This window comes from Nocardia sp. GTS18 (assembly GCF_013839555.1).
GTDB lineage: Bacteria > Actinomycetota > Actinomycetes > Mycobacteriales > Mycobacteriaceae > Nocardia > Nocardia rosealba.
The window spans coordinates 1-195,476 of the sequence record NZ_JACBIU010000006.1 but is presented as its reverse complement, the minus strand read 5'-3'; the positions used below and the strand labels follow the sequence as shown (position 1 = coordinate 195,476).

The window sequence follows — 195,476 nt, the reverse complement described above, 5'->3', positions numbered from 1 at the left end:
GGAACGGTCCGATCTGCTGCCGGGCACCGGGGCGGTGACGCAGGCGCCGTCGCTGCCCGGCATGAGCGCACTCGAGCTGGCCGCCGCCGACGTGTGGGCGACCGGTATCTCGCCCGGTACCTATCCCACCGAATTCCTTCGCGCCCATCTGAATTCGCTCGGTGTGGTGCCCGCCGCCGATCTGCTGCTCGTCGAGGACGGTTCGCGCATCCTCGTCGCGGGCGCGGTCACCCACCGGCAGCGTCCGGCCACCGCCGCCGGTGTCACCTTCCTGAACCTCGAGGACGAGACCGGCATGATCAATGTCGTCTGCTCGGTCGGGCTGTGGACCCGCTACCGGCGCCTGGCCCAGAGCGCGACCGCCCTGCTCATCCGTGGCCGCATCCAGAACGCCGAGGGGGTGGCGAGCCTGGTCGCCGACCATCTGGAACACCTCGACCTGCGCATCGTCGCCCGGTCCCGCGACTTCCGCTGAGCACTCGCCCCCGTTCGGCGCCCACAACGCATTACGCTGCGACCATGCGCAAGCTTGCCGTGGTGATGATCGCGTTGCTCGGACTGGTGTTCCTGGTCGGGTGCGGAGGCGACGAAGCCGACGATCGAAGTTCGAGCCCGGGTGCCCTCGACGCGTCCGCCCCGGCCCCCGCGGTCGCACCCGGCTTCCGGGAGGGCGCACCGTCGAAAGAGAGTCCCGCACCGTCGGATTCGTCGACCCGTAAAGAGGTGATCACCGGCTCGGTCGACATCACCGCCGACGATCCGATCGCCGCCGCGGGCACCGTCGTCGACCGGGTGGCGGCGCTGAACGGGCGCGTCGACAGCCGCACCGAACAGCCCGGCACCGACAAGCGAGTCGCGCGCGCCGTGCTGAGCGTGCGCGTGCCCGCCGACAAGACCGACGCCTTCATCACCGACCTCGGCGACGCGGGCACGGTCACCGAGATCAGCACCAACCGCGACGACGTCACCATGCAGTGGCAGGACCTCGACGCCCGCATCAACGCCCTGCGCGCCTCCGTCGACCGGCTCAAAGCGCTGATCGCGGGCGCGAACAACACCGCCGACCTGATCGCCGCCGAGGAGGCGCTGTCGAGCAGGCAGGGCGAACTCGACAGCCTCACCGCCCAGAAACGCAGCCTCGACGACCAGGTGGCCCTGTCGACCCTCACGATCACCCTCACCGCCGAGAAGAAGCAGGCGCCGGGCGAGCCGGACTCGTTCTGGGACGGCATCGTCTCCGGCTGGAACTCGCTGGTCGACTGGCTGGGCGACGCGGTCGTCTTCGCGGGCAAGGCGGTGCCGTGGTTGGGTCTGTTCGCCCTGCTCGGCGCGGTCCTCTACGCGGCCGTGCGCGTTGTCCGCCGGAAACCGCGATCCCACACCGCGAAGGAGACCGCCGGTGCCCATAGTGCGGGCGACGATCAAACCGAACAGCCGTAAAGGCCCGCTGGTCGAAACCGCCGCCGACGGCACCCTCACGCTCTACGTCCGCGCCCCCGCGACCGAGGGCAAGGCCAACAAGGCCGCCATCGAACTGCTCGCCGACCATTTCGGCGTCCCCAAGTCCACCGTCCACCTCACCGCGGGCGCCACCTCCCGCTTCAAACGCTTCGAGATCGACTGATCAGACCGCGTCCGGGAACCCGTGCTGTCGCCACGCCTCGTACACGGCGACGGCGGCGGTGTTCGACAGGTTCATCGAGCGACGGCCGGGCAGCATCGGGACACGCACCTGGTCGGTGATGTGCGGATCGGCGAGCACCTCCGGCGGCAGGCCCGTCGGCTCCGTGCCGAACAGCAGGATGTCGCCGGGCTGGTAGGCGATGTCGGTGTAGCGGGTGGTGGCCTGGGTGGTGAACGCGAAGACCCGTTGCGGTCCGATCGCGGCCCAGGCCGTTTCGAGGTCGGGGTGCACGGTGACCGAGGCCAGATCGTGGTAGTCCAGCCCCGCGCGGCGCAGTTTCGATTCCGACAGGTCGAAACCGAGGGGCTCGATCAGATGCAGGGTGCATCCGGTGCCCGCGACCAACCGGATGGCATTGCCGGTGTTCGGCGGGATCACCGGCTGATGGAACATCACATTGAACACCCGCAGCAGGGTAGCGGGCCCCTGTGTGCGGACAGCGCGCCGCACTGCGACAATCGGCAACGTGAACGAGGCGCAGACCACCGGCAAGCATCGCGTCGTGCGGCTGAGCGCGTGGCAGCAGTACCTGCGCAGCCACCTGCCGATGACCGTGGTGAGCGTGCTGATCGTGATCGCGGTCGCCTTCGTCGCCTGGGACCGCTGGCGACGCGGCGCCCTCATCTTCGGCAGCGCGGCGCTGGTGGCCGCCGCGTTCCGGCTGTGCCTGCCGACCGTGCAGGTCGGCCTGCTCGCGGTTCGCAGCAAGCCCTTCGACGTCGCCTGGCTCACCGCCCTCGGCAGCGCCATCGTCTTCCTCGCGGCCACCATCAACACCCTCGGCGTCAGCTGAGCACCGGGTAGCGCTCCGCGAACACCGTCTGCGGGCGGGGCCTGCGCCCGGGATGCGGCGGGGTCCCGGCGCCGTATCCGACCGTTACCAGCACGGCGATCGCCAGGTCCGACTCCGGGTCGATGCCGACGGCCCGTTTCACCGCCTCCTCGTCCCACCCGTTCATCGGTGCCGATGAAAGGCCGAGTCCGGTCGCGGCGAGCATGACGTAGGTGGCCGCGATCATCGCGTTCTTCACCGCGTTCTCGCGCAGCAACCCTCGCTCGCTCAGCGAGTGGTACTCCGCGCGCCCGTCGAACATCGCCCGGAATTCCTCGTTCCACGCTCCATTGGCGGCGGCCCGCTCCGCGATATCGGTCCGGGCACCGCGCCAAGCGTTCGGGTCGGCGACGAAAACCAGCACCGCGGGCGCCTCCAACGGTTGCGGCTGCCCGAATGCCGCCTCCGACAGGGCTCGTCGGCCCTGTTCGCTGCGTACCAGGACGATGGAGCGGTCCTGCATGTTCCATGCGCTCGGCGCCTCCACGACCAGGTCGAGCAGCTCGTCGAGGATGCCGGCTGGGATCGGATCGGGCCGGTAGTGGCGAACGGTGCGGCGGGTGCGGATGGCGTCGGTGACCGAAAGTGTCTGCGTGATCATGTTTCTAACTATCGGAGAGTTACACCCGATAGGGAAGTAGGCACCTGAAAGTGCGTTAAGCTCGATCGGGTGGCCACCATTCACGAACTCAGCGGACTACCGGCCGACGTGTACTCGGCGAAATGCCCGACGCGCGAAGTGCTCGACACCATCGCGGGGAAATGGACCGTGCTGATCGTCGACGCGCTCGCCGAAGGCACCCTGCGCTACACCGATCTGCGCCGCCGCATCGACGGCATCTCCCAGAAGATGCTCACCCAGACCCTGCGGCAGCTGGAGGCGGACGGGTTCGTCGAACGCACCGTGTATCCGACGGTGCCGCCGCGCGTCGAGTACGCCCTCACCGATCTCGGCCGCAGCCTGCGCGAACCGATCACGGCCCTGCGCGAATGGATCGAGACGAACATCAATCGCATCGAGGACGCCAGGCGCCGCACGGCGTAGTCAACGAATCACCCTGTTGCTCAGGCGTTTTCGCTGACGAGCGACTCCGCCCACAGGCTCGTGCCGCCCTTGCTGCCGTAGACCTCTCCGGCTCGCTGCGGCGTGATCGTCGTCGGTGTGCGCGGCGGCGCGGACGCGGCGTGCGCGGCCAGGATCTTCCCCGACATCGGCGCGATATACGGCGCGGCCTTGATCATGGCCCAGTTGTCGCGCCGCGCGGCGGTCCAGGCGATCGCCTTCGCCGGAATCCGCACCAGCGGGTCGATTACCGGCGGAACGGCGAACCGGCCGAGTGTCCGCATCCACTGCGGCAGGCTCGGGATGCTCGCCAGCGAGAGCAGCCGGCTGCCGATCGCGAAGTGCCAGCCCTTGCTCGGGGGCGTCCACAGCAGGTAGTGCATGCCCTCGACGGCCCGCTCGGTGACACACAGTCGCGGCCGCACCCGGTCGAAATAGGCGCGGACCTCGTCCCGGTTGCGTGGCACGTCGGCAGGCTTGCAGGTCTGCAGCTCGGCGGCGACCGCGCACTCGGCCCAGTAGCGGTCCTCCTCGTCGGGGCTCAGCGGTCCCGGCCCGTACATCTCGTAGGCCTTGAGTACCGAATGCCAGCCGGTGATGTGGATCCACAGCTGGGAGTCGGGGCTGTTGGCGCTGTAGCGCTTGCCGCTCACCGGTTCGATGCCCGTCATCGGTGCGTGCACCCGCATCAGGTGCTCGGCGGCCTGGACGGCGGTCCGCCCGTCACCGACCGCGACCAGCAGGAAGTACGCAAGGGTGTGGTCGAGGCGAGTGGCCGGATTGTCGTAGATGCCGTGGGAGTCGGCCACGGCGGCGGTCAGGAACGGGTCGAAGTGTTCGAGGGTGACCGCGCGCTGGAAACCGATGAGGGCGGTCGGTGCCGCCCAGACTTTCCAGCTGGGGGAGTCCGGCCCGAAGAATCCGTAGTCGTCGCGGCGCAGGGTGGTCGGATCGAAGGCCATGGCACGTGCTCCTTTGCACAGCTGAGGCGAACCTCGCAATGAATACAACGCCACCGTAGCAATCGCTCGTATCGAATACAACGGTTGCGTAGGATTTCTGTGCGCGGCACGCGAGGTATCGTCGTCCGGACGGAAAGGCAGGTGAGGACCGATGACCGCCACGCGCGATCAACGACCGCGCCGCCGCTATGCCCCGCGTCTGCCGCCGGAACAACGCCGCGCGCAACTGCTCGACGCCGCGTTCACCGTGCTCGGCCGGATGGAACTGCACGAACTGAGCATGGAAGCCGTCGCCCAAGCGGCCGGTGTCGGAAAACCGGTGCTGTACACGGTGTTCAAGACCCGTGCCGAACTCGTCGAGGCCCTGCTCGAGCGGGAACGGGAACGTGGGCTCGAGCAGATCGCCGACACCCTGCCGCGGGATCTGCTCGGTGTCGATCCGGTGGCGGCCGCCTCGGCGACGGTCGAGGCGTTCGTCGATGTGGCACTGGCGAATCCGACCCGCTGGCGCCTGATCCTCGCCACCCCGGCCAGTGCGCCCGCCGAATACCGTGCCGCGCTGCGCGATTCCCGCGCCGACATCCTCGATCGGGCGCAAGCACTTGTCCGCGTGGGGATCTCGCTGTCGCCGCGCTGGTCGGACATGGACGCCGAACTGCTGGCGAACTCCACACTCACCGTCGCCGAGATGCTCGGCAGGCTGGCGGTGAGCTCGCCGCAGGAGTACCCGCGCGAACGCCTGCAGGCCTACGTGCGGTCGATCGTCGCGTTGCTCACCGCGTCCTGAGCGCGCTCAGCGGTTTTCGCGGGCCAATCGCATCGTTTCGGTGAGCAGTTTGGACACCGCCGCCGCCTCGGTGAGGAAGCCGTCGTGGCCGTCGCGGGAGTGCACGATCTCCAAACCCGCACAGCCGGGCAGACCTTCGGCCAGCTCGGCCTGAGTATGCAAGGGGTACAGGCGATCCGAGTCGACGCCGCCGACCACGCACGGAACCGGGGTGGACGCGAGCGCGGCGGCCACACCACCGCGGCCGCGGCCCACGTCGTGCCGGTTCATGGCCTCGCTGAGCAGCACATAGGTGGCCGGGTCGAAACGCTGGCCGAGCTTGTCGGCCTGGTGCTCGAGGTAGCTCTGCACCGCGTACCGGCCGCCAGCCCACGGGTCCTCGTCGCCCTGGGCGCGATTGGCGAAGCGATGCTCGAGCTCGCCCTCGGTGCGGTAGGTGAGGTGGGCGATGCGCCGGGCCAGGCCCATGCCCGTCATCGGCGCGCGCCCGGTGCCGTGATAGTTGCCGTCCTGCCAGTCCGGATCGGCGGTGATGATGGCCATCTGGGTGGTCTGGGTGCCGATCTGATCGGCGGTGGCGCGTGCGCCGACGGCCAGCACCAGCGCCGCCGACACCCGCTCCGGATGTCCGATGATCCACTCGAGCACTCGCATGCCACCCATCGACCCGCCGACGACGGCACCGAGCCGCTCGATGCCGAGCAGGTCGAGCAACTGTGCCTCGGCGGTCACCTGATCGCGGATGGTCACCCAGGGAAACCGTGCGCCCCAAGGCTTTCCGTCGGGCGCGAGAGACGACGGGCCCGTGCTGCCCTTACAGCCACCGAGCACATTGGTGGCGATCACACACCACTCGTCGGTGTCGATCGGCGCGCCGGGCCCGACCATGCCCTCCCACCAGCCGGGCGCCCCGTCGGGCCCACCGACGACATGCGAGTCGCCGGTGAGCGCGTGTTCGACGAGCACCACATTGTCGAGCGTGGGGGACAGCTCACCCCACCGTTGCACCGCCAGCCGCACATCGGGGACGACCGCGCCGTTCTCCAGCGTCACGTCCCCGATGGCGACCACGCCGAGTCGCCCGTCCGGTGGTGGCAGCAGGGCCACCCCGGTGCCGGGACGGGTGATCGGCGATTCGGTGCTCACAGTCACGTCGTCGCCGCCGCGAAACCGGCCCGCAGATCGGCCAGGATGTCGTCGATTCCCTCGATACCCACCGCGAGCCGGACCAGGCCGGGAGTGACTCCGGCGGCCAGTTGCTCCTCCGGTGTCAACTGCGAGTGCGTGGTCGACGCCGGGTGGATCACGAGAGAACGCACATCACCGATGTTAGCCACATGGCTGTGCAGGCTGAGCGCGTCCACGAACTTCTTGCCCGCGTCGACACCGCCTGCCAGCTCGAACGACACGATCGCGCCCGCACCCTTGGGCGCCAACTGCTTGGCCCGCTCGTGCCAGGGCGAGGACTCGAGTCCCGCGTAGTGCACCGCGTCGACACCGGGCTGCGCGGCGACGAACTTCGCCACCTCGACCGCGTTGCTCACGTGCCGTTCCACCCGCAGGCTCAGCGTCTCGATGCCCTGGGCGATGAGGAAGGCGTTGAACGGCGACACCGCCGCACCGAGGTCGCGCAGCAACTGCACGCGGGCCTTGAGCGCGAACGCCGGTGCGCCGAGATCGGCGAACACCGCACCGTGGTAGCTCGGATCGGGCTCGGTGAAGCCGGGGAACCGGGCGTTGCCCTCGGCGTCCTGCACGGTCCAGTCGAAGGTGCCGCCGTCGACGATCACGCCCGCCACCGCGGCGCCGTGACCACCGAGGTACTTCGTGGCCGAGTGCACCACGATGTCGGCGCCGTGGGCGAGCGGCTGGATCAGGTACGGCGTGGCGACGGTGTTGTCGACGATCAGCGGCAGCCCGTTCTCGTGGGCGACACCGGCGATACCGGGGATGTCGAACACCGCGCTGCTCGGGTTGGCGATGGTCTCGCCGTAGAACGCCTTGGTGTTGGGGCGGATCGCGGCCTGCCACTGCGCGAGGTCGTCGGGGTCCTCGACGAACGACACCTCGATGCCGAGCTTGGGCAGCGAGTAGTGGAAGAGGTTGTAGGTGCCGCCGTAGAGGTGCGGGCTGGACACGATGTGGTCACCGGCGCCCGCCAGATTCAGGATGGCGTAGGTCTCGGCCGCCTGGCCCGAGGCCACCAGCAGCGCCGCGACGCCGCCTTCGAGGGCGGCGACCCGCTGCTCCACCGCGTCCTGGGTGGGGTTCATGATCCGGGTGTAGATGTTGCCCGGTTCGGCGAGCCCGAACAGCGCGGCGGCGTGTTCGGTGTCGCGGAAGGTGTAGGAGGTGGTCTGGTAGATCGGCAGTGCCCGCGCGTTGGTGGTCGCGTCGGGGGCCTGGCCCGCGTGGATCTGCTTGGTCTCGAACGACCAGTTCTCGGGCAGGGCGGCGTCGGTCATGGTCAATGCTCCAGGGGTTGTGCGTCAGGGTTCAGCTGGGGCGGATCGACTGACAACAACACATGGGGTCCTCCTGAAATGCGCGCTTGCTCCCGACCTTCGGGAGCCCGGTCATCACCCGGAGCACCCCACCGCAGCTGGAGGGTTGCCGACCAGCGAGCCGGGGCTTCGCGCTGGTACTCATGACCTTGGACGACATGTTAACCGGACATCGCGCCGGTGGGGAAACTTCCCCCGCGTTTCCTGCCTCACATCACCGTGCCGCCGGTGCGGCGAAGCCTGGCGTGTCGTCGGCCGGTGCGCCGCAGACCTGCCGCAACCCGTGATAGGCGCGCAGGATCGCGTCGCGGGTGACCCGCACCGCCGCCTCCGGCGAGGTGGGCAGTACGTGCTCGGTGTCGGCGACCGCGAGGTGGCACAGCGTCTGCCACGTGCCCGCGACCAGTTTCACCAGAAAGTCGTCGGGTGTGGTCCCCATCCGGCGGGCCAGCTCCTCGCACACCGCCACGTTCTTCTTCTCCGCGTATTCCAGGGCCCGCGCGTTGACTGCCTGGCTGGCCCGCATGATCCGCTGCGTCTGCAGGAACTGGTGCAGGAACCGCAGACCGTCGGCATCGGCCTCGGACTCGACAACCTGGAGGTAGGCGCCGCACAGCGCTCGCAGTTCGTTGCCGGTATCGGGCTGACTGCGCAGCGCGACGGCGACGGCGTGGCCGAAGTCGTCGATCGGGGCGAGCACGATGTCCTCTTTGAGCGCGAAGTACCGGTTGACGGTGCGGGGGGATACGTCGGCCCCAGCGGCGATCTGCTCGACGGTTGTCGCGTCGAAGCCCTGTGTATCGCACAGGTCGAGTCCGATCGCGACGATCGCGGCCCTGGTCTGCGCCTTCTTGCGCTCGCGCAGGCTCGGCGGAGCCGGCCGGTCGGAGGCGGTCGGAGTGGTCGAGTCGAGCATTTCGCCAGCTTAGCGTCTCAGCGCGACCACCTGTCGCAACCTGCCAAGTGGCGCGTTCCGACAAATTGCTCTTGACGCCAATTGTCGCACGGTGCCAGGATTGGCCGACGCATGCCGAGCGATGAGGAGCCCAGGTGACCGGCACCGAACTGAAACCCGAAGATGCTGCAGCCCCGGCGAATTCGATGAGATGGTGGGCGCTCGTCGTGCTCTCCGCCGCGCAGCTGATGGTGGTGCTCGATGCCACCGTCATCACCATCGCGCTGCCGTACGCCCAGCGCGACCTCGCCATCACCGACGGCGACAAACAATGGGCCATCACCGCCTACACGCTGATCTTCGGCGGGCTGCTGCTGCTCGGCGGGCGGATGGCCGACTACCTGGGCCGCCGCCGCATCTTCCTGGTCGGCCTCGTCGGTTTCGCCGTCGCCTCGGCGCTGGCGGGCCTGGCGCAAAACACCGTGCAGTTGTTCCTCGGCCGCGGACTCCAGGGTGCGTTCGCCGCCCTGCTCGCGCCCGCGGCGCTTTCGCTGCTGTCGGTGATCTTCACCGATGTGCGCGAGCGGGCCCGCGCGTTCGCGGTATTCGCCGGGATCACCGCCGGTGGGGTGGCGTTCGGGCTGATCGTCGGCGGCGCGCTCACCGAGTTCGCGTCCTGGCGGTGGACGTTGCTGATCAACACCCCGATCGCCCTCGTCGCGGTGGCCGGCGCGCTCGCCGTGATCGCCCGCGACATCCCCGCACCACGCACCGGCGGCTACGACCTGCCCGGCGCCGTCACCGTGACTCTCGGCCTGGTCGCGATCGTCTACGGATTCAGCCGGGCCGCCGAGCACGGCTGGCTGGCGCCGAGCACGCTCGGACTGCTCGGTGCAGGTTCCGCGTTGCTCCTGGCCTTCGTCGTCATCGAGGCACGATCGACGAATCCGCTGCTGCCCCTTCGCATTCCCGGGGAGATCAACCGCGGCGGCGCTTTGCTCACCGCGCTGCTGATCCCCATCGCGATGTTCGCCATGTTCCTGTTCCTCAGCTTCTACTACCAGAACACCCTCGGCTATTCGCCGCTCGAGGCGGGCATCGCGTTCCTGCCGTTCCCGATCGGCATCGGCATCGCGGCGGGCATCACCAGTTCGCTGCTGCCCAAGTTCGGCCCGCGCCCGGTGATGGTGGTCGGCGCCCTGCTCGGCGTGGTCGGGCTGGTGTGGCTGGCGCAGCTGAGCTACGGCGACGGTTACGTGCTGAGCGTGCTCCCCGCCCAGGTGGTGATGGCCTTCGGTATGGGCCCGCTGTTCGTCGGCATGCAGGCCGTCGCGCTGCACCAGGTGCGCGCCGAGGATTCCGGTGTCGCCAGCGCCCTGCTCAATGCCGCCCAGCAGGTCGGCGGCGCGGTGGGCACCGCACTGCTCACCACGCTGTCGGTGCAGGCCGCCGAGCACTACGTCGCCGAGCACCCCACCGTCGACCATCTCGTCGAACGCGCGTCCATCTACAGCTACGACGTCGCCTTCTACGTCGGGGCGGGCTTCTTCCTCGCCGCCGCCGTCGTGATCGCCCTGATGATCAGGGACAAGCCGGAGAATCTGATCGAAGGCGACGAGCGCGCGACGGCCGCGCCGATCGTCGTCTGACCAGGGAGGGGCAGGTCCGCGAGGCCCTCGCCGGGGTTACCGCCCGGTAACCGATCGAAGGCGGATGGGGTGCGGGTGCGCGGAGTAGTTTCGAGGTGTGCCGCACAGCGGGACCTCCCGTCGCGGTGAGGTCCCGGGCAGCAGTACGCTCGTCATGTTTGCACCTACACGTCCCGCAGACAACGCGGGGCATATACGTTGTCTGTTGGAACTGCTGGGGTCCGCTCACAAGCGTGTTCGCCCGGCCGTGCAATGAGGGCACCCACCGAGGAGGACACGAAGATCCATGTCCAAGATCAAGGTTGAAGGCACCGTCGTAGAACTCGACGGCGACGAGATGACCCGGATCATCTGGCAGTTCATCAAGGACAAGCTGATCCATCCCTATCTCGACGTGAATCTCGAGTACTACGACCTCGGTATCGAGTACCGCGACAAGACAGACGACCAGGTCACCATCGACGCGGCGAACGCCATCAAGCAGCACGGCGTCGGCGTGAAGTGCGCCACCATCACCCCCGACGAAGCGCGGGTGAAGGAATTCGGTCTCAAGAAGATGTGGCGCTCGCCCAACGGCACCATCCGAAACATTCTGGGTGGCACCATCTTCCGCGCGCCGATCATCATCTCCAACGTGCCGCGCCTGGTGCCCGGCTGGACCAAGCCGATCATCATCGGCCGCCACGCGTTCGGCGACCAGTACCGCGCCACCGACTTCAAGGTCTACGAGGCGGGCACCGTCACGCTGACCTTCACCCCGGAGGACGGCAGCGAGCCGATCGTGCACGAGGTCGTGAAGATGCCCGAGGACGGCGGCGTCGTCATGGGTATGTACAACTTCAAGAAGTCCATCGAGGACTTCGCGCGGGCCTCGTTCAACTACGGCCTGCAGCAGAACTACCCGGTGTACCTCTCCACGAAGAACACCATCCTCAAGGCCTACGACGGCATGTTCAAGGACACCTTCCAGGAAGTCTTCGACGCCGAGTTCAAGGCCGAGTTCGACGCCGCGGGCCTCACCTACGAGCACCGCCTCATCGACGACATGGTCGCCTCCTCCATGAAATGGGAGGGCGGCTACGTCTGGGCCTGCAAGAACTACGACGGCGACGTGCAGTCCGACACCGTGGCCCAGGGCTTCGGTTCGCTCGGCCTGATGACCTCGGTGCTGCTCACCCCGGACGGCAAGACCTGCGAGGCCGAGGCCGCGCACGGCACGGTCACCCGGCACTACCGCCAGCACCAGCAGGGCAAGCCGACCTCGACCAACCCGATCGCGTCGATCTTCGCCTGGACCCGTGGTCTCGAGCACCGCGGCAAGCTGGACAACACCCCCGAGGTGATCGGCTTCGCGCAGGCGCTCGAGGACGTCGTCATCAAGACCGTCGAAGGGGGGCAGATGACCAAGGACCTGGCACTGCTCGTCGGCGGCGATCAGGGCTACCTGAGCACCGAGGAATTCCTCGGCGCGCTGGACGCCAACCTGGCTCGCGCACTGAAGTGAACTCGTGCGGGTTCGCGTCGCGAACCCGCAGCTGTGAAACGCTCGCATCGAACGCCTGATGCGAGCGTTTCTGTTTCAGCGGGCTTGATGAACGCTTTCGCGGGTTCGATCCGGTGCTGTCGTCGACCGAAGCCGTCGCAGGTGGGATAACTCACGGCGGTCTCGGGATGCGGTGGGATGCTCGGGCCCGTTGCATAGAAGCGTGACTTCTTCCCTCGCGACCTCCGAACGCCTCGACGCGCCACGCACCAGCTGGCATGTCCCGGCGATGCTGGCGTTGGCGCTGGGAGGGTTCGGCATCGGGACCACCGAGTTCGTGACCATGGGCCTGCTGCCCGATATCGCCGCGGCCTTCGGCATCTCCGAGCCGTCGGCCGGGCACGCGGTGTCGGCGTATGCGCTCGGCGTCGTGGTGGGCGCGCCGTTGATCGCGGCGCTGTGCGCGCGGGTGCCGCGCAAGAAACTGCTCATCGTGCTGATGGCCGCGTTCACCCTCGGCAACGCGGCGACGGTGCTCGCGCCGACCTTCGGGACGCTGGTGGTGGCCCGGTTCGTGTCCGGTCTGCCGCACGGTGCGTACTTCGGTGTGGCCTCCCTCGCCGCCGCGACGCTCGCGCCTGTCGGGCAGCGGGCCAAAGCGGTGGCGGCGGTGATGCTCGGGCTCAGCGTGGCGAATGTGGTCGGTGTCCCCGGTGCGACCTGGCTCGGACAGCACTTCGGCTGGCGCGACGCCTACGTCGTCGTCGCCTTCATCGGCATTGCGACCGTGGCCGCGCTGTGGCGCTACCTGCCCGCCCTGAGCGACATGAAGATCACCAACCCGATGACCGAACTCGGTGCCCTGCGCCGCCCGCAGGTGCTGCTCACCCTGGCCGTCGGCGCGATCGGCTTCGGCGGCATGTTCGCCGTGTACACCTACATCGCCACCACCATGACCGATGTCGCCGGCATGCCGATCGGTGCCGTGCCGATCGTGCTCGCGCTGTTCGGCCTCGGCATGATCGCCGGCAATGTCATCGGCGGCATCCTCGCCGACCGCGGCGTCGACCGCTCGATCTTCGCGGCGATGATCGCGATGGTGGTGATCCTGGCCGGCTTCGTCCTCGCCGCCCACAACCCGATCACCGCCGCCATCGGCGCCTTCCTCGTCGGCGCCTCCGGCGCGGCCCTGGCCCCCGGCCTGCAAACCCGCCTCATGGACGTCGCCGCCGACGCCCAAACCCTCGCCGCCGCCCTCAACCACGCGGCCCTCAACATCGCCAACGCCGCAGGCGCCTGGCTCGGCGGCCTCGTCATCGCCGCAGGCCTCGGCTACACCGCCCCCGCCCTGGTCGGCGCCGTCCTCGCCGTCGCAGGCGTCGCCCTCTTCACGGTCACCGTCCTCCTGGCACGCCGCTCCACCCCCAACACGCCGTAACCGATTCCGCGGGAATACCTTGCGGCATACGGTGCTCCGCATGCCGAGCTACCTCCACGAGGGTTTGCTTGATCTGTTCCGCACCGACGCTCTGCTGGCGCCGACGTTGCTGGCAGAGGAGTTCGGCATCCCGCTACCCGGCTTGTCCCGAATGCGGGCAGAGTCGTGCGACTTCACCGATATCGGGCCGAAGGAGTTCCGTGGGGACCTCGCACTCAGTACGCACAACGATCGCGATCTGCCGGTGCTCGGGGTCTGTGTCGAGGTCCAATTGGCGGCCGACGATGTTCGGCGCTGGAAGTGGCCGGTCTACCTGACCACATTGCGGTCCAGATTGTGCTGCCCCGTGGTGCTGCTGGTGGTGACGCCGAACAGGAAGGTGGCGAAGTGGGCAAGCCCGACGCCGTCCCGAGCGCGCGACATTGTCGGCTATCGCCCACGGTGCGGGGCCGCATATGGAGGAGGTCCTCGCCGCCTTCCTCGCCGGCCTGATGAAAACCGACGACGAACATGCGAAAATGTATCTTGATCTGGTCGACGACGCGTTGACCCTCGCGGCAAGCCGACGCCTGGAGGACCTCATGAAAAGCACTCCCGAGTACCGCGGCCGCATCGCCACCAAGTACGTGGCAAGCGAACGTGCGCACGCTGTGCTCACCGTGCTGACTGCCCGAGGACTCGAGCTTTCAGCGGCGCAACGCGCCCAGCTCGCCGCGTGCACGGATTTGGAACAGCTCGACGCTTGGTTGACCGAGGCTGCCACCGCAACGCGCACCGATGAACTTTTCAGCTGAGGTGTGCCCGTTCGAAGAAGCCGATGAGTACCGGGCTGAGGGACGTGCGCAAGGGCGGATTATCCAAGCTGCGCAGAACGTGCTGACGGTGCTTACCGCGCGGCGGCTGGAGTTGTCGGCGCAGCAGCGCGAGCTGCTTGCCGCATGCACCGATCTCGATCAGCTGGAAGCCTGGCTGTTGCAGGCCGTCACAGCAACCAGCGCAGACGAACTCTTCGGCTGAATCCCGGATCTGCCCGGGCGGAGTCCAGCCCGCCCGGGCAGGTGCGAATTCAGGCGGGGCAGACGGCGGCGGAGCCGCACTGGAGCTGGCGTAAGGGGTCGGCGAAGTCATCGAGGATGGCGCTGCCGAGGTTGCTCCGCCCGGGGTGGGCCGCGGAACGAGCAGTCTATTTTGTGGGCTCGTAATCGGAGGTCGGTGACGGCAACTCCGGCGCGAAAATCGCAGGTGGGACAGGTCGTTGGGTGCCGGGCAGGCGAGGGGACGGTTCGAGCTGTATATGATCCACTCGCTGTGCTCGGGGGGAAGATCTCATGGAGACCCCGCGCGTCTTTCAACAGGAGGGGTTGTCCGTGCGAAACCGAATTGCGCTGTGCGCCACCATCGTGGCTACGGGAATGCTGCTGGCCGGATGCCAGGAAGAGCTGCCGAGTGGCAAGCCCGCCCCGTCGACGTCCGCCACGACTACCGCCCAGGCGCCCGCGACGCCCAATGCCGACGGCGTGCTGAACCCGGGTGACATCGGCAAGCTCGAATCGGGTGTCGAGCTGTCGATCCTGAAGGTGGAGGCCGACGAGGTGGAGCGTCAGGGCACCGTTTCGGTGTTCACCTTCCAGCTCAACAACACGGGAAAGACCACTCTCGACCACTGGTCGCACCCGAGCCTGGTGTACGGCGACGACGGCACCGCCGCCGAATCCGTCATGTCGCTGGACAAGAAGTACCAGTACGGGCTGGAGGGCAAGCTGCCCCCGGGCTCCAAGCAGACCATCAAGATCGCCTACGCCGTCCCGGTCGACAAGCTGAAGCCGGCCGTCGTCACCTCCGAGGACCTGATCTGGCGCGGCGACTTCAGCAAGTACAACAAGGGCTGAGACCCTCCGCCGACCGGATCGATGTGGCCATCCGGTCGGCGTCGCGCCCCCACACTGGCTAGCGTGGGTGGATGGAATCGCACTACGAAGCACCGCGACATTCGACCGGGGCGCCGTCATGAGCCGCGGCACCGTCCTCATCACCGGCGCCAGCTCGGGCCTCGGCGCGGAGATGGCAAGGCAGTTCGCGGCGCTCGGGTACGACCTCGGCCTGTGCGCCCGCCGCACCGAGCGCCTCGAGGAGCTGCGTGCGGAGGTCCTCGAGAAACACCCTGACCGGGTGGTTTCGGTGAAACAGCTCGACGTCACCGACGACTCCGCCGTGTTCACCGTCTTCGACGAATTCGCCGAGGAGTTCGGCGTGATCGATCGGGTGATCGTGAATGCGGGTCTCGGCAAAGGCGCACCGTTGGGCACCGGCAAGCACGCGGCCAACCGCGAGACAGCGGTGGTGAATTTCCTTGCCGCACTGGCCCAGACCGAGGCCGCGATGAAGATCTTCCGCGCGCAAGGACGCGGTCACCTGGTCATGATCTCCTCGATCTCGGGCCTGCGTGGCATGCCCAAGACCCTCACCACCTATGCCGCCACCAAGGCCGGCGTCGCCGCCTTGGCCGAGGGCTTGCGCGCCGAAGCCGTTCCGGGCGTGGATGTATCGGTGGTCTACCCGGGTTACATCCGCTCGGAGATGAACGACCGCATCAAACACGAGCCGAAGTTCATGGTGGACACCGAAACCGGCGTGCGCGCCATGGTCGCCGCCATCGAGAAGCGTCGCGCCAATGCGTATGTCCCCAGTTGGCCGTGGCTGCCCCTCGGTTACGCCCTGCGCATCCTGCCGTCGTCGGTCGTGCGCAGACTCCTGTGAGAACCACGAAAGCCGTGTGGGCGAAAGGTGTTCACCCACACGGCCTTCGGCGTTGAAATCAGTGCTGACGCGGCAGCAGGTGCACGCCGTGCTTGTCGGTGGACAAGGCCAGCGAGGAGATGTACTGGATCTCTCCCTCGGGGCCGGGGACGGCGGAGGCGATCATGTCGGGGCGCTCGAACTCCAGGCCGGTGACGTGGCAGGGGAGTAGTTCGCCCGAGGGGTTGCCGTGTTCGTCGAACATGGGGGTCTTGATGCCGTCGTCGGAGCGGCGCAGGTAGTACTTGCCCTTGGTCGCCAGCGCGGTGACCGGGGTGGCGATGAACGACACCAGCACCGCGACCAGCGGAGAGTACGGCTTCAGCAGCTCACCGAACAGGCCGAAGAAGGTCATGATCGACAGCACCGCCGACAACCCGAAACCGACCAGGCCCACGGGGTTGAAGTCGTAGAGCATGCCGCGCCGGAACTCCGGCACCTTCGGCGAGATCTTCAGCAGGTACTTGTTGACCGCGATGTCGGTGGCGACGGTGACGATCCAGGCGATGCCGCAGTTGGCGTAGAAGCCGAGGATGCCGTTGAGGAAGTCGAACATGTCGGCTTCCATCAGGATCAGCGCGACGACCAGGTTCACCACGAGGAACACCAGGCGACCGGGGTAGGTCTTGGTGACGCGGGTGTAGGAGTTGGTCCAGGCCAGCGAGCCGGAGTAGGCGTTGGTGACATTGATCTTCACCTGACTGATGACCACGAGCACCACCGCGAGCGTCACCGCGAGCCAGCCGGGAACCATGTCGCGGTAGATCTCCAGGAACTGGTGCACCGGCTGGTTCGCGATCGACTGGGCCGCAGGCAGATTCGCGATCAGGTACACCGCGAGGAACAGGCCCACCACCTGCTTGGCCGCACCGAACAGCACCCAGCCGGGCCCGGCCAGCAGCATCCAGCCCCACCACTTGGCCCGGTTCTCCGGGGTGCGCGGCGGCATGAAGCGCAGGTAGTCGATCTGCTCGGCGATCTGGGCGATCAGCGACAGGCACACACCGGCGGCCAGCAGCGCACCGGACACGCTCACACCCTGGCCGTCCTTACCGCCGTAGGCGAAGAACGAACCGACCGATTCGGGGTGGTTGAGCAGCAGGAACCCGAACGGCGCCACCATCAGTAGCAGCCACAGGGGAGTGGTCCACACCTGCAGTTTGGCCAGGGTGTTCATCCCGTAGATGACCAGCGGGAAGATGATGATCGTGGAGAGTAGATAGCCCATCCACAGGGGAATTCCGAGGCCCAATAACAGGCCCTGGGCCATGATCGAACCTTCGAGCGCGAAGAAGATGAAGGTGAACGAGGCGAACACGATATTGGTGATCACCGAACCGTAGTAACCGAATCCGCTACCGCGCGTGATCAGGTCGAGATCGATGTTGTAGCGCGCCGCGTAATAAGCGAGCGGAAAGCCGGTGAGCATCACCACGACGGCGAAGATACCGATGCCGATCAGGGCGTTTCCGGTGCCGTGCGCGATGCCGATATTGGCGCCGATCGCGAAATCGGCCAGATACGCGATGCCGCCGAGTGCGGAGATACCGACGACCGCCGGGCTCCATTTTCGGTAGCTCCGGGGGGCGAAGCGCAGCGTGTAGTCCTCGAGTGTTTCTTTGGCGGCGGTATCTGCTCCGGCCATTTACCTCTCTCCTTCATCCGCTGCCGCTCGAATTCGGCGACTCACCGACGGTCGTGCACGGATGTAGACGGGTATTTTCCGATTCGTTACGCCGCTGTTACGTACCGCGAGGGTGACCGGGGTCACCGAAACCGTCCACACCGAAACAAGCACGGATGTATGTTTCGCAGAGGACGAACGTCAGGAGCGAACAGTGTTCGAGTGGTCCGAAACCGATCTGATGATCCGCGATGCCGTGCGGACCTTCATCGACAAGGAGGTCCGCCCGCACCTCGACGCCCTGGACAGCGGCGAGATGCTGCCGTACCCGATTCTGCGAAAGCTGTTCAGCCAGTTCGGCATCGACACCATGGCCGAGGACATGGTCACCAAGATGCTCGCCAAAGAGGAAAGCGGGGAGGCCGGCGGGAGCAAGCGCGGCCCGTTCGGCGATCAGCAGTCGATGATGGCCGTGCTCATCAGCGAATTGTCCGGCGTGTGTATGGGTTTGGTGTCCGCGCTCGGGGTGAGCATCGGTCTGGGCGCCACCACCATCATGTCGCGCGGCACGCTCGCGCAGAAGCAGCGCTGGCTCGCCGACATCGTCACCCTGCGCAAGGTGGCCTCCTGGGCGATCACCGAACCCGACTCCGGCTCGGACGCGTTCGGCGGCATGAAGACTCGCGTCGAACGCGACGGCGAGGACTACATCCTCAACGGCCAGAAGACCTTCATCACCAACGGCCCGTGCGCCGACGTGATCATCGTCTACGCCAAGCTCGACGAGGGCGACGGCGCCGACAAGCGTGATCGCAAGGTGCTCACCTTCGTGCTCGACAAGGGCATGGAGGGCCTCACCCAGGGCAAACCGTTCAAGAAGATGGGCCTGCACTCCTCACCCACCGGCGAGCTGTTCTTCGACAACGTCCGACTCGGTAAGGACCGCCTGCTCGGCGAGACCGAAGATCATCGCGGTGGCGACGGAAGGGAAAGCGCCAGAGCCAGTTTCACCGCCGAACGGATCGGCGTCGGTTTCATGGCGCTCGGTGTGATCGAGGAATGCCACCGGCTCTGTGTGGATTACGCGCGCAACCGCACCCTGTGGGGTCAGGAGATCGGGCGCTTCCAGTTGATCCAGCTCAAGCTGGCCAAGATGGAAGTCGCACGGATCAATGTGCGGAACATGGTGTTCAGCGTGCTCGAACGCAGCAAGGCCGGTAAGCCGCCGAGCCTGGCCGAGGCCTCGGCGATGAAGCTGTACTGCTCCGAGGCCGCCACCGAGGTGGCGATGGAGGCCGTGCAGCTGTTCGGCGGCAACGGGTACATGAGCGAGTACCGCGTCGAACAACTCGCCCGCGACGCCAAGTCGCTGATGATCTACGCGGGCAGCAACGAGATCCAGGTGACCCACATCGCCAAGGGCCTGCTCGCGCGCTGATCACACCGCGCGCAAGTGCCCCCGGCTGGCGTAGATGTGCTCGGCGATGAGCGTCGCGATCCGGTCGGGGGCCTCGAGCATCGGCACGTGCCCCACCCCGTGCACCAGGATGCGATCCGCCGACGCGGGCAGTTCGCGCAGGTAGTGGGTGGCGTAGACGCTGTTGGGGATGATCCGGTCGTACTCGGCGAGCAGCATGCGGATGGGTGTTTCCAGTTCGGCGAGGTCGTCCATGCCGGGCGCGCGCAGGCTGCCGAGGATCAGCGGCACGATCACGTCGCAGTGCAGTGCGGCGATGAGCGTGGTGACCAGTTCGTGGCGTGGCACAGCGCCGGTGCGTTTGGTCAGCAGCAGCGCCGTGGCGTGCTGCACCAGCCGGTTGTTGAGCGCGACGTCACCGAGACGCCTGCCGACCGCGATGAACGGCAGCAGCGACGCGAACTTGACGCCGATCCTGATCTGGGTGATCGAGGGCGAGGCCCAACCGCCCGCCGCCGCGATGGTGGTGAGGGTGCGAGCCCGGCCGCGGCGCGCGAGCTCGAGACCCACCCAGCCGCCGAGCGAATTTCCCGCGATATGGCAGGTGCGCCAGCCCAATTCGTCGAGCTGGTCCTCGATCTGGTCGGCCAGGGCGTACACGTCGAGCGTCCAGCCCTCGACTTTCGGTCCACCCCAGTGCCCGGCGAACGCGGGCGCGTACACCTCGCAGTGGGCGGCCATGCGGTGGGCGACCTGCTCCCAGCAGTGTGGCGACAACATGAATCCGTGCAACAGCAGCACCGGGTCGCCGGACCCGAGATGCAGGGCCGCGACCGGCTCCGGGCGGGCGGGGGACTTGGCGGTGCGTGACGTCATCGTCATCACCCCTTCCTGGACGACAGTGTCCTGTTACCCGAGGTTAGCGCGGGGGAACCGCCGAGCGCGGGCTGTTGCCGTGCCGGCGATCACAACGTTCGCGCCGCCGGGTTGTTCCCCTACACGTTCGGGAATACCCGCCGATGTACCGTCCTACGCGTGGCAATCATTCTCTCGACCGTGAACGTCAACGGCGTCCGCGCGGCGGCGACCAAAGGCATGCTCGCCTGGCTCGACGCCACCGAAGCCGACATCGTCTGCCTGCAGGAGACCAGGGCCACCGACGCGCAAACCGCCGCCGCGCTGGCTCCCGCGCTCGCGGCCGGGTGGGTGCTCACCCATGCCGAACCGGAGTCGAAGGGCCGCGCCGGTGTCGGCATCCTGTCGCGGCGTGCGCCCGACGCGGTGCGGATCGGTTTCGGCAGCACCGAGTTCGCCGCGTCGGGCCGCTACCTCGAGGCCGACTTCGGCGAGCTCACCGTGGCGAGTGTGTACGTCCATTCGGGCGAGGAGAACACACCCAAGCAGGACGAGAAGTACCGCTTCATGGCCGAACTCGGCGCCTACCTGAAGGCCCGGACCGGTGAGTTCGTGGTGAGCGGCGACTGGAACATCGCCCCCGCCGAGGTGGACCTCAAGAACTGGAAGGGCAACCAGAAGTCGGCGGGCTTCCTGCCCGAGGAACGCGCCTGGATCGCCGAACTGCTCGCCGCGGGCTACGTCGACGTGGTCCGCGCCCTGCACCCCGATGTCGCGGGCCCGTACAGCTGGTGGTCCTACCGAGGCCGCGCCTTCGACAACGACTCCGGGTGGCGCATCGATTACCAGCTCGCCCGAGGTGAACTCACCGGCCGCGCCAAGCAGGCCGTCGTCGAACGCGCCGCCGCCTACGACCAGCGCTGGTCCGACCATGCGCCGGTTACTGTGCAATACCGTTAACTCTTCCCCGCGGTTGAAGCCGAGGATTTCTGACTCGGACTGCGTCACCCGCACCCTCGGGAGGAGCCGGGAAACGTCTTACGTCGTCAGCATCAGCACGGTCGAGCTCTACCGTGGCCAGGATTACCCTGGCAGCGTTGCGGTCACGGTCTGCGGTATAGCCACAGCTTGCGCACCGGAAGGTTCGTTCTGCGAGCTCGAGCCGCTGCTTGGCTATCGCGAGGCACTCGGAGCACGTCATGAGCTGTAGGCGGGCGCGACCAACACCACCTTCCGGCCGGCCCGCATGCCACACTCGATCAGTTCCCTTTTTGCCGCACCGATTGCGGCATCAGCTGCCTTACGCGCCATTGTGGTCCGGGCGAGGAACCTTGGTTTGAAGTCCTCGACCGCGATAGTTCGATGATCGGCGACGATACGACGTGCCCACACCCGTGCTGCGTGCGTGTTCTGTCGTGCTGCCTTCTTGTGCAGTCGTGCAGCTTGCCGCCTCGCCTGCTGGTACCCCTTCGATGGAGTGGCTCCACGCGGAGGCTTGCGCCGCGCCACACCGCCGACGACCTGCTCGCCGACGAGCCAACCGAACGCGCCTGGTTCGAGGCGGCCGTGCGCGACTGCGCCGCCTACTGGTCGCGCCGCGACGTGGTGTTCCGGGTTGTCCTGCAAGGCGACCCGGTTACCTTCGGTGCGGTAGCGCTCGTCGAGTGATGCCGAGGGAATTGGCGTCTCCCGCCTGCTGATCGGCCCGCCTAGCGTTTGCGCCGGTGCGGCCGATTCGAGGCCGCCGGTGAGGAGAACACGATGAAGCGAGTACTGGCGGGTGTCGGCGTTTTCGCCGCGATCATGGCGGCGGGCCCCGGAATCGCGGCGGCCGGGGCGGCGGTGGCGCCGGTAGCGGGCCCCGCGGTCGGTTCCACCGAGGATTTCCCCGGTGCCGCCCTGCTTCAGGCGCTCGGACTCGGGTCCTCGCAGCCGTGCGACGGCATCATGCTCGACACGTGCGTGCCGACCGGGCCCGCAAGCGCGCAGCAGGCCATCGCGCAACCGGTCGCCGACAGCGGGTCGGGGCTGCTGAATCAGGACATCAACTCGGTGTTGGGCTATGCGATCGGCTGGTTGGCCAACGGATCGTCGGAGCCGTGCTACAGCTTCGGCCCGAACTGCGCTTGGGAATGAAGCGCGGCGTGGGAATCCAGCGGGTTCTAGCGATAGCGCCCGGCCAGGTCGTCGCCGAGTAGGACGAAGACATCGGTGATCTGGTCGATCAGTTCCGCGCGGGTCAGGTCGAGATCGCCCGCCAACCATGTCGTCAGGGTTTGGGTCAGGCCGCCGACCAGGTAGATCGCGCGGAAATCGACCAGGTTCTGCGGCACGTCGCCGCCGTAGAAGCCGGTGCCCTCGGCGGCGACGAGCCGGGCGAACGCGCGAACCGTTCGCGCGGTGCGCGCCCGGAGCTCGGGCGTGGCCATGCCTGCGATGAGTGCGGCGCGGGCCTTGCGTGGGTCGTCGAGCAGGACCGCCACGCCCGCCTCGATCGCCGCGTGCGCCTGGGCGCGGCTGTCGGGCGGCGCACCGGCCAGGGCTGCCATGATGGCGGCGGCCAGTTCTTCGGCGATGCGATCGAGCAGTGCTTCGAGCACGCTCTCGCGTCGTTCGAAATTCTCGTAGTAGTAGCGCTCGTTGAGGCCTGCGCGGGCGCACAGCCCGGCGACGGTGAGCTTGGCCTGCCCGTCCTCGGCCAGGATGTCGAGCGCCGCGTCCAGCAGCGCTGTGCGGCGCTGCGCCTGGCGTTGTTCGGCGGAGACGCCCCCGTATGTCCGTTGTGCAGCCACGGGCTCCATTGTGCTGCCACCGTCCGTTCGCGGGTGTTTTGGTAGAGACTCTTGCCAGATTATCAATTCTGGGGGATTCTATTGCCAGATGCACTCGACGAGGAGGCGCGACATGGCCGCACGGCAGGGCGAACCCGGATATTTCGCCGACGATTCGATGATTCGCAGGGTGATGAGCAAGCGCGCGGTCGGCGTCACCTACGGCCTGCGCGCCCTGGTCATCGGTGCGGTGCATCCGCTGCTGTTCGTCGGGACCAGCGAACACACCGCCCACCGGGCGACGCCCTACACCCGCCTGGCGGTCACCGGCGCCCTGTTCGAATCGGTCTTCCTCGGCAGCAAGGCCGAGGCCGACCGGGCGCTCGCCTTCACCCGGCGCAAGCACGAGCGGGTGGTCGGCGCGCTGCCCGAGGATGCGGGCCCACACCACCGGGCGGGCACCACCTACGCGGCCCTCGACCCGCACTTGATGTTCATGACCATGGCCTTCACCTTCGATTCCGCCGAGGTGATGTACGACCGGCTGGTCCGCGAACTCACCCCGACCGAACGCGAGGACCTCTACCAGGACTACGTGCGCTGGGGCGAACTGTTCGGCATGCCACGCGAGGCGGCCCCCACCGACTACCCGGCCTTCCGCCGCTACTTCGACGACTACCTCGACTCGACCGAACCGTTCCTCACCGACGAAGCCGAGCTGGTCGGCTCCTACCTGGCCGGCCATCGCAAGGCCTACCGCTTGCGCCCACCCGTCGAACAGGTCGGCAGCGCACTGTATCTGCTGGTCCAGGGCAGTTTGCCGCCGCGTATCCGGCGGATGTACGGCATCGAGTGGGACCTCGCCGACGAACTCGCCCACCGCGCCCTGTGCCGCAGCATCCGCACCGCGCACGTCGCGCCGCCGCTGGCGCCCCGCGTGCTCGCCGGTGCGCTCGCCGGGCGGAGCACCCCGTCCTATCAGCTGCTCGCCCGCCGCGAACAGCACATGATCCGCAAGGGGAAGCCGAGCATGCCGGGTGTCGATCCGCGCAACTGGGTGCAGCGAAATTCCGCTTGAGGGCCGTGGAAAGATTGGGGGCATGTCCAGTCCTGCCCCGGCCGCGACGGCCGAACGTAAGCAGCGGGTGCTGTCGGGCATCCAGCCCACCAGCGACTCCTTCCACCTCGGCAACTACCTGGGTGCGCTGCAGTACTGGGTGACGATGCAGGACGACTACGACGCGCTGTACTTCATCCCCGACCTGCACGCCATCACCGTGAGCCAGGATCCGAAGGCGCTGCGCGCGCGGACCAAAGCCGCTGTCGCCCAGCTGCTCGCCCTCGGCATCGACCCCGAGAAGTCGACCCTGTTCGTGCAGAGCCAGGTGCCCGAGCACGCCGAGCTGTCGTGGGTGCTCAGCTGCATCACCGGTTTCGGCGAGGCGGGCCGGATGACGCAGTTCAAGGACAAGTCCGCCAAGCAGGGCGCCGAGAACGCGACCGTCGGCCTGTTCACCTACCCGGTGCTGATGGCCGCCGACATCCTGCTCTACCGCCCGCATCAGGTGCCCGTCGGCGAGGATCAGCGCCAGCACCTCGAGCTCACCCGAAACCTGGCCCAGCGCTTCAACACTCGCTTCAAGAAGACCTTCGTCGTGCCCGAGCCGCACATCGTGAAGGGCACCGCCAAGATCTACGACCTGCAGGATCCGACCGCGAAGATGAGCAAGTCCGCGGCCAGCGACGCCGGGCTCGTCAATCTGCTCGACGATCCGAAGGTCACCGCGAAGAAGGTGCGCTCGGCCGTCACCGACACCGGCCGCGAGATCGTCTACGACCCCGACACCAAGCCGGGCGTGAGCAATCTGCTGGTGATCCTCAGCTCGCTCACCGAAACCCCGATCGTCAGCTTGGAACAGAATTTCGCGGGTAAAGGCTACGGTGAGCTCAAGGCCGAAGTGGCCGACGCGCTGGTCGAATTCGTGACGCCCGTGCAGAAGAAGGTGAAGGACTATCTGTCGGATCAGGCAGAGCTGGACCGGATCCTGGCTTCCGGGGCCGAGCGGGCGCGTGAGATCGCAGGCAACACACTTGCCCAGGTGTACGACCGGGTCGGCTTCCTCGCTCGCTGACCCGGTGCGCACCTGAGGTTTCGGCTGAAGAGGGGCGCGTGTCATGCAGTTGATCGACAACATCTCGGCCACTGTCGAGAAGCAGGTCAAGAGCAGGCCTTGGCTGGATCATCTGGTCCGGGCCGGTGGGCGGTTCCAGCGTCAGCGCGGTGACTACTTCGCCGCGGGCATCACGTATTTCACTGTGCTTTCGCTGTTTCCGCTGTTGATGGTGGCGTTCTCGATCGCGGGTTTCATCCTGGCCGGCCAACCTGACCTGCTGAACGAACTGCAGGGCAAGGTGATCGAGAAGGTTCCCGGTGCCTTCGGTGAGCAGATCAACGACCTCATCAAACAGGCGGTCGATTCGCGCGGCACCGTCGGTCTGCTCGGTCTGCTGACCGGCCTCTACACCGGTCTCGGCTGGATCGCGAACCTGCGTGCGGCGCTCACCGAGCAGTGGGAGACCCAGACCCCTGACAAACCGTGGTGGCGGGAGAAGCTGTCCGATCTGGGGGCGCTGTTCGGCTTGTTCCTGGCCCTGGTCGTGTCGCTCGGTCTGTCGACGGTCGCCAACAGTGGACTCGCCGCCAAGCTGCTGAAAAGCATTGGTCTCGACGGTGTCCCCGGCGCGTCGGTGGTGTTGTCGTTGGTGTCCATCGCGCTGGGGATGCTCGCCTCCTGGGCGGTGTTCGCCTGGGTGATCGCCCGGCTACCGCGCGAACCGGTGTCGCTGCGCAGTGCGGCGAAGGCGGCCGCCATCGCCGCGGTGGCATTCGAGATCTTCAAGTTCGTCGGTGCCATCTATCTGCGGATGGTGTTGTCGAGCCCGGCGGGCGCCACCTTCGGTTCGATCATCGGTCTGATGGTCTTCAGCTACATCACCTTCCGCATCCTGCTGTTCGCCACCGCGTGGGCCGCGACCTCGTCGGACAACGACCACACCGAGATCGCCCCGCCCGCCCCGGTCGTCATCCAGCCGCGTGTGGTCGACAAGAACCTGTCGACCGGTGCGGGTGCGGCCGCATTCGGCGCGGGCGCGCTCGCAGCCCTGGCCCTCGTCGTGTTCGGGCGCCGCCGGTAGCTCAGCGACTGCGCCAGGCGCGGCGGGCCAGGAGCAGCAGGGTGAGGATCAGGACCGGGCCCGCGACGAGCGCGGCGATGCGCGCCCCTTCGTGGGCGGACCGCGAGACCTCCGGTCGGCTGCCGTCGGCGCGCGGCGGGGGTGAGGCGAGCGGGACGCTCGGCTGGATCATGTCGTCGCCCACTTCGGGCAGCTTGCCGATGCGCGCGTCGGAGTCGAGGGCGAAGCCGTAGTCGAGCAGGCGTGCGGCCTGCTCCCAGGGGCGGATGGGCCGCACGTCGGCCTGCAGGAGGGTGACCACGAGGCGGTGGCCGTCGCGTTCGGCGGCCGCCACGAAGGTCTGGCGGGCGTCGTCGGTGAAGCCGGTCTTGCCGCCGATGGCACCGGGGTAGTTGTAGAGCAGCTGGTTGTCGTTGCCGATGGGGAAGCCGGGGTGGTCCTCGTCGCCCGGGGTCTTCGGGTCGGCGGGGTAGCCGGGGAAGTCGACCTGTTCGGTGTGGATGAACTCGGCGAACAGGGGGATCGACATCGCCTCCCGGAACAGCACCGACAGGTCGTAGGCGGAGGTGCTCATCCCCGGGCCGTCGAGACCCGACGGGGTGGCGGCGCGAGTGTCCATGGCGCGCAACGACTTCGCGAGGTCGTTCATCTTCGCCACGGCTGCTTTGTCGCCACCGAGCTGGGTGGCGATGGCGTGCGCGGCGTCGTTGCCCGAGCACATGATGAGGGCCTGCATGAGCTGACGGTTGGTGTAGCGGCCGCCGGGCCCGATGCCGACACGTGTGCCGTCGACATCGGCGTCGGCCTGGGTGCCGACCACCACCTTGTCCAGATCGAGGGTGCGCAGGGCGACGACGGCCAGTGCCACCTTGATGGTGCTGGCGGGTCGATAGCGGCCGTGCGGGTCCTTGGCCGCCAGCACCCGTCCGGTGTCGAGGTCGGACACCATCCACGCGGTCGCCGAGATGTCGGCGGGCAGCGCTGGGGCGCCGTCGGGCAGCACGACACCGCACGCGCCGAGCCGCTCCCCGCCGATCGGTGTGCCGGGCACCGGCAGCTCGGCCGGCGCCGATTCGCCCGGCGCCGGGACCTCCGAGGAGTCGATCGGGGCCGGTGGCCTGGTCTTCTGCGGGCAGCTGTCGGTGTTGGGCGTGGTGAACGGGGTGGTGGTGGTCGAGCCGGTGGGGCTGGGCTGGGCCTGTGCGGGGCCGAGCGTGAGAGCGGCCGCGGTGGCGGCGGCGCCGAGGAAGCTGGCGGCGCGCACGCCGTGTTCGCGGATCTTCATCAGCGCAGAGCCTAGCGAGCCGGCACGCCGACTTCCCGTCGAGTCCGTCCACCTATTGACACCCACCACTAAATGAGAGTTACTAACAAATGACAGTAGCTATCATTTTGGAGGAGATATGCGAACCGACGACACCCGTCGCTGGCTGGCGCTCGGAGCGCTCGCCGTGGCGATGCTCACGATCGGGCTCGACGTCACCGTGCTCACGGTGGCCATTCCCACCCTCGCCGTCGACCTCGACGCGAATACCGCTGCGCTGCAATGGTTCAGCAGCGCCTACACGCTCGCCCTCGCCGCGCTGATGCTGCCCGCGGGTGCGCTGGGCGACCGCTACGGGCGCAAGAAGGTCCTGCTGTGCGCGCTCGTGCTGTTCGGCCTCGCCTCGCTGGGCTGTGCCTTCGCGACCACCGCCGGGCAGCTCATCGCCGCGCGCGTGGTGCTCGGTATCGCCGCGGCCGCGATGATGCCGCTGTCGATGGCGGTGATCCCGGTGCTGTTCACCGACCAGGGGCAACGCCAGCGCGCGCTCACGGTGTGGGTCACCTCGACCGCCCTCGGGTTGCCGCTCGGACCCGTCGTCGGTGGCTGGCTGCTGCGCAACTTCTGGTGGGGTTCGGTCTTCCTCATCAATGTGCCGCTGGTGATCCTCGGCACGCTCGCCGTCCTCTTTCTCGTACCGGAATCACGCGGCGACAAGGCCTTTCGCATCGACCTGCCCGGTGCCGTGCTGGCGGCGGCCGGAATGCTCGGGCTCACCTACGGTTTCATCCGGATCGGCGAATACGGATGGGGTGAAGCGGCGGCCTGGGCGATGATCGTCGCCGGTCTCGGTGCGCTCGCCGCGTTCGGATGGTGGCAGCGAAGGGCCGCGCATCCGCTGATCGATACGGCGCTGTTCGCCTCGCCCGGATTCCGCTGGGGCACAGCTATTTCGCTGATGGTCAGCTTCGCCATGTTCGGCATGTTCTTCACCGTGCCGCAATACTTCCAGGCCGTCCTCGGCGTCGACGCGCTCGGCAGCGGACTGCGTTTGCTGCCGATGATCGGCGGGCTGGTGATCGGCAGCAGGCTGGTGGATCTGCTGCTGCCCCGCTGGGGTATCCGGGCGGTGCTCATCGCCGGATTCCTTGTGCTCGCGGCCGGCATCGGCCTCGGCGCGCTCACTCGCGTCGACAGCGGTTACGGACTCACCGCCACGTGGACGACGATCCTCGGCGCGGGCATGGGAATGGTGATGCCCGCGGCCATGGGATTGGCGATGAGCGAGCTCGACACCGCGCGATCCGGCTCGGGTTCGGCTCTGCTGCAAGCACTTCGGCAGGCCGGCGGCACCATCGGTGTCGCCGTGCTCGGCACCGTACTCGCCACCGTCTACCGCGCCGATCTCGGCGAACTGAACCGGCCGCCGATCTCCGACGGAGTCAATGCGGGAGTCACCGCGACCGCACACGACCCCGTCGCGTTGCACGAGGTGCGGCACGCTTTCGTGCTCGGTATGGACACCATGCTCGGTGTGTGCGCGGTGGGATGTCTGCTCGCGGCTGTCCTGGTCGCGCTGGCCTTCGGGCGGCGCCACGCCGTGACAGCCGACGATGCGGCAGAATCGCTGCATGTCGGTTGAGACGTCGTTGCGCGCGCGGAAGAAGGAGCGGACCCGTCGAACCATCCGGCTCGAGGCGTTCCGCCTGTTCCGGGAGCAGGGCTACACCGAGACGACCGTCGAACAGATCGCCGCGGCCGCCGAGGTCTCCCCGAGCACCTTCTTCCGCTACTTCCCGACCAAGGAACAGCTCGTCATGGCCGACGACCAGGATGCGCTGATGATCGAGGCGCTGGCGGCGCAACCGCGGGGTCAGAACCCGCTCACCGCGGTCCGCCGGGCCACCGAGGCGGTGTACGCCTCGATGTCGGCCGAGGATGCCGCCTTCGAACAGGAACGGCAGAAGCTGCTCTACCACCTGCCGGAACTGCGCTCGGCGATCGGCCTGGAATTCCAGCGAAGCATCGACCTGGCCGCCCAGTTGCTCGCCGATTACACCGGCCGCCCCGTCGACGACTTCGAGGTGCGGGTGGCGGCCGGGGCGATGGTCGGTGCGATGCTCGGCATCGTCACCACCGGACCGGTCGACGCCACCAAGGTCGGCCACGCCCTCGACCTGCTCGAGGCGGGCCTGCCGTTCGACGACGACAGACCGACGACCTCCTAGTCGGCCTTGCCGTGCTGCACGGGGCAGCCGTGCGCCAGCGGGCCGAGCAGCTGGTTGTTGTCGTAGAAGTGCTCGAGCTCGACGATGCGCAGGTCCTCGGTGACGCGGGCGATGGTCACGCCGTACATCTCGATCTGCTCACCGGTGGGCTGGTGGCCCTTGTACTCGCCGTCGTACTTGCCCCAGTGCCGCCAGCGGAAGCTCACCGTCGGCGGGCCCGACAGCACCTCGAGCACCTCCCAGAAGAAGCCGCCGGGGAAGGCCGTGTGGAAGATCTTGTGCGAGGACTCGAAGGTCTCGTTCGCCGACTCGTAGTACGGGTTGTCGCCGATCAGGATGTTGTAGCTGCCGATCCGCGCGAATTCCTCCGCGTCCTGCCACACACCGCCGTTGACCCGGCCGCGGTACTGCTCGGCGACCACCGACAGCCAGGTGGTGGGGTCGGCCTTGTGCGAGACCTCCATCTCGAAGACCTTCACCAGGTCCTCGACGATGGCCTCGAGCGAACCGGGCGCGTGCTGGGCGACGCGCTCGCGGGGGATCACCTCGTGGCTCAGTTCGTAGTCGGGAACGTTGCCGCGCCACTGGTCGGGAGTCGCCGCGGCGATCACCGCCTCGCGGCCCTGCAGCCACAGCGGGGCCTCCGGCTCGGGATTCTGATCGTCGCGCGTATCAGTCACGTCCACAGTCATATTCGGTCTACCCGACCCTTTCGCAAAGCTTGAAGAACGGGTCGAACCTACCGCCGCGACTTTGCCCGCGCGCACCGTGGTCCCATTATGTGAGACGCGCGGAATTGCCAAGTATATTCTGCGCCAACGGTTTACAGCCGACTATGCGGCGGGGTGGGCACGCCCGCCGAGTCGAGCCGGGGTGTCGTCGTCCATGGTCGCGAAGAATTCGCCGAGCACGTCCACGAGCTGATCCACCGAATCCGCACAGAACAGCACCGGCTGATAGTGGGTGATGTCGTAGCTGATGGTGCCCATCTGCGCCACGTCGAGCGGGCGCAGCGTCGCCTGGCGGAATTCGTCGATCTCGCCGTAGGACGACAGCAAACCCGCCCCGTAACAACGGATCTGTCCGTCTTCGCGAACCACGCCGAATTCCAGCGAGAACCAGAACACGTCGGCGAGGAACTTCAGCGCGACATCGGTCTCCAGCCGCCCGACCGCCGCGCCGACGGTCTCGTACAGACTCGCGAAGCGCGGACTCGCCAGCTGATTGGCGTGCCCGATGATCTCGTGGATCGCGTCGGGTTCCGGCGTGTACAGCGGGGCCGAATGGTGGCGGATGTACTGGGTGGAGTGGAAGGTGCGGTCCGCGAACGAACCGAAGAACTCACGCAGCGGAACCAGCCCGGCGGCGGGCACGTACCGGAAACCGGTGAGTGGATGCAGCAGCCGCGAGACCTCGTCGAGCTGGGGGATGTGATCGCGCGGCAGGGCGAGCCGGGCGGCCGCCTCGCGCACCTCACGGCAGGCGTACACCTCGTGCTTGCGGGCCAGCTCGGCCGAGGCGATCCGCCAGACCTGCTGCTCGTCGTCGGTGTAGTCGATGTGCGGGACGTGGTTGCCCGGCTGGTAGTCGAGGGCGAGCGCGGCGATGGCATTGCGCCTGGCGCGGTAGTGCTCGTCGTCGACGCCGGGGTGGTCGTCACTCAGGTGCACAGTGACGTCGCCGTCGCGCTCGCGCGTCACCGGCGAATACAGCTGGGCCTCGGTGAACATGCCTCAAGGCAAGCACCGCTGGCGCGTCGCGACAACACACCGGTGCGCAACTACGCAAACTGCACAGTTCGCCCGCCCGAATTCGGTAACGACGCGGTGAAACGGCGGACGCGCCGACCGCGCATCGCGCAAGATTGCGTTTGTACCCGAGGAGGATGCTTGCGAAGCCTGCGGATAGATCTCGATCAAGAACTGCTGGACGCCGCCGCCGAGATCATGGGCACGGCCGACAGCAACACCACCGTCAACGAGGCATTGCGGCGGATCGTCGTGCACGAGCGCCAGCTGCGCAACCTCGAACGGCTGATGGCCGACTCGGTGTTCAGTCCGGAACCGCACGATATCGACACGGATTCGCCCGCGGTGGCTGAGCGGTAGCCGAACCTGTCGGTGCCCTCTGCGAGTATCGGTCTCGTCACCGATGACGTAGGGGGGAATGTGTCGGTACCGATCGCGAATCTGCCCGTCGCCCAGCGCCCGCGTGAGCGTTTGCTCGCGCTCGGCCCACACGTGCTCACCGACGCCGAATTGCTCGCACTGCTGCTCGGTCAGGGCACGCGCGGGCAGTCCGCACTCGAACTCGCCGCCCACCTGCTCGCCGAATACGGCGGCCTGGCCGAACTCGCCGCCGCCCGCCCCGAGGAGCTGGCATCGCAGGCCGGGATCGGCCCGGCCAAGGCCGCCGCCGTGATCGCGGCGTTCCACCTCGGCACACGCTCACGAACCAGCGAACCGGTACCGAGGCTCACCGCACCCGACGACATCGCACTCGCCGCCGCCCCGCTGTTCGCCGGCGCGCGAGTGGAACGCCTGCTCGTCCTGATCTGCGACACCCAGAACCGCCTGCGCCACCGGGTTTTCGTCGCCGAGGGCGCCATCGACCACGTAGCGGTCCCCGTCCGCGAAATCCTCAACACCGTCCTGCGCCACGACGGCCGAGCCTTCGCCGTAGTCCACAACCACCCCTCTGGCGACCCCGCCCCCAGCCCGGACGACCGCCGAGCCAGCACCCTCCTGTACCAGGCCGCCGCCACAGTCGGCCTCCGCTACCTCGACCACGTCGTCATAGCGGGCGAGAATTGGGCGACGGCCGCCCCGTATCCGTGACTGTCTTCGCCACGTCAGCCGGTGTAGCCGAAGACCGGGTAGTGGTCGCTGTAGTCGGTGTAGGTGTAGGTGGTGCCGTCGGCGGTGACGCTCCAGCTCGGGCTCTTGGCTCGGCGGGTTTCGTTGACATAGCGGTCGGGCACCGGGTGGCCCTTGATGGGGAGCACGTAATCGAGGTGCTCCGAGGCGTATTCGGGGCCGTACTGGTCGCGGCAGACGGAGTTGTCCGCGCAGTCCCAGGAGAACGCGTGACCGGTGTGCTGGGGGCCTACGGCAGCGAGATCGGCCAGCATGGCGCCGTATTCGGGGCTGGATTCGATCACGTTCATATCGCCCGCGACATACACCGGCTCATCGGCCGGAATCCGCTCCGCCGCGAGGAAGGCCTTGATCTGTGCGCGCTGTTTCGCTCGCACCTGACCGGGCTGGCCCGAGCTGCACCCGTCGTCCTCGGACTGCATGTGCGTGCCGATCACGTGCACCGGACCGCCGGGCGCGGCGAGCTTCACATACGCGAAGCCCTTGTTGGAGAACCAGTCCGCGCCACATGCGTCCTTCTACACGAACTGCACCTTGCGGCTGATCGGCCACCGGCTCGCGATCGCGACACCGCCGTCCTCGGGTGTGGTGGCGGAGTACGAGCCCTGGGTGGCGTCCCAGCCGGAGCGGGTGCGCCCGACCACCGGGGTCTGATTCGGGAAGTCCCGCTTCAGGTTGTTCAGCAACTGGTCGCCCGCCTCGTTGTGGAACAGCTCTTGAAGCACCACGACGTCCTGCCCCGCGAGGACGTTCTGCTGCGAGATGAGGTCGGCGCGCTGCTCCTGCCCCCAGTTCGGGTAGAGCGCCTCGGCGAGCATGAAGACGTTGTAGGAGGCGATCTTCGGATCGGACTTCGGCGCCGCATCCGCGGGGACGGCGACGGGCAGGAGGGCGGCTGCGCCACAAACCACGGCGAGCGTCAATCGTTTGAACATGAGGCAGTTTGGTCACACGACCAGTTCCGCGACGACCGCTCGAGCGTCCCGACATCGAATTGTTACACGGAACGTAAATTTGTAAGCCCTGGTTCAGGACCTGTTGGTGCCGAGTGCGGCCTATCGATACCGGGCGGCCGCGTCGAGGACGGCGGCGCGATAGGAGCGGCCGAACAGGACGGCGTGAACCAGGAGCAGGGGAAGTTGATGGAGTGGGATGCGCTCCTGCCAGCCCGCCTCGAGCTGATGGATTTCGTTGTAGGCGGCGATGATTCGGGAGAGGTGGGGCGCGCCGCCGAAGAGGAAGAGTGTGGCCAGGTCGGTTTCGCGGTGGCCACCGTGCGCGGCGGGATCGATCAGCCATGGGGTGTCGGACGGGCCCCAGAGAATGTTGCCGGGCCAGAGGTCGCCGTGGATTCGGGACGGCGGTTCGGCGGGGGCTTCGAGGTGGATCGACTCGACGGCAGTGGCGTCGGCCGGGTCGAGTGCGCCCGCGTCGACGGCGAGCCGCAGGAGCGGAAGGATTCGGCGCTCCCGGAACCAGGTCGGCCAGTCGTGGCCGGGGGTGTTGTCCTGCGGCAGGCTCCCGAAGTAACCGTCGACGGGAGCGCCGAATTCGGCCACGCCGGCGTTGTGGAGACGAGCCAGTCCCGCGCCGAATCGTTCGGCGGCGGCCGGGGAGGGTTCGGCATGGTCGACCCATTCCATGAGCAGCAGGTCGTCGGAGACGGCGTAGACCTCGGGGATCGCGACACCGCCCGCCTCCCGCAGCCAGCGCAGGCCGCGTGCTTCGGCTGCGAAGAATCCCGGCGGTGCGGCAGCCGGGGCGCCGTCGGTAGGCGCGGCCGAGATACCGCCGGGCCAGGTCTTGAGGAACAGCTGGGTGCCGTCGTCGAGGCCGACGCGCTCGGCCACCGCGATCGACCCACCGCCGACCGGGGTGGTGCGCAGGCGCTGATGTGCGAGGAAAGTCGGCAGCAGGTGCGGGTTGGCTCGCAGGTACGGCAAGTCCACGCCGCCATCTTGCCCAGCGGAGTCGGCGCGCGCACGGATTCGCCTCATCTTGTCGCCCACGTTTCATAAACAGGTATTACTAAAACCTGTTCACAAATGGGCGCGGCGTGGTTTCATCGATCCGAACGTGTTCTACATCACGTTCTGGAGTCAGCCGAAGGAGACACCGTGACCAGCACCGATATCCCCGCGGGATTCGATTTCACCGATCCCGACCTGCTCGCCGAGCGCCTGCCGATCGAGGAGTTCGCGCAACTGCGGCGCACGGCGCCGGTCTGGTGGTGCGCGCAGCCCGACCGGGCCAGCGGCTTCGACGACGGCGGCTACTGGGTGGTGTCGACGCTGGCCGACATCAAGGAGATCTCGAAGAACCCCGAGGACTTCTCCTCGCACGAGAACACCGCCATCATCCGGTTCAACGAGGAAACCACCCGCGAGCAGATCGACATGCTCGCCAACATGCTCATGCTGAACCTGGATCCGCCGCAGCACACCAAGATCCGGCGCATCGTGTCCAAGGGATTCACTCCCCGCGCGGTGGAGAACCTGCGTGCCGCGCTCACCGAACGGGCCGAACGCATCGTCTGGGAGGCCAAGAAATCCGGCCGGGGCGATTTCGTGCAGCAGGTCGCGTGCGAGCTGCCCCTGCAGGCCATCGCCGAACTGCTCGGCGTGCCGCAGGAAGACCGGATGAAGCTGTTCGACTGGACGAACCAGATGATCTCCTACGACGACCCGGAGTTCGAGGGCAATCACCACACCGCCACCGCCGAGGTGATGGGCTACGCCTGGAACATGGCCGAGCAGCGGCGCGGTTGTCCGGCCTCCGACATCGTGACCCAGCTGGTGAACGCCGATGTCGACGGCGAGCACCTCGGCTCCGACGAGTTCGCGTTCTTCGTCATCCTGCTGGCGGTGGCCGGCAACGAGACCACCCGTAACTCGATCACCCACGGCATGAAGGCCTTCGTCGACAACCCTGAGCAGTGGGAGATCTACAAGGACCAGCGGCCGCGCACCGCGCCCGACGAGATCGTGCGCTGGGCCACCCCCGTGACCGCCTTCCAGCGCACCGCGACCCGCGACCTCGAGTTGGGCGGACAGCAGATCAAGAAGGGCCAGCGCCTCGGATTGTTCTACAGCTCGGCCAATTTCGACGAGACCGCTTTCACCGACCCGTTCCGGTTCGATGTGCTGCGCAACCCCAATCCGCACGTCGGGTTCGGTGGCACCGGAACCCACTACTGTGTCGGCGCGAATCTGGCCCGCCTGGAGATCGACCTGATGTTCAATGCTCTTGCCGACGCGATGCCGAATCTGCGTCAGGTCGCCGAACCGGTGCGCTTGCGCAGCGGCTGGCTCAACGGCATCAAGCGGTGGGAAGTCGAATACTCTTGAGCCCGAACAGTAGCGAGGGGGTGGCTGGTTGACGGGCAAGGCGCGCGGGCGGGCGCCCGTCGTGGCCGACGCCGATATCCGGCGGGTCGCGCGGGGGCTGCTGGCCGAGCACGGCCCCGACGCGGTCACCCTGCGGGCCATCGCGCGCGAACTCGGCGTCACCGCGCCCGCGCTGTACCGGCACTACGACTCCCGCGACGAGCTGATCGAGCGGTTGCGGGTGGAATTCTGTGCCGACCTCGCCGACAACCTGTCGGCGGGCATCGCGGACCTGCCCGACGACGGCGCGGTGCAGTTCCTCGCGATCTGCCGCGGCTTCCGGCGGTGGGCGCTGGCCAACCCCAGGGAATTCACCCTGGTGTTCGCCTCGCCCACCTCCAGTCGCGCCATGCTCCGCCGCTTCGACGAGCCCTTCGGCCGGATCTTCCTCGCGGCCGCGGGCCGGTTGCTGGCCAGTTTCGAGATCGCCACCCCGCCCGGCGAATCCATCCCCGTCGAACTCCGTGACGACTTGATCGACTTCCAGACCGAACTGCTCGCCATGCTCTCGGATTCGGGTCAGAAGTTCCCCGCCGAGAAACTGGATCTCGGCGTGACCTACGTGATGGTGCAGACCTGGGTTCGTCTGTTCGGCCACGTCACCCTCGAGGTGTTCGGCAACTACCCCATTCCCCTCACCGACCCCGAAGTCATGTTCGACACCATGCTCGCCGACCTCGCCCGCACCACCGGTTTCGCGTAATCACCCCTGGGCGGGCACGCGATCCCGTGCGGCCGGAGCGAGTGAACCCGTCGCCCAGATCGCGAAGCCGATGTACAGCAGCTGTTCCGGGATGCGCTGCCACAGGGGAGACGCGGGTTCGCCTGCGAAGGTGACGTTTTCGACGGCCGCGTAGATATTGGCGGGCAGCAGCAGCACGAACAGCGGCACCAGTGCCCAGCCCGCGATCCGGCGCGTCCGGGTGAGGGCCAGGCCGACGGCCGCGAGCAGTTCCAGCACGCCGGTGAACAGCACCATGAACCCGGGGAACGGAACGAACGACGGCACCATCGCCACCAGGTCGCCGTAGTTGGGCATCACGGTGACGCTCGACGGCATGAAATGGGCGGAACCGGTCATCATCAGCATGACGGCCAGTGCGTGCGCGGCAGCCGCGGACCAAGAGGCGAACCGGCTGACGCCCAGCGCCCCCAGTGCACGGAAGCCGAGGAGCGAGACGAGAAGAACGACGACGATCACGGCGACTCCATAGTAGATAGTGGCACTGTCTATTATGGATAGTAACGCTATCTATTAGTTCGTCAAGTCTGTCCGCGCAACCTGCTGTCCCGCGATTAGTTCGGTAGCCGCGCACCGTCGTAGTAATCGACACACTCACCGCTCACCGAGGAGAAGTACCGATGAGGAAGATCACCGCCGGTCTGTTCATGTCTCTCGACGGCGTGATCGCCGACCCACAGGACTGGCATTTCCCCTACTTCGACGACGCCATGGGCGCCGCGGTCGACGCCCAGCTCGGCAGCGCCGACACCCTCCTGCTCGGCCGGGTGACCTACGACAGCTTCGCCGGCGCATGGCCCGCCCGGGAAGCCGAGGGTGGACCCGACGCGGCGTTCGCGAAAAAGCTCGGCGACGCCCGCAAGCTGGTGGTGACCCACGAGGACCGCGACTTCCCGTGGCGCAACTCCGAGCGCCTCGACGGCGAACTGACCGAGGCCACAAGTGAGCTGAGGCAGGCCGAAGGCGGGGACATCGCCATCAGCGGCTCGGTCTCGGTAGTCCGCCAACTCCTGGCCGTGGGCCTCCTGGACGAGCTGCACCTCCTGGTCCACCCGATCGTCGTCGGCAAAGGCGAGCGCCTCTTCGAGGACGGGACGACGATTCCACTCCGCCTACTCTCCTCGGAGACCTTCGAGACCGGCGTGCTGCACCTGGTCTACACCAAAGACGACACCACCCCAACCGGCTCCTACGAAGACGCAAAACTCCACCTCACGAAGGATGAGTAACGACAAAGGCCGCGTTCATCCGAAGATGGAGGCGGCCTTCGCGGGAGTTGGGGAGGTCAGCGGGCGAACAGGAGCGCGCACTCCACAACCGGCGGCTTACCGTGGCGTCACCGGGCGCTTCGACAGGGTGGGTACGCCGATGCGATTCGCCGGCCGCGGCTCACGAACCCAGGAAATCGAGATGCACGATCCTTAACGTCGGGGTGCGCTCATCGACGTAGACCGAACGCTCCATGTGCTCATTGCTCCGAGATGTATACCGCTCCTCCGCGCGCGATATCCGGGGTGAAGAATTCAAGTCCGGACCAGCAATATGTTCAAACCGGGGCGGCATCGGCGGCGTAAAAATTTCGAGAGGCTGCTCAAAATTGGACATTGCGAGCATTGATGCCAGTTGCTCCGGTGTCGCCTCGAGTACGAGAAGATACCTGTCTATCCGTTCTCCCGCACGCTTGGCGAGGAGGACCTTCGTGCCATCCGGAATAATCCAGTCGCCGTAGTTCGCCGCTTCCTGAACAAGTTCTGGCGAAGTCGATGCCTCTATCAGCGGCTTCCCATCTGTGCGTCCGACCGAGACGAAGCCACCGCACCCGACCAACAGGGTCAACGCAACTGATATGCACGCGGAGATAACAGCTCTCTTCGCAGGAGTATTCGCAATTCGGAAAATCATATCGACGGCACCACTCGAGTAGGATCCGATCGGTCGCCTTGCCTGCTCTCGGTTCCTTCGTGAATGCTTGACCCTCGCATCGGCAGGGCGCCCTTGTAGTGCTTGGTGGATGATGTCCCGAACTGGTTGAATTCCTTGGCAAGGCCTGCGGTATGCAGGGAGCCCATCATATTGTCGGTTATTTCGATTTTTCCGAAATTGACAAATTTTCCATTATCCCAGTTGTAACGATCATACATATGGGTCTGATAATACATGTCCACGGCTGGTCGTGTGCCGCCATCCGTTGCCTCGGTGAAGGTGACTATCCCAGTTGAGCAAACCTCAACTGCCGCCATCGCAAGGAACCAATCATGACTGTGGTCCTTCGTAATGGCGTAACCTTTCCATGGGACTTCAAAAGTTATCGGAGAACCAAGGTTTGGGTTATTTTCCTTCAGTTGTTCGATGGCCTCGATCAAGTAATATTCAGCATGATCCTTGACTGAGGGAACGTCTTGCATGACCTTGTCCGGGTCGATATGATAATCGGTACCAGTGTTTCCGAGATAGTGGCGCATACCTCTCGCCGCATGGGTAAGCCCGAGAACATCAGCTGCGGCTTGACCGGCGAGTGCGATCTTTGCCCATGCGATGTCATCAAGACGTGCGAGGCGGGATTGTGAGTTGTACGGCCCGGCTCCACCGTCGTGCGGCGGCGGTGTGGGCATTCCCGGAATCTGTGGGGGCGACATCAACAACCTCGAATACCGTAGTGGTGAATGTTACGATTCATGCAGAAATCTGAGCTGCGGATGAATCGATGGATTCCTCCTGCCACCAGACGTTGCTACCGTATCCGTAGCGCCGTGTGCCGGGATCAGCGGTGATCTTATCCGGTGCCACGTAATCGGCCGGGTTGAACACAGGCGGAATCCGACCGGGCGTGTAGTTCAGTGCCTGAGTAAGTTTGTCAATAAGACTGGTTATCGCGCTGCGCCTGGCCTCGGCGGCCTGCTTCAATGAATCGACCGCCGTTGTGACTCTCGAACTCACTCCTGGCTGTAGTGGCTCATTGATAAGTTGTGCCCATACTCCGAGTGGGAAGGAATTCTCCCCCTCGGAAATAGTCTCGAGAACTCTACTGCTCATATCCATTGCTTGATTGAGCACCAGTTGCTCTAAGCATATGCCGGCGTTCTCCGCAATTTTCGCCACCGCGTCTAGATCAAGACTGCGCGTGTTTATGGATTGGGCCAGGGTGGTTGCGGTGGTTTCGAAAGAATCTGCCGCGCTGCCCGTCCAATCGGACCTCAACCATCGGGTGCCGCCCGCGATATTTTCGGAGGTCACGAAATCATTGATTCCGAGCATTGCGATTCGCTTGCCAATGACTTCTATCGATTCCCAATCCGCTTCCAAGGGGACGAGGAATTCGCTGATGGGCCTGATTCCCATTGCGATACTCAACGACTCTTCATATGGTGACAGTTGTGCGATCGCTGCTGTGACCACCTGTCTTATTTTTTTTCGGGTCATCGGCCACATCCTGCAGGCTCGGCAACTGCAGCCCGCCATATCGTGTGTGCCCTCGGTCAAGAGCTCCCGCTGCAGTGTCTTCATTGAACGCCGACGATGAGAGTGCTCCGAGCGCGCCGGCATTAGAGTCATCCGTCGAGCGGTAGGCCTTCGCTGTTGTCGACAAATCGGAGCCGAGTTGATCGATCGCTACTCGATCCGAGTTGTGGGCAGTCATATAGGTGCTTCGAAAGCTTTCTACAGCTGTAGCCACTGTCGCCATGAGGCCGACCGAGTTCGGGGGAGGTTCAATGGCAGCGTGAAAGCGGGAGGCGTTGGAAGATGAATTCGCGGCTGTCTCGCCGAGGTCTATAGAAAACCCATTCAGCTTGCTAGTTTCAACCGATAGCTCAGCCGGTTCTGTCACGAATTGCCTCCTGTTTTGTGGAGTCTGCCACCGCGCGAAGCATTGCCAGCCCCCCCGATCCTGGTGTCTCGACGCTGAACCCCGCACTGCACGATTCGAGATGCTTCCTCATGGGTGGGCAACGTTGTTCGACCATCGATAGCCTCTTCTCGGCGTGGAAGTTCTTCTCCCATAACCTATCCAGGGTGAGATTGGTAAGAGCCCCATCGTCATGGTGTAACCGTCAGACATACGTATCGACAACCGCGTCATTCGATCTCGCCACGGGAAGTGTTGTCATCCATGTTCCCCTTGCGCGGCCCAGGGCGTAATCGACGACAACCATCCGGGCGGAATGTTGCACGGATCAATTCCTGTCGGCACGGCCGCGGCGAAACCACCCGCCGAACCCGATGGACTGGCCGGCCAACGGATCCCCGACGTCCCACACCTGGCCAGCACCGAAATGCCAGCTAGCACAACAGCACTCGATAGCGTTCGCATACCCACCCCACGGCCCTGCCAGCCTAGACTGCCGCCCACGATATCATCGCTTCCCGGCCATCGTAAGGCTGTGCGCAATCCTCGCCAAAGGCCCACCGTGGCGTCACCGTGCGTTTGAACAACTCAGAGGTTGTTCGAAGACGGGACGACCATTCCCCTTCGTCTGTTCTTCTCGGAGATGTTCGGGACCGGAGTTGAACTTGCCGCGCGCATCGACTTCGACTGGATGGTCCTGGTGCCGGGAAGTTTCATCGTCCGAGGATCTGCGGGTCTCAGTAACGCGATGCTCTCTACCGGACCACGATCGACGGTCGGGTGTCCACGTCTACCTGCTGATCGAACATCAATCCGGCAGTGACCAGTTGATGGCGTTCCGGATGCTCGGCTACGTCCTCAACATCTGGCGACGGCATTTGGACGAGCATCCGACGTCGCAGGTCTTGCCCGATGTCCTGCCGATGGTCGTACACAGCACCCATACGGGCTTGCGGTGGACGGCGCCTTCCCAGCTCGATGGCTTGATGGAGCTGAACGACTCCGCGCGTGATGTGATGTCTCGCTATCTGCCGTGGTTCGAGTTTCTGCTCGACGATGTGGCTCCGCTCGACCTCGCGGCATTGCGGGCGCGGCCGTCGATGACTACAGCGGAACGACTGGAAGCGCGTGGACGTGCCGCAGGTCGCGCTGAGATGCTGGCCGAGGTGATGACTGCCAAGTTCGGTCCGTTGCCGAGCGCTGTGCACCAACGGGTTCAAGCTGTTGATGCCGACGAGCTCCACGGGTAGGTCAGGCGGGGGGTGTTCACCGCCGGATCGTTGGCGGAGATTTTCTCCTAGGCGAAAGGAACCAATGGCAAAGGCCGCCTTCATCGATCGATGAAGGCGGCCTTTGTAGGGGCCGGGGGAGGTCAGCGGGCGAAGAGGAGGGCTCGCTTGACTTCCTGGATGGCCTTGGTGACCTCGATGCCGCGGGGGCACGCGTCGGTGCAGTTGAAGGTGGTGCGGCAGCGCCAGACACCTTCGACGTCGTTGAGGATGTCGAGACGCTCGCGGGCGCCTTCGTCGCGGCTGTCGAAGATGAAGCGGTGGGCGTTCACGATCGCGGCCGGGCCGAAGTAGCTGCCGTCGCTCCAGTACACGGGGCAGGAGGTGGTGCAGCAGGCGCACAGGATGCACTTGGTGGTGTCGTCGAAGCGGGCGCGGTCGTGCTGGGACTGGATGCGCTCGCGGGTCGGCTCGTTACCCGAGGTGATCAGGTACGGCTTCACGGCACGGAACGCGTCGAAGAACGGTTCCATGTCGACGACGAGGTCCTTCTCCACCGGCAGGCCGCGGATCGGCTCGACGGTCATGGTGAGGGTCTTGTCGCCCTTGGGCAGCATGTCCTTCATCAGGACCTTGCAGGCCAGCCGGTTCACACCGTTGATCCGCATCGCGTCGGAACCGCACACACCGTGGGCGCAGGAACGCCGGAAGGTGAGGGTGCCGTCCAGGTAGGACTTGATGTAGATCAGCACGTTGAGGAAGCGGTCGGTCGGCAGGACCGGCACCTGGAACGAATCCCAGTACGCGCCCTTGTCGTTCTCGGTGCTGAACCGGGCCACCTTCACGGTGACCATGACCGAGCCCTCGGGAACGGGCGCGGGCTTCTGCGTGGTTGGTTCTGCTACAGCAGTCATCAGTACTTACGCTCCATCGGCTCGTAGCGGGTCTGCACCACCGGCTTGAAGTCGAGGCGGATCTCGGAGATGAGTTCCGGGCCCTCCTTGTACGCCATGGTGTGCCGCATGAAGTTCACGTCGTCGCGATCCGGGTAGTCCTCGCGGGCGTGGCCGCCGCGCGATTCCTTGCGGTTGAGCGCGCCGACGACGGTGACCTCGGCCAGCTCGAGCAGGAAGCCCAGCTCGACGGCCTCGAGCAGGTCGCTGTTGTAGCGCTTGCCCTTGTCCTGCACCGTGATCCGGGTGTAGCGCTCCTTGAGCGCGTGGATATCGGTGAGGGCCTGCTTGAGGGTGTCCTCGGTGCGGAACACGGCGGCGTTCATGTCCATCGTGTACTGCAGTTCGGTGCGGATGTCGGCCACGCGCTCGTTGCCGTGGTCGGACAGGATCAGCGCCAGCCAGTCCTGCACCATCTGCGCCGGGTTCTCCGGCATCTCGACGAACTCGGTGCGCTGGGCGTACTCGGCGGCCGCGATGCCGGCGCGACGGCCGAACACGTTGATGTCGAGCAGCGAGTTGGTGCCGAGACGGTTCGCGCCGTGCACGGACACACACGCGCACTCACCGGCGGCGTAGAGGCCGGGGACCACGTCGGTGTTGTTGCGCAGCACCTCGCCACGGATGCGGGTGGGGATACCGCCCATCACGTAGTGGCAGGTCGGCATGACCGGCACGAGCTCCTTCACCGGGTCCACACCCAGGTAGGTGCGTGCGAACTCGGTGATGTCGGGCAGCTTCTCCTCGAGCACGTCCTCGCCGAGGTGGGTCACGTCGATGTAGACGTAGTCCTTGTTCGGCCCGGCGCCGCGGCCTTCCAGCACCTCGAGCACCATCGAGCGGGCGACGATGTCACGCGGCGCGAGGTCCTTGATGGTGGGGGCGTAGCGCTCCATGAAGCGCTCACCGGAGGCGTTGCGCAGGATGCCACCTTCACCACGGACAGCCTCGGAGATGAGGATGCCCAGGCCCGCGAGGCCTGTCGGGTGGAACTGGTGGAACTCCATGTCCTCGAGCGGCAGGCCCTTGCGGAACACGATCGCCATACCGTCACCGGTCAGCGTGTGCGCGTTCGAGGTGGTCTTGTACATGCGGCCCGAGCCGCCGGTGGCGAACACGATCGACTTCGCGTGGAAGACGTGGATCTCGCCGGTGGCCAGCTCGTAGGCGACGACGCCGGTGGCGACGGGGCCACGGTCGGACTCGGTCATCACCAGGTCGAGCACGTAGAACTCGTTGTAGAACTCGACGTCGTGCTTGACGCAGTTCTGGTAGAGCGTCTGCAGGATCATGTGACCGGTGCGGTCGGCGGCATAACACGCGCGACGCACGGGCGCCTTGCCGTGGTCACGGGTGTGGCCGCCGAAGCGACGCTGGTCGATCTTGCCCTCGGGCGTGCGGTTGAACGGCAGGCCCATCTTCTCCAGGTCCATGACCGCGTCGATGGCCTCCTTGGCCATGATCTCCGCGGCGTCCTGGTCGACCAGGTAGTCACCACCCTTGACGGTGTCGAAGGTGTGCCATTCCCAGTTGTCTTCTTCGACGTTGGCCAGCGCGGCGCACATGCCGCCCTGGGCCGCGCCGGTGTGGCTGCGCGTCGGGTAGAGCTTGGTCAGGACCGCGGTACGAGCCCGGGGACCGGCCTCGATCGCCGCGCGCATGCCCGCGCCACCGGCGCCGACGATGACGACGTCGTAGCGATGTTCCTGAATCGGACGGGATTCACTCATGCGAGGTGGCCTGTTCCTAACCGGTGATGTTGGGGTCGAAGGTGAAGATGACGTAGGTGCCCACGCTCATCACCAGGATCATCGAGACCACGAGGATGGTCTTGAGCCAGAACCGGGTGGAGTCCTTGCGGGAGTAGTCATCGATGACGGTGCGCAGACCGTTGCCGCCGTGCAGCTGAGCCAGCCACAGCATGGACAGGTCCCAGAACTGCCAGAACGGGCTGGACCAGCGACCGGCGACGAACGCGAAGTTCAGCCGGTTCACGCCGCCGTCGATCATCAGCATGATGAACATGTGGCCGATGACCAGCACGATCAGGAACAGGCCCGAGATGCGCATGAACAGCCATGCGTACTTCTCGAAGTTGCTGTTCGCCTTGCCGCGGGGGGCGCGGGGGGCATCGAGGCTGGCGGGGCGGTCGTAGGACTTGCCGAGGACAGGTGCAGACATATCAGTGCTCCGTCAGCAGGTAGAAGAACTGGCGGCCGACGCCCGCGGCGGAGACCAGGATCCAGATGGTCAGCACGACCCAGAGCATCTGCTTCTGGAAGCGCGGACCCTGCGACCAGAAGTCGACGAGGATGACGCGGACGCCGTTGAGCGCGTGGAACAGTACGCAGACGACGAGGCCCATCTCCATGAGCGCGACCAGCGGGTTCTTGTAGAGCTCGATGGCTTCGTCATAGGTGTTCGGGTTCACCCGAACCAGTGCCGTGTCCAGCACGTGCACGAAGAGGAAGAAGAAGATCGTGACACCGGTGATCCGGTGCAGCGCCCAGGACCACATGCCGGGGTCGCCGCGGTACAGCGTCTTCCGCTTCGGCTGGGCCGGAGCCGGAGCTTCTATCGTGGTCATAGAGTGCGGTGCCTCCAACGTCGTTGATGGACCCGGTCACAGATCCGACGCCGGCTGCGTGGAGAGGCAAATGCCCAGGTGGCTGCGCTGTATTCTCGAGCGCTGGCCCGCCGCCGGGAACCTGAACCGATCTTCGGCTGACTCTAATCCTCTCTGTTTCGCGGAACTAATTCGGCGTGCCGTGCGTTGTGCACGAATCGGCCGAGTTAGGTTTACCTTTCTCGATGCCGAATACTGGTGTCCGAGCCCTCGCGCGGACATGTTCGGCGGTATCGGCTGGAGGTTCGCGATGTCCGAAATCGACTGGAATACCTTGCGCGACATGGCAATTCGCGTAATGGGTAGCGCGTATGCCCCGTACTCGGGTTTCCCGGTCGGTGCTGCGGCTCTCACCGTGGATGGTCGAATTGTGAGCGGTTGCAATGTGGAAAATGTCTCATATGGACTAACCCTGTGTGCCGAATGCGTACTCGTCGGTAACTTATTCGGGTCGGGTGGGGGACGCCTTCTGGCGGTATCGGTGAGCGATTCCCGTGGGGAAATCCTGATGCCGTGTGGGCGGTGTAGGCAGCTGCTGTTCGAGCACGGCGGGGGCGAGCTGCTCGTCGACCATGCCGAGGGGCCCAAGACGCTGAGCGAGCTGTTGCCGTACGCGTTCGGGCCCGATGATCTGGCGGCCGGGCAGCGCTGATCGCACCGGTCGACCAGTGACCGACCCGAACGAGGGTGATCGGGTCCTGCTCCGAGCCGATGGAGGTACGGCGGAGGCTCGCTCGGCGTGCGGAGTGCCGCGGCCGATGTCGCGTGCCAGACTGGCCGCATGACGGCACTGGACGCGGTATCGATCATTCGGGGCAAACGGGATGGCGGCGAGCTGTCGGACGAACAGATCGACTGGGTGGTCGACGGGTTCACCCGGGGAATCGTGGCCGACGAACAGATGTCGGCCCTGGCGATGGCCATCTTGCTGCGTGGCATGAACCGGCGCGAGATCGCGCGGTGGACGGCGGCGATGATCGGTTCGGGGAGCCGGATGAACTTCACCGACCTGCCGCGGCCCACCGTCGACAAGCATTCGACCGGTGGCGTCGGCGACAAGATCACCCTGCCGTTGGCGCCCCTGGTGGCGGCCTGTGGTGCGGCGGTGCCGCAGCTGTCGGGGCGCGGCCTCGGGCACACCGGCGGCACCCTGGACAAACTCGAGTCGATCCCCGGCTGGCAGGCCGACATCACCGTGCCCCGCATGCGTGAGATCCTCGCCGACCCCGAGATCGGCGCGGTGATCTGCGCGGCGGGCGCCGACCTCGCCCCCGCCGACAAGCGGCTGTACGCGCTGCGCGATGTGACCGGGACGGTCGAGTCGATTCCGCTGATCGCGAGCTCGATCATGAGCAAGAAAATCGCCGAAGGGACCGCGGCGCTGGTGCTCGACGTGAAAGTCGGGACCGGGGCGTTCCTGAAGACCCTCGACGAGGCGCGCGAGCTGGCCGCCGTGATGGTCGAACTCGGGCGAGATGCCGGCGTGAAGACGGTCGCGTTGCTGACCGCGATGGACACCCCGCTCGGCCGGACCGCAGGCAACGCGCTCGAGGTCGCGGAATCGGTCGAGGTGCTGGCCGGAGGTGGGCCCGCCGATGTGGTCGAGCTGACGCTCGCCCTGGCACGCGAGATGGTGGCCCAGGCCGGGCTGCATGTCGACCCGGCCGAGGTGCTCGCCGACGGTCGGGCGATGGATCACTGGCGGACGATGATCCAGGCACAGGGCGGCGACCCCGATGCCCCGCTGCCGACCGCGCGGCACACCGAGACGGTGAGGGCCGAGACGGCCGGGGTGTTGACGCGGCTCGACGCGATGGGCGTGGGTTTGGCCGCCTGGCGGCTCGGTGCCGGGCGTGCGCGGCAAGGCGAGCAGGTCCAGGCGGGCGCGGGTGTCGAGATGCACGCCAAGCCCGGCGATTCGGTGGCGATCGGCCAGCCCTTGTTCACCCTGCACACGGACACGCCCCAGGCGTTCGCGGGAGCGTTGGAGGCGCTCGAGGATGCCGTGGGGATCGAACTCACCCCGGCGAGCAAGCCGGGCGAGCTTGTGCTGGGACGTATCGACTGAGGTAATAGTCGTGGCCGCGCGGCCATGATCGGGAGGTTCGCTGTGTCGGTGGTCGGGGCGGGAGGCCGCGGCAACGGGAGGCGGACGGCGGCGGTCGCGCGAGTGCTCGCCTTCATCTCGGCGCTGATCGCGTTCGCGATCGCCGGGCTGATGATCTTCGACGCCGTCAGGGTGGTGAACGAGCCGATCGAACCGGATCAGGTGGACTTCCGGCTCGTCACGGGCGTGATGCTGGTGATCATGGCCGCGATCGTCGCTCCGGTCGGCGTGCTGAACCTGATCGGTGCCCGCCTGCTCGGCCGCCGAAAGCCGCGCGGACGGACGTTGGTACTCACCGGGTCGTTGCTGGGCGCCGTGGTGGCATTCATGGTCGGCGCCGACGCGCCGGTGGTGGCTTGGGTGTCGGTGATCGTGCTGTTCATTGTCACGGCGGTTGCGGCTGCGCTACCTGGGACCAAACGCTGGGTCCAATGCGCGCCATCGCCGAGTGAGTCGGTGCTCGGGCAGGTGGGTTGAGGGAGCGGCTGAGGGGATTGCGCCCAAGTTGTACTGGCTGTGTTTTTGGAGCGCTGGCGCGCTCGAGCGCGGCCCCTGAGGGGCCGCGCGAACAGCGCTCGAGACTTGCGCTTCGCGCGTGCGCTTCGAGCGCTGTTCGCGCGGCCGGGCCGCTACGCCGCTTCGCGGCGGACCCTCCTCGAGGTCGGGTCGTGCGGGGCTGGGAGTGCGGTCATGGCGTACTCGAGTAGCGCCGTGCGGCGGAAGGGGGAGTGGTGGACTCGAGTGGGCGGTGGGTTGGTGGGTGTCCTCGGGGAACTGGGCTGCCGGGATCGGTGGGTCCAGCTAACGTTTGGATATGACTGGACCGGCGCCCCTCGACCTTGCTTCGATCCGACGTGCACCCAAAGCCCTGCTGCATGACCACCTCGATGGTGGTCTGCGGCCGGAGACGGTGCTAGAGCTCGCCGCCGAGTGCGGCTACGACCAACTACCCGCGCAGGATGCCGAGAGTTTGGGCGCGTGGTTTCGCGACGCCGCCGACAGCGGGTCGCTCGAGCTGTACCTCGAGACGTTCGCCCATACCGTCGCGGTGATGCAGACACCGGAGGGATTGCGGCGGGTGGCTCGCGAATGTGCCATCGATCTGGCCGCCGACGGGGTGGTCTACGCCGAGGTGCGGTTCGCACCCGAGCAGCATCTGGAGAAGGGGCTCACGCTCGACGAGGTGGTCGAGCACACCCTTGCCGGATTCCGGGAGGGGGAGGCGATCGCGGCGGAGCAGGGCAACATCATCCGGGTGACATGTCTGCTCACCGCCATGCGGCATGCCGCGCGCTCGCGGGAGATCGCGGAGCTCACGGTGCGCTTCCGCGACAGCGGGGTCGGTGGGTTCGACATCGCGGGGGCCGAGGCCGGGTTCCCGCCCACCCGGCACCTGGACGCCTTCGAATATCTGCGAGTCAACCACGCGCACTTCACGATTCACGCGGGGGAGGCGTTCGGATTGCCGTCGATCCACGAGGCGCTCGCCTTCTGTGGCTGCGACCGTCTCGGGCACGGCGTGCGCATCACCGACGACATCAGCGTGCCGGGCGACATCGAGGAGGCCCAGCTCGGGATCGTCGCCAACTACGTGCGTGACATGCGGGTGCCGCTGGAACTGTGCCCGTCGTCGAACGTGCAGACCGGTGCGGTGCCCTCGCTCGACAAGCACCCCTTCGACCTGCTCGCCCGGCTGCGATTCCGGGTCACCGTCAACACCGACAACCGGCTGATGAGCGACACCACCATGAGCCAGGAGATGCTCAAACTGGTGGAAACCTTCGGCTACGGCTGGAGCGACCTCGAACGCTTCACCATCAACGCCATGAAGTCGGCGTTCATCCCGTTCCCCGATCGCCTGAAGATCATCGACGAGATCATCAAACCGCGCTACGCGGTCCTGGTCGGATGACGAAGAAGGGTGGCACCTCGTCGGTGCCACCCTTCTCGTCTTGCTACTCGCTGACCAGCCGTGCTTCGAACGTGCGTTGCAGTTCGCGGAACTGCTGGGCCTCGGCCGTGAACGGCGGGTTCGGGGCCAACCGGTTGGGGTCCGGGTTGAGCAGGTAGGAGACATACCAACCCAGCGGGTTCGACGCGGCAAGCGCCTGTTCCACGCTGTCGTCGTCGGCGTAATCGGCTGCGTCGGTGAACAATTCGACAGCCAGGTCGAGCTGTTCGATGTCGACGGCCTCCGGTCCCTCGGCCAGGTCCTCCACGAGGCCGGTGAGTACGTACACGTTCTCGTCGCTCACCTCCACCTCGAGTGAACCGTCGACCGCGGCGGTCTGCACGTCACCGAAGGTCGACACCCGGGCCAGCTCGTGCTCGTGGTCGTCGGCCAGGTAGCGGGCAAGCGCGCGCTCGGAACCGAACACCGTGATGGTGCGGCCGTTGCCGAGGAAGATCGGCTCGTCGTCGAGGTAGCAGCGCAGGGTGAAGTGCTCACCGTCGGAGGTGACGATCTTGACCGGGTCGATGCCGACCTCGTGCCAGAACGTCTCGTCCTCGTCGTCGGCGGTGAGGTCGACGCTTTCGAACTCCTCGTCCTCCTCGACCACGTCGTCGGCGTCGACCACGTTCTCCTCCGCGGCCAGCAGTTCGGCCTCGGCGACCTCGACCGCCGCGGCATCCACCTCGGGGGTGGTGACGATGCTGTCGATCGCGTCGAGCACGTCGTCCCAGCCCTTGACGATGGCGGCACCGACCTGGTCCCACAGCTCCTCGCCGTCGCGCCCGGTGAAGGTACCGACGCCGTTGGCCAGCACGCCGAGCACCGGGTTGTCGTCGAAGAACGCCGTCACCACGTCGAGCTCGCACACGTCGCCGATGTTGCGAACCATCGCCAAGGTGTCCTCGAGCTCGCCGACCACCTCACCGTCGGGTTCGCCCGCGGCCAGCTCGGGCACGGAGACCAGGTCGAAGGTGAAGTTTTCCTCCGGCTCCAGTTCGGCGGCCGACAGGCCGGCGACCACCGCCCACGACGGATGCTCGACGAGGTCGTTGTCGGTGTCGGTGCGGATGAACGCGGCCAACTCCGCAACGGACTCGAAACCGTAGAGGTCGTCCTCGTGTCCGAGGAACGCCATGTACTCGTCGTCACCGTCGCGCCAGCGCGGTGCCCACAGGGTGACGAGATCGCCATCGGTCAGACCGAGCTCGATCGGGACGATGTCTCCAGAAGCCATGACGCGAAGCCTATCGAGCTTCAGCGCCGCGCACTATCCGGCCCGGGTGCTAATTCCCCCGGCGGGTGTGCAGTGCCGCCGGTGAGCGATTCGTTCAGTGTCGCAATGATGTTGGAGCGCGCTTCGCCCGCGGTCTCGGTGGCCTGCCTGCACGCCGACAGGATCAGCTGCGCGGCCTCCGCCGGCGGCAGGGCGGTGATGCCCTCGTCCAGGCGCAGATCGACCAGCGCGCCGTCGCTGTTCACCTCGGCGGTGACCAGCCCGTCGTCGGTGGTGAACTTGCCGTTGACCTGCTTCAACCCGTACAGCGCCGCCTCGAGTGCCTCGAGTTTCTCGGTCACGCCCGCGACCAGGGCGTCCATTTCCGCGCTCACAGGGGCCTCATCCAGCTCGTCTGACCGGTGTCGGCGTCGTCGATGCGGTCGAGTTCGTCGACGGCCTGACGCCGGGTCGGCAGGTTCATCTTGTCGAGCAGGGCATCGGGGATGCCTGCCTGCTCGCTGTACACCTCGCGCAGGCGCGCGGCGGCCGCGATGGTCGAACGCCTGGTCAGGCGAAGGATCTCATCGGCGAGCGCCTGCGCACCGTACTGGTATTCGCTGCGCTCGAACTTGAGCGCGATCGGCAGCCCCATGCTGGTCGCCCGCACCGAGATGGTGCCCGACCGGTTGGTGCTGACCGCGGTTTCCACATTGGGAACCTCGGGGATCGGGGTTTCGCTCATGAGGTAGGCCTGTAGAAGCCGTAGAACTCCATGCCACTGTTCTCCGTTCGGATCGAACTGATCGAGACCGGGTCGCCCGCCTCGACGAGCTGCCCGTTGCCGACGACCATGGCGACGTGGCCGTCCCATACGGCCAGGTCACCGGGCATCAGGTCACCGGGTGACACCTGTGGGTGTCCGATGTGCTGTTCCTGGGCGAGGCGGGGCAGTTCCACCCCGGCCTCGCCGTAGGCGTATTTGGTGAGCCCGCTGCAGTCGATGCCCGAGCCCGGGTCGTTGCCGCCCCACACGTACGGGGTGCCGACCGCGCCGATGGCCGAGCGCACGGCCGTGGCGGCCTCTTCGTTGGGCGCTTCGACCACGCTGCCGTCGGGCAGGGTGACTTTGACGCCGGTGCCGGTGGAGCCCGTGGACGACCCGGTGGGGGTCGAGGTCTTGCCGTTGTTGGTCGAGTTGCCTGTGCTCGTCCCGCCCGAACTGCTCGAGTCGCCGCCGCCCATGGCCGTCGACAGGCCCGACGACACCGCGCTCAGCATCGAACCGCCCGCGCTCGTCGCGGTGGACAGCAGCGTGGAGGCGGCCGAAGTCGACAGGTTGGCGGTGTTGGCCAGCGGAGTGCTCGACGGTGCCGGGGTGAGTTCCTTGATGGCGGCGGTCTGGGTGCCGAGTTCGTCCTGCACCCGCCCGACCACGCCCATGCCCTGGCCGATGTGGTCGATCGCCGAGGCGACGACGGCGGTGAGGCCCGCCGGGGTGGCCAGGACCGGGCTGAGCGCGGAGACCTCGGTGAGGAAGGAATTGACGATCCCGTCGAGTTCCTTCTGCCCGGTCTGCACATACGCGGCGGCTTGGTCGACCACGGTGGCCATCTCGTTGCCGGTGTCGGACAGGGTGGCCGAGGAGGTTTGCACGCGCAGCGCCTTCGAGGTGACCGCGTCGACGGCCAGACCGTCCCAGGCGGTGTTCACGGCGTTGATGCCGGTGCGGCCGAGCTGATAGATCTGGTCGATCTCGGCGGAGGTGCTGCGCAGGCCGTCGGACGCGCCGCCGGTGCCGAGGACACCGCTACCGAAGCTGGACAGCAGGTCGTACAGGGGTTGAGCCAGTCCGCTGAGGTCGATCATGCGAGTTCGCCCGCTGCCGATTCGATGGCGGCGGCATTGCCCGTGTCGGTGTCGACGAGGGTGGTCGCGGCGCCGGCCGTTGCGGTGCCCATGCTGGCCATCACGGCCGAGAGTTGGGCGATCGCGGCGACGTGACCGGCCTGGGCGGCGGCGTAGGCGGTGACGAAATCGCCGCCGATGAGTCCCATCACCGGACCGAGCAGAGCCGGGTTCGATGCCACCGATGCGGCCGCCGCCGTGGCGAATTCGGTGGACATGGTTCCGGCGGTCGCACTATAGGCGACGATGCCCTCGGCATCAGCCGACATCTTTACCATCGAACTTCCCCCAATCCTCGAGTTCCCGGGCAGAGTACGTCATTCACATGATTCGACGCACCGGCTCCGCGTTCGGTTCCCTGTTCCGCGAAATTTCCCCAGCGGACGCACCGGAAGCGCGTGGGTGACCCTATCGTTTTTTCATGCGCACCGACACCGTCGACCATCCGCTCGCCGCCACTCTGCTGAGCACGATGCGAGACGCCCGCACCGACAACGCCACCTTCCGCAACGCATTGGCCGACCTCACGGGCATTTTGATGTACGAGGCCCTGCGTGACGCGCCCGTCGTCCGCGAACCGATCAACACGCCGGTCGCCGTCACCGACGGTGTCCGCCTGGCCGCCCCACCGCTGCTCGTCCCGGTCCTGCGTGCGGGTCTCGGCATGGTCTACGCCGCCGCCGACCTCGTGCCACAGGCCCGCGTCGGTTTCGTCGGCATCGCCCGCGACGAGGAAACCCACCAGCCCGTCCCGTACCTGGAATCCCTGCCGACCGACCTGACCGACCTCCCCGTCTTCGTCCTCGACCCCATGCTCGCCACCGGCGGCTCGATGATCCACACCCTGGAACTCCTCGTCGCCCGCGGCGCCACCGACATCACCGCCGTCTGCGTCGTAGCCGCCCCCGAAGGCGTTGCCGCCCTGTCCGACTCGGGCCTGCCCGTCCGCCTCGTCACCGCCGTCGTCGACGAGAAACTCAACGAACACGCCTACATCGTCCCCGGCCTCGGCGACGCGGGCGACCGCCAATTCGGCCCCCGCTGAAACCGAGTGTCAAGGAAGCTCGAGCGCTCGGCAGAAGTCGGCCAGGTCACCGAGTCTTGCTGTGGCGGCAGCGCGGGCCTTCGGTAGGTCGGCGCTGTCCGCGACCGGGGCGAAGACCTCCAGGTAGCACTTCAATTTCGGTTCGGTGCCCGAAGGGCGGACGACGATACGGAAGTCGTCGGCCTCGAAGATCAGTGCGTCCGTGCGCATTCGGCCGCGGACCTGGGCCTGATCGGTGAATTTCACCGGTGTGCCCGCGATCTCGACGGGCGGGTTCGTGCGAAGAGCCGCCGCGAGGGTGGTGGCTGCCGCTTGGTCGGGCAGACGCAGCGATACCTGACCGCCGACGTGGAGGCCGAATTCGACCGCATAGGAATCGAGTTCGTCGAGGAGAGTGCGGTCCTGCGTCTTCAGCAGGGCGACCAGATCGGCGGCGGCCACCGCGGCGGAGATGCCGTCCTTGTCGCGCACCGTCGACGGGTCTACGCAGTGGCCGATGGCTTCCTCGTAGGCGTACACCAGTCCGTCGCCTGCCCTGGCCAGCCATTTGAAGCCGGTGAGGGTCTCGGCATAACGAGCTGAACGGGCGGCCGCCAGCTTCGAGAGCAGGCGCGAGGAAACGATTGTCGTGGCGACGAGCGGGTCCTCGGAAGCGGTGCGCAGCACGTAATCGGCGAGCAGCACACCGGTTTCGTCGCCGCGCAGCATGCGCCAGCCGTTCGGTCCCGGCACGCCGACGGCACACCGGTCGGCGTCGGGATCCAGGGCGATCGCCACGTCGGCGTCCACCCGCTCGGCCAGCGCGAGCAGCAGATCGGCCGCTCCCGGCTCCTCGGGGTTGGGGAAGGCGACGGTGGGGAAGTCGGGGTCGGGGGCGAACTGTTCGTCGACCACGTGCACGTCGGTGAAGCCCGCGGCGTGCAGCGCCCGCACGGCGAGGTCACCGCCCACACCGTGCATGGCAGTCAGGGCGATCCGCACCTCGGCCCGCGCCCCAGGACCGCCCAGCACACCGGGCAGTTCGGCGACCCGCGCCAGGTACCGGTCGACCAGTTCGGCCCCGGACGGTGAAACAGGCTCCCGCTCAACCGGTTCGACAACCTTCTCGATGTACTGCTCGATCTCGGTATCGGCCGGTGCGATGAGCTGCGAGCCACCGTCGAGATACACCTTGTACCCGTTGTCGGCGGGGGGATTGTGCGAGGCGGTGATCTGCACGCCCGCCACCGCACCCAGCTCACGCACCGCGAACGCCACCACCGGCGTCGGCACGGGCTCGGGCAAGAGGGTCACGGGAAAGCCCGCGGCCGTGAAGATCTCGGCGGTCGCGGTCGCGAATTCGGCGGAACCGTGCCGGGCGTCGCGCCCGACCACCACCGCACCGCCACCGAGACACCGCGCCCGCAACCAGTCGGCCAGGCCGGCGGTCGCCCGCGACACGGTGGTCACGTTCATCCCGTCCGGTCCCTCGCGCAACGGGCCACGCAGGCCCGCGGTCCCGAAGCGCAGCATCTACACCCGCTCCAGGATGCCGCGCAGCAGCTTGCCGAGCCGGGGCGCGGCGGCCTGCCCCTCGGCCAGCACCTCGGCATGCGAGAGATGCTCACCGGTGACCCCGGCGGCCAAGTTGGTGACCAGCGAGATGCCGAGCACGCGCGCCCCACGCGAACGCGCCTCGATCGCCTCGAGCACTGTCGACATGCCGACCAGGTCGGCGCCGAGAGTGGCGAGCATGCGGATCTCGGCGGGCGTCTCGTACTGTGGCCCGAGCAGCCCGGCGTACACGCCTTCACCGAGCGAGGGGTCGAGTTCCTTTGCCAGCGTGCGCAATTCGGGGTCCCAGGCGTCGACCAGGTCGACGAATCGCGCCCCTTCCAGCGGGGTGCGCGCGGTGAGGTTCAGGTGGTCGGCGATAAGAACCGGCTCGCCCACCCGCAGCCCGCCTCTGATCCCGCCCGCGGCGTTGGTGAGCAGCACGATCTCCGCACCGGCCGCGATCGCCGCCGACACCGGGTGCACCACCTGCTGGGGCGTGTAGCCCTCGTACAGGTGCTGACGGCCCATCAGCAGCAGCACATTGTTGTCGTTGACGGTGACCGAGTGCACCATCCCGCCGTGTCCCTGCGCGCTCGGTCTGCCGAAGCCGGGCAGCTCAGGCATGGCGATCGAGGCATGCGGCGCGCCGATCTCGGCCGCGGCCTGCTGCCACCCCGATCCGAGCACCACGGCCACGCGATGACGCGGCACTCCCGTACGTTCGGCGATAGCCTCGGCGGCCTTCTCGGCAAGCATGTTGGATAGCTTATGTCCCTGGAGCGCTTCGCGGCGATCCCTCCTCGAGGTCGGGATGTGCGGGGCTGGGGAGGTGTCTACCCGCGAGTAGGAGGGTGTTCCGGCGCGGACTATTCTCCCTGCATGCCGTATTTGGAGCGCTCTGGTGAAGTTTTCGTCCTGTACCTCGGTGACGAGGGGCAGACCGACAACGAGAACCGTTTCTCGCCGGACTGGATCGACGCCTTCCACGCCGAACTCGACAATGTCGAGGCCTCCGAGGGTGCCGCGGCGCTGGTCACCGTCGCGACCGGCAAGTTCTACAGCAACGGCCTCGACACCGATTGGGTGTTCGCCAACCTGGACAAGATCCACGGTTACCTCGACCGCGTGCACACGCTGTACACCCGCCTGCTGACCTTCCCGATGCCGACCGTCGCCGCGATCAACGGTCACGCCTTCGGTGCCGGCGCCATGCTCGCCTCCGCGCACGACTTCCGGGTGATGCGCGGCGACCGCGGCTTCTGGTCGCTGCCCGAGGTGCACCTCGGCATGCCCTTCACCATCGGCATGAACGCGCTGCTGCAGGGCCGTCTCAGCAACCAGGTGTGTGTGCAGGCGATGACCACCGGTCACCGCTTCGGCGCCGACGAGGCGATCGCCGCGGGCATCGTCGACGCGAAGGCCGACGCCGACCAGGTGCTGCCCACCGCCGTCGCCCGTGCCGCCGCGCTCACCAGCCTGCGCAAGCCGATCACCCCGATCATCAAGACCTCGCTGCACGCGGAGACCCTCGCCGCGCTCGCCACGCCGGTGACCCCGGAGAACCTGCCCTTCGGCAACTGAGGTCCTTCGCCGGTGCGCCCGGGCGCAGCACTGATGCGAGACTGAGTGCATGGCACCCTCGCGTACCGGCGAATTCTCGGCGACCGCAGCCGATACCGCGATCCTCGCGGCCTCGGACGAGCTGATCGGGCTGTCGCACGCCATTCACGCCGAACCCGAACTGGCCTTCGACGAGACCCGAAGCGTCGCCAAGGTTCTCGCCCCGCTACGCGCCCGCGGCTTCGAGATCACCACCGGAATCGCCGGGCTGCCCACGGCCTTTCGCGCCGTCTACGGCAGCGGCCCGCTCACGGTCGGCATCTGTGCCGAATACGACGCGCTGCCCGAGATCGGGCACGCCTGCGGGCACAACATCATCGCCGCGTCCTCGACCGGCGCGGCGCTCGGCCTGGCCGAGGTGGCCGATCAGCTCGGCCTCACCGTCGTCGTGCTCGGCACGCCCGCCGAGGAGAGCGGCGGCGGCAAAGTTCTCATGCTCGAGGCGGGCGCCTTCGACGACATCGCGATGGCGATGATGGTGCACCCCGGCCCGGCCGACATCGTCGGCGCCCGATCGCTGGCGCTGGCCGACCTCGCCGTCACGTTCCACGGCCGCGAGGCGCACGCGAGCGCCGCCCCGGAACTCGGCCTCAACGCCGGCGACGCGATCACCGTCACCCAGGTTGCTCTCGGCTTGCTGCGCCAGCATCTGCGGCCCGGCCAGCAGCTGCACGGTATAGTGTCCGACGGTGGTGTAGCCCCCAACATCGTGCCCGGACGTGCGGAGTTGCTGTACTACCTTCGCGCTGCCGACGCCGCGTCCCTGGACGACCTGATGCGCCGGGCGAAGGCATGCTTCGCGGCGGGCGCCCTGGCGACCGGCTGCACCCACGACATACGGACGCTCGCGCCCACCTATACCGAGCTCACCCCCGACCCGGTTCTCATCGCTGCCTACCGCGCGCAGATCACCGGTTTGGGACGGGTGCCGATCGCGCCCGAGCTCGAGGTGCTGCGACCGCTCGGGAGCACCGACATGGGCAACGTCACCAACGTGATCCCCGGCATCCATCCGGTGATCGGCATCGACGCCGGTGGCGCGGTGACCCACCAACCGGACTTCGCGGCGGCCGCGGTGAACGCCTCGGCGGATCAGGCCGTGATCGACGGTGCGCTCGCGCTCGCGCGTACCGCTGTCGCGATCGCGCGCGATGAAGTACACAGGGACAGGTTGTTGCAACGTCTGATCGAACGACAGGAGGACATTCGGTGAGTATTTCCGGCCATTCGGGCACCGCACGCGCAGGCGCTGACGCTCTATCGATGGGTGTTGCCACCCCGTCGGTGATGCGTGAGCCCACGGTGTTCCCGACCCGGCCGGTCGCCGAACCAACCATGATGTCGGGAACCGAGATCGTCGACGCATGGCTGGCCGAACACACCGGTGACCTGGTGCAATGGCGCAGGCACATCCACGCCAACCCCGAGTTGTCGCGGGCGGAGTTCGCCACCACCGAGTTCGTCTCCGGCTGGCTCACCAAGGCGGGCCTGACCTGGGAGGTGCTGCCCGGGGGCACCGGCCTGATCTGTGATCTCGGACCGTCCGACGGACCGCGCATCGCCCTGCGCGCCGACATGGACGCCCTGCCGATGCAGGAATTCACCGGCCTGAGCTTCGCCTCGACCGTGCCCGGTGTGTCCCACGCCTGCGGCCACGACGCGCACACCACGGTGCTGCTCGGGACCGCGCTCGCGCTGGCCGAGGCCGAACACACCCTGCCGGTCGGCGTGCGGTTGATCTTCCAGCCCGCCGAGGAAGTGATGCCCGGCGGCGCGCTCGACGTGGTCGCGGCAGGCGGGATGAACGGTGTGGACCGGATCTTCGCGCTGCACTGCGACCCGCGACTGGAAGTGGGCAAGGTCGGGCTGCGGACCGGGGCGATCACCTCGGCGGCCGACACCGTCGAACTCGTGCTCGACTCACCCGGCGGGCATACGTCGCGGCCGCACCTCACCAGCGACCTGGTGTACGCCATCGGCACCGTCATCACCGGGCTGCCCGGGCTGCTGAGCAGGCGGGTCGATCCGCGCACCAGCACCGTGATGGTGTGGGGCGCGGTGAGTGCGGGCAAGGCACCCAACGCCATCCCGCAGACCGGCATGCTCACCGGAACCGTCCGCACCGGCGACCACCCCACGTGGTTGCTGCTCGAGCCGCTGGTCCGCGAGATCGTCGACAGCCTGCTCGCGCCGACCGGGGTGCGCTACCAGCTCAACTACAAGCGCGGCGTACCCCCGGTGGTCAACGACGCGGCCTCGACCCTGATGTTCGAGAACGCCGTCCTGGCGATCGGACCCGACGCGCTGGCCGACACCCCCCAATCGGGCGGCGGCGAGGACTTCTCCTGGTACCTGGAACACGCGCCGGGCGCGATGGCGCGGCTCGGCGTGTGGTCGGGCACCGGCGAGCAACTCGACCTGCATCAGCCGACGTTCGATATCGACGAACGCGCGCTTGCCGTCGGCGTGCGGACACTGACGAATATCGTGCTGCAGGCCTGAGGGGGCGGCGGGGAGTGCGGAAGGTGGCGCACTCCCCGTTGTTCGGGGGGTCGGCTCAGGCCGAGCCCGGACCCACATTCTTGCTGTTGCGGGTGCGCAAGGCGTGCACGTAGTCCTCGGGTGCGCCCGCCTTCTCGGCGGCATCGGCGATGACACCCAGATAACGCGCCGACGGCAGCCCGCCCTCGTACGCGTCGAGCACGTACAACCAGGCCAGCCGCGACTCGCCCTGGGTGCCGGTGACCCGCAGCCGGATCTTCTTGTGGATGCCGAAGTCGGAGCCCTCCCAGCGGTCGAGGCGTTCCTCGTCCTCCGGGGACACGTCGTAGAGGACGACGAACACCCGGGAGCCCGGATCTTCGACGACGGTGGCCAACGGCCCTTCCCAGCCGATGTCGTCACCGGCGAAGGTCAGGCGCCAACCTTCCAGCCACCCGGTCCCGGACATGGGCGAATGCGGGCAGCGTTCCAGCATCTGCGTGGAGTCCATGTTGGACCCGTAAGCGGCATAGATCGGCACCTGAGGAACTGTAGCCAATAAACCGCGCGGAATTCCTGTCTCCCACCCAGATCGGCTCACGGTCACACTCGGCGGTGACGGCGAACACGCCGAACGTTGTTCACCGAGCCGACCCGGTCGCGTCACGGCGCACCTGAAATGATGGGGCGACAGCGCGGGCGGCCCTCACAAGGGGCGATGCCCGATCAGGCGAGCACAGGAGCGTGACTGGTGGCACGGATTGCGATCATCGGCGGTGGACCGGCGGGTTACGAGGCGGCTCTGGTGGCCGCCCAGCACGGGGCCTCGGTGACCCTTGTCGATGCCGACGGCATCGGCGGCGCCTGTGTGCTGTGGGATTGCGTTCCGTCGAAGACCTTCATCGCCTCCACCGGTCTGCGTACCGATCTGCGCCGCGCCCGCGACCTCGGCATCACCCTGGACGCGAGCCAGGCGAAGGTGAACCTGCCCGAGGTGAACGGCCGCGTGAAGGCGCTCGCCCTCGCCCAGTCCTCCGACATCCGCGCCAAACTGCAGGCCGCAGGCGTGCAGCTGCTGGCCGGGCGCGGTGAATTGGTCGGTCCCGCAGCCGGTTTGGCGCATCGTGTGCGTGCCACCATGGCCGACGGCAGCACCGAGGAATTCGAGGCCGAGGTGGTGCTCATCGCCACCGGCGCCAGCCCGCGGGTACTGCGCGGCGCCGAACCCGACGGTGAGCGAATCCTCACCTGGCGCCAGCTCTACGACCTCCCGGAACTGCCGGAGACCCTGGTGGTGGTCGGATCCGGTGTCACCGGTGCCGAATTCGTCTCCGCCTACACCGAGATGGGTGTGCGGGTGAAGCTGGTGTCCAGCCGCGACCGCGTGCTGCCCGGCGAGGACGCCGACGCTGCCCTCGTACTCGAGGAAGCCCTCGCCGAACGCGGTGTGGAACTGGTCAAGCACGCCCGCGCCGACGCCGTCGAGCGCACGGCCGACGGCATCGTGGTGAAGCTGTCCGACGGGCGCACCGTCACCGGTACCCACGCCCTGATGACCGTCGGCTCCACCCCGAACACCGCCGACCTCGGTCTCGACCGGGTCGGAATCGAACTCGACAACGGCTACCTACGTGTCGACCGCGTGTCGCGCACCTCGGTGCCGAGCATCTACGCGGCGGGCGACTGCACCGGCCTGCTCCCGCTCGCCTCGGTGGCCGCGATGCAGGGCCGGATCGCGATGTACCACGCGCTCGGCGAGGGTGTGAGCCCCATCCGGCTCAAGACTGTCGCCTCGGCGGTGTTCACCCGCCCGGAGATCGCGACCGTCGGGGTGAGCCAGACCGCCATCGACAACGGCGAGGTGCCCGCGCGCACGGTCATGCTGCCGCTCAACACGAATCCGCGCGCGAAGATGTCGGGGCTGCGCCGGGGTTTCGTCAAGATCTTCTGCCGCCCCGCCACCGGTGTGGTGATCGGCGGTGTGGTCGTCGCCCCCATCGCCTCGGAGCTGATCCTGCCGATCGCGCTCGCGGTGCAGAACAACCTCACCGTCACCGACCTCGCGCAGACCTTCTCGGTGTACCCGTCGCTCACCGGATCGGTCACCGAAGCCGGTCGTTTGCTGATGCGCCACGACGACCTGGACTGAGCCCCCACGCCCGATATCCGAAAGCTACTGCCGCGTTGCCTGTCTCGCGCTCATATGGTTGACTCACGGCCGAGGCGCGTTCGAATATGAGCGCGTGGTGGATTGTGGGGGATTCCCTCCGGGAAAGGGATTAGCGAAAAGTGAAGCATCGTAAGCCGAGTCGGGCGCAGCGAGCGATGGCAAGCACGTCGTTGCCCCTGGCCGCCGCCGCGGCCGTGGCGACCCTCCTCGCGGCTCCGGCCGGCGCGGTCCCCAGCGACCAGCCGACCACACCCGCGACTCCGGCTCCTGCGCAGCCGGGCACAGAGACCCCGAGCCAGCAGCCGGGAGAGACGCCGGAGACGGTCACTCCCGAGGAGAAGCAGCCGGAGACCCCGGAGAACGTGAAGCCGGGCGAGTCCAAGCCCACGCCGGCGCAGCCGGGTGTCACCACCCCCGCGCCGGAGGAGCCGGAGCAGGCCAAGCCGACGCCGAGCCAGCCGGGCGTCACCACCACCCCGCGTACCGCGCCGCTGCCGGTGCCGGGTCAGGCCGGTCAGGGCAACCCCGCCCAGCCCGCCGTGAACAACCCGGAGAAGCCGGAAGAGGCCAAGCCGGGCCAGCAGGGCGGCACCCCCGCCCAGCAGACGCCCGCGCAGCCCTCGCAGAACCAGCCCGCCGCACCGCAGGCGCAGGGCGGTGCCGCCGAAGACGGCCCCGAGACCCTGGTGCAGGAGCCGCAGGAAGCGCAGGAGCCCGCCTGGCAGGCGCCGCGCCTGGCCAACGCGCCCGCCGCGCCGGTCGTCGAGATGGCAGGCCCGCACCAGGAAGTCGGCGTCACCGTCGACGGCGGCTCGCTGCTGCCGGGTGTGCTGGCCAACACCCACCACTACAACAACGCTTCCGGTTACGTCGGCACCATCGGCTACCGCACGCCGGGTGGCGGCTTCGGTGACGCCGGTGTGGCGGTCGAGTACGTCGGCGAGAACTCGGTGAAGGTCACCACCTTCAACGGTGGCGACGGCCGCCCCGACAACACCATGGTCACCGTTCTCGACACCACCCAGGCCAACCTGGCCAAGGCGGCGGTCGAGAACTGGATCAAGGCTCAGCCGGGCGGTGCCGCCGCGATGGAACAGGCCGCGAAGGCTACACTTCCGGTGCCGGGGGAGCTGCTGCAGACGATCAACGTCGCGGGTGTCACCACTCAGTGGGGTGGCTCGCTCCAGTACTGACACGCAGTACGTCGTGTGGGGCGGTCGGATGGCGACCGCCCCACACGTGTGTCCTGGGGAAAGGATGGGACTGTGGCCACCGAGGATGACGAGAACGAGCGCGGCCGTAACCGGCCCGCGAGTGAATTCGGTCCTCCCGTAGGCGATTTCGGGCCGCCGGTCGACGACGCCGGTTTCGGTGGACCGCTCGCCGTGCCGCCGCCCGCTCCGCCGGGACCGCTGCCGGAGGTCGGTTGGCGACCCGCGCAGGCAGGGTCCGCGCCCGCGCCCGGGCCGTTCGGTGCGCCGGTGGGTGCGCCGATGCCGCCGGCCGGACCCGTTCCGCCCGCCGCTCCTGGTCCTGTGCCTCCCGCCGGGAGCGTCCCGCCGAATGGAACTGTTCCGCCGAATGGGCCTGTTCCGCCGCGCGGGTCCGATCCTGTTGTGCCACCGCGTCGTTCGGCTCCTACATCGGTCTTCGGCGATGCCGTGTCGACGCCGCCGCCCACGAGTCCGCCTGCGCCGCCACGTTCTTCGGCGCCGACCTCCGTTTTCGGTGGGGCCACACCGCCGCCCACGAATCCTGTTGCGCCGCCGCGTCGTTCGCCGTTCGGCGATGCTGTCGCGACACCGCCGCCCGCACGACCCGCCCCGCCCGCCGACCCGACGGTGCGTTTCGGTGCCGACGCTCCCGCTGCCGGTAGCTCGGTGTTCGGTGATTCGGTGCCGGTGACTTCCGGGCAGGAAGAGACCGAGGTCATCCGGCGCAACTCCGCGCCGCGCCAGCAGCGGGTCACCGAGCCGGAACGCGCCCCCGAACCGCCGCACGCACCGGCCAAGGACAACGACGCCGAGGACCGGGCCTGGTGGAACAGCCCCGACGACGACGGCGGCGTCCCCAAGCCGCCCGAACCCGGCCTGTCCTGGGCCGACGACCCCATCGCCCGCAGGCTCGCCCCGAAGACGCCGGCCGCGCCGGTCGTCGAGAAGTCCGAGCCCGACAACCGGATGCGCTGGATCATCGGCGGTGTGGTGGCCGCGGTCCTGCTCGTCGTCGCGCTGGTGCTGACCATCGGGCTGGTCAAGCGTGGCGGTGGCGAGGATCCCGGGCCCACCGCGGCGCCGGTCACCTCCGCCGCGGGTGCCGAATGCCGGACGATCGCCGACGAGGGTCTCACCGTCGGCAACGGCCCGGGCGACACGTCCTCGGGCGCCCGGGCGATCCTCGGCTTCCAGTACGCCTTCTATGTCGAACGCTCCGGTACGCGGGTGCGTGAGTTCGTCGCGCCCGACGGGGTGACCATCTCGCCCGCCGATGTCATCCAGAAGGCGATCGACGATCAGATCCCGAGGGGTACCACGCACTGTGTGAAGGTGCGCGAGACCGGCGTCGGCGTCTATGACGTGGAGCTGCGTGAGTGGCATCCCGACCGTACGTCGGTGGTCTACAAGCAGGAGATCGTCACCACGTTGACCGACGGGAAGTGGCAGGTCAAGTCCATTACCGCCCTCCCGTAGTCCCATTATCTGGGACAACAATTTCATATTCTGGTGAATGCTGTGCGATCGTTGGTCATCGCGTCCCCTGGCGTTCCCGGAGGTTTCCATGTCGCTGACCAGTCCAGCATTGGCGGGCAAGCTCGCCGGTTTGCAGAGTTCGGCGATCAGGGACCTGCTCAAGCTCACCGCGCGGCCGGAGATCATCAGCCTTGCCGGTGGTCTGCCCGATGCGGCACTGATGCCTGGCGAGCGGATCGCCGCCGCGGCTGAGGCGGCACTGCGTGATCCGGCCGTGCTGCAGTACACAGAGTCGCCCGGCTGGCCCGCACTGCGTGCGGTGATCGCCGAGCGCGAGTCCGCCAAGATCGGCCGGTCGGTGCCGGTCGGCGAGGTGTTCATCACCCATGGTTCGCAGCAGGCGTTGTCGCTGCTGGCCGAGGTGCTGCTCGATCCCGGCGCGTTGGTCGTGGTGGAGGACCCGGCGTATGTCGGTGCGCTGCAGGTGTTCCGGGCGGCCGGTGCGCGCATCGTCGCCGTGCCGCTCGACGCCGACGGGCTACGTGTCGACGTGCTGGAGGAACTGCTGGTCGCCGGTGAGCGTCCGGCCGTCGTCCACACCGTCGCCAACTTCCACAACCCCGGTGGGGTCACCCTCGCGCCCGAGCGCCGTCGTCGCCTGGCGGAACTCGCTGAGGCACACGGCTTCTGGGTGATCGAAGACGATCCCTACGGCGAACTCTGGTTCGACGAGCCCGCCCCGGCGCCGGTCGCCTCCTACTCACCCCAGGTGATCCGCCTGTCCAGCGTATCCAAGATCCTGGCCCCCGCCCTGCGCGTCGGCTGGCTGATCGCCCCCGAAAAGGTCTGTCGCGCGGTCGAACTCCTCAAGCAGGGCGCCGACCTGTGCGGCTCGGCCCTCACCCACCAGATCACCACCGACCTGCTCGCCGACACCGACTGGCTCACCACCCACGTCGACACCATCCGCGCCGCCTACGGCACCCGCGCCCGCGCCCTCGTCACCGCCCTGCGCACCACTTTCGCCGACCGCGTCCACTGCACCGACCCGACCGGCGGCATGTTCATCTGGGCCGACTTCACCGACGGCACGAACGCCTCAACCCTCCTCCCCGCCGCCCTGGAAGCAGGCGTCGCCTACGTCCCCGGCGCCGCCTTCGCCGTCACCGACGCCTACCAGGCCTCCATGCGCCTCTGCTTCACCACCTCCGACGAACCCACCCTCACCGAAGCGATCAACCGCCTGGCAAAAGCAGCCACGACCAGCGTCGGCTGAAGCCGTGTTCGAAATGCGAGCACGAAGATCAGCGTTTTGCGATTGCGCTGCTCAGTAGGTGCTTTTGCGGTCGGCTCTACGGCGACACCGTCGAGCCGAAGCCCGCGTCGGTGCGGTATCGCGACTGGGTCGAGTTGGTGAGCGAGTTCGTCTGTGCTGAAACCGAATCCGACAGCAGGCCGCTCGTGCTGTTCGGTGCGAGTATCGGTGGGATGCTCGCGTACGAGGCGGCGGCGCGGACCGGGCGGGTCGCGCATGTGATGGCGACTTGCCTGCTCGATCCCGGTGACCCGGCCGCCCGTAGGGCAGCCGCTCGCTGGAAGGTGTTGGGCGCGTTGCCGCGCGGTGTGCTCTCGGGAGCGGGGCGGGTAGCGGGCGGTGTGCGCGTGCCGGTCCGGTGGATGGTGGATATGGAGAACATGAGTCTGGACCGGGAACTGTCGCGGCACTGTGGCAACGACCCGAGAGGCGGCCGGGCCGTCCACTGCCCGTTCATCCCTCGGGCAGCAACTGCCGCGCCAGTACCAGCAGCGCATCCGCATCGACGGTGTGCCGCGTCATGACGCGATGCACCTGGGTGTCGACGGCGTGGACCAGGGTCCGAGCGGTGAGCTGCGGATCGGCTCCGCCGCGCCCGCATCGCCGCAGATGGAACTCCACCTCGGCGACGAGGTAGTCCTCGAAGGCCCGCACCGCCTCCCATTCCGCGGGCAGCCGCAACGCGACGCGGTGCATGAGGGCGTGCAGGGCAGGCCGGTCGCGATGCAGGTCGGCGACGGCCGTCACGATCGTACGCAGCGTCTCGTCGAAGGGTGGCTCCTCGGACCGCAACCGCGCGAACACCTCGCCGAGTCCCGTCCCGGCAGCGAGGAAGTGGCGCTCGGCCAAGGCGCGCAGCATCGCCGTCTTGTTCGGAAAGTACTGGTACAGCGTGCCGATCGAGACGCCTGCCCGCTCGGCGATCCGGTTGGTCGTTGCCGCCGCACCCTCGCGGGAGAACACCTGGGCGGCGGCCTCGAGCAGCGTTTCCACGGTCTCGCGCGCCCGGCGTTGACGAGGCAGTTTGCGGGGGCGGTCGTCCATGTTCAGGACCAGTTGTAGGTGCGTTCCACGGCCTTGTTCCATTCCGAACAGCGTTGGGTGCGTTCGGATTCGGTCATGTCGGGGGTCCAGGTGTGGTCGGCGATCCAGTTGTCGCGCAGGTCGTCGAGGTTGGACCAGTAGCCGACGGCCAGGCCCGCGGCGTAGGCGGCGCCGAGGGCGGTGGTTTCGCGGACCACCGGGCGGACCACGGGGACGTCGAGGATGTCGGCCTGGAATTGCATGAGCAGGTCGTTGCCGGTCATGCCGCCGTCGACCTTGAGGGTGGTCAGTTCCAGGTCGAGGTGCTGGGCGGCGGCGTCGGCGCGCATGGCGTCGACCACCTCGCGGGTCTGGAATGCGGTGGATTCCAGTGCGGCCCTTGCCAGATGGGCCTTGGTGACGAAGCGGGTGAGGCCCGCGATGACGCCTCGGGCGTCGGGCCGCCAGCGCGGGGCGAACAGGCCGGAGAAGGCGGGGACGAAGTAGGCGCCGCCGTTGTCGGGGACCGTGCGGGCCAGGGTTTCCACTTCGGCGGCGGAGGAGATGATGCCGAGGTTGTCGCGCAACCACTGCACCAGCGAACCGGTGACCGCGATGGACCCTTCCAGCGCGTAGACAGCGGGGGTGTCACCGATCTGGTAGCAGGCGGTGGTGAGCAACCCGTGCTTGCTGAACACCGGCGTCATCCCGGTATTGAGCAGCATGAAATTGCCTGTGCCGTAGGTGTTCTTGGCCTCGCCGGGCGACAGGCACGCCTGCCCGAAGGTGGCGGCCTGCTGGTCGCCGAGAATGCCCGCCACGGGCGCGCCGGCGAAGGGCCCGGCGGTGATCTCCGCGTACACCTCCGAGGAACTGCGGATCTCGGGCAGCATCGACATCGGCACGTCGAATTCCGCGCAGATCTGCGAATCCCATTGCAACGTGCGCAGATCCATCAGCATCGTGCGCGAGGCATTGGTGACGTCGGTGCGGTGCTCACCGGTGAGATTCCACAGCACCCAGGTATCCATCGTGCCGAAACACAGGTCACCCGCCTGCGCCTTCTCCCGTGCGCCCTCGACATTGTCGAGGATCCAGCGCAGTTTCGGACCGGCGAAATAGGTCGACAGCGGCAGCCCGGTGCGGTCGGCGTACCGCGACGGTCCCTGCTCGCCACCGAGCTCGGTGCACAGCTGATCGGTGCGGGTGTCCTGCCAGACGATGGCGTTGTACACCGGTTCGCCGGTGGTCCGGTCCCACACGACGGTGGTCTCGCGCTGGTTGGTGATGCCGATGGCGGCCAGGTCGCCCGCCGAGCAGCCACTGTTGCCCAGCGCGGCGCCGAGCACCCATTCCGTATTGCGCCACACCTCGACCGGATCGTGCTCCACCCAGCCGGGCTTGGGAAAGATCTGCCGATGTTCGCGTTGCGCGGTCCCGACGATCCGGCCCTGCCGGTCGAAGACGATGCACCTACTCGAAGTCGTGCCCTGATCGATGGCAGCCACATAGCGACGCATTCAGGCAGGCTACCCAACCGCGCGGTCGTCGTAGCAAGCTTTGTCGCCGACGACGAGCGGGAATCGCCCGGTTGGGCGCGGATACCGAATTTAGGCCACGCGCCTCGCCGGGTTCGTCCCACACGCCGGGTGGGCACTACGTTTAGCCTGTAGGCGGCGCCGGGATGTGCCCGGCGTCTGCACCCAACTGTCGGCTGGGACCGGCCGTTCACGGTCGGCGGCGAGGAGTCGAGCATGTCGCAGACACCGGAGTTTCCGTTTCTGAACCCTGGTGAGTTGGTCGCCGGCGGAAAACGGGACCGGCTCGGCCCCGGCGAGCTCGGGCCCGAACACCGGCGCACCGCCTGGGAGCGCCTCGGCAAGGACCGGTTCGACGTGCTGGTCATCGGCGGCGGCGTGGTCGGCGCCGGAATCGCCCTCGACGCGGCGACCCGTGGCCTGTCGGTCGCCCTCGTGGAGGCGCGTGACCTCGCCTCGGGCACCTCGAGCCGGTCGTCGAAGATGTTCCACGGCGGTCTGCGCTACCTAGAGCAGCTCGAGTTCGGGCTGGTGCGCGAGGCGCTCAAGGAGCGCGAGCTGGCGTTGTCGACGCTGGCGCCGCACCTGGTGAAGCCGCTGCGGTTCCTCTACCCGCTCACCCACCGGGTGTGGGAACGGCCGTACGTGGCCGCGGGCCTGACCCTCTACGACACCATGGGTGGCGCGAAATCCGTTCCGGGACAGCATCATCTGACCCGACACGGTGCGCTGCGGCTGGCACCCGGCCTGCGCCGTGACGCCCTGATCGGCGGTGTCACCTACTACGACACCGTCGTCGACGACGCCCGCCACACCATGACCGTCGCCCGCACCGCCGCCCACTACGGTGCCGTCATCCGTACGTCCACCCAGGTGGTGGGGCTGCTGCGGGAGGCCGACCGGGTGGTCGGGGCGAAGCTGCGCGACACCGAGGACGGTCGGACCGCCGAGGTGCGCGCGAGCGTGGTCATCAATGCGACGGGCGTGTGGACCGACGAGGTGCAGGGTCTGTCGCATCAGCGCGGCCGATTCCATGTGCGAGCGTCCAAGGGCGTGCACATCGTCGTCCCGCGCGACCGGATCGTCAGCGACGCGGCGATCATCCTGCGCACCGCCACCTCGGTGCTGTTCGTCATTCCGTGGGGCGCGCACTGGATCGTCGGCACCACCGACACCGACTGGAATCTCGACCTCGCGCATCCCGCCGCGACCAAGGCCGACATCGACTACCTGCTCGACCGGGTGAACGAGGTGCTGGTCACGCCCCTCACCCACGCCGACATCGACGGTGTGTACGCGGGCCTGCGACCGCTGCTGGCGGGAGAGAGCGACGAGACGTCGAAGCTGTCGCGTGAGCACGCCGTTGCCCGGGTGGCGCCCGGCCTGGTGAGTATCGCGGGCGGCAAGTACACCACCTACCGGGTGATGGCGTCCGATGCGATGGACGAAGCGGCACAGGACATTCCGGCCCGCGTGTCGCCGTCGATCACCGAGAAGGTGGCCCTGCTCGGCGCCGACGGGTACTTCGCGCTGGTGAACCAGACCGTGCAACTGGCCGAGCACTACGGCATCCACCCGTACCGGATGACCCACCTGCTCGACCGCTACGGTTCGGTCGTCGACGAGGTGCTCGCCATGGCCGAGGGCAAACCCGAACTGCTGCAACCGATTACCGACGCTCCCGCCTACCTGCAGGTGGAGGCGGTGTACGCGGTCGCCGCGGAGGGTGCCCTGCACCTCGACGACATCCTGGCCCGGCGCACCCGTATCTCCATCGAATACCCCGACCGGGGCGCCAACTGTGCCGAGCAGGTCGCGCACCTGGTGGCGCCGGTTCTCGGCTGGGACGACGACGACATCGAGCGTGAGGTGTCGACCTATCAGGCGCGGGTGCGCGCGGAGATCGAATCGCAGACCCAGCCGGACGACAAATCGGCCGACGCCCTGCGGGTCGCCGCGCCGGAGCCGCGTCCGCAGCTGCTGGAACCGGTCCCGCAGGACCGCTGATCCTCAGACCGGATCGATGCGCGCCTTCAGCAAGCAGAAGTAGTTGTCCTCGGGATCGGCCAGCACGTGCCACTGCTCATCGCCGGTCTGGCCGATATCCGCGGGACGTGCGCCGAGTTCGAGCAGGCGCGCGAGTTCGGCGGCCTGATCGCGGTCGGTGGGGTTGACGTCGATGTGCAGGCGGGCCTTGCCGGGCGTGGGGTTGTCGGTGGGGCTGAGGATGATCGTCGGCTGCGGGCCGCCGAAGCCTTCGCGTGGCCCGATTTCCATGCTGCCGTCGTCGTCGCGATCGAGCACGACGTAATCGAGTACCGCGCACCAGAACTGGGCGAGTGTCTCGGGCTCGCGGCACTCGAGCACGAGCTCACTGATCCGACATGCCATTGCGAAACCTGCTCTCTACCTGGTGAACTGCCGGGAAGTTAGCGCCGGGAACGATTCTGGCGAGCGTAACGGACCATGGCGGTGTCGGCGAGCTGTTTTCAGGGAACCGGCTGGCAGCGCGGACAGAAATAGATGCCACGTTCGCGCTGGGTGATGCGGTCGGCGGGGTCGTCCTCCCCGAGGAGTTGGGAGGCGATGGCGGTGCCGCAGCGCGGGCACGGCCGACGGGTGCGCCCGTAGACCATCGGTCGCCAGGGTGGTTCGTGCGCGGCCTTGCCGAGAACCCGGTGTGACTCGTCGACGAGGGCGGGGAGATCGGCGATGTCGCCGACGGGCGTGGCCGGGTGGACGCGGCGCAGGAAGCAGATCTCGCTGCGGTAGATATTGCCGATGCCCGCCAGGTTGCGCTGGTCGAGCAGGGCGAGGCCGATGGGGCGGCGCGGATACCCGGACAGGCGACGTAATGCCTCGTCGGCGTCCCAGCCGGGTCCGAGCAGGTCGGGGCCGAGGTGGTCGATGACGGTGTGTTCCTCGGCGCGCGGCAGGACCTGCACTTTTCCGAGTGAGAAGCCGACGGCCTCGACCTCCTCGGTGGCGAGCACGAGTCTGGCGGTGACCCGCGGTTTAGTCCAGCGTTGGCCGCAGTGGAACACCCGCCACTCGCCCTCCATTTTCAGGTGGGTGTGGATGCTCACCCGTTCGGTGCGCACGAACAGGTGCTTGCCGTAGCTGGCGACCTCGTCGACGACCGATCCGACCAGGTCGACGGTGGCGTAGCGCGGCACACGGAAGTCGCTGCGGGTCAGGGTTTTCCCGGCCAGCGCGGTGCGCAGTCGTTCGGCGGTGCGGAAGACGGTGTCGCCCTCGGGCATCGGCTACACCTGCCTGCGCAGTCGGAGTCCGCGCGGGGTCATCGAGAAGCCCGCCTCGACGAGGACGTCGACGAAGGTGTGGCCGTGCACGGTTTCGCCGTTGATCTTGTCGATCACCAGGCCGTCGACCCGCCGGTCGGTGACCAGTCGCGCCAAGGCGACGGCCGCTGTGCGGCGCAGGCCGATGTCCTCGGTGAAGCTGAGCAGGGTCTTGCCGCCGCGCTCCACATAGAGCACCAGTTCGCCGCCGACCAGCACCACCAGCGCCCCCGCTTTGCGGCCCGGCCGGTGACCGCTGTCGGCATCGCCCTTGGGCCACGGCAGGGCGGCGCCGTAGGGGTTGGCCGGGTCGCAGGCGGCCAGAGCCACGGCGACGCCTACCCGGTTGTTGTCACGGTCGGTGTCGAAGGAACGTAATCGGTCGACGGTGTCGGTGGTGGAGAACTGCGCGCCACCGAGGGTGTCGACGAAATAGCCGCGCCTGCACCGGCCACGGTCCTCGAACTCGGTGAGCACCCGGTACATCAGCGCGAACCCGCCCGGCACGCCTTCGTTCTGTACGGAGCCGCGCGTTAGCACGCCGTATCGCTCGATGAGCTGATCCGCGGTGGCATGGGCGCGAACGGTATTGTCGCGCACGCGTTCCGGGAGGATCGACCACCTGCCTGCCAGGTTCGGTGGGCCGGACCGGGTCGGCATGGACGGGCGGGGGAGGTACGCGCGGGCCCGGGGAGCGCGGCGCGGGGTCCGGTGCGCGGTGGTGCTGCGCGCGGTGCCGGACAGGAGTGCGCGTACCGGGGCGAAGGTGTCGCCGGAAACGTAACCGGCCCAGACCAGCTGCCACAGGGCTTCGCCGACCGCTTTGTCGTCGAGCAGGCCGGTCGCATCCGACAGTTGCCGGAAGAAATACGCACCGCCGCCACTGAGGCTCGCCGGGAGTCGACGCCCTTCGCCGCCGATGACACCGGGTCGGTCCAGATCTATCACCTCGGCCTCGGTGCTGTCGGTCGGTTCACCGCGCCCGGATCGTAGGCGTGGCTCGATATCGGCGCCGAGAGCCAGGAGCAGGTCCAGCTGAATGTCGGTGGGATCGATGTCGTCGGGTGGTGGCAGCGTGACCGGGGCCTGCTCGGCCAGGTGCAGGGCGATCCAGCCGTCGCGGGCGGTGATGGCGCCGTGCCCCGACCAGATCACCTCGCCGGTGGCCATGAGTTCGTCGAGCATGGCGGGGGAGTAGTCGCGCACCCGCATCGGCAGGATCAGCGACTCCCACGCCGAAGCCGGAACAGGTACGCCCGCCAGCTGTTCCACCACCGTGGCCACACCGTCGATGCCGCGCAACTCGCCCGAACCGACGTGTTGCCAGGCAGGTAGGAAGCGAGCGAACGCCGCCGTGGCGACCGGCTCGACCTCATGCCGCGCCGCCGCCAGCGACCGACGCCGCAACCGCCGCAACACCTGCGCGTCACACCACTCACCACCGGCCGCACCGGGCGTGAATTCACCCTCCACAACACGCTTTTCCGCGAGCAACCGATGCAAGGCGGTGACCGCGACCGCCGTACCCAGGCCGAATCGCTCGGCAACGGCGGCGGTAGTGAACGGCGCGTGCGTGCGCGCATACCGCCCGACAAGATCACCCAGCGGATCCGGCACCGGCTCGATGAACGCCGCAGGTACCCCGATCGGCAACGGCACCCCCAGCGCATCACGCAACCGAGCCGCGTCCTCCACCGCGACCCACCACGTGCGCCCCGCGAACGAAACTTCCAGGGCCCGCCGCGAATCCCGCAGTTCGGCGAACCACGCCGGGGCATCGGAGTCCAGGAGCATCTGCGACTCATCACCGCCCACTGACGCACCTCCGTCGGCAGCCGCAACGCCTACGACCGATACATCGCTGCCGAGCGACCCGGCGCCCACGGACGACTGATCGTGGCCTGCTGGCGAACTGCCATCGGCCGAGGGCTTACTTCGGGTCGACACCCCGCTGCCAGCCAGAGGTGCTAGGTCGTCGGCCGCGGCATAGCGAGCAGCGGTCGCGGTTCCGGGGCGGGGTACGCAGCGGGCGGCGGCTTCGGTGGGCGTGAGGGGGCCGAGGAGGCGGAGCAGGTCGGCCAGGCCTTCGGCGTCGCGGGCGTGGCGTTCGGGGGTGAGGCGTTGGAGTTCGCGTTCGGTGAGGTCGAGGACGGCTGGGTCGAGGAGTTCGCGGAGTTCGACGCGGCCCAGGAGTTCGGCGAGCAGGCTCGAGTCCAGGGCGAGGGCGGCGGCGCGGCGTTCGGCCAGTGGGCTGTCGCCGTCGTAGAGGAACTGGCCGATGTAGGAGAACAGCAGGGCGTTGGCGAACGGTGACGGGGTTGCGGTCTCCACCTCGACCAGTCGGATCTCCCGGCGTGCCACCCGGGTGAGCAGGTCGCGCAAGGCGGGCAGGTCGTACACATCGCGCAGGCATTCGCGCACGGTTTCCAGCAGGATCGGGAACTGCGGGAACTTCCGTGCCACATCGAGCAATTGGGCCGACCGTTGCCGCTGCTGCCACAGCGGGGCCCGCTTACCCGGGTCGCGGCGCGGCAGCAGCAGCGCGCGGGCGGCGCACTCCCGGAACCGGGACGCGAACAGCGCCGAACCACCGACCTGTTCGGTGACGATGTCGTCGATCTCGTCGGGTTCGAACGCGAACAGCTCGGCACCCGGCGGCTGATCCGTGGTGTCGGGCAACCGAACGACAATGCCGTCGTCGGACGCGGTAGGCGCCGCGTCGATACCGAACTGCTCCTGCAAACGCGCACCCACGGCTAGTGCCCACGGTGCGTGCACCGGTGTGCCGTAGGGCGAGTGCAGCACGAGCCGCCAATCACCGAGTTCGTCCCGGAACCGCTCGACTACGAGCGTCCGATCGGTAGGCAATTGCCCTGTCGCCGTGCGCTGTTCGTCGAGCAGCCCGACAAGATTGGCCGTCGCGTTCTGATCCAGCCCAGCGGTCCGCACCAACTCCTCGAGCCGCGCCGCGGGCTTGCTCAGCTCGGCGCCCGCCGGTGCCGCACTGCGTGATCGGGCCGTGCCGGACTCGCCACCGCGCGGCTCGGCCCCGCTCGATTGGACGCCGCTCGATCTTCCCTGGTCCGCCGCCTCCCTCTTCACCAGCTCGGGCTCGACACCAACCGTTTGCTCGTCGTCCGACGCCGTGTCCGTGGCAGCCATCTGAGCTGTCCTGTCGAGACGCGGGGATCGCACGACGTACGACCCGATCGACGACGGAACCTCTTGTCCGGCAGCGGTATCCGCAGTCGCGAATGCCTTGCCGCGCGCCAGGGTGCCCATACCGGCGACGATCCGGGTCAGTTCCTCGGCCGGAACCTGCCCGGCCGTCCGTACGAATTCGCCGAGCGCCGCCCCGAGTTCGGCCGGCCGGCCCAGCCCGTCGCCATGCCAGAACGGCAAGCGACCGGGCAGCCCGAACGCGGGCGACACCAGCACCCGGTCGAAGGTGATCTCCTCGATCCGCCAACTCGTCGCACCGAGCGCGAACACATCACCGACGCGGGACTCGTAGACCATCTCCTCGTCGAGTTCACCTACACGGGAAGCCTTCTCGCCCACCATGAACACCGCGAACATCCCGCGATCGGGAATCGCCCCACCCGAGGTGACCGCCAGGCGTTGCGCACCGGGGCGGCCGGTCAGCGTGCCCGCGTCGCGATCCCACACCACGCGTGGCCGCAGCTCGGCGAACTCGTCGGACGGATACCGGCCGGCGAGCAGATCGAGCACGGATTCATAGGCCGAGCGGGGCAGCTGCGCGTAGCTTCCGGTCGACCGGACGACATCGAACCAGGCGTCGACATCGAGCGGTTCCAGCGCGCACGCGGCGACGGTCTGCTGGGCGAGGATGTCGAGCGGATGCGCGGGGATCTGGAGCAGTTCGATCTGCCCGGACAGCATGCGCTGGGCGGCGACGGTGCAATGGATGACATCGGTGCGGTGCTTGGGAAACAGCACACCCCGCGAGATCTCGCCCACCTGGTGCCCGGCCCGTCCGACCCGTTGCAACCCACTCGCCACCGACGGCGGCGCTTCCACCTGCACGACCAGGTCGACCGCACCCATGTCGATGCCCAGCTCGAGACTGCTCGTGGCAACCACGCACCGCAGCCGGCCGGTCTTGAGGTCGTCCTCGATGATCGCCCGCTGCTCCTTGCTCACCGACCCGTGATGGGCGCGCGCCAGCAGGTGTTCGGCACCGTGGATCACCTCGGTGGACGGCCCGAGCTGGGCCGGCGGGGCGTGCTCGGTCTCGACCGGTTCGCCGAGCTTGGCGGCGTAGGCCTCGTTGAGCCGGGCGGTCAACCGTTCGGCCAGGCGCCGCGAGTTCGCGAACACGATCGAGGACCGATGCTCGAGCACCAGGTCGACGATGGCCTCGTCGACATGTGGCCAGATCGAACCCGGCTGGTCGGAGTCGCCGCCGGGATCGGTCATATCCGCCACCGGCACCCGAACCGACAGGTCGAAGGTCTTCGGTGCGGGTGGCCGAACGATGGTGATCGGCGCGTCGCCGACGAGGAACCGCCCGACCTCCTCGGGCGGGCGGACGGTGGCCGACAGCCCGATGCGCTGCGCGGGCCGTTCGGTGAGCTGATCGAGCCGGGCCAGCGACAACGCCAGGTGCGCACCGCGTTTGGAGCCGGCGATGGCGTGCACTTCGTCGACGATCACCGTCTCGACCTCGGCGAGCGTTTCGCGGGCCGCGGAGGTGAGCATCAGGAACAGTGATTCGGGTGTGGTGATGAGAATGTCGGGTGGGGTGCGCTGCATCGCCCGGCGCTGTGCGGGGGTGGTGTCACCGGATCGCACGCCGACCGAGATCTCCGGCGGGTCGAGCCCCAGCCGCTTCGCCGTCTGGGTGACCCCGACCAGCGGGGCACGCAGGTTCCGCTCCACGTCCACGGCCAGTGCTTTCAGCGGTGAGACGTAGAGCACGGACGTTCCTCGGCGGGTGCCGGGTTCGGCGGGCCCACGCTGGGCGAGCTGGTCGATCGCCCACAGGAACGCCGACAGCGTCTTGCCCGAGCCGGTCGGTGCGACGACAAGGGTGTGCTGCCCGTCGGCGATGGCCTGCCACGCGCCGAGCTGAGCCGACGTCGCCTCGGGGAAGGCACCGTCGAACCATTGCGCGGTAGCGGGGGAGAACCGGTCCATGAGATTCAGTGTGCACCCACCCACCGACAGGTTCCGCGATCCGCGCGCCGCCCGCGACCAGCGTCGATGCCACAGTCGAGGAAGATTCCCCGGTCGAGCCGGGGTGAGGGGTGTGGCTCGGAACACGTCCGCCGTACCCTGGTCCATCGTGCAAACGGTGCTGAGAGTCGACCTCGTCGGCCACGGCCTCACCGAGGCGGTGCGCAAGGCGCGTTTCCCGGTCGACGAATCCCTGGACAAGGCGGGCCTCGCGGAGCTGGATACGTGCTCGCCGCTCACCGGAGCGCAGGTGCGGACGGGCCCGGAACGACGGGTGCGTGAGACCGCCGAGGCGCTCGGGCTGGTGGGCGAGCGGGACGAGCGACTACGTGACCTGGACGCGGGTGCGTGGCGGGGTACCGAGATGGGCAGGCTGCCGCAGGATCAGCTGTTCACCTGGCTCACCGATCCGGAATTCCGTGGACACGGTGGTGAGTCGGTGACCGACCTGGTGGCGCGGGTGCGCTTCTGGCTGGCCGAGATCGCTTCGGCGGGTCTGGATACCGTCGCGGTGACGCATCCGTCGGTGATCCGCGCGGCGCTGCTGGTCGTCCTCGACGCACCACCGAAGTCCTTCTGGCGCCTCGATGTGCAGCCCGCGAGCGTCACCCGGCTGCATTTTCGCGGCAATTGGACGTTGCGACTGGGATGAACGACGAAAGCCCCGGAGTCGAAACTCCGGGGCTTTCGGGGTGGTAGCGGGAACAGGATTTGAACCTGCGACCTCTGGGTTATGAGCCCAGCGAGCTACCGAGCTGCTCCATCCCGCGTTGCATTCACTACTGTACACGCGGGGTGGCCGAAGGCGAAATCGCCGCTGTGATCAGCCGAAATGGATGCCCTGGGCGAGTGGGAGTTCGGTGGAGTAGTTGATCGTGTTGGTCGCCCGGCGCATGTAGGCCTTCCAGGAGTCGGACCCGGATTCGCGCCCGCCGCCGGTGTTCTTCTCGCCGCCGAACGCCCCACCGATCTCCGCGCCGGAGGTGCCGATGTTGACATTGGCGATGCCGCAATCGGATCCGGCGACGAACTGTTCGGCCTCGCGCTGGTCGAGTGTGAAGATGGCCGAGGAAAGGCCCTGGGTCACACCGTTGTTCAGCGCGATGGCGTCGTCGAGGTCGTCGTAGGTGAGCACGTACAGGATCGGTGCGAAGGTCTCCTCCCGCACCAGTTCGGACTGCGCGGGCATCCGCACGAGCGCGGGCCGCACGTAGTACGCCTCGGATCCGATCAACTCCACCCGCTCACCGCCGCAGACGATGTCGCCACCCTCGCCCTTCGCGCGCAGCAGCGCCGCCTGCATCGCCGTGTAGGCGCGTTCGTTGACGAGCGGGCCGACGAGCACACCGTCGTCGAGCGGATTGCCCACGGGCAGTTGGCTGTACGCCGCCGACAGCCGCTCGACGAGCTGATCGGCGATCGAGCTGTGCACGATCAACCTGCGCAGCGTGGTGCACCGCTGACCAGCGGTGCCCGCCGCCGCGAACACGATCCCGCGCACCGCCAGTTCCAGATCCGCGCTCGGCGCCACGATCGCGGCATTGTTGCCGCCGAGCTCGAGCAGGCAACGCCCGAACCTGGCCGCCACCCGTGGCGCGACGATGCTACCCATCCGCACCGAGCCGGTCGCGCTCAGCAACGCCACCCGCGGGTCGTCGACGAGCGCCTCGCCCACGGTCGCGTCGCCCTGAACGAGTTGGTGCACTTGGGGATCCGCACCGACCTCGAGGGCGGCCCGACGCAGCAGCGTGTGACAAGCCAACGCGGTGAGCGGGGTCGTCTCCGACGGCTTCCACACCACCGTGTCACCACAGACCAGCGCGATGGCGGTGTTCCACGCCCACACCGCGACCGGGAAGTTGAACGCCGAGATCACCCCGACCACTCCCAGCGGATGCCAGGTCTCCATGAGCCGGTGCCCGGGCCGCTCCGACGGCATGGTCGCGCCGTAGAGCTGACGCGACAGGCCGATCGCGAACTCGCAGACGTCGATCATCTCCTGCACCTCGCCGAGTGCTTCGGCGCCGATCTTGCCCGCCTCGAGCGTGACCAGCTCGGCCAGCTCGTCCTGATGGGCGACCAGCAACGCCGACAGCCTGCGCACCAGCGCCGCACGCACCGGGGCGGGCACCGTGCGCCACGATTCGAAGGCGGTGGCCGCGCGACCGATCGCGGCGTCCACGTCGGCCGTCGTGTCGGGAGTGAGCGGCAGCAGGACACCACCGGAGATCGGGGTGCGCGCGAGCAGGACGCCCGGCTCGGGCACGTCGGCGCCGAGGCCGTGCAGCAGGGCCCTCGCGCGCAGCGAGAGCTGTTCGGAGAAATGCTCGGTCACGGTGTGCGTCATCACTGTTCACCTTCTGCTGTTGGTACGACTCACGGAAAAGTTCGCTCGGATTTCGGAGGAGAACAGAAAGAAGTCTTCCCCGCGCAACCCCCGGCCTGCGTTAGCCTTCGCTGATGGCGGATACACCGGCTAGACCCCAGCTCGACGACATCGACCGGCTCCTGATCAGAGAGCTGATGAACGACGGGCGCGCCACCCTGTCGAATCTGGCGGAGAAGGCCAGCCTCTCGGTGTCGGCGGTGCAGTCACGGGTGCGCAGGCTGGAGGCGCGCGGCGTGATCCGTGGATACACGGCCAACGTCGACCCCGAAGCGCTCGGGCACCTGCTGTCGGCATTCGTCGCGATCACTCCTCTCGACCCGTCCCAGCCCGACGACGCGCCCGCATTGTTGCAGCACGTTCCCGGCATCGAGGCGTGCCACTCGGTGGCGGGCGAGGAGAGCTACGTCCTGCTGGTGCGGGTGGCCTCACCCCGGCATCTCGAACAGCTGCTGCAGGAGATCCGGGCCACCGCCAATGTACGGACGCGCAGCACCATCATCCTGCAGACATTCTACGACAGGTAACGATTCTTCGTAATTAATCCGTCATTCCGTGGATGTTCCGTAAATAGTTGCGTACCCTCGGGTCGTGACCATCGAACTGGAGCGCCCCGGCGCGGCGGTCACCCCCGCCAACCGGGTCCACGAAATCCTGTCCTCGCACATCCTCGCGGACGGCTTCGATCTTGTGCTCGATCTGCACAAGTCCCACGGCCGCACGCTCGTCGACGAACGCGACGGCACCGCCTATCTCGACATGTTCGGCTTCTTCGCCTCCAACGCCCTCGGCATGAACCATCCGGCACTGGCTCGCGACGAGCGCTTCCGTGCCGAACTGGCCACCGCCGCGGTCAACAAGCCGAGCAACTCCGACATCTACACCGTCGAGATGGCGCGATTCGTCGACACTTTCGCCCGCGTCCTCGGTGATCCGCGACTGCCGCACCTGTTCTTCGTCGACGGTGGTGCGCTCGCGGTCGAGAACGCCCTCAAGGTGGCCTTCGACTGGAAGAGCAGGCACAACGAATCCCACGGCCGCTCACCGGAACTCGGCACCCAAGTGCTACACCTGACCGGTGCCTTCCACGGTCGCAGCGGCTACACCATGTCGCTCACGAACACCGATCCGGTCAAGACCGCGCGTTTCCCCAAGTTCGACTGGCCACGCCTGGCCACCCCGCACACCTTCGCCGGCGAGGACCTCGACGCCCTCGAAGCCGAAACCCTCGCTCAGGCCGCCCGCGCGTTCGCCGACCGTCCGCACGACATCGCCTGTTTCATCGCCGAACCCATCCAGGGTGAGGGCGGTGACCGGCATCTGCGTCCGGGGTTCCTGGCCGCGATGCAGCGGTTGTGTCACGACAACGACGCGCTGTTCGTCCTCGACGAGGTGCAGACCGGGGTCGGGCTCACCGGAACCACCTGGGCCTACCAGCAATTGGATGTCGCTCCGGATGTGGTGGCGTTCGGGAAGAAGACCCAGGTCTGCGGCATCATGGCAGGCGGCCGGGTCGACGAGGTGCCCGACAATGTCTTCCGGGTGAGTTCGCGGCTCAACTCCACGTGGGGCGGCAACCTCACCGACATGGTGCGCGCGCGTCGCATTCTCGAAGTGCTGGAACAGGATCGGCTGATCGACAAGGTCGGCTCACTCGGCCGCTACCTGCTCGGCCAGCTGGGTCAGCTCGCCGCCGCATACCCGGAGAAGGTGAGCGAGGTACGTGGGCGCGGACTGATGTGCGCGATCACCCTTGCCACGCCGCAACTGCGGGACCGGGTGGTGACGGCCCTACGCGAGCGCGAGCATGTGCTGCTGCTGGGGACCGGCGAACGCGGAATCCGGTTCCGTCCGGCACTCACCGTCACCGAAGCAGAACTGGGCAAGGCTGTAGACGCCCTCGACCGGGTACTCGCGACCATCGCGGAATGACGGCAAACCTGTTGGGAGAAACCCGATCCGGTGCCTCCGGGTATTTGACCGAACGGTCAGATATGCCAGACTCGTCTTCCGAGCGAACAACTCGATCGACAACTACCGAACAGGACTCTCGATGAAGAAGCTCGTTGCTGTCAGCGCTGTGATCGCCGGCCTCGCCCTCCCCGTCGCGACCGCGAATGCGGCCACCGCACCTGATATCGCCCCCGCCGCGACCCAGGTCGGGTCCTCGACGGGCGACATCTTCTCGGCGGTATGCGAATTCCTCAACGGCGGCTGGGCAGGCCGGCCCAAGCCCTGCATCTACTGACGAGACCGAACACCGTAGGGCTCAGCCCAATTCGGGGCTGAGCCGCGGGGTGAGGGCGAGGGCGCCTGCGACGAAACGGGTCACCGATTCGACGCCGGTGGCCAGGGCGTCGTCGAATCCCTCGCGCGCCCAACCGGTGATCAGGGCGGTGCCGTCCGCGTCGGGGGTGACGCCGATCTCGGCGATCATCTCCGCCGTGGTCGGCACGCACACCGCCCACGAGAAATGCGACTCGTCGGCCCACTGGGCGACACGGTTCGCCACATATCCGGGATCGGTGATGCCGCCGTCGGCGAGCGCGGGCCGGTCATCGATGCGTTCGTCGGCGCGCAGGGCACGCAGATACCAGGAGCCTGCGTTGATCTCGATCGGTTCCACGGGCCGAGCCTAGCCGGGGCGTCACCGGTAGTACGGCGTGGCCTGAACCCAGTGGAAGCCGCGCGAGACGACCGGGAACTGCTCGAGATCGACCTGGTCGAGCCGCATCCGTACCTGGCGGCCGCCCAGCTTGCCCTCGAGGAGCAGCTGATTCTCCTGTGGCCGAAGGTAAGTGAAGGACGCGATCGCCCACTGGTGGGTGGTGTCCTTGGACAGGGTGACGGTCTGCTTGCCGGTGTCGACGCGGGCGGGGAAGGACACCAGTGAATCGTCGAGGCGCTGGGCGGTCATGCCCTGCGGGATGTCGAAGATGATGCGGCGGAAACGTTCGGTCGCGTTCGGCAGGCCGGTTGCCGGTGCGTCGAAGTCGACCAGCGCGGGCACCTGCTCGCCGTCGACCGAATATTCGGTGACATTCCAGATTCCGTAGAGCGGCGACTTCGGCCGGGCATTGCCGTAGGTGTGCCAGCCGTCGTAGGCCTCGACGGCCGTGGCGACGAGGAACCACAGCCCGAGCAGTACCTGGGCACCGAGCATCAGCCGGTTGCCACGCGGTGAGGTGAGCAGGGTGGTCGACCGGCTCGGTTCGACGGCACGGCCGAGCAGCGCCCGGACCAGTCGTGCGAGATCAGGTGCCGCGAGAAGCGTTGCGTACAGCAGCAATTGGAGGGCGAACAGCTTCACCGGCACATCGAAGGTGAGGTTCATCAGCACCACCTGCAGCGCGACGATCACCGCGAGCACCGAGCCGAGCCCGGCGGTGAGCGGCAGGATCAGCAACACCGCCGCCGTCACCTCGGCCGCCCCGAGCGCCATCTCGTACGGTTCCGACAGCGACGACTGCGCCCACAGCACCGCCATCGGGCTCATGTGCCCGAACGGTTCCACCAGCCGCTCCAGATTGAACGACATCTGGGTCGGCATCAGCTTGATCATCCCGTACAGCATCAGCGCGCTCACCAGCGTGAACCGCACCAGCAACCGGAACCAGCCGTACAGGCGCGCATAGTCGGGGCGACGCCGGTCGAGCACCGACCACACGGCGGTCACCGGAACCGCGACCAGGATCAGGGTGAAGACGCTGATCCACTTGGCGGCGGTGTCACCACTACCGGTGACCGTGTAGTCGATCCGGACATCGAACAGCCGGGTGCCCACCCAGTCCGTGAGCGGATGCAGCGCAGTCCATTTGCCGACCTCGGCCACCACCTGCTGGGGTAGGCCGAGAGTACGCAGCAGCGCGTGCAGCAACCACGCACCGGCCATCCCGATTCCGACGGTGACGAACGTGAACCGGAACAGCGCCCGGACGGCCGGGTGCCACCCCCGCTCCTCCGGCTCTTCGTGGCCGGCGGACTCCACCGGCGGTCGAGCCAGCACCTGCGTACCCATCCCGGTCTCCCTCTGTTCGTGCCCTCGCCGGTGAGACGCTAAGGGAGCGGGCAGAACTGGGAAATCCGGCAAAACCGGTGCCCCGGAGTTCCGGGGGTCGCCTCAGGCCGGGCTCGGCCGGTCGCCGAGCAGGGCGTGGACGGCGGCGCGGCCGAGGTCGAGGGCCTGGGTGAGCAGGGTGGTGTCGCGGGCGGCGCTGTCGACCGGTGGGGCGCCGGCAGGCGGATGCACCTGCAGTACCCGGTCACCGAGTCCGGCCAGATAGCTGTCCTCTACCGCCTGCTGACCGGGTCGCGCCGACCACGCGCGGAAAGCACCGGGCGCGACCGCACGCAGATATCCACCGCCGACGACCCGATGCACCAGGGGAGCGGGCGGACGTAGTTCCCCGGTCCGTCGCGTACGCAGGACGAGGGCGTGGGTGGCGCCCGCGCTCACCGCGCTCCGGATCGGCACGGTCTCCGAGAGACCACCGTCGAAATAGCTGCGGCCGGCCAGCTCCACCGGCGGGCCCGCGAGCAACGGCAATCCCGCCGACGCCCGCAGAGCCGTGAGCAGAGTCGGCTTGTCGACGATGAACGGTGCGAGATCGACCGGCTGCCCGGTGCGGGTATCGGTGGCGATCGGGTGGAAGCTGGTCGGATTGGCGAGAATCGCCGGGAAATCCATCGGCTCGATCCCGTCGTACACCCGGTGCACCAGGTAGTGCAGATCGAAAACCGGTCGCCCGCGCACGATCCGCACCGGGTCGACCACCCGCCGCATGATGGTGCGATCCGTCCACGACCGCATCCCCGACGCGGCCCGCCCGCACAGCAGCCACGCCCCGTTGATCGCCCCGGCCGACGTGCCGTACACGGCATCGAACACCGCCGACAGCCCGAGTTCCTCGAGCGCCTGCACCATGCCGCTGGAATACACACCGCGGCTGCCGCCACCCTCGATCACCAGGGCGAGACGGTGCCCGTCGTCGCGATGCCCGGCGGCCTGCCTGCCGCGAATCACCTCGGCGACCGGCACCGGATCCGGCGTGGCTGAGGAATCCGGTTCGATGTGCGCACTGCTGGTCACCCGACCCACATTACGACAGGCCACGGACGCACCGCCCGGCCGCGAGCGCGATCTTCGCCGCCCGTTCACTCAGGGCAATCGTCCCTGAACGCGAACGGACGCCGGTCTACAAGAGACCGGCGTCCGTTCGCGGGGAAACCTCTTACTTGATCTCGGCCAGGACGGTGCCCTGGGTGATGGCGGCACCCGCCTCGACGGCCAGCCCGGTGACCACACCGGCCTTGTGCGCGTTGACCGGGTTCTCCATCTTCATGGCCTCGAGCACCACGATCAGGTCGCCCGCCTCGACGGTCTGGCCCTCTTCGACGGCGACCTTCACCACGGTGCCCTGCATGGGCGCGGTGACCGCGTCACCGGAAGCGGCACCGGCACCGCCGCCACCACGCTTGCGCGGCTTGGGCTTCTTGCGGACCACACCGTTACCGGCCGCACCGGCCGCACCGCCACCGAGGGAGAACTGTCCGGGCAGCGACACCTCGACGCGACGTCCACCGACCTCGACGACCACCTTCTGCCGGGGCAGTTCCTCGTCGTCGTCGGCCGGGGCACCGCCGCCGGTGTACGGCTCGACGGTGTTGTTCCACTCGTTTTCGATCCACTTGGTGTAGACGTCGAACTTCTCGCCGTCACCGATGAACGCCGGGTCCTCGACGATCGCGCGGTGGAACGGGATGACCGTCGCCAGGCCCTCGACCTCGTACTCGGCCAGCGCGCGACGGGCGCGCTGCAGCGCCTGCTCGCGGTTCTCGCCGGTGACGATCAGCTTGGCGAGCATCGAGTCGAACTGACCGCCGATGACGCTGCCTGCCACCACACCGGAATCCACGCGCACGCCGGGGCCCGAGGGCTCGCGGTACACGTTGACCGGACCGGGGGCGGGCAGGAAGCCGCGACCGGCGTCCTCACCGTTGATGCGGAACTCGAAGGAGTGACCACGCGGGGCGGGGTCCTCGGTGATGCTCAGCTCGTGGCCCTCGGCGATGCGGAACTGCTGGCGCACCAGGTCGATACCCGCGGTCTCCTCGGTGACCGGGTGCTCCACCTGCAGGCGGGTGTTCACCTCGAGGAACGACACGGTCTCGCCCTGCACCAGGTACTCCACGGTGCCCGCGCCGTAGTAGCCGGCCTCGCGACAGATGCGCTTGGCGGAGTCGTGGATCTTGGCGCGGACCTCGTCGGACAGGAACGGCGCGGGCGCCTCCTCGACGAGCTTCTGGAAGCGGCGCTGCAGCGAGCAGTCACGGGTACCGGCGACGACGACGTTGCCGTGCTGGTCGGCGATGACCTGGGCCTCGACGTGGCGGGCCTTGTCCAGGTACTGCTCGACGAAGCACTCACCACGGCCGAAGGCGGCGACGGCCTCACGGGTGGCCGACTCGAACAGCTCGGGGATCTCCTCGATGGTGTGGGCGACCTTCATGCCGCGGCCACCGCCACCGAAGGCCGCCTTGATCGCGACCGGGACGCCGTATTCCTTGGCGAACGCGACGACCTCGTCGGCGTTCTTGACCGGGTCCTTGGTGCCCGCGGCCATCGGGGCCTGCGCGCGCTCGGCGATGTGGCGGGCGGTGACCTTGTCACCCAGGTCGCGAATCGACTGCGGCGAGGGGCCGATCCAGATCAGCCCGGCGTCGATGACGGCCTGGGCGAAGTCGGCGTTCTCGGAGAGGAAGCCGTAGCCGGGGTGGATCGCGTCGGCGCCGGACTTGGCGGCGGCGTCGAGGATCTTGTCGAACACGAGGTACGACTCGGCCGAGGTCTGGCCGCCGAGGGCGAACGCCTCGTCGGCGAGCTTCACGAAGGGAGCGTCGGCATCGGGCTCGGCGTACACCGCGACGCTGGTGATCCCCGCGTCCTTGGCAGCCCGGATCACGCGGACCGCGATCTCGCCGCGGTTAGCTACGAGTACCTTCGTGATCCGTGCGCTGGCATGGCTGGGCACTGAGCCTCCTGTGTGCAATCTTTGGTCGCTTCGGACGGGTCACCGTGTGGGCCCCGCGCCCGGTATCGACAACTTTCGTCTCGGGCGAGTGTAGGCAGTGTGCCAATTCGCCCCGAACTCGGCTAGCCCTACTGTTCAGTAGGTCGTAGGTCACACTACGCGGCCCGCCGACCTGTGAACCCGTTTCAATTCCGCTGATCGACGGTGCCCGGTTCGTCGCCCGCGGCGATCGGCAGGCGAACCGAGTTGCCCCATTCGATCCACGAACCGTCGTAATTGCGCACCGACCTGCGGCCGAGCAGGAAGGTGAGGACGAACCAGGTGTGGCTGGAGCGTTCGCCGACCCGGCTGTAGACCACGAGATCCTCGGCGGGCAGGGCGCCGTAGACCTCGTCCAATTCGGCGCGCGAACGGAATCTTCCATCGGGTGAGCAGGCAAGTGTCCACGGGATGTTAACGGCGGTTGGCACATGGCCCGCCCGTTGCGTTTCGGGTTCCTTGTCGCCGCCGGACTCACCCGCGTACTCCTGCGGCGAGCGCACGTCTACCAGCGGGCGGCCCAGCCGCGCGAGGACCTCCTCGCGGAACGCGCGGGCGGTCGTGTCGTCGCGCTCGACCGAGGGGTAGTCGCTGCGCTCGGGGACGGGCGGGTCGAAGGTGGTGTCGCGTTCCTCGGAGATCCAGGCGTCGCGGCCGCCGTCGAGCAGTCGCACGTCCTCGTGGCCGAACAGGGTGAAGATCCAGGCGGTGTGCGCGGCTTGGGCATTGCCGCGATCGCCATAAATCACCACGGTGTCCTCGCGCCGGATACCCTTGGCGCGCATCAGTTCGGTGAATCGGTGACCATCGATGTAATCGCGGGTCACCGGGTCGCTCAGATCACCACGCCAATCGATCTTGACCGCGCCGGGCACATGTCCGATGTCGTAGAGAAGAATGTCGTCGTTGGATTCGATGACCTTCACACCGGGCACCCCGATGTTTGCGGACAGCCATTCGGTGGTTACCAATCGATGCGGGACTGCGTAGGAACCGTAGGCGGGGTGCGGATCCGGGGCGACGGGCACAGTGTGGTCCTTCACGCGAGAGTTGGGCGGGTGCGGCAGTGTCGAGGCCGTAGCCGATGGTATGTCTGTGGTGGCACATCACGAATCGACGCAATGGGCGAATAAAGCGCAGAGCTGTCCGATAAAGTCTCTGGAGAGGAGGGGTGAGCTATGTCCGATTCATGGCCGCGACGGCGACTGCTCGCGATCCTACGTGGCGCCACCGAGCCCCTCGATGCCCAGGAACTGGCCCGCATCACCGGACAGCACGTCACCACCGTCCGTTTCCACCTCGACGTTCTCACCCGCGAATCGCTCGTGCGCCAGTTCCAGCAACCCCCGCGCGGACGTGGCCGACCTCGCATCGGTTACCGCGCGGTGCAGCGGTCGGTCGGCTATCAGGAACTGGCCCAGGTGCTCGCCGACCACCTCGGACCCGACCCGCTGAGTCGCTCCGCCGCCGCCATCGAGGCGGGCCGCGCGTGGGGCCGTCGCATGGATATCGGCTCCCACCAGGTGGAAACTCTCGCCGACGCCCGTGACATCACCATGTCGCTGATGTCGGAACTCGGCTTCGCGCCGGAGAAGGACCCGGTCGGCGAGACCGACGAGCACGTCGGCATCAATCTCACCGCTTGCCCCCTGCGCGAACTGGCCCGCTCGCACGCCGAAGTGGTGTGCGGAGTGCATGTGGGTCTGATGCGCGAAGTGCTGGAACGCAACGGCGCGCGCGGCCGGGTGGAGGTGCGGCTGCATCCGTTCACCGAACCGGAACTGTGCCATGCCAGGCTCGAACTCACCCTCGGCGCGGAAGCCGTCGAGCACGCGGCCGAGGAGCACGGCGAGCGGCCGATCCGGTCGGCCGTCGGCGAGGACCAGGCCGCTCAGCGAATGATCACGCCGTCAGGACCGCGCGTCCCGCCACAGTTGCGTGACACCGACGCCGACGTCTTCGAGCAGCCTGCGCAGCAGTGGTAGCCCGATCCCGATGACACTGGACGGATCACCCTCGATCCGGTCGACGAACCAGCCGCCGAGACCGTCGAGCGTGAACGCACCCGCCACCTGCAGCGGTTCGCCGGTGGCGATGTAGGCCTCGAGTTCGTCCGGGCCGGGTTCGGCGAAATGCACGGTGGTGGAACTGCATTCGGCTGATTCGGCGACGACCTCGCCGTCGCGCAGGCGCAGTACACAGTGGCCGGTGAGCAGATCGGCGCTGCGCCCGGCCATGCTCGCCCAGCGCTCGCGCGCCACCTCGGGCGTGTGCGGTTTGCCTTGCAGCCGCCCGTCGACGAGCAGCATGGAATCGCAGCCGACGACGACACAGTCGGCGGCGAGTTCGGGAATGGAGCCTGCCACGTCGAGGGCCTTGGCACGGGCCAGGGCGACAACGACATCGTCGGCGGACGTATCAGCGGGAAGCGCGGCCGAGACCGCGTCCTCGTCCACGCCGGAGACGCGGACGACGGGATCGATACCCGCCGTCCGGAGCACCCCGAGCCGGGCGGGGGACGCGGAGGCCAAGACCAGCCGGGTCACCCTCAGCGCAGGTGCGACAGCAGCGGGTACACGTACGGCGAGAACGGGGACGAACCCCGGTGCATCAGCGTCGCCTGACCCCAGCCGTCGACCGGCTGATGAGCGGTCGGCGCCGGTGCGCTCGCGGCGGCGGCACTGAACACCGCGACCAGGGCGGCGACGTCCTCGTCGGACGGCGATCCCTTCAGAATGCGCAACAGCGGCTCACCGGCGGGTTCTGCCGGGGCCTCGGTCAGCGTGTCGGTAGACAGTTCGACCTCGTCGACGAGTGGTTCGACAGCGAGCTCGAGCTCGGCGGCGGTCAGCACGTCTTCTTCTGCCACAGTGGTCACAGTGCCAGATCCTTCCTGCGCGTACTTCGGTTCACGGCGCGGTGTCCGCGATCATTCCCGGTGCAACAGCGCCGGGCAATAGTTGATTTCCCCAACAAGTGTGCGCGGCACACGAGGAATATCGCGTTTTCAGAGCGGAATGTTGCCGTGTTTCTTGGGGGGAAGGGTCACCATTTTGCGTTCGAGCAGTCGCAGCGCCGACACGATCTGGCCTCGCGTGTGCGACGGCGGGATGACCGCGTCGACGTAGCCACGCTCGGCGGCCACGTACGGGTTCACGAGGGTGTCCTCGTACTCGTTCTGCAGCTCGAGGCGCAAAGCGTCGACGTCGGCGCCGTTCTGGGCGGCCTCTGCCAGCTGTTTGCGGTAGACGAACCCGACGGCGCCCGAGGCGCCCATCACGGCGATCTGCGCGGTCGGCCACGCGAGGTTCACATCGGCACCCATGTGCTTGGAACCCATCACGTCGTAGGCACCGCCATAAGCCTTGCGAGTGATGATCGTGATCTTGCCCACAGTGGCCTCGCCGTAGGCATAGAGCAGCTTGGCGCCGCGGCGGATGATGCCGTTGTATTCCTGGCCGGTGCCGGGCAGGAAGCCGGGCACGTCGACCAGGGTGATGATCGGGATGTTGAAGGCGTCGCAGGTGCGAACGAAGCGCGCGGCCTTCTCCGAGGCGTCGATGTCGAGGCAGCCGGCGAACTGGGTGGGCTGGTTGGCGACGATGCCGACGCTGCGCCCGTCGACCCGGCCGAAGCCGACGATGATGTTCATCGCGCGCTCGGCCTGCACCTCGAGGAACTCGTCGTCGTCGAGCAGACGACGGATCACCTCGTGCATGTCGTAGGGCTGGTTCGGCGAATCCGGGATGATCGTGTCGAGCTCGAGATCTTCCTCGGTGAGCGAGTCCTCGATGGCGCCGAAGATCGGGTCGGTCGGCTCGGTGCGTGGTGCCTCGGCGCGGTTGTTGCTCGGCAAGTAGCTCAGCAGGTCCTTGACGTAGTCCAGCGCGTCCTGCTCGCCGGAAGCCACGTAGTGGGCGACACCGGACTTCACCATGTGGGTGTGCGCGCCACCGAGGTCTTCCATGCTGACCTCTTCACCGGTGACGGTCTTGATCACGTCGGGGCCGGTGACGAACATCTGCGAGGTCTGATCGACCATCACCACGAAGTCGGTGAGCGCGGGGGAGTACACGTGCCCACCGGCGGCGGCACCCATGATCAGCGAGATCTGCGGGATCACGCCGGAGGCCTGCACATTGCGGTGGAAGATCTCGCCGTAGAGGCCGAGGGAGACGACGCCCTCCTGGATACGCGCGCCCGCGCCCTCGTTGATGCCGACCAGCGGACGGCCGGTCTTGATCGCCAGGTCCATCACCTTGACGATCTTCTCGCCGTAGACCTCGCCGAGCGAGCCACCGAAGACGGTGACGTCCTGGGAGAACAGGCACACGTCGCGGCCGTCGATGGTGCCGTAACCGGTCACCACGCCGTCGCCGGTGGGGCGGTTGTTCTCCAGCCCGAAGTTCACGCTGCGGTGCTTGGCCAGGGCGTCGAGCTCGACGAAGGAGCCCTCGTCGACCAGTGCGAGGATGCGCTCGCGGGCGGTCATCTTGCCCTTGGCGTGCACCTTGTCGACGGCGGCCTCACCCATCGGGTGTTGCGCTTCTTCCAGCCGATTCCGCAGATCAGCCAGCTTCCCGGCGGTGGTGTGGATGTCGGGGGCGCCCGCCGATTCCGACGCGGGCTGCTGCTGGACACTCGTCATGGGTTGCGAGTGTAACGAGTGATACCGCCCCGCACTACGGCAGTGCGCCTACCGGCCAGTACAGAAACCGCAGCTAGGTGTGGTGATGCCCCATAGCACGCGGCGGCGGGTAGCGTGCCAGGAATGAACAGGGCACCGATCGACGCGCAACGTCTGCGCAGCTCTCTCGTCTCCCCGGCACCGGTGTTCTTCGACCGGATCGATGTCGTCGAATCGACCGGTTCGACCAATGCCGATCTGGTGGCCCGCGCGACCGATCCCGCTGTCGACCGGCAGGCGCTGCTCGCCGAGGAGCAGGTCGCCGGACGCGGTCGGCACGCCCGCGAGTGGGTGAGCCCGCCGCGGGCCCAGATCTCGCTGTCGATCCTGGTTCGGTTGCCGGGGATCGACCCGGTGGCGCTGGGCTGGTTGCCGTTGCTCACCGGCATCGCGGTGGTCGACGCGCTGCGTGGCATCGCGGGTCTTTCGCCGGAGTTGAAGTGGCCCAACGACGTTCTGCTCGACAACCGCAAGCTCGCGGGCATCCTCGCGGAGGTCGCCGCCACCGGGATCGCGCCCGCCGTGGTGGTCGGCGTCGGCCTCAATGTCGACCTGGACGAGTCGGAACTGCCGGTCCCGCACGCTACTTCGCTCGCGCTGGCCGGTGCGCAGACCACCGATCGCACCGCGCTCGCCGCCGCGATCCTGAGCGAGTTCGCGCGGCGGTTCACCGAGTGGGAGCGGGCGGGCTGGGCCACCGACGAACTGGCGGCGGCCTACCGCGAGCGTTGCGCGACCATCGGGGTGAACGTTCGGGCGGAGCTGCCAGGTGGGAAGGTGCTCACCGGTGTGGCCACGGGGGTCGACGCCACCGGGCGGCTGCTGATCGGCGACGAAGCGGTGTCGGCGGGAGATGTGACCCACCTGCGCGGGCAGTACTGACCGGGACGCCGCCGGTCAGGCGCTGTGGTCGTCTCCACGACGCCTGACCGACCGGTCGCTATCGATCAGCGCGCCGCCACGCCTGTCCCCTTGCGTTCGGCCACCTCGCGCTCGCGCGCCAGCAACCTGTCGCGCTGCTCCTCGAACTTCAGCACGTCCTTCTCCAGCTTGGCCAGGAACTGCGCGAGCTCGTCGCGGGCCGCCTCGCCGCGCGGTCCGAAGTCGTCGCGGCCGAAGATGTTCCACTGCTTGAGCACCGGCAGCACCACCTCGTCGAGGTGCTGGCGCAGGTCGTAGATGCCGTGCTTGGCCATCAGCACGCCGTTGCGCCGCCAGTTCGGCATGCCCGCGCCGGGCATCTGGAAGTTGGTGAGCACCTTGGTGATCGCGGGCATCGCCTGATCGGGGACCAGATCCAGGGCGGCCGCGCACAGGTTGCGGTAGAAGATCATGTGCAGGTTCTCGTCGGTGGCCACGCGCGCGAGCATGCGGTCGGCGACGGCGTCGTCGCAGACCCGGCCGGTGTTGCGGTGGCTCACCCGGGTGGCCAGCTCCTGGAACGTCACGTACGCGACGTTGACCAGGAAGCCGCCCCAGTTCGCCGGTGCGTGGGCGCCCTGGGTCATGTGGACCATCCTGGCGTTCTCCAGCGCGACCGGATCGACCCCTCGGGTGACGACCAGATAGTCACGGATGACGATGCCGTGCCGGTTCTCCTCGGCGGTCCAGCGACCGACCCAGGTCCCCCACGCGCCGTCCTGGGAGAAGTTCTCGGCGATCTCCCGGTGATAGGAGGGCAGGTTGTCCTCGGTGAGCAGGTTGGTGATCATCGCCGCCTTGGCGACATCGGTGAGCTTGGATTGTTCCGGCTCCCAATCGATTCCGCCCATCGCGGCGAAATTGCGACCCTCGTCCCACGGCACGTAGTCGTGCGGGTGCCAGTCCTTGGCGATGGACAGGTGCCGGTTCAGATTCTGTTCGGCGACGGGTTCGAGAGCGGTGAGGATTTCGAGCTGAGTCAGAGCTTTGGTCACGCGAGCCTCCACTGTCGTTGGCGAGCAAGGAGAAATGGGCAAAACCTGGCTTCTAGCGCGGAATCCACAGTATCGCCTCCGCCGTGGCATCGAGAAATGCACCGTCATCGCGCGGTACTGTGCGCATATGGGTTACCCGGAGGATGTCCTCGCGCCCGACGAGCAGCTGATCCTGCACCGCCACCCGCACTGGAAGATGCTGGTCTGGCCGATCATCACGCTCATCGTCGCCACCGCCCTCGCCGGTTTCCTCGGCGGGCTGGCCTGGCGAAACACCACCGGGCACGTGCGAACCGTGCTGCTGGTGCTCATCGGCCTGATCTGGTTCGGGATCATCGCCTGGCGGGTGATCGTGCGGGTGATCGCCTGGAAGTCAACGCATTTCATCGTCACCCAGCGCCGGGTGCTCGTCCGTGAGGGCGTGCTCACCCACACCGGTATCGACATCCCGCTCAGCCGTATCTCCAGCGTGCAGTTCAGTCACGGCGTCTTCGACCGGCTGCTCGGCACCGGCACGCTCATCATCGGGTCGTCGTCGGAGGAGCCGCTCGAATACGACGACATCCCCCAGGTGCAGCAGGTGCACTCGCTGCTCTACCACCAGGTTTTCGAGGCGGGCCGTTCGCCGACCGATCAGCACTGGGGTGGCGGCTACCGGTGAGCCGCGGGTCCAGACCACTTAACCTGGGCACATGACCGCAGTACTTCTGGCCGAGGACGACGAGGCGATCGCCGCACCCCTGTCGCGCGCACTGGGGCGTGAGGGCTACACCGTCACCGTCGAACGCTTCGGCCCGGCGGTGCTGCGCCGTGCTCTCGAAGGCAACCACGACCTGCTGATCCTCGACCTCGGCCTGCCCGGAATGGACGGGCTGGAGGTATGCAGGCAGGTACGCGCGGGCGGCGCCGACATCGCCGTGCTGATGCTCACCGCGCGCACCGACGAGGTCGACTTCGTCGTCGGGCTCGACGCGGGCGCCGACGACTACGTCGGCAAACCGTTCCGCCTCGCCGAACTGCTCGCCCGCGTGCGAGCCCTGTTGCGGCGCAGCGGAATCGGTGACGACGCGGTGGAGGTCGGCGGCATCCGCCTCGAACCGGCGGCGCGGCGCGTACTGGTGAACGGGGCCGAGGTGAACCTGGCCAACAAGGAGTACGAGCTGCTCAAGGTGCTCATCGACCGGGCCGGTCAGGTGGTCGGCCGCGAGACGATCCTGCGCGAGGTGTGGGGCGATGCCGACCTGCGCGGGTCCAAGACCCTCGACATGCACATGTCCTGGCTGCGCCGCAAGATCGGCGACGAGGGCCCGATGGCCGAGCGGCGCATCGTCACCGTGCGCGGTGTGGGCTTTCGCCTCAACACCGACACGCACCGGAGCTGACGGGTCGTGCGTCGTCGCATCCTGCGTTCGATCCTCACCGTCCTCACCATCACCACGGTGGTGCTCGGCGTACCCCTGATCTACACCGCCTGGCTCTGGGTGGAGGACATCACCCGCAACGATCTGCAGAGCAGGCTGGAACGCATCGCGGCCGAGGTGATCGCCCAGGAACAGGTCGACGGTTACGTCCACGACGGGCTGGACGTGCGCGCCATCCGGGCGCTGGTGCCCGAGGGCGGCCGGCTCACCGTCGTCTACCCGACGCCGACCGACAATGCCGCGCGCACCGATATCGGCGTCGAGCAGATCGACGACCCTCTGGTCGAGTCGCTGTCGATGGGGACCTCGGCGTCGTTGCGGCTGGAGGTGCCCGCCGGACCCATGCACGCGCGTCAGGAACAGGCCGTCGCCGCGGTGGCGCTGGCCGTGCTCGCCTCGCTCGGTGCGGCATTCTCGGTGGCCGTGGTGACCGCGCGCCGCGTCGCCGATCCGCTGCGCGATGTGGCCGCCCGCGCGGCCCGGCTGGCGATGGGCGACTTCCGGCCCGACCCCCGCAGGCACGGCATCGCCGAACTCGACCGGGTCTCCGATGTGCTCGACTCGGCGACCGTCGAGATCGCGGGCCGTCTGCAACGTGAGCACGCGCTGGTCGCCGACGTTTCCCACCAGCTGCGCAGCCGCCTGACGGCCGTGCGGTTGCGCTTGGACGAGCTGTCGACCCACAACGATCCCGAGGTGGTGCACGAGGCGGAGGAGGCGATGGCGCAGGTCGACCGGCTCACCGACGCCATCGACGACCTGGTTCGTGCCTCCCGCTCCGAGGACGCCGCCGATCGCGACCCGGTGCCGGTGATGGCCGAGCTGCGCGGTGTGGTCGCCGAATGGACGCACCCGTTCCACGAGGCGGGCCGCGAACTGAGCCTGATCGGCGACGAATCCCTGCGCGCGCCGATCACCGGTTCGCGGTTGCGTGAGGCGGTCGCGGTGCTGGTCGACAACGCCCTCATGCACGGCGGTGGCACCTGCACGGTGTCGGTGCGAACGGTCCCGACGATGAGCGCGCGTGACCCACTGATCTGCGTGGAGGTAGCCGACGAGGGCGAAGGCATTCGCGACGAAATGGCCCCGCACATCTTCGACCGGGGTTTCTCGGCCGGTGGGTCGACCGGTGTGGGGTTGGCACTGGCGCGGGCCCTGGTGGAGGCCGATGGTGGCAGGCTCGAGCTGCAGCGTCGCCGTCCGGCTCTGTTCGCGGTGTTCCTCGGATCCAAGGTCAACCGGTCGCAGAACGCGACGCTGACCGAACCGCGCTGATTTACCAATCGCGCCTGCTCAGCTCTTGCCGAGCGGTTCTTCCTCGACGAGCTCCTCCAGTTCGGCGACGATCTCGTCCATCTCGTCGGGGAACACCCACCGCCGCATCGCCCAGAACCGGAACGCCATCTGCAGCAGGTTGCCGATGACGAACGCGCTCACGAAGTCGGCGATGTTCTCGGTCAGGAAACTCACATTCGGCTGCCGCAGATCGAACACATAGCTCGAGATCCACAGCGGTATATTGCTCAGCGCCACGCCGATGCCGCTGACACCGAAGAACAGCAATGCCTCGTGATGTTTCTCGCGGCCGCCGCGATTCTTGAACGACCATTCGCGGTTGAGCACATAGGACGCGATCACCGCGACCACGCCGGAAATGATCTTGGCGGTGACCGGCTTTTCCGACAGAACGGTCCATTTGAGCAGGTAGAACAGGCCGCTGTCGATCACGAACGTCGTCGCGCCGACGATGGCGAACTTGATCAGCTCTTTATGCCGGAGCGCGAGCTCGCGCAGGCGCGGGGGAAGGACGCTGACCACGTCGTCGACGATTGACACGAGTTCCGAGTGTACCGGTAGCAAAGATTCGCATTCGACATGACAACATTGCACGACGTGACTGCACGTTCGTTCGATCCGTCTGCCATGCCCACCGTCACGATGGTCGGTGGGGGCCAGCTCGCGCGCATGACGCACCAGGCCGCGATCGCCCTCGGCCAGCGTCTGCGGGTGCTCGCCGAGAACCCCGGCGATCCCGCCGCCCAGGTGAGTCCCGATGTCGTGCTCGGTAGCCACGACGACCTGTCCGCGCTGCGCACGGCCGCCAAGGGCTCGCACGCACTCACCTTCGACCACGAGCACGTGCCGACCGAGCACCTCGACGTGCTCGTCGCCGAGGGCGTGAACGTGGCGCCACCGCCGCAGGCGCTGATCTTCGCCCAGGACAAGCTGGCGATGCGCACCAAGCTGTCCTCGCTCGGTCTGCCGGTGCCCGCGTTCGTCGAGGTCACCTCGCCCGCCGACGCGGTCGCCTTCGGTGACGAGCACGGCTGGCCGTTCGTGCTCAAGGCCGTGCGCGGTGGGTACGACGGGCGCGGGGTGTGGATGCCCGCCGATGCCGAGGAGGCGACGGCGCTGGTCACCGACCAGCTCGCGCACGGTGTGCAGCTGCTCGCCGAGGCGAAGGTCGACCTGAAGCGTGAGCTGTCGGCGATGGTCGCTCGTTCGCCGTTCGGGCAGGCGGCCACCTGGCCGGTGGTGGAGACCGTGCAGCGCAACGGTCAGTGCGCGGTCGTCATCGCACCCGCACCCGACCTGCCAGAGGACACCGGCGCCCGCGCGGAGACGATGGCGCTGGAACTGGCGGCCGGGCTCGGTGTGGTCGGTGTGATGGCGGTCGAACTGTTCGAAACGCACGACGGCGAACTGCTGGTCAACGAGCTCGCCATGCGCCCGCACAACTCCGGGCACTGGGGCATGGACGGTGCGCGGACCGGTCAGTTCGAGCAGCACCTGCGCGCGGTGCTCGACTACCCGCTCGGCGACACAACCCCGTTGGCGCCCGTCACGGTGATGGCGAACATTCTCGGTGCGGCCGAGGCGCCGGAGATGTCGATGGACGAGCGGCTGCACCACCTGTTCGCCCGGATGCCCGAGGCCAAGGTGCACCTCTACGGCAAGGGCGAGCGCCCCGACCGCAAGATCGGGCACATCAACATCCTCGGCGACGAGGTGACCGAGGTTCGCGAGAAGGCCGAGCGTGCCGCGCACTGGATGTCGCATGCGGTCTGGACCGACGGCTGGGACCCGCACGGCGAGTGAATCGTCGACGAGCGCGCGCCGCGACCGCCGCGCGCTCAGGCCGAAATCGACACGTGGGCACCGACTTTCGGCGCCAGGCGTGAACCACGTACCTTCGCTGAAAGGAACCTCAGATGAGCACCACCGGACCCCAGGTCGGCCTGATCATGGGCAGCGACTCCGACTGGCCAACCATGGAAGCCGCCGCCGAGGCCCTCGCCGAGTTCGGTATCCGCTTCGAGGTCGGCGTCGTCTCCGCTCACCGCACCCCCCAGCGCATGCTCGACTACGCCCGCGAAGCCGCAGGCCGCGGCCTGAAAGTCATCATCGCGGGCGCGGGCGGCGCAGCCCACCTCCCCGGCATGGTCGCCTCCGCCACCGCCCTCCCCGTCATCGGCGTCCCCGTCCCCCTGAAATACCTCGACGGCATGGACTCCCTCCTCTCCATCGTCCAAATGCCCGCAGGCGTCCCCGTAGCCACCGTCTCCATCGGCGGCGCCCGCAACGCAGGCCTCCTCGCCGTCCGCATCCTCGCCTCCTCCGACGAATCCCTGCGCACCCGCATGGAACAGTTCCAAGCCGGCCTCGAGAAAATGGTCCTGGCCAAAGACGAAGCGCTGCGCACCAAACTTTTGGGCTGAGAAGGCCGAGCCGGTCGCATTTCCCGGCGACCGGCTGCCCGAATTGCCGAATTCCGGTGAACCGCCGCACTTTTCGTACGCTGACCTGCCATCACGTACGTTCGGCCCCATGGTGACCTCATCGCACGAAGCGATGCATCGGATCTTCCAGCACGACGCGGCGGCGATCGCGCACGCGTTCACCGTGCTGAACTTGCCGTTCGCCAAACCGATCGCAGTGGAACAGCTTTCCATCGACCTCACCGAAACGGCACCGGTCGAGCGGCGTGCCGACACGATCCTCGACATCACCACTGTCAACGACAGATTCCTGATGGTGATAGAGGCACAGTCGGCGCCGGACGATTCGCGGCCCGACTCATGGTCGTATTACGTGACCTTCCTGCGCAACAAGTACAACCTCCCCGTCATCCTCGTGGTCATCTGCCACGACCACGTCACGGCGCGGTGGGCTGGCACCCCCATGAAAATCGGTCACACATTCTGGACGACGATCACCCTGTACCCGCTGGTACTCGGCCCGCACAACGTTCCCGCCGTCACCGACCCCACCCTCGTGGTCCAAGACCTCCCTTTGGCCGCGCTCTCGGCCGTCACCCATGCCCGCGAGGCGGATATCGGTGCGATACTGGAGGCAATCGTCACAGGGATCCGCCGAATAGGCGGCAACGAGACGACCGAGTTCTACGTCGAGTTGATCGAGCAGGGCATCTCACACACCGCAGCCGCCGAGACCTGGAGGAACCACATGGCTACCGATCTCTCGTTCTTCCGCTCAGAATCCGCGCAGAAGCTCAGGGCGCAAGGGCGGGCGGAGGGCGTCGCCATGGGGCGCGCCGAGGATGTGCTCATGGTGCTGCGGCACAGGGGTGTGGTTGTCACCGATGCGGCCGCGGATCGCATTCGTGGCTGTCAGGACGAGGCGCAGTTGGCGACCTGGTTGCGCCGGGCGCTGGACGTGTCCTCGGTCGCCGACTTGTTCGGGGAGTGATCCGGCGGACGTCTGTCGGTGTCGTGTGAGGTGACTGCGGGGCGGTGACTACGGTTGACGTCCGTGGCACAGGATGATGCGGCGCAGTTTCGGCTGACGGTGGTTGATCAGGCGTTGCGGTTGTTTGCCGAGCGGGGGTATGAGGCGACGACGGTCGACGAGATCGCGGTGGCGGCGGGGATTTCCCGGCGGACGTTCTTTCGGCAGTTCCGGTCGAAAGAGGACGTGATCTTCGCCGATCACGAGTTCCAACTGGCTTCGGCACAGGAGTTCCTGGCCGAGGGGCGGGGGGATCCGTGGGATGCGGTGTGCGAGGCCGTGATCGGGGTGTTCGAGCGGTTCACGCAGTGGCGCGATATCGCGGCGCGGCGCTATCAGGTGGTGCGGCGGGTGCCCGCGTTGCGGGAGCGGGAGATCGTCACCGTGTTCCGGTACGAGCGGTTGTTCACCGAGTTCCTGCGCGAACGGCTACCGGAGACGCCGGATCTGGCGCGCGTGCAGTTCACGGCCGCGGTGACCGCCACCCACAACTACCTGTTGCGGCGGATGGTGCGTGGCGAGCCGGGGGCGGCGGTGAGCGATCTGCGGACCGAACTCGCGCTGATTCCCCGTGGCAGGCGCGACGCGTCCGAGGGAGAGGAACTGGTGGTCGCGGTGTTTCCGCGCGACATGCCGCCGCGCGAGCTGGCCGACCGGCTCACCGCGCGCCTCGGTAACCTGTGAGCCACCGGGCTCGCGGCACCACGCAAAAGTGACACTCGGTGCCACACCCATATCCCCATGTAGCGGTAGAGTGCCGCGCGTATAATCCTTTGTGGATTGGCACTGCGTGCCGAACGTAAGCCCGCTGTGCGAGGCGCAGCGAACACCACCAGAACCAGGAGTGTGCCTTCGATGGCTGGAAACCCCGATTTCGACCTGTTCAAGCTCGAGGACTTCCACGACGAGCTGCGCCACGCCATCCGCGGCCTGGCCGAGAAGGAGATCGCGCCCTACGCCAAGGACGTCGACGGCAACGCCCGGTTCCCCGAGGAGGCGCTCACCGCCCTCAACGCCGCGGGTTTCAACGCCGTGCACGTGCCGGAGGCCTACGGCGGCCAGGGCGCCGACTCCGTCGCCACCTGCATCGTGATCGAGGAAGTGGCCCGCGTCTGCGGTTCCTCCTCGCTGATCCCGGCCGTCAACAAGCTCGGCACCATGGGCCTGATCCTCAACGGCTCCGAGGAGCTGAAGCAGAAGGTCCTCGGCGACCTGGTCGAGGGCAAGATGGCCTCGTACTGTCTGTCCGAGCGTGAGGCCGGTTCCGATGCCGCCTCCATGCGCACCCGTGCCAAGGCCGACGGCGACGACTGGATCATCAACGGCTCCAAGTGCTGGATCACCAACGGCGGCAAGTCCGAGTGGTACACCGTGATGGCCGTGACCGACGCCGACAAGGGCGCCAACGGCATCTCCGCGTTCATGGTGCACAAGGACGACGAGGGCTTCGTCGTCGGACCGCTCGAGCACAAGCTCGGCATCAAGGGTTCGCCGACGGCCGAGCTGTACTTCGAGAACTGCCGCATCCCCGGCGACCGCATCATCGGCGAGCCCGGCACCGGCTTCAAGACCGCGCTGCAGACCCTCGACCACACCCGTCCGACCATCGGCGCGCAGGCCGTCGGCCTGGCCCAGGGCGCGCTCGACGCCACGATCGCCTACACCAAGGACCGCAAGCAGTTCGGCAAGTCCATCGCCGACTTCCAGAACACCCAGTTCATGATCGCCGACATGGCGATGAAGATCGAGGCCGCCCGCCTCATGGTCTACACCTCCGCGGCCCGCGCCGAGCGTGGCGAGAAGAACCTCGGCTTCATCTCCGCCGCCGCCAAGTGCTTCGCCTCGGACGTGGCCATGGAAGTCACCACCAACGCCGTCCAGCTCTTCGGCGGCGCCGGCTACACCACCGACTTCCCGGTCGAACGCATGATGCGCGACGCCAAGATCACCCAGATCTACGAGGGCACCAACCAGATCCAGCGCCTCGTCATGAGCCGCCAGCTCCTGCGCTGATCCCTTCAGCACGAACGCCCCCGGCAGGATCCCTGCCGGGGGCGTTTCATATTCACCTGCCGCCGAACAACTTTCGCCAGCCGGTTCGGCGCGGCGCGACCTCGACGCTCACCCGCGCTCCTTCCGGGACGAACCGGGCCTGATCGTGAACCTGGCCCGCGATCCCAACCGCGACGACGAAGTCGAGCACTTCTACGTTGTCGGCCGTCATCGCGCCGCCGAGGACGGGTGGATGACTGAAGTCGTAGACCTGATCGGCCGCCGGGGTGATGCCGCGGCCGACGAGTTCGGCGACGAGATCGGCGCGCAGCACCTGCGGGCCTTGCGATGGATCGTTGAGGGCCGTCTCGCACTCCTCGAACGAGGTCCACCTGCGGGTGAGCGTTCCCGAGATGATGTCCAGCAGCCACACGCCATCCTCGTCGCCGAGGAAGACGTCGCCGAACAGCGTGGTGAACACCGGTCGCTTTCCGTCGACCCCGACCCACGCCCATTCCTCGAGGGCCACCGCCACCTTGTCGCCCGCTGGGCGGATCAACGTGGGCGTCCGGTCGGCTGTGTTGTGGCCGTGCGCTTCGGCGACGAGGTCGAGAAAGGTCCACACGTCGCCGACGGTGTAGGTCGCGGGCTCCATCGACCCGCCGAGGAACGGATACGGCGTCGGGATGTAGACCTGGCCGTCGCCGAGCGGTCCGAGCAGGGCACGGATTTCGGCGACGTGGCCGGGCAGCATGACGTACTCCGCGAAGCCGGGGTCCCGGAGGACGGTATCGGCGAATTCCCCCGGCCCCGAGAAGGTTCCGTAGCTCTTGGCCGCGGCCTTGAACGGATGCAGCACCGCGTACTCACCCGCCGCGCTTGCCAAGAACATATGCCCGAGGTCGGAATACCCGACCACGCAGTCGAACTGCGGGAACTCGGCGGCCCAGGTTGCCGCCACCGAACCCACCGCCACGGGCGGGATCAGCCGGAAACACTCTGTTTTGTCCACAGCGTTCACCTTCCGCCGAACATGCGTCGCCGGAGAGACCGCTTCGGCACCGTGGCGTGACTGCGCGCCAGTGGGTCGTAGTCATAGGCGGAACTGCACGCCCACGTCGCGTCGGGGTTTTTCGACAGGTTGTACTGCACCCCGCGAAGGCCGGTTCCAGCGTAGTGGTGCATGGAGACCAGCTCTGTGAGCAGCGGGCTCAGTGAAGACCAGTCCTCTGAGGTGAACTGTGTGTCCGCCTGGCACCGGACATCGACCCGGTTGCCGTCGAGCCCGATGTCCACCATTGCCGTGGTCGCGTGTTCGTCCACCTGGTTCGCGACGACGTGCGCGACCTCCGTCTCGATGCGGAGCTGAGCCATCCAATCGATCATCGATCTCCGTCCAGAAAAATCGGGGTGACGGTTCGGCACCATCCGGTTCCTCGCCGGTGATTCGGGTGTTCCGAGCGGAGAGCAACCGAGGAGCATAGCTCTCGGTTCGGCGGCCTGCAATGACTCGTTCAGGAGACCCGAAGGACATCCGCGCCCTTTGGTAATCGACACAGCTCGCTGCTGGGAGCGCTCCGGCGATGGCTCGAGTCGTTAGCGTGATCGCCCGAGTGGCCGGGAATGCGGCCGGTGATTCTCGAGGTGATGTGGTGCGACGTGACCGGATGGCTCGGTGGGTCGCCGTGTTGGGGGTGGGGGTGGCGTTGGCCGGGTGTGCGGCCGAGGAGGCGCCGGGGATCGTGGCGCTGAAATCGTTGCCTCGGCTGGCCGAGTACCCGGCCGGGTATTCGCTGGTGAGCAAGCCGGCAAGTATCACCGCCGCCGAGGCGGGTACGGCGTTGCCGCTCACCTTCACCGATGAGGTGTGCCGTCCGCTGATCGAGAATCCGATCGGCGCGGGGGCGCGGGAGTCGGTGGCATCGAATACGAGCCCGGCGGTGTTCCTCGTCCAGATCGTCGAATCCGACTCGGCGGTGGGGGGTTTGACCGACCTCGTGCAGCGGTGCGCGAACGTCGAGGCGCGCACCGGGGACCGCACCTTGAAGATGGCCGTGTCGACGGTGGAGGCGCCGAAGACGGTAGCTTCGGAAGCCGTCGTCATCTGGACGAACGGGAACCAGGAGACGCGCGTCGAGGGTGCGCCGCCGATACAGACGCCGGTCGCCCAGCAGCGTGTGGTCGCCAGGGTCGGGAAGTACGTGGTGTCCGCGCTGGTGATGCTGTCCGCGATGTCGGAGCAGAGCCAGACCGCCGAGCTCGAGGTGCTGCGGCGGGTCTACGAGATCGCCGTCGACCAACTGGCCCGCGAGATCGCGTGAGCGCTCAGGGGACCAGTTCGGCGTATTCGGGGTGTTCGGCGATGTACTTCTCGACGTACCAGCAGGTGGGCACGACCTGGTAGCCGTTGGTCCGGGAGTCGTCGAGGCCGTATTTGACCACGTCGGCGGCGACCCCGCGGCCCCGGAACTCGGGGAAGGTCATGGTGTGGTGGAAGTCGCGGACCTTGGTGTCCTCGCGTTCGGCGTAGTCGGCGTATCCCGCGAGGACGTCGTCGAGGTAGATCTCGTAGCGGGTATCGGCGACGTTGTGCTCGAGCCTGGTGGTCATACCGGATGCTAACCCGTCGCGGTCGGCGGATGTTCCTACAGGACCGCGCCGGGGTTGAGGATGCCCGCCGGGTCGAGCGCGTCCTTGATGCGGCGGGTCAGGGCCATCACCTCGGGGCCGACCTGGTCGGGTAGCCACGCCTTCTTGAGCCTGCCCACGCCGTGCTCACCGGTGATGGTGCCGCCGAGGGTGATGGCCAGGTCCATGATCTCGCCGAAGGCGCGGTGGGCGCGGGCGGTGTTGTCGGGGTCGGTGGGGTCGTGCACGATCAGCGGGTGGGTGTTGCCGTCGCCCGCGTGGGCGATGACGGAGATCAGCACGTCGTTGCGTTCCCCGATGGCGGCCACGCCGGTGATGAGCTCACCGAGCCGGGGCAACGGCACGCCGACGTCCTCGAGCAGCAGCGGCCCGATCCGTTCCACCGCCGGAATCGCGAACCGCCGCGCGGCGGTGAAGGCTTCCCCTTCCTCGGGATCGGCGGTGTGGAAAACCTCTGTCGCCCCGGCCTTTTCGCACAGCGCGAGCATCGTCTGGGCTTCGTGCGTCGCGTACTCGCCGGGTGCGTCCGACCGGGCGACGAGCAGTGCGGCGGCGGTGCGATCCAACCCCATCCGCATCTCGTCCTCGACGGCATTGATCGCGACGGTGTCCATGAACTCGAGCATCGCGGGCCGCAGTGCCGAGGTGATCGCGAGGATCGCGTCGGTGGCGGCGGTGAGTGTGGCGAAACCGGCGACCACGGTGGCCTGCGGTGGTTGGGCGGGCAGCAGGCGCAGCGTGAGTTCGGTGATGACCCCGAGCGTGCCTTCACTGCCGACGAACAGCTTGGTCAGCGACAACCCCGCCGAGTCCTTCAGCCGAGGCCCACCGAGGCGAACCACGGTTCCGTCGGCGAGCACCACTTCCATGCCGAGCACGTAATCGGTGGTCACTCCGTATTTCACGCAGCACAGCCCACCCGCGTTGGTGGCCGCGTTGCCGCCGATCGAGCACATCTCGAACGACGACGGGTCCGGCGGATACCACAATCCTTCCGCCGCGACGGCCCGCTTCACCTCCGCATTGAGCAGGCCCGGCTGCACCACCGCGGTGCGTGTCACGGGATCGACGTTGATCTCCCGCATCAATTCGGTGGACAGCACGATCCCGCCGTCCACCGCCGTCGCGCCACCCGAGAGCCCCGACCCGGCGCCGCGCGGCACCACCGGCACCCCGTGCGCCTGCGCCCAGCGCAGCGTGGCCGCCACATCGGCGGTACTGCGCGCCCGCACCACCGCCACCGGCGTCCCCGCCTGGGGGTCACGAGCCCAATCCTGCCGATACCCCTCCATCACATCGGCATCGACTACAACTGCCCCCTCGGAAATCTCCGAAACCAGCGAATCCAGATCCACCCGGCGATCGTCCATTCCCCACGCTAACCCGACCAGGCCCTATCGAGTATGCGATCGCCACGCTCTGGTGGCGGCGTCACCCGAGAGCCCAACGCCACCAGAACCTGGTGATCAACCGTCCAGATGTGATGTGTGACCGAACAGGGTCGCGAGGGCATGGTTGTGATTCGGCGCGGCCGGTTGGTGTATACGGCGTTTGAGTGGTCACAATGCAGGGGAGGGTGTGATTTTGTCGGGGCGCCCGGCGTGTTTTCTTGTTCCGTTGCCTGCGCATCGCGCACGCGATGTCGTTGTGCCGCACCGTTTTTCGCAGGGAGGATCGGATGATGAGGGAACCTCGGGACCGGGCCGAGCTGGTCGGCGCGCTGCTGGGCGCCGATATCGAGGCCGACGCGATGCGTCGCGTGTACGCGGGCGACCACGACGACTGGATGACGGCGCTCGAGTCGACGGGCCTGTTCGATCTGCGCGCGCTCGCCGAGATCGCGAGCTCGTGGGCCGCCGACCCGCGCGTACTGCGTGACGCGCTGCTGGCCGAGGCCGACGAATTCACCCGCCGCCGTTGCCTCGCCGAGTGGGCGGCGCTCGAGCGCGGTCCGGTCGTGGCCGTCGGCCGCTAGCGCTCAGGGCGTTTGCCCGTTGCTCACCTCGATGTCATGTGCCGCTGGCAGGCTGACCGGGTGGAGCAGCAGGCGAGTGTCACGGATTCGGCCGCCGACCGGTTCACCCGCTGGTGCGAGGGCGTTGTCGCCCGGTTGCCGTGGGGGCTCGACCGGTACGTGCCCGCCACTTTCCTCGGCTTCGCCCTCATCAACAGCTTCACCTTCGGCGTCGATCTGCTGCTGCTCACCCTGCTGCACGACGGTTTCGATCTGCCCGTGTGGTTGTCCATCACGTGCGCCTATATCTTCGCGTTCGGCCTGAGTTTTCTGCTGAATCGCACTTTCAACTTCCACTCGCACGCCCCGATGGGCAAGCAGGCGGCGGTGTATGTGGTCGTGGTGGTGGTGAACTACCTGGCGTTCATCCTCGGCGTCGGCTCGGGTCTCACCGCGCTCGGCGTGCAGTACCACGTGGCGCGGTTGCTGGCCGGTGGGTGCGAGGCCGTGTACATGTACTGCGCGATGCGCTGGATCGTATTCCGCAAACGGACACCGGCGCCCGACCTGGCCGAGGTCGACACCGCACGCTGAGGCCCTCAGCGTGACCCGCGCAGCACCTCGGTGTGTTCACCATCGACCACCACGACGTCGTCATCGGTGAGTGCCCAGTGCGGGACGCCTTCTTCCTGGTAGCGCGCAAGCATCTTCGCCGATTCCCCATCCGGATCGGTGGCCGAGTCCAGGTGCACGACGAGCTGCCGATCCACGAGTCCGAGCCCGTCCCATCGCGGTGCTGCCCCCGTGGTGGGCAATACCTCGCCCGGGTCGTCCATCGTCTCCAGTCCGTGCAGATCGGGCGTGAGCAGGCAGGCTCCCGCGCTGTACCCCACATAAGTCAGGGCGTCCTCGCGTAACAGCGCGGGAAGCACCGAATCAGCTCCGCTGCGGGCGAATTGGGCACGCAGGACGAAGGTGTTGCCGCCGCGCACCCACACCATCGAGTACTCGCGCAGCCGACGCTCCAGCTGCGCGGGCTGCCCGACGTAGTCGCGCAGATCCAGCACCTCGGGCGAATATCCTTGTCTACGTAGGGGTTCCATGTCGCTGGCGACCGCAGACGCCCACGCGGCGGGCCAGGCGTCACACGCGTTCGGAATCACCGCGACCTTGCCTTTGCCGCCGGCCAGCGTGGTGAGTCGCTCGGCGAAACCGCCGAATCGGTAGGAGGCCAGGAACAACCGCATCAGATGGTGAAGGCCAGATTCTGGACGAGCCGATCGCCGAGGGCGGCATCGCCTTCGACGACCACCTTCCCCGGGTGCGTCGCCGCCGACTGCCTGCCGCCACGCAGACGTGCGAAAAGCCCCGAGTCCAAACGGATCACGGTTGTCGGCTCCCCGTCGGCTTCGTCGAGTACCGAACCGCGCCCGCCCTCGACCGCGAGGTGCACCTGTCGGGTGACCGGGCCGGTGAGGTCGAGTGTGATGCGTGAACCGTCCGGCGCCTTGGCGCCTTTCACCACCGCGCGCCCGAGCCCGAGCGTGAGTTCGGTGAACGCCGCCTCCGCGCGCGCACCGCCCTCGTCGACGCTGCGGCCGATCCCGTCGGCGAGGTCGAGCTCGTGCATCCAGCAGTCGAACAGGCGCACCCGCATGAACCGGCCGTAGGCCACCTGCCCGACCGGCGACACCGTCGGCGCCTCCCACTCCTCGTCGGTCATGGCGGCAAGGGCGGCCCGGCGCAGCTCGGTGACCTCGTCGAACAGCGCGAGCAGTCGCTTGCCCGACAGTGGCCGCAACCGGTCGACCCAGATCTCGTTGAGCACGGCGACTTCGTTGCGCACGTGCGGCAGCGTGCGCACATCGGTCTTGGGGCGCAACGGATCATGGGCGGGCGGGGTGCGCCCGAGCAACCACGATTCGGTACCGATCACATGCGCGACCACATCGAACAGCGTCCAGCCGGGCAGGGGAGACGGTCGGCGCCAGGCCTTTTCGTCGAGGTCGGCGACCAAGGCGGCGATGGTCTCCCACTGCTGGGCGAGCAGATCGGTGAGCAGTTCGCGCGACGGTGTCGGTTCGGTCATCCCTGTACTCCTTCTGCTTCGCTCGACGGGGTCGGCCGATCCGGTTGCCGCCCCGGCCTATTCGCCTCGGCGTCGAGCGCGTCGATGCCCGCGCGGATCGCCGCCGCCGTCGAGGTGGGTTCGTGCGGACGTCGCAGCAGGAACCCCTTGGCGAAACCGAGTTTGTCACCGTGCTTGCGCGGCACGACGTGCAGGTGCACATGGCCGACGGTCTGGAAGGCCGCGGTGCCGTCGTTGATCGCTAGGTTGGCGCCGTCACTGGCCAGCCCGCTCCGGCGCAGGGCGCGGGCCAGGCGATGACCCACGCGGAAGACCTGTGCGCCGAGATCGGGATCGAGGTCGTCGAGTTCGGTGGCGTGGGTCTTGGGAACCACAAGGGTGTGGCCTCGCGTGATGGGCCGGATGTCGAGGAACGCGCAGACGGCGTCGTCCTCGTAGACCTTGGTCGCCGGCGCGGCACCGGCCACGATCCGACAGAAGACGCAGTCGTTCACACCGTGAACCCTACGGCGTGGCCCTCGGGACGCAACAGTCCTTGCATGACACACATCACGTCCCGTGCGGTGGACGGCCGCCCTACCCGCACTCTCACGTCCAGGTAAGTATCGGACCTGCTTGTGCGTTCTTGTCCTTGCCTACCTGCGGCTACGAATGTGTAGTCAGGCGCCACCCGGCGCCCGGCGGGCCGAGGAAGTGGCTGTCGCTGCGGAAACAGGTCCGCTCTGTCCGTTTTATGGTCAAGAGTCCAGTTCTCCGCTGTGACGGGCATCTCCGCTAGGCTCACCGCGAGCCGAGTACAGTTGCGAGGATTTCAGTTGAACTTACTGACCAGTAACGTCGGCTGAACCGTTGTTCCCAGGCTCGAAGCCAGCACGAAAAGGAAGTCTGACTAGTGGAGACAACGCAAAACGTTGGCGAGGACTCGCCGCGCGGCGCGCGTGTCGGAGTCGTTCGCGAGTCCGGCGTGGGTGAGCGGCGAGTCGCCCTGGTACCCAAGATCATTCCCACCCTGTCCAAGCAGGGTGTCGAGGTGATCGTGGAAGCCGGTGCGGGCCTCGGCGCGCTCATTCCCGACGCGGCCTATGTAGAGGCCGGTGCGACGATCGGCGATCCGTGGTCGGCCGATGTCGTGGTGAAGGTGGCTCCGCCCAGCGATGCCGAGGTGGCCAGGCTGTCCTCCGGGCAGACGCTGATCGGCTTCCTCGCGCCCCGCAACGCGGAGAACCAGATCGGCGCGCTGAAGGCGGCCGGTGTGCAGGCCTTCGCGGTGGAGGCGATTCCGCGTATCTCGCGTGCGCAGGTGATGGACGCGTTGTCCTCGCAGGCCAACGTGGCCGGGTACAAGGCTGTGCTGCTCGCCGCCTCGGAGTCGACCCGGTTCTTCCCGATGCTGACGACCGCCGCGGGCACCGTGAAGCCGGCGACCGTGCTGGTGCTCGGTGTGGGTGTGGCGGGTCTGCAGGCGCTGGCCACGGCCAAGCGTCTCGGCGGCCGCACCACCGGGTACGACGTGCGCCCCGAGGTCGCCGACCAGGTGCGTTCGGTGGGTGCGCAGTGGCTCGACCTCGGCATCGACGCCGCCGGTGAGGGTGGGTACGCCCGCGAGCTCACCGAGGAGGAGAAGGCCAAGCAGCAGCAGGCGCTGGAAGACGCGATCAAGGGTTTCGACGTGGTCATCACGACCGCGCTCGTGCCGGGTCGCCCGGCGCCGCGTCTGGTGACGGCGGCCGCGGTGGAGGGCATGAAGCCCGGCAGTGTGATCGTCGACCTGGCCGGGGAGACCGGTGGCAACTGTGAGCTCACCGAGCCCGGCGAGATCGTCGTCAAGCACGAGGTGACCATCGCCTCGCCGCTGAACCTGCCCGCCACCATGCCCGAGCACGCTTCGGAGCTGTACTCCAAGAACATCGCCGCGCTGCTGGAACTGATGCTGGTCGACGGCAAGCTCGCGCCCGATTTCAGCGATCAGGTGCTGGCCGATTCCTGTGTCACCCGTGAGGTGGAAGCCTGATGTACACCGAACTTCTCGCCAATATCGCCATTCTCGTTTTGTCCGGCTTCGTCGGCTTCGCGGTGATCTCCAAGGTCCCCAACACCCTGCACACCCCGCTGATGTCGGGCACCAACGCCATTCACGGCATCGTCGTGCTCGGTGCGCTGGTGACGCTCGGCAACGTGAAGGATCCCTCCCTGCTGGTGCAGATGATCCTGTTCGTCGCCGTGGTGTTCGGAACGCTGAACGTCATCGGTGGCTTCGTGGTCACCGACCGCATGCTCGGCATGTTCAAGGGTAAGAAGAAGGCGGCCGAGTGATGCACGCAGTCGACAATATGACCTACCTGGTCAACGGCCTCTACATCGTGGCCTTCTCCATGTTCATCTACGGCCTGATGGGGCTCACCGGCCCCAAGACCGCCGTGCGCGGCAACCAGATCGCCGCCGTCGGTATGGCGATCGCCGTGATCGCCACGCTGATCTCGATCCGGCACACCGAGATGCTGAACTGGATCCTGATCGCCGGTGGCCTGATCGTCGGTGTGGCACTGGGTGTTCCGCCCGCCGTGCGTACCAAGATGACCGAGATGCCGCAGTTGGTCGCGGCGTTCAACGGTGTCGGTGGTGGCACCGTCGCGCTCATCGCGTGGGCCGAATTCATCGACAGCTCGGGCTTTTCCGCGCTGCACGACGAGCCGACCATCCACATCATCATCGGTTCGCTGTTCGCCGCGGTGATCGGCTCGATCTCCTTCTGGGGCTCGATCATCGCCTTCGCCAAACTGCAGGAGATCCTGTCCGGCAAGCCGATCGGCATCGGCAAGCTGCAGCAGCCGCTGAACCTGCTGCTGCTGCTCGGTTCCATCGTGTGTGCCGTGGTGATCGGTCTCGGCGCCGACGACGGTGGCGTGTCGCAACTCTGGATGATCGCGCTGCTGGTGCTGGCCGGTGTGCTCGGCCTGATGGTGGTGCTGCCCATCGGTGGCGCCGACATGCCGGTCGTCATCTCGCTGCTCAACGCCCTGACCGGTCTGTCGGCCGCGGCCGCGGGCCTGGCGCTGAACAACACCGCGATGATCGTGGCGGGCATGATCGTCGGCGCGTCCGGCACCATCCTCACCAACCTGATGGCCAAGGCCATGAACCGGTCGATTCCCGCGATCGTCGCCGGTGGTTTCGGTGGCGGTGGCGCGGTGGCCGCCGGTGCCGGTGGTGAGGCCAAGACGGCCAAGGCCACCTCCGCCGCCGATGCCGCGATCCAGATGGCCTACGCCAACCAGGTCATCGTGGTCCCCGGCTACGGTATGGCCGTCGCCCAGGCCCAGCACGCGGTCAAGGAGATGGCGTCGCTGCTGGAAGGCAAGGGTGTCGAGGTCAAGTACGCGATCCACCCCGTCGCCGGTCGTATGCCCGGGCACATGAACGTGCTGCTGGCCGAGGCCGAGGTCTCCTACGACGCGATGAAGGAAATGGACGACATCAACGGTGAGTTCAACCGCACCGATGTGGTGCTGGTGATCGGCGCCAACGACGTCACCAACCCCGCCGCCCGCGAGGATCCGTCCAGCCCGATCTACGGCATGCCGGTCCTCAATGTCGACCAGGCCAAGAGCGTCATCGTGCTCAAGCGCTCGATGAACTCCGGCTTCGCCGGCATCGACAACCCGCTGTTCTACGCCGACCACACCTCCATGCTGTTCGGCGACGCCAAGAAGTCCGTCGGTGCGGTCACCGAGGAACTGAAGGCGCTGTAAGACAAGCGACATCGAACAAGAGAGGCCCCGCCGGTATTTCACCGGCGGGGCCTCTCGCTGTCGCGTGGCTACTTGAAGGTGTCGGCCAGCAGGTCGAGGGTGGCCATGGACTGGCGGTAGTCCGGGCGCTTGCTGGCTGCGGGGAGTTCGTAGACCTGGTTCTTCTGGAATGCGGGGAGCATGGCCAGGGCCGGGTCCTGCTTCAGCTGGGGGATGTTGCGGCCGCCGTCGAGCAGGATCACGAACAGGACCGGGGCGTCGGCGACGGTGCTCAGGAGTTCGGGACTGAAGGTGACCCAGTCGCCTGCCTGGGTGCGGGGCGGGTTGCCTGCCTTGGCCTCGATCTTGTCGTCGATGGTGAAGCCGACGTCGGCGAGGAGGTTGGACAGCGGGGTGCCGGGGGCGAGCAGGATGGGCTTGCCGTCGGCCTGGGACTGCATCACCGAGGTCGCGCCCTGGGGGATCTTCAGCTTCGCCTTCACTTCCGCGACCCGGTCCTTGTAGGCGGTGAGCATGGGCTCGACCTTGTCGGGGCGGTTCACGAAGTCGGCCACCGTCTTCAGTTGGTCCTGCCAGTTGGCGAGGTCCGAGGGGACGAGGGCGGTCGGTGCGACGGCGCTGAGCTTGTCGTAGTTCTTGATGGTCTGCAGGCCGGGGAAGCCGGGTCCGCCGCCGATGATGAGATCCGGTCGCTGGGCGGCGATGAACTCCAGATTGAGGTCGTCACCGGAGGGGACCGCTTCGGTGCCCTGCTCTTTCGCGTCGGCGGCCCAGGACGGGGGGAACTCGCCGGGTGCGAGGGTGACGCCGAGGATGCGCGGATCCGCGGCCTTCACGTTCGCGTCCAGGTCGTAGAGGAATCCGGCGAGGGCGCCGTTGAGTACCACGATGCGCTGTGGGTCGGCGGGCACGGTGATCTGGCCCTTGGCGGTTTCCACCTGGCGGGTGCCGGTGTCGGTCGACCCTTCGGAGGTGGAGGTGCCGCAGCCCACTGCCGTCGCGGTCACCGCGACGATCAGGAGTGCGACGGCGGCGCGCATGCGGGCCGTCATTCGGTGCGCTGACATAGGAGTTGTTCCTTCTTTCTATCCAGGTGGAAGTTCAGGTGCGGATCGCGGGATCCGCGTCGATGAGCGCGGCGACCTCGATCCAGCCGGTCGGCATCGCGATCTCGTTGTGGGTGTAGGGCAGTCGCCGGACCACCAGCTGGGCGCCCGCGGCCCGCCATCCGGTGAGCTGGGCGTGCACGCGCTCGGGTTCGAGACCGTTGTCCGCGCAGTACAGGGCCATCGGGCCGCTGTAGGAGGGGGACTCGGACTCGGTCACCATGCGCAGCAGTTCGGTCGCGGCCTGGGTTACCACGGAAGCCAATTCGGTTGGGTACTCGTCGATTTCGGGTACGAGTGCGGCCATTCCGGAGGGATCCGCCAGGGTCGCGGCGGCCCGCTCGGTCAGGTTCGACAACGGGTGCGAGTCGAGCAGACCCACATAGCCGACCTGCTCACCCTCGGCTTCGAGGATGGCGGCCATGGCGTGGGCGAGATTGCCGCCCAGCGAATAGCCCAGGAAGTGGTACGGGCCGTGCGGTTGGATGCGGCGGACGGCGGCCAGGTAGTAGCGCGCCAGGTCGTCGAGGGTGCGGGTCCGGGTAGTCGGCTCGGTGAGGTGGGGCATCTGCAGGCCGATGATGGGTCGTTCGGCCCGAAGCAGCCTTGCCAGGGGAGCGTATTTCCATGCGGTGCCGCCGATTTGGTGTATGCAGAACAGCGGCGGGACCGAGCCCTCGGCGCGCAGTTCCAGGACCGGATCGAGGCGGCGGCCCAGGCCGGCGAGGCCGTCCTTCGGTGGGGTGGTGGGGTCGGTCGCGCCGATGCGGGCGGCGAGCTCGCGGGGGGTCGAGGCGGTGAAGACGTCGTCGAGGACCACGGGTAGGTCCGCGCGGGTGAGTCGGCCGACCAGTCGCACGGCGAGCAGGGAGTGGCCGCCCTTGTCGAAGAAGTCGTCGTCGGTGCCGATCTCGGGGACCGAGAGGACGGCTGCCATTGCCGCGCGAATGGTGTCGAGAGTATCGCCGTCCGCGGTGCGAGACTCCGGTGCGGGGAGCGCGCGGCGATCGATCTTCTCCGTCGCCGTGCGGGGGATGTGATCCAGCACGACAACGGCGGCGGGAATCATGTACGCGGGCAGCTTGTTTCGTAGTTGTTCGCGGATCGAATCCGTGTCGAGCGTGATTCCGGACTTCGCCATGAGGTAGGTGACCAGCCGCTGATCGCCCGGTGTGTCCTCGCGCAGCTGTACCACCGCGTGGGCCACGCCGGGGCACGTGAGCAGGGCCGATTCGATATCGCCCAGTTCGATGCGCTGGCCGCGCAACTTCACCTGGCTGTCGGTGCGGCCGATGTAGTCGAGTTCGCCGTCGGGGTTCAGTTTCACCAGATCACCCGTGCGGTACATCCGTTCGCCGCTGCCGAACGGGTCGGCGACGAAGGCCGCGGCGGTCAGGTCGGGACGGGCAAGATAGCCGCGCGCCAACCGCACTCCGGTCATGTAGAGCTCACCGACGGTGCCCTCGGGGACGGGGTGCAGCTGGTCGTCGAGGATGCGGACGGTGTCGGCGGGTGCACCGACCGGGACCGATGTGGTGTCGGCGTCGACGGTCTCGTGGAAGGTGAAGCCGATCGCCGCCTCGGTGGGACCGTAGAAGTTGTACACAGCGGTACCGGTGAGTGCGCGCATCCGCTGCGCCGTCGCCGCCGGCAGCACTTCACCGCCGGTGAGGACGCAGCGAAGGTCCGCGCATCCCGAGAGGTCGGCCTCTTCGGCGAGCACGGTGAGCATGGAGGTCGTCATCCACATCGCCGTGACTCGCTCCGCGCTCATGAGTTGTGCCTGGTAGTAGGGGTCGCGGTGGCCGCCGGGACGGGTCAGCACGATCCGGGCGCCGACGTGCAGCGGCAGGAACATCTCCATCAGCGAGGCGTCGAAGATCGGCGGGGTGCGGTAGAGCATGGTGTCGCCCGGGCCGAACCGGACCTCACGCTGAAGCCATTCGAAGGTGGAGATGATCGCCGCGTGCGACAGGCTCACACCCTTCGGCACACCGGTGGAGCCGGAGGTGAAGAGCAGGCAGGCGGTATTGGCGGGACGCAGCGGGGCGAGCCGGTCCACATCGGTGAGCGGAGCATCGGCGAACCCGCCTCGCTCGTGGTCGGGCGACCGCTCGTCCGCCGAGCGGATGCCCGCCTCGTCGAGCGAGCGCAGAACCATTGCGGGAGAAGCGGTATCGAGGATCTTCTCGATGCGCTGTGCGGGCTGCTCCGGATCGATCGGAAGATAGACGCCACCGGCTCGGCAGATCGCGTGCGCCGCGACGACCGAATCGATGGTGCGCGGCATAGCAACGGCCACCACGGTCTCGGGACCGACACCTTGCGAGATGAGCCACCGCGCAGCCTGATTGGCCCTGGCATCGAATTCGCCGAAGTCGATGGTGATGCCTTCGGCGGTGACCGCTGGGGCGGCAGGATCGACAGGAATGCCCCATTCGGCCAACGTTGTACCGGAGGGGCCGGGGAGTGCGGACGACTCGACGATCGGCGCTGCGGCGCACTGTTCCCCATCGTTCAGCGCGCTCGCGATGGTGTTACGTGCGGCGACCGCTGGTTCCGGTGCGCTGATTCGTCCCTGGGGGACGGCGGGTGTGAGTGGGTCGAGGAAATGGTTCGCAGCGGTGTCCGGAGTGGTGGCGACGGCGGTGAGGATCGCCGTGATCCGGTCGGCGATGTGATGGAGGACGGGCTCGGGGACGACGGCGCGGTCGTACCAGATCATCAGCTCCAGGTGGTCGCCCGGCGGGGCGATCAGGGTGAGTGGGTAGTGGGTGTTGCCGTGGTTGTGGAATTCGCCGAGACGTAGGTCGTGGGAGTCCGGTTGTCCCGGGCCGGAGTTGGGGAAGTTCTCGAAGGCGACCAGGGTGTCGAAGAGGGTGCCGAGGCCCGCGACCCGTTCGATCTCCGCCAGGCTCGCGTGGTCGAAGTCCTGCATGGCGAACTGGTTTTCCTGCAGGTCGGCCCACTGGTCGAGCAGTGGGCGCGCAGGTGTGAAGGAGCAGCGAACGGGCACTGTGTTGGCGAACAGGCCGACCATGCCTGCCACACCGGGAAGCTCGGCGGGGCGGCCGGAGACAGTGGCCCCGAACACGACGTCGGTGCGGCCGCTGAGTGCGGCGAGCACCAGCGCCCACGTGCCCTGCACCAGGGTGTTCATCGTGAGGCCGCGTCGGCGGCCCAGCTCGGCGAGTGCGGTGGCGAGCGACTCGGGCAGCGGAACTTGCCGCTGCCGCACTTCACGCTGCTGCGACGCAAGGTTCCGCCACGGCCGGGCCTCGCGGTCCCGGTGGCTATGGGCAACTTCGGCGATGAGATCGCGCGCCATTGTGGGCGCTTCGAGCCCGGCGAGTCGCTGCGACCAGGCGGCGCGCACGGCCTCGCGGTCGCGGGTGCCGAGCCAGGTCAGGTAGTCGCTGTACGAGGCGGCCGGGGGGAGCTCGTCGCCGTGGTAGGTGGCCAGTACTTCGCGCAGCACGATGGGGGTCGACCAGCCGTCGATCACCAGGTGGTGGGTGTTGAGCACTAGGCGGTGTGCGTCGCCTGGCAGGCGAATCAGGGTGGCGCGCAACATCGGTGAGCGGTCGACCGCGAACCGGTGGCGGATCGCTTCGGCTTCGAGCCGGTCGGCGGCGGCCTGTGCGATGCGCGGCGGCAGATCGGCGAGGTCGACCTCACGCCAGGGCATGCCGACCGAACGTGGAACCGCCTGCACCGGCTGGTCCAGGTCCTCGAAGTGGAAGGCGGCGGCCATGGTCGGGTGTCTGCCCACTACGGTGTCGAAGGCCGCCGCCAACCGTGGGCCGTCCAGCGGGCCGTGCAGGTCGACGCGGGCGCTCAGGGTGTAGACGTCGTCGGCACCGTCACGAATCGCGTGGAACAGCAACCCTTCCTGCAAGGGCGACAGCGGGAGAAGTTCGGCCAGTGGGCCGTGCGTGTCCTCCAGCGCGTCGATGGTGTCCTGGTCGACGATCACGCCGGGGCAGTCCGACGGTGTGAGTCCGCCGGGATACAACCTCGCGTGAGCGGCCAACGCCTCCAGCGCGAGTTCGAAGTGCCGCTGGATTTCCGCGACCTGGTCGGCGCCGAGAATCCGGCTCGCGGCTGTCCACTCCACGGCCAGCCGCGGCGCACCGGCCCGCGCGGATTCGTGCACGAAGACATTGAGTGAAAGCACCTCGGTGAGTGCCTTTTCCGATGGTTCCGTCACCGCGAACGCGTCGTGTTCGGGCAGGCTCCAACCTGGTGTCCCACCGCCACCGAACCGGCCGAGGTAGTTGAGCAGCACCTCCGGTGTGCGGCGACCGGCGAATCGCGGTGCGGTTTCGGGGTCGAGCCTGCGCAGCACGCCGTAGCCCACACCGTTGCCGGGAACAGCGCGCTTGGCCTCTTTGACCGCGCGCAGCAGGTGTCCGGCCGCCGCGCCACCGGACAAGGCCTCGGTGAGTCCGGCGGGATCGTCGATGCCGGTCGCGGGCGTCCACACCGGGAACTCGCTGGTGAACCAGCCGACGGTGCCAGCGAAATCGGTGTCGGGGCGCAATGCTTCGCGCCCGTGACCCTCGACGGTGACCGGCCTGCCCGGTTCGAGCGACTCGCCGCTCTCGTGCCGCCAAGCGTTGAGTGCGAGCATGAGTGCCGCGAGCAATACATCGTCGGTCTTCGCTCGATAGGCGGTGGGCAGTGTCGTGAGGAAGGCTTCGGTGATCGCCGGTGTAGCGAAAGTCCTTGTCTGCTCGGCGCTCTCGACAAGGTCTACAGCGGGATCGAGCGCTCTCTCCCCGAGGGGTGCGGCGCTCGCGTCGCCGAGTGCGCGCTCCCAGTGCGCCAGCTCCGCGCGGTACTCGCCCGCAACACCGGACTCGGCGAGCAGTGTGGCGTACCGCCGCCACGAACTCCCCTTTCCAGCCAGTCGTGCGGGGCGTTCTTCCTTTGCGGCGGAGCAGGCCTCATACAGCTCGGGCACCAGGATTCGCCACGAAACACCGTCTACCACCAGATGATTGGCAACCAGCACCAACCGATCGGCGACGGCGTGCCCGCTACGTACCAGCGCGGCACGAATCTGGACACCCTCGGCGGGTGCCAATTCCTTTGCCAGCGCGAATGCCACCGACTCGATCAGCGCAGCCATCTCGCCATGCCCTGGCACGCCGGGAACGATCTCGCGGACCAGATCGGATGCGCGCAGCGTGCCTACTGCGGCAACTTCGAGCCGGGCGTCGGTGCCGGACCCGTCGAGGACGAGGCGGAGGGCGTCGTGGCGGTCGAGAAGGGTTTGTAGGCCGGTGGTGAGGTGGTCGACTGTCAGGTCTTCGTGGAGGGTCAGTGCTGTCCACTGGGCGTAGCCGGCGATGGTGCGGGAGTCCGTGTTCGCCTCGAGAAGGGCCGCAACCATGGGCGGGATCGGGACGGCACCGGTCGGTTCGTCCGGGGTGGGTGCGCCGGTGCGGACCTCGGCCATCTGGGCGGTGGCGGCGATGGTGGCCAGGTTACGTTGGGCGAGAAGGGTTTTCGGTTGGACCTCCCAGCCGAGGGCGCGGAGGCGGCTGCTCACACCGATCGCGGTGATGCTGTCGCCGCCGAGGCCGAAGAAATCGTCGGTCGCGTTGACCTGCGCCAGGCCGAGGACCTCGGCGACGATTCCACACAGTGCCCGCTCCTGCTCGGTGCGGGGCGGTCGGCCGGTCGAGGTCAGCTGGGGTGCGGGGAGGGCTGCGCGGTCGAGTTTTCCGTTGACGGTGGTTGGCAGTGAATCGAGGATCATCAGGGCCGAGGGGACCAGGTGGTCGGGGACCAGGGTGGTCAGCAGCTGACGGAGCTGGTCGGCGTCGAGGGTGCGGCCGGTCTCGGGGACGAGGTAACCGATCAGTCGGGTGCTGTCGCCGGACTTGCGGATAGTGGCGGCCGCTGCGGCTACCCCCGGTAGGGCGCCGAGCGATGCCTCGACTTCGCCCAGTTCCACGCGGTAACCGCGGACCTTGATCTGGGAATCCGCGCGCCCGAGGTAGTCGTAGCCGTGGCCGGGGAGCCAGCGTGCCCGGTCACCGGTGCGGTACATGCGTTCCCCGCACGCGAACGGATCGGCGACGAACCGCTCCGCCGTCACCACCATGCGCTCGAGGTAACCGCGAGCCAATTGTGGCCCCGCCAAATACAACTCGCCGATCTCGCCGTCGGGCACCGGCTGCAACGCGCCGTCGAGCAGGTAGGCGCGGGTACCCGCCAGCGGTCCGCCGACGTGCGGCACAGCACCCGTCACCGGCGCACTCAGCGCGTCGATGGTCGCCTCCGTCGGGCCGTACATGTTGCGGGCGACCACCTTCGACGCGACGATGGCCGTCCACAACGCGGGTGGCGTCGCCTCACCACCGAGCAACAACAGCTCCGGACGGTGTGCGCTGCCGAGCAACCCGTTGTCGATCAGCGCGGTCGCCATCGAGGGGGTGGTGTCCACGACATCGATGCGATCGGTCCGCAACGCCGCTACCTGCGCGGACGCGTCCTTCTGGATATCTACGTCGTACAGATGGATCCGGTGCCCGCACCACAACCACATGAGCTGATCCAGGGCCGCATCGAAGGCGAAGGAATAGGTGTGCGCGACATGCAGCTGCCGCCCGCCCACTCGCCCGGCGGTATCGGCGTAGACGGTGCACCGGTGGTGGTGCAACAGCTGAGCCATCGCACCGCTCGAAATCTGCACACCCTTCGGCTTGCCGGTGGAGCCCGAGGTGTACACGACATAGGCGAGATGGCCGGCTGAACGAGGCGCAGCGAGTTCAGCCATCGACAGCGGCCCGCTCGGCAGACTGGTGATGGCTGCACGAACCTCGTTGTCCGACAACAGGAGCATTCCCGTTGCCACATGGCGGTTCACCACGTCGCCAGTCATGGACGGAGCGTCCGCCTGCGCTGCGGAAGTCCGGTCCGGGGACCCGTCAGTCGTGAGCCGCTCTGCGAAGACCGCTTCCGCGACAATGTCATCCGTCAGGATCAAGGCCGGATCGGCGTCGTCGATGATGTCTGCCAGGCGCTGGGCGGGGTGGTTGATGTCGAGCATCAAGAAGGCCGCACCCGCGTGTTGCACTGCCAGCAGGGCGATCACCAGGTCGACCGAGCGGGGGAGGGCGATGCCGACGATGTCTTCGGGGCCGATGCCTCGGCCACGCAGGTAGCGCGCGAGCTGGTGCACGCGGGCGCCGAGTTCTGCCGCGGTGAGCCGGTGGGTGCCGTCGACGAGGACGATGTCGTCGGGCTGGGCCGCGACCATGCGGTCGAAGACCTCGACGACGTCGTCGGGACGACCGGGCAGGGCCGCACCGGCGCGCTCGACGGCGATGTCGGCCGCGATCTCGGCCGGGTACAGGGTGATCGCGCCGATCGGCTTGTCGGCATCGACCAGTTCGGTGATCAGCGTGACCAGCGCGTCCATCCGTCGCCGCGCGGTGGCCGCGTCCAAAGACCGCGCGTCGACCTCGAAGCCGAGCTGGACGCGGTCCTCCGACAGCGGGGTGACGGTGAGGCCGAGGTCTTCCGGCGGCCCACCGGCCACATTGCGCAGGGTGCCGGTGGCACCGTCGAAATCGAGGGCGAAGTCGAAGGCCTTGAGATTGACGCCGATGCCGTGCAGCAGGGCACCGGTCTGTGCCCCACCGAATTCGCGGGCCAGGTCCTCACCGCGAAAACGCTGGTGGGCGCGCATCTCTCGCAGTGCGTCGGCCACCCGCTTGCCCAGCTCACCCAGGCGGTCCTGACCGGACACCGAAACTCGCAGCGGCAGGACGTTGACCGCCATCGACGGGGTGGTGAGGGCGGTCTTGCCGACGCGCGCCATCACCGGCAGCGCGATGACCACATCGGTCTCACCGAGCAGCCGGTGCACGAATCCCGCGTAACCGGCGACGAGCACGTCGGCCCACGTGATACCGACTTCGGTGGCCGCTGTCTTGACGCGACCCATCAGGTCGGCGGCGAGGACCGCGCGCACCTCGTGGGTCTGCTCGACCACGCCCTCGGGCGCGCGCCCGCGCCCGTCCAGCGGCGGCAGCGGCGTGAGCCGGTCGCGCCAGTACTCGCGGTCTTGCCGATGCGCCTGGCTCCCACGGTATTCCAGGTCCTCGGCCACGAGCGTTTCCACCGACCCCCAGCGCAGGCGCGGCACTTCGGTACCGCGACGCAGCGCGGTGTAGTGGGCCGCGACCCGGCGCGACACCATGGCCGCGCTGTAGCCGTCGATGATCAGGTGGTGATAGAGCTGGATGCACCACACGTCGTTGTCGGTGAGACGCAGCAGTGTGTAGGTGTAGAGCTGCCGGTCGACCATGTCGCGGCAATAGGTCGCGGCGCGTTCGCGTTCGGCGGCGACCAGCCGGTGCGCCGCGGCGACCGGGTCGGCTTCACCGCGCAGATCGACGAGTGGACGCAGCTCCGGTTCCAGCTCGGTGATCCGCTGCCGCGGCCCCTCGGGAGTCTCACTGAATCGCAGCCGCATCGTGTCGGTTTCGGCGATGGTCCGGCGAATCGCGGTGTCCAGCAATGGCACGTCCACCGGTTCTGCGCCCGAGATCTCCAGGACCTCGCCGACCAGGTAACTGAGCGACTCGGGGTCAAGTCGCTGCGCGTTCCAAATGCCCGATTGCGCTCCGGTGAGCGGTAATCCGGGATGGTCGGCGCTCACGTCGTCCCGTTCCACCGAGCCCACAGCAACTCCTTCGTCAAAGTTCTCCACCCACCCCACGCGGCGCTGCCGGACTCGGGAAGAGTCCGGCAGCCGCGCGAGGCGAGTCAGGTTTGTCTTGGTTCGAATGGCGGAGCGTCCGCCGACGGGTCAGGCGTCTGCTTCGACCTGCGCGGGATCGAGCTGACGCAGCAACTCCGAGGTCCCGACCACCGCCCCGCAACGCCGGGCGACGTAGTTCAGTGCCATCACATGCTCGTCGCGGCTGAAATCCGCCGTCGCGTCGTGGACGAGGAACGGCCGCACATCACCCATGAATGCCTCGGCGGCACTGAGCATGCAGCCCATGTGCGTGTAGACGCCGGTGACCAGGAGCTGATCGCGCCGGTAGTAACCGAGCAGTTCACGCAGGTCGGTGCGCTGGAACGCCGAATAGCGCCACTTGGTCACCTGGATGTCCTGCGGTTCGGGCGCGAGGGCATTGATGACCTGCGTGTCGGCGCCCTCGGCCATCCCGCTGCCCCAGAAGTCGGCCAGAATGCCGCGTCGCGACGGGTGCTGATTACCGGGCTGCATCGTGTAGATCACGGGGATGTCGAGCTCGTGGCAGCGGTCGCGCAGCAGGGCGATATTGGCGATCAGGGTGCGGGCGGGGTCGCGGTGCAGGTCGTAGGCGTCGAGGAAGTACTGCTGCATATCGTGGATCAGCAGGGCGCAACGTCCTGGTTCGGCAGTCCAGTCGACCTGGTCGGCGGTGAACTCGTCGACGCCCGGCATCGGATAGGGCGCGATCGGGGGGATAGGCATGACGGTCTTTCGTTCGAACGGAAGTCGGCTCAGCCAACGGTGACGGGCAGATCCGCGATACCGAGCGGAGCGAGGATGCGCTGGAATTTGCCGGTGGTCTCGGCCAATTCGGCGGCCGGATCGGACGCGGCGACGATCCCGCCGCCCGCGTGCGCGAGCAGCGTGGTGCCGTGCTCGGACAGCTCGGCGCAGCGGATGCTCACCATCCATTCGCCGTTGCCGTCGGCATCGCACCAGCCGACAGCCCCCGCGTAGAAACCGCGTTCACCCTCGAGTTCGGCGATGAGGCGGGCGGCTGCGGCGGTCGGTGTGCCGCAGATCGCCGGGGTGGGGTGCAGCGCTACGGCGAGCTCGAGTGCCGACGGGCCGGCCAGCGGGACGGCCGCGGTGATCGGCGTACCGATGTGCCACATCGCCGGAGTTGCCATGAGTTCCGGTGCGGGAGTGTGTACTTCGGCGCAGCGGTCACGCAGCACGGCCGACACCTGATCGGTGACGAAGCGGTGTTCAGCCAGGTCCTTGGTCGAGGCGAGCAGCGTGTCGGCGGCCGACCGGTCGGCATCGCCGTCGTCCAGTACCCGGCGGGCCGAGCCGGCCAGCGGGTAGCTCACGACGCTGTTCCCGTCACGGCGCACCAGGATCTCCGGACTGGAGCCGATGAGATGGCGGCCGGGATATCGGCCACCCGCCGCGGACAGATCGACCAGGAAACCGTTCGACATCGGGTCCGAGGCGACCATCAAGTCGAGGATGTCCAGTGCGCGAACGGGAGTCGCCGAGCGGGCCCTAATCGCCCGTGCCAGCACGACCTTTCGCAGGGGATGGGCGGGGTCGGCCAGCAGTTCGACAGCGGTGGCGACGCGCCTGCGGTGCTCCTCGGGTGCGGGAAGCGCCGCGTCGAAGGCGAACTGTGGCAGGGGCTCCGAATCGCGCTCGAGCATCCGGGGCCGGTAGGGCGCGTCGGTGATCGTCACAGATTCCGGCGCCCACAGTGCCGTCGGTGCGCCGGGGCGGAAGGGCAGTGCGCCGACGATGTGGCTGATCCGGCCACTGCGCAGCGCGGTGATCGCGTCGTGTGCCGAGCGGAAAACCGTCCCGCCCGCGGTCGCGGACACGGTCCGCTGCGGACGGGACAGCACAAAAGCGGGGTCTGAACTGGCGGTACTGATGGGGATCATCCTCTCGGTCACATATCTAGCGTTGCGCCACCGTCGACCCGCAGGTCGTGCATGGTGATGTGGCGGGCGCCGTCGGACGCCAGGAAGTGGACGGCCGACGCGATGTCGTCGGGAGCGGCGATGCGCCGCAACGGGATTCCCAGCCGGTAGGCGGCGGGATCGCCGTCGAGCAGCGCGGTCTCGGCGGCGTCGTCCAGCGGTGTGCCGCCGAACATGTCGCGCAACATGGGGGTGTCGGTGGAGCCGGGGGAGACCAGGTTGACCCGCACACCGAGCGGCGCCACCTGCAAGGCGAGCGACCGGGTGAACGCGGTCGCCGCGGCTTTGGCGGCGCCGTAGGCGGCCATGCCGACCCGGGGCGTGGCCGCGGCATTGGAGGAGACCACCACGATCGCCCCGGTCCCGGCGGCGACCATCTCGGCGGCGGCACGCTGGGTGACCAGCATGGTCGCGGTGGCGTTCACGCTGAGGCAGCGCGTCCAGTCCGCCGGGTCGAGTTCGAGCGCGGAGCCGCCGACCATCACGCCCGCCGCGTGCACCAGCACCTCGACGGCGCCGTAGTCGGCCGTGAGCCGGTCGAAGGCCGCCCGCACGGCTGCGCTGTCGGTGAGATCGACGGTGACGCCGTGCACGTCGGGCGCGGATAGCGTTGCCACTGCGGCACTTCCGGCGCCGCGACGGTCGGTGGCAGCATCGAACCGCTTCGCGATCGCGGCGGCGGTCCGGTGTACGGCCGGGTCGAGGTCCCACAGCGAGACGACCCGGTCCTCGGCAGCGAAGCGCGCGGCGATCGCGGCGCCGATGCCCCCGGCCGCGCCGGTGACGACGACGACCCGACCGCGAGAATCACCATTAGACATGAGGTTAGCCTAACCTGACTGTCGGTTATTTGGTTAGCTTCCCTCATAACTTTTGGCCGAAACACCGAACCGCCTGCTCGAAAGAGGTGCTCGACTTGACCGAACCCGCCTTCGCCGGCTTCACCCCCTGGCCCGCCGACCTGGCCGACCGCTATCGCGCCCACAATCTCTGGACCGGTGACACTTTCGGCGATATTCTCGCCGCGCGTGCCGCCGCCACACCGGACCGGATCGCGGTTCTCGACACCGCCCACAGCTGGTCCTATGCCGAACTCCATCACCGTGCGCGTTCGCTCGCCGCCGGTCTGGCCCGTCTCGGCATCACGCCGGGCGATCGGGTGCTGGTGCAGCTGCCCAACCGGGCCGAATTCGTCGAGGTGGTCTTCGCGCTCTTCGAGCTCGGCGCGCTGCCGGTGTTCTGCCTGCCCGCGCACCGCGCCGCCGAGCTGGTGCCGATCGCCGAGGCCGCCGCCGCGACGGCCGTCATCACCTGCGGAACCCACCAACGTTTCGACTACGCGGCGCTCGCGGCGACGGTGCGGGAGAAGGTGTCGAGCCTGCGGCATGTGCTGCTCGTCCTCGACGAGGGGCAGCAACTGCCCGAGGGCGCGCACGATATCGCCGAATTCCGGGACGAGCCGGTGGAACTGCGGGGACCGTCGGCCGGTGACGTCGCGTTTCTGCAGCTCTCGGGTGGCAGCACCGGCATCCCCAAGCTCATCGCCCGCACCCACGACGACTACCTCTACAGCGTGCGCCGCAGCGCCGAGATCTGCGAACTCGACAGCGACACGGTGTATCTCGCGACGCTGCCCGTGGCCCACAACTTCCCGATGAGTTCGCCGGGCATTCTCGGCGCGCTGTGGGCCGGTGGTGCGGTGGCCATGACGCCCGATCCCACACCGGCGACGGCCTTCCCGCTGATCGAGCGGTTCGGCGTCACCATCACCGGCCTGGTGCCACCGTTGGCGCGATTGTGGACCGAGCGCGCCGAAGCCGGTGACACGCCTGATCTTTCGAGCCTGCGGGTACTTCAGGTGGGTGGTGCCCGCTGCCAGGACGAGCTGGCGCGCCGGATCGGTCCCGCGCTCGGCGTCACCCTGCAGCAGGTGTTCGGGATGGCCGAGGGCCTGGTCTGCTACACCCGGCTCGACGACCCGATCGACGTGGTGGTGAGCACGCAGGGCAGGCCGATGTCGGAGTTCGACCAGATCGCGGTCGTCGACGACAACGGTGTGGAGGTGGCGCCGGGCGAACAGGGCAACCTGATCACCCAGGGCCCGTATACGATTCGCGGCTACTACGACAACCCCGAGGCCGACGCCCGCAGCTTCACCGCCGCCGGCTGGTACCGCACCGGCGACATCGTCTCGATCCGCCCCGACGGCAATCTCGTGGTCGCCGGCCGCGCGGGCGACTGGGTGAACCGCGGCGGCGAGAAGGTCTCCGCCGAGGAGCTCGAGGCACACCTGCTCGAGCATCCCGGCATCCGCGACGCCGTGATCGTCGGCACGCCCGATCCGGTGCTGGGACAACGTATCTGCGCCTTCGTGCAGCCGACTGATCCGGAGCAGCGACCGACGCTCACCTCCGTGCGCAAGTTCGTGCGCGAGCGGGGTGTCGCGGCGTGGAAGATGCCCGACGCGGTCGTGGTGATCGAACAGTTCCCCGAGACCGGCGTCGGCAAGACCAGCCGCAAGGAACTGCGGCAACTGCTCGCCGAGGGTGCCCACGGGAACTGATCCAGCAGAAGCGGTTCGGCCGGGGGTGGCGCACCGAGTGCGCCACCCCCGCTGCTCACGCCAGCAGTTCGATCCACGACCCGAGAACGGGTTCGCCCGCGAGCGTGGGAAAGTCGATATCCGCATGACCAGCCGACCGCCATTTCTCCACCAGCGACATGATGCGCACCGAATCGAGTCCGGCGTCGAGCAGATCGGTCTCGGCGCTCAGTTCGGTCGCCTCGACTCCCAGTACGGTGGCCACATCGGCGATCACCTGTTCGTCGGTCATGGTCATTCCTCTCGATCGAAGTCGGCGACGCCGCGCTTCCAGTAGCCGGCGATGAGCGAGTCCTTGGGACCGATGCCCAGGTCGTCGCGGATGATCTTGCGGACACCACGCAGGCACCCGGCCTCCCCGGCGACCCAGGCGAAAACCCGGTGTCCGGCAGCGACTTTCACCTCGCGGACAGCCTGCTCGAGGATGTCGCTCGTGCCGGGCGCCGCGTCACCCCGGTGCAGCCAGCGCACGGTCACGCCCGCGGGCGGGTCGAGGGGGATCTCCTCGGCAGGACCGGCGACCTCGATGAAGGCCCAGCCGGTGGTGTCGCGCGGCATGCGCTCGAGCCAGCGGGCGATGGCGGGCAGCGCGGTGATGTCACCGGCGAGCAGGTAGTCGTCGTAGGTCTCCGGGATGACGACGCCACCGGGCGGACCGGCGATGTGGACCTTGGTGCCAGGAGTCACCGAGGTGGCCCAGTCCGAGGCGAGACCGCCGGGGTGGATGACGAAATCGATGTCGAGTTCGCCGTCCTCGACGCTGTGACGGCGCACCGTGTACTCGCGCGAGATCGGTCGCGGGTTGCCCCACTCGAGCATCGTGCCGTCGAGCTTCGGCAGCCGCAGCACGCCGTCTTCGCCCGGGAAGATCAGGCGCACATGCTCGTCCGGCACATAGCTGTGGAATTTCGCGATGTCCGGGCCGCCGAAGGTGATCCGCAGCAGTGCCGCGCCAACGGGCACGACCCGCAACACCTCCACTTCCTGCAGGCCGATCGGGTACGGCACCTTGGCGTAGTGGTCCCCGGCGAGCACCTCGGCGATGTTCGCGGCGTAGTCACTGCGATCCTTCACCGTTTTCCTTTCTGTGCAGTGGCCCGGCGACGAGCGCCATCAGGCCGGTGAGTACCAGGACGGCGACGCCGTAGAGCACGAGCGCGCGTCCGGGTTCGAAGGTCTGGCCGACGAATCCGGCCACCATGGAGCCGACCGCGGTGCCGGCGACGGACTGCACCATCAGCAGGCCCGACATCCGTCCGCGCATGTGGTCGGGCGCGGCCTGCTGCAGCATCGTGTAGCGCAGCACCATGTTCACGGCTCTGGCCAGGCCGAATCCGGCCAGCCCGAGAAACACCAGCGCGGCGTGCGACCACAGTCCGGCCGCGATCACGCCGATCGGCATCAGTCCGAGCGAGATCAGCAGCGCCCGACCGGTGTGCGCGCGCCCCATCCAGCCGCTGGTCAGCGTGCCGAGCACCGCACCGGCGCCGGGTGCCGCGTAGAGCAGGCCGAGGGTGCCCGGCCCCGCGTCGAGTTCGACATCGGCGAAGGCGGGCAGCAGCACCAGCGGGCCGCTGACGAGCATCCCGATCAGCCCGGTGAGCAGAATGAGCCGGATGGACTCGTGCCGCACCGCGAACGCGATACCCGCCACCAGCTCACGGACCGGGTTCTCCAAGTCGCGTTGCGGTGGCGGCGACGGGCCGATGGCGGTGATCAGCCCGACGGTCGCGGTGGTCGCGAGGGCGCAGAGGAAATAGGCCGTGGCCACACCGGTTTTCGCGACGAGCAGGCCGGCGAATGCCGGGGTGATCATGGTGCCGAGGTCGGTGGTCAGCGAGACCAGAGCACCTGCGGCCGCTACTTTTTCACGTCCGACGAGCACCGGGACCATGGCCATCAGCGCCGAACCGCTCACCCCGCCCGCGAGACCGTCGACGACCGCCGCGAGATAGATGGCGGACAGGAACGGCTCGGGCAGTACGGCATTCACCCCGAGGATCAGGAAGCCGATACCGGCCGCGCTGCGCGACCACTGGATCACCGTCCGGCGGTCGTACCGGTCGGCGACCACCCCGCCCGCGAGACTGCCCGCGAACAGGGCGACCGCGGTGGTGGTGGCGACCCCGGCCACCTGCACACTCGATCCGGTCAGCTGATAGATCTGCAGCGGCAGGGCGACCATGAGCAACCCGATGCCGAGTACCGACACCAGCCGCGCCGCGAACGCGCACCGGAAGGGGCGCGACGCCCGCAGCGGGCTGAGGTCGATGAGCAGTCCCGACGTCACCGGAAACGTTCCACGAGCAGATCGAGTGTCGCCATGACGGTGCGGTAGTCCGGACGTGAGCTGGTGGCAGGCAGTTCGAAGACCTTGCCCGCCTCGAACGACGGCAGCGAGGCGTAGAGCGGATCGGCGCGCAGCTCTTCGAGCGAACGTCCGCCGCTGAGCGGGATGGTGAACAGCACCGGCGCGTCGATCACCGTGCTGAGCAGCTCCGGGCTGAAGCTGATGAAGTCGGCGCTCTGCTCCTTGGCGGGGTTTCCGGCCTTGGCCTCCACCTGCGTGTCCAGCGTGAAACCGACCTCGGCGAGCAGCGCGGGCAGCGCGGCGGTCGGCACGAAGACCGTCGGCTTCTGGCTCTTGATCGACTGGAACACCGTCGTCGCGCCGACGGGCGGCTTGATCTTGCTCTTGGCCTCGGTCAGCTTGGCCTGGTAGTTCGCGATCAAGGTGTCGACATTGGCCGGCTTGTTCACGGTCTCGGCGATGAACCGCAGCTGGTCCTGCCAGTTGGTTGTCTCGGTCGGCATCAGCACGGTCGGGGCGATGGCGCTGAGCTGGTCGTAGGCGTTCACCGACTGCTGGCCGGGGTAGCCCTGGCCGCCGCCGATGATCAGATCGGGACGCTGGGCGGCGATGAACTCGAGGTTGATGTTGTCACCGGACGGAACGGCCTGTGTCCCTTGTGCCTTGGCGTCATCGGCCCAGCCGGTCGGGAACTCGCCCGGCTTGGTCGGCACACCGAGCAGGCGCGGGTCGGCCGCGACGACGGGCGCCTCGAGGTCGTAGAGGTAACCGGCCAGGTTGCCGTTGAGCACGACGATGCGCTGCGGATCGGCCGGCACCTTGATGGGGCCCGTCGCGGACGGCACCTCGCGTGGGCCGGAATCGGCGGAGTTCGACGACGAGTCACCGCACCCGGCGAGCACCGCGACCAGCGCGAGAACCGGGACGACGAGGGCGGCGCGAAGCCGGCCCGGGGAACGGTTGGTGAACATGGACGGGGTTTTCCTCATTTCTTCAGTGCACCGGCGCGGCGTTCTCGGCCAGCGGAATCACCAGCGGCGTCCCGGTTTCCGGGTCGTCGACGATGCGGCAGCGCAGCGAGAACACCTCGTGGACCAGGTCCGCGGTGACGATGTCGGCGGGAGTGCCGGTGGCGACGATCCGCCCGTCGCGCATGGCGATCAGGTGGTCGGCGTAGCGGAAGGCGTGGTTGAGGTCGTGCAGTACGGCGACGACGGTGCGTTCCGATTCGCGGTTGAGCGCGCGGCACAGGTCGAGCAGCTGGATCTGGTAGGCGATGTCGAGAAAGGTGGTCGGCTCGTCGAGCAGGATGATGGGCGTCTGCTGGGCGAGCACCATCGAGATCCAGACCCGTTGCCGTTGACCGCCCGACAGTTCGTCGACCGGGCGGGCCGACAGCTCGGCGACACCGGTGGCCGCCATCGCCGCCGCCACCGCCTCCTCGTCGGCCTTGGACCACTGCCGCAGCAGCGTCTGGTGCGGATAGCGGCCGCGCGCGACGAGGTCGGCCACCCGGATGCCGTCGGGTGCGGTGGAGGTCTGCGGGAGCAGGCCGATCTGACGAGCCAGCTCCTTGGCCGGATAGTCCGTCACCGGCTTGCCGTCGAGCAGCACCTTCCCGGATTCCGGGGCGAGCAGGCGGGCGAGCGCGCGCAGCAGGGTGGACTTGCCGCAGGCGTTCGGGCCGATGATCACGGTGAACTTGCCGTCCGGGATGTCCACGCAGAGTTGGTCGCTGATCGTTCGGCCCTTGTACCCGAGGCGGACCTGGTCGGCGCGCAACCGCGCGGCGTGAGTGTCGTTCATGTCGCTTCCTATTTCCGTCGCGCTTCGGCGACGAGCAGATACGCCAGGTACAGGCCGCCGATCGAACCGGTGACGATGCCGACCGGGATGGTGGTCGGGGCGAAGGCGTGCTGGGCGATCCAGTCACAGGTGACCAGCAGCGTCGCGCCCATCACCGCCGCCGGAACCAGCGCGATCGACGGGGTGCGGGTGAGCTTGCGCGCCAGATGCGGTGCCGCAAGGGCGACGAAGGCGATCGGCCCGGCCACAGCCGTTGCCAGCGAGGTGAATCCGACGCTGAGCGCGATCAGCCAGCCGGTGGCCTTGCCCGCGTCGAGCCCGAGGGCGCGGGCGGTGTCGTCGCCGAGTTCGAGGATCTGCAGACGCGGCGCGGCCGGGATCAGGGCCACCGCCAGCACGGCGAGCACGATCATGGTCGGCGCGACCTGCGGCCACGACAACCCGTTGAGCGAACCCGCACCCCAGGCCGCGGCCGACATCGCCGCGTCGAGGTCGGCCCGCATGATCAGCCAGGTGTTGACCGACGCGAGCATCGCGCTCACGCCGATACCGACGATGATCAGGCGGAACCCGGTCACGTTGTGCCGGAAGGCGAGCAGGTGGATGACCAGCGCGGCGCCGAGGCCACCGACCATCGCGCCCGCCGCAGTCTGGAAACTCCCGCCGCCGAGGGTCAGGATCACCAGGAGCGCGCCGGTGTAGGCGCCGGTGCTGAACCCGATGATGTCGGGGCTGCCGAGGGGATTGCGGGTGACCGACTGCAGGATCGCGCCACTCACACCGAGCGCCGCGCCGAGGGCGAGTGCCAGCAGGATGCGCGGCAGCCGCCAATCGAAAACCACCAGCCGATCGAAGCGTTCGTCACCGATGAACAGCGCGCGGAGCACACGCGGCGCCGGGATCTCGAAATCGCCGCTACCCAGGGCGAATACCGCGGTCGCCAGGGCAATGGCCAGCAGGATCGCGCACACCACAAGCGTGCGCACACCGATCCTCGCCGTGAGACCCGTGCGCCCGGGGCGCACCACCAGCATGGTGCGACCGAAATCGATCTTCGTGCTCATGCCGCGGCCCCCACTCGTGAACGGCGCGCCAGCCAGATCAGTATCGGCGCGCCGAGGAACGCCGTCACCAGCCCGGCTGGAACTTCGTCCGGGCGAATGATGATGCGGCCCAGCACATCCGCCGTGAGAACGAGCAGCGGCGCCAGCACTAGCGAGTACGCGAAGATCCAGCGCTGATCGGGACCGACCAGCCAGCGGGCGATGTGCGGGACAGCGAGGCCGACGAACGCGATCGGGCCCACAGCGGCCGTCGCGGTACCGCACAACAGCACCAATGCCAGCGCGGTGAGCAGCCGCGTGCGGTTGACGTGCACGCCGAGCGACCGGGCCAGATCGTCACCGAGGGCAACGGCATTGAGCGACCGCGCGCAGACGGCGGCGATCAGCAGCCCGACCACGATGAACGGCGCGGCGCCGGCGATGATGTCGAATCCGCGCCCGGTGAGCGAACCGGCGTCCCAGCGGCGCATCTCGTCGAAAGCCTTGGGATCGAGCAGGATCAGGCCGCGCGTGAGCCCGCCGAGTACGGCGGTGGCGGCCACTCCGGCCAGCGTGAGCCGGATCGGATCGGTACCGGTGTGCCCCGCGGTGCCGAGCCGGTACACGACCACCGACACCAGCGCGGCTCCGGCGAAGCCGAACCAGACGTAAGACGTGATCTCCTCCACACCGAGCAACCCGACCGCGACCGTGATCGCGAACGCGGCACCGGCATTCACGCCGAGCAGTCCCGGGTCGGCCAGCGGGTTACGGGTGAGTCCCTGCATCAGGCAGCCCGCGACGCCGAGTGCCAGCCCGGCGAGTAGCCCGAGAACCGTTCGCGGCAGCCGGTATTCGATGACGGTGACGTGGTCGGGCGTGGTCGCGGCGCTGGTCAGCGCCTGCCAGACCTCGCCGACCGGAATCGATTTCGTGCCGACCAGCAGGCTCAGCAGACAGGCCGCGGTCAGCAGCGCCACCGTCAGCAACCAGCCGAACCAGCGCGGACTTCTCATCAGGGATCTCTCTCATATGGAACCGTGTCACGAGGAGGGTAGCTCATGTTTAGGTGAGCCTAGGCTTATTCAAAGTTAGCTAGGGCAAGGTCTTGATAGGTGAGCCTAACCTGTCTACAGTCCGAGCTGTTCAAGATCGGTGCGAATCGGTCACAACAGTTGATGAGGACATCCACGATGCGAAAAATGCTTGCGGCCACTGCGCTGGCCACGGCCGCGCTGGCCGTTGTCGGCGGAACGGCGAGTGCGGACACCTTCGTTCCGCTGCCCGACGGCGAGAAGGCCGGCCCCGGTGTGTTGATCAAGCGGGTGGCGGAAAGCGCCCTGATCTCGCCGTCCATGGCGGCCAACGGCGCAGGTCGCGTGGCGTGGGTGAGCGGAACCGTGCTGGCCGAGGTGGCCGAGACCCCGAAGGGTGAGCCCCGCCCGTTCGTCGGCGGCAACGGCGCGCCCGGCACCAACAACTCCTCCACGCACGGCTCTTCGCGCGTGAGCACCGGCTACATCGTCGGCTGCCAGGTGAGCATCGCCGACGACGCGATCTCGGCGGGTGTCTCCGGCGGCATCAACACCAGCGGCGTGAACGCGGGTGCCTCCATCGGCGTCAAGCTCGGCCCCGGCGAGGTGAAGTTCATCGGCATCGAGGGCTTCGACATCGTCGAGAAGGGCAACTACCACATCAGCTACAAGGACGTGGAGCTGCAGATCCAGGGCTGCGCCGGTTACGCGCAGGCCCGCGCCTACACCGTCGTGGAGATCATCGGCGACAACTACTCCAAGACCTCCCTCTACGGTGCCCCGTTCAGCATCGGCTGACCTGTCGCCCTTCTCGACGAATAGGAACAACTCCATGACCATCTTCACGAAGGCCGGTGCCCGTCTGGCCGGCGCCGCCGCGGCCGCGACTGTCGCGCTCGGCCTCTTCTCCACCGGCGCCGCCAACGCCGACACCTTCATCCCGCTGCCGGGCGGGGAAATCACCCAGACCCTGCCCGACGGCACCGCGGTGACCATCCGTCTGGTCGGCGAATCGGTGAACATCAGCCCCTCCATGGGTGCGACTCCCTTGCATCGCAATGTCTGGGCCTCCGGCCGGGCCGAGGTGCAGGTCCACGCCGAGCACAAGGGCGTCAAGATCTCCCCCGGATACGTCGTCGGCTGCCAGGTCGACATCTCCGGCGGCAACGCCACCGGTGGAGCGAACGGTGCGGTGAACAACTCGGGCAACGGCAGCGGTGGTGTGACCTCCGGTGGCAACCTGACCCTCGGCCCCGGCCAGGCGTCGACCTTCTGGCTGCTCCAGGTCGAGGGCCCCGATGCCTACGGCGAGGAGAGCTACGTGCCCGCCATCAAGTTCTTCGGCCAGGAAGGTTCGGTCACCTGGGCCGACTCGACCCTCGGCCTCTCGGGCTGCGCGGGTTACGCCCAGGCGCGTGCCTTCGTCTCCGTCGAGGTGACCACCCAGTTCGGTCGCTCGGAGCTGCGCCTGTGGGGCCAGCCGTTCAGCCTCGGCTGATGCCACGGGCCCCGCGGGGAGCTGCACGCTCCCGGCGGGGCCCCGGCTCATTTCTGCTCGTCGGCACGCTCGTTCGGTGCCGGAACGTGGCGAAGCAGGACGACGACCAGGCCGGCCGCGATCGCGGTGAGTCCGATACCGACGATCGAGTTCACTTGCAGCGCATGGGTATACGCCTGCCGTGCCGTCGTGGTGAGCTCGGCGCCGAGGGCTTCGGGCAGCATCGAGGCGACGTGCAGCGCTCCGGCGAGGGTGTCCTCGGCGGTGTGCGCGAACTCGGCGGGCAGGCCATCCGGTAGTTCACCGGCCATCTGCCCGCGATAGACCGCGGTGCCGATGCTGCCGATCACCGCGACCCCGAGCGCGGTCGACAGTTCCTGTCCCGTCTCCGAGATCGCGGACGCGGCACCGGCGCGTGCCGGATCGACCGCGCCGACGATCAGGTCGAGGCCGAGCACGAACATCGGGCTCAGACCGAGTGCGAACACCACCATGCCGGTGACGATCAGCCCGAGATCGTCACCGCCCGCGAGCTGGGTGAAGATCGCGTAGCCGAACATCGCGATCACCAGCCCGCCCGTCATCAGATACGCGGGACGTATCCGAGGCGCGAGGGCGCTCACCGCACCGGCCGCGAACACCATGGCCACCGCCTGCGGCACCGTCCACAGCCCGGCCTCGAACGCCGAAAGCCCGAGCACCAGTTGCAGATACTGTGCGAGCAGCAGGAACAGGCCGCCCATGGCGAGCATGGCAACCATCAGCGCCGCGAGCGAACCGCTGAACCGGACATTGCCGAACAGTCGCAGATCGATCAGCGGGTCGGTGAGTCGTTGCTGTCGCAGCACGAACACGGTGCCGAGCACCAGCGCACCGACCAGGACGGCGACGGGTTCCACGGCCAGTCCGTCCTTGGCCAGTTCCTTGATGCCGTAGATGACACCCATCACCGACACCAGCGACAGCACGGCGCTGAGAATGTCGGGCTTGCCCGGGTTCGGATCCTTGTACTCGGGCAGCAGGAACGGTCCGGCCGCAAGCAGCAGCACCATCGCGGGAACGGCGACCAGGAACACCGAACCCCACCAGAAGTTCTCCAGCATGGCCCCGCCGACCAGCGGTCCGACCACCATGCCGACCATGAAACTGGTCATCCATACGCTGATCGCGGCGGTCCGCTGGCGGTCGTCGTGGAACATATTGCGGATCAAGGCCAGGGTCGAGGGCATCAGCGTCGCACCTGCGATACCGAGCAGCGCGCGCGTGCCGATGAGCATGTTCGCGCTGGTCGAATAGGCCGCGATCACCGAGGCGGCGCCGAAGGCCAGCGCGCCGATCATCAACAGCCTGCGCCTGCCGATCCGGTCGCCGAGAGTGCCCATCGTGATGAGGAAGCCCGCGACGAGGAAGCCGTAGATGTCGAGGATCCACAACAGCTGTGAACTGCTCGGCTGCAACGCCTCGCTGATGTGGGGGATCGCCAGGTAGAGCACGCTCATGTCCATCGAGATGAGCAGGGTGGGCAGGGCCAGGACCGCCAACCCGATCCACTCCTTGACCCCTGCGGTCGGAGTGGGTTCGTCGACCGGCCGGGGGCTCTGGGTGGAAGTCACATCGCCGACGTTACCGACGGATCGAGAACACGTGCCAGCGATTTTCCGGGCCCGGTGACCCAGCGCACAGCCGGAAGTCGTTGGACATTCCGGGTCCGCGACCACGATCATTGGCGCGGTGTCCACACCTATCGACCAGCTCCGGGATCCGTCGCGGGAGACGGGCGAGCCGTTTCCGTGGTCGGCGGCCATCGATTCGACCTATTCCACCCGCGACGCCATCGACGCGCTCGCACTCGCCCCGTTCCTGCGCGGCGAGCAGCCCTTCGCCCGGCAGGCGCACCTCGACCGGGTCCATCCCGACGCGCCGTTGCGACCCGAGGGGTCGACGATCCTGCGCTCGGTCTTCGACGACGACAGCAGTGCGATGCTGGCCGCCGGGGCAGGCTGGTCGCTGCGGGCGGTGCGCTGGGCGGGCGGCTCGGCGACGATCGAGGTGACCGCCGCAAGCGATGAGCTCGCCGTCGAGGTACTCGCGCGCGCCACCGAGGGCGCGGCCCAGGCTCGCGACACCGCGTCGACGGTGGAAATGGGCTTCTGGCACATGGACGTGCGGCGGCCCGCGCGCAGACGCAGGCAGATCGTCGCGCCCGCGTGGCCGGAGATCCGTGGCAACTACACCGCGCCGGTATCGGCCGCGTTCGACCGGCTGATGAGCCTGGGCACCGACGACATCCGCGGCAGGCTCGTGCTGCTGCACGGCGAGCCGGGCACCGGGAAGACCACCGCCCTGCGGGCGCTCGCGCGGGCCTGGGCGCCGTGGTGCCAGGTCGACTGCGTGGTCGATCCGGAGGAACTGTTCAGCAATCCCGGCTATCTGATGGAGGTGGCGGCCGGTGCCGACGGTGACGACGAGGACGGCCGCTGGCGGTTGCTGGTGCTCGAGGACTGCGACGAGCTGATTCGCGGCGAAGCCAAAGAAGCGGCGGGACAGAAGCTTTCGCGGCTGCTGAACCTCACCGACGGCATGCTCGGTTCGGGACGCAAGGTGCTCTTCGCGATCACGACCAACGAGGACCTGTCCCGCCTGCACCCGGCGGTCGTGCGGCCCGGGCGGTGTCTCGCGCAGCTCGAGGTGGGCAGGCTCTCGCCCGAGGAGGCGACGCAGTGGCTCGTCGGCCAGGACCATGCCGCCGCCGCATTCCCCGACGGCGCCACGCTCGCGGAGTTGGTGGCCCATCGTGACGGTGGAATTCAGATCCGCTCGACGGTCGAGCGAACGACCGAGGTCGGTATGTACCTGTAGGACTCGCACTCAGCGATGGACGACGGAGGCCGCCCCCGCGCAGGCGAGGGTGAGGACGAGGGGAACGATCAGCGCCGCGGTGAGCGGGATGATCGCGGTGAGCCAGCCGATCACCGCCGGGCCCGCGAGCAAGCCGAGGTAGCCGATGGTGAAGACGCGCGACATCTCGGTGGCCGCCTTCGGTCCGCCCAGATTGCCTGCCGCCGTGAAGATCTGGGGCACACCACCCGCGAGCCCGAGACCGCACATCGCCCAGCCGACCAGGGAAAGCGGCAGCCAGGGTGAGACGATCACGACCGCGAAACCGGCCGCGCACAACAGGCTTCCGTAGCGCAGCAGCGCCACCGGTCCGATCGCCCCGCTCACCCGGTCGGCCAGGAAACGGCCGATGGTCATCGTCGCGGAAAACGCGCCGAACGCCAGCGCGGCGTCACCCTCGGACACATCGAGGTGTTCGCGGACTTGCAGCGCGCTCCAATCGGCGACCACACCTTCGGCCAGCAGCAGTACGAAGGCGATCAGCCCGAGCCACAACACTTTCCGGTTCCGGTGCGATTGCCGCTCTGCGTCGTTCAGGCTCGAGTCCTCGTCTCGGGCCCGCTGCTCCCGGGCTTCCGGGCTGCTGAACGATCCGGGAGCGCCGGTGATCTCGGACGGTGTCGGTGGGAGGTCTTCGGCGGGGAGCGTGTCGTAGTGCTCGGGGTGGGAAGCGGGCTCGCGGTGGTGGGAGAGGAGGTGGGGGACAAGGGCTGCGGTGGTGGCCAAGCCGAGAAGGCCGGCGGCGGTGAGCGTTATCTCGGGGGCGATGCCCGCGCGCTGGGTGGCGGCACCGATGATCGAGCCGACGAAACCGCCTGCCGAGAACATGGCATGGAAGGCCGACATGATCGGGCGGCCGTAGCCGCGTTCGACGAGCACCGCCTGCGCATTCATCGATACGTCGAGCGCCCCGTTGCCGAAACCGAAGCAGGCCAGCGCGATCGCCAGGCTCACCGGCCCGGTCGCCAGGCCCGGCCCGACGATCGTCACCGAGATCGCCGACGCGGCCAGCGCCACCAGCGTCCGGCTGCCGAGCCGGTCGGCGGCGGGGCCGGCCAGCCGCATCCCGATCAGCGCCGTCCCGGCGAGCAACAAGACGAACATGCCGAGCGTCGACGCCGACACCTCGGTCCGGTCGGTGATCGCCGGAATATGCACCACCCACATCGCGAGCAGCACCCCGTTCAGCGTGAAAGCGCCGAACACCGCCCCCCTGGCCGACCGCAGCCGACGATCAGTCGCTGGCGTCACCCCATCGACGCTACCGGCCACCCGCGAGACCCTCCCCGAATTCAAGATCGCCACGCTCTGGTGGCGGCATTTCGCGGCACCGGAGCGTGGTGATCAATCGTCCAGGATCTACTGCGGGGTCCAGACTCCGGTGGCGGCGGTCTGCTTGGCGTATTCGGTGAAGTCGCGGGGTGCGCGGCCGAGGGCGCGCTGGACTCCGTCGGCGGTGGCGGAGTTGCGGCCGTCGAGGATGGTGCCGAACAGATAGTCGAGCAAGCCGACCACGTCCTCGGGGAGCTCGTAACTGCGCAGAGCCGCAACGAATTCCGGCCGACCGATCGGGATGAAGGCGATCTCGCGGTCCGCGGCCTCGGCGATCTCGGTGACCGCTTCGGCGAAGGTGAGCGCCCGCGGGCCTGTGAGCTCGTAGATCTCGCCGACGTGCCGGGGATCGGTGAGAGCGGCGACGGTGACCTCGGCGATATCGTCGGCGTGCACGAACGGTTCGGGCACATCACCGTTGGGCAACGCGACAGTCCCTGCGAGCACATCGCCGAGGAAGGCGCCTTCGCTGAAGTTCTGGGCGAAGAAGCTGCAGCGCACAACGGTCCAGGCGAGCCCGGACTCACGAACGGCCGCTTCGCATTCCAGCGCTTCGGGCTCGCCGCGGCCGGACAGCAACACCACCGATCCGACGCCGGCCGCGCGGGCGGCGGCGGTGAAGGCGCGGATCGTGTCCGGTGCACCGGGGACGGCGAGGTCGGGCTGGAAGGCGAGGTAGATCGCGGTGACCCCGGCCAGGGCGGGACCCCAGGTCTCGCTGTCGGCCCAGTCGAAGGGGATCTCGGCGGACCGCGAACCGCGGCGCACCGGGTGACCCGCCGCGTCCAGGAGGGCGGCGACGCGGCTGCCGGTCTTGCCGTTGGCGCCGGTGACGAGGAAAAGAGGCTGGTGAGCAGCGGTGTTTGTCATGAGATAAGTACACCGGTGCCGGGCCTGCGTCACCATCGTCGGAACGCTCGCCGACATGCGCGGTCGTCTACTGTGAAAGATGTGGATGCGTTAGCCGGTCTGCTCGAGGGCCCACGTGCACGCGGTGCGTTTCTGATGTGCTCGCTGCTCAACCCGCCGTGGTCGCTGCGGGTCCAGGATCAGGCGCCGTTGACGGTGCTCGCCATGATTCGCGGAAAAGGCTGGGTGAGTACCGAATCCGGTTCGCCCCAACAGGTCGGCGCCGGTGATGTGGTGATCTTCCGTGGGCCGCAGCCGTATACGGTGTCCGACGATCCGGCGACCGAGCCGCAGATCGTCGTGCAGCCCGGGCAGGTGACGACTACGCCCGACGGTGAAATCCTCTGTGAGACATTGACTCTCGGTGTTCGGCAGTGGGGTACCGACCCAGGTGGGGAGACCCTGATGGTCACCGGGACCTACGAGTCCGCCGGTGCCGTGAGCACCCGGTTGCTGCGCGCCCTGCCACAGGTTGCGGTCCTACCGCGTGGCGACCTGGATTCCCGGCTGCTCGACCTGCTCGTCGACGAGGCGACCAGGGACCGCCCCGCCCAGGGCGCCGTCCTCGACCGCCTGCTCGACCTGCTGCTCATCGCCGCCCTGCGTGCCTGGTTCGCCCGCGACGACGCACCCGCCTGGTACCACGCCTACAGCGACCCGCTGGTCGGCAAGGCGCTGCGGCTGCTGCAACACAACCCGGCGCATCCGTGGACCGTGGTCGCGCTGGCCGACGCGGTCGGCATGTCGCGGGCCGCGCTGGCCCGCCGGTTCACCGAACTGGTCGGCGAACCGCCCATGACTTTCCTGACCGAATGGCGGTTGTCGCTGGCCGCCGACCTGCTCGCCGAGACCGATTCGACCGTGGAATCCATCGCCCGCCAGGTCGGCTACGGCAGTGCGTTCGCCCTGAGTACCGCCTTCAAACGGCACTTCGGGGTGAGTCCGCGTGACCACCGGCAGGGTGGGGGAGCGGCTTTGTCGTCGTCGGCCTGAACCGGGCTGGCATCATGACGGCATGGATTACCCCGTGCTGTGGCCGATGCCGACCCGCTGGGCCGACAACGACCAGTACGGTCACGTCAACAACGTGACCTACTACTCCTACTTCGACACCGCGGTCAATGCCTGGCTCATGCGGGCCACCGGCACCGACATCACGGCGCTGCCGGCGCTCGGTGTGGTCGCCCAGACCTCGTGCCGGTTCCACGGCTCGGTCAGCTTCCCCGACCAGCTGCAGGTGGGGTTGCGTATCTCCCGCCTCGGCAAGTCGAGCATCACCTACGACCTGGCGATCTTCCGGGAAATCGACGGTGGTCTCGAGCTGGCGGCCACCGGCGATTTCGTGCACGTCTACGTCGACAACGAAACACGCAAGCCGGTGCCGATTCCCGACGTGGTGCGTACGGCCGCCGCGGAACTCGTGACCGAGTAACAGTCCTACCCGCGCAGTGCTTCCTGGAAACGGCGCATGCCCGCGATCCATCGGTCGTAGTCGGCGCCCTTGTTGCGATACATCTGCAGCACCTCCGGGTGCGGCAGGATGAGGAAGTGTTCGGCGGCCATCGCCTCGATGACGGTCTCGGCGACGTCCTCGGTCGACAGCACCGCGCCCGCGGTCTTCACCGCCTTGATCGCGAAGGCCGCGGCGTCGGGGTTCTCCGGGATGAGGTCGCCGCTGAGCAGCCGGGTGTCGACGCCCATCGGACACAGGCAGCTCACGCGAAGGCCCTTGTCGCCGTAGGTGATCGACAGCCATTCGGCGAACGCGACCGCCGCGTGCTTGGTCACCGAGTACGGTGCCGAACCCAGCTGGGTGAGCAGACCCGCCGCCGACGCCGTCGAGACGAAGTAGCCTTCGCCCCGTTCGACCCAACCCGGCACGAGCAGCTTCGCGGCCCGCACGTGCGCCATCACATTCACATCGATCGCAGCGGCCCACTGGTCCTCGGTGCTGTCGAGGCCGGGCCCACCGCCGATTCCGGCATTCGCGAAATACAGGTCGACCGGGCCGAATTCGCGTTCGGCGGTGGCGATGAGCTGCGCGACCACCTGTTCGTCGGCCACGTCACCACCGACTGCTATTGCCTTGTCGCCGAGTTCGGCGGCCACCTTCGCCGCGCTGTCACCGTCGAGATCGGCGACGACGACTCGTGCGTCACCGGCGACCAGACGGGCGGCGAGTGCGGCACCGATGCCCGCACCCGCGCCGGTGACGATCGCGACCTTGCCTGCTGTCTCCATGCTCGCACCCTAACGGCGCCGCCGCCGCTCCCGCATCGGATCGCGGGCGGTTCAGGTGGCGGCCACCGGCTCGCGGACCGGTTCGGCGGGTGCCTTCGCGGTGCGGGCAAGCGTGCCGAGGACAGTGTGGTTGAAGGCCAGGTTCAGCAGGAAGGCGGTGGCCGCGCCGAGGGTGACACCGCTGTCCAGCAGGATCTGCGCCGAGGTGGGGAACTTGTCGAACATGTCCTTGGTGAAGACCGGTAGCAGACCGATGCCGATGGCCGTGGCCGCGATGGTGGCATTCACCCGGTCGGTGAGGTCGGCTTGCAGCAAGGTCTGCACACCGACCACGGCGACCGTCGCGAACAGGACCAGACCCACGCCGCCGACCACCGGTTTCGGGATCACCGCCACTACTTCACCGAAGCGGGGGACGAGGCCGAGCAGCACCAGGATCGCCCCACTCACCGCGGTCACGTACCGGCTGTAGATCCTTGTCGTCGAGACCGCGCCGACGTTCTGGTTGAAGATGGTGTCGATGAACGCGGTGAAGACGCCGCCGAGCACACCGGACAGGCCGTCGCCGACCAGGCCGCGCGCGAGGTCACCTCTGCCGAGCGGTTTTCCGGTGATCTCGCTGATCGCCAGCATGCTCGCGGTCGACTCCGCGAACACCACCGCCATCACGATGCTCATCGCCACCACGGCGGTCACCGGGAACTGCGGTGACCCGAAGTGGAAGGGTTGCGGAATGCCGATCCAGTCGGCGGCACCGACGCCCGCCGTCGAAATCAGCCCCATCGGCAGCGCGATCACGATGCCCGCGACCAGCGCGATGAGCACACCCAGCTGTGACCACACGCCACGACCGAGACACACGAAACCGACCGCGATCAGCACCACCACCGCCGCCAACCCGATACTGGACGGCGACGCGAAGCTCGGCGCCTTCGGATCGTTGCCGATGATCAGGCCACCGGCCACCCCGATCAGTGACACACCCACCACGGTCAGCACGGTCCCGGTGACCAGCGGCGGAAAGAAGCGCGCCACCCGCGCGAACGGCCACGCCAGGGCCACACCGACCACGCCACCGATCAGCATCGACCCGTACACCGCGTCGAGTCCGTACTCCTTCGCGATCAGAATCATCGGATTGAGCCCGACGAAGGTGGCACCACACACGATCGGCAGCCTCGCCCCGGCCAGCTTGCCGACCCCGAGACTCTGCACCAGGGTGATCACCCCGGCCACCAGCAGATCAGCACTGATCAACAACCCGATCGTCGCCCGATCCAACCCCGCCGCCGCCCCGAAAACCAGCGGCACGGTGATACACCCGGTGTACATGATCAGGACGTGCTGCAGGCCGAAAGCCAGTTGCCGACCCAACGGCAACCGGGTGTCGACAGGATGTGCCTCGCTCATACACAGGTTGTAGCCCCCGATTTTTACAGCGGGAGCGCACCGTGTTTCGCCTGCGTTGCGGGACTCGTATATTCCCCGATCCGCTCAGGTGGGGGCGGTCCGGCCAGGTCAGACGCGGCTGAGGAGGGTCAGGGGGTCCTCGAGGAAGGTCGCGGTGGTGGCGAGGAAGCGGGCGCCGAGTTCGCCGTCGATCATGCGGTGGTCGAAGCTGAGGCCGAGGGTGGTTGTCCAGCGGACGGCTAGTTCGTCGCGGAAGACCCAGGGGCGCTTGCGGATCGAGCCGACGCAGAGGATGGCGGCTTCGCCGGGGTTGACCAGCGGGACGCCCGTGTCGACGCCGAAGACCCCGACATTGGTGATGGTGAAGGTGCCGCCGAGGAGGTCGGCGGGAGTGGCGTTGCCCGAGCGGGCGGTGTCGGCGGCCCAGCTGATCTCGCGGCACAGTTCGCGCAGGCTCAGGGTTTGCGCGTCTTTGAGGTTCGGGACGAGCAGCCCTCGATCGGAGGCGACCGCGATGCCCAGGTTCACGTAGTGCTTGGTGACGATCTGCTGATTCTGCTCGTCCCATGCGGCATTGATGCCTGGGTGTTCGGCGATGGCGGCCAGAGCGGCACGCGCGACCAGGGCCAGCGGGGTGAGGGTGAGTCCTTCGAACGACTTCGTGGTGCGCAGATGGTCGAGCAGTTCCATCGATGCCGTGCAGTCGACGGTGACGAATGTGCTCGCCTGCGGAATGGTGCGGGCGCTGGCCAGCATCGCGGCGGCGGTGCGCTTGCGGATTCCGGTGACGGGCGTGCGTTCCTCGCGGGCCCTGGACTCGATGAGACCCGCGTCGTGCCCGTTCTGCTGGGCGACAGCGGCGAGCTCGGCCCCGGGCTTGGCCCGCGGTCCGGTGACCGGCACGGCCGAGCGCACGTCCTCGACGGTGACCGCGCCCTCAGGTCCCGAACCCGCGACGTACCACAGGTCTATCCCGAGCTCCTTGGCCAGTTTCCGGGCCGCGGGCGTGGCAGCGGCCCGGTGCGTGCTCGGCGTAGTGGACGCCATCGACGGTGTCGGCTTGCGGCGTCGCGAGGTGGCTTCGGCCTCGGGCCCGTACCCGACCAGCACGTCCCTTCGATCCTCGGCGGTGGGCGGGTCGGTGACCTCGAGGTCGTTGCGCACCCGGATCAGCGGGGCGCCCACCGGCACCGTATCGCCGGGCGAGGCAAGCAATTCGACGACCGTTCCGGAGAACGGCGACGGCAGCGCGACCACCGCCTTGGCGGTCTCCACCTCGGCGATGGTCTGGTTCAGTTCCACCGTGTCGCCCACGTCGACGGCCCACGAAACCAGGTCGCCGTCGGCGAGGCCCTCACCCAGGTCGGGGAGACGGAATTCGAGCACGTGTCCGTCGTCGCCAGCGGGTTGCGGCACGGGCGCACCTTTCGTCGTCATGCGGCTAGGCAGCGGTCGACCGCGGCGAGGATGCGGTCGGGATCAGGCAGATGGTGCTTTTCGAGCTTAGCCGGGGGATAGGGGATGTCGTAGCCGCCTACGCGCAGCACGGGCGCCTCGAGGTGATAGAAGCAGCGCTCGGTGATCCGTGCCGCGATCTCGGCACCGAGCCCGGCGAATACCGGCGCCTCGTGCACGATCACCAGCCGTCCGGTCTTGTCGACGGATTCGGCGATGGTGTCGACATCCAGCGGCGACAGGCTGCGCAGATCGATCACCTCGATCGAGTTGCCTTCCTCACCAGCGATTTTCGCGGCGGTCAGTGCGGTGGCGACGGTACCGCCGTAGGCGAGGACGGTGGCATCGGTGCCCTCGGTGAGCACACGGGCCTTGTGCAGTGGCAGGTCGGGTTCGCTGTGGAAGTCCACGTCGGCCTTGTCCCAGTACCGGCGCTTCGGCTCGAAGAAGACCACCGGATCGTCGAGCGAAATGGCCTGCCGGAGCATGTGATAAGCGTCGGCAGGCGTACTTGGCGACACCACACGCAGACCGGCGGTATGCGCGAAATACACCTCCGGCGACTCCGAATGGTGTTCGACGGCACCGATACCGCCGCCGAACGGAATGCGGATCGTCAACGGCGCCTTCACCTTTCCACCCGTCCGGTAGTGGATCTTGGCGACCTGCGACACGATCTGGTCGAACGCGGGATAGACGAAACCGTCGAACTGGATCTCCACCACCGGTCGGTACCCACGCAATGCCATTCCGAAAGCCGTTCCCACGATGCCGGATTCGGCAAGGGGCGTATCGATGACGCGATTGTCGCCGAAATCCTTCTGGAGCGTGTCGGTCACCCGGAACACCCCGCCCAGCTTGCCGATGTCCTCACCGAGCAACACCACCTTCGGCTCGTCTTCCATGGCGCGGCGCAGACCCGTGTTGAGAGCGGCGGCGAAGGTGGTGATCATGACTGCGCTCCTTCGGCGAGGTAGGCCGAGAACTGTTGTGCCTCTTCGGTGATCAGCGGGTGCTCGGTCGCGTAGACGTGATCGAACATGCGGAGTGGGTCTGGGTCGGGCATCTGCAGCGTCGCGGTGCGTACCCGGTCGGCGACCTCGTCGGCCGCGCGTGCGACCGAGCGGGCGAACTCGTCGTCGAGCAGACCCTCGCGTTCGAGCAGCAGCCGCACCCGCTCGATCGGATCGCGCCGCTCCCAGTACTCGATGTCGGCAGCGGTGCGGTACCGGCTCGGGTCGTCGGCCGTGGTGTGCGGACCCATCCGGTAGGTGATCGCCTCGATGAAGGTGGGGCCGCCGCCGCTGCGGGCGCGTTCGACCGCCTGGCGGGTGACGGCGAGCACGGCCAGCACATCGTTGCCGTCCACCTGCACACCGGGAATACCGTATCCGTCGGCCCGGCGCACCAGTGGTACGTGACTCTGCACGGTGACCGGTTCGCTGATCGCCCACTGGTTGTTCTGGCAGAAGAACACCACCGGTGCGCTCCAGGTGGCGGCGAAGCCGAGCGCCTCGGCGATATCGCCCTGGCTGGTCGCGCCGTCGCCGAAGTAGGTGATGGTGGCGATGTCGGCGCCGTCGAGGTGGGCGGCGTAGGCGTAACCGGTGGCGTGCAGACCCTGGGAACCGACGACGATATTGGCGTTGGTCATGTTCACCGCGTCGGGATCCCAGCAGTGGTGGGCAACTCCGCGCCACAGCCTCGTCAGCTGCTCGGGCGGTACGCCACGGCAATACGCCACCGCGGTCTCGCGGTACGAGCAGAAGATGTAGTCGTCGGGATGCAGTGCGTGCACCGAGCCGACCTGCGCGGCCTCCTGGCCGAGCATGGGTGGCCACAGGCCGAGCTGACCCTGGCGTTGCAGGGCGGTCGCCTCGAGATCGATCCGGCGGGTCACGACGAGGTCCCGGTAGAGGCCCCGCAATCGTTCGGCATCGATATCGGCGACCAGCGCGCCGTGCTCACGATCGAATACGCGACGTCCGTCCGGCTGGATCAACTGGACCGGGTAGGTCTGCTTCTCCGGCATCGAGATCGCCTCCTCTCCACCGCGCCTTGTGGGCCGATGCGGGTACGACTGATCGCTGAGTGCGATGTGTATCACACAGCATCCACGATACCGCCACCTGCGCAAGTGAACGACACGTGACTGAGCAGAATGCACGTTGTGCTGGGGTGTAGCACTGTCATACTGCGTTGTATGACCAGTCGCGAACCCGCCGTGACCCTCGACGCGACCGACGCGCGATTGCTGCGCGAACTGATCGCCAGCCCCCGGGCCACCGGGGTGGAACTGGCCGCCCGGCTCGGGTTGTCACGCAATACGGTGCAGGCGCGACTCGCGCGCTGGGACAGCGGTGGGGTGCTCGGCAGTTTCGAGCGCCGCGTGGAACCGCGTGCTCTCGGCTATCCGCTGGCAGCCTTCGTCGCGGTGGTCGTCGACCAGCACCGGCTGGATGCGGTGGTCGACGAGCTCGCCGACGTTCCCGAGGTCACCGAGGTCTGCGGCATGACCGGCGAAACCGACCTCACCGTCCGCATCGTGGCCCGCGACGCCGACGACCTCTACCGCATCGCGGGCGCCATCCTGAAGATCCCCGGCGTCGAACGCACGAACATGGCGCTCGTCATGCGTGAACTCGTCGGACCACGCACCGCACCCCTCCTCGACCGCCTCGCCGACCCGGACTGAGATCGACGGAACCTGCGGGTCAGGCTGTAGGGCCCGGATTCCACCTGACTCGGACGGAAGGCTCGGCGGAGCGCGCGGGTCAGGCCGTGAGGTCCGGATCGACCTCAGCGCACCTACTTCTGAGCTGGGAGTATGCGGCGGACGATGAGGCCGGCGAGCAGCGCCCAGAAGGCGCCGCCGATCCCGAGCAGGGTGGTGCCGGAGGCGGCCACCAGGAAGGTGACCAGGGCGGCGAGGCGGTCGCCCGGGTCGGTGAGGGCGGCGGAGAGGGAGGCGGCGAGCGTGGCGAGCAGGGCCAGGCCCGCGACGGTTTCGAGGGTGCCCGCGGGTGCGGCGGCGATGAGGGTGACCAGGGCGGCGGAGGCCAGGCCGAGGACCAGATAGGAGGCGCCCGCGGTGGCCGCGGCGATCCAGCGGCGCTTCGGGTCCGGGCTCGCGCTCGGGGCGGCGGCGAGCGCGGCGCTGATGGCGGCGAGGTTGATGGCGTGACCGCCGGCAGGGGCGCCGAGGACGGTGCCGATGCCGGTGACGAGCATGGCCGGCCGCCACGGCACCTGGTAGTCGAAAGAGCGCATCACCGCCACACCGGGGATGTTCTGCGAGGCCATCGTCACGATGTAGAGCGGAACGGCGATACCGACGATCGCCTGCCAATGCCAGTGGGGCGCGGTCCATTCCAGTGTCGGAACCATGGCGGACAGGTCGAGGTGCCGATCGGCGACCACGATGTCGATGCCGGTGCCCACAGCCGCCGTCGCGAAGGCCACGAGCACCGCCCACTTCGGTGCGTACCGTTGCAGCACCAGCCACACCACGATCACCGGAACCACCACGGCGGGCGAGGTACGCAATGCCTGCACCGGAGCCAGGCACAGCGGAACGAGCACGCCGGCGAGCATGGCCTGGGCGATCGGCACGGGAATCGCCGCGACCAGCGAACCGAGACGCTGCCACAGACCGGTGACGACGATCAGCACGCCCGTCACAGCGAACGCCGCGACCGCGCCCGGCCACCCACCAGCCACCAGGCCGGTGCTCACCAGCAGTGCCGCGCCGGGCGTCGACCAGGCGAGGGTGATCGGAATCCGGTACCGGAAGCTCAACAGCAGGATGCCGATGCCCTGCGTGAAACACAGCACGAGCAGTCCCGACGCCGCCTGCGCCGGACTCGCTCCCACCGCCCGCAACCCGCTCAGCACCACCGCGAAGGAGCTGGTGAACCCGACCAGCGCGGTCACCGCGCCCGCACCGAGCGGCTGACCTATCCCGGCCGGCTGCTCGGTGGCATCGGACGACGAACTGGTGGAGACCTGCGACATTCGGCAAATCCTGCCCGACGGGTCTGGGAGCGTCACCGGCCAGTAGCGCGAAACTGGCCTGATCCGGCCCGCGGTGCCGGCCGCTCGATCACCACGCTCCGGTGGCGTGTGGCTCTCGGTCGTTGCCGCCACCGGAGCGTGGTGATCATCTGTCCAGCCTCCGTCCGATGTGTGGGGTGCGGTTTCGGGTGTGGGTGGGCGGGGAGTGCGTAGGGTGGCGGCGGGGGACGGACCGGGAGTGAGGAGTTGGCGTGGGTGCGGTGCTGATCTCGGCGGCCGAGCTTCGGGAGGAGCTGGCGGCGAACAAGATTCATCTGCTTGACGTGCGGTGGGCACTCGGGGATCCGGACGGTCCACAGCACTATCTCGACGGGCACATTCCGGGCGCGGTGTTCGTCGACCTGGAGACGGAACTGGCCGCCGCACCGTCACCGGCCCGCGGCAGGCACCCTTTGCCCGACCCCGGAACCTTCGAGAAGTGCGCCCGCAGCTGGGGGCTCGGCGCCGATGAGCCCGTGGTCGTCTACGACGCGACCGGTGGCATGGCGGCGGCCCGCGCGTGGTGGCTGTTGCGCTGGGCCGGTGCCGACAACGTGCGCATTCTCGACGGTGGGCTGCCCGCCTGGACCGCGTCCGGCGGAGAACTCGCGACCGGTGCCGAACCCGATCCGACCCCCGGTGACCTGGTAGTTCGACCCGGCGCGCTGCCCGTGATCGATGCGGACGCCGCCGCGAAATGGTCGGGTGTCTTGCTCGATGCTCGCGCGGGCGAACGTTTCCGAGGCGAGGTGGAACCGGTCGATCCGCAGGCCGGTCATATCCCAGGCGCCGTCAGCGCGCCGACCGCCGAAAACCTCTACCCCACAGGTCATTTCCGCACCGCCGAGGAATTGCGCGAGCGCTTCGCCGAGTTCGGCGACGGACCGGTCGCGGTCTACTGCGGTTCCGGCGTCACCGCTGCGCACGAAATCGCCGCCCTGGCCGTCGCCGGGATCGACGCCGCCCTCTACCCGGGATCCTGGTCCCAGTGGTCCAACGACCCGAAGCGTCCGGTGGCGACGGGCGCCTGACAGTGGCGGCACCCATCAAGGACACGTGCGGGCGATGTCGTGGAGGGCGGCGTTGTCGGCGGCGGTGATCGGTAAGTCGTAGGCGACGGCGACGGTGAGGTACTTGGCGGCGTAGAAGCAGTGGTTGGGCCGGGCGGGTGGCAGCCACTCGCCAGGCATGTCGTCGCTTTTGGACTGATTAGTCGCCTTGTTGGTGGCGAGCAGGTTGACGGCGAGGTCGTTGGCGAAGCGCAGACGGCGTTCCGGTGGCCAGGCGTGTGCGCCCATGTCCCAGGCGGCGGCGAGCGGATAGACGTGGTCGATCTGGATGTCGCCGCCGTCGGACTTGCGGAAAGCGATGTCGGTGCCGGTGTAGGGGTCGGTGAGCACGCCTTCCACCACCACGCAGCGACCCCGGCGAACCACATCGCGCAGCTGCGCGGCCAGCACGTTGTTGCGGGTGTCGCAGCCGTCGTGACCGCCGGGTGCGTCGGTGTCGTCGGACCAGGCCGGACCGAACACACAACCCTGCCCGGCCTTGCAGCCGCGTTCGTACCCGCCGGGGTGCGGTCGCGCATCGATCACGCGCACCTGATCGAGCAGCGCGCTCACCTCTGCCCGCGTGGGACTACCCGGCGCGGGCGCGACCGGTTCGGGCGCCAGCACCCCGCAACCCGCGCACGCGAGCACCAGCACGACCAGCCACGCGAGTCTCCCCATGCACAGGTTGTAGCCGACCCCACCGACAACTTCGCCGACTTGCCTGTGCCACTACAGCCAGGCGCGCGCCAGGATGTCGTCGGCCGCGAGCTCAGCGGCGTGTGGCGGGAACCGGGTGGCCGCGATCGAGGAGATGTGGGTGCCGTCGTGGCCGATCAACCACGAACCACCCCGGTCCTCGCACTCGGCGATCTTGGCGAAGACGGTGAGCAGGAAGGTGATGGAATCGCGCGGGTCGGCCGTGTGGGCCAGTCGCTGGGATTCACCGGGCCGGGACAGATCGATCCATACGCCGGACTGACCGTCCAGGCGCATGCCGACGATCTTCCCGGCATCGACGAACGTGAACTTGCGCCGCTCCCACGGGGTGGTGGGGGTGTAGCTCTGCTCGAGAACCTGGAGCAGAATCGTCATCGCTGCCCTCCGCACGCAGTCAAGGGGTTCATCGGCCGAGCCGGTTCGTGGCCGGTTCGCCTGGGTGGATATGCAGTTGTCGCCGGTGATCTTCCGGCCGTGACCAGGGAATATCCAAGTATGTTCCGTGGGAGCCCAGAAATCCAGAGCGATGGCGAAGCGCGCGGTGTCGGTGGTTGCTGCTTGGATGGCAACCATGCTGCACGGTCTGTGGTCCCCCGGTTCGGGCCTGCTGCTGTGGCACGACGGGCAACCCGTTGCGGTGGGTTCGGTGCTCGGCGACATTCTCGAGCGCGCGCGGTTCCGGCATCGCGCCGAGGTGCTCGTCGTCGACGAGACGGGCGCACCGGGTCGAGCCGAGGTCCGCGCGCACGCGCTCGCGCCGCCGACGGCCGCCGTCGTGCTGCGCAGCAGGCTGCCTCGCGAGCACATCTCCGGCGACCTGCGATTCCTCGCGCACGTCGCCCGTGGCATCGAGCGCTGGGTGCGGGCAGGTCGGGTGGTGCCGCAGGTGGATCGCGCCGACGGGCAGTGGTGGGTGCGGTGGCGGTTGGTCGGCGGGCAGCGTCAGCGCGCGTGGCTCGCCGAGCTGGCCACGGCCATGCCCGCCGCGCTGCGGGTCGCCGGGCCGCCCACGGGGGTGCTCGAGGACCTGGTCACCGAACTCACCGACCCGATCGCCCGCGAATACCTGAGCCACCGTTCGCTGACGCACCCGCTGCTGGCGGCGCTGATGAGCGACACCCCGCTCGACGAGGGCTCCTACCGGCTGGCCGAAACACTGTCGCAGTGGCGCGAGGGATACGCCGCCGACGAACCCGAACTGGTCCTTCGCCTGTGCGAACCCGACGGCGAATTCGGCACCGACGACGACTCGGTCGCGCTGTGGCGACTGCAGGTTTGTCTGCGCCCGGTCGACGACGCGCCGAAACCCGTTGTCCTCGATGATGATCCGGTCCTGGCACGCACCGCCGCCGAGAAGCTGGGCCAAGCCCGCAAGGCCTACCCGCGCCTGCGTGATCTGCCGACCGACCCGCGCGGCCTCGACCTCCTGCTGCCGACCCAGGTGGTCGCCGACCTGGTGGCCCACGGTGCGCATGCGCTGCAGGAGGCCGGGATTCGCCTGCTGCTGCCGCGCGCCTGGAACATCGCCGAACCGAGCATGCGCCTGCGGGTGAGCAGCCCGGCCGCCGCCGAATCCACCGTCGGCCTGAGCGGATTGCTTTCCTACCGTTGGGAATTGGCGCTCGGGGACATGGTGCTCAGCCCGGCCGAAATGGAACGGCTGGTGCGCAGCAAATCCGATCTCGTCCAGCTGCGCGGTGAATGGGTGCAGGCCGACCACCGCGCGCTGGCGGCTGCCGCCCGGTACGTGGCGCTGCACGCCGACGACACCCCGATCACCCTGGCCGACATGATCGGCGAACTCGCCGCCGAACGGGTCGACAATGTGCCGGTCACCGAGGTCACCGCCGACGGCTGGGCGGCCGAATTGTTCACCGGACACGGCGATCCCGAGCCGGTTCCGGTGCCGATCGGCCTGAAAGCCCAGCTCCGCCCCTATCAGGAGCGCGGCCTGAGCTGGCTGGCCACCATGAACCGGCTCGATTGCGGCGCGATCCTGGCCGACGACATGGGACTCGGCAAGACCGTGCAGGTACTCGCGCTCCTCGTGCACGAACGCGAGGCCGTCGGTCCGGTAGGGCCGACGCTGCTGGTGTGCCCCATGTCGGTGGTCGGCAACTGGCAGCGCGAGACCGAACGGTTCGCACCCGACCTGCGCGTCCTCGTGCACCACGGCACCGATCGGCGCAAAGGCGCGGATTTCGCCGCGGCGGTCGCGGAGGCGGATCTGGTCGTCACCACCTATGCCCTGCTCGCGCGCGACGCCGCGTTGCTGAGCGAACAGCATTGGGAGCGGGTGGTTCTCGACGAGGCTCAGCACATCAAGAACGCGACAACCAGGCAGTCACGGGCCGCCCGCGCCCTGCGGGCCCGGCATCGGCTGGCGCTCACCGGAACGCCGGTGGAGAACCGGCTGGAAGAACTGCGTGCCCTGTTCGATTTCGCCATGCCCAAGCTGCTCGGCAGCCCGCAGTCCTTCCGTGCCCGCTTCGCGGTGCCCATCGAACGTGAACGCGACCAGCAGGCCATCGACCGGTTGCGGCTCATCACCGAACCGTTCGTGCTGCGCAGGCTCAAAACCGATCCGGCGGTCATCAGCGATCTGCCCGAGAAGCTCGAGATGACGGTGCGCGCCAACCTCACCGTCGAGCAGGCCGCGCTGTATCAGGCCGTGGTCGACGACATGCTGGAGAAGCTCAAAGATGCCAAGGGCATGGCGCGCAAGGGCGCGGTGCTCGGCGCGCTGACCAGGCTCAAGCAGGTCTGCAACCATCCCGCGCATTTCCTCGGCGACGCCTCGCCCATCATGCGCCGCGGCGGCCATCGCTCGGGCAAGCTCGCCCTGGTGGAGGACATCCTCGACGCCGTCCTCGCCGATGGCGAGAAGGCCTTGTTGTTCACGCAGTTCCGTGAGTTCGGCGACCTGATCCTGCCGTTCCTCACCGAACGGTTCGGCACTCCCATCCCGTTCCTGCACGGCGGGGTGACCAAGCAGCGTCGCGACGACATGGTCACAGGGTTCCAGGCCGAGGGCGGACCGCCATTGATGCTGCTCTCGCTCAAGGCGGGTGGCACAGGCCTGAACCTGACCGCCGCCAATCATGTGATCCACCTGGACCGCTGGTGGAACCCGGCCGTGGAGAACCAGGCAACCGACCGCGCGTTCCGCATCGGCCAGCAGCGTGCGGTGCAGGTGCGCAAGCTCGTCTGCGTCGACACCATCGAGGAGCGCATCGACGAAATGATCAGCGGTAAAAAGGCATTGGCCGACCTGGCCGTCGGGGCGGGGGAGAACTGGATCACCGAACTGGGCACCGACGAGTTGCGTGAACTGTTCACCCTCGGGGCCGAGGCGGTGGGTGACTGATGGCCGATTTCAGTCAGTTCGGCCCGCGCAAACCGGTGCGCGGCGGTGCGCAGGCGCGCGGCGGTTTCGGGCGCACCTGGTGGGGAAAGTCGCTGCTCGAGGCGGTGGAGAAGGTGGCCGACGCGGGCAGGCTCTCGCGCGGGCGCACCTATGCGCGGGTCGGGCAGGTGGTGAACTATCGCGTGGAGCGCGGCGCGGTCACCGCCGAGGTGCAGGGCAGCCAACCGAGCCCGTTCACCTCCGTGCTGTCGGTGCGGCCGCTGCGCGAGGAGGAGATCGAGCTGCTACTGGCCGAGATCCGCGAAGCGCCAGGGATGCTCGCCGAAATCGCTTCGGGCGCTCTACCGCCCGCACTCGGCCCCCACCTGCTGCCGACCACCGCCGCCGAACTGGACTTCTCCTGCACCTGCCCGGACATGGGCTGGCCGTGTAAACACGTGGCCGCCGTCTGCTACCTGCTCGCCGAACGCCTCGACGAGCAACCGGGCGAAATCCTCACCCTGCGCGGACTCGACCTCGACACCCTGATCGGTGGCGTCGAAAGATCAACCCGCACCACCGATTCCGACGATCCCTACGGTGACCACCTCACCCTCCCCGACCTGCCACGCATCGAATTCCACCCCGTCATCGAGGACCTCGATGCCATGGCTTTGCGCCGTGCCCTACGCATGTCGGCCGAAGACGAGCAGACCGCCGCCACCGGCCTCCGCGAATTACGTTCCCTCTACGCCGAATTCGACAGCTGAGTTCAGCAGGTGCGCTGCGCGGGCTCGCCCCGCAACAGGCCGTGCAGCCACAGCAGCGCGCCCGGCAAGCTCAGCGGGCTGTTGAGCACATGTGACACACCGAGTTTCACCGGATCGCCGGGGAGCGGCTGCTCGTAGTAGGCCACGGTGGCACCGGCGGCGCACCAGTCCGCGGCGAGCCTGCGAGCGCTGTAGGTGGGCACCAGTTCATCATCGGCCGTGCTGTGGATGAGTACCGGGGCGCCGGGTCGCAACTGTCCGACCCGGTCGTCGTCGAGGTGGGCTGCCCAGTCCGGGTCGGAATCCAACGCTTCGACCACGCTCTGTCCGGTGCTCGTCCAGCTACGGCTGTCCCGGAAACCCTGGGTGGCTACGGTTTCGGCCACACACTGCCGTGCGGTGTCGGCCAGCATGCGCTTGCCCGCGTCGTTGAGCAGCCGATCGGTGGCGGGCGCGAGTGCGGGGTTCTCGTCGACGGCGCCGTTGATGTAGTAGCCGAGGGCGCCGGCCAGCGAGCCGCGGTCGAAGTGCCGCAGCTGGGCGCGTGCGTCGACCACCGGTGCTCCGGCGTAGGCGCCGACGATCGGCAGGTCCGGTGCGTAGCTCGGGGCGAGTTCCGCCGCGGCGGCCGCAGCCCCGCCACCCTGCGAATAGCCCCACAGCGCCACCGGGGCACCCGGTTCGAGTCCGTTGCCGGGCAGTTCACGGGCGGCCCGCGCGGCGTCGAGCATGACCTGTCCGGTGGACGCACGCGACATGTAACTGTGCGGTCCCGGAGTGCCGAAACTTTCGTGGTCGGTGAGCATCACCGCACCACCGACCGCGAGGAACGGGTAGATCGCGGCGTACTGCTCGTACTGCACGCCCACATCGAGTCCGCCGTTGTACTGCAACAGAAATGCCAGGGTGTTCGACGGCACGCACTGGTCGCCTTGACCCTGTGTGCCGGGCGCGAGCACGAGCAGCGGCCGCGGACCGGGTCCGACCCACGGCAGGGTCGGCCGCAGATACGCACCGGTCGCCGCGACCGCCGACCCCGTGCGGTCGGTGGCGGAGAACATCACGCGGGTGGTTTCCGCCGGAAGCGGGCCGTTGCTACCAGGCAGGGTGATCGGCAGCGACATGGGTTCGGTCTTGATCGGCTGTCCCGGCGTCGCCGGGATCTCGGCGGGCGGGGTGTAGAACGTGGTGTCGCCGGTCGGACCGAGCGGAGGAGCGGCCACGGCGGGAGCCGCCACCGAAACGGCCATCACCGCGATGACACCACCGACCCAGCACCGAAACCCTGCCGCCACCACAGCTCCCTCGAACGCGTCCTGTTGACAGGGGTCAACGTAGTTGGACTACGCGGTCACTCGCAGTCGATCGGGCTCATAACGCCGGTCCGGCGTCGAGATTCTGTCGAGCCGACGGTTCCTCAGGGCAGGTCGTACTCGAACCAGATGTGGTGGCCGCCGGTGGTGTCGACGTAGAGGGCCCCGGTGCCGGTGATGCCGGTGAGCTCGCCGGTGCCGCTACCGGGGACGATGTGGAAGAACTCGTCGGTCCGATCGGTGCCGCCGGTGGTGGCGGAATGGACGAAGTTGAACGCGCCCGACCTGCCCGCCAGGCTGCCCTCGAAGGACTCCATGGCGATGTAGGTGCCCGCACCCGTCGACATGTCGAACGCCGAGGTGAACAGCGTGGCCGAGGTGCCCGTGATGTCGCCCGCGTAGACCTTGGTCATGTGGGCGATGCCGACCGGCAGGCCGGTGCTGATCGGAGGTTGCGGCTGCAGATCGGTCGGGTCGAAGGCGGTGAGTTCGAACGTGCCGGTCGTCTTCATCCCGTGATGCTAAACCGTGCCACCGACAAAACCCGTCACCCCAGGTCGATGCGGTAAACGCGAACAGCGTTACCGCCGAAGACCTTCCGCAGGTCCTCGGCCGACGCACCGGCCTTGTTGAGCGCCGTCGCGACGGCGTCGACGGCCACGGGGAGGCTGGTGATCGGCTTGTCGACGGGGAAGTTCGAACCCCAGATCAGCCGGTCGGGACCGAAGATCGACAGGGCGTGGGCGAGCATCGGACCCAACCGGTCGACGAGCACCGACAACTGGGTCGACAACCCGCGCGGCGGGACTGGGTGGCCGAGTACCGGCATCATCAGCCCGCTCACCTTGGCGACCACATTGGGCTGGGCGGCCAGATCGGTGATGTCGTCGCGCCAGCGGTCGAAAATGTCGCGTCGCTCGCCCGCTGTCCTGCCGGTGTGTTTGCCGACCGGCCCGAAGATGCCGGCGGGGGTGGCGAGGTGGTCGAGAACGATCGTCACCTCGGGAAAGCGTTCGGCCAGCGCCGTCACCTCGGGCAGCTGGCCCGAATACAGCCAGGCGTCGAAGCTGAGCCCGCGTTCGGCGAGCTGACCGAATCCGTCGAGGAAGGCGGGCGCGGTGAGCAGACCGTCGTGCGCGGCGAACGACTTCACTCCCGCATCGGGATGGTGGGCGACGGTGGCCCGGATCCCGCGCAACAGCGGCGAGGCCGACTGATGCGCGTCGAGCGTTGGGCCCAGATCCGCGGCGGCGGGATCGGCCGAGCCGACGATCGCGGTGAGCGTGGGCGTATCGACCCCGAACGGCAGGCTGGCCACCCAGCGCGTCTCGTCGGGCGCCGAACCGGTCCACTCGGCTTCCACGTGCACGAGCCCGCGCACCGCGACTCCGCCTTGGTCGGTGCGGTAGTCGGCGGGCAGATACGGGCCGAGGTAGGCCGTGGGGTCGCCGACGAACTGGAGGTCGCGGCGCGGGGTGAATTTCGCGGCGAGGTCGACCGGCAGCGGCACATACCGCAGCAGCTTGGCGTGCTTGCTGGACAATCGAGGTGTCGTATGCGGATCCCACTGGTGGATATGCGCATCGATGATGTCGAGCCCGGTCAGATCCATGTACGTCCCATCGCCGCGCCGGCATTGCTTCGGGAATTGTCACACGCCGGCAGCGGCGATGGTCGCATTCGGTCGCCTCAGACGGTTCGCCGATACTGTCCGCCGACGGCGAAAAAGGTATCGGTGACCTGCTGCAGAGTGCATACCCGTGCCGCGTCCATCAGTACCTCGAAAATATTGCCGTCGGTGTGGGCGACCTCGGCCAGGCGGGCGAGCGCGCGATGCGATTCCTCGGCGTGCTCGGCGCGGAACTGTTGCACTCGCTCGAGCTGGGACCGTTTCTCGTCCTCGGTGGCGCGGGCCAATTCCACCGTCGGCGCCGCGGCCTCGCTTTCGGGGCCGCGAAAGGTGTTCACCCCGATGATCGGCAGCGTCCCGTCGTGTTTGCGCTGCTCATAGCGCATCGACTCGTCCTGGATGCGGCCGCGCTGGTAACCGGTCTCCATGGCGCCCAGCACGCCGCCGCGTTCACTGATCCGCTCGAATTCGAGCAGCACCGCCTCTTCGACCAGGTCGGTGAGCTCGTCGATGATGAAACTGCCCTGCAGCGGATTCTCGTTCACCGCCAGCCCCCATTCCTTGGCGATGATGAGCTGAATCGCCAGCGCCCGGCGCACCGATTCCTCGGTGGGTGTGGTGACGGCTTCGTCGAAAGCGTTGGTGTGCAGGCTGTTGCAATTGTCGTAGACCGCGATCAGCGCCTGCAGGGTGGTGCGGATGTCGTTGAACTGCATTTCCTGAGCGTGCAGCGATCGACCGGAGGTCTGGATGTGGTACTTCAGTTTCTGGGCGCGTTCCCCCGCGCCGTACCGGTCGCGCATGGCGACGGCCCAGATGCGTCGTGCCACCCGTCCGATGACCGAATACTCCGGGTCCATCCCGTTGGAGAAGAAGAACGACAGGTTCGGCGCGAATTCGTCGATCGCCAGTCCGCGCGCCAAATACGTTTCCACGTAGGTGAATCCGTTGGCCAGGGTGAAGGCGAGCTGGCTGATCGGGTTGGCCCCGGCCTCGGCGATGTGATAGCCGGAGATGGACACCGAATAGAAATTGCGCACATTGTTGCGGACGAACCACTCCTGCACATCGGCCATCATCCGCAGACTGAACTCGGTGGAGAACAGGCAGGTGTTCTGGCCCTGGTCCTCCTTGAGGATGTCGGCCTGCACGGTGCCGCGCACGGTGGACAGCGTGCGCGCCCTGATCTCGGCGGCCTCCTGCTCCGTCGGCTCCCGGCCCTGCGACTCGGTGAAGCGGTGCACCGCTTGGTCGATCGCCGCATTGAGGAAGAACGCCAGAATCGTCGGGGCCGGGCCGTTGATGGTCATCGACACCGACGTCGTGGGTTCACACAGGTCGAAACCGTCGAACAGGGTGCGCATGTCGTCGATCGTCGCCACCGACACACCCGAGGTGCCGACCTTGCCGTAGATATCGGGCCGCTGCGCCGGTTCGTGGCCGTAGAGGGTCACCGAGTCGAAGGCAGTCGAGAGGCGAGTGGCCTCGGTGTGGGCGCTGAGTGCCTTGAAGCGCCGGTTCGTGCGCGCCGGATCGCCCTCGCCCGCGAACATGCGGGTGGGGTCCTCGTTGTCGCGCTTGAACGGGAAAACGCCTGCGGTGAAGGGGAATCGGCCCGGCAGGTTCTCCTCGCGCAGGAAGCGCAACAGTTCGCCCGCGTCGGTATAGCGGGGCAGCGCGACCCGGGGAACGCTTGTGCCGGAGAGCGATTCGCGCCGCAACGGGGTACGGATCTCGCGGTCGCGTACCCGCACCACCTGCTCCTCGCCCCGATAACTCTCGGCCAGTGCGGGCCATTCGTCCAGCAGGGCCGCCGAGGCGGGCGACAGATCACCGGTCGCCGCCTCCAGCAAGTCGCCGACGGCGGTATCATCGGGCAGCTCCTCGTATACCGCGCGCAATCGCTGAACCCGTTGCGCCGCAGCTATTTCCCGTGCCGTGTCCTGGTGGTAGGCGCGCACCGTCTCGGCGATCTCGGCCAGGTAGCGCACCCTGGACGGCGGGATGAGCTGGGCGAACCTGGTCGACACCTTCGTCTCCACCCGGGGCAGCGCGCCCGGCTCCACCGTGAGGCCGTGCTCGGTGAGCCGGGTGAGCAGATGCTGGTAGAGCGCGGTGACACCGTCGTCGTCGAAGGTCGCCGCGCTGGTACCGAAGACCGGCATGTCGGACGGCTCGGAACCGAATTCCGCACGGTTGCGGATCAATTGGCGAGCCACATCGCGCACCGCGTCGGCCGCGCCGCGCCGCTCGTACTTGTTCACCGCGACCACGTCGGCGTAGTCGAGCATGTCGATCTTCTCGAGCTGGGAGGCGGCACCGAACTCCGGCGTCATCACGTATAGCGCCACATCCACGTGGTCGACGATGCCCGCGTCGCCCTGGCCGATGCCCGGTGTCTCGAGGATCACCAGGTCGAAGCCCGCTGCCCGGCACGCGGCGATCATGGTGTCGATGTCGTCGGGCAGTTCGTGATTGCCGCGCGTGGCCAGCGAACGGAAGTACACATGTTCGCCGTCGAGGGCGTTCATGCGGATGCGGTCACCGAGCAGGGCGCCACCGGCGCGGCGCCGGGTCGGGTCGACGGCGAGCACCGCGACACGCAGCTTGTCCTGCTGGTCGGTACGCAACCGGCGCACCAATTCGTCGGTGAGCGAAGACTTTCCGGAGCCGCCGGTGCCGGTGATGCCGAGGACCGGCACTTCGCGCGTGTCCGCCGCGGCGAGGATCGCGGCGCGGTCGGTTTCGGGCAGGGCGCCCTGCTGCAGACAGGTGATGGTGCGGGCCAAGGCGATTCGGTCGCCGGTGTAGAGGGCGTTCAGATCGGGGGCGACGGCGGCCCGGTCCACATCGCAGAGCCGGATGAGCTCGTTGATCATGCCGGGCAGGCCGAGGCGCTGGCCGTCTTCGGGGGAGAAGATGCGCACCCCGCTGCGGGCCAGGCGTTCGATCTCCTCGGGGACGATCACGCCGCCGCCACCACCGAAGATGCGCACGTCACCCGCACCCGCCTCGCGCAGCGCCTCGGCGAGGTACTCGAAGAACTCGATGTGCCCGCCCTGGTACGAGCTCACCGCCACCCCCTGCACGTCCTCTTCGACCACCGCGTCGACGATCTCGCGCACCGACCGGTTGTGTCCGAGATGGATCACTTCCGCGCCTTGGGCCTGCAGGATGCGCCGCATGATGTTGATCGCCGCGTCGTGCCCGTCGAACAGGGCGGCCGAGGTCACGAACCGCACCGGATGGACAGGAACGTGCAATGAGGTGCTCATGACTTCCTCCGCCATTTTGTAGAACGCCCGATACTAGGACATCAAACTAATCCTACTGTGAACGGCGTCACTGCGAAAGGGGCGCACTCGGGTGTGGTGCCGACATACTCGACGGATGGTTCGCGAACACGGGGTGGGCGTGGCGTTGGAGCGGTTGGTCGCGGGCGGGGTCATCAGTGGTGACCAGCGTGACGCGGTGCTGCGAGCTGTCGAGGCGCAGGAGCGAGCCGGGCGTGCGCCGACCGGCCGGGTGGTCGCCGAGATCGTCGCCTACCTCGGTGCCGGGCTCGTCGCGGCTGGTCTCGGACTGTTCCTCGACCGCGCGTGGGCCGATGTCGCCGACACCGGGCGAGTGGTGTTGCTCGCCGTCGTCACCGGGTGCTCGCTCGGTGGCGCCGTGGTGCTGGCCGGTGGACGGCCCGGCCTGTTCCGCCGTGTGCCCACCGCCACGGCCGTGCGAACCAGGCTCGCGTCGGCGCTGCTGGTGCTGGCGGCCATGGCGACCAGCGGCACGGTGGCGACCGCGTTCGGCGAGCGCGGCGGCGAAGCCGAGATCGCGGCTCTGTGCGCGGGGCTGTTGGTGGCGACGCTCGGCTATCTGATGGTGCCGAGCCTGCTCGGGATGGTCGCGATCGCCGGTTTCGGCGTCGCCACGATCGTCGAGCTCACCGACGGGACGCACCGCTGGCTGTGGCAGGGCATCGCGCTCATGGTCTTCGGGACCGTCTGGTTCGGGCTCGCGTGGGCGCGGTTGCTCGTCGTCGACTGGGCCGGATTCCTGCTCGGTGGACTGATCGCGATCGGAGGCGCGCAATCGGTGACGCTCGGTGAATCGCTGTGGCGCCCAGTCCTTACCGGCTTCGTCGGGGCGGTCTTTCTCGGCACCTATCTGCTTCGGCGCGAACCGGTCCTCGTTCTCGGCGGTTCCGCGTGCATCGCCATCGGCGTCGGTCAGGCGGTCGCCGACAACACGTCAGGCGGGCCTGCCGTCGCCAGCATCGTTCTGGCTGTCGGCGCGGTCGTGCTCACCGGCGGCCTGGTCGCCACCGTCGTCGGGCCGAAACGTCCACTCTGACTCACCCCGCAAGCTGCTCGCGCGGCGCCTCTGCCAGGATCGACGCCAGGATCTCGGTCGCCGCCTCGCGTTCGGCGATGTCGCGCCGCATCCGGTCCAGTTCGGTGCGCAGGTCGTCGGCCATCTCCGGACAGGTCGGCGCGAGATAGGTGCCTGCTTCGGTCATGCAGGGCAGCACCTCGACGATCACCCTGGTGGGCAATCCGGCGGACAGCAGAATGCGGATGCGCCGCACAGCCTCGACGGCGGATTCGTCGAATTCTCGGTAGCCGCTGGGCTGTCGACGTGGGCGCAGCAAACCCTGTTCCTCGTAGTAGCGCAACGCGCGGGTGCTGAGTCCCGTTCTGTGTGCCAGCTCGCCGATCCGCATGTGATGCCCGCCTCAATGCCTTGACCTTCACGTCAACGTAAAACTTTACCGTCGTGGCATGACCGAAACAGCAGCTCCGAAAACATTGGCGGGCAAAACAGCCGTCGTCACCGGTGGCACCCATGGCATGGGCCTGGCTGTCGTCGAGGCGCTCGTTGCGCGCGGCGCCGATGTCGTGCTCACCGGCCGCAGCGAGACCGGTATCGAGAAGGCCAGGGCGACACTGGATTCCGCCGCAGCCCATATCGTCCGATCCGATGCGACCGATCCCGACGACATCGACGCCCTCGGCCGGATCGTCGAGGAACGCCTCGGCGGCATCGACTACCTCTTCGTCAACCATGGCATCGCGGAATTCAAACCCTCCCGGAAGTTACTGTGTCGCACTGGGATCGGGTCTTCGACGTGAATGCCAAGGGCGCGTTCTTCACCACCCAGCGGCTGGTGCCGCTGATCCGCGACCACGGTGCCATCGTGTACACGACGGTGTCCAACGACCGGATCTTCCCCGGGCTCAGCGCGTATTCGGCGGCGAAGGAAGCGGTGCGCGCGTTCTCGAAAGTTCTTGCCGCCAAGTTGCTTCCGCGTGGCATCCGGGTCAATGCGGTGGCACCGGGCTTCATCCTCACGCCGAGTATGGGTGTCGCCGAGCTGACCGAGGAGCAACGCGCCGAGTTCATTCGCGACGGTAAGGCGACGACGCCGATGGCGCGGCCGGGCACAGTCGAGGAGGTGGCTGCCGCGGCGCTGTACCTGGCGGTGGACGCCACGTTCACCACGGGCACCGAACTCGTCGTCGACGGCGGCTTCGCCCAGGGGCTGGGCTAGCGAGCCGATGCGGCCCAACGGGATTCACCGTTGTTTCGGTGGATCCCGAGGCCGGATGCTCCCGGGTGGTTGGCCTGGTGCAGGTTCCAGTCGGCGTCGTAGTCGCCGCTGTCCTGGTGGCGGTAGGGGATGGGCGGTGTCGTCGGCAGGGTGAGTAGCCGGGCGCGCAGGTCGGCGGTGATGGCGGCGAAGCGTTCGTGGCTCACCCGGTTGGTGCCGGGGATGATGACCGGCTCGATCACCTCCATGCCGGTGTAGAAGAAAGTGCCGTGGAGCAGGGGGAAGAGAACCTCCGTGAGGTCGCCGTGGATGCCGCGCGGTCCCAGCCCGGTATGGGCGCCGACCGACACCACCGCCGTGGCGCGCTTGCCTGCCAGGCCGCCGTCGCCGTAGCGGCGGGTGCGACCGGACTCGGGATCACGCACCCCGTACGCGTAACCCTGCACCAGCACGCGGTCCAGCCAACCCTTCATGATCGCGGGCATCCCGTACCACCACAGCGGGAAATGCAGCACCACGGTGTCGGCCCAGGCCAGCTTCTCGTGCTCGGCGCGGATGTCGGCGGCCAGCCGGCCGGTGCGCAGGGCCGCTTCGGATTCGTTGGCCACATCCAACCGCTCGGCGCCGTCATGCGCGAAGTCCTCGGCCGTCACCACGGGGTTCCAGTTCATGGCATAGAGATCGGATTCGATCACCTCGTGCCCGGCCTCGCGTAGCGCGGTGATTCCGGCGGTGCGCAGCTGGGCGGTCAGCGATCGCGGTTCCGGATGGGCGAACACCCACAGCACTCGCATCGGTCGTAGTCCTTTCGGTAGCTCGTTCGTGCTTCCCAGGCTGCCGAGTCCGGCACACGCACACCAGTGGCCGGAAAGCCGATATGTGAAAGGATCGGGCCATGGCTGTCCATCGGGTCGCGGTCCTGGCTCGTACCGGGGTGATGCCGATGGAGCTCGGCATCGTGCACCAGATCTTCGGCTCGGCCCGCTCCGCCGACGGCGAGCGCCTCTACGAGGTGCTGACCTGCGCGATCGAACCGGGCCTCGTGCGCACGGACGCCGATTTCGCCATCGCCGTCGAGCACGGCAGCGCGGCGCTCACCACCGCCGACACCATCGTCGTCCCGGCCTCGCACGAGCTCGACGAGGTCAGCGACGCCGCGCAGGACCAGGTCGCCGAGCAGCTGCGCCTGGCACGTGCGGCGGGTCGCCGGATCGCGTCGATCTGTACGGGCGCGTTCGTACTGGCCCGCGCAGGCCTGCTCGACGGGCGCCGCGCGACGACCCACTGGCTGTCCGCCGACCGGCTCCGCGCGGCCTTCCCGGCAGTGCGTATCGACGCCGCCGTGCTGTTCACCGAGGACGACGGCATCTTCACCGCGGCGGGCGAAGCGGCAGGCATCGACCTGTGCCTGCATTTGATCCGCACCGACCACGGCGTGGCCGTCGCCGGTGACGTCGCACGGCGCACGGTCGTGCCGCCCTATCGCGAAGGCGGCCAGGCGCAGTTCATCGATCTACCGCTCCCGGCCGAGGACGAATCGACGACCAGCCGCACCCGGGCATGGGCACTGAACCACTTGGATCGGCCGCTCACCCTGCGCGTCCTCGCCGAGCACGCCACCATGAGTCCGCGGACTTTCACCCGCAGATTCCGGCGCGAGACCGGGATGTCGCCGGGAGCCTGGCTCGCCGCACAGCGGCTGATCAGGGCGAGGCAGTTGCTCGAGCAGACCACGCTCGGTGTCGACCAGATCGCCGAGCGGGCCGGGTTCGGTACCGGCGCCTCCCTGCGTCAGCACTTCGCGCGATCGCTGGGCACCAGCCCCTCGGCGTACCGGGCCACCTTCCACGGCGGCGGATAGTCAGCGGATGAGGGTTGTCTGCTGGGCGCGGATGGTGCGGAAGAAGCGGGGGCCCACGTCGGGGCCGTAGTGGTTGTAGGCGTCGATGATCTCGGCCAGTTCGTCGGCGAGGGCGCGCAGGTCGCGGGTGGCGACGATGCGGTCGAACTCGTCGGACTCCCAGCCCCACTGCGGCGGGATGTCGTCGATCGTGACGACGATCTGGTCGGCGAAGGGTGTGGTCACCGCGACCGTGAGTTCGGCCGGCGCTGCGGCCAGTGGGCTGTGCACGATCACCTCACCGGGCGCACCGGGGGCGAAGGTGCGCGCGAAGGAGATGTCCTCGCGCACCGACTCCACGATGGCGGCCGTGGTCGCGTGTCTGCCCGGCCGGTGGTGCCGCTCACCGTAGACCCGATCCGAAGGTCGAGAAGGGTTGCCGCCACTGGTTTTTCGCAACAGCCGGTCGAGCATGCGCTGGGCGGTCGCGCGTTCGCCCGCACCGGTGTTCGCATGGTCGATCAGCGCGCGCAGCCGGGATATCCGTGCGAAGTTGTCGGTGCCCATGCGCCGATTCTGCCCCACGCACCGGCGTGGAATGGGTCACAACTCGCACCTCGCGGCTGCGGGTACTCGGACATCCGACTTTATCGTGACGGACATGGGTGAAGCCGAAGTGTTGTTCGAGGTCCGCGACCGGCTCGGTCTGATCACGCTGAACCGGCCGAGGGCCATCAACGCGCTCAACCACGCGATGAGCCTGGCCGTCACCGACGCCCTGCGTGCCTGGGCGAACGACCCGACCATCGACACCGTCGCCATCGTCGGCGCGGGTGAACGTGGCCTGTGCGCGGGCGGCGACATCGTCGCCATCCATCGCGACGCCAAGGCGATCAACGACGGCGGCCCCGGCGCGCCCGCCCCGCTCGACACCGCGGCGGCCGCGTTCTGGCGCGACGAATACCTGCTCAACGAGCTGATCGACAGCTACCCCAAGCCGTATGTGGCGATCATGGACGGCATTGTGATGGGCGGTGGCGTCGGTGTCTCGGCGCACGGCAGCCACCGCATCGTCACCGAACGCTCGCAGATCGGCATGCCGGAGGCGGGCATCGGTTTCGTGCCCGATGTCGGCGGCACCTACCTGCTCTCGCACACACCCGGCGAGCTGGGCACCCACGTCGCCCTCACCACCGCGCGGATGGGCGCGGGTGACGCGATCGTCGCCGGTTTCGCCGACACCTTCGTGCCCTCGGCCGACCTGCCCGCGCTCCTCGACGCCCTGCGCACCACTCCCGCCGACGCGGCCATCGCCCGATTCGCCACGCCCGCACCGGAATCCGAGCTGGCCGCGCACGCCGACTGGATCGACCGCTGCTACCGCGCCGACACGGTCGAGGAGATCATCGCGGCCCTGCGCGCGGCCGACCTCCCCGAGGCGACCAAGGCCGCCGAGGACATCCTCGCCAAGTCGCCGGTCGCGGTGAAGGCGACGCTGCGCGCCCTGCGCAACGCCCGTCGGCTCAGCCTGGCCGCCGCTCTCAATGTCGAATTCCGGATCACCGTGGCCGCGCTGAGCACCCACGACCTGGCCGAGGGCATCCGCGCCCAGGTGATCGACAAGGACCGCACGCCACGCTGGTCGCCCGCGACCCTCGCCGAGGTCACCGACGCGCAGGTCGACACCTACTTCGCCCCGCTCGGCGACCGCGAACTCGGTTTGCCCGTGTAGTCCGGTGGCGGCGCCGCTCGGTATCGTCTGCAGACCATGAGCGAGTTCGAGACGATTCTGTTGGAACGCAAGGGCGGCAGCGACGGCAAGGGCGGGGTCGGCTGGATCACGCTGAACCGTCCCAAGGCCCTCAATGCCCTCAACGCGCAGGTGCTCGCGGACATCACCGCCGCGCTCGACGAACTCGAGCGCGACGATTCGATCTGCGCCGTCGTCCTCACCGGTTCGGAGAAGGCCTTCGCCGCCGGTGCCGACATCAAGGAGATGGCGACCAAGTCCTACATGGACATGTTCCTGGCCGACACCTTCGCCGGCTGGGACCGCCTGGCGAACTTCCGCAAGCCGACCATCGCCGCCGTCGCCGGTTACGCGCTGGGTGGTGGCTGTGAGGTGGCGATGATGTGCGACATCCTGATCGCCGCCGACACCGCCAAGTTCGGTCAGCCCGAGATCAAGCTCGGCGTCATCCCCGGCATGGGCGGTTCGCAGCGGCTCACCCGCGCGGTCGGCAAGGCCAAGGCGATGGACCTCATCCTCACCGGCCGCAACATGGGCGTCGAGGAGGCCGAACGGGCCGGTGTCGTATCGCGCATCGTGCCCGCCGACCAGCTGCTCGATACCGCGCTCGAAGCGGCGCAGACCATCGCGAGCATGTCGCTGCCCGCGGCCATGCTCGCCAAGGCCGCGGTCAACCGGTCCTTCGAGACCAGCCTGGCCGAAGGTCTGCTGTTCGAGCGCCGGGCGTTCCACTCGCTGTTCGCGACCGACGACCAGAAGGAAGGCATGGCCGCCTTCACCGAGAGGCGGCCGCCGAACTTCACCAACAGCTAGTTATTTCGCGGGTAGCGAGCCGTCGATGAACTGGGCGGGCGTGGGCGGGGTCTTCTCGTCCGCCCGGTCGTCGGTGCCGAGCAGCCCGGCGACCGCGCCGCCCAGGGTCGCCGTCACCGCTACGGCGGCGAGGAATTTGCGCCGACCGGGGCCGGCCGGTGCGACCTGGTCGGCCGTCGCGCCCGCCCGCAACCGTGGCATGCGCAGCCGCGACGGTTTCCTGGCGGCGAGCAGCACCGCGCCGCGTGCCGAAACATATTCCGGCTCAGGGTCGTACACGATCGGCAGGTCGACCAGCTGACCCACGGCGTGCCGCAGCGCCGGGTTGCGGACGCATCCACCGAGCAGGACGAGCGCACCGGGTCGTACGCCGGTGTCCTCGATCATCTTCCGCACGAACGATGCCGAATGATGCAGTCCCGCTTCGCACAAGGCGGCCAGATCGCTGCGGGTGACTACGGCGCGCTCGCCGGTATCGGCGTCGGTGGCGGTGACAACCCTTGCGCGGCTGAGCATTTCGCGGTGGGTACGGGTGGTACGGCGGTCGGCCGCGACACCGCCTCGTGCCAGTTGCCAGCGCAGCAGGGCGTCGTAGCCGTCGCCGCTGAGGACGGTGCTGCGCTGACTGGCCAGGATGGTGTCGGTGCGGCAGTCGGCGTGGGTGACGGTGAGGCCGGAGCTGCCGAGGTCGTAGAGCATCACCGAATCGGTGTCGGGCAGCAGGCCGGTGAAACGCAGGTAGCGCAGCTGGGCGAGCGGTTCGTCGACGATGGTCACCGAAGGGCCCGCCGCCGCGCGGATGGCGTCGCCGTGCAGGTCGCTGCGACAGGTGACGACGGTGGCGGTGACGCACTCGTCGCGGGCGATGGCCGCCACCCGCATCCGGCGGATCGCCGCGAGTACCGATTCCTCCACCGAGGCGCCCGCGCGGCGCGGGATACGCACTCTGTCCAGTGGCGGTAGATGCGGTTGGTCGGTGTGGTTGAGCACGGCACGGGCCCCACCCGCACCCGCCGACACCCCGAGGACCAGCACCATGCGCTACATGGTGGACCTTTTCGCGCTACCTGCCAAGCGAGTCGGCCCGCGATTCGCGGCTCAGTCCCTCAGGTCGCGTGGAATGCGAGGTTTGCCGTGTCGTCGAAATCCCCGGCGGCATGGCGGAACCGGGCGAGCAGCTCGAGCAGTTGTCTGCTCTCGCCCGGTGCCAGGCCCGGTTCGGCGAAAACCTGCGCGTTCAACGCCTCGGTCGCCTCGGCGACGGATTTCCTTCCGGCGGAGGTGATTTCGATGAGCGTGGCACGGCGGTCGCTCGGATGTGGCACGCGCTCGACAAGTCCGGCCGCTTCCAGCCGGTCGACCGTATTGGTGACGCTGGTGGGGTGCACCTGCAGGCGCGCGCTGGCTTTGGCCATCGGCAGTGCGCCCGTGCGGCTGAAACTGAGCAGCTGCAGCAGTTCGTAGCGGGAGAAGGTGAGTCCCGAAGGTTTGAGGGCCTCGTCGACGCGGGCCATCACGATCTGCTGGGCCCGGACCAGGGAGGTGACAAGGGCCATGCCGTCGGCGACCGATCCCCAGCCGTGCTCGATCCATTGCCGGTGTGCCTCGGCGATCGGGTCTCGGGGTAGCGGTCCGGTTCGTGACATGTTTTCGATCATGTCACGAACCGGGCCACGTTCCGCATAGAGCGAGCGGCGGGAATCGAACCCACGTGAACGGCTTTGCAGACCGTCGCCTAAACCTCTCAGCCACGCCCGCCTCGCCATTGATGATGCCGGTGCGTGGCGGGTGTGCCCAGGGTTGCGATCACGGTGATCGCAATGTCAGTGCTTGTTGGCCGGGGCCGAGCAGATCTTCCAGGTGCCGTCTTCTTTGGTGAGGTGTTCCTCGGTGCTGTCCTCGGTGTCGGGCTCCTCGCCTTCGACCGAGAGGGTCAGCTGACCGACCACGGTGGCTTCCGCGTCGTCGCCGGTGATGACGATGTCGCGCACGTCGTCGATGCGCGCCGACACCGTCGCGGTGTCGAACTGTTTGCGCTGCTCCGGGGTGAGGTTCTCGATCTCGGCCCGATCGGCGGCGCACGCCAGTTCGGACGCGGCGATGAACCCGTCGGAATCGAGCGTGTCGTAGAAGTCGCGAATCGCCACCTCGATCTTCTTGGCGTCCGAGGCCAGCGGCGTGCGCCCCTGCACGGTGAGCACCACCCCCGCCGCCAGCGCACCCAGTACGACCAGCGCCAATACCCCCAACCCGATGAACAACCCGGTCCGCTTCTTCTTCGGCGGCGGCCCCGCTTGCGCCCCGAAGCCGCCGGGCGGCGGACCACCCGCCCCCGGATAGCCCGGCTGCGGTTGCCCGCCCTGTGGCTGCCCAGCCGGTGGTTGCCCCGGCTGTGGTTGCCCCGGCTGGGGCTGGTCCCCGAACCCGTCTGATGGATTAGTCATGCCCGCTCCTGCTGTCACCGGGGACAGGGCCCCGAAACCTGTGGAACCGTGCGTACAACCTGATGAACAACTGCGATGAACCGACAAGGCCCGACCGAACGGACGGGGCTTGGAACGCGATGTGCCCTCGGCGGGATTCGAACCTGTGGCACTCATGGGCCGGAGGCGGCTTCGAGTCCTGCTGATGTTTCCGACGTACCGTAGCCTGCCGATTTCGCCCGTCGGAATCCAGGTCGGACTGCCCGCATACCGGCCTCGGGGTGTACAGCGGGCCGTCGCTGCTGTAGTCATCGACGCATGAAAGAGCCTGTGCCATCGGAGAATGCGCTCTTGCAGGTATGGCGTGGGTCGACCCGGACGGCGCGCGCCGCGATGGCCTTTGCCTTGTCGGCGGCGGTCTCGGCGTTGGTCATGTACCGACTGCGTTCCCCGCTCGACTTCTACGAGCTCGGTTACGCGCTGATCTACTGTGCGATCCCCGGGATTCTCGCCGGCGTCGCGTTCGTGCTGGCGATCCGCGCTCTCGGCGGTGCGGAACAAGAAAACCGGCTCGGCCTGGCCGCGCTCGCAGTCGCGATTGTCATCATCGCGATCGCTGTTCACCGGGTAGCGCGCGTGGTCGTCATGATCATGATCATCTCGACAATGTCGGATTTCGGTTAGCCTCGCGGACGACAAAGGCCCCCGACCGCTGGTCGGGGGCCTTTCTCAAGTGTGCCCTCGGCAGGATTCGAACCTGCGGCCTTCTGCTCCGGAGGCAGACGCTCTATCCCCTGAGCTACGAGGGCGGGATAGATGCCGGTCGCCGGTGGGGCGATCGGGCAGCGACAGCGTATCGCATCGGGTGCGGTGCGCCAAAAACGGTGCCGGACCGGGGGGTTGATCCCGGCCGGCACCGGGGTCAGCCGAGGGGGAGGGGGGCGGCGCCTCGGGTGGTGAGCATGGTGGTCATCAGGGTCGATTCGCCGGATTGAGTTTTCGACATGGTGGCCGCGAGGGAGCGGACCGCGGTGGTCGAGGCCTGTTCGGCGGCGTAGTCGAGCATGGGGACGCCGCCCTGGTGGTGGCGCAGCATCAGTTGCAGGAACATCGTGTCCAGGGCCGGGCCGGTGGCCTGGCGCAGGGCGGTCATCTCCTCCTGGCTGGCCATCCCGGGCATCGCGGACACGGGGCCGTGGTGTGCGGTCGTCGGGCTCGCGCCGTGACCGTGTGCGCCGGTGTCGCTCATCCAGCCCATGAAACCCTCGACGCTCTGGCTCGGGGCGTCCCACAGCTGCAACCAGCCCTGCATGCGGCCGATCTGGTTCGACTGGGTGGTCATGATGTCGTAGGCCAGGCGGCGCACGTCGTTGTCGGTGGAACCGATCAGCGCGATGCCCGCCATGTCGACGGCTTGGGCGTGGTGCACCGACATGTCCTGGTTGAAACCGATGTCGACCGGCCCGGGTGCGGCCGACTCGGCCTTCTCCAGCGGCATCCGCAGCAGTACACCCGCTACGGCGCCGAGCAGGAGCAGGCCGATCGCACCGAGCACCAGCACCGCACCGGCAGGGCGCCTGCCGGTGGGTTCGTCGGTGGTTTCACTCATCACTGACCGGCCGGCGCGCCCGGCATCGGGATGCCCGGCAGGCCGGGGACACCCGAACCGAGTCCGCCGAGTTCGCTCGCGTCCTGGTTGGCGCCGGTGCCGTCCATCGGGATGGCGTCGGGGCCGTAGGGCGAGGAGTCGAACGGCGGCGGGTTGTTGGCGTCGAAGATCGGGTTAGAGCAGCTGGCGCCGACCTCGGGGTGCGCGTACGGGTTGGTGCGCAGCGCGGAGATGAACTGCTTGATGCGCGCGTCCTCGGCCGAGTCCAGCTTCAGCTGGTGGCCCCACGACTGCAGCGCGATGGGCTTGTCGAGGGTCGGGTACGGCGACATCATCGTGTACGGCCGGTCCTTGACGAAGTTCGACAGCTTCTCCACCCCGGCCGCGTCGACCTTGTCGGGGTTGTAGGCGATCCACACCGCACCGTGCTCGAGCGAGTGCACCGCGTTCTCCATGCGGATCGGCTTGGCGTACACCGTGCCGGTGCAGTTGGCCCAGGCCACATCGTGCGGGCCACCGTAGGCGGGCGACTTGTCGTAGGCGACGCGCTGGGTCTCGGTGACGTGCAGTGCCGCCGGGTACTCCTGCTTCACGACGCCCTCGATCTTGGCCGCCGGATCCTGGTTCTGCTCGCTGGGCGCCCACTCGGACAGGTCGGTCTGCGCTTCGCGGATGGCTGCCTGGTCCATGTACTTGGGCACCAGGCTGTAGGCCAGCAGGCCGATCAACGCGACGATGGCCACGCCGCCGCCGAGGAGGGCCCAGGGCACTTCGCGCTTCTTGCCCGGAAGTTTGCCCTTGCCCGGTTTGCGGGACGGAGACGACTTCCCCGCGGCCCGGACGGCCTTGGCTGATGTTGCGCTTGTCCTGCTCGGCATCGCTCGGTTAGCTCTTTCGACGTATGGATCGGTGCGTTCGTGGCGGGCGGTCGTGGTTGCGAGCCGCCCAGCCAATAGGATAGAGACTCGTGACTCCAGCTGACCTTGCAGATCTCCTTCGCACCACCGCAGCGAAGGTGCTTGTCGAACGTGGACTGGACTCGTCGGTCCTGCCCGAGCAGGTCACAGTGGAGCGTCCGCGCAACCCCGAACACGGCGACTATGCCACGAATGTGGCGATGCAGGTGGCCAAGCGGGTGGGAACGAATCCGCGCGAGCTCGCGGGCTGGCTGGCCGAGGCCCTGTCGGCCACCGAGGGTGTCGAGGTCGCCGAAGTGGCGGGCCCCGGCTTCCTGAACATCCGCCTGGCCGCGTCGGCGCAGGGCGCGATCGTCACCCAGATCCTGACCGCGGCCGACAAGTACGGCACCGGCTCCGCGCTGACCGGTACCAAGATCAACCTCGAATTCGTCTCCGCCAACCCCACCGGTCCCGTCCACCTCGGTGGCACCCGCTGGGCCGCGGTCGGTGACGCGCTCGGCCGCATCCTGGCCGCCGAGGGCGCCGACGTGACCCGCGAGTACTACTTCAACGACAACGGCGCCCAGATCGACCGGTTCGCGAAGTCGCTGGTCGCGGCCGCGCTCGGCGAGCCGACGCCCGAGGACGGCTACGCGGGCGAGTACATCCAGGAGATCGCCGCGAGCATCGTCGCCGCGCATCCCGATGCGCGCACCCTGCCCGCCGATCAGCGTCACGAGCTGTTCCGGCGCGAGGGCGTGCAGCAGATGTTCGCCCAGATCAAGCAGGACCTGCACGATTTCGGCACCGATTTCGACGTGTACTTCAACGAGAGCGAACTGTTCGCCTCCGGCGCCGTCGAGCGTGCGGTCGAGCAGCTCAAGAACTCGGGCAACCTGTACGAGAAGGACGGCGCGTGGTGGATCGCCTCCACCGAGTTCGGTGACGACAAGGACCGGGTGGTCCTCAAGAGCGACGGCACCGCCGCCTACATCGCCGGTGACATCGCCTACTTCCAGAACAAGCGCTCGCGCGGGTTCGACCTGGCCATCTACATGCTCGGCGCCGACCACCACGGCTACATCGGCCGGTTGAAGGCCGCCGCGGCCGCCTTCGGTGACGACCCCGACACCGTCGAGGTGCTGATCGGGCAGATGGTGAACCTGGTCAAGGACGGCCAGGCCGTGAAGATGAGCAAGCGCGCGGGCACCGTGGTGACGCTCAACGACCTGGTCGAGCAGATCGGTGTCGACGCCGCCCGCTACTCGCTGGTGCGGTCCTCGGTGAACTCGAGCATCGACATCGACCTGGACCTGTGGACCAAGGCCAGCAGCGAGAACCCGGTGTACTACGTGCAGTACGCGCACTCGCGTACCAACAGCATCATCGGCAATGCCGCGAAGTACCCCGAATTCGCCACTGTGACACCGGATTTCGCGCTGATGACGTCCAGCCGCGAAGGTGACCTGATCCGCACCCTCGGTGATTTCCCGCGCGTGGTCGCCACCGCCGCCGAGACCCGCGAACCGCACCGGATCGCCCGCTACCTCGAAGAACTGGCCGGGGTGTACCACCCGTTCCAGTCCGACGACGACATGCGCGTGCTGCCCAAGGGCGACGACGCCGTCAGCCCGCTCAATGCCGCCCGCCTCGAACTGGTGAAGGCGACCCGTCAGGTGCTGGCCAACGGCCTGGCCCTGCTCGGCGTGAGCGCACCGGAGCGCATGTGAGCTCCGCAGACTTTTTCAGGAAGGACGCACCACGATGAGTGCACACCCCGCCGGGCCTCGGCACGCCGAGATCCCGCACGCCCCGACGCTCGGCGAGCGGCCGACCGATCCGCGCGAGATGATCGACCTGCCCGAACACGTGTGGCCGCGCAACGCCTCGCGCGGTGGCGACGGCGTGGTGCGGTTGGCCGGCATCCCCGTCACCGAGCTGGCCGCGCAGTACGGCACCCCGCTGTTCGTGATCGACGAGGACGACTTCCGTTCGCGCTGCCGCGACATGGTCGCCGCGTTCGGTACCGCCGCTCGCGTGCACTACGCGTCGAAGGCGTTCCTGTGCGGTGAGATCGCCCGCTGGATCCGCGACGAGGGCCTCTCCCTCGACGTGTGCTCCGGTGGCGAGCTGGCCATCGCGCTCAACGCGGGCTTCCCCGCAGAGCGAATCGCGTTGCACGGCAACAACAAGTCCGTCCCCGAGCTGGAAGCTGCCGTCGCGGCGGGCGTCGGCCACGTGGTCGTCGACTCGCTCTACGAAATCGAACGCCTGGAAGCCGTCGCCGGTGCGGCGGGGGTGGTGCAGGACGTGCTGGTCCGCGTGACCGTCGGCGTCGAAGCGCACACCCACGAGTACATCTCCACCGCCCACGAGGACCAGAAGTTCGGTTTCTCGATCGCCGGCGGCGACGCGATGGAAGCCCTGGCCCGCGTCTTCGAGGCCGACAACCTGCGCCTGGTCGGCCTGCACAGCCACATCGGTTCGCAGATCTTCGAGCTCGACGGCTTCGAGATCGCGGCCCGTCGCATGCTCGGCCTGCTGCGCGAGGCGATCGACAAGTTCGGTGTGGAACGCACCGCCCAGATCTCCACCCTCGACCTGGGCGGCGGCCTCGGCATCGCCTACCTGCCCAGCGACAACCCGCCCGAGCTCGACGAGTTCGCCGCCAAGCTGCGCGACCTGGTCGCCGCCGAGGCCACCCGCGCCGGGCTGCCCGAGCCGATCATCGCGGTCGAACCGGGCCGCGCGATCGCCGGACCGGGCACCGTCACCCTCTACGAGGTGGGCACCATCAAGGACGTCGAGCTCGACGGTGGCGCGCGTCGCCGGTACGTGAGTGTCGACGGCGGGATGAGCGACAATATCCGCCCCGCGCTCTACCAGGCAGATTACGATTGCCGTCTGGTCTCGCGGAGCTCCGACGCGCACGCCGTGGTCGCGCGCGTGGTCGGAAAGCATTGCGAGAGCGGCGATATCGTCATCCGCGACACGTGGATGCCCGCCGACGCCGGACCGGGCGACCTGGTCGCGGTCGCGGCGACGGGGGCGTACTGCTATTCGATGTCGAGTCGCTACAACCTGCTCACCCGGCCCGCCGTGGTCGCGGTGCGTGACGGGAAGTCGCGACTGATTCTGCGCCGGGAAACGGTGGCGGACCTGCTCAGCCTGGAGGTAGAAGGATGAACGGCACCAACGACGCGGGGCGCCCGCTCGGCGTAGCCGTGCTCGGCATGGGCACCGTCGGCACCGAGGTGGTGCGCGTGCTGCGCGACCACGCCGACGACCTGCGCTCGCGCGTCGGCGCGCCCCTGGTGCTGCGCGGTGTCGCCGTGCGCGACCTGTCCAAGGACCGTGGGCTGCCCGCCGAGCTGCTCACCACCGACGCCGAGGCGCTGCTGGCCCGCGACGATGTGGACCTGGTGGTCGAGGTCATGGGCGGTATCGACCCGGCCCGCAAGCTCATCGGTGACGCCCTCGCCGCGGGTAAGTCCGTGGTCACCGCCAACAAGGCGCTGCTGGCCGACTACACCGGCGAGCTGGCCGCCGCCGCCGAGAGCAGCCGCGCCGACCTGTACTTCGAGGCCGCGGTCGCCGGTGCGATCCCGGTGGTGCGTCCGCTGATCCAGTCGCTCTCGGGTGACCGGGTGAACAAGGTCGTCGGCATCGTGAACGGCACGACCAACTTCATCCTCTCCGCGATGGACGAGACCGGCGCCGCCTACGACGACGTACTCGCCGAGGCCACCGACCTGGGCTACGCCGAGGCCGACCCCACTGCCGACGTGGAGGGCTACGACGCCGCCGCCAAGGCCGCGATCCTGGCCTCGCTCGCGTTCCACACCCGCGTCACCGCCGCCGACGTGTACCGCGAGGGCATCTCCAAGATCACCGCCGAAGACCTCGAGACCGCCTCGGCCGTCGGCTGCACGGTGAAGCTGCTCGCCATCTGCGAGCGCGTCCCCGGCGAGCCGAGCGCGGCCGAAGGCGGCAAGGACCGCGTCTCGGTGCGCGTGTACCCGGCGCTCATCCCGCGCAAGCACCCGCTGGCCTCGGTCAACGGCGCCTTCAATGCCGTGGTCGTGGAGGCCGACAACGCCGGTCGCCTGATGTTCTACGGGCAGGGCGCGGGCGGCGCGCCGACCGCCTCGGCGGTGCTGGGCGACCTGGTGATGGCGGCCCGCAACAAGTTCTACGGTGGTCGCGCACCCGGCGAATCGGTTTATGCTGAGCTGCCGATCGCGCCGATCGGTGACACCCCCACCCGCTACCACGTGAACCTGCAGGTGGAGGACCGTCCCGGCGTGCTCGCCGCGGTCGCCGACACCTTCGCCCAGCACGGGGTGAGCATCTCCACCGTGCGCCAGCAGGGTCACGGCGACGGCGCCCGGCTCGTGGTCGTCACCCACCATGCGGTGGAGTCGTCGCTGGCCGATACTGTCGCGGTACTGGCGGAAATGGATTCCGTCACCGCTGTGACCAGCGTTCTCAGACTGGAAGGCACCGAAGAATCATGAACTCCACTGGCATCGCGCCCCAGGCCGGTGTGCACTCGCGCTGGCCCGGCCTGATCGCGGCCTACCGCGACCGCTTGGCCGGTGCGGCCGATTGGGAGCCGGTGACCCTGTTCGAGGGCGGTACTCCGCTGGTCCCCGCCACGCACCTGTCCGAACTCACCGGGTGCGAGGTGTACCTGAAGGTCGAGGGTGCCAACCCCACCGGTTCGTTCAAGGACCGCGGCATGACCATGGCGATGACCGACGCGAAGTACCGCGGTCAGAAGGCCGTGCTGTGCGCGTCCACCGGCAACACCTCGGCCTCGGCCGCCGCCTACGCCACCCGCGCCGGCATGGAATGCGCCGTGCTGATCCCGCAGGGCAAGATCGCGATGGGCAAACTGGCCCAGGCCGTGATGCTCGGCGCCAAGATCATCCAAGTCGAGGGCAACTTCGACGACTGCCTCGAGCTGGCCCGCAAGGTGACCGCCGAATTCCCGCAGGTCGGACTGGTGAACTCGGTGAACCCGGCCCGCATCGAGGGGCAGAAGACCGCCTCCTTCGAAATCTGCGATGTGCTCGGCAAGGCGCCCGACGTACACGTGCTGCCCGTCGGCAACGCGGGCAACATCACCGCCTACTGGCGCGGATACCGCGAATACCACGCCGACGGCATCACCAAGGTGCTGCCGCGCATGCTCGGTGTGCAGGCCGCCGGTGCCGCGCCGCTGGTCAACGGTGCTCCGGTGAAGGACCCCGAGACCGTCGCCACCGCGATCCGTATCGGCGCACCGGCCTCGTGGAACGGTGCGATGGAGGCCAAGGAACAGTCCGGTGGTGCCTTCCGGGCAGCCACCGACGAAGAGATTCTCGCCGCGTACCGTCTCGTCGCCGCGACCGAGGGCGTGTTCGTCGAGCCCGCGTCGGCCGCGAGCGTGGCCGGTCTGCTCGCCGCGCGCAAGGAGGGCTGGCTGGATTCGGGCCTGACCGTCGTGTGCACCGTCACCGGCAACGGCCTCAAGGACCCCGACAACGCGCTGGCCGGAATGCCCGAGGTCAAGCCGATCGCGGTGGACCCGGTCGCCATCGCCCGCGAACTCGAGCTGGCCTGAGTTGACCGCACGTGAGCCGACGCTGATGACAGCGACCCTGCCCGCCGGTCTCGAAGTGACCGTGCGCGTCCCGGCCTCCACCGCCAATCTCGGACCCGGATTCGATTGTCTCGGAATGGCGTTGGGCATCTACGACGAAATCGTCGTGCGCACCACCGAATCCGGTCTCGCGATCCGGGTCGAGGGTGAGGGCGCCGACGACGTGCCGTGGGGACCGACCCATCTGGTTGTCCGCGCCATCGAGCGCGGCCTGGAATCGCTCGGCGTCTGGGCCGACGGCCTCGATGTCGTGTGCCGCAACGTGATTCCGCATTCACGCGGTCTCGGTTCCAGCGCGTCGGCCGTGGTCGGTGGCCTGGCCGCCGGTGCCGGACTGGCCGCGAAGTTCGATCCGGCGCTGCGACTCGACGGTGACCGCCTGGTGCAGCTGGCCTCGGAGTTCGAGGGTCATCCCGACAACGCCGCGGCCAGCGTGCTCGGCGGAGTCGTCGTCTCGTGGACCGAGACCGACGACGAGCAGGTCCGCGCCTACCGGGCGGTGCGCCTGGATCCCGCGCGGGCGCTGCGTCCGGTGGTGCTGATTCCGCAGGAGCGTTCGTCCACGGCGCACACGCGCGGGCTGCTGCCCGAGCAGGTGCCCCACGGCGATGCGGCGTTCAACGTGAGCCGGGCGGCCCTGGCCGTCGTCGCGCTCACCGAGCGTCCCGACCTGCTGATGCCCGCCACCGCCGACCGGTTGCACCAGACCCAGCGTGCCCCCGCGCTACCGCTCACCACCGCCTGGATCGAGCGGCTGCGCGACGCCGGAATCGCCGCGACGGTCTCGGGCGCGGGCCCGACCATCCTCGCGCTCGCGACCACGGAATTCCCCGCTGACCTGCGCGAACTGGCCGAGAAAGACGGTTTGCGCGTGGTCGAGCCCGGTATCGCCGACGGGGTGTCGATCGACTGACGGCGTGCCTGCCTTGCCGTTGTTCGTGATAGGCGGCTATTCTGGGCTGGTCCGTACATCGTGCGCATCAGACGCCGGTGCTTCATCAGGGCAATCGCTCCCCTCACCACTTTCTTCTGGTGGCGAAGCCTCCGGTCCGGCGGGGCGGGTAGTACGGCACAAGCGTCCTGTGGGACGCATAATCCGAGCTCGGCATATGTTGCCGGGTCTGCGGAACGAACCCTCGACTCAGCACACGGCATTCGAGGGAAGGAAAGGATTTCCGTGACAGAAACGGACCTGCTCGCGACACCCGGGGTGGATACCGACCCGACGAATTCGGGCGGCCGCGAAAGTGAATCCGGACAGATTTCGAAACAGAGCGAACACACCGACGTCGCACGATCGGGGCTGACTGGAATGCTGTTGCCGCAGTTGCGTGCGCTCGCTGGGGAACTCGGTATCCGAGGCACCTCCGGTATGCGCAAGGGCGATCTCATCGCCGCAATCAAAGAAAACCAGGCCGGAGCGCCTGCCAAGGGTGCCAAGCCTGCCGAAGCCGCCGCCGTGACGGCCGACGCGCCTGCCACCAGCGACGCTCCCGCCAAGCGGGAACGGCCCGCCAAGGCCGAGAAGCCCGCCGCCGAAGCCAAGGCGCCGGAGGCGAAGACGGCCGAGGTGAAGCCGGTCGAGGCCAAGGCCGCCGAGACCAAGCCGGCCGAGACCGAGACCGCTGCGACCAAGCCGGTCGAGGCCAAGACCGAAGCGCCCGCCGAGGCGGGCGAGGAGTCGGGTCGCGAGAGCGGTCAGCGTGGCCGTGGCAGGCAGCGTCGCGGTCGTGACCAGGCCCGTTCCGGTGGCGGCGAGAACGCTCCCGCCGAGAATCGCACCGAGACTCGCGCCGAGGAGCCCAAGCAGGCCGAGGGTGGCGAGCAGGGCGAGCGTCGTCGCGAGCGCAACGACCGCAATGCCGGTGGCGAGCGTAATCAGAACGACCGCAACCAGAACGAGCGCGGCGAGCGCAACCAGAACCAGAACGGCAACGCGGGCGGCAATCGTGGCCCGCGCGACGACCGTGATCGTGGTGGCGACGACGAGGAAGGCGGCCGCGGTCGCCGGGGCCGTCGCTTCCGTGAGCGTCGTCGTGGGCGTGACCGCGACGGTGGCACGGGTTCCGGTGGCGGCGAGGCCCGCGATTTCGAGATCCGCGAGGACGATGTCCTGCAGCCCGTCGCGGGCATCCTCGACGTGCTCGACAACTACGCCTTCGTGCGGACCTCCGGCTACCTGGCCGGTCCCAACGACGTGTACGTGTCGATGAACCTGGTTCGCAAGAACGGTCTGCGCCGCGGTGACGCCATCACCGGTGCGGTCCGCGCACCGCGTGACGGCGAGCAGAGCAACCAGCGCCAGAAGTTCGACCCGCTGGTGCGCCTGGACACGGTCAACGGTGGCGAGGTGGAGGCGGCCAAGCGTCGTCCCGACTTCCAGAAGCTCACCCCGCTGTACCCGAACCAGCGACTGCGCCTCGAGACCACGCCCAACAAGCTGAGCACCCGCGTGATCGACCTGATCATGCCGATCGGCAAGGGCCAGCGCGCGCTGATCGTCTCCCCGCCCAAGGCCGGTAAGACGACCGTGGTGCAGGACATCGCCAACGCGATCGCGACCAACAACCCCGAGTGCTACCTCATGGTCGTGCTGGTCGACGAGCGTCCCGAAGAGGTCACCGATATGCAGCGTTCGGTGAAGGGTGAGGTCATCGCCTCCACCTTCGACCGTCCGCCGGCCGACCACACCTCCGTCGCCGAACTCGCCATCGAGCGGGCCAAGCGACTGGTGGAAATGGGCAAAGACGTTGTGGTGCTGCTCGACTCGATCACCCGATTGGGCCGCGCGTACAACAACTCCTCGCCCGCCTCGGGCCGCATCCTCTCCGGTGGTGTCGACTCGACCGCGCTGTACCCGCCCAAGCGGTTCCTCGGCGCGGCGCGCAACATCGAGAACGGTGGCTCGCTCACGATCATCGCCACGGCGCTGGTCGAGACCGGTTCCACCGGCGACACGGTGATCTTCGAGGAGTTCAAGGGCACGGGTAACGCCGAGCTCAAGCTCGACCGCAAGATCGCCGAGCGCCGCGTGTTCCCCGCGGTCGACGTGAACCTGTCGAGTACCCGCAAGGACGAACTGCTGATGTCCCCGGACGAGGCCGCGGTGCTGCACAAGCTGCGCCGAGTGCTCTCGGGCCTGGATTCGCATCAGGCGATCGACCTGCTCATCGACCGGTTGAAGAAGTCGAAGAACAACCTCGAGTTCCTGATGTCGGTCTCCAAGACCGCACCGGGCGCACTCGACGAGTGACAGAACGAAAGGGCTCCGCTTCGGCGGGGCCCTTTCGGTTTGCCGGGAACATCCGAAGGGTAGGGGGTGTTCTCATGAGGGCGGCCGGGTCTGGCATACTGGACCGCTGTGTGTCTGCGAGCTCGCAGACATCCCGCCTAGTCGGTTCCGGTTCACGTACCCCACTCCATGGGGCTACGACCCGGCGACCATTATCGAGAGGACGCCCATGAAGGCAGGAATCCACCCCACGTATGTCGACACCACCGTCGTGTGTGGTTGCGGCAACACCTTCCAGACTCGCTCCACCAAGGAGTCCGGCCAGATCACCGTCGAGGTCTGCTCGCAGTGCCACCCGTTCTACACGGGCAAGCAGAAGATCCTCGACACCGGCGGCCGCGTGGCTCGCTTCGAGGCTCGCTACGGCAAGCGCGCAGGCAAGAAGGCCGACGCCGAAAGCTAGTTGCCTCCCCCGACGCCCGGTTCTGCATTTCGCAGGCCGGGCGTCGGTGGTTTCTCTACCCGAGCCGTCGCCCCGCACACCGAAGGAATCCTCCCGTGACGCAACCGTCCGCCATCGACGACATTCTGGCCGAGTACCAGGGCCTGGAGACGCAGCTGGCCGATCCGTCGCTGCACAACGACGCGGGCGCGGCACGCCGGGTGGGCAAGCGGTTCGCCGAGCTGGCGCCGGTGATGAGCACCTATCGCAAGCTCGAAGCGGTGCGCGACGACCTCGAGGCCGCCCGTGAGCTGGCCGCCGACGACGCCACCTTCGCCGCCGAGGTGCCCGGGCTGGAAGCCCAGCTGGCCGAACTCGAGCAGGCCCTCGCCGATCTGCTCGCCCCACGCGACCCGCACGACGGCGACGACGTGGTGCTCGAGGTGAAGTCCGGCGAGGGTGGCGAGGAATCGGCGCTGTTCGCCGCCGACCTGGCGCGCATGTACATCCGCTACGCCGAACGCCACGGGTGGAAGGTGGAGACGCTCGACGTCACCTACTCCGACCTGGGCGGATACAAGGACGCGACGCTGTCGATCAAGAGCAAGGACGCCGCGCGCGACGGGGTGTGGTCGCGCTTCAAGTTCGAGGGCGGCGTGCACCGCGTGCAGCGCGTGCCGGTGACCGAGTCGCAGGGCCGCATCCACACCTCGGCCGCGGGTGTCCTGATCTACCCGGAGCCCGACGAGGTGGAGCAGGTGCAGATCGACGAGACCGACCTGCGCATCGACGTGTACCGGTCCTCAGGCAAGGGCGGTCAGGGCGTGAACACCACCGACTCCGCCGTCCGCATCACCCACCTGCCCTCGGGCATCGTGGTGACCTGCCAGAACGAACGCTCCCAGCTGCAGAACAAGGCCCGTGCCATGCAGGTCCTCGCCGCCCGGTTGCAGGCGTTGGCCGAGGAGCAGGCCGAGCAGGAGGCGGCGGCGGGGCGCGCCAGCCAGATCCGCACCGTCGACCGCTCCGAGCGCATCCGTACCTACAACTTCCCGGAGAACCGGATCGCCGATCACCGCATCGGGTTCAAGGCGCACAACCTCGACGCCGTCCTCGACGGTGACATGGACGCGCTGCTGGACGCGCTCGGCAAAGCCGAGCGCGAGGCCCGGATGGCTGCCGAGTAAGGGCGTGAACGACCCGCGCCGCACGGCCTACGCGATCTCGCGCACCTTCGGAGGTCGTGGTGACATTGCCGGATGAGCCCGTGACCGCGCGAATCCCATTGCGGCCCTTGATCGTCAGGGCCGGCGCGCGCCTCGAAGAGGCCGGAGTCGGCTCGCCGATGTTCGATGCGGAGAACCTCGCCGCGCACGCGCTCGGTGTGGAGCGGATGCGCCTTGCGTTGATCCCGATGGTCGACACCGACACCGCCGCGCGCATCGAGGCGCTGATCGAGCAGCGTGCGGCGCGAATCCCGTTGCAGCACTTGACCGGAACCGCGCCGCTGGGTGCCGTCGACCTCGTCGTCGGGCCCGGCGTGTTCGTGCCGCGCCCGGAAACCGAGTTGCTGCTCGCCTGGGCGCTCGGCTACCTCGAGGCACAGCCGCTCGCGCACGCACCGATCGTCGTCGACCTGTGCACCGGCTCGGGCGCGCTGGCACTGGCCATCGCGCACGCCCGGCCGGACGCCGATGTGCACGCCGTCGAACTCGATCCCGACGCGTTGCGCTGGGCCCGCCGTAACGCCGACACGCGCATCGCCGCGGGTGACACCCCCATCACCCTGTACTCCGGTGACGTCACCGACCCGTTCGTGGTCGAACACCTCACCGCCCGTGCCGACCTGGTCGTCGCCAACCCGCCCTACATCCCGCAGGACGCGGTCCTCGACCCCGAGGTCGTCGACCACGACCCCCACCGCGCCCTGTTCGGCGGTCCCGACGGTCTCGACGTCATCCGTGGCATGGTCCCCACGATCGCCCGCCTCCTGCGCCCCGGCGGTGCCACCGCCGTCGAACACGACGACACCAACGGCGGGGGAGTGGCGGCACTGCTGTCGGCCGCCGACCTCACCGACATCGCCGAACACACCGACCTGTCCGACAAGCCGCGCTTCGTCACCGCGCGCCGCCCCTCGAACACCTGAGCGCGAGAGCCGGAGCGTCGCGCAGGTAGACAGGCTGCATTGTGTCCGCCGGACATGACCGCGCTCCATCAGGCAATCACCTGGCTAACACCGGGATGAGCGCCCCAAAGTCCCTCGGCTCTCGCCCCTCGAACCGGGGGCTACACTCTTGCCCGCAGCTAAAGACCGGGAAAGTACGCGGAGGAGGCGGACAGCTTTGAGTACTGTCTACGACTGTGCCGATGAGGCGTCTCGAGACGCGGGGATCACCGCGGCCACCAGTGCGTTGAAGTCGGGTCGCCTCGTCGTGATGCCAACCGACACCCTCTACGGCATCGCCGCCGACGCGTTCGATTCGTCCGCCGTCGCCGACCTGCTGGCCGCCAAGCGGCGCGGTCGCGATATGCCGGTCCCGGTGCTCGTCGGCTCGTGGCACACCATCGACGGACTCGTGTTCTCGGTGCGTCCGCAGGCACGTGACCTGATCCGTGCGTTCTGGCCAGGTGCGCTGAGTCTCGTTGTGCAGGCGGCACCTTCGCTGGCCTGGGATCTCGGTGACACGCGCGGCACGGTGATGCTGCGGATGCCGCTGCACCCGGTGGCGCTCGAGCTGCTGCGCGCGGTCGGCCCGCTCGCGGTGTCGAGTGCCAATGTGTCGGGGCAGCCGCCCGCCACCACCGTCGAACAGGCTCGTGAACAACTCGGTTCGCTGGCTAGCGTGTACCTCGACGGCGGCCCGGCCGAGCACGCCGTCGCCTCAACGATCGTCGACCTCACCGCGGACCAACCTCGGGTGTTGCGGGAGGGTGCGGTGCCGGTGGCCGATATCGCCGAGGTGCTCGGGATGGCGCCCGAGGCCCTGACCAGCTCCGCCAACCGGTGATCGCCTGCCTGCGATGAGCTCAGTCGTTCCCCTGCGTGAGCTCCTGCTCGTGCTGCTCGTCTCGGCAACGGTGACCTTCCTGGCCACCGGCGGTGTCCGGGTGCTCGCCATCGGTTTCGGCGCCGTGGCGATTCCGCGTGAACGCGATGTGCACGTCAAACCGATTCCCCGGATGGGCGGCGTCGGTATGTATGTCGGCGTCGTGGCCGCGATCTTGTTCGCACATCAATTGCCCGCGCTGCGCCGTGGCTTCGATTACGCGCCCGATATTCCCGCTGTGCTCGTCGCCGCGACGATCATCGTGCTCGTCGGCATAGTCGACGACCGCTGGGGGCTGGACGCACTGACCAAATTCGCCGGACAGGTCACCGCGGCCGGTGTGATGGCCGTGATGGGCCTGAGCTGGTACGTGATCTACGACCCGTTCAACGACACGACCGTGGTGCTCGACGCACTGCAGGGCGGCCTGGTGACGGTCGGCATCACCGTCACGCTCGTCAACGCGATGAACTTCGTCGACGGATTGGACGGCCTGGCCGCCGGCCTCGGTTTGATCTGCGCGGTGGCTGTTTTCGCGTTCTCCGTGGGTTTGCTCTACGACCAGGGCGGCTCGGTCGACACCTATCCACCCGCTTTGCTGGCCGCCGCGCTGGCGGGTGCGTGCCTCGGATTTCTGCCGCACAATTTCTCCCCGGCCCGAATCTTCATGGGCGATACCGGGTCGATGATGATCGGTTTGATGCTGGCAGCTGTTTCCACCGGTGCGTCGGGCCGAATTCCGCTGCAGGGCTATGGTCCGCGCGACATTGTGGGTTTGCTCTCGCCGCTGTTGCTGGTGGGCGCGGTGATGTTCATTCCGGTGCTCGATCTGTTGCTGGCGATCGTGCGCCGTGTGCGCGCCGGCGTGAGTTTTTCCACACCGGACAAAATGCACCTGCATCACCGATTGCTGCAGATCGGGCATTCCCAGCGCCGCGTGGTGTTGCTCATCTATTTATGGGTCGGCGTGCTCGCCTTCGGCGCGGTGGGAACTTCGCTGATGGACCGGCGGCTTGTGGTGTTGCTGGTGGCGGGCGGATTGGTGTTCGCGCTGGTGGTGACGGTGATCCCCTCGATGCGCCGCACGGAGTCGGCCCAGCATTGACTTCGGCCCGCAAGGTAAAGTGCGGGCCGTGAGCTTTACACCCGAAACCGTGCCAGGCCCCGACGCCCCGCTGCGTGCCGCGCTGCGCTACGGCCTGATCGGCCTCGGCGTGCTCGTGGTCGCGTCGGTGGTGATCGCCTCCCTCCTCGCCGGGATGCCCGGTCTGTGGGGCGCGCTGCTCGGCGCCGCGATCGGTGGCGGATTCATCCTCACCACCGTGGTGTCGGTGCTGCTGGGCGCCAAGCTGCCGCCCACGATGGCGGGCATGGTCCTGCTGGTCAGCTGGGTCGCCAAGCTGCTTGTGGTGCTGATCGTCGTCGGTGTGCTCAACCAGTTCGACTTCTACAGCAGGCCCGCGCTGTTCTTCACCGTGGTAGGAGCCCTGCTGATCGTGCTCGGTGCCGAAACCTACGGCGTTGTGCGACACAAGGTCCCGTACGTCACGACACGCGCGGGAGACAGCGAAACGGCTTCCGAGCAGGAATAATCCCACCCAGCTACGCACTGTCGTAGATAGCTTGGTAAAGTGTTGGTAAGCAAGCACCCAAGCTAGGGGCGCGGTCCGGGGATTCGGGCTATGCCTCGGGTTACCAAGGGGGGATCACCGAGATCCCACCCGGGGCCGCTATGCTTACTGCCGATCCGGGTGGAATGTGCCCGGTTGAAGCATGTCGACGATGTCGCCGACGCCCGTACAGAAGCTAATACAGGTATCCCTCGTATCAGCGGCTGTCGAATTTCGAGCCGACAAAAGTCGACCCCCATTGATCGTCAATGTCCGATCGAACCGCGGGAATGACAGTCGTACCCGCGGCCCGAACACGGGAGAGAACGCTGAGCGTCATCACTTTGGCGGCGGGCGAGTTCCACGCGCCATCGCTGTCCGACTTCTTCCCTCCAGCGGTGCTGTTCGAGGGTACGCCGTTCGAACTCGATCGCCTGATGCTGGTCCGGCTGTTGATGACCGCCGTTCTGGTGGCCGTCTTCGTGCTGGCTTTCCGCTCGCCGAAGATCGTGCCGCGCGGCCTGCAGAATGTGATGGAAGCCGGTGTGGTTTTCGTCAAGGAGCAGATCGCCGACGAGGTACTCGGCAAAGAATCCGGCAAGAAGTTCCTCCCGCTGCTCGCGACGATCTTCTTCACGGTTCTCTTTCTGAACTTCTCCGGTGTGATTCCCGGGTTGAACATCTCGTCGAACGCGCGCATCGGCATGCCGCTGGTCCTCGCCGCGATCGTCTACATCGTCTACAACTACGTGGGCATCAGGAAGTACGGGTTCTTCTCCTACATCCGCCACAGCATCGTCGTCCCCGACGTGCCGATCGCGCTGCACGTGCTGCTGATTCCGATCGAGTTCATCTCGACCTTCATCCTGCGCCCGTTCACGCTGACCGTCCGTCTCATGGCCAACATGCTGGCCGGCCACATCATGCTGGTGCTGTTCTTCAGCGCCACCTGGTTCTTCCTGTTCGACGCGACCGCGTGGATGAAGGTCTTCTCGCCCTTCTCGCTGCTGGCTGCCATCGGCTTCACTCTGTTCGAGCTGCTGGTCATCTTCCTGCAGGCCTACGTCTTCGCGCTGCTGGCCGCCGTGTACATCGGGCAGTCGCAGCACGCCGCCGACCACTAGACCCGACCGAACCACCTACATACCGCCAAACCTGCTGCACACGCCGACCGGCGGGTGAGCAACAGAAAGGGAAAGAAGACTCATGAGCCTCGCTTACCTGGCCCAGGAAGCCGCGAACACCGAAAGCTCCTTCAAGGGCTTCGGAGCCATCGGCTACGGCCTCGCTGCGATCGGCCCCGGCATCGGCGTCGGCATCGTCGTCGGTAAGGCCATCGAGGGCATCGCGCGTCAGCCCGAGCTGTCCGGCCAGATCCGCACCACCATGTTCCTCGGTATCGCGTTCACCGAAGCCCTGGCGCTGATCGGCCTCGTCGCCGGCTTCATCTTCTGATTCCGATGCGCGAAATCATGATGCTCGCCGCCGAAGGGGGAGAGGATGTGAATCCTCTCGTCCCCGCAACGTACGACATCGTCTGGTCGATCGTCTGTGTCATCGTCATCGGTCTGTTGTTCTGGAAGTACGTGATCCCACGTGTGACCAAGACCCTCGAAGAGCGCACCGACAAGATCGAAGGCGGTATCGCCAGGGCCGAAGCAGCCCAGGCGGAGGCACAGCAGACGCTGCAGCAGTACCAGCAGCAGCTGGCCGACGCCCGGCTCGAGGCCGCACGTATCCGTGAGGATGCGCGCACCCAGGGGCAGCAGATCCTCGCGCAGATGCGCCAGGACGCCCAGGCCGAAAGCGACCGCATCGTCGCCGCCGGTCACTCCCAGCTGGAAGCCCAGCGCCAGCAGATCCTGACGGAGCTGCGTTCCGAGGTCGGCCGTACGGCCGTCGAGCTGGCCGAGAAGATCATCGGTCAGTCGGTTTCGGACGAAGCCAAGCAGGCGGCGTCGATCGACAAGTTCCTCAAGGAACTCGACGACACCGACGCCATCGGGGTCGGAAGGTAGCGACGCGAAAGTGAGAAGCATGTACGCAGCGAGCCGCGAGGCCAGTGCCCGGTCTCGCGAGGCGCTTCGGGCCGCGTTGACCGGAAGCGAAACTGTCGCGGCCACAACGGGGTCGGAACTGTTCGCCGTTGTCGCCGTGCTGGACGACCAGCGTTCGCTGCGTGTGGCGCTCGCGGACGCCTCGGTGCCGGGTTCGGCGCGCGCTGAACTCAGCGAGCGGATCTTCGGCGGCAAGGTCAGCGCTGCCACGCAGGCAGTGCTGACCACCGCCGTGGCGCAGAACTGGTCCCGCACCCGCGACCTGGTCGACACCCTGGAGCTGCTCGGGCAGGAGGCTCTGCTCGAGTCCGCCGCCGACGGCGGCCGGCTCGACGCGGTGGAAGACGAGCTGTTCCGGCTCGGCCGGATCATCGCCGACAACCCGCAGCTGGAGCAGGCACTGTCCGATCACGGCAAGCCCGCCTCGGCGCGGCGTGAGCTGATCGAGCGGCTGCTCAACGGTAAGGCCGAGCCGGTCACCGTTGCGCTGGCCGAGCAGGCCGTCGTCCGGTTGCGGACCAACAACATCGGCGTCGCCTTCGACGCCCTGTCCGATCTGGCGGCGGCCCGTCGTGACCAGATCGTCGCCCATGTGCACGCCGCGGTCACGCTGAACGATCAGCAGAAGGAGAAGCTGGCGGCTTCCCTACAGCGGATCTACGGCAAGGCGGTCACCGTGCACGTGCAGGTCGACCCGACGCTGCTGAGCGGCGTCGTCGTGCGCGTCGGAGACGACGTCATCGACGGCAGCGCCACCGGCCGACTGGAGAAGCTGCGCCGCGCGATGTCCTGACCAGGACGCCACCTTCGCAGTTCTTCTTCAACCCCCGACATTCGAGACCACAGCGAGAGCAGGAACAACATGGCGGAGCTGACGATCTCCTCCGACGAGATCCGTAGCGCGATCGAGAGCTACACCCAGAGCTACACCCCGGAAACCTCCATCGAAGAAGTCGGCCTCGTGACCGACACCGGCGACGGCATCGCGCACGTCAGCGGTCTGCCGTCGGCGATGGCCAACGAGCTGCTCGAGTTCCCGGGCGGCGTCCTCGGCGTCGCGCTGAACCTCGAGGACACCGAGATCGGTGCCGTCATCCTCGGCGAGTACGCCTCGCTCGAGGAGGGCCAGCAGGTCCGCCGCACCGGCGACGTGCTGTCGGTTCCCGTCGGTGACAAGTTCCTCGGTCGCGTCGTCAACCCGCTCGGCCAGCCGATCGACGGCCTGGGCGAGATCGAAGCCGACGACCGCCGCGTGCTGGAGCTGCAGGCCGCGACCGTGCTGGAGCGTCAGCCGGTCGAGGAGCCGCTGGCCACCGGTATCACCGCGATCGACGCGCTGACCGCCATCGGCCGCGGCCAGCGTCAGCTGATCATCGGCGACCGCAAGACCGGCAAGACCGCCGTCGCCGTCGACGCGATCCTGAACCAGAAGGCGAACTGGGAGTCGGGCGACCCGACCAAGCAGGTCCGCTGCATCTACGTCGCGATCGGCCAGAAGGGCTCCACCATCGCGGGCGTCAAGACCGCGCTCGAGGAGCACGGCGCGATGGAGTACACCACCATCGTCGCGGCCCCGGCCTCCGACTCCGCCGGCTTCAAGTGGCTGGCTCCGTACACCGGTTCGGCCATCGGCCAGCACTGGATGTACCAGGGCAAGCACGTTCTCATCGTGTTCGACGACCTGACCAAGCAGGCCGAGGCCTACCGCGCCATCTCGCTGCTGCTGCGTCGTCCGCCGGGCCGCGAGGCGTACCCCGGTGACGTCTTCTACCTGCACTCCCGTCTGCTGGAGCGTTGCGCGAAGCTGTCCGACGAGATGGGTGGCGGCTCGATGACCGGTTTGCCGATCATCGAGACCAAGGCCAACGACGTCTCGGCGTTCATCCCGACCAACGTCATCTCCATCACCGACGGTCAGGTCTTCCTCGAGTCCGACCTGTTCAACAAGGGTGTCCGCCCGGCGATCAACGTCGGTACCTCGGTCTCCCGTGTCGGTGGCGCCGCCCAGACCAAGGCCATGAAGAAGGTCGCCGGTTCGCTGCGTCTGGAAATGGCCCAGTACCGCGAGCTGGAGGCGTTCTCCGCCTTCGCCTCCGATCTGGACGCCGCTTCGCTGGCCCAGCTCGAGCGTGGTGCCCGCTGGGTGGAGCTGCTCAAGCAGAACCAGTACTCCCCGGTCGCCGTCGAGGATCAGGTCATCTCGATCTACCTGGTCGACGCCGGCTACTACGACTCGGTTCCGGTCGCCGACGTGCGTCGCTTCACCACCGAGCTGCTCGAGCACCTGCACAGCGTGACCCAGTCGTCGTTCGACGCGCTGGAGGGTGGCAAGAAGCCGCTCGACGGCGAGGCCGCCGAGGCGATCAAGTCCGAGACCGACAAGTTCAAGCAGGGCTTCCTTGCTTCGGACGGCAGCCGCGTCGTGAACGAGGCCGCCGCGGGCGACCTGGACCACGAAGAGGTCGAGTCGCTGTCGGTCACCCGCAAGCACGTCGACAAGTAAGCCGGGTCAGCACTGATGTCGGCAACTATCGATACGGCGAATGAAGGGAGTGAATCGTAGTGGCAAGTTTGCGCGAATTGCGCTCCCGCATTCGTGGTGTGAATTCGATCAAGAAGATCACCAAGGCTCAGGAACTGATCGCGACCTCGCGAATTTCCAAGGCCCAGGCCAGGGTCGCGGCCGCCAAGCCGTACGCCGAGGAGATCACCAAGGTCCTCGGTGAGCTGGCCAGCGCCTCGAAGAACCTGTCGCACCCGCTGCTGACCGAGCGTCCCAACGCCCGGCGGGCCGCTGTCCTGGTGATCACCAGCGACAGCGGTATGTGTGGTGGCTACAACTCCAACGTGCTCAAGCGCGCCGAGGAGCTCATGACCACCCTGCGTGGCGAGGGCAAGGAACCGGTGCTGTACGTGATGGGCAACAAGGGCCTCACGTACTACAAGTTCCGCAACCGCCCGTTCCAGGCGTCGTGGACCGGTTTCTCGCAGCAGCCGAAGTACACCGATGCGTCTGCCGCCTGCCAGCACCTGGTCGAGGCCTTCATGGCCGGCTCCGACGGTGAGGTTCCGGCGCTCAGCGGCGGGACCATGGCGGGTGTCGACGAGCTGCACATCGTGTACACCAAGTTCGTCTCGATGCTGACCCAGACTCCGGAGGTGCGCCGCCTGGCGCCGATCCAGGTCAGCTTCGTCGACGAGAACTACGAGCTCGGCGACGACATCATGTCGGACTCGCCGAACGTGGTTGTCTCGGCGCAGTACGAGTTCGAGCCGGACGCCGACGTGCTGCTGGGTGCTCTGCTGCCCAAGTACGTCAACACGCGAATCTACGCATCGTTGCTCGAGGCAGCGGCATCCGAGTCCGCGGCTCGGCGCACCGCAATGAAGGCGGCGACCGACAACGCCAACGAGCTGGCCAGTGTGCTCCAGCGCGAGGCGAACTCGGTGCGTCAGGCCCAGATCACGCAGGAAATCAGCGAAATCGTCGGCGGCGTGAACGCGCTGGCGTCGAGCTCGGACCGCGACTAGAAGCGCAGGAAGAGAACCAATCTAATGACCGCAGCTGTCACTCAGGACAACGCGAAGAAGGCGGGCGAAACCGCCGGCCGCGTCGTCCGTGTCATCGGCCCCGTCGTGGACGTCGAGTTCCCGCGTGGCGCCATTCCCGAGCTGTTCAACGCTCTGAACACCGACATCAAGCTCGCGTCGGTGGCCAAGACCCTCACCCTCGAGGTCGCCCAGCACCTCGGCGACAACATCGTGCGCACCATCTCGATGCAGCCGACCGACGGCCTGGTCCGTGGCGCGAGCGTCACCGACTCGGGCAAGCCGATCTCGGTGCCCGTCGGTGACATCGTCAAGGGCCACGTGTTCAACGCCCTCGGTGACTGCCTCGACTCGCCCGGCCTCGGCCGCGACGGCGAGCAGTGGGGCATCCACCGCAAGCCCCCGAGCTTCGATCAGCTCGAGGGTAAGACCGAGATGCTCGAGACCGGTGTGAAGGTCATCGACCTGCTCACCCCGTACGTCAAGGGCGGCAAGATCGGTCTGTTCGGTGGTGCCGGTGTCGGCAAGACCGTGCTGATCCAGGAGATGATCACCCGTATCGCTCGCGAGTTCTCCGGCACCTCGGTGTTCGCGGGCGTCGGTGAGCGTACCCGTGAGGGCACCGACCTCCACCTGGAAATGGAAGAGATGGGCGTCCTCCAGGACACCGCCCTCGTCTTCGGCCAGATGGACGAGCCGCCGGGCACGCGTATGCGCGTGGCCCTGTCCGCGCTGACCATGGCGGAGTACTTCCGCGATGTCCAGCACCAGGACGTGCTGCTCTTCATCGACAACATCTTCCGTTTCACCCAGGCCGGTTCCGAGGTCTCGACCCTGCTGGGTCGTATGCCTTCGGCCGTGGGTTACCAGCCGACGCTGGCGGACGAGATGGGTGAGCTCCAGGAGCGCATCACTTCGACCCGTGGTCGCTCGATCACCTCGCTGCAGGCGATCTACGTCCCCGCCGACGACTACACCGACCCGGCGCCGGCGACCACCTTCGCCCACCTCGACGCGACGACCGAGCTTTCGCGCCCGATCTCGCAGAAGGGCATCTACCCGGCCGTCGACCCGCTGACTTCGACCTCTCGTATCCTCGAGGCTTCGATCGTCGGCGAGCGCCACTTCCGGGTCGCCAACGAGGTCAAGCGGATCCTGCAGAAGTACAAGGAGCTGCAGGACATCATCGCCATCCTCGGTATGGACGAGCTCTCCGAAGAGGACAAGGTCCTCGTCGGCCGTGCCCGTCGTCTGGAGAAGTTCCTCGGCCAGAACTTCATCGTGGCCGAGAAGTTCACCGGTCAGCCGGGCTCGGTCGTGCCGCTGGAGCAGACCATCGACGACTTCGACCGGGTCTGCAAGGGCGAGTTCGACCACTTCCCGGAGCAGGCGTTCAACTCCTGCGGTGGACTCGACGACGTCGAGGCCGCTGCGAAGAAGATCGCCGGAAAGTAGTCAACGATGGCAGAGTCCACTTCCAGGACGATGACGGTCGATCTCGTGGCTGTCGAACGTAAGCTCTGGTCCGGCCAGGCTTCGTTCGTCAGCGCGCAGACCACCGAGGGGCAGATCGGCATCATGGCGGGCCATGAGCCGTTGCTCGGTCAGCTCGTCGAGGGCGGCACGGTGACCATCGTGCCGACCGAGGGTGAGCGGATCGTCGCCGCGGTGCACGGCGGCTTCTTCTCGGTGACCGCCGATACCGTTCGCGTGCTGGCCGAGTCGGCCGATCTCGCGGGCGAGGTCGATGTCGACGCGGCACGTAAGGTGCTCGCCGACGCGGATGCCGACGAGGCGCAGCTGCGCGCGGCGCAGGGTCAGGTCCGGGCCGTCGAGGCGACTACGGCGTCCTGATCGCTGTACAGCGACACGAACACTGCCGGCGGTGAACTCCTGGAGTTCACCGCCGGCAGTGTTATATCCGGCGGATGGCGGATCCGGGCGGAACCGTTTCGGGCGCCCGTGATTGAATATGACAGGGGTGTCCACGGCACCCGAGTGGAGCGAAAGGGCGTACGGCATTGCAAACCGGGATGGTTCTCCTGATCATTCTGGTGCTGACGCTCGTGTTCATCGCAGGCGCTTCCACCTATCGGCTGGTCATGCTGCGTCGTGGTGGGACGGCCGCGCTGCTGCGGGTACTGCCCGCGCGCGGCGGCCAGGGCTGGCGGCACGGCCTCATCCGCTACGACGAGGACCGGCTCGTCTTCTTCAAACTCACCAGCCTCAAATTCGGCCCGGACAGCACGATTCACCGTCAGGGCCTCGAAATCGTCGAACGCAGGCATCCCCAGGGCGACGAGTTCGACATCATGACCGACGACATCGTCGTGGTAGCCGTCACCGACCCGCACGCCAGCTTCGAATTGGCACTCGACCGCGGATCGATGGCGGCTTTTCTGTCATGGATGGAGTCGCGGCCGTCGGACCGTGCCAAGCGAAAGGGCCCGATCTGAGATGCCGGACGACTCGCAGCCACGATCGTCGGTCCACCTCACCCGGATCTACACCCGAACCGGTGACGACGGAACAACGGGCCTGAGCGATTTCTCCCGGGTCGCCAAGACCGACGCGCGCCTGGTCGCCTACGCCGATTGCGACGAGGCCAATGCCGCGCTCGGTGTCGCGGTTGCCCTCGGTACGCCGGCACCCGAGATCCTGTCGGTGCTGCGCCAGATCCAGAACGACCTTTTCGACGCGGGCGCGGATCTGTCGACCCCGATCGTGGCCGACCCGAAGTACCCGCCGCTCCGCATCACCCAGTCCTATATCGACCGGCTCGAGGCGTGGTGCGACGAGTTCAACGAGTCTCTCGCGCCCCTGAATTCGTTCATCCTGCCCGGCGGCACGCCGTTGGCCGCGCTGTTGCACACCGCACGTACGGTTGCCCGCCGCGCCGAACGATCGGCCTGGGCCGCGGTCGCCGCGTACCCCGACGACACGAGCGTGCTGCCCGCGAAATACCTCAATCGTCTGTCGGACCTGCTGTTCATCCTCAGCCGCTACACCAATCCCGAAGGTGACGTGCTGTGGCAACCGGGCGGTGGACGCTAGCGCGAAAGCGGCTCGGCGGTCACGAGTTCCGGCCCGATCGAGCCGGTTTGGTGACAGGGGGGCGTGTCGTGGCGCATCGGTCGATAAGCTGGCGGGGTGAGCGAACGGTTTCTGGTCTCCGGCGGTAATCAGCTCGTCGGCGAGGTCGCGGTCGGCGGCGCGAAGAACAGCGTGCTGAAGCTGATGGCCGCGTCGTTGCTGGCCGAAGGCACAACCACCATCACCAACTGTCCCGACATCCTCGATGTCCCGCTGATGGCGGAGGTGCTGCGCGGCCTCGGCTGTGATGTGACGATCTCCGACGACGAGAGCGGTGACCGATCGGTCGTGACGATCGTGACCCCGGCGGAGCCGAAGTACCACGCGGACTTTCCGGCGGTCACCCAGTTCCGCGCCTCGGTGTGTGTGCTGGGTCCGTTGATGGCTCGTTGTAAGCGCGCGGTCGTTGCCCTGCCCGGCGGTGACGCGATCGGTTCGCGTCCGCTCGATATGCATCAGGCCGGTCTGCGTCTGCTGGGTGCGACCAGCGAGATCGAGCACGGATGTGTGGTCGCCAAGGCCGAGGAGCTGCAGGGCGCGCGGATCCGGCTCGACTTCCCGTCGGTGGGCGCCACCGAGAACATCCTGATGGCGGCGGTGCTCGCCGAGGGCGAGACGGTCATCGACAACGCCGCACGCGAGCCCGACATCGTCGACCTGTGCACCATGCTCACGCAGATGGGTGCGCGGATCGACGGTGCCGGTTCCTCGGTGCTCACCGTGCAGGGCGTCAAGAGCCTTCGGCCAACCACGCACCGGGTGATCGGTGACCGCATCGTCGCCGCCACCTGGGGGATCGCGGCCGCGATGACCACCGGTGATGTGCGCGTCACCGGGGTGAACCCGAAGCACCTGGCCCTGGTGCTGGACAAGCTACGTTCCGCCGGTGCGCGAATCTCCTACGAGCCCAACGGTTTCCGTGTGGTGCAGCCGGAGCGTCCGCGTGCGGTGAACTTCGCGACGCTCCCGTTCCCGGGTTTCCCGACCGATCTGCAGCCGATGGCCATCGGCCTGGCCGCCATCGCCGACGGCACCTCGATGATCACCGAGAACGTCTTCGAGGCCCGTTTCCGTTTCGTGGAGGAGATGATCCGCCTCGGCGCCGACGCCCGCACCGACGGTCACCACGCCGTGGTCCGCGGCATCCCGCGCCTGTCCAGCGCCCCGGTGTGGTCTTCCGACATCCGTGCCGGCGCCGGCCTGGTGCTGGCGGGTCTGGTCGCCGACGGCGTCACCGAAGTGCACGACGTGTTCCACATCGACCGCGGTTACCCCAAGTTCGTCGAGCAGATGCAAGCCCTCGGTGGACAGGTCGAGCGTGTCGGTACGCCGAAATAGCCTGCTGACCAGCCGATTTGACTTCGTGTTTGGCGGCACGTAACTTAGTTCGAGTCAGAGCGACACGGACACCGACTCAGCCCCGCTGAGACACGAGGTAGTACGATGAGCGCCTGACTGATTGCGTGTTCAGGGCTTGACCGGATTTGCGTCCGGTGGGTTGCTTGGACTACAGTACGAACCCTTGCCTCACCGAAACCTCGACTGATCGTCGGGTCGGAAGTGTGTGCGTGTGTTCTTTGAGAACTCAATAGTGTGTCGATGAATGTCAGTGCCAATATTTTTATTGGTTCCAGCCTTCGCGTACCCCCCGGTCGTGGGAGGTTGGACATTTTGAACAACAGCGAATCTTTTTTGCTGGTGTTCGCTTTGCTAGATTTTTCGGACTCTAGTTAGATATTTCTGATTACACCCTTTGGGGTGTGGTTGAGAGTCTTCAACGGAGAGTTTGATTCTGGCTCAGGACGAACGCTAGCGGCG

At 67.8% G+C, this 195,476-nt stretch carries 189 protein-coding genes, 3 tRNA genes, 2 pseudogenes and 1 riboswitch; of the genes and pseudogenes, 100 read left to right on the top strand and 94 right to left on the bottom strand.

Annotated elements, in window-relative coordinates; translation table 11 throughout:
• The 3 genes from HYG95_RS09495 to HYG95_RS09485 form a co-directional block, all read left to right on the top strand.
• Positions 1-475 (top strand): OB-fold nucleic acid binding domain-containing protein (locus tag HYG95_RS09495; RefSeq protein ID WP_255495110.1); only part of this gene is annotated, 475 nt, incomplete at its 5' end.
• A 44-nt stretch (positions 476-519) separates the two neighbouring features.
• On the top strand, positions 520-1,440 hold the full coding sequence (locus tag HYG95_RS09490; protein WP_181697608.1) for a DUF4349 domain-containing protein: 921 nt from the start codon (positions 520-522) through the stop codon (positions 1,438-1,440).
• Complete coding sequence (locus HYG95_RS09485) at positions 1,400-1,624, top strand: DUF167 domain-containing protein (RefSeq protein ID WP_181697607.1); 225 nt, start codon at positions 1,400-1,402, stop codon at positions 1,622-1,624. Before HYG95_RS09490 ends, HYG95_RS09485 begins: the two co-directional genes overlap by 41 nt.
• On the opposite strand, the gene HYG95_RS09480 is transcribed toward HYG95_RS09485, so the two are convergent.
• Positions 1,625-2,089 carry a tRNA (cytidine(34)-2'-O)-methyltransferase gene (locus HYG95_RS09480; protein WP_181697606.1) on the bottom strand — a complete coding sequence of 155 codons (465 nt, stop codon included), beginning with the start codon at positions 2,087-2,089 and terminating at the stop codon, positions 1,625-1,627.
• Between the two features lie 142 nt (positions 2,090-2,231).
• Between HYG95_RS09480 and HYG95_RS09475 the strand changes: the two genes are divergently transcribed.
• The gene (locus tag HYG95_RS09475) at positions 2,232-2,477 is read left to right on the top strand and encodes a DUF3017 domain-containing protein (protein WP_084458385.1); all 246 of its coding nucleotides are present in this window, start codon (positions 2,232-2,234) and stop codon (positions 2,475-2,477) included.
• Here HYG95_RS09475 and HYG95_RS09470 read toward each other — a convergent pair.
• Complete coding sequence (locus HYG95_RS09470) at positions 2,470-3,117, bottom strand: nitroreductase family protein (protein ID WP_181697605.1); 648 nt, start codon at positions 3,115-3,117, stop codon at positions 2,470-2,472. The two genes, HYG95_RS09475 and HYG95_RS09470, sit on opposite strands and share 8 nt — an antisense overlap.
• A gap of 69 nt (positions 3,118-3,186) precedes the next feature.
• On the opposite strand from HYG95_RS09470, the gene HYG95_RS09465 reads away from it, so the two are divergent.
• Complete coding sequence (locus HYG95_RS09465) at positions 3,187-3,561, top strand: helix-turn-helix domain-containing protein (RefSeq protein ID WP_181697604.1); 375 nt, start codon at positions 3,187-3,189, stop codon at positions 3,559-3,561.
• A 20-nt stretch (positions 3,562-3,581) separates the two neighbouring features.
• Here the strand turns inward: HYG95_RS09465 and HYG95_RS09460 are convergent, their stop codons facing one another.
• Positions 3,582-4,541, bottom strand: coding sequence for an oxygenase MpaB family protein (locus tag HYG95_RS09460; protein ID WP_181697603.1), 960 nt, complete (start codon positions 4,539-4,541; stop codon positions 3,582-3,584).
• Between the two features lie 151 nt (positions 4,542-4,692).
• Here HYG95_RS09460 and HYG95_RS09455 point away from each other — a divergent pair, with 151 nt between their 5' ends.
• Positions 4,693-5,328, top strand: a complete 636-nt coding sequence (locus HYG95_RS09455) for a TetR/AcrR family transcriptional regulator (protein ID WP_181697602.1) — start codon at positions 4,693-4,695, stop codon at positions 5,326-5,328.
• A gap of 6 nt (positions 5,329-5,334) precedes the next feature.
• On the opposite strand, the gene HYG95_RS09450 is transcribed toward HYG95_RS09455, so the two are convergent.
• From HYG95_RS09450 to HYG95_RS09440, 3 genes are all read right to left on the bottom strand, one after another.
• Positions 5,335-6,480 (bottom strand): homoserine O-acetyltransferase, encoded by a 1,146-nt coding sequence (locus HYG95_RS09450; RefSeq protein ID WP_181697601.1) that lies wholly within the window; start codon positions 6,478-6,480, stop codon positions 5,335-5,337.
• Positions 6,477-7,793 carry a bifunctional o-acetylhomoserine/o-acetylserine sulfhydrylase gene (locus HYG95_RS09445; RefSeq protein WP_181697600.1) on the bottom strand — a complete coding sequence of 439 codons (1,317 nt, stop codon included), beginning with the start codon at positions 7,791-7,793 and terminating at the stop codon, positions 6,477-6,479. Before HYG95_RS09445 ends, HYG95_RS09450 begins: the two co-directional genes overlap by 4 nt.
• 77 nt (positions 7,794-7,870) lie before the next feature.
• Positions 7,871-7,981: riboswitch (SAM riboswitch) on the bottom strand.
• Between the two features lie 65 nt (positions 7,982-8,046).
• Positions 8,047-8,748 (bottom strand): TetR family transcriptional regulator, encoded by a 702-nt coding sequence (locus HYG95_RS09440; protein WP_181697599.1) that lies wholly within the window; start codon positions 8,746-8,748, stop codon positions 8,047-8,049.
• 134 nt (positions 8,749-8,882) lie between these two features.
• On the opposite strand from HYG95_RS09440, the gene HYG95_RS09435 reads away from it, so the two are divergent.
• From HYG95_RS09435 to HYG95_RS09405, 7 genes are all read left to right on the top strand, one after another.
• Positions 8,883-10,376, top strand: coding sequence for an MFS transporter (locus HYG95_RS09435; RefSeq protein WP_370465736.1), 1,494 nt, complete (start codon positions 8,883-8,885; stop codon positions 10,374-10,376).
• A gap of 286 nt (positions 10,377-10,662) precedes the next feature.
• On the top strand, positions 10,663-11,880 hold the full coding sequence (locus HYG95_RS09430) for an NADP-dependent isocitrate dehydrogenase (protein WP_067490842.1): 1,218 nt from the start codon (positions 10,663-10,665) through the stop codon (positions 11,878-11,880).
• 202 nt (positions 11,881-12,082) lie between these two features.
• On the top strand, positions 12,083-13,297 hold the full coding sequence (locus HYG95_RS09425) for an MFS transporter (protein ID WP_370465735.1): 1,215 nt from the start codon (positions 12,083-12,085) through the stop codon (positions 13,295-13,297).
• Positions 13,298-13,752: 455 nt separating this feature from the next.
• Complete coding sequence (locus HYG95_RS09420) at positions 13,753-14,091, top strand: hypothetical protein (protein ID WP_181697598.1); 339 nt, start codon at positions 13,753-13,755, stop codon at positions 14,089-14,091.
• On the top strand, positions 14,075-14,314 hold the full coding sequence (locus HYG95_RS09415) for a hypothetical protein (RefSeq protein ID WP_181697597.1): 240 nt from the start codon (positions 14,075-14,077) through the stop codon (positions 14,312-14,314). Before HYG95_RS09420 ends, HYG95_RS09415 begins: the two co-directional genes overlap by 17 nt.
• 350 nt (positions 14,315-14,664) lie before the next feature.
• On the top strand, positions 14,665-15,186 hold the full coding sequence (locus HYG95_RS09410; RefSeq protein ID WP_181697596.1) for a hypothetical protein: 522 nt from the start codon (positions 14,665-14,667) through the stop codon (positions 15,184-15,186).
• A 118-nt stretch (positions 15,187-15,304) separates the two neighbouring features.
• Positions 15,305-16,054 (top strand): SDR family oxidoreductase, encoded by a 750-nt coding sequence (locus HYG95_RS09405; protein WP_181697595.1) that lies wholly within the window; start codon positions 15,305-15,307, stop codon positions 16,052-16,054.
• Between the two features lie 58 nt (positions 16,055-16,112).
• Here the strand turns inward: HYG95_RS09405 and HYG95_RS09400 are convergent, their stop codons facing one another.
• Positions 16,113-17,738: a cytosine permease gene (locus tag HYG95_RS09400; protein ID WP_181697594.1), complete on the bottom strand. Its 1,626-nt coding sequence runs from the start codon at positions 17,736-17,738 to the stop codon at positions 16,113-16,115.
• A gap of 193 nt (positions 17,739-17,931) precedes the next feature.
• Here HYG95_RS09400 and HYG95_RS09395 point away from each other — a divergent pair, with 193 nt between their 5' ends.
• Positions 17,932-19,155, top strand: coding sequence for an acyl-CoA dehydrogenase family protein (locus tag HYG95_RS09395; RefSeq protein WP_181697593.1), 1,224 nt, complete (start codon positions 17,932-17,934; stop codon positions 19,153-19,155).
• On the opposite strand, the gene HYG95_RS09390 is transcribed toward HYG95_RS09395, so the two are convergent.
• The gene (locus HYG95_RS09390; RefSeq protein WP_067641618.1) at positions 19,156-20,010 is read right to left on the bottom strand and encodes an alpha/beta fold hydrolase; all 855 of its coding nucleotides are present in this window, start codon (positions 20,008-20,010) and stop codon (positions 19,156-19,158) included.
• A gap of 159 nt (positions 20,011-20,169) precedes the next feature.
• On the opposite strand from HYG95_RS09390, the gene HYG95_RS09385 reads away from it, so the two are divergent.
• Complete coding sequence (locus HYG95_RS09385; RefSeq protein WP_181697592.1) at positions 20,170-20,949, top strand: exodeoxyribonuclease III; 780 nt, start codon at positions 20,170-20,172, stop codon at positions 20,947-20,949.
• Here HYG95_RS09385 and HYG95_RS24765 read toward each other — a convergent pair.
• Entirely contained in the window at positions 20,930-21,190 is a 261-nt protein-coding gene (locus tag HYG95_RS24765) for a transposase (protein ID WP_255495109.1), read from the bottom strand. The genes HYG95_RS09385 and HYG95_RS24765 overlap by 20 nt on opposite strands.
• A gap of 242 nt (positions 21,191-21,432) precedes the next feature.
• Between HYG95_RS24765 and HYG95_RS24760 the strand changes: the two genes are divergently transcribed.
• Both HYG95_RS24760 and HYG95_RS09375 read left to right on the top strand, forming a co-directional pair.
• Entirely contained in the window at positions 21,433-21,657 is a 225-nt protein-coding gene (locus HYG95_RS24760; protein WP_255495108.1) for a hypothetical protein, read from the top strand.
• A 93-nt stretch (positions 21,658-21,750) separates the two neighbouring features.
• Positions 21,751-22,125 (top strand): hypothetical protein, encoded by a 375-nt coding sequence (locus HYG95_RS09375; protein ID WP_181697591.1) that lies wholly within the window; start codon positions 21,751-21,753, stop codon positions 22,123-22,125.
• 26 nt (positions 22,126-22,151) lie between these two features.
• On the opposite strand, the gene HYG95_RS09370 is transcribed toward HYG95_RS09375, so the two are convergent.
• On the bottom strand, positions 22,152-22,790 hold the full coding sequence (locus HYG95_RS09370) for a TetR/AcrR family transcriptional regulator (protein WP_067641341.1): 639 nt from the start codon (positions 22,788-22,790) through the stop codon (positions 22,152-22,154).
• 103 nt (positions 22,791-22,893) lie between these two features.
• Here HYG95_RS09370 and HYG95_RS09365 point away from each other — a divergent pair, with 103 nt between their 5' ends.
• The 3 genes from HYG95_RS09365 to yhjD are packed head-to-tail and all read left to right on the top strand — an operon-like array spanning position 22,894 to position 25,955.
• Positions 22,894-23,838, top strand: a complete 945-nt coding sequence (locus HYG95_RS09365; RefSeq protein WP_181697590.1) for an oxygenase MpaB family protein — start codon at positions 22,894-22,896, stop codon at positions 23,836-23,838.
• Positions 23,839-23,860: 22 nt separating this feature from the next.
• The gene (trpS, locus tag HYG95_RS09360; protein WP_181697589.1) at positions 23,861-24,892 is read left to right on the top strand and encodes a tryptophan--tRNA ligase; all 1,032 of its coding nucleotides are present in this window, start codon (positions 23,861-23,863) and stop codon (positions 24,890-24,892) included.
• Between the two features lie 43 nt (positions 24,893-24,935).
• Positions 24,936-25,955, top strand: a complete 1,020-nt coding sequence (yhjD, locus tag HYG95_RS09355; RefSeq protein ID WP_181697588.1) for an inner membrane protein YhjD — start codon at positions 24,936-24,938, stop codon at positions 25,953-25,955.
• A gap of 1 nt (position 25,956) precedes the next feature.
• Here yhjD and HYG95_RS09350 read toward each other — a convergent pair whose 3' ends face one another.
• On the bottom strand, positions 25,957-27,240 hold the full coding sequence (locus HYG95_RS09350; protein WP_255495107.1) for a D-alanyl-D-alanine carboxypeptidase family protein: 1,284 nt from the start codon (positions 27,238-27,240) through the stop codon (positions 25,957-25,959).
• A 118-nt stretch (positions 27,241-27,358) separates the two neighbouring features.
• Here HYG95_RS09350 and HYG95_RS09345 point away from each other — a divergent pair, with 118 nt between their 5' ends.
• Both HYG95_RS09345 and HYG95_RS09340 read left to right on the top strand, forming a co-directional pair.
• Positions 27,359-28,861, top strand: a complete 1,503-nt coding sequence (locus HYG95_RS09345; RefSeq protein WP_181697587.1) for an MFS transporter — start codon at positions 27,359-27,361, stop codon at positions 28,859-28,861.
• Positions 28,851-29,447 (top strand): TetR family transcriptional regulator, encoded by a 597-nt coding sequence (locus HYG95_RS09340; RefSeq protein WP_181697586.1) that lies wholly within the window; start codon positions 28,851-28,853, stop codon positions 29,445-29,447. The genes HYG95_RS09345 and HYG95_RS09340 overlap by 11 nt, the downstream gene beginning before the upstream one ends.
• Here HYG95_RS09340 and HYG95_RS09335 read toward each other — a convergent pair.
• Positions 29,444-30,127, bottom strand: coding sequence for an ester cyclase (locus tag HYG95_RS09335; RefSeq protein ID WP_370465734.1), 684 nt, complete (start codon positions 30,125-30,127; stop codon positions 29,444-29,446). The two genes, HYG95_RS09340 and HYG95_RS09335, sit on opposite strands and share 4 nt — an antisense overlap.
• Positions 30,128-30,280: 153 nt before the next feature.
• A complete protein-coding gene (locus HYG95_RS09330) occupies positions 30,281-31,177 on the bottom strand; it encodes a phenylalanine 4-monooxygenase (RefSeq protein ID WP_181697584.1) in 897 nt (298 codons plus the stop codon).
• Positions 31,178-31,336: 159 nt separating this feature from the next.
• Here HYG95_RS09330 and HYG95_RS09325 point away from each other — a divergent pair, with 159 nt between their 5' ends.
• Both HYG95_RS09325 and HYG95_RS09320 read left to right on the top strand, forming a co-directional pair.
• A complete protein-coding gene (locus tag HYG95_RS09325) occupies positions 31,337-31,555 on the top strand; it encodes a type II toxin-antitoxin system VapB family antitoxin (protein WP_067641359.1) in 219 nt (72 codons plus the stop codon).
• Positions 31,556-31,615: 60 nt separating this feature from the next.
• Positions 31,616-32,284 (top strand): DNA repair protein RadC, encoded by a 669-nt coding sequence (locus HYG95_RS09320; protein ID WP_181697583.1) that lies wholly within the window; start codon positions 31,616-31,618, stop codon positions 32,282-32,284.
• Positions 32,285-32,298: 14 nt separating this feature from the next.
• On the opposite strand, the pseudogene sph reads toward HYG95_RS09320, so the two are convergent.
• Both sph and HYG95_RS09310 read right to left on the bottom strand, forming a co-directional pair.
• Positions 32,299-33,258 (bottom strand): annotated as a pseudogene (gene sph, locus HYG95_RS24755) (sphingomyelin phosphodiesterase).
• Positions 33,259-33,378: 120 nt separating this feature from the next.
• Positions 33,379-34,272, bottom strand: coding sequence for a fructosamine kinase family protein (locus HYG95_RS09310; RefSeq protein WP_181697582.1), 894 nt, complete (start codon positions 34,270-34,272; stop codon positions 33,379-33,381).
• 168 nt (positions 34,273-34,440) lie between these two features.
• Between HYG95_RS09310 and HYG95_RS09305 the strand changes: the two genes are divergently transcribed.
• Complete coding sequence (locus tag HYG95_RS09305) at positions 34,441-35,670, top strand: cytochrome P450 (protein WP_181697581.1); 1,230 nt, start codon at positions 34,441-34,443, stop codon at positions 35,668-35,670.
• A 28-nt stretch (positions 35,671-35,698) separates the two neighbouring features.
• On the top strand, positions 35,699-36,412 hold the full coding sequence (locus HYG95_RS09300; RefSeq protein WP_181697580.1) for a TetR/AcrR family transcriptional regulator: 714 nt from the start codon (positions 35,699-35,701) through the stop codon (positions 36,410-36,412).
• Here the strand turns inward: HYG95_RS09300 and HYG95_RS09295 are convergent, their stop codons facing one another.
• On the bottom strand, positions 36,413-36,910 hold the full coding sequence (locus HYG95_RS09295; RefSeq protein WP_181697579.1) for a hypothetical protein: 498 nt from the start codon (positions 36,908-36,910) through the stop codon (positions 36,413-36,415).
• A 161-nt stretch (positions 36,911-37,071) separates the two neighbouring features.
• On the opposite strand from HYG95_RS09295, the gene HYG95_RS09290 reads away from it, so the two are divergent.
• Entirely contained in the window at positions 37,072-37,680 is a 609-nt protein-coding gene (locus HYG95_RS09290; protein ID WP_181697578.1) for a dihydrofolate reductase family protein, read from the top strand.
• 160 nt (positions 37,681-37,840) lie between these two features.
• Here the strand turns inward: HYG95_RS09290 and HYG95_RS09285 are convergent, their stop codons facing one another.
• The 4 genes from HYG95_RS09285 to HYG95_RS09270 all read right to left on the bottom strand — a co-directional run bounded on the left by HYG95_RS09285 (position 37,841) and on the right by HYG95_RS09270 (position 40,277).
• Complete coding sequence (locus HYG95_RS09285) at positions 37,841-38,287, bottom strand: hypothetical protein (protein WP_181697577.1); 447 nt, start codon at positions 38,285-38,287, stop codon at positions 37,841-37,843.
• A 62-nt stretch (positions 38,288-38,349) separates the two neighbouring features.
• Positions 38,350-39,063 (bottom strand): hypothetical protein, encoded by a 714-nt coding sequence (locus HYG95_RS09280; RefSeq protein ID WP_181697576.1) that lies wholly within the window; start codon positions 39,061-39,063, stop codon positions 38,350-38,352.
• Positions 39,064-39,124: 61 nt separating this feature from the next.
• Positions 39,125-39,847, bottom strand: a complete 723-nt coding sequence (locus HYG95_RS09275; RefSeq protein ID WP_181697575.1) for a hypothetical protein — start codon at positions 39,845-39,847, stop codon at positions 39,125-39,127.
• Positions 39,810-40,277 (bottom strand): type VII secretion target, encoded by a 468-nt coding sequence (locus HYG95_RS09270; RefSeq protein ID WP_181697574.1) that lies wholly within the window; start codon positions 40,275-40,277, stop codon positions 39,810-39,812. Before HYG95_RS09270 ends, HYG95_RS09275 begins: the two co-directional genes overlap by 38 nt.
• A 392-nt stretch (positions 40,278-40,669) precedes the next feature.
• On the opposite strand from HYG95_RS09270, the gene HYG95_RS09265 reads away from it, so the two are divergent.
• Complete coding sequence (locus HYG95_RS09265) at positions 40,670-41,545, top strand: Rpn family recombination-promoting nuclease/putative transposase (RefSeq protein WP_255495105.1); 876 nt, start codon at positions 40,670-40,672, stop codon at positions 41,543-41,545.
• 122 nt (positions 41,546-41,667) lie between these two features.
• Here HYG95_RS09265 and HYG95_RS09260 read toward each other — a convergent pair whose 3' ends face one another.
• The 4 genes from HYG95_RS09260 to sdhC are packed head-to-tail and all read right to left on the bottom strand — an operon-like array spanning position 41,668 to position 45,064.
• Positions 41,668-42,438, bottom strand: coding sequence for a succinate dehydrogenase iron-sulfur subunit (locus tag HYG95_RS09260; RefSeq protein ID WP_067490793.1), 771 nt, complete (start codon positions 42,436-42,438; stop codon positions 41,668-41,670).
• On the bottom strand, positions 42,438-44,207 hold the full coding sequence (gene sdhA, locus HYG95_RS09255) for a succinate dehydrogenase flavoprotein subunit (protein WP_220139230.1): 1,770 nt from the start codon (positions 44,205-44,207) through the stop codon (positions 42,438-42,440). Before sdhA ends, HYG95_RS09260 begins: the two co-directional genes overlap by 1 nt.
• A 16-nt stretch (positions 44,208-44,223) precedes the next feature.
• Entirely contained in the window at positions 44,224-44,658 is a 435-nt protein-coding gene (locus HYG95_RS09250; protein WP_181697572.1) for a succinate dehydrogenase hydrophobic membrane anchor subunit, read from the bottom strand.
• 1 nt (position 44,659) lies between these two features.
• On the bottom strand, positions 44,660-45,064 hold the full coding sequence (sdhC, locus tag HYG95_RS09245) for a succinate dehydrogenase, cytochrome b556 subunit (protein ID WP_181697571.1): 405 nt from the start codon (positions 45,062-45,064) through the stop codon (positions 44,660-44,662).
• A gap of 289 nt (positions 45,065-45,353) precedes the next feature.
• On the opposite strand from sdhC, the gene HYG95_RS09240 reads away from it, so the two are divergent.
• The 4 genes from HYG95_RS09240 to HYG95_RS09225 all read left to right on the top strand — a co-directional run bounded on the left by HYG95_RS09240 (position 45,354) and on the right by HYG95_RS09225 (position 49,122).
• Positions 45,354-45,755: a cytidine deaminase gene (locus HYG95_RS09240; RefSeq protein WP_181697570.1), complete on the top strand. Its 402-nt coding sequence runs from the start codon at positions 45,354-45,356 to the stop codon at positions 45,753-45,755.
• Positions 45,756-45,884: 129 nt separating this feature from the next.
• Positions 45,885-47,171, top strand: coding sequence for a thymidine phosphorylase (locus HYG95_RS09235; protein WP_181697569.1), 1,287 nt, complete (start codon positions 45,885-45,887; stop codon positions 47,169-47,171).
• 42 nt (positions 47,172-47,213) lie between these two features.
• Positions 47,214-47,687 (top strand): hypothetical protein, encoded by a 474-nt coding sequence (locus HYG95_RS09230; protein WP_220139229.1) that lies wholly within the window; start codon positions 47,214-47,216, stop codon positions 47,685-47,687.
• A gap of 337 nt (positions 47,688-48,024) precedes the next feature.
• Positions 48,025-49,122 carry an adenosine deaminase gene (locus tag HYG95_RS09225; protein ID WP_181697567.1) on the top strand — a complete coding sequence of 366 codons (1,098 nt, stop codon included), beginning with the start codon at positions 48,025-48,027 and terminating at the stop codon, positions 49,120-49,122.
• 43 nt (positions 49,123-49,165) lie between these two features.
• Here HYG95_RS09225 and HYG95_RS09220 read toward each other — a convergent pair whose 3' ends face one another.
• The 5 genes from HYG95_RS09220 to HYG95_RS09200 are packed head-to-tail and all read right to left on the bottom strand — an operon-like array spanning position 49,166 to position 52,563.
• On the bottom strand, positions 49,166-50,398 hold the full coding sequence (locus HYG95_RS09220; protein WP_181697566.1) for a primosomal protein: 1,233 nt from the start codon (positions 50,396-50,398) through the stop codon (positions 49,166-49,168).
• 20 nt (positions 50,399-50,418) lie between these two features.
• Positions 50,419-50,772 (bottom strand): YbaB/EbfC family nucleoid-associated protein, encoded by a 354-nt coding sequence (locus tag HYG95_RS09215; protein ID WP_181697565.1) that lies wholly within the window; start codon positions 50,770-50,772, stop codon positions 50,419-50,421.
• Positions 50,769-51,122 (bottom strand): hypothetical protein, encoded by a 354-nt coding sequence (locus tag HYG95_RS09210; protein ID WP_067490779.1) that lies wholly within the window; start codon positions 51,120-51,122, stop codon positions 50,769-50,771. The genes HYG95_RS09215 and HYG95_RS09210 overlap by 4 nt, the downstream gene beginning before the upstream one ends.
• Positions 51,119-52,246 (bottom strand): C40 family peptidase, encoded by a 1,128-nt coding sequence (locus HYG95_RS09205; protein WP_067490777.1) that lies wholly within the window; start codon positions 52,244-52,246, stop codon positions 51,119-51,121. The genes HYG95_RS09210 and HYG95_RS09205 overlap by 4 nt, the downstream gene beginning before the upstream one ends.
• Positions 52,243-52,563: a hypothetical protein gene (locus HYG95_RS09200; protein WP_067490775.1), complete on the bottom strand. Its 321-nt coding sequence runs from the start codon at positions 52,561-52,563 to the stop codon at positions 52,243-52,245. Before HYG95_RS09200 ends, HYG95_RS09205 begins: the two co-directional genes overlap by 4 nt.
• A gap of 143 nt (positions 52,564-52,706) precedes the next feature.
• Here HYG95_RS09200 and upp point away from each other — a divergent pair, with 143 nt between their 5' ends.
• Positions 52,707-53,330: a uracil phosphoribosyltransferase gene (gene upp / locus HYG95_RS09195; protein ID WP_067641384.1), complete on the top strand. Its 624-nt coding sequence runs from the start codon at positions 52,707-52,709 to the stop codon at positions 53,328-53,330.
• 9 nt (positions 53,331-53,339) lie between these two features.
• Here upp and HYG95_RS09190 read toward each other — a convergent pair whose 3' ends face one another.
• Together HYG95_RS09190 and HYG95_RS09185 are read right to left on the bottom strand one after the other, a co-directional pair.
• Positions 53,340-54,842, bottom strand: a complete 1,503-nt coding sequence (locus tag HYG95_RS09190) for a phospho-sugar mutase (RefSeq protein WP_181697564.1) — start codon at positions 54,840-54,842, stop codon at positions 53,340-53,342.
• Complete coding sequence (locus HYG95_RS09185) at positions 54,843-55,622, bottom strand: purine-nucleoside phosphorylase (RefSeq protein ID WP_181697563.1); 780 nt, start codon at positions 55,620-55,622, stop codon at positions 54,843-54,845.
• 123 nt (positions 55,623-55,745) lie between these two features.
• Between HYG95_RS09185 and HYG95_RS09180 the strand changes: the two genes are divergently transcribed.
• The 3 genes from HYG95_RS09180 to HYG95_RS09170 all read left to right on the top strand — a co-directional run bounded on the left by HYG95_RS09180 (position 55,746) and on the right by HYG95_RS09170 (position 58,988).
• On the top strand, positions 55,746-56,447 hold the full coding sequence (locus tag HYG95_RS09180; protein WP_181697562.1) for an enoyl-CoA hydratase/isomerase family protein: 702 nt from the start codon (positions 55,746-55,748) through the stop codon (positions 56,445-56,447).
• Positions 56,448-56,496: 49 nt separating this feature from the next.
• Complete coding sequence (locus tag HYG95_RS09175) at positions 56,497-57,699, top strand: M20 family metallopeptidase (RefSeq protein WP_181697561.1); 1,203 nt, start codon at positions 56,497-56,499, stop codon at positions 57,697-57,699.
• Between the two features lie 125 nt (positions 57,700-57,824).
• On the top strand, positions 57,825-58,988 hold the full coding sequence (locus HYG95_RS09170) for a M20 family metallopeptidase (protein ID WP_067490766.1): 1,164 nt from the start codon (positions 57,825-57,827) through the stop codon (positions 58,986-58,988).
• 55 nt (positions 58,989-59,043) lie between these two features.
• Here the strand turns inward: HYG95_RS09170 and HYG95_RS09165 are convergent, their stop codons facing one another.
• Positions 59,044-59,508, bottom strand: coding sequence for a gamma-glutamylcyclotransferase (locus HYG95_RS09165; RefSeq protein ID WP_067490738.1), 465 nt, complete (start codon positions 59,506-59,508; stop codon positions 59,044-59,046).
• Between the two features lie 210 nt (positions 59,509-59,718).
• Between HYG95_RS09165 and HYG95_RS09160 the strand changes: the two genes are divergently transcribed.
• The 4 genes from HYG95_RS09160 (at position 59,719) to HYG95_RS09145 (ending at position 65,103) form a co-directional block, all read left to right on the top strand.
• A complete protein-coding gene (locus HYG95_RS09160) occupies positions 59,719-61,116 on the top strand; it encodes an NAD(P)H-quinone dehydrogenase (protein ID WP_181697560.1) in 1,398 nt (465 codons plus the stop codon).
• A 176-nt stretch (positions 61,117-61,292) separates the two neighbouring features.
• Positions 61,293-62,330, top strand: coding sequence for a hypothetical protein (locus HYG95_RS09155; RefSeq protein ID WP_220139228.1), 1,038 nt, complete (start codon positions 61,293-61,295; stop codon positions 62,328-62,330).
• Positions 62,331-63,032: 702 nt separating this feature from the next.
• Positions 63,033-63,827: a hypothetical protein gene (locus HYG95_RS09150; protein ID WP_181697559.1), complete on the top strand. Its 795-nt coding sequence runs from the start codon at positions 63,033-63,035 to the stop codon at positions 63,825-63,827.
• Positions 63,828-63,915: 88 nt separating this feature from the next.
• A complete protein-coding gene (locus HYG95_RS09145; protein ID WP_181697558.1) occupies positions 63,916-65,103 on the top strand; it encodes a PLP-dependent aminotransferase family protein in 1,188 nt (395 codons plus the stop codon).
• Positions 65,104-65,179: 76 nt separating this feature from the next.
• Here HYG95_RS09145 and HYG95_RS25135 read toward each other — a convergent pair whose 3' ends face one another.
• The 3 genes from HYG95_RS25135 to glpK all read right to left on the bottom strand — a co-directional run bounded on the left by HYG95_RS25135 (position 65,180) and on the right by glpK (position 67,685).
• Entirely contained in the window at positions 65,180-65,524 is a 345-nt protein-coding gene (locus HYG95_RS25135; RefSeq protein ID WP_181697557.1) for a hypothetical protein, read from the bottom strand.
• Between the two features lie 71 nt (positions 65,525-65,595).
• Positions 65,596-66,186, bottom strand: a complete 591-nt coding sequence (locus HYG95_RS09135; protein WP_181697556.1) for a TetR/AcrR family transcriptional regulator — start codon at positions 66,184-66,186, stop codon at positions 65,596-65,598.
• 2 nt (positions 66,187-66,188) lie between these two features.
• Positions 66,189-67,685 carry a glycerol kinase GlpK gene (gene glpK / locus HYG95_RS09130; protein WP_181697555.1) on the bottom strand — a complete coding sequence of 499 codons (1,497 nt, stop codon included), beginning with the start codon at positions 67,683-67,685 and terminating at the stop codon, positions 66,189-66,191.
• Positions 67,686-67,919: 234 nt separating this feature from the next.
• Between glpK and glpD the strand changes: the two genes are divergently transcribed.
• Complete coding sequence (glpD, locus tag HYG95_RS09125) at positions 67,920-69,710, top strand: glycerol-3-phosphate dehydrogenase (RefSeq protein ID WP_225282059.1); 1,791 nt, start codon at positions 67,920-67,922, stop codon at positions 69,708-69,710.
• 3 nt (positions 69,711-69,713) lie between these two features.
• Here the strand turns inward: glpD and HYG95_RS09120 are convergent, their stop codons facing one another.
• From HYG95_RS09120 to HYG95_RS24745, 3 genes are all read right to left on the bottom strand, one after another.
• Positions 69,714-70,094 carry a VOC family protein gene (locus HYG95_RS09120; RefSeq protein ID WP_181697554.1) on the bottom strand — a complete coding sequence of 127 codons (381 nt, stop codon included), beginning with the start codon at positions 70,092-70,094 and terminating at the stop codon, positions 69,714-69,716.
• 98 nt (positions 70,095-70,192) lie between these two features.
• Positions 70,193-70,966, bottom strand: a complete 774-nt coding sequence (locus HYG95_RS09115; RefSeq protein ID WP_181697553.1) for an Fpg/Nei family DNA glycosylase — start codon at positions 70,964-70,966, stop codon at positions 70,193-70,195.
• A 3-nt stretch (positions 70,967-70,969) separates the two neighbouring features.
• Positions 70,970-76,165 carry a DEAD/DEAH box helicase gene (locus HYG95_RS24745; protein WP_255495103.1) on the bottom strand — a complete coding sequence of 1,732 codons (5,196 nt, stop codon included), beginning with the start codon at positions 76,163-76,165 and terminating at the stop codon, positions 70,970-70,972.
• 148 nt (positions 76,166-76,313) lie between these two features.
• Here HYG95_RS24745 and HYG95_RS09100 point away from each other — a divergent pair, with 148 nt between their 5' ends.
• Positions 76,314-76,856: a histidine phosphatase family protein gene (locus HYG95_RS09100; RefSeq protein ID WP_181697552.1), complete on the top strand. Its 543-nt coding sequence runs from the start codon at positions 76,314-76,316 to the stop codon at positions 76,854-76,856.
• Between the two features lie 41 nt (positions 76,857-76,897).
• Here HYG95_RS09100 and HYG95_RS09095 read toward each other — a convergent pair.
• Together HYG95_RS09095 and HYG95_RS09090 are read right to left on the bottom strand one after the other, a co-directional pair.
• Positions 76,898-76,974, bottom strand: a tRNA-Met gene (locus HYG95_RS09095).
• Between the two features lie 53 nt (positions 76,975-77,027).
• Complete coding sequence (locus HYG95_RS09090) at positions 77,028-78,551, bottom strand: aldehyde dehydrogenase family protein (protein ID WP_181697551.1); 1,524 nt, start codon at positions 78,549-78,551, stop codon at positions 77,028-77,030.
• A 113-nt stretch (positions 78,552-78,664) separates the two neighbouring features.
• Here HYG95_RS09090 and HYG95_RS09085 point away from each other — a divergent pair, with 113 nt between their 5' ends.
• The 3 genes from HYG95_RS09085 (at position 78,665) to HYG95_RS09075 (ending at position 80,838) form a co-directional block, all read left to right on the top strand.
• On the top strand, positions 78,665-79,117 hold the full coding sequence (locus tag HYG95_RS09085; RefSeq protein ID WP_067490712.1) for an Lrp/AsnC family transcriptional regulator: 453 nt from the start codon (positions 78,665-78,667) through the stop codon (positions 79,115-79,117).
• A 64-nt stretch (positions 79,118-79,181) separates the two neighbouring features.
• Entirely contained in the window at positions 79,182-80,522 is a 1,341-nt protein-coding gene (lat, locus tag HYG95_RS09080) for an L-lysine 6-transaminase (RefSeq protein WP_181697550.1), read from the top strand.
• 121 nt (positions 80,523-80,643) lie between these two features.
• The gene (locus HYG95_RS09075) at positions 80,644-80,838 is read left to right on the top strand and encodes a hypothetical protein (protein ID WP_067981606.1); all 195 of its coding nucleotides are present in this window, start codon (positions 80,644-80,646) and stop codon (positions 80,836-80,838) included.
• Between the two features lie 21 nt (positions 80,839-80,859).
• On the opposite strand, the gene HYG95_RS09070 is transcribed toward HYG95_RS09075, so the two are convergent.
• The 5 genes from HYG95_RS09070 to HYG95_RS09050 all read right to left on the bottom strand — a co-directional run bounded on the left by HYG95_RS09070 (position 80,860) and on the right by HYG95_RS09050 (position 86,688).
• Positions 80,860-81,216: a hypothetical protein gene (locus HYG95_RS09070; protein WP_181697549.1), complete on the bottom strand. Its 357-nt coding sequence runs from the start codon at positions 81,214-81,216 to the stop codon at positions 80,860-80,862.
• Between the two features lie 21 nt (positions 81,217-81,237).
• Positions 81,238-82,608 carry a DoxX family protein gene (locus HYG95_RS09065; protein ID WP_181697548.1) on the bottom strand — a complete coding sequence of 457 codons (1,371 nt, stop codon included), beginning with the start codon at positions 82,606-82,608 and terminating at the stop codon, positions 81,238-81,240.
• Between the two features lie 102 nt (positions 82,609-82,710).
• Entirely contained in the window at positions 82,711-83,679 is a 969-nt protein-coding gene (locus tag HYG95_RS09060) for a patatin family protein (RefSeq protein ID WP_181697547.1), read from the bottom strand.
• A 142-nt stretch (positions 83,680-83,821) separates the two neighbouring features.
• Positions 83,822-85,621, bottom strand: a complete 1,800-nt coding sequence (locus tag HYG95_RS09055; protein WP_067490697.1) for an acetyl/propionyl/methylcrotonyl-CoA carboxylase subunit alpha — start codon at positions 85,619-85,621, stop codon at positions 83,822-83,824.
• 185 nt (positions 85,622-85,806) lie between these two features.
• Positions 85,807-86,688, bottom strand: coding sequence for a sulfurtransferase (locus tag HYG95_RS09050; RefSeq protein WP_181697546.1), 882 nt, complete (start codon positions 86,686-86,688; stop codon positions 85,807-85,809).
• A 150-nt stretch (positions 86,689-86,838) separates the two neighbouring features.
• Here HYG95_RS09050 and HYG95_RS09045 point away from each other — a divergent pair, with 150 nt between their 5' ends.
• Positions 86,839-87,645 carry a metalloregulator ArsR/SmtB family transcription factor gene (locus HYG95_RS09045; protein WP_181697545.1) on the top strand — a complete coding sequence of 269 codons (807 nt, stop codon included), beginning with the start codon at positions 86,839-86,841 and terminating at the stop codon, positions 87,643-87,645.
• Here the strand turns inward: HYG95_RS09045 and HYG95_RS09040 are convergent.
• The 3 genes from HYG95_RS09040 to HYG95_RS09030 form a co-directional block, all read right to left on the bottom strand.
• Positions 87,571-88,206 carry a Maf-like protein gene (locus HYG95_RS09040; RefSeq protein WP_181697544.1) on the bottom strand — a complete coding sequence of 212 codons (636 nt, stop codon included), beginning with the start codon at positions 88,204-88,206 and terminating at the stop codon, positions 87,571-87,573. The genes HYG95_RS09045 and HYG95_RS09040 overlap by 75 nt on opposite strands.
• Before the next feature lie 2 nt (positions 88,207-88,208).
• Positions 88,209-88,538: an acyl-CoA carboxylase epsilon subunit gene (locus tag HYG95_RS09035; RefSeq protein WP_181697543.1), complete on the bottom strand. Its 330-nt coding sequence runs from the start codon at positions 88,536-88,538 to the stop codon at positions 88,209-88,211.
• A gap of 129 nt (positions 88,539-88,667) precedes the next feature.
• Positions 88,668-90,308, bottom strand: coding sequence for an acyl-CoA carboxylase subunit beta (locus HYG95_RS09030; RefSeq protein ID WP_067641427.1), 1,641 nt, complete (start codon positions 90,306-90,308; stop codon positions 88,668-88,670).
• 123 nt (positions 90,309-90,431) lie between these two features.
• Here HYG95_RS09030 and HYG95_RS09025 point away from each other — a divergent pair, with 123 nt between their 5' ends.
• The gene (locus HYG95_RS09025; protein ID WP_181697542.1) at positions 90,432-91,229 is read left to right on the top strand and encodes a biotin--[acetyl-CoA-carboxylase] ligase; all 798 of its coding nucleotides are present in this window, start codon (positions 90,432-90,434) and stop codon (positions 91,227-91,229) included.
• A gap of 65 nt (positions 91,230-91,294) precedes the next feature.
• On the opposite strand, the gene HYG95_RS09020 is transcribed toward HYG95_RS09025, so the two are convergent.
• Positions 91,295-92,263: an acyl-ACP desaturase gene (locus HYG95_RS09020; RefSeq protein WP_181697541.1), complete on the bottom strand. Its 969-nt coding sequence runs from the start codon at positions 92,261-92,263 to the stop codon at positions 91,295-91,297.
• A gap of 127 nt (positions 92,264-92,390) precedes the next feature.
• Between HYG95_RS09020 and HYG95_RS09015 the strand changes: the two genes are divergently transcribed.
• From HYG95_RS09015 to HYG95_RS09005, 3 genes are read left to right on the top strand one after another with little or no spacing between them, the layout of a single operon-like run.
• Positions 92,391-92,924 (top strand): PH domain-containing protein, encoded by a 534-nt coding sequence (locus tag HYG95_RS09015; RefSeq protein ID WP_181697540.1) that lies wholly within the window; start codon positions 92,391-92,393, stop codon positions 92,922-92,924.
• A 31-nt stretch (positions 92,925-92,955) separates the two neighbouring features.
• Entirely contained in the window at positions 92,956-93,645 is a 690-nt protein-coding gene (locus HYG95_RS09010) for a response regulator transcription factor (RefSeq protein WP_067490653.1), read from the top strand.
• Positions 93,646-93,651: 6 nt separating this feature from the next.
• On the top strand, positions 93,652-94,959 hold the full coding sequence (locus HYG95_RS09005) for a HAMP domain-containing sensor histidine kinase (RefSeq protein ID WP_181697539.1): 1,308 nt from the start codon (positions 93,652-93,654) through the stop codon (positions 94,957-94,959).
• Positions 94,960-94,977: 18 nt separating this feature from the next.
• Here HYG95_RS09005 and HYG95_RS09000 read toward each other — a convergent pair whose 3' ends face one another.
• A complete protein-coding gene (locus HYG95_RS09000; protein ID WP_181697538.1) occupies positions 94,978-95,520 on the bottom strand; it encodes a GtrA family protein in 543 nt (180 codons plus the stop codon).
• A 39-nt stretch (positions 95,521-95,559) separates the two neighbouring features.
• On the opposite strand from HYG95_RS09000, the gene HYG95_RS08995 reads away from it, so the two are divergent.
• The 5 genes from HYG95_RS08995 to HYG95_RS08975 all read left to right on the top strand — a co-directional run bounded on the left by HYG95_RS08995 (position 95,560) and on the right by HYG95_RS08975 (position 100,446).
• On the top strand, positions 95,560-96,783 hold the full coding sequence (locus HYG95_RS08995) for a 5-(carboxyamino)imidazole ribonucleotide synthase (protein ID WP_181697537.1): 1,224 nt from the start codon (positions 95,560-95,562) through the stop codon (positions 96,781-96,783).
• A gap of 113 nt (positions 96,784-96,896) precedes the next feature.
• The gene (gene purE / locus HYG95_RS08990; protein WP_181697536.1) at positions 96,897-97,403 is read left to right on the top strand and encodes a 5-(carboxyamino)imidazole ribonucleotide mutase; all 507 of its coding nucleotides are present in this window, start codon (positions 96,897-96,899) and stop codon (positions 97,401-97,403) included.
• A 43-nt stretch (positions 97,404-97,446) separates the two neighbouring features.
• The gene (locus HYG95_RS08985; protein WP_255495102.1) at positions 97,447-98,394 is read left to right on the top strand and encodes a hypothetical protein; all 948 of its coding nucleotides are present in this window, start codon (positions 97,447-97,449) and stop codon (positions 98,392-98,394) included.
• A gap of 63 nt (positions 98,395-98,457) precedes the next feature.
• Complete coding sequence (locus HYG95_RS08980; RefSeq protein WP_181697535.1) at positions 98,458-99,117, top strand: TetR family transcriptional regulator; 660 nt, start codon at positions 98,458-98,460, stop codon at positions 99,115-99,117.
• Between the two features lie 171 nt (positions 99,118-99,288).
• Positions 99,289-100,446, top strand: a complete 1,158-nt coding sequence (locus tag HYG95_RS08975) for an acyl-CoA dehydrogenase (RefSeq protein ID WP_181697534.1) — start codon at positions 99,289-99,291, stop codon at positions 100,444-100,446.
• Positions 100,447-100,498: 52 nt separating this feature from the next.
• On the opposite strand, the gene HYG95_RS08970 is transcribed toward HYG95_RS08975, so the two are convergent.
• A complete protein-coding gene (locus tag HYG95_RS08970) occupies positions 100,499-101,437 on the bottom strand; it encodes a T6SS immunity protein Tdi1 domain-containing protein (protein WP_181697533.1) in 939 nt (312 codons plus the stop codon).
• 5 nt (positions 101,438-101,442) lie between these two features.
• Positions 101,443-101,811, bottom strand: a complete 369-nt coding sequence (locus HYG95_RS08965) for a hypothetical protein (RefSeq protein ID WP_181697532.1) — start codon at positions 101,809-101,811, stop codon at positions 101,443-101,445.
• Between the two features lie 197 nt (positions 101,812-102,008).
• Here HYG95_RS08965 and HYG95_RS08960 point away from each other — a divergent pair, with 197 nt between their 5' ends.
• Entirely contained in the window at positions 102,009-102,746 is a 738-nt protein-coding gene (locus HYG95_RS08960) for a hypothetical protein (protein WP_181697531.1), read from the top strand.
• A 4-nt stretch (positions 102,747-102,750) separates the two neighbouring features.
• On the opposite strand, the gene HYG95_RS08955 is transcribed toward HYG95_RS08960, so the two are convergent.
• A complete protein-coding gene (locus tag HYG95_RS08955; RefSeq protein WP_067490634.1) occupies positions 102,751-103,035 on the bottom strand; it encodes a GNAT family N-acetyltransferase in 285 nt (94 codons plus the stop codon).
• Between the two features lie 35 nt (positions 103,036-103,070).
• Positions 103,071-104,444 (bottom strand): FAD-binding oxidoreductase, encoded by a 1,374-nt coding sequence (locus HYG95_RS08950; protein ID WP_181697530.1) that lies wholly within the window; start codon positions 104,442-104,444, stop codon positions 103,071-103,073.
• Positions 104,445-104,755: 311 nt separating this feature from the next.
• Here HYG95_RS08950 and HYG95_RS08945 point away from each other — a divergent pair, with 311 nt between their 5' ends.
• Both HYG95_RS08945 and HYG95_RS08940 read left to right on the top strand, forming a co-directional pair.
• The gene (locus HYG95_RS08945) at positions 104,756-105,049 is read left to right on the top strand and encodes a hypothetical protein (RefSeq protein ID WP_067490675.1); all 294 of its coding nucleotides are present in this window, start codon (positions 104,756-104,758) and stop codon (positions 105,047-105,049) included.
• Positions 105,050-105,085: 36 nt separating this feature from the next.
• Positions 105,086-105,622 (top strand): GtrA family protein, encoded by a 537-nt coding sequence (locus HYG95_RS08940; protein ID WP_181697529.1) that lies wholly within the window; start codon positions 105,086-105,088, stop codon positions 105,620-105,622.
• Positions 105,623-105,627: 5 nt separating this feature from the next.
• Here HYG95_RS08940 and HYG95_RS08935 read toward each other — a convergent pair whose 3' ends face one another.
• Genes HYG95_RS08935 through HYG95_RS08925 form a run of 3 tightly spaced genes read right to left on the bottom strand, consistent with a single transcriptional unit; the run spans position 105,628 to position 107,611 of the window.
• On the bottom strand, positions 105,628-106,275 hold the full coding sequence (locus HYG95_RS08935) for a Type 1 glutamine amidotransferase-like domain-containing protein (protein ID WP_181697528.1): 648 nt from the start codon (positions 106,273-106,275) through the stop codon (positions 105,628-105,630).
• Positions 106,275-107,117, bottom strand: coding sequence for a maleylpyruvate isomerase family mycothiol-dependent enzyme (locus HYG95_RS08930; RefSeq protein WP_181697527.1), 843 nt, complete (start codon positions 107,115-107,117; stop codon positions 106,275-106,277). The genes HYG95_RS08935 and HYG95_RS08930 overlap by 1 nt, the downstream gene beginning before the upstream one ends.
• Positions 107,114-107,611 carry an HIT family protein gene (locus tag HYG95_RS08925; protein ID WP_181697526.1) on the bottom strand — a complete coding sequence of 166 codons (498 nt, stop codon included), beginning with the start codon at positions 107,609-107,611 and terminating at the stop codon, positions 107,114-107,116. Before HYG95_RS08925 ends, HYG95_RS08930 begins: the two co-directional genes overlap by 4 nt.
• Positions 107,612-108,009: 398 nt before the next feature.
• On the opposite strand from HYG95_RS08925, the gene HYG95_RS08920 reads away from it, so the two are divergent.
• Genes HYG95_RS08920 through HYG95_RS08910 form a run of 3 tightly spaced genes read left to right on the top strand, consistent with a single transcriptional unit; the run spans position 108,010 to position 110,866 of the window.
• The gene (locus HYG95_RS08920) at positions 108,010-109,128 is read left to right on the top strand and encodes a Re/Si-specific NAD(P)(+) transhydrogenase subunit alpha (RefSeq protein ID WP_067641456.1); all 1,119 of its coding nucleotides are present in this window, start codon (positions 108,010-108,012) and stop codon (positions 109,126-109,128) included.
• Complete coding sequence (locus HYG95_RS08915; RefSeq protein WP_181697525.1) at positions 109,128-109,430, top strand: NAD(P) transhydrogenase subunit alpha; 303 nt, start codon at positions 109,128-109,130, stop codon at positions 109,428-109,430. The genes HYG95_RS08920 and HYG95_RS08915 overlap by 1 nt, the downstream gene beginning before the upstream one ends.
• Before the next feature lie 17 nt (positions 109,431-109,447).
• Positions 109,448-110,866 carry an NAD(P)(+) transhydrogenase (Re/Si-specific) subunit beta gene (locus HYG95_RS08910; protein ID WP_181697616.1) on the top strand — a complete coding sequence of 473 codons (1,419 nt, stop codon included), beginning with the start codon at positions 109,448-109,450 and terminating at the stop codon, positions 110,864-110,866.
• Between the two features lie 68 nt (positions 110,867-110,934).
• On the opposite strand, the gene HYG95_RS08905 is transcribed toward HYG95_RS08910, so the two are convergent.
• The 5 genes from HYG95_RS08905 to HYG95_RS08885 form a co-directional block, all read right to left on the bottom strand.
• Positions 110,935-111,933 carry an ABC transporter substrate-binding protein gene (locus tag HYG95_RS08905; RefSeq protein ID WP_255495099.1) on the bottom strand — a complete coding sequence of 333 codons (999 nt, stop codon included), beginning with the start codon at positions 111,931-111,933 and terminating at the stop codon, positions 110,935-110,937.
• Between the two features lie 34 nt (positions 111,934-111,967).
• Positions 111,968-120,676, bottom strand: a complete 8,709-nt coding sequence (locus HYG95_RS08900; protein ID WP_181697524.1) for a non-ribosomal peptide synthetase — start codon at positions 120,674-120,676, stop codon at positions 111,968-111,970.
• A 126-nt stretch (positions 120,677-120,802) separates the two neighbouring features.
• Positions 120,803-121,459 (bottom strand): isochorismatase family protein, encoded by a 657-nt coding sequence (locus tag HYG95_RS08895; protein WP_067490608.1) that lies wholly within the window; start codon positions 121,457-121,459, stop codon positions 120,803-120,805.
• Between the two features lie 29 nt (positions 121,460-121,488).
• Positions 121,489-122,649, bottom strand: coding sequence for an isochorismate synthase MenF (locus HYG95_RS08890; RefSeq protein ID WP_370465732.1), 1,161 nt, complete (start codon positions 122,647-122,649; stop codon positions 121,489-121,491).
• Positions 122,646-123,497 carry an SDR family oxidoreductase gene (locus tag HYG95_RS08885; RefSeq protein WP_181697523.1) on the bottom strand — a complete coding sequence of 284 codons (852 nt, stop codon included), beginning with the start codon at positions 123,495-123,497 and terminating at the stop codon, positions 122,646-122,648. The genes HYG95_RS08890 and HYG95_RS08885 overlap by 4 nt, the downstream gene beginning before the upstream one ends.
• A gap of 86 nt (positions 123,498-123,583) precedes the next feature.
• Between HYG95_RS08885 and HYG95_RS08880 the strand changes: the two genes are divergently transcribed.
• Complete coding sequence (locus tag HYG95_RS08880; RefSeq protein ID WP_181697522.1) at positions 123,584-125,239, top strand: AMP-binding protein; 1,656 nt, start codon at positions 123,584-123,586, stop codon at positions 125,237-125,239.
• 55 nt (positions 125,240-125,294) lie between these two features.
• Here HYG95_RS08880 and HYG95_RS08875 read toward each other — a convergent pair whose 3' ends face one another.
• Genes HYG95_RS08875 through HYG95_RS08845 form a run of 7 tightly spaced genes read right to left on the bottom strand, consistent with a single transcriptional unit; the run spans position 125,295 to position 131,454 of the window.
• Positions 125,295-125,510 (bottom strand): phosphopantetheine-binding protein, encoded by a 216-nt coding sequence (locus HYG95_RS08875; RefSeq protein ID WP_067641464.1) that lies wholly within the window; start codon positions 125,508-125,510, stop codon positions 125,295-125,297.
• A 2-nt stretch (positions 125,511-125,512) separates the two neighbouring features.
• Entirely contained in the window at positions 125,513-126,352 is an 840-nt protein-coding gene (locus HYG95_RS08870; RefSeq protein WP_181697521.1) for a siderophore-interacting protein, read from the bottom strand.
• Complete coding sequence (gene entS, locus HYG95_RS08865; RefSeq protein ID WP_181697520.1) at positions 126,336-127,568, bottom strand: enterobactin transporter EntS; 1,233 nt, start codon at positions 127,566-127,568, stop codon at positions 126,336-126,338. Before entS ends, HYG95_RS08870 begins: the two co-directional genes overlap by 17 nt.
• On the bottom strand, positions 127,565-128,560 hold the full coding sequence (locus HYG95_RS08860) for an ABC transporter substrate-binding protein (RefSeq protein WP_181697519.1): 996 nt from the start codon (positions 128,558-128,560) through the stop codon (positions 127,565-127,567). Before HYG95_RS08860 ends, entS begins: the two co-directional genes overlap by 4 nt.
• A 22-nt stretch (positions 128,561-128,582) precedes the next feature.
• On the bottom strand, positions 128,583-129,395 hold the full coding sequence (locus tag HYG95_RS08855; protein ID WP_181697518.1) for an ABC transporter ATP-binding protein: 813 nt from the start codon (positions 129,393-129,395) through the stop codon (positions 128,583-128,585).
• An 8-nt stretch (positions 129,396-129,403) separates the two neighbouring features.
• The gene (locus tag HYG95_RS08850) at positions 129,404-130,459 is read right to left on the bottom strand and encodes an iron chelate uptake ABC transporter family permease subunit (protein ID WP_181697517.1); all 1,056 of its coding nucleotides are present in this window, start codon (positions 130,457-130,459) and stop codon (positions 129,404-129,406) included.
• A complete protein-coding gene (locus tag HYG95_RS08845; protein WP_220139222.1) occupies positions 130,456-131,454 on the bottom strand; it encodes an iron ABC transporter permease in 999 nt (332 codons plus the stop codon). Before HYG95_RS08845 ends, HYG95_RS08850 begins: the two co-directional genes overlap by 4 nt.
• Before the next feature lie 186 nt (positions 131,455-131,640).
• Between HYG95_RS08845 and HYG95_RS08840 the strand changes: the two genes are divergently transcribed.
• Complete coding sequence (locus HYG95_RS08840) at positions 131,641-132,270, top strand: MspA family porin (protein WP_225282088.1); 630 nt, start codon at positions 131,641-131,643, stop codon at positions 132,268-132,270.
• A gap of 34 nt (positions 132,271-132,304) precedes the next feature.
• On the top strand, positions 132,305-132,970 hold the full coding sequence (locus HYG95_RS08835; protein ID WP_181697515.1) for an MspA family porin: 666 nt from the start codon (positions 132,305-132,307) through the stop codon (positions 132,968-132,970).
• A gap of 47 nt (positions 132,971-133,017) precedes the next feature.
• Here HYG95_RS08835 and HYG95_RS08830 read toward each other — a convergent pair whose 3' ends face one another.
• Entirely contained in the window at positions 133,018-134,583 is a 1,566-nt protein-coding gene (locus tag HYG95_RS08830) for an MFS transporter (protein ID WP_181697514.1), read from the bottom strand.
• 118 nt (positions 134,584-134,701) lie between these two features.
• On the opposite strand from HYG95_RS08830, the gene HYG95_RS25130 reads away from it, so the two are divergent.
• A complete protein-coding gene (locus tag HYG95_RS25130) occupies positions 134,702-135,829 on the top strand; it encodes a DUF5925 domain-containing protein (protein ID WP_370465731.1) in 1,128 nt (375 codons plus the stop codon).
• A gap of 9 nt (positions 135,830-135,838) precedes the next feature.
• On the opposite strand, the gene HYG95_RS08820 is transcribed toward HYG95_RS25130, so the two are convergent.
• Both HYG95_RS08820 and HYG95_RS08815 read right to left on the bottom strand, forming a co-directional pair.
• Positions 135,839-137,119: an MFS transporter gene (locus HYG95_RS08820; protein ID WP_370465730.1), complete on the bottom strand. Its 1,281-nt coding sequence runs from the start codon at positions 137,117-137,119 to the stop codon at positions 135,839-135,841.
• A 108-nt stretch (positions 137,120-137,227) separates the two neighbouring features.
• A complete protein-coding gene (locus HYG95_RS08815; protein ID WP_181697512.1) occupies positions 137,228-138,070 on the bottom strand; it encodes an NAD(P)H-binding protein in 843 nt (280 codons plus the stop codon).
• An 81-nt stretch (positions 138,071-138,151) separates the two neighbouring features.
• Between HYG95_RS08815 and HYG95_RS08810 the strand changes: the two genes are divergently transcribed.
• Both HYG95_RS08810 and HYG95_RS08805 read left to right on the top strand, forming a co-directional pair.
• Entirely contained in the window at positions 138,152-139,102 is a 951-nt protein-coding gene (locus HYG95_RS08810) for an AraC family transcriptional regulator (protein ID WP_181697511.1), read from the top strand.
• Positions 139,103-139,124: 22 nt separating this feature from the next.
• Entirely contained in the window at positions 139,125-139,541 is a 417-nt protein-coding gene (locus HYG95_RS08805; protein WP_181697510.1) for a thioesterase family protein, read from the top strand.
• Between the two features lie 5 nt (positions 139,542-139,546).
• On the opposite strand, the gene HYG95_RS08800 is transcribed toward HYG95_RS08805, so the two are convergent.
• The 5 genes from HYG95_RS08800 to pdhA form a co-directional block, all read right to left on the bottom strand.
• Positions 139,547-140,350 carry an SDR family oxidoreductase gene (locus tag HYG95_RS08800; protein WP_181697509.1) on the bottom strand — a complete coding sequence of 268 codons (804 nt, stop codon included), beginning with the start codon at positions 140,348-140,350 and terminating at the stop codon, positions 139,547-139,549.
• Between the two features lie 51 nt (positions 140,351-140,401).
• Positions 140,402-141,760 carry a uracil-xanthine permease family protein gene (locus tag HYG95_RS08795; RefSeq protein ID WP_181697508.1) on the bottom strand — a complete coding sequence of 453 codons (1,359 nt, stop codon included), beginning with the start codon at positions 141,758-141,760 and terminating at the stop codon, positions 140,402-140,404.
• Between the two features lie 108 nt (positions 141,761-141,868).
• Positions 141,869-143,197, bottom strand: coding sequence for a dihydrolipoamide acetyltransferase family protein (locus HYG95_RS08790; protein WP_181697507.1), 1,329 nt, complete (start codon positions 143,195-143,197; stop codon positions 141,869-141,871).
• A complete protein-coding gene (locus HYG95_RS08785; protein ID WP_181697506.1) occupies positions 143,194-144,168 on the bottom strand; it encodes an alpha-ketoacid dehydrogenase subunit beta in 975 nt (324 codons plus the stop codon). Before HYG95_RS08785 ends, HYG95_RS08790 begins: the two co-directional genes overlap by 4 nt.
• Entirely contained in the window at positions 144,165-145,247 is a 1,083-nt protein-coding gene (gene pdhA, locus HYG95_RS08780; RefSeq protein ID WP_181697505.1) for a pyruvate dehydrogenase (acetyl-transferring) E1 component subunit alpha, read from the bottom strand. Before pdhA ends, HYG95_RS08785 begins: the two co-directional genes overlap by 4 nt.
• A gap of 171 nt (positions 145,248-145,418) precedes the next feature.
• On the opposite strand from pdhA, the gene HYG95_RS08775 reads away from it, so the two are divergent.
• A complete protein-coding gene (locus HYG95_RS08775) occupies positions 145,419-145,910 on the top strand; it encodes an Lrp/AsnC family transcriptional regulator (protein WP_067981501.1) in 492 nt (163 codons plus the stop codon).
• Positions 145,911-146,023: 113 nt separating this feature from the next.
• Here the strand turns inward: HYG95_RS08775 and HYG95_RS08770 are convergent, their stop codons facing one another.
• Positions 146,024-147,229 (bottom strand): benzoate/H(+) symporter BenE family transporter, encoded by a 1,206-nt coding sequence (locus tag HYG95_RS08770; protein WP_181697504.1) that lies wholly within the window; start codon positions 147,227-147,229, stop codon positions 146,024-146,026.
• A gap of 251 nt (positions 147,230-147,480) precedes the next feature.
• On the opposite strand from HYG95_RS08770, the gene HYG95_RS08765 reads away from it, so the two are divergent.
• Positions 147,481-148,299: a sulfurtransferase gene (locus HYG95_RS08765; protein WP_181697503.1), complete on the top strand. Its 819-nt coding sequence runs from the start codon at positions 147,481-147,483 to the stop codon at positions 148,297-148,299.
• A gap of 15 nt (positions 148,300-148,314) precedes the next feature.
• Here the strand turns inward: HYG95_RS08765 and HYG95_RS08760 are convergent, their stop codons facing one another.
• Positions 148,315-148,998 carry an HNH endonuclease family protein gene (locus tag HYG95_RS08760; protein ID WP_181697502.1) on the bottom strand — a complete coding sequence of 228 codons (684 nt, stop codon included), beginning with the start codon at positions 148,996-148,998 and terminating at the stop codon, positions 148,315-148,317.
• Between the two features lie 51 nt (positions 148,999-149,049).
• Positions 149,050-149,412 (bottom strand): hypothetical protein, encoded by a 363-nt coding sequence (locus tag HYG95_RS08755; RefSeq protein WP_067490527.1) that lies wholly within the window; start codon positions 149,410-149,412, stop codon positions 149,050-149,052.
• A gap of 187 nt (positions 149,413-149,599) precedes the next feature.
• On the opposite strand from HYG95_RS08755, the gene HYG95_RS08750 reads away from it, so the two are divergent.
• Positions 149,600-152,404, top strand: a complete 2,805-nt coding sequence (locus tag HYG95_RS08750; protein ID WP_181697501.1) for a DEAD/DEAH box helicase — start codon at positions 149,600-149,602, stop codon at positions 152,402-152,404.
• Complete coding sequence (locus tag HYG95_RS08745; protein ID WP_181697500.1) at positions 152,404-153,153, top strand: SWIM zinc finger family protein; 750 nt, start codon at positions 152,404-152,406, stop codon at positions 153,151-153,153. Before HYG95_RS08750 ends, HYG95_RS08745 begins: the two co-directional genes overlap by 1 nt.
• 2 nt (positions 153,154-153,155) lie before the next feature.
• On the opposite strand, the gene HYG95_RS08740 is transcribed toward HYG95_RS08745, so the two are convergent.
• The 4 genes from HYG95_RS08740 to icmF form a co-directional block, all read right to left on the bottom strand.
• The gene (locus tag HYG95_RS08740; protein ID WP_181697499.1) at positions 153,156-154,448 is read right to left on the bottom strand and encodes a lipase family protein; all 1,293 of its coding nucleotides are present in this window, start codon (positions 154,446-154,448) and stop codon (positions 153,156-153,158) included.
• Between the two features lie 122 nt (positions 154,449-154,570).
• On the bottom strand, positions 154,571-154,978 hold the full coding sequence (locus tag HYG95_RS08735) for a DUF3224 domain-containing protein (RefSeq protein ID WP_067490513.1): 408 nt from the start codon (positions 154,976-154,978) through the stop codon (positions 154,571-154,573).
• A 35-nt stretch (positions 154,979-155,013) separates the two neighbouring features.
• Positions 155,014-156,078 (bottom strand): amidohydrolase, encoded by a 1,065-nt coding sequence (locus HYG95_RS08730; protein ID WP_181697498.1) that lies wholly within the window; start codon positions 156,076-156,078, stop codon positions 155,014-155,016.
• A 77-nt stretch (positions 156,079-156,155) separates the two neighbouring features.
• On the bottom strand, positions 156,156-159,371 hold the full coding sequence (gene icmF, locus HYG95_RS08725; RefSeq protein WP_255495096.1) for a fused isobutyryl-CoA mutase/GTPase IcmF: 3,216 nt from the start codon (positions 159,369-159,371) through the stop codon (positions 156,156-156,158).
• A 115-nt stretch (positions 159,372-159,486) separates the two neighbouring features.
• Here icmF and HYG95_RS08720 point away from each other — a divergent pair, with 115 nt between their 5' ends.
• Positions 159,487-160,446 (top strand): DUF2157 domain-containing protein, encoded by a 960-nt coding sequence (locus HYG95_RS08720; RefSeq protein ID WP_181697496.1) that lies wholly within the window; start codon positions 159,487-159,489, stop codon positions 160,444-160,446.
• 1 nt (position 160,447) lies between these two features.
• Here the strand turns inward: HYG95_RS08720 and HYG95_RS08715 are convergent, their stop codons facing one another.
• A complete protein-coding gene (locus HYG95_RS08715; protein ID WP_181697495.1) occupies positions 160,448-160,816 on the bottom strand; it encodes a MerR family transcriptional regulator in 369 nt (122 codons plus the stop codon).
• Between the two features lie 84 nt (positions 160,817-160,900).
• Between HYG95_RS08715 and HYG95_RS25125 the strand changes: the two are divergent.
• Positions 160,901-161,644: pseudogene (locus HYG95_RS25125) on the top strand (SDR family NAD(P)-dependent oxidoreductase); the annotation flags it as partial.
• Here the strand turns inward: HYG95_RS25125 and HYG95_RS08705 are convergent.
• Positions 161,641-162,438, bottom strand: a complete 798-nt coding sequence (locus HYG95_RS08705; protein WP_181697494.1) for an NAD(P)H-dependent oxidoreductase — start codon at positions 162,436-162,438, stop codon at positions 161,641-161,643. The pseudogene HYG95_RS25125 and the gene HYG95_RS08705 sit on opposite strands and share 4 nt — an antisense overlap.
• Positions 162,439-162,539: 101 nt before the next feature.
• On the opposite strand from HYG95_RS08705, the gene HYG95_RS08700 reads away from it, so the two are divergent.
• Positions 162,540-163,505, top strand: coding sequence for a GlxA family transcriptional regulator (locus tag HYG95_RS08700; protein WP_181697493.1), 966 nt, complete (start codon positions 162,540-162,542; stop codon positions 163,503-163,505).
• Here the strand turns inward: HYG95_RS08700 and HYG95_RS08695 are convergent, their stop codons facing one another.
• Positions 163,506-164,051: a hypothetical protein gene (locus HYG95_RS08695; protein ID WP_181697492.1), complete on the bottom strand. Its 546-nt coding sequence runs from the start codon at positions 164,049-164,051 to the stop codon at positions 163,506-163,508.
• A 94-nt stretch (positions 164,052-164,145) separates the two neighbouring features.
• Here HYG95_RS08695 and HYG95_RS08690 point away from each other — a divergent pair, with 94 nt between their 5' ends.
• Entirely contained in the window at positions 164,146-165,216 is a 1,071-nt protein-coding gene (locus HYG95_RS08690) for an enoyl-CoA hydratase/isomerase family protein (RefSeq protein WP_181697491.1), read from the top strand.
• 36 nt (positions 165,217-165,252) lie between these two features.
• On the top strand, positions 165,253-166,047 hold the full coding sequence (locus tag HYG95_RS08685) for an enoyl-CoA hydratase (RefSeq protein WP_181697490.1): 795 nt from the start codon (positions 165,253-165,255) through the stop codon (positions 166,045-166,047).
• Here HYG95_RS08685 and HYG95_RS08680 read toward each other — a convergent pair whose 3' ends face one another.
• The 4 genes from HYG95_RS08680 to HYG95_RS08665 all read right to left on the bottom strand — a co-directional run bounded on the left by HYG95_RS08680 (position 166,048) and on the right by HYG95_RS08665 (position 168,491).
• Positions 166,048-167,085: a hypothetical protein gene (locus tag HYG95_RS08680; protein ID WP_181697489.1), complete on the bottom strand. Its 1,038-nt coding sequence runs from the start codon at positions 167,083-167,085 to the stop codon at positions 166,048-166,050.
• Between the two features lie 68 nt (positions 167,086-167,153).
• Positions 167,154-167,693 (bottom strand): MarR family winged helix-turn-helix transcriptional regulator, encoded by a 540-nt coding sequence (locus HYG95_RS08675; protein ID WP_225282111.1) that lies wholly within the window; start codon positions 167,691-167,693, stop codon positions 167,154-167,156.
• Positions 167,694-167,733: 40 nt separating this feature from the next.
• Positions 167,734-167,805 (bottom strand) — tRNA-Cys (locus HYG95_RS08670).
• A 65-nt stretch (positions 167,806-167,870) separates the two neighbouring features.
• Positions 167,871-168,491, bottom strand: coding sequence for a hypothetical protein (locus tag HYG95_RS08665; RefSeq protein WP_181697487.1), 621 nt, complete (start codon positions 168,489-168,491; stop codon positions 167,871-167,873).
• Between the two features lie 330 nt (positions 168,492-168,821).
• On the opposite strand from HYG95_RS08665, the gene HYG95_RS08660 reads away from it, so the two are divergent.
• On the top strand, positions 168,822-169,154 hold the full coding sequence (locus HYG95_RS08660) for a hypothetical protein (protein WP_181697486.1): 333 nt from the start codon (positions 168,822-168,824) through the stop codon (positions 169,152-169,154).
• A gap of 52 nt (positions 169,155-169,206) precedes the next feature.
• Here the strand turns inward: HYG95_RS08660 and HYG95_RS08655 are convergent.
• From HYG95_RS08655 to HYG95_RS08645, 3 genes are all read right to left on the bottom strand, one after another.
• A tRNA-Arg gene (locus tag HYG95_RS08655) sits at positions 169,207-169,279 on the bottom strand.
• A 113-nt stretch (positions 169,280-169,392) separates the two neighbouring features.
• Entirely contained in the window at positions 169,393-170,079 is a 687-nt protein-coding gene (locus tag HYG95_RS08650; RefSeq protein ID WP_181697485.1) for a DUF305 domain-containing protein, read from the bottom strand.
• On the bottom strand, positions 170,079-170,957 hold the full coding sequence (locus HYG95_RS08645; RefSeq protein WP_181697484.1) for a DUF3105 domain-containing protein: 879 nt from the start codon (positions 170,955-170,957) through the stop codon (positions 170,079-170,081). Before HYG95_RS08645 ends, HYG95_RS08650 begins: the two co-directional genes overlap by 1 nt.
• A gap of 89 nt (positions 170,958-171,046) precedes the next feature.
• On the opposite strand from HYG95_RS08645, the gene argS reads away from it, so the two are divergent.
• The 23 genes from argS (at position 171,047) to murA (ending at position 194,996) form a co-directional block, all read left to right on the top strand.
• Positions 171,047-172,708, top strand: a complete 1,662-nt coding sequence (gene argS, locus HYG95_RS08640; RefSeq protein ID WP_181697483.1) for an arginine--tRNA ligase — start codon at positions 171,047-171,049, stop codon at positions 172,706-172,708.
• Between the two features lie 34 nt (positions 172,709-172,742).
• Entirely contained in the window at positions 172,743-174,164 is a 1,422-nt protein-coding gene (gene lysA, locus HYG95_RS08635) for a diaminopimelate decarboxylase (protein ID WP_181697482.1), read from the top strand.
• Positions 174,161-175,495: a homoserine dehydrogenase gene (locus HYG95_RS08630; protein ID WP_067641542.1), complete on the top strand. Its 1,335-nt coding sequence runs from the start codon at positions 174,161-174,163 to the stop codon at positions 175,493-175,495. The genes lysA and HYG95_RS08630 overlap by 4 nt, the downstream gene beginning before the upstream one ends.
• Positions 175,492-176,586, top strand: a complete 1,095-nt coding sequence (gene thrC / locus HYG95_RS08625; RefSeq protein WP_181697481.1) for a threonine synthase — start codon at positions 175,492-175,494, stop codon at positions 176,584-176,586. Before HYG95_RS08630 ends, thrC begins: the two co-directional genes overlap by 4 nt.
• A gap of 25 nt (positions 176,587-176,611) precedes the next feature.
• Positions 176,612-177,538: a homoserine kinase gene (thrB, locus tag HYG95_RS08620; RefSeq protein ID WP_181697611.1), complete on the top strand. Its 927-nt coding sequence runs from the start codon at positions 176,612-176,614 to the stop codon at positions 177,536-177,538.
• A 264-nt stretch (positions 177,539-177,802) separates the two neighbouring features.
• On the top strand, positions 177,803-179,878 hold the full coding sequence (gene rho, locus HYG95_RS08615) for a transcription termination factor Rho (RefSeq protein WP_181697480.1): 2,076 nt from the start codon (positions 177,803-177,805) through the stop codon (positions 179,876-179,878).
• Positions 179,879-180,086: 208 nt separating this feature from the next.
• Positions 180,087-180,320: a 50S ribosomal protein L31 gene (gene rpmE, locus HYG95_RS08610; RefSeq protein WP_067490466.1), complete on the top strand. Its 234-nt coding sequence runs from the start codon at positions 180,087-180,089 to the stop codon at positions 180,318-180,320.
• Positions 180,321-180,415: 95 nt separating this feature from the next.
• Positions 180,416-181,486 (top strand): peptide chain release factor 1, encoded by a 1,071-nt coding sequence (gene prfA, locus HYG95_RS08605; RefSeq protein WP_181697479.1) that lies wholly within the window; start codon positions 180,416-180,418, stop codon positions 181,484-181,486.
• Between the two features lie 80 nt (positions 181,487-181,566).
• Positions 181,567-182,448, top strand: a complete 882-nt coding sequence (gene prmC / locus HYG95_RS08600) for a peptide chain release factor N(5)-glutamine methyltransferase (RefSeq protein WP_370465729.1) — start codon at positions 181,567-181,569, stop codon at positions 182,446-182,448.
• Positions 182,449-182,644: 196 nt separating this feature from the next.
• Positions 182,645-183,310, top strand: coding sequence for an L-threonylcarbamoyladenylate synthase (locus HYG95_RS08595; protein WP_181697478.1), 666 nt, complete (start codon positions 182,645-182,647; stop codon positions 183,308-183,310).
• A 13-nt stretch (positions 183,311-183,323) separates the two neighbouring features.
• Entirely contained in the window at positions 183,324-184,454 is a 1,131-nt protein-coding gene (locus HYG95_RS08590) for an MraY family glycosyltransferase (protein ID WP_067641551.1), read from the top strand.
• 19 nt (positions 184,455-184,473) lie between these two features.
• Complete coding sequence (locus HYG95_RS08585) at positions 184,474-184,941, top strand: hypothetical protein (RefSeq protein WP_181697477.1); 468 nt, start codon at positions 184,474-184,476, stop codon at positions 184,939-184,941.
• A 308-nt stretch (positions 184,942-185,249) separates the two neighbouring features.
• Complete coding sequence (atpB, locus tag HYG95_RS08580) at positions 185,250-186,083, top strand: F0F1 ATP synthase subunit A (protein ID WP_225282119.1); 834 nt, start codon at positions 185,250-185,252, stop codon at positions 186,081-186,083.
• Positions 186,084-186,165: 82 nt separating this feature from the next.
• On the top strand, positions 186,166-186,414 hold the full coding sequence (locus tag HYG95_RS08575) for an ATP synthase F0 subunit C (RefSeq protein ID WP_067490449.1): 249 nt from the start codon (positions 186,166-186,168) through the stop codon (positions 186,412-186,414).
• Positions 186,415-186,419: 5 nt separating this feature from the next.
• A complete protein-coding gene (locus HYG95_RS08570; RefSeq protein WP_067490448.1) occupies positions 186,420-186,977 on the top strand; it encodes a F0F1 ATP synthase subunit B in 558 nt (185 codons plus the stop codon).
• Positions 186,978-186,996: 19 nt separating this feature from the next.
• Positions 186,997-187,809, top strand: coding sequence for a F0F1 ATP synthase subunit delta (locus HYG95_RS08565; protein WP_181697476.1), 813 nt, complete (start codon positions 186,997-186,999; stop codon positions 187,807-187,809).
• A 69-nt stretch (positions 187,810-187,878) separates the two neighbouring features.
• Entirely contained in the window at positions 187,879-189,519 is a 1,641-nt protein-coding gene (gene atpA, locus HYG95_RS08560; RefSeq protein ID WP_181697475.1) for a F0F1 ATP synthase subunit alpha, read from the top strand.
• 59 nt (positions 189,520-189,578) lie between these two features.
• Positions 189,579-190,547, top strand: coding sequence for a F0F1 ATP synthase subunit gamma (locus HYG95_RS08555; protein WP_067490441.1), 969 nt, complete (start codon positions 189,579-189,581; stop codon positions 190,545-190,547).
• A 24-nt stretch (positions 190,548-190,571) separates the two neighbouring features.
• Complete coding sequence (atpD, locus tag HYG95_RS08550) at positions 190,572-192,020, top strand: F0F1 ATP synthase subunit beta (RefSeq protein WP_067490436.1); 1,449 nt, start codon at positions 190,572-190,574, stop codon at positions 192,018-192,020.
• Positions 192,021-192,050: 30 nt separating this feature from the next.
• On the top strand, positions 192,051-192,419 hold the full coding sequence (locus tag HYG95_RS08545; protein ID WP_370465737.1) for a F0F1 ATP synthase subunit epsilon: 369 nt from the start codon (positions 192,051-192,053) through the stop codon (positions 192,417-192,419).
• 179 nt (positions 192,420-192,598) lie between these two features.
• A complete protein-coding gene (locus HYG95_RS08540) occupies positions 192,599-193,021 on the top strand; it encodes a DUF2550 domain-containing protein (RefSeq protein ID WP_067490432.1) in 423 nt (140 codons plus the stop codon).
• A 1-nt stretch (position 193,022) separates the two neighbouring features.
• Positions 193,023-193,619 (top strand): cob(I)yrinic acid a,c-diamide adenosyltransferase, encoded by a 597-nt coding sequence (locus tag HYG95_RS08535; protein WP_181697474.1) that lies wholly within the window; start codon positions 193,023-193,025, stop codon positions 193,617-193,619.
• A gap of 96 nt (positions 193,620-193,715) precedes the next feature.
• Positions 193,716-194,996: a UDP-N-acetylglucosamine 1-carboxyvinyltransferase gene (gene murA, locus HYG95_RS08530; protein WP_067490426.1), complete on the top strand. Its 1,281-nt coding sequence runs from the start codon at positions 193,716-193,718 to the stop codon at positions 194,994-194,996.
• Positions 194,997-195,476 lie beyond the last annotated feature (480 nt).

Excerpts from the sequence above, each read along its gene's own strand:
- HYG95_RS09490 (WP_181697608.1), top strand. The coding sequence starts at position 520 with ATGCGCAAGCTTGCCGTGGTGATGATCGCGTTGCTCGGACTGGTGTTC.
- HYG95_RS09475 (WP_084458385.1), top strand. The coding sequence starts at position 2,232 with ATGACCGTGGTGAGCGTGCTGATCGTGATCGCGGTCGCCTTCGTCGCC.
- HYG95_RS09470 (WP_181697605.1), bottom strand. The coding sequence starts at position 3,117 with ATGATCACGCAGACACTTTCGGTCACCGACGCCATCCGCACCCGCCGC.
- HYG95_RS09460 (WP_181697603.1), bottom strand. The coding sequence starts at position 4,541 with ATGGCCTTCGATCCGACCACCCTGCGCCGCGACGACTACGGATTCTTC.
- HYG95_RS09455 (WP_181697602.1), top strand. The coding sequence starts at position 4,693 with ATGACCGCCACGCGCGATCAACGACCGCGCCGCCGCTATGCCCCGCGT.
- HYG95_RS09445 (WP_181697600.1), bottom strand. The coding sequence starts at position 7,793 with ATGACCGACGCCGCCCTGCCCGAGAACTGGTCGTTCGAGACCAAGCAG.
- HYG95_RS09440 (WP_181697599.1), bottom strand. The coding sequence starts at position 8,748 with ATGCTCGACTCGACCACTCCGACCGCCTCCGACCGGCCGGCTCCGCCG.
- HYG95_RS09430 (WP_067490842.1), top strand. The coding sequence starts at position 10,663 with ATGTCCAAGATCAAGGTTGAAGGCACCGTCGTAGAACTCGACGGCGAC.
- HYG95_RS09420 (WP_181697598.1), top strand. The coding sequence starts at position 13,753 with ATGGAGGAGGTCCTCGCCGCCTTCCTCGCCGGCCTGATGAAAACCGAC.
- HYG95_RS09415 (WP_181697597.1), top strand. The coding sequence starts at position 14,075 with ATGAACTTTTCAGCTGAGGTGTGCCCGTTCGAAGAAGCCGATGAGTAC.
- HYG95_RS09405 (WP_181697595.1), top strand. The coding sequence starts at position 15,305 with ATGAGCCGCGGCACCGTCCTCATCACCGGCGCCAGCTCGGGCCTCGGC.
- HYG95_RS09400 (WP_181697594.1), bottom strand. The coding sequence starts at position 17,738 with ATGGCCGGAGCAGATACCGCCGCCAAAGAAACACTCGAGGACTACACG.
- HYG95_RS09390 (WP_067641618.1), bottom strand. The coding sequence starts at position 20,010 with ATGACGTCACGCACCGCCAAGTCCCCCGCCCGCCCGGAGCCGGTCGCG.
- HYG95_RS24765 (WP_255495109.1), bottom strand. The coding sequence starts at position 21,190 with ATGACGTGCTCCGAGTGCCTCGCGATAGCCAAGCAGCGGCTCGAGCTC.
- HYG95_RS09375 (WP_181697591.1), top strand. The coding sequence starts at position 21,751 with ATGAAGCGAGTACTGGCGGGTGTCGGCGTTTTCGCCGCGATCATGGCG.
- HYG95_RS09370 (WP_067641341.1), bottom strand. The coding sequence starts at position 22,790 with ATGGAGCCCGTGGCTGCACAACGGACATACGGGGGCGTCTCCGCCGAA.
- HYG95_RS09365 (WP_181697590.1), top strand. The coding sequence starts at position 22,894 with ATGGCCGCACGGCAGGGCGAACCCGGATATTTCGCCGACGATTCGATG.
- trpS (WP_181697589.1), top strand. The coding sequence starts at position 23,861 with ATGTCCAGTCCTGCCCCGGCCGCGACGGCCGAACGTAAGCAGCGGGTG.
- yhjD (WP_181697588.1), top strand. The coding sequence starts at position 24,936 with ATGCAGTTGATCGACAACATCTCGGCCACTGTCGAGAAGCAGGTCAAG.
- HYG95_RS09350 (WP_255495107.1), bottom strand. The coding sequence starts at position 27,240 with ATGAAGATCCGCGAACACGGCGTGCGCGCCGCCAGCTTCCTCGGCGCC.
- HYG95_RS09345 (WP_181697587.1), top strand. The coding sequence starts at position 27,359 with ATGCGAACCGACGACACCCGTCGCTGGCTGGCGCTCGGAGCGCTCGCC.
- HYG95_RS09340 (WP_181697586.1), top strand. The coding sequence starts at position 28,851 with ATGTCGGTTGAGACGTCGTTGCGCGCGCGGAAGAAGGAGCGGACCCGT.
- HYG95_RS09330 (WP_181697584.1), bottom strand. The coding sequence starts at position 31,177 with ATGTTCACCGAGGCCCAGCTGTATTCGCCGGTGACGCGCGAGCGCGAC.
- HYG95_RS09290 (WP_181697578.1), top strand. The coding sequence starts at position 37,072 with ATGAGGAAGATCACCGCCGGTCTGTTCATGTCTCTCGACGGCGTGATC.
- HYG95_RS09280 (WP_181697576.1), bottom strand. The coding sequence starts at position 39,063 with ATGCCCACACCGCCGCCGCACGACGGTGGAGCCGGGCCGTACAACTCA.
- HYG95_RS09265 (WP_255495105.1), top strand. The coding sequence starts at position 40,670 with ATGGACTGGCCGGCCAACGGATCCCCGACGTCCCACACCTGGCCAGCA.
- HYG95_RS09260 (WP_067490793.1), bottom strand. The coding sequence starts at position 42,438 with ATGACTGCTGTAGCAGAACCAACCACGCAGAAGCCCGCGCCCGTTCCC.
- sdhA (WP_220139230.1), bottom strand. The coding sequence starts at position 44,207 with ATGAGTGAATCCCGTCCGATTCAGGAACATCGCTACGACGTCGTCATC.
- HYG95_RS09250 (WP_181697572.1), bottom strand. The coding sequence starts at position 44,658 with ATGTCTGCACCTGTCCTCGGCAAGTCCTACGACCGCCCCGCCAGCCTC.
- sdhC (WP_181697571.1), bottom strand. The coding sequence starts at position 45,064 with ATGACCACGATAGAAGCTCCGGCTCCGGCCCAGCCGAAGCGGAAGACG.
- HYG95_RS09240 (WP_181697570.1), top strand. The coding sequence starts at position 45,354 with ATGTCCGAAATCGACTGGAATACCTTGCGCGACATGGCAATTCGCGTA.
- HYG95_RS09235 (WP_181697569.1), top strand. The coding sequence starts at position 45,885 with ATGACGGCACTGGACGCGGTATCGATCATTCGGGGCAAACGGGATGGC.
- HYG95_RS09225 (WP_181697567.1), top strand. The coding sequence starts at position 48,025 with ATGACTGGACCGGCGCCCCTCGACCTTGCTTCGATCCGACGTGCACCC.
- HYG95_RS09220 (WP_181697566.1), bottom strand. The coding sequence starts at position 50,398 with ATGGCTTCTGGAGACATCGTCCCGATCGAGCTCGGTCTGACCGATGGC.
- HYG95_RS09210 (WP_067490779.1), bottom strand. The coding sequence starts at position 51,122 with ATGAGCGAAACCCCGATCCCCGAGGTTCCCAATGTGGAAACCGCGGTC.
- HYG95_RS09205 (WP_067490777.1), bottom strand. The coding sequence starts at position 52,246 with ATGATCGACCTCAGCGGACTGGCTCAACCCCTGTACGACCTGCTGTCC.
- HYG95_RS09200 (WP_067490775.1), bottom strand. The coding sequence starts at position 52,563 with ATGGTAAAGATGTCGGCTGATGCCGAGGGCATCGTCGCCTATAGTGCG.
- upp (WP_067641384.1), top strand. The coding sequence starts at position 52,707 with ATGCGCACCGACACCGTCGACCATCCGCTCGCCGCCACTCTGCTGAGC.
- HYG95_RS09190 (WP_181697564.1), bottom strand. The coding sequence starts at position 54,842 with ATGCTGCGCTTCGGGACCGCGGGCCTGCGTGGCCCGTTGCGCGAGGGA.
- HYG95_RS09185 (WP_181697563.1), bottom strand. The coding sequence starts at position 55,622 with ATGCTTGCCGAGAAGGCCGCCGAGGCTATCGCCGAACGTACGGGAGTG.
- HYG95_RS09180 (WP_181697562.1), top strand. The coding sequence starts at position 55,746 with ATGCCGTATTTGGAGCGCTCTGGTGAAGTTTTCGTCCTGTACCTCGGT.
- HYG95_RS09175 (WP_181697561.1), top strand. The coding sequence starts at position 56,497 with ATGGCACCCTCGCGTACCGGCGAATTCTCGGCGACCGCAGCCGATACC.
- HYG95_RS09170 (WP_067490766.1), top strand. The coding sequence starts at position 57,825 with ATGTCGGGAACCGAGATCGTCGACGCATGGCTGGCCGAACACACCGGT.
- HYG95_RS09155 (WP_220139228.1), top strand. The coding sequence starts at position 61,293 with ATGGCAAGCACGTCGTTGCCCCTGGCCGCCGCCGCGGCCGTGGCGACC.
- HYG95_RS09145 (WP_181697558.1), top strand. The coding sequence starts at position 63,916 with ATGTCGCTGACCAGTCCAGCATTGGCGGGCAAGCTCGCCGGTTTGCAG.
- HYG95_RS25135 (WP_181697557.1), bottom strand. The coding sequence starts at position 65,524 with ATGTTCTCCATATCCACCATCCACCGGACCGGCACGCGCACACCGCCC.
- HYG95_RS09135 (WP_181697556.1), bottom strand. The coding sequence starts at position 66,186 with ATGGACGACCGCCCCCGCAAACTGCCTCGTCAACGCCGGGCGCGCGAG.
- glpK (WP_181697555.1), bottom strand. The coding sequence starts at position 67,685 with ATGCGTCGCTATGTGGCTGCCATCGATCAGGGCACGACTTCGAGTAGG.
- glpD (WP_225282059.1), top strand. The coding sequence starts at position 67,920 with ATGTCGCAGACACCGGAGTTTCCGTTTCTGAACCCTGGTGAGTTGGTC.
- HYG95_RS09120 (WP_181697554.1), bottom strand. The coding sequence starts at position 70,094 with ATGGCATGTCGGATCAGTGAGCTCGTGCTCGAGTGCCGCGAGCCCGAG.
- HYG95_RS09115 (WP_181697553.1), bottom strand. The coding sequence starts at position 70,966 with ATGCCCGAGGGCGACACCGTCTTCCGCACCGCCGAACGACTGCGCACC.
- HYG95_RS24745 (WP_255495103.1), bottom strand. The coding sequence starts at position 76,165 with ATGGACCGGTTCTCCCCCGCTACCGCGCAATGGTTCGACGGTGCCTTC.
- HYG95_RS09090 (WP_181697551.1), bottom strand. The coding sequence starts at position 78,551 with ATGACGCACACCGTGACCGAGCATTTCTCCGAACAGCTCTCGCTGCGC.
- HYG95_RS09085 (WP_067490712.1), top strand. The coding sequence starts at position 78,665 with ATGGCGGATACACCGGCTAGACCCCAGCTCGACGACATCGACCGGCTC.
- HYG95_RS09075 (WP_067981606.1), top strand. The coding sequence starts at position 80,644 with ATGAAGAAGCTCGTTGCTGTCAGCGCTGTGATCGCCGGCCTCGCCCTC.
- HYG95_RS09065 (WP_181697548.1), bottom strand. The coding sequence starts at position 82,608 with ATGGGTACGCAGGTGCTGGCTCGACCGCCGGTGGAGTCCGCCGGCCAC.
- HYG95_RS09045 (WP_181697545.1), top strand. The coding sequence starts at position 86,839 with ATGTCCGATTCATGGCCGCGACGGCGACTGCTCGCGATCCTACGTGGC.
- HYG95_RS09030 (WP_067641427.1), bottom strand. The coding sequence starts at position 90,308 with ATGACGAGTGTCCAGCAGCAGCCCGCGTCGGAATCGGCGGGCGCCCCC.
- HYG95_RS09025 (WP_181697542.1), top strand. The coding sequence starts at position 90,432 with ATGAACAGGGCACCGATCGACGCGCAACGTCTGCGCAGCTCTCTCGTC.
- HYG95_RS09015 (WP_181697540.1), top strand. The coding sequence starts at position 92,391 with ATGGGTTACCCGGAGGATGTCCTCGCGCCCGACGAGCAGCTGATCCTG.
- HYG95_RS09010 (WP_067490653.1), top strand. The coding sequence starts at position 92,956 with ATGACCGCAGTACTTCTGGCCGAGGACGACGAGGCGATCGCCGCACCC.
- HYG95_RS08995 (WP_181697537.1), top strand. The coding sequence starts at position 95,560 with ATGACAACATTGCACGACGTGACTGCACGTTCGTTCGATCCGTCTGCC.
- purE (WP_181697536.1), top strand. The coding sequence starts at position 96,897 with ATGAGCACCACCGGACCCCAGGTCGGCCTGATCATGGGCAGCGACTCC.
- HYG95_RS08975 (WP_181697534.1), top strand. The coding sequence starts at position 99,289 with ATGGCTGGAAACCCCGATTTCGACCTGTTCAAGCTCGAGGACTTCCAC.
- HYG95_RS08965 (WP_181697532.1), bottom strand. The coding sequence starts at position 101,811 with ATGATCGATTGGATGGCTCAGCTCCGCATCGAGACGGAGGTCGCGCAC.
- HYG95_RS08960 (WP_181697531.1), top strand. The coding sequence starts at position 102,009 with ATGGCTCGAGTCGTTAGCGTGATCGCCCGAGTGGCCGGGAATGCGGCC.
- HYG95_RS08955 (WP_067490634.1), bottom strand. The coding sequence starts at position 103,035 with ATGACCACCAGGCTCGAGCACAACGTCGCCGATACCCGCTACGAGATC.
- HYG95_RS08950 (WP_181697530.1), bottom strand. The coding sequence starts at position 104,444 with ATGGACGATCGCCGGGTGGATCTGGATTCGCTGGTTTCGGAGATTTCC.
- HYG95_RS08945 (WP_067490675.1), top strand. The coding sequence starts at position 104,756 with ATGAGGGAACCTCGGGACCGGGCCGAGCTGGTCGGCGCGCTGCTGGGC.
- HYG95_RS08940 (WP_181697529.1), top strand. The coding sequence starts at position 105,086 with ATGTGCCGCTGGCAGGCTGACCGGGTGGAGCAGCAGGCGAGTGTCACG.
- HYG95_RS08935 (WP_181697528.1), bottom strand. The coding sequence starts at position 106,275 with ATGCGGTTGTTCCTGGCCTCCTACCGATTCGGCGGTTTCGCCGAGCGA.
- HYG95_RS08930 (WP_181697527.1), bottom strand. The coding sequence starts at position 107,117 with ATGACCGAACCGACACCGTCGCGCGAACTGCTCACCGATCTGCTCGCC.
- HYG95_RS08915 (WP_181697525.1), top strand. The coding sequence starts at position 109,128 with ATGTACACCGAACTTCTCGCCAATATCGCCATTCTCGTTTTGTCCGGC.
- HYG95_RS08910 (WP_181697616.1), top strand. The coding sequence starts at position 109,448 with ATGACCTACCTGGTCAACGGCCTCTACATCGTGGCCTTCTCCATGTTC.
- HYG95_RS08905 (WP_255495099.1), bottom strand. The coding sequence starts at position 111,933 with ATGTCAGCGCACCGAATGACGGCCCGCATGCGCGCCGCCGTCGCACTC.
- HYG95_RS08895 (WP_067490608.1), bottom strand. The coding sequence starts at position 121,459 with ATGCCTATCCCCCCGATCGCGCCCTATCCGATGCCGGGCGTCGACGAG.
- HYG95_RS08885 (WP_181697523.1), bottom strand. The coding sequence starts at position 123,497 with ATGTCTAATGGTGATTCTCGCGGTCGGGTCGTCGTCGTCACCGGCGCG.
- HYG95_RS08875 (WP_067641464.1), bottom strand. The coding sequence starts at position 125,510 with ATGACCGACGAACAGGTGATCGCCGATGTGGCCACCGTACTGGGAGTC.
- HYG95_RS08860 (WP_181697519.1), bottom strand. The coding sequence starts at position 128,560 with ATGTTCACCAACCGTTCCCCGGGCCGGCTTCGCGCCGCCCTCGTCGTC.
- HYG95_RS08855 (WP_181697518.1), bottom strand. The coding sequence starts at position 129,395 with ATGAACGACACTCACGCCGCGCGGTTGCGCGCCGACCAGGTCCGCCTC.
- HYG95_RS08850 (WP_181697517.1), bottom strand. The coding sequence starts at position 130,459 with ATGAGCACGAAGATCGATTTCGGTCGCACCATGCTGGTGGTGCGCCCC.
- HYG95_RS08845 (WP_220139222.1), bottom strand. The coding sequence starts at position 131,454 with ATGAGAAGTCCGCGCTGGTTCGGCTGGTTGCTGACGGTGGCGCTGCTG.
- HYG95_RS08840 (WP_225282088.1), top strand. The coding sequence starts at position 131,641 with ATGCTTGCGGCCACTGCGCTGGCCACGGCCGCGCTGGCCGTTGTCGGC.
- HYG95_RS08835 (WP_181697515.1), top strand. The coding sequence starts at position 132,305 with ATGACCATCTTCACGAAGGCCGGTGCCCGTCTGGCCGGCGCCGCCGCG.
- HYG95_RS08815 (WP_181697512.1), bottom strand. The coding sequence starts at position 138,070 with ATGACAAACACCGCTGCTCACCAGCCTCTTTTCCTCGTCACCGGCGCC.
- HYG95_RS08805 (WP_181697510.1), top strand. The coding sequence starts at position 139,125 with ATGGATTACCCCGTGCTGTGGCCGATGCCGACCCGCTGGGCCGACAAC.
- HYG95_RS08800 (WP_181697509.1), bottom strand. The coding sequence starts at position 140,350 with ATGGAGACAGCAGGCAAGGTCGCGATCGTCACCGGCGCGGGTGCGGGC.
- HYG95_RS08795 (WP_181697508.1), bottom strand. The coding sequence starts at position 141,760 with ATGAGCGAGGCACATCCTGTCGACACCCGGTTGCCGTTGGGTCGGCAA.
- HYG95_RS08790 (WP_181697507.1), bottom strand. The coding sequence starts at position 143,197 with ATGACGACGAAAGGTGCGCCCGTGCCGCAACCCGCTGGCGACGACGGA.
- HYG95_RS08785 (WP_181697506.1), bottom strand. The coding sequence starts at position 144,168 with ATGATCACCACCTTCGCCGCCGCTCTCAACACGGGTCTGCGCCGCGCC.
- pdhA (WP_181697505.1), bottom strand. The coding sequence starts at position 145,247 with ATGCCGGAGAAGCAGACCTACCCGGTCCAGTTGATCCAGCCGGACGGA.
- HYG95_RS08775 (WP_067981501.1), top strand. The coding sequence starts at position 145,419 with ATGACCAGTCGCGAACCCGCCGTGACCCTCGACGCGACCGACGCGCGA.
- HYG95_RS08770 (WP_181697504.1), bottom strand. The coding sequence starts at position 147,229 with ATGTCGCAGGTCTCCACCAGTTCGTCGTCCGATGCCACCGAGCAGCCG.
- HYG95_RS08760 (WP_181697502.1), bottom strand. The coding sequence starts at position 148,998 with ATGGGGAGACTCGCGTGGCTGGTCGTGCTGGTGCTCGCGTGCGCGGGT.
- HYG95_RS08755 (WP_067490527.1), bottom strand. The coding sequence starts at position 149,412 with ATGACGATTCTGCTCCAGGTTCTCGAGCAGAGCTACACCCCCACCACC.
- HYG95_RS08750 (WP_181697501.1), top strand. The coding sequence starts at position 149,600 with ATGGCAACCATGCTGCACGGTCTGTGGTCCCCCGGTTCGGGCCTGCTG.
- HYG95_RS08745 (WP_181697500.1), top strand. The coding sequence starts at position 152,404 with ATGGCCGATTTCAGTCAGTTCGGCCCGCGCAAACCGGTGCGCGGCGGT.
- HYG95_RS08735 (WP_067490513.1), bottom strand. The coding sequence starts at position 154,978 with ATGAAGACGACCGGCACGTTCGAACTCACCGCCTTCGACCCGACCGAT.
- HYG95_RS08730 (WP_181697498.1), bottom strand. The coding sequence starts at position 156,078 with ATGGATCTGACCGGGCTCGACATCATCGATGCGCATATCCACCAGTGG.
- icmF (WP_255495096.1), bottom strand. The coding sequence starts at position 159,371 with ATGAGCACCTCATTGCACGTTCCTGTCCATCCGGTGCGGTTCGTGACC.
- HYG95_RS08720 (WP_181697496.1), top strand. The coding sequence starts at position 159,487 with ATGGTTCGCGAACACGGGGTGGGCGTGGCGTTGGAGCGGTTGGTCGCG.
- HYG95_RS08715 (WP_181697495.1), bottom strand. The coding sequence starts at position 160,816 with ATGCGGATCGGCGAGCTGGCACACAGAACGGGACTCAGCACCCGCGCG.
- HYG95_RS08705 (WP_181697494.1), bottom strand. The coding sequence starts at position 162,438 with ATGCGAGTGCTGTGGGTGTTCGCCCATCCGGAACCGCGATCGCTGACC.
- HYG95_RS08700 (WP_181697493.1), top strand. The coding sequence starts at position 162,540 with ATGGCTGTCCATCGGGTCGCGGTCCTGGCTCGTACCGGGGTGATGCCG.
- HYG95_RS08695 (WP_181697492.1), bottom strand. The coding sequence starts at position 164,051 with ATGGGCACCGACAACTTCGCACGGATATCCCGGCTGCGCGCGCTGATC.
- HYG95_RS08690 (WP_181697491.1), top strand. The coding sequence starts at position 164,146 with ATGGGTGAAGCCGAAGTGTTGTTCGAGGTCCGCGACCGGCTCGGTCTG.
- HYG95_RS08685 (WP_181697490.1), top strand. The coding sequence starts at position 165,253 with ATGAGCGAGTTCGAGACGATTCTGTTGGAACGCAAGGGCGGCAGCGAC.
- HYG95_RS08680 (WP_181697489.1), bottom strand. The coding sequence starts at position 167,085 with ATGGTGCTGGTCCTCGGGGTGTCGGCGGGTGCGGGTGGGGCCCGTGCC.
- HYG95_RS08675 (WP_225282111.1), bottom strand. The coding sequence starts at position 167,693 with ATGTCACGAACCGGACCGCTACCCCGAGACCCGATCGCCGAGGCACAC.
- HYG95_RS08665 (WP_181697487.1), bottom strand. The coding sequence starts at position 168,491 with ATGACTAATCCATCAGACGGGTTCGGGGACCAGCCCCAGCCGGGGCAA.
- HYG95_RS08650 (WP_181697485.1), bottom strand. The coding sequence starts at position 170,079 with ATGAGTGAAACCACCGACGAACCCACCGGCAGGCGCCCTGCCGGTGCG.
- HYG95_RS08645 (WP_181697484.1), bottom strand. The coding sequence starts at position 170,957 with ATGCCGAGCAGGACAAGCGCAACATCAGCCAAGGCCGTCCGGGCCGCG.
- lysA (WP_181697482.1), top strand. The coding sequence starts at position 172,743 with ATGAGTGCACACCCCGCCGGGCCTCGGCACGCCGAGATCCCGCACGCC.
- HYG95_RS08630 (WP_067641542.1), top strand. The coding sequence starts at position 174,161 with ATGAACGGCACCAACGACGCGGGGCGCCCGCTCGGCGTAGCCGTGCTC.
- thrC (WP_181697481.1), top strand. The coding sequence starts at position 175,492 with ATGAACTCCACTGGCATCGCGCCCCAGGCCGGTGTGCACTCGCGCTGG.
- thrB (WP_181697611.1), top strand. The coding sequence starts at position 176,612 with ATGACAGCGACCCTGCCCGCCGGTCTCGAAGTGACCGTGCGCGTCCCG.
- rpmE (WP_067490466.1), top strand. The coding sequence starts at position 180,087 with ATGAAGGCAGGAATCCACCCCACGTATGTCGACACCACCGTCGTGTGT.
- HYG95_RS08590 (WP_067641551.1), top strand. The coding sequence starts at position 183,324 with ATGAGCTCAGTCGTTCCCCTGCGTGAGCTCCTGCTCGTGCTGCTCGTC.
- atpB (WP_225282119.1), top strand. The coding sequence starts at position 185,250 with ATGACAGTCGTACCCGCGGCCCGAACACGGGAGAGAACGCTGAGCGTC.
- HYG95_RS08575 (WP_067490449.1), top strand. The coding sequence starts at position 186,166 with ATGAGCCTCGCTTACCTGGCCCAGGAAGCCGCGAACACCGAAAGCTCC.
- HYG95_RS08570 (WP_067490448.1), top strand. The coding sequence starts at position 186,420 with ATGCGCGAAATCATGATGCTCGCCGCCGAAGGGGGAGAGGATGTGAAT.
- HYG95_RS08565 (WP_181697476.1), top strand. The coding sequence starts at position 186,997 with ATGTACGCAGCGAGCCGCGAGGCCAGTGCCCGGTCTCGCGAGGCGCTT.
- atpA (WP_181697475.1), top strand. The coding sequence starts at position 187,879 with ATGGCGGAGCTGACGATCTCCTCCGACGAGATCCGTAGCGCGATCGAG.
- atpD (WP_067490436.1), top strand. The coding sequence starts at position 190,572 with ATGACCGCAGCTGTCACTCAGGACAACGCGAAGAAGGCGGGCGAAACC.
- HYG95_RS08545 (WP_370465737.1), top strand. The coding sequence starts at position 192,051 with ATGACGGTCGATCTCGTGGCTGTCGAACGTAAGCTCTGGTCCGGCCAG.
- HYG95_RS08540 (WP_067490432.1), top strand. The coding sequence starts at position 192,599 with ATGGTTCTCCTGATCATTCTGGTGCTGACGCTCGTGTTCATCGCAGGC.
- HYG95_RS08535 (WP_181697474.1), top strand. The coding sequence starts at position 193,023 with ATGCCGGACGACTCGCAGCCACGATCGTCGGTCCACCTCACCCGGATC.